The organism is Chryseobacterium sp. SIMBA_038 (genome assembly GCF_046535115.1).
GTDB lineage: Bacteria > Bacteroidota > Bacteroidia > Flavobacteriales > Weeksellaceae > Chryseobacterium.
This window is the reverse complement of sequence record NZ_JAWRXH010000006.1, coordinates 57,672-277,640: the sequence shown is the minus strand read 5'-3', so window position 1 is coordinate 277,640 and position 219,969 is coordinate 57,672. Positions and strand designations below refer to the sequence as shown.

General features: G+C 34.2%; 190 protein-coding genes and 6 tRNA genes. 95 read left to right on the top strand and 101 right to left on the bottom strand.

Annotated features, from left to right (window positions below):
- Position 1: 1 nt before the first annotated feature.
- The 18 genes from SB689_RS17530 to SB689_RS17445 form a co-directional block, all read right to left on the bottom strand.
- A tRNA-Asp gene (locus tag SB689_RS17530) sits at positions 2–75 on the bottom strand.
- Positions 76–215: 140 nt separating this feature from the next.
- Positions 216–536 carry a thioredoxin gene (gene trxA / locus SB689_RS17525; protein ID WP_410693397.1) on the bottom strand — a complete coding sequence of 107 codons (321 nt, stop codon included), beginning with the start codon at positions 534–536 and terminating at the stop codon, positions 216–218.
- A gap of 83 nt (positions 537–619) precedes the next feature.
- Positions 620–1,795, bottom strand: coding sequence for a cysteine desulfurase family protein (locus SB689_RS17520; RefSeq protein WP_410693396.1), 1,176 nt, complete (start codon positions 1,793–1,795; stop codon positions 620–622).
- 2 nt (positions 1,796–1,797) lie between these two features.
- The gene (locus SB689_RS17515; RefSeq protein WP_410693395.1) at positions 1,798–2,286 is read right to left on the bottom strand and encodes a hypothetical protein; all 489 of its coding nucleotides are present in this window, start codon (positions 2,284–2,286) and stop codon (positions 1,798–1,800) included.
- A gap of 24 nt (positions 2,287–2,310) precedes the next feature.
- A complete protein-coding gene (locus tag SB689_RS17510) occupies positions 2,311–2,898 on the bottom strand; it encodes an HAD family hydrolase (RefSeq protein WP_410693394.1) in 588 nt (195 codons plus the stop codon).
- A 5-nt stretch (positions 2,899–2,903) separates the two neighbouring features.
- Positions 2,904–3,629, bottom strand: a complete 726-nt coding sequence (locus tag SB689_RS17505) for an SDR family NAD(P)-dependent oxidoreductase (protein WP_410693393.1) — start codon at positions 3,627–3,629, stop codon at positions 2,904–2,906.
- Complete coding sequence (locus tag SB689_RS17500) at positions 3,630–4,949, bottom strand: FAD-binding protein (protein ID WP_410693392.1); 1,320 nt, start codon at positions 4,947–4,949, stop codon at positions 3,630–3,632.
- Positions 4,946–5,833, bottom strand: a complete 888-nt coding sequence (locus tag SB689_RS17495; protein WP_410693391.1) for a decaprenyl-phosphate phosphoribosyltransferase — start codon at positions 5,831–5,833, stop codon at positions 4,946–4,948. The genes SB689_RS17500 and SB689_RS17495 overlap by 4 nt, the downstream gene beginning before the upstream one ends.
- A 112-nt stretch (positions 5,834–5,945) precedes the next feature.
- Complete coding sequence (locus SB689_RS17490) at positions 5,946–6,635, bottom strand: OmpA family protein (RefSeq protein WP_410693390.1); 690 nt, start codon at positions 6,633–6,635, stop codon at positions 5,946–5,948.
- 25 nt (positions 6,636–6,660) lie between these two features.
- Positions 6,661–7,155, bottom strand: a complete 495-nt coding sequence (locus SB689_RS17485) for a lipocalin family protein (RefSeq protein ID WP_410693389.1) — start codon at positions 7,153–7,155, stop codon at positions 6,661–6,663.
- A 125-nt stretch (positions 7,156–7,280) separates the two neighbouring features.
- Entirely contained in the window at positions 7,281–8,963 is a 1,683-nt protein-coding gene (locus tag SB689_RS17480) for a S8 family serine peptidase (protein WP_410693388.1), read from the bottom strand.
- 78 nt (positions 8,964–9,041) lie between these two features.
- Positions 9,042–9,659 carry a WbqC family protein gene (locus SB689_RS17475; protein WP_410693387.1) on the bottom strand — a complete coding sequence of 206 codons (618 nt, stop codon included), beginning with the start codon at positions 9,657–9,659 and terminating at the stop codon, positions 9,042–9,044.
- A gap of 63 nt (positions 9,660–9,722) precedes the next feature.
- Positions 9,723–11,381 carry a signal peptidase I gene (lepB, locus tag SB689_RS17470; RefSeq protein WP_410693386.1) on the bottom strand — a complete coding sequence of 553 codons (1,659 nt, stop codon included), beginning with the start codon at positions 11,379–11,381 and terminating at the stop codon, positions 9,723–9,725.
- Positions 11,382–11,493: 112 nt separating this feature from the next.
- Positions 11,494–12,195 (bottom strand): 4-hydroxy-tetrahydrodipicolinate reductase, encoded by a 702-nt coding sequence (gene dapB / locus SB689_RS17465; RefSeq protein WP_410693385.1) that lies wholly within the window; start codon positions 12,193–12,195, stop codon positions 11,494–11,496.
- A gap of 136 nt (positions 12,196–12,331) precedes the next feature.
- A complete protein-coding gene (locus SB689_RS17460) occupies positions 12,332–12,970 on the bottom strand; it encodes a DUF5683 domain-containing protein (RefSeq protein ID WP_410693384.1) in 639 nt (212 codons plus the stop codon).
- Positions 12,971–13,861 (bottom strand): ParB/RepB/Spo0J family partition protein, encoded by an 891-nt coding sequence (locus tag SB689_RS17455; RefSeq protein WP_123983389.1) that lies wholly within the window; start codon positions 13,859–13,861, stop codon positions 12,971–12,973.
- 40 nt (positions 13,862–13,901) lie between these two features.
- Complete coding sequence (locus SB689_RS17450; RefSeq protein WP_072412396.1) at positions 13,902–14,675, bottom strand: ParA family protein; 774 nt, start codon at positions 14,673–14,675, stop codon at positions 13,902–13,904.
- A gap of 315 nt (positions 14,676–14,990) precedes the next feature.
- Complete coding sequence (locus tag SB689_RS17445; RefSeq protein ID WP_410693383.1) at positions 14,991–15,833, bottom strand: energy transducer TonB; 843 nt, start codon at positions 15,831–15,833, stop codon at positions 14,991–14,993.
- A gap of 388 nt (positions 15,834–16,221) precedes the next feature.
- On the opposite strand from SB689_RS17445, the gene SB689_RS17440 reads away from it, so the two are divergent.
- From SB689_RS17440 to SB689_RS17430, 3 genes are all read left to right on the top strand, one after another.
- Entirely contained in the window at positions 16,222–17,823 is a 1,602-nt protein-coding gene (locus SB689_RS17440; protein WP_410693382.1) for a hypothetical protein, read from the top strand.
- A gap of 216 nt (positions 17,824–18,039) precedes the next feature.
- Entirely contained in the window at positions 18,040–19,890 is a 1,851-nt protein-coding gene (locus tag SB689_RS17435; protein WP_410693381.1) for a hypothetical protein, read from the top strand.
- Between the two features lie 252 nt (positions 19,891–20,142).
- Positions 20,143–20,976 (top strand): N-acetylmuramidase domain-containing protein, encoded by an 834-nt coding sequence (locus SB689_RS17430; protein WP_410693380.1) that lies wholly within the window; start codon positions 20,143–20,145, stop codon positions 20,974–20,976.
- 285 nt (positions 20,977–21,261) lie between these two features.
- Here SB689_RS17430 and SB689_RS17425 read toward each other — a convergent pair whose 3' ends face one another.
- Positions 21,262–22,548: an adenylosuccinate synthase gene (locus SB689_RS17425; RefSeq protein ID WP_066751055.1), complete on the bottom strand. Its 1,287-nt coding sequence runs from the start codon at positions 22,546–22,548 to the stop codon at positions 21,262–21,264.
- A gap of 169 nt (positions 22,549–22,717) precedes the next feature.
- On the opposite strand from SB689_RS17425, the gene SB689_RS17420 reads away from it, so the two are divergent.
- The 5 genes from SB689_RS17420 to SB689_RS17400 are packed head-to-tail and all read left to right on the top strand — an operon-like array spanning position 22,718 to position 25,695.
- Positions 22,718–23,689, top strand: coding sequence for a hypothetical protein (locus SB689_RS17420; RefSeq protein ID WP_410693379.1), 972 nt, complete (start codon positions 22,718–22,720; stop codon positions 23,687–23,689).
- 48 nt (positions 23,690–23,737) lie between these two features.
- Positions 23,738–23,986 carry a type II toxin-antitoxin system ParD family antitoxin gene (locus SB689_RS17415; RefSeq protein ID WP_410693378.1) on the top strand — a complete coding sequence of 83 codons (249 nt, stop codon included), beginning with the start codon at positions 23,738–23,740 and terminating at the stop codon, positions 23,984–23,986.
- Positions 23,987–24,286 (top strand): type II toxin-antitoxin system RelE/ParE family toxin, encoded by a 300-nt coding sequence (locus SB689_RS17410; RefSeq protein ID WP_410693377.1) that lies wholly within the window; start codon positions 23,987–23,989, stop codon positions 24,284–24,286.
- Positions 24,287–24,334: 48 nt separating this feature from the next.
- A complete protein-coding gene (locus SB689_RS17405; protein WP_410693376.1) occupies positions 24,335–25,270 on the top strand; it encodes an alpha/beta fold hydrolase in 936 nt (311 codons plus the stop codon).
- 23 nt (positions 25,271–25,293) lie between these two features.
- On the top strand, positions 25,294–25,695 hold the full coding sequence (locus tag SB689_RS17400) for a hypothetical protein (RefSeq protein ID WP_410693375.1): 402 nt from the start codon (positions 25,294–25,296) through the stop codon (positions 25,693–25,695).
- Positions 25,696–25,796: 101 nt separating this feature from the next.
- Here the strand turns inward: SB689_RS17400 and SB689_RS17395 are convergent, their stop codons facing one another.
- Positions 25,797–27,386 carry an ABC-F family ATP-binding cassette domain-containing protein gene (locus SB689_RS17395; protein ID WP_410693374.1) on the bottom strand — a complete coding sequence of 530 codons (1,590 nt, stop codon included), beginning with the start codon at positions 27,384–27,386 and terminating at the stop codon, positions 25,797–25,799.
- Positions 27,387–27,946: 560 nt separating this feature from the next.
- Here SB689_RS17395 and hpt point away from each other — a divergent pair.
- The 3 genes from hpt to obgE all read left to right on the top strand — a co-directional run bounded on the left by hpt (position 27,947) and on the right by obgE (position 30,298).
- Positions 27,947–28,501, top strand: coding sequence for a hypoxanthine phosphoribosyltransferase (gene hpt / locus SB689_RS17390; protein ID WP_066751064.1), 555 nt, complete (start codon positions 27,947–27,949; stop codon positions 28,499–28,501).
- 154 nt (positions 28,502–28,655) lie between these two features.
- Complete coding sequence (locus tag SB689_RS17385; RefSeq protein WP_410693373.1) at positions 28,656–29,234, top strand: adenylate kinase; 579 nt, start codon at positions 28,656–28,658, stop codon at positions 29,232–29,234.
- Positions 29,235–29,314: 80 nt separating this feature from the next.
- On the top strand, positions 29,315–30,298 hold the full coding sequence (obgE, locus tag SB689_RS17380; protein WP_410693372.1) for a GTPase ObgE: 984 nt from the start codon (positions 29,315–29,317) through the stop codon (positions 30,296–30,298).
- A gap of 72 nt (positions 30,299–30,370) precedes the next feature.
- Here the strand turns inward: obgE and SB689_RS17375 are convergent, their stop codons facing one another.
- The 4 genes from SB689_RS17375 to SB689_RS17360 form a co-directional block, all read right to left on the bottom strand.
- Entirely contained in the window at positions 30,371–32,083 is a 1,713-nt protein-coding gene (locus SB689_RS17375) for a T9SS type A sorting domain-containing protein (protein ID WP_410693371.1), read from the bottom strand.
- A 21-nt stretch (positions 32,084–32,104) separates the two neighbouring features.
- Positions 32,105–33,259 (bottom strand): hypothetical protein, encoded by a 1,155-nt coding sequence (locus SB689_RS17370; protein WP_410693370.1) that lies wholly within the window; start codon positions 33,257–33,259, stop codon positions 32,105–32,107.
- 81 nt (positions 33,260–33,340) lie between these two features.
- Positions 33,341–35,152: a 3-coathanger stack domain-containing protein gene (locus SB689_RS17365; protein WP_410693369.1), complete on the bottom strand. Its 1,812-nt coding sequence runs from the start codon at positions 35,150–35,152 to the stop codon at positions 33,341–33,343.
- 19 nt (positions 35,153–35,171) lie between these two features.
- The gene (locus tag SB689_RS17360; RefSeq protein ID WP_410693368.1) at positions 35,172–36,344 is read right to left on the bottom strand and encodes a hypothetical protein; all 1,173 of its coding nucleotides are present in this window, start codon (positions 36,342–36,344) and stop codon (positions 35,172–35,174) included.
- A gap of 190 nt (positions 36,345–36,534) precedes the next feature.
- Here SB689_RS17360 and SB689_RS17355 point away from each other — a divergent pair, with 190 nt between their 5' ends.
- The 3 genes from SB689_RS17355 to SB689_RS17345 all read left to right on the top strand — a co-directional run bounded on the left by SB689_RS17355 (position 36,535) and on the right by SB689_RS17345 (position 39,436).
- Positions 36,535–37,041 (top strand): DUF6438 domain-containing protein, encoded by a 507-nt coding sequence (locus tag SB689_RS17355; protein ID WP_410693367.1) that lies wholly within the window; start codon positions 36,535–36,537, stop codon positions 37,039–37,041.
- An 87-nt stretch (positions 37,042–37,128) separates the two neighbouring features.
- Positions 37,129–38,403, top strand: a complete 1,275-nt coding sequence (locus SB689_RS17350; protein ID WP_410693366.1) for a DEAD/DEAH box helicase — start codon at positions 37,129–37,131, stop codon at positions 38,401–38,403.
- Positions 38,404–38,452: 49 nt separating this feature from the next.
- Positions 38,453–39,436, top strand: a complete 984-nt coding sequence (locus SB689_RS17345) for a methyltransferase domain-containing protein (RefSeq protein WP_410693365.1) — start codon at positions 38,453–38,455, stop codon at positions 39,434–39,436.
- Here the strand turns inward: SB689_RS17345 and SB689_RS17340 are convergent.
- From SB689_RS17340 to SB689_RS17310, 7 genes are all read right to left on the bottom strand, one after another.
- Entirely contained in the window at positions 39,433–40,197 is a 765-nt protein-coding gene (locus SB689_RS17340) for a TatD family hydrolase (RefSeq protein WP_410693364.1), read from the bottom strand. The genes SB689_RS17345 and SB689_RS17340 overlap by 4 nt on opposite strands.
- A 5-nt stretch (positions 40,198–40,202) precedes the next feature.
- Complete coding sequence (locus tag SB689_RS17335) at positions 40,203–40,721, bottom strand: DUF4269 domain-containing protein (protein ID WP_410693363.1); 519 nt, start codon at positions 40,719–40,721, stop codon at positions 40,203–40,205.
- 7 nt (positions 40,722–40,728) lie between these two features.
- On the bottom strand, positions 40,729–41,679 hold the full coding sequence (locus tag SB689_RS17330; RefSeq protein ID WP_410693362.1) for a GSCFA domain-containing protein: 951 nt from the start codon (positions 41,677–41,679) through the stop codon (positions 40,729–40,731).
- A gap of 88 nt (positions 41,680–41,767) precedes the next feature.
- Positions 41,768–42,739, bottom strand: coding sequence for a polyprenyl synthetase family protein (locus SB689_RS17325; RefSeq protein WP_410693361.1), 972 nt, complete (start codon positions 42,737–42,739; stop codon positions 41,768–41,770).
- Positions 42,740–42,842: 103 nt separating this feature from the next.
- Positions 42,843–43,985: an anion permease gene (locus tag SB689_RS17320; protein WP_410693360.1), complete on the bottom strand. Its 1,143-nt coding sequence runs from the start codon at positions 43,983–43,985 to the stop codon at positions 42,843–42,845.
- Positions 43,986–43,999: 14 nt separating this feature from the next.
- Positions 44,000–44,638, bottom strand: coding sequence for a DUF47 domain-containing protein (locus SB689_RS17315; RefSeq protein ID WP_072412441.1), 639 nt, complete (start codon positions 44,636–44,638; stop codon positions 44,000–44,002).
- A gap of 151 nt (positions 44,639–44,789) precedes the next feature.
- Positions 44,790–46,505 (bottom strand): DEAD/DEAH box helicase, encoded by a 1,716-nt coding sequence (locus SB689_RS17310; RefSeq protein WP_072412442.1) that lies wholly within the window; start codon positions 46,503–46,505, stop codon positions 44,790–44,792.
- A gap of 274 nt (positions 46,506–46,779) precedes the next feature.
- Here SB689_RS17310 and SB689_RS17305 point away from each other — a divergent pair, with 274 nt between their 5' ends.
- The 3 genes from SB689_RS17305 (at position 46,780) to SB689_RS17295 (ending at position 49,944) form a co-directional block, all read left to right on the top strand.
- Complete coding sequence (locus tag SB689_RS17305) at positions 46,780–47,445, top strand: DUF2461 domain-containing protein (protein WP_410693359.1); 666 nt, start codon at positions 46,780–46,782, stop codon at positions 47,443–47,445.
- A gap of 216 nt (positions 47,446–47,661) precedes the next feature.
- The gene (locus SB689_RS17300; protein ID WP_410693358.1) at positions 47,662–48,456 is read left to right on the top strand and encodes an FkbM family methyltransferase; all 795 of its coding nucleotides are present in this window, start codon (positions 47,662–47,664) and stop codon (positions 48,454–48,456) included.
- Between the two features lie 9 nt (positions 48,457–48,465).
- Positions 48,466–49,944 (top strand): lipopolysaccharide biosynthesis protein, encoded by a 1,479-nt coding sequence (locus SB689_RS17295; protein WP_410693357.1) that lies wholly within the window; start codon positions 48,466–48,468, stop codon positions 49,942–49,944.
- Here the strand turns inward: SB689_RS17295 and SB689_RS17290 are convergent.
- From SB689_RS17290 to SB689_RS17270, 5 genes are all read right to left on the bottom strand, one after another.
- A complete protein-coding gene (locus tag SB689_RS17290; RefSeq protein WP_410693356.1) occupies positions 49,937–51,007 on the bottom strand; it encodes a hypothetical protein in 1,071 nt (356 codons plus the stop codon). The two genes, SB689_RS17295 and SB689_RS17290, sit on opposite strands and share 8 nt — an antisense overlap.
- A gap of 208 nt (positions 51,008–51,215) precedes the next feature.
- Positions 51,216–52,070 carry a glycosyltransferase gene (locus SB689_RS17285; protein ID WP_410693355.1) on the bottom strand — a complete coding sequence of 285 codons (855 nt, stop codon included), beginning with the start codon at positions 52,068–52,070 and terminating at the stop codon, positions 51,216–51,218.
- Positions 52,071–52,868, bottom strand: a complete 798-nt coding sequence (locus SB689_RS17280; RefSeq protein ID WP_410693354.1) for a class I SAM-dependent methyltransferase — start codon at positions 52,866–52,868, stop codon at positions 52,071–52,073. It abuts the gene before it with no gap.
- 8 nt (positions 52,869–52,876) lie between these two features.
- Complete coding sequence (gene aspA / locus SB689_RS17275) at positions 52,877–54,277, bottom strand: aspartate ammonia-lyase (protein ID WP_410693353.1); 1,401 nt, start codon at positions 54,275–54,277, stop codon at positions 52,877–52,879.
- Positions 54,278–54,344: 67 nt separating this feature from the next.
- A complete protein-coding gene (locus SB689_RS17270; RefSeq protein ID WP_410693352.1) occupies positions 54,345–55,373 on the bottom strand; it encodes an N-acetylmuramoyl-L-alanine amidase in 1,029 nt (342 codons plus the stop codon).
- 136 nt (positions 55,374–55,509) lie between these two features.
- Between SB689_RS17270 and SB689_RS17265 the strand changes: the two genes are divergently transcribed.
- From SB689_RS17265 to SB689_RS17255, 3 genes are all read left to right on the top strand, one after another.
- Positions 55,510–55,594, top strand: a tRNA-Ser gene (locus tag SB689_RS17265).
- A 28-nt stretch (positions 55,595–55,622) separates the two neighbouring features.
- Positions 55,623–55,697, top strand: a tRNA-Pro gene (locus SB689_RS17260).
- Between the two features lie 32 nt (positions 55,698–55,729).
- Positions 55,730–55,803: transfer RNA gene (locus SB689_RS17255), tRNA-Arg, on the top strand.
- 50 nt (positions 55,804–55,853) lie between these two features.
- Here SB689_RS17255 and SB689_RS17250 read toward each other — a convergent pair.
- Positions 55,854–56,183 (bottom strand): hypothetical protein, encoded by a 330-nt coding sequence (locus SB689_RS17250; protein WP_410693351.1) that lies wholly within the window; start codon positions 56,181–56,183, stop codon positions 55,854–55,856.
- A gap of 380 nt (positions 56,184–56,563) precedes the next feature.
- Between SB689_RS17250 and SB689_RS17245 the strand changes: the two genes are divergently transcribed.
- Positions 56,564–56,638 (top strand) — tRNA-Pro (locus tag SB689_RS17245).
- 32 nt (positions 56,639–56,670) lie between these two features.
- A tRNA-Arg gene (locus tag SB689_RS17240) sits at positions 56,671–56,744 on the top strand.
- A gap of 176 nt (positions 56,745–56,920) precedes the next feature.
- On the opposite strand, the gene SB689_RS17235 is transcribed toward SB689_RS17240, so the two are convergent.
- From SB689_RS17235 to SB689_RS17195, 9 genes are all read right to left on the bottom strand, one after another.
- Positions 56,921–57,421 carry a hypothetical protein gene (locus SB689_RS17235; protein WP_410693350.1) on the bottom strand — a complete coding sequence of 167 codons (501 nt, stop codon included), beginning with the start codon at positions 57,419–57,421 and terminating at the stop codon, positions 56,921–56,923.
- A 69-nt stretch (positions 57,422–57,490) separates the two neighbouring features.
- Complete coding sequence (locus SB689_RS17230) at positions 57,491–58,336, bottom strand: SH3 domain-containing protein (RefSeq protein ID WP_410693349.1); 846 nt, start codon at positions 58,334–58,336, stop codon at positions 57,491–57,493.
- Between the two features lie 19 nt (positions 58,337–58,355).
- A complete protein-coding gene (prmA, locus tag SB689_RS17225; RefSeq protein WP_410693348.1) occupies positions 58,356–59,183 on the bottom strand; it encodes a 50S ribosomal protein L11 methyltransferase in 828 nt (275 codons plus the stop codon).
- A 332-nt stretch (positions 59,184–59,515) separates the two neighbouring features.
- Entirely contained in the window at positions 59,516–60,229 is a 714-nt protein-coding gene (locus SB689_RS17220; RefSeq protein ID WP_410693347.1) for a 3-ketoacyl-ACP reductase, read from the bottom strand.
- A gap of 342 nt (positions 60,230–60,571) precedes the next feature.
- Entirely contained in the window at positions 60,572–62,137 is a 1,566-nt protein-coding gene (locus SB689_RS17215; protein ID WP_410693346.1) for a calcineurin-like phosphoesterase C-terminal domain-containing protein, read from the bottom strand.
- A gap of 269 nt (positions 62,138–62,406) precedes the next feature.
- Positions 62,407–63,855 carry a SusD/RagB family nutrient-binding outer membrane lipoprotein gene (locus SB689_RS17210; RefSeq protein ID WP_410693345.1) on the bottom strand — a complete coding sequence of 483 codons (1,449 nt, stop codon included), beginning with the start codon at positions 63,853–63,855 and terminating at the stop codon, positions 62,407–62,409.
- Between the two features lie 11 nt (positions 63,856–63,866).
- Positions 63,867–66,842 carry a SusC/RagA family TonB-linked outer membrane protein gene (locus SB689_RS17205; RefSeq protein WP_410693344.1) on the bottom strand — a complete coding sequence of 992 codons (2,976 nt, stop codon included), beginning with the start codon at positions 66,840–66,842 and terminating at the stop codon, positions 63,867–63,869.
- A 384-nt stretch (positions 66,843–67,226) separates the two neighbouring features.
- Positions 67,227–67,973 carry a glycerophosphodiester phosphodiesterase family protein gene (locus tag SB689_RS17200; protein WP_410693343.1) on the bottom strand — a complete coding sequence of 249 codons (747 nt, stop codon included), beginning with the start codon at positions 67,971–67,973 and terminating at the stop codon, positions 67,227–67,229.
- 172 nt (positions 67,974–68,145) lie between these two features.
- Positions 68,146–71,229, bottom strand: a complete 3,084-nt coding sequence (locus SB689_RS17195; RefSeq protein ID WP_410693342.1) for a carboxypeptidase regulatory-like domain-containing protein — start codon at positions 71,227–71,229, stop codon at positions 68,146–68,148.
- Positions 71,230–71,470: 241 nt separating this feature from the next.
- Between SB689_RS17195 and ligA the strand changes: the two genes are divergently transcribed.
- From ligA to SB689_RS17160, 7 genes are all read left to right on the top strand, one after another.
- Positions 71,471–73,477, top strand: a complete 2,007-nt coding sequence (ligA, locus tag SB689_RS17190; RefSeq protein WP_410693341.1) for an NAD-dependent DNA ligase LigA — start codon at positions 71,471–71,473, stop codon at positions 73,475–73,477.
- Between the two features lie 98 nt (positions 73,478–73,575).
- Positions 73,576–76,002 carry a T9SS type A sorting domain-containing protein gene (locus SB689_RS17185; RefSeq protein ID WP_410693340.1) on the top strand — a complete coding sequence of 809 codons (2,427 nt, stop codon included), beginning with the start codon at positions 73,576–73,578 and terminating at the stop codon, positions 76,000–76,002.
- 207 nt (positions 76,003–76,209) lie between these two features.
- Positions 76,210–78,834, top strand: a complete 2,625-nt coding sequence (locus SB689_RS17180; RefSeq protein ID WP_410693339.1) for a T9SS type A sorting domain-containing protein — start codon at positions 76,210–76,212, stop codon at positions 78,832–78,834.
- A 107-nt stretch (positions 78,835–78,941) separates the two neighbouring features.
- Complete coding sequence (locus SB689_RS17175; protein ID WP_410693338.1) at positions 78,942–79,586, top strand: MgtC/SapB family protein; 645 nt, start codon at positions 78,942–78,944, stop codon at positions 79,584–79,586.
- Positions 79,587–79,765: 179 nt separating this feature from the next.
- Entirely contained in the window at positions 79,766–81,904 is a 2,139-nt protein-coding gene (locus tag SB689_RS17170; RefSeq protein ID WP_410693337.1) for a S46 family peptidase, read from the top strand.
- A gap of 71 nt (positions 81,905–81,975) precedes the next feature.
- A complete protein-coding gene (locus SB689_RS17165) occupies positions 81,976–82,974 on the top strand; it encodes a polysaccharide deacetylase family protein (protein WP_410693336.1) in 999 nt (332 codons plus the stop codon).
- Positions 82,971–84,050: a GNAT family N-acetyltransferase gene (locus SB689_RS17160; RefSeq protein ID WP_410693335.1), complete on the top strand. Its 1,080-nt coding sequence runs from the start codon at positions 82,971–82,973 to the stop codon at positions 84,048–84,050. Before SB689_RS17165 ends, SB689_RS17160 begins: the two co-directional genes overlap by 4 nt.
- A 119-nt stretch (positions 84,051–84,169) precedes the next feature.
- On the opposite strand, the gene SB689_RS17155 is transcribed toward SB689_RS17160, so the two are convergent.
- The gene (locus tag SB689_RS17155) at positions 84,170–87,049 is read right to left on the bottom strand and encodes a M16 family metallopeptidase (RefSeq protein ID WP_410693334.1); all 2,880 of its coding nucleotides are present in this window, start codon (positions 87,047–87,049) and stop codon (positions 84,170–84,172) included.
- Positions 87,050–87,489: 440 nt separating this feature from the next.
- On the opposite strand from SB689_RS17155, the gene SB689_RS17150 reads away from it, so the two are divergent.
- The 20 genes from SB689_RS17150 (at position 87,490) to SB689_RS17055 (ending at position 106,268) form a co-directional block, all read left to right on the top strand.
- Positions 87,490–88,818 carry a sigma-54-dependent transcriptional regulator gene (locus tag SB689_RS17150; protein ID WP_410693333.1) on the top strand — a complete coding sequence of 443 codons (1,329 nt, stop codon included), beginning with the start codon at positions 87,490–87,492 and terminating at the stop codon, positions 88,816–88,818.
- Positions 88,819–89,346: 528 nt separating this feature from the next.
- Positions 89,347–91,041 (top strand): potassium-transporting ATPase subunit KdpA, encoded by a 1,695-nt coding sequence (gene kdpA / locus SB689_RS17145; RefSeq protein WP_410693332.1) that lies wholly within the window; start codon positions 89,347–89,349, stop codon positions 91,039–91,041.
- A 130-nt stretch (positions 91,042–91,171) separates the two neighbouring features.
- Positions 91,172–93,211 (top strand): potassium-transporting ATPase subunit KdpB, encoded by a 2,040-nt coding sequence (gene kdpB, locus SB689_RS17140; RefSeq protein WP_410693331.1) that lies wholly within the window; start codon positions 91,172–91,174, stop codon positions 93,209–93,211.
- Between the two features lie 93 nt (positions 93,212–93,304).
- The gene (gene kdpC, locus SB689_RS17135; RefSeq protein ID WP_410693330.1) at positions 93,305–93,862 is read left to right on the top strand and encodes a potassium-transporting ATPase subunit KdpC; all 558 of its coding nucleotides are present in this window, start codon (positions 93,305–93,307) and stop codon (positions 93,860–93,862) included.
- Between the two features lie 49 nt (positions 93,863–93,911).
- Positions 93,912–94,997, top strand: coding sequence for a porin (locus tag SB689_RS17130; protein WP_410693329.1), 1,086 nt, complete (start codon positions 93,912–93,914; stop codon positions 94,995–94,997).
- A gap of 124 nt (positions 94,998–95,121) precedes the next feature.
- Positions 95,122–96,234, top strand: coding sequence for a sensor protein KdpD (locus SB689_RS17125; protein ID WP_410693328.1), 1,113 nt, complete (start codon positions 95,122–95,124; stop codon positions 96,232–96,234).
- A gap of 5 nt (positions 96,235–96,239) precedes the next feature.
- Positions 96,240–97,955: an ATP-binding protein gene (locus SB689_RS17120; protein WP_410693327.1), complete on the top strand. Its 1,716-nt coding sequence runs from the start codon at positions 96,240–96,242 to the stop codon at positions 97,953–97,955.
- Positions 97,956–98,008: 53 nt separating this feature from the next.
- Positions 98,009–98,494: an STM3941 family protein gene (locus SB689_RS17115; RefSeq protein WP_410693326.1), complete on the top strand. Its 486-nt coding sequence runs from the start codon at positions 98,009–98,011 to the stop codon at positions 98,492–98,494.
- Positions 98,487–98,975 carry a hypothetical protein gene (locus tag SB689_RS17110; RefSeq protein ID WP_410693325.1) on the top strand — a complete coding sequence of 163 codons (489 nt, stop codon included), beginning with the start codon at positions 98,487–98,489 and terminating at the stop codon, positions 98,973–98,975. The genes SB689_RS17115 and SB689_RS17110 overlap by 8 nt, the downstream gene beginning before the upstream one ends.
- Before the next feature lie 123 nt (positions 98,976–99,098).
- Positions 99,099–100,064, top strand: a complete 966-nt coding sequence (locus SB689_RS17105) for a S41 family peptidase (protein WP_410693324.1) — start codon at positions 99,099–99,101, stop codon at positions 100,062–100,064.
- 27 nt (positions 100,065–100,091) lie between these two features.
- A complete protein-coding gene (locus SB689_RS17100) occupies positions 100,092–100,559 on the top strand; it encodes a hypothetical protein (RefSeq protein WP_410693323.1) in 468 nt (155 codons plus the stop codon).
- A 10-nt stretch (positions 100,560–100,569) separates the two neighbouring features.
- The gene (locus tag SB689_RS17095) at positions 100,570–101,322 is read left to right on the top strand and encodes a helix-turn-helix domain-containing protein (protein WP_410693322.1); all 753 of its coding nucleotides are present in this window, start codon (positions 100,570–100,572) and stop codon (positions 101,320–101,322) included.
- 23 nt (positions 101,323–101,345) lie between these two features.
- Complete coding sequence (locus tag SB689_RS17090) at positions 101,346–102,494, top strand: FAD-dependent oxidoreductase (RefSeq protein ID WP_410693321.1); 1,149 nt, start codon at positions 101,346–101,348, stop codon at positions 102,492–102,494.
- A 117-nt stretch (positions 102,495–102,611) separates the two neighbouring features.
- A complete protein-coding gene (locus SB689_RS17085; RefSeq protein ID WP_410693320.1) occupies positions 102,612–103,145 on the top strand; it encodes an HD domain-containing protein in 534 nt (177 codons plus the stop codon).
- 28 nt (positions 103,146–103,173) lie between these two features.
- Positions 103,174–103,731 (top strand): YdeI/OmpD-associated family protein, encoded by a 558-nt coding sequence (locus SB689_RS17080; protein WP_410693319.1) that lies wholly within the window; start codon positions 103,174–103,176, stop codon positions 103,729–103,731.
- A 124-nt stretch (positions 103,732–103,855) separates the two neighbouring features.
- The gene (locus SB689_RS17075) at positions 103,856–104,254 is read left to right on the top strand and encodes an immunity 22 family protein (RefSeq protein WP_410693318.1); all 399 of its coding nucleotides are present in this window, start codon (positions 103,856–103,858) and stop codon (positions 104,252–104,254) included.
- Between the two features lie 78 nt (positions 104,255–104,332).
- A complete protein-coding gene (locus SB689_RS17070; RefSeq protein WP_410693317.1) occupies positions 104,333–104,638 on the top strand; it encodes a hypothetical protein in 306 nt (101 codons plus the stop codon).
- Positions 104,639–104,683: 45 nt separating this feature from the next.
- The gene (locus SB689_RS17065; RefSeq protein WP_410693316.1) at positions 104,684–105,022 is read left to right on the top strand and encodes a hypothetical protein; all 339 of its coding nucleotides are present in this window, start codon (positions 104,684–104,686) and stop codon (positions 105,020–105,022) included.
- A gap of 275 nt (positions 105,023–105,297) precedes the next feature.
- The gene (locus SB689_RS17060) at positions 105,298–105,516 is read left to right on the top strand and encodes a hypothetical protein (protein WP_410693315.1); all 219 of its coding nucleotides are present in this window, start codon (positions 105,298–105,300) and stop codon (positions 105,514–105,516) included.
- A gap of 5 nt (positions 105,517–105,521) precedes the next feature.
- Complete coding sequence (locus SB689_RS17055) at positions 105,522–106,268, top strand: hypothetical protein (RefSeq protein WP_410693314.1); 747 nt, start codon at positions 105,522–105,524, stop codon at positions 106,266–106,268.
- A gap of 151 nt (positions 106,269–106,419) precedes the next feature.
- Here SB689_RS17055 and polA read toward each other — a convergent pair whose 3' ends face one another.
- The 23 genes from polA to tssO all read right to left on the bottom strand — a co-directional run bounded on the left by polA (position 106,420) and on the right by tssO (position 136,090).
- Positions 106,420–109,269, bottom strand: a complete 2,850-nt coding sequence (gene polA, locus SB689_RS17050) for a DNA polymerase I (RefSeq protein ID WP_410693313.1) — start codon at positions 109,267–109,269, stop codon at positions 106,420–106,422.
- Positions 109,270–109,383: 114 nt separating this feature from the next.
- Positions 109,384–110,100: a hypothetical protein gene (locus tag SB689_RS17045; RefSeq protein ID WP_410693312.1), complete on the bottom strand. Its 717-nt coding sequence runs from the start codon at positions 110,098–110,100 to the stop codon at positions 109,384–109,386.
- A gap of 83 nt (positions 110,101–110,183) precedes the next feature.
- Complete coding sequence (locus tag SB689_RS17040) at positions 110,184–110,576, bottom strand: META domain-containing protein (RefSeq protein ID WP_410693311.1); 393 nt, start codon at positions 110,574–110,576, stop codon at positions 110,184–110,186.
- Positions 110,577–110,607: 31 nt separating this feature from the next.
- Positions 110,608–111,108, bottom strand: coding sequence for a hypothetical protein (locus tag SB689_RS17035; protein WP_410693310.1), 501 nt, complete (start codon positions 111,106–111,108; stop codon positions 110,608–110,610).
- A gap of 6 nt (positions 111,109–111,114) precedes the next feature.
- The gene (locus SB689_RS17030; protein ID WP_410693309.1) at positions 111,115–112,713 is read right to left on the bottom strand and encodes a hypothetical protein; all 1,599 of its coding nucleotides are present in this window, start codon (positions 112,711–112,713) and stop codon (positions 111,115–111,117) included.
- Position 112,714: 1 nt separating this feature from the next.
- A complete protein-coding gene (locus SB689_RS17025) occupies positions 112,715–112,975 on the bottom strand; it encodes a hypothetical protein (RefSeq protein WP_410693308.1) in 261 nt (86 codons plus the stop codon).
- Entirely contained in the window at positions 112,947–113,840 is an 894-nt protein-coding gene (locus SB689_RS17020; protein WP_410693307.1) for a hypothetical protein, read from the bottom strand. The genes SB689_RS17025 and SB689_RS17020 overlap by 29 nt, the downstream gene beginning before the upstream one ends.
- Positions 113,841–113,848: 8 nt before the next feature.
- Entirely contained in the window at positions 113,849–116,044 is a 2,196-nt protein-coding gene (locus tag SB689_RS17015; protein WP_410693306.1) for a type VI secretion system Vgr family protein, read from the bottom strand.
- Between the two features lie 238 nt (positions 116,045–116,282).
- Entirely contained in the window at positions 116,283–116,693 is a 411-nt protein-coding gene (tssD, locus tag SB689_RS17010; RefSeq protein WP_072409683.1) for a type VI secretion system tube protein TssD, read from the bottom strand.
- Between the two features lie 387 nt (positions 116,694–117,080).
- The gene (locus tag SB689_RS17005) at positions 117,081–117,827 is read right to left on the bottom strand and encodes a hypothetical protein (protein WP_410693305.1); all 747 of its coding nucleotides are present in this window, start codon (positions 117,825–117,827) and stop codon (positions 117,081–117,083) included.
- Positions 117,828–117,901: 74 nt separating this feature from the next.
- Positions 117,902–119,500 (bottom strand): hypothetical protein, encoded by a 1,599-nt coding sequence (locus SB689_RS17000; RefSeq protein ID WP_410693304.1) that lies wholly within the window; start codon positions 119,498–119,500, stop codon positions 117,902–117,904.
- A gap of 12 nt (positions 119,501–119,512) precedes the next feature.
- The gene (locus tag SB689_RS16995) at positions 119,513–121,450 is read right to left on the bottom strand and encodes a type VI secretion system Vgr family protein (RefSeq protein ID WP_410693303.1); all 1,938 of its coding nucleotides are present in this window, start codon (positions 121,448–121,450) and stop codon (positions 119,513–119,515) included.
- 79 nt (positions 121,451–121,529) lie between these two features.
- The gene (locus SB689_RS16990) at positions 121,530–122,378 is read right to left on the bottom strand and encodes a lytic transglycosylase domain-containing protein (RefSeq protein WP_410693302.1); all 849 of its coding nucleotides are present in this window, start codon (positions 122,376–122,378) and stop codon (positions 121,530–121,532) included.
- A gap of 63 nt (positions 122,379–122,441) precedes the next feature.
- On the bottom strand, positions 122,442–124,931 hold the full coding sequence (locus tag SB689_RS16985; RefSeq protein ID WP_410693301.1) for an ATP-dependent Clp protease ATP-binding subunit: 2,490 nt from the start codon (positions 124,929–124,931) through the stop codon (positions 122,442–122,444).
- Positions 124,932–125,372: 441 nt separating this feature from the next.
- Complete coding sequence (tssD, locus tag SB689_RS16980) at positions 125,373–125,777, bottom strand: type VI secretion system tube protein TssD (protein WP_072409673.1); 405 nt, start codon at positions 125,775–125,777, stop codon at positions 125,373–125,375.
- A gap of 190 nt (positions 125,778–125,967) precedes the next feature.
- Positions 125,968–126,930 (bottom strand): hypothetical protein, encoded by a 963-nt coding sequence (locus tag SB689_RS16975; RefSeq protein WP_410693300.1) that lies wholly within the window; start codon positions 126,928–126,930, stop codon positions 125,968–125,970.
- A gap of 186 nt (positions 126,931–127,116) precedes the next feature.
- Positions 127,117–128,166 carry a hypothetical protein gene (locus SB689_RS16970; RefSeq protein WP_410693298.1) on the bottom strand — a complete coding sequence of 350 codons (1,050 nt, stop codon included), beginning with the start codon at positions 128,164–128,166 and terminating at the stop codon, positions 127,117–127,119.
- The gene (locus SB689_RS16965) at positions 128,167–131,001 is read right to left on the bottom strand and encodes a peptidoglycan DD-metalloendopeptidase family protein (RefSeq protein WP_410693297.1); all 2,835 of its coding nucleotides are present in this window, start codon (positions 130,999–131,001) and stop codon (positions 128,167–128,169) included. It abuts the gene before it with no gap.
- A gap of 20 nt (positions 131,002–131,021) precedes the next feature.
- Positions 131,022–131,525, bottom strand: coding sequence for a DUF4280 domain-containing protein (locus tag SB689_RS16960; protein ID WP_410693296.1), 504 nt, complete (start codon positions 131,523–131,525; stop codon positions 131,022–131,024).
- 93 nt (positions 131,526–131,618) lie between these two features.
- Positions 131,619–134,018 carry a type VI secretion system protein TssR domain-containing protein gene (gene tssR, locus SB689_RS16955; protein ID WP_410693295.1) on the bottom strand — a complete coding sequence of 800 codons (2,400 nt, stop codon included), beginning with the start codon at positions 134,016–134,018 and terminating at the stop codon, positions 131,619–131,621.
- A 40-nt stretch (positions 134,019–134,058) separates the two neighbouring features.
- Positions 134,059–134,967: a PKD domain-containing protein gene (locus SB689_RS16950; protein ID WP_410693294.1), complete on the bottom strand. Its 909-nt coding sequence runs from the start codon at positions 134,965–134,967 to the stop codon at positions 134,059–134,061.
- A gap of 50 nt (positions 134,968–135,017) precedes the next feature.
- The gene (locus SB689_RS16945) at positions 135,018–135,542 is read right to left on the bottom strand and encodes a type VI secretion system transmembrane protein TssO (protein ID WP_410693293.1); all 525 of its coding nucleotides are present in this window, start codon (positions 135,540–135,542) and stop codon (positions 135,018–135,020) included.
- Positions 135,543–135,553: 11 nt separating this feature from the next.
- Positions 135,554–136,090, bottom strand: coding sequence for a type VI secretion system TssO (gene tssO / locus SB689_RS16940; RefSeq protein WP_410693292.1), 537 nt, complete (start codon positions 136,088–136,090; stop codon positions 135,554–135,556).
- A gap of 179 nt (positions 136,091–136,269) precedes the next feature.
- Here tssO and SB689_RS16935 point away from each other — a divergent pair, with 179 nt between their 5' ends.
- The 7 genes from SB689_RS16935 to SB689_RS16905 all read left to right on the top strand — a co-directional run bounded on the left by SB689_RS16935 (position 136,270) and on the right by SB689_RS16905 (position 143,742).
- On the top strand, positions 136,270–136,941 hold the full coding sequence (locus tag SB689_RS16935; RefSeq protein ID WP_410693291.1) for a response regulator transcription factor: 672 nt from the start codon (positions 136,270–136,272) through the stop codon (positions 136,939–136,941).
- 139 nt (positions 136,942–137,080) lie between these two features.
- Positions 137,081–137,371, top strand: a complete 291-nt coding sequence (locus SB689_RS16930; RefSeq protein ID WP_027388329.1) for an HU family DNA-binding protein — start codon at positions 137,081–137,083, stop codon at positions 137,369–137,371.
- A gap of 375 nt (positions 137,372–137,746) precedes the next feature.
- A complete protein-coding gene (locus SB689_RS16925) occupies positions 137,747–139,306 on the top strand; it encodes an Rne/Rng family ribonuclease (protein ID WP_410693290.1) in 1,560 nt (519 codons plus the stop codon).
- Between the two features lie 74 nt (positions 139,307–139,380).
- Positions 139,381–140,775, top strand: a complete 1,395-nt coding sequence (locus tag SB689_RS16920) for a T9SS type A sorting domain-containing protein (RefSeq protein WP_410693289.1) — start codon at positions 139,381–139,383, stop codon at positions 140,773–140,775.
- Positions 140,776–140,921: 146 nt separating this feature from the next.
- The gene (locus SB689_RS16915) at positions 140,922–142,298 is read left to right on the top strand and encodes a T9SS type A sorting domain-containing protein (protein ID WP_410693288.1); all 1,377 of its coding nucleotides are present in this window, start codon (positions 140,922–140,924) and stop codon (positions 142,296–142,298) included.
- Between the two features lie 99 nt (positions 142,299–142,397).
- Complete coding sequence (locus tag SB689_RS16910; protein ID WP_410693287.1) at positions 142,398–142,868, top strand: OsmC family protein; 471 nt, start codon at positions 142,398–142,400, stop codon at positions 142,866–142,868.
- A gap of 226 nt (positions 142,869–143,094) precedes the next feature.
- The gene (locus SB689_RS16905) at positions 143,095–143,742 is read left to right on the top strand and encodes a response regulator transcription factor (protein WP_410693286.1); all 648 of its coding nucleotides are present in this window, start codon (positions 143,095–143,097) and stop codon (positions 143,740–143,742) included.
- A gap of 208 nt (positions 143,743–143,950) precedes the next feature.
- On the opposite strand, the gene SB689_RS16900 is transcribed toward SB689_RS16905, so the two are convergent.
- From SB689_RS16900 to SB689_RS16875, 6 genes are all read right to left on the bottom strand, one after another.
- Complete coding sequence (locus SB689_RS16900; protein ID WP_410693285.1) at positions 143,951–145,462, bottom strand: carboxypeptidase-like regulatory domain-containing protein; 1,512 nt, start codon at positions 145,460–145,462, stop codon at positions 143,951–143,953.
- Between the two features lie 11 nt (positions 145,463–145,473).
- Positions 145,474–146,838, bottom strand: a complete 1,365-nt coding sequence (locus SB689_RS16895; protein ID WP_410693284.1) for a CsgG/HfaB family protein — start codon at positions 146,836–146,838, stop codon at positions 145,474–145,476.
- Positions 146,839–146,872: 34 nt separating this feature from the next.
- Positions 146,873–147,283 carry a curli production assembly/transport component CsgF gene (locus SB689_RS16890; protein WP_410693283.1) on the bottom strand — a complete coding sequence of 137 codons (411 nt, stop codon included), beginning with the start codon at positions 147,281–147,283 and terminating at the stop codon, positions 146,873–146,875.
- Positions 147,284–147,294: 11 nt separating this feature from the next.
- Entirely contained in the window at positions 147,295–148,023 is a 729-nt protein-coding gene (gene csgH, locus SB689_RS16885; protein WP_410693282.1) for a curli-like amyloid fiber formation chaperone CsgH, read from the bottom strand.
- Positions 148,024–148,033: 10 nt separating this feature from the next.
- Positions 148,034–148,432, bottom strand: a complete 399-nt coding sequence (locus tag SB689_RS16880; RefSeq protein ID WP_410693281.1) for a hypothetical protein — start codon at positions 148,430–148,432, stop codon at positions 148,034–148,036.
- A 171-nt stretch (positions 148,433–148,603) separates the two neighbouring features.
- Positions 148,604–149,422: a hypothetical protein gene (locus SB689_RS16875; RefSeq protein WP_410693280.1), complete on the bottom strand. Its 819-nt coding sequence runs from the start codon at positions 149,420–149,422 to the stop codon at positions 148,604–148,606.
- A 286-nt stretch (positions 149,423–149,708) separates the two neighbouring features.
- Between SB689_RS16875 and SB689_RS16870 the strand changes: the two genes are divergently transcribed.
- The 4 genes from SB689_RS16870 to SB689_RS16855 are packed head-to-tail and all read left to right on the top strand — an operon-like array spanning position 149,709 to position 152,966.
- Positions 149,709–150,338, top strand: a complete 630-nt coding sequence (locus SB689_RS16870; RefSeq protein WP_410693279.1) for an NUDIX hydrolase — start codon at positions 149,709–149,711, stop codon at positions 150,336–150,338.
- Between the two features lie 27 nt (positions 150,339–150,365).
- Positions 150,366–151,172, top strand: a complete 807-nt coding sequence (locus SB689_RS16865; RefSeq protein ID WP_410693278.1) for a lysophospholipid acyltransferase family protein — start codon at positions 150,366–150,368, stop codon at positions 151,170–151,172.
- Positions 151,173–151,185: 13 nt separating this feature from the next.
- Positions 151,186–151,623: a hypothetical protein gene (locus tag SB689_RS16860; RefSeq protein ID WP_410693277.1), complete on the top strand. Its 438-nt coding sequence runs from the start codon at positions 151,186–151,188 to the stop codon at positions 151,621–151,623.
- A 5-nt stretch (positions 151,624–151,628) separates the two neighbouring features.
- A complete protein-coding gene (locus SB689_RS16855; protein WP_410693276.1) occupies positions 151,629–152,966 on the top strand; it encodes a UDP-N-acetylmuramate--L-alanine ligase in 1,338 nt (445 codons plus the stop codon).
- 53 nt (positions 152,967–153,019) lie between these two features.
- Here the strand turns inward: SB689_RS16855 and SB689_RS16850 are convergent, their stop codons facing one another.
- From SB689_RS16850 to SB689_RS16835, 4 genes are all read right to left on the bottom strand, one after another.
- Complete coding sequence (locus tag SB689_RS16850; RefSeq protein WP_410693275.1) at positions 153,020–153,469, bottom strand: lipocalin family protein; 450 nt, start codon at positions 153,467–153,469, stop codon at positions 153,020–153,022.
- Between the two features lie 91 nt (positions 153,470–153,560).
- Entirely contained in the window at positions 153,561–153,881 is a 321-nt protein-coding gene (locus tag SB689_RS16845; RefSeq protein WP_410693274.1) for a RebB family R body protein, read from the bottom strand.
- Positions 153,882–153,977: 96 nt separating this feature from the next.
- Positions 153,978–154,679: a DNA alkylation repair protein gene (locus SB689_RS16840; RefSeq protein ID WP_410693273.1), complete on the bottom strand. Its 702-nt coding sequence runs from the start codon at positions 154,677–154,679 to the stop codon at positions 153,978–153,980.
- A 77-nt stretch (positions 154,680–154,756) separates the two neighbouring features.
- The gene (locus tag SB689_RS16835; protein ID WP_410693272.1) at positions 154,757–155,632 is read right to left on the bottom strand and encodes an aldo/keto reductase; all 876 of its coding nucleotides are present in this window, start codon (positions 155,630–155,632) and stop codon (positions 154,757–154,759) included.
- A 189-nt stretch (positions 155,633–155,821) separates the two neighbouring features.
- Between SB689_RS16835 and SB689_RS16830 the strand changes: the two genes are divergently transcribed.
- Positions 155,822–157,417, top strand: a complete 1,596-nt coding sequence (locus SB689_RS16830) for a T9SS type A sorting domain-containing protein (protein WP_410693271.1) — start codon at positions 155,822–155,824, stop codon at positions 157,415–157,417.
- 131 nt (positions 157,418–157,548) lie between these two features.
- Here the strand turns inward: SB689_RS16830 and SB689_RS16825 are convergent, their stop codons facing one another.
- Both SB689_RS16825 and SB689_RS16820 read right to left on the bottom strand, forming a co-directional pair.
- Positions 157,549–158,466, bottom strand: a complete 918-nt coding sequence (locus SB689_RS16825) for a LysR family transcriptional regulator (RefSeq protein WP_410693270.1) — start codon at positions 158,464–158,466, stop codon at positions 157,549–157,551.
- Between the two features lie 137 nt (positions 158,467–158,603).
- Positions 158,604–159,344, bottom strand: coding sequence for a metallophosphoesterase family protein (locus tag SB689_RS16820; protein WP_410693269.1), 741 nt, complete (start codon positions 159,342–159,344; stop codon positions 158,604–158,606).
- Positions 159,345–159,694: 350 nt separating this feature from the next.
- Here SB689_RS16820 and SB689_RS16815 point away from each other — a divergent pair, with 350 nt between their 5' ends.
- From SB689_RS16815 to SB689_RS16795, 5 genes are all read left to right on the top strand, one after another.
- Positions 159,695–160,309, top strand: a complete 615-nt coding sequence (locus tag SB689_RS16815; RefSeq protein WP_410693268.1) for an NAD(P)H-dependent oxidoreductase — start codon at positions 159,695–159,697, stop codon at positions 160,307–160,309.
- Positions 160,309–160,596, top strand: a complete 288-nt coding sequence (locus tag SB689_RS16810; protein WP_410693267.1) for a putative quinol monooxygenase — start codon at positions 160,309–160,311, stop codon at positions 160,594–160,596. Before SB689_RS16815 ends, SB689_RS16810 begins: the two co-directional genes overlap by 1 nt.
- Positions 160,597–160,866: 270 nt before the next feature.
- On the top strand, positions 160,867–161,538 hold the full coding sequence (locus SB689_RS16805; RefSeq protein ID WP_410693266.1) for a type 1 glutamine amidotransferase domain-containing protein: 672 nt from the start codon (positions 160,867–160,869) through the stop codon (positions 161,536–161,538).
- Between the two features lie 226 nt (positions 161,539–161,764).
- Positions 161,765–162,748 carry an aldo/keto reductase gene (locus SB689_RS16800; protein ID WP_410693265.1) on the top strand — a complete coding sequence of 328 codons (984 nt, stop codon included), beginning with the start codon at positions 161,765–161,767 and terminating at the stop codon, positions 162,746–162,748.
- Positions 162,749–162,813: 65 nt separating this feature from the next.
- Positions 162,814–163,323, top strand: a complete 510-nt coding sequence (locus SB689_RS16795; protein ID WP_410693264.1) for a PPC domain-containing DNA-binding protein — start codon at positions 162,814–162,816, stop codon at positions 163,321–163,323.
- Between the two features lie 77 nt (positions 163,324–163,400).
- Here the strand turns inward: SB689_RS16795 and SB689_RS16790 are convergent, their stop codons facing one another.
- The 3 genes from SB689_RS16790 to SB689_RS16780 all read right to left on the bottom strand — a co-directional run bounded on the left by SB689_RS16790 (position 163,401) and on the right by SB689_RS16780 (position 164,934).
- Entirely contained in the window at positions 163,401–163,844 is a 444-nt protein-coding gene (locus SB689_RS16790) for a carboxymuconolactone decarboxylase family protein (RefSeq protein WP_410693263.1), read from the bottom strand.
- Positions 163,845–163,863: 19 nt separating this feature from the next.
- Positions 163,864–164,298 carry a DoxX family membrane protein gene (locus SB689_RS16785; RefSeq protein ID WP_066751349.1) on the bottom strand — a complete coding sequence of 145 codons (435 nt, stop codon included), beginning with the start codon at positions 164,296–164,298 and terminating at the stop codon, positions 163,864–163,866.
- A 63-nt stretch (positions 164,299–164,361) separates the two neighbouring features.
- Positions 164,362–164,934 carry a Crp/Fnr family transcriptional regulator gene (locus SB689_RS16780; RefSeq protein ID WP_410693262.1) on the bottom strand — a complete coding sequence of 191 codons (573 nt, stop codon included), beginning with the start codon at positions 164,932–164,934 and terminating at the stop codon, positions 164,362–164,364.
- Positions 164,935–165,000: 66 nt separating this feature from the next.
- Between SB689_RS16780 and SB689_RS16775 the strand changes: the two genes are divergently transcribed.
- From SB689_RS16775 to SB689_RS16760, 4 genes are all read left to right on the top strand, one after another.
- Complete coding sequence (locus SB689_RS16775; protein ID WP_410693261.1) at positions 165,001–165,390, top strand: DUF1304 domain-containing protein; 390 nt, start codon at positions 165,001–165,003, stop codon at positions 165,388–165,390.
- Positions 165,391–165,919: 529 nt separating this feature from the next.
- A complete protein-coding gene (locus SB689_RS16770) occupies positions 165,920–167,170 on the top strand; it encodes a quaternary amine ABC transporter ATP-binding protein (protein WP_410693260.1) in 1,251 nt (416 codons plus the stop codon).
- Position 167,171: 1 nt separating this feature from the next.
- The gene (locus tag SB689_RS16765) at positions 167,172–167,999 is read left to right on the top strand and encodes an ABC transporter permease (protein ID WP_410693259.1); all 828 of its coding nucleotides are present in this window, start codon (positions 167,172–167,174) and stop codon (positions 167,997–167,999) included.
- Between the two features lies 1 nt (position 168,000).
- Positions 168,001–168,855, top strand: a complete 855-nt coding sequence (locus SB689_RS16760) for a glycine betaine ABC transporter substrate-binding protein (RefSeq protein WP_410693258.1) — start codon at positions 168,001–168,003, stop codon at positions 168,853–168,855.
- Positions 168,856–169,140: 285 nt separating this feature from the next.
- On the opposite strand, the gene SB689_RS16755 is transcribed toward SB689_RS16760, so the two are convergent.
- Positions 169,141–169,608, bottom strand: coding sequence for a thiol:disulfide interchange protein (locus SB689_RS16755; RefSeq protein ID WP_410693257.1), 468 nt, complete (start codon positions 169,606–169,608; stop codon positions 169,141–169,143).
- 179 nt (positions 169,609–169,787) lie between these two features.
- Positions 169,788–171,857, bottom strand: coding sequence for a TonB-dependent receptor plug domain-containing protein (locus tag SB689_RS16750; RefSeq protein WP_410693256.1), 2,070 nt, complete (start codon positions 171,855–171,857; stop codon positions 169,788–169,790).
- A 122-nt stretch (positions 171,858–171,979) separates the two neighbouring features.
- On the opposite strand from SB689_RS16750, the gene SB689_RS16745 reads away from it, so the two are divergent.
- The 8 genes from SB689_RS16745 (at position 171,980) to SB689_RS16710 (ending at position 180,174) form a co-directional block, all read left to right on the top strand.
- Positions 171,980–173,134 carry a homogentisate 1,2-dioxygenase gene (locus SB689_RS16745; RefSeq protein ID WP_072409606.1) on the top strand — a complete coding sequence of 385 codons (1,155 nt, stop codon included), beginning with the start codon at positions 171,980–171,982 and terminating at the stop codon, positions 173,132–173,134.
- 171 nt (positions 173,135–173,305) lie between these two features.
- Complete coding sequence (locus SB689_RS16740) at positions 173,306–174,580, top strand: acetyl-CoA hydrolase/transferase family protein (RefSeq protein ID WP_410693255.1); 1,275 nt, start codon at positions 173,306–173,308, stop codon at positions 174,578–174,580.
- A gap of 141 nt (positions 174,581–174,721) precedes the next feature.
- On the top strand, positions 174,722–175,504 hold the full coding sequence (locus SB689_RS16735; RefSeq protein WP_410693254.1) for a hypothetical protein: 783 nt from the start codon (positions 174,722–174,724) through the stop codon (positions 175,502–175,504).
- A gap of 241 nt (positions 175,505–175,745) precedes the next feature.
- Complete coding sequence (hppD, locus tag SB689_RS16730; protein WP_410693253.1) at positions 175,746–176,876, top strand: 4-hydroxyphenylpyruvate dioxygenase; 1,131 nt, start codon at positions 175,746–175,748, stop codon at positions 176,874–176,876.
- Positions 176,877–176,945: 69 nt separating this feature from the next.
- Positions 176,946–177,401 carry a hypothetical protein gene (locus SB689_RS16725; RefSeq protein ID WP_410693252.1) on the top strand — a complete coding sequence of 152 codons (456 nt, stop codon included), beginning with the start codon at positions 176,946–176,948 and terminating at the stop codon, positions 177,399–177,401.
- 103 nt (positions 177,402–177,504) lie between these two features.
- Positions 177,505–178,752, top strand: coding sequence for a fumarylacetoacetase (gene fahA, locus SB689_RS16720; RefSeq protein ID WP_410693251.1), 1,248 nt, complete (start codon positions 177,505–177,507; stop codon positions 178,750–178,752).
- A gap of 98 nt (positions 178,753–178,850) precedes the next feature.
- Entirely contained in the window at positions 178,851–179,264 is a 414-nt protein-coding gene (locus SB689_RS16715) for a GxxExxY protein (protein WP_410693250.1), read from the top strand.
- Between the two features lie 88 nt (positions 179,265–179,352).
- Complete coding sequence (locus SB689_RS16710) at positions 179,353–180,174, top strand: flavin reductase family protein (RefSeq protein WP_410693249.1); 822 nt, start codon at positions 179,353–179,355, stop codon at positions 180,172–180,174.
- Positions 180,175–180,279: 105 nt separating this feature from the next.
- Here SB689_RS16710 and SB689_RS16705 read toward each other — a convergent pair whose 3' ends face one another.
- Entirely contained in the window at positions 180,280–181,128 is an 849-nt protein-coding gene (locus SB689_RS16705) for an alpha/beta hydrolase family protein (protein WP_410693248.1), read from the bottom strand.
- 269 nt (positions 181,129–181,397) lie between these two features.
- On the opposite strand from SB689_RS16705, the gene SB689_RS16700 reads away from it, so the two are divergent.
- The 3 genes from SB689_RS16700 to SB689_RS16690 are packed head-to-tail and all read left to right on the top strand — an operon-like array spanning position 181,398 to position 183,593.
- The gene (locus tag SB689_RS16700) at positions 181,398–182,171 is read left to right on the top strand and encodes a HipA family kinase (protein ID WP_410693247.1); all 774 of its coding nucleotides are present in this window, start codon (positions 181,398–181,400) and stop codon (positions 182,169–182,171) included.
- Positions 182,158–182,541, top strand: a complete 384-nt coding sequence (locus SB689_RS16695; RefSeq protein WP_410693246.1) for a DUF3037 domain-containing protein — start codon at positions 182,158–182,160, stop codon at positions 182,539–182,541. Before SB689_RS16700 ends, SB689_RS16695 begins: the two co-directional genes overlap by 14 nt.
- Before the next feature lie 23 nt (positions 182,542–182,564).
- Complete coding sequence (locus SB689_RS16690) at positions 182,565–183,593, top strand: alpha/beta hydrolase fold domain-containing protein (protein ID WP_410693245.1); 1,029 nt, start codon at positions 182,565–182,567, stop codon at positions 183,591–183,593.
- Here the strand turns inward: SB689_RS16690 and SB689_RS16685 are convergent, their stop codons facing one another.
- Together SB689_RS16685 and SB689_RS16680 are read right to left on the bottom strand one after the other, a co-directional pair.
- A complete protein-coding gene (locus SB689_RS16685; RefSeq protein WP_410693244.1) occupies positions 183,594–184,418 on the bottom strand; it encodes a phospholipase D family protein in 825 nt (274 codons plus the stop codon).
- Positions 184,419–184,817: 399 nt separating this feature from the next.
- Positions 184,818–187,538, bottom strand: coding sequence for a TonB-dependent receptor plug domain-containing protein (locus SB689_RS16680; protein WP_410693243.1), 2,721 nt, complete (start codon positions 187,536–187,538; stop codon positions 184,818–184,820).
- A gap of 288 nt (positions 187,539–187,826) precedes the next feature.
- On the opposite strand from SB689_RS16680, the gene nagB reads away from it, so the two are divergent.
- Positions 187,827–189,752: a glucosamine-6-phosphate deaminase gene (gene nagB / locus SB689_RS16675; RefSeq protein WP_410693242.1), complete on the top strand. Its 1,926-nt coding sequence runs from the start codon at positions 187,827–187,829 to the stop codon at positions 189,750–189,752.
- Between the two features lie 166 nt (positions 189,753–189,918).
- Here nagB and SB689_RS16670 read toward each other — a convergent pair whose 3' ends face one another.
- A complete protein-coding gene (locus SB689_RS16670; RefSeq protein ID WP_410693241.1) occupies positions 189,919–192,249 on the bottom strand; it encodes an ATP-dependent helicase in 2,331 nt (776 codons plus the stop codon).
- Positions 192,250–192,421: 172 nt separating this feature from the next.
- Here SB689_RS16670 and SB689_RS16665 point away from each other — a divergent pair, with 172 nt between their 5' ends.
- The 3 genes from SB689_RS16665 (at position 192,422) to secG (ending at position 196,259) form a co-directional block, all read left to right on the top strand.
- On the top strand, positions 192,422–193,735 hold the full coding sequence (locus SB689_RS16665; RefSeq protein ID WP_410693240.1) for a M16 family metallopeptidase: 1,314 nt from the start codon (positions 192,422–192,424) through the stop codon (positions 193,733–193,735).
- Positions 193,736–193,745: 10 nt separating this feature from the next.
- Entirely contained in the window at positions 193,746–195,779 is a 2,034-nt protein-coding gene (locus tag SB689_RS16660) for a M16 family metallopeptidase (RefSeq protein ID WP_410693239.1), read from the top strand.
- Between the two features lie 132 nt (positions 195,780–195,911).
- Positions 195,912–196,259 (top strand): preprotein translocase subunit SecG, encoded by a 348-nt coding sequence (secG, locus tag SB689_RS16655; protein ID WP_410693238.1) that lies wholly within the window; start codon positions 195,912–195,914, stop codon positions 196,257–196,259.
- Between the two features lie 75 nt (positions 196,260–196,334).
- On the opposite strand, the gene SB689_RS16650 is transcribed toward secG, so the two are convergent.
- From SB689_RS16650 to recR, 5 genes are read right to left on the bottom strand one after another with little or no spacing between them, the layout of a single operon-like run.
- A complete protein-coding gene (locus tag SB689_RS16650; protein WP_410693237.1) occupies positions 196,335–197,360 on the bottom strand; it encodes a hypothetical protein in 1,026 nt (341 codons plus the stop codon).
- Positions 197,357–198,490: an NAD-dependent epimerase/dehydratase family protein gene (locus SB689_RS16645; RefSeq protein WP_410693236.1), complete on the bottom strand. Its 1,134-nt coding sequence runs from the start codon at positions 198,488–198,490 to the stop codon at positions 197,357–197,359. Before SB689_RS16645 ends, SB689_RS16650 begins: the two co-directional genes overlap by 4 nt.
- Before the next feature lie 4 nt (positions 198,491–198,494).
- Positions 198,495–199,046, bottom strand: a complete 552-nt coding sequence (locus tag SB689_RS16640; protein WP_410693235.1) for an acyltransferase — start codon at positions 199,044–199,046, stop codon at positions 198,495–198,497.
- On the bottom strand, positions 199,043–199,828 hold the full coding sequence (locus SB689_RS16635; RefSeq protein ID WP_410693234.1) for a glycosyltransferase family 2 protein: 786 nt from the start codon (positions 199,826–199,828) through the stop codon (positions 199,043–199,045). Before SB689_RS16635 ends, SB689_RS16640 begins: the two co-directional genes overlap by 4 nt.
- A 26-nt stretch (positions 199,829–199,854) precedes the next feature.
- Positions 199,855–200,466 carry a recombination mediator RecR gene (gene recR / locus SB689_RS16630; protein ID WP_410693232.1) on the bottom strand — a complete coding sequence of 204 codons (612 nt, stop codon included), beginning with the start codon at positions 200,464–200,466 and terminating at the stop codon, positions 199,855–199,857.
- 123 nt (positions 200,467–200,589) lie between these two features.
- On the opposite strand from recR, the gene SB689_RS16625 reads away from it, so the two are divergent.
- The 4 genes from SB689_RS16625 (at position 200,590) to SB689_RS16610 (ending at position 205,540) form a co-directional block, all read left to right on the top strand.
- Positions 200,590–201,195 (top strand): hypothetical protein, encoded by a 606-nt coding sequence (locus SB689_RS16625; RefSeq protein WP_410693231.1) that lies wholly within the window; start codon positions 200,590–200,592, stop codon positions 201,193–201,195.
- A 19-nt stretch (positions 201,196–201,214) separates the two neighbouring features.
- A complete protein-coding gene (locus tag SB689_RS16620) occupies positions 201,215–201,706 on the top strand; it encodes a hypothetical protein (protein ID WP_410693230.1) in 492 nt (163 codons plus the stop codon).
- Positions 201,707–201,791: 85 nt separating this feature from the next.
- Positions 201,792–203,237: an aminoacyl-histidine dipeptidase gene (locus SB689_RS16615; protein WP_410693229.1), complete on the top strand. Its 1,446-nt coding sequence runs from the start codon at positions 201,792–201,794 to the stop codon at positions 203,235–203,237.
- A gap of 152 nt (positions 203,238–203,389) precedes the next feature.
- The gene (locus SB689_RS16610; protein WP_410693228.1) at positions 203,390–205,540 is read left to right on the top strand and encodes a prolyl oligopeptidase family serine peptidase; all 2,151 of its coding nucleotides are present in this window, start codon (positions 203,390–203,392) and stop codon (positions 205,538–205,540) included.
- Between the two features lie 77 nt (positions 205,541–205,617).
- On the opposite strand, the gene SB689_RS16605 is transcribed toward SB689_RS16610, so the two are convergent.
- Both SB689_RS16605 and SB689_RS16600 read right to left on the bottom strand, forming a co-directional pair.
- Positions 205,618–205,947, bottom strand: a complete 330-nt coding sequence (locus tag SB689_RS16605; RefSeq protein WP_072409557.1) for a 2Fe-2S iron-sulfur cluster-binding protein — start codon at positions 205,945–205,947, stop codon at positions 205,618–205,620.
- An 85-nt stretch (positions 205,948–206,032) separates the two neighbouring features.
- Positions 206,033–207,088, bottom strand: coding sequence for an NAD(P)/FAD-dependent oxidoreductase (locus SB689_RS16600; protein ID WP_410693227.1), 1,056 nt, complete (start codon positions 207,086–207,088; stop codon positions 206,033–206,035).
- A 157-nt stretch (positions 207,089–207,245) separates the two neighbouring features.
- Between SB689_RS16600 and SB689_RS16595 the strand changes: the two genes are divergently transcribed.
- Positions 207,246–208,016, top strand: coding sequence for a DUF3108 domain-containing protein (locus SB689_RS16595; protein WP_410693225.1), 771 nt, complete (start codon positions 207,246–207,248; stop codon positions 208,014–208,016).
- A 117-nt stretch (positions 208,017–208,133) separates the two neighbouring features.
- Positions 208,134–210,566 carry a DUF5916 domain-containing protein gene (locus SB689_RS16590; RefSeq protein WP_410693224.1) on the top strand — a complete coding sequence of 811 codons (2,433 nt, stop codon included), beginning with the start codon at positions 208,134–208,136 and terminating at the stop codon, positions 210,564–210,566.
- Positions 210,567–210,942: 376 nt separating this feature from the next.
- Here SB689_RS16590 and pheS read toward each other — a convergent pair whose 3' ends face one another.
- Together pheS and SB689_RS16580 are read right to left on the bottom strand one after the other, a co-directional pair.
- Positions 210,943–211,953, bottom strand: a complete 1,011-nt coding sequence (gene pheS, locus SB689_RS16585) for a phenylalanine--tRNA ligase subunit alpha (RefSeq protein WP_054511197.1) — start codon at positions 211,951–211,953, stop codon at positions 210,943–210,945.
- A gap of 127 nt (positions 211,954–212,080) precedes the next feature.
- The gene (locus SB689_RS16580; RefSeq protein WP_410693223.1) at positions 212,081–212,740 is read right to left on the bottom strand and encodes a YceI family protein; all 660 of its coding nucleotides are present in this window, start codon (positions 212,738–212,740) and stop codon (positions 212,081–212,083) included.
- A gap of 75 nt (positions 212,741–212,815) precedes the next feature.
- On the opposite strand from SB689_RS16580, the gene SB689_RS16575 reads away from it, so the two are divergent.
- Positions 212,816–213,751, top strand: coding sequence for a sulfate/molybdate ABC transporter ATP-binding protein (locus SB689_RS16575; protein ID WP_410693222.1), 936 nt, complete (start codon positions 212,816–212,818; stop codon positions 213,749–213,751).
- Positions 213,752–214,247: 496 nt separating this feature from the next.
- Here SB689_RS16575 and SB689_RS16570 read toward each other — a convergent pair whose 3' ends face one another.
- Positions 214,248–214,592, bottom strand: coding sequence for a zinc ribbon domain-containing protein YjdM (locus SB689_RS16570; RefSeq protein ID WP_410693221.1), 345 nt, complete (start codon positions 214,590–214,592; stop codon positions 214,248–214,250).
- A gap of 171 nt (positions 214,593–214,763) precedes the next feature.
- On the opposite strand from SB689_RS16570, the gene SB689_RS16565 reads away from it, so the two are divergent.
- The 3 genes from SB689_RS16565 to asnB all read left to right on the top strand — a co-directional run bounded on the left by SB689_RS16565 (position 214,764) and on the right by asnB (position 219,869).
- The gene (locus SB689_RS16565) at positions 214,764–215,969 is read left to right on the top strand and encodes an RsmB/NOP family class I SAM-dependent RNA methyltransferase (RefSeq protein ID WP_410693220.1); all 1,206 of its coding nucleotides are present in this window, start codon (positions 214,764–214,766) and stop codon (positions 215,967–215,969) included.
- Positions 215,970–216,211: 242 nt separating this feature from the next.
- Positions 216,212–217,879, top strand: a complete 1,668-nt coding sequence (locus tag SB689_RS16560; RefSeq protein ID WP_410693219.1) for a GLPGLI family protein — start codon at positions 216,212–216,214, stop codon at positions 217,877–217,879.
- 319 nt (positions 217,880–218,198) lie between these two features.
- Complete coding sequence (gene asnB, locus SB689_RS16555) at positions 218,199–219,869, top strand: asparagine synthase B (protein WP_410693218.1); 1,671 nt, start codon at positions 218,199–218,201, stop codon at positions 219,867–219,869.
- Positions 219,870–219,969 lie beyond the last annotated feature (100 nt).

The following is a 219,969-nucleotide window of genomic DNA, read 5'->3' as shown; positions in this document are numbered from 1 at the left end:
GCGATCCGGACGGGACTCGAACCCGCGACCTCCGCCGTGACAGGGCGGCATTCTAACCAGCTGAACTACCGGATCAAATTTTCGTTGTTGTAAATTTAAAGAACTATGTTTCTTTTTTGTGATTGCAAAGCTACAACTTTTTCCCTTAGCTACAAATTATTTAGTAAAAAAAAGCCTTCCAAAAACGGAAGGCATTCATTATCAAACTTATTTTTTTATAAGTGTGCACTTAATTTCTCAGCGATCGTCTCTTTTGGAGCTACTCCAACGATTTTATCAACAACCTCACCGTTTCTAAAAATTAGAACTGTAGGGATATTTCTGATACCATATTGCATAGAAATTTCCTGATTGTTGTCTACATCTACCTTTCCTACTATTGCTTTTCCATCAAAATCTGTTGCTACTTCTTCGATGATTGGTCCCAATGTTCTACATGGTCCACACCATACTGCCCAAAAATCAACCAATACCGGTTGTTCTTTTGATTTTGAAAGTATCTCTGCGAATGAGCTATCTGTAATTTCTAAAGCCATTTTATTTTTTATTTTTAATTAATATTATATTCTTTTTAATCGTTGATTTCGATATTCAAAATTACTACTTTTCAGTAATAAGACTATCTATGCTCAACATTTGTTTTTTCTATAGCGTAATCGCTTGAAATCTCTTTCAAAGCACTTACCAAAGCATCAATTTCGGCTTTAGTAGTCATGTGGCTAAACGAAATACGTAACGGCGTACAACCATCCATCTCATCTTCAGATAAAACCATCATCATTACCATTGAAGGTTTTGATGCTCCAGAAGAGCACGCGCTTCCCTGAGAAATTGCAATTCCTTTCATATCCAACTGAAGTCCGATCAAAGGGTTTTTATAGGGCAATAAAGCACTTAAAACCGTGTAAAGGCTATTTTCCTTTTCAGCGCTTCTTCCGTTGAATTTAATGCCTGAAACCTCAGCAGACAATCTTTCAATTGCGTAGTCTTTAATTTCCTGCATATGAGTTGCATAAGCTTCCATATTTTTAATAGAAATCTCTAATGCTTTGCCTAAACCAACAATTCCGGCAACGTTTTCAGTTCCCGCTCTCAGGCTTCTTTCCTGAGGTCCGCCTGTGATAATACCTTTTAATCCTGATGCTTTTCTGATGAAAGCAAAACCGGCACCTTTAGGACCGTGGAATTTATGGGCACTGCAAGAAGCAAAATCTACAGCAATATCAGAAAAATCCAATGGCATATGAGCCATTGTCTGAACTGTATCTGAATGGAAAAGTGCATTATTTGCTTTGCACAATTCTGCTATTTTTTTAATATCGTAAATATTTCCTATCTCATTGTTGACGTGCATTAAGCTCACCAACGTTTTCTTATCAGAAGCTTTTAATAATTCCTCTAGTTTATTAAGATCAAGATCTCCTTTTTCGTTAGGACGAATGTAAGCTACCTCTACTCCTTTTCTGTTTTTCATATCCAAGATACTCTCAGAAACACATTTGTGCTCCAATGGAGAGCTGATGATCCTTTCTACTCCAAGGTTTTCTACGCTGGATTTGATGATCATATTATTAGATTCTGTTCCACAAGAGGTAAAAATGATCTCAGCCGGAGTTACGTGAAGATAATCTGCGATCTGCCTTCTTACATTTTCAAGAAGAATTTTTGCTTCCTGACCGAAGCTGTGAGTTGAAGACGGATTTCCGAAATTCATCTTCATGGTGCCAACCATTGCATCAATAACTTCTTCCGAAAGAGGCGTTGTTGCAGCGTTATCTAAATATACTTTATTCATTTTTATTTTGAATATTTTAATTCTACAGAATTGAATTGATAGTCTGAAGGAACGGTAAATAATACCCAAGGATTTGAAATCACCTGTATTTCCATACCGCCTGATTCTACAAACGGAACTTCTACATACAGAATATTATTTTTCACAGAAACACTTTTAATTTCTGAAATTCTGTGATCTCCTGACCTGAACATTCCTAAGTTATATAAAACTACTTTTTTGTCTTTTGGGAATTTTGGATAATTAATTGCAGGCTCAGTTCCGGCTTCTACGATAAGATTTGAGTTACCACCTTTCACCGCTTTTTGAAGCTCCTGTTCATTTTTAATAATTGAAAATCCGGGCTGATCTGCTCCGCCCTGAGATTCTGAGACAAGAATTTCTGCTTTTTTCTGCATTTGTTCTGATTTTTTGGATGATTGATCAGTCTGAGAAACTGCAGTTGTACAGCTCATAGAAAGTGCTAAAAGCCCAATAAGTAGTTTATTCATTTTTACTTTTTTACTCACCCAAAATTAGTGAAAAAATTGGTAATGTCCTTCATTCGCCCATTTAAGCATTTGCTTATCTCCCGAAGTATCTCCGAAAGCGATGATTTTATCGTATTTAGAATTACTTATTTCTTCTTTTATTCTCATTAATTTTTCGTTTCCGTTGCAGTTTTTACCAATAAAATTTCCTGTGAAAACTCCGTTTTTAAACTCTGCACGCGTGGAAACAAGCTGCATTTGTAATGCCTCGGCAAATGGTTTTGTCCAGATGTCGAGTGAGGCAGTCACCAATAAACTTTGTGTATTATCTCTATCGATATTTTGAATAAAATCGAGCGCATTTTCGCGAACGATCTTTGGATAGTTCTCTTCAAAGAATTGCTTGGCTTTTTTCTCTATTTTCTCCTGAGTCTGGCCTTTCAGGATAGATCCGATGAAACTTTTCTTTACTTTTTCAGTTTCAGCCAATTTTAATTTTAATAAAATGAAAAGTGGAATGTGTCTTATAAATTGTACCCGAAACTTGGCAGAATCATAAAATTTAAGATACATAAACATGGTATCTTTATAGGTAAGGGTTCCGTCAAAATCAAAACAATACAATTTTTTCATTTTAATTAAAGCTTTAATTTTTTAAATATAAATTCAGGAATATTTCTGATGATCATCATAATAACGCCCCAAATCGGTAAAACGTATACAACATTTTTCTCTTTTTTGAATGCTTTATAAATACAAGCCGCTGCCTGTTTTGGAGTTGCCGTTAATTTTGGATTTAAAGGTAAGCCTTCTGTCATTTTTGTTGCCATAAAACCTGGTTTTACTGTCATGACATGAACTTTTTTCTCAAACAAATAATTTCTTAATCCGCTTAAATAAGCCGTAAAAGCTGCTTTTGCGCTTCCATAAATAAAATTACTCTGTCTTCCTCGATCTCCTGCTACAGATGATAATCCGATAATGGTTCCTGATCTTCTGCTTTCAAATTTTTGGGCAAAATAATTCATTACAGGAACTAATTTTGAGTAATTAATATCAATAATTCTCTCTGTATTTTTATTGTCGTACAGACCTTCTTCCGTTCCGTCTCCCAAATATCCTGTCGCACAAAATAATACATTTGAATTGACATAATCAAACTGATTATAATCAATTTCCTTCATCAGATCCAGTTCTATAACCTCAGACTGCTGTAGAAACATCACGTCGATATGTCTTGCAAACCTTTCCGTAGTTTCTTTACTAGACGTGAAAAGATAGATTTTTTCAAACTTTTCGCCCTCTTGCAAAGCTTTTTCAACAAAAGCCTGAGCTACCTCAGACGTACTTCCCAGAACTATCATTTATGAATTATTATTTATGATTCTTTTGTGCTGTAAAGACACAAATTTGGAACTTTGAACATTTTTAAGATAATTGGTAAGCGATGATCTGCTCATGCTGTCTTTGGTAAGATAAATTCTTCCTCCGAACTCCTGAACGATACCGTCTAACTGCTCAACCAATTTTTTCAGCTTTGAATTAACTTTAAAATCCAGCGCCAGCGTATAACCTTCAAACGGAAATGAGTTGTATGCATCAGGATTATTCTTTCCGAAAAGTTTTAAAACTGCCAAGAAAGAACCATTTCCGCTATTTGCGATGGTTTCAAGGATTTTTTTCATTCCTTCTTTACCTGTTTCTTTTGGAATTACCATCTGATATTGGATGAAACCTGATTTCCCGTAAATTTTATTCCATTCATTAACAGCATCTAAAGGATAGAAAAATGTTTCGTAATCGATGAAACTTTTCACTTCTTTTTTAGACTGTTTTTTATAATATAACAGATTGAAAATTTTCACCGTAAGTGAATTCAAAACAAAATTCGGAAAGTAAAAAGGAACTGTTGGCTGTAGTTTTTTCTTTAACCTTAAAGGATTTTTGGTTAAATTCTGAGGAAGCTCATGCTGAAAAGCATGTTCACCTCTCATCAAAATACTTCTTCCGATATCTTTTCCTTTTTGTAGACAGTCGATCCACGCAACGGTGTACGTCCAGCTTTCACTTTCTTCAAATAATGTAAAAATTTCATCAAGATTTTCTGCTTTAATACTTTCCTGACGGATGTAAGCAGATTCTATATTTTTAAGCTTAAATTTTGCGGTAAGAATGATTCCTGTAAGACCCATTCCGCCAATTGTAGCCCAGAATTTTTCGATATTTTCTTCTCTTGAACAAGTGATGATGTCGCCGTTTTCGGTCATTAATTTAAACTCGATCACATATTCAGAAAAACAGCCTTCTGCGTGGTGATTTTTACCATGAACATCAGATGCGATCGCTCCTCCAACAGAAACAAACTTCGTTCCCGGAGTTACATATAAAAAATAACCTTGCGGAACAGAAATTTCAAGAACCTCGGAAAGTAAAACTCCCGATTCGCATTCTAAAATTCCGTTCAAACGGTCAAAACTTATGAATTTATTTAATTTTTTAGTAGAAAATATATGTTCGCCCAATGAAGCATCTCCGTAACATCTTCCGTTTCCTCTTGCAATAACTTCATTATGATTAATGACAAAATCTTTTATTTTTTTGAAGCTGTCTTCAGACTTCATTTCTTTTTCCACTATGGGAAAATTGCCCCAGTTGGTGACTTTTTGTATAAAATTCGGCTTCATTTTTTAAAGTAAATTTGAATTAAAAATGCAGCCACCCATAATAGTAAGGTAACCTGTATGTATCTGTCTCTATAGACAATTTTTGTAGGAGATTCTGTCCTGTTATACACCAATGTCTGCTGTAAATATCTTAAAAAAGCAAAAACAACAAAAATTACGGTATAAAAAACTCTTTCATGAAATCTTGCCTGAACTTCTCGCGATAACGTAAACATCAAATAGCAAACGATCGCCAATGTTACAGAAATCGAAAGTGCAATATCTGCAAACTGTACATTATAACCATCTAATGCTTTTCTTGTTTTACCAGAAACCTGAGCATTGATAAGCTCTCCACGTCTTTTACCGATTGCTAAAACCAATGCCAAAACAAAAGTTAATAAAATCGCCCATTGGGAAATATTAATTCCAGTAATATAACCGCCTGCCAAAACTCTTAAAACAAATCCTGTCGCAATAATGAAAATATCAATGATCGGAACATGTTTTAATTTGAATGTATAAGCGAGATTCATGACAAAATACATCCCGATAATCGTCGCAAACTTCCAAAGATTTTCATGAAAATAAGTTTGTGCCAAGAATACGAGCGCAATATCAACGATCATTAAGCCAATAAGAATTCCTATTGCTCTTGATTTTGATATGGCTCCACTGGCCAAGGGTCTTCTGCGTTTTTCAGGGTGTTTGCTATCTGCTTCAATGTCGTTATAATCATTAAGAATATAAACAACACTCGCCGCCAGCGAAAAAATAACAAAAGCGAAAATACTTTTTGTAAGTAATTCTACATTTTTGATATTACCTGAAAAAAATAAGGGTACAAATACAAAAAGGTTTTTCACCCATTGCTCTACGCGAAGTAGTTTTAAATATTTCTTCATCTATGGTATTTCAGTTGCAAAAATAACAATTTCAAAATAAAAAATAATTGCATAAAAATACAAAAAAAACCGCCGAAGCGGTCTTTAAGAAAATATTTATATGTTAAATTAATTACTGCCCTTGTTTAGCATCATTAATCATTTTTTCATTTGCTGTAATAGCAAACTCTACTCTTCTGTTTTTAGCTCTTCCTTCATCTGTATCGTTTGTTGCAACCGGCATGCTTTCTCCTTCTCCTTTAGCAAACATTCTGCTTGAAGCAATGCCTTTTCCTGCCAAATAAGCTTTTACAGCATCAGCTCTTCTTTGTGAAAGCTTCATGTTGTAATCGTCTGCTCCTTTGCTGTCTGTATGTCCGTATACATTAATATTTGTATCAGGGTTATCTACAAGAACTTTAGCTAATTTATCTAAATTAGTTTGAGCTACAGATGTAAGGTTTGAAGAGTCGAATGCAAAAGTTACAATACTTTCGTTCATTGTAATTTTAATACCATCCCCTACTCTTTCTACTTCAGCTCCCGGTAAAGTTTCTTTGATGTCTTTAGCCTGCTTATCCATTTTATTACCGATAACGTTACCTGCAACACCACCAATAATACCTCCTAATACAGCTCCTAAAGCTCCATTTCCGCCTTTACCAACATTGTTACCTAAGATACCACCTAAAACAGCTCCCGAAGCAGCACCTACTGCTGTACCTCTCTGCTGGTGATTAGAATTCTGTACTGCCTCACAACTTGTCAACAACAATGCTGATGATAAGAATAGGCCTCCGATATATGATTTATTAAATTTCATCTTTTTTAATCTTTTATGTTTATAATTATTTCATTCCAGCTCTCTCGAAGTTGTAAACAACTTTTACTGTACTTCCGTCAAACGGAACATTTTGTTCTAAAGAAAACTGATCTGTAGTCTGATTGATCACATCTAAAGTATATCCTGCTAAATTTTGCTTAGCTTTAGTTCCATCAGCAATTTTTTTGAACATAAAAGTATTTCCGTCTTTCACTTCAAATTTTATAGGCTGAGTAAATCCAGAACCACAGTTTCCGCCACCGTTCACGGTAATAGCACCTGTGTAGTTATTTGGAATGAATCTCCAATGACTTCCTACAAAACACTGAGCATCAATCCCTTCGTCAAAAGGTTTAATTTTTAGTCCTTTATCGTAATTTATGCTTACAATCTGCCAATCCCCTTTTAACTTAAGAAATTCTGATCTCTGATTCTGTGATGTTTCAGCTTTCTTTACTGTGGAACAAGACACTGCAAAAAGTGATGTTCCTAACATCCCTGCAAGTAGTAACTTTTTCATTTTGTTGTTTATTATTTTGTTACTATAAAGTTATAAAAAACCGTGCCAAAATTGCATAATAAAAATAAAAAAAGTCCGAAAAATTCGGACTTTCTATCTTGGAACCTTAAATACAGGTAGATAAGTTATTTTTTAACAGTCTTTTTTACGGATTTCGTAGCCTTTTTTACATCAGAAGATTTTACGTTGTAGAAATTCGTATAAGCGTATTCAGCGGCTCTTTTTACATCAATAACTCCTCCGGCTTGAGAGAAATCACTGAAACCATTTGTTGTACTTGGATTGCTAGATTTTACTAAAGCTTCAATTATCTGATCTGGCTTTAATCCCGGCATGTATGCCAATAAAACAGCTGCCGCACCGGCTACAACAGGAGATGCCATTGAAGTTCCCTGAAGATATTTGTATCCGCTTTTTGTTACGGTAGAATAAATCTGTTCACCTGGAGCAAAAACATTTACTTTATTTTTATTGAAGTTTGAGAAATCAGCTCTTAAAGCATCATTATTATTTGTACTTGCCCCTACAACAATTACGTTATTTACAAGCGGTTTTTCGTCTGTAACGTTTTTATAGTTTGTAGGATAAGCTACATGTTCGGTAACATCTTCATTTTCATTACCTGCGGCTTTCACTAATAAAACTCCTTTACTTTCAGCGTATTTGAATGCATCCCACACAACATTTTTACCCGGAGAAACCGGTTTACCAAAGCTCATATTTAAAACTTTAGCTCCATTGTCTACCGCATATCTGATTGCGTTTGCAACGTCTTTATCTCTTTCATCCCCGTTTGGAACTGTTCTTACAGACATGATCTTAGCAACTTTAGAAGCTACACCATACTGAATTTCTTTTCCTTGAGGTAATCCTGCGATGATACCAGCAACGTGAGTTCCGTGGGTAGCATCAGGACCTTCGTAATGATTGTTCCCGTAATTTTTTTCAGAATAATCATCATAGTTATCGCCTACGATTGATTTTCTTGGGTCATAACTTAAATCATACTGCTGAGCTTGAGGAGTATAATGTTCAAGAGCTTCTTTCATCTGCTCTTTCATTCCTATTTCGAAATCGGCTGCAGATTTTCCTTTAAATTCAGGGCTTTGAGAAACCTGACCTAAAACATTAAGAGCAATCGCATCTTTTTGATCCGCCGGAGCTTTGATAGCCGCAATATTTTCTGCTGTTACAGATTTTCCACCTAATAATCTAACCATATTAGGAATAAGATCAGTGATCATCGTGTACGTTTGCATAGCTTGTCTACCTTCAACACTGTTTTTGGTGAAAATTTCTTTAGCCTTCATATACATTGCGAAGTCTTCAGGCATTTTTGTCTGATTAGCTTTATTTTTAGCTGAATCATCTCCTTCGAAAAGGGGCTTATATTTAGCAACAACTCTTGTTACCTCCATATTATCAACATCGATATCTCCGTTTTTCCCACCGATGAAATTCCATCCGTGAACATCGTCGATATATCCGTTTCCATCATCATCTTTTCCGTTATTTGGAACTTCATTAGGATTTGACCAAACATTTTTAACTAAACCTGGGTGATCAACCTGAACACCGCTGTCTAAAACTCCGACAACAACCGTTGTAGGTTTAAGACCTTTAGATTCTAAATATTTATATGCATTTTCCGTATTTACACCATATACTTTTGACGTAGCAAAGTCTTTGTGATACCAAGTCATAAGGTCTTTATCCTCATTCTGGTTGGCTTTAACCGCTTGTGCTTCCTGAGCAAAAGTGAAACTAAAACCTGCTAAAAAAACAGCAGCTAATAATACCTTTTTCATATGTAGTTGTTTGTTTATTATCAAATATTATATGAACCTGCTTTTATAGAATAATTATAAAAACAAAGCAATTTCATGTTAATATGATTGTTTAATATTTTTAAGATAAGTCAAAGATTCTGGTCCTTTGTTACAAATAAGATCCAAAATTGTTAAGTCTTTTAAAAACCCAAATTTATCTGAAAACGTTTGGTAATATTCTTCCATTTCGAATTCAGAAGCTGATTTCGCAGAGAATTTTTCTCTGAAATTGATCTGTTCAGGATTTTTGATATATTCTACATTCAAAGAGTGTGCCTTTTCTGTTTTTAAAATACTTTGAAGAATTTCGATGGCTTTTAAATTAAAATTCATTAAATATTTTTCCTCTAATTCATAAATCTTTTTCAATTTATCTTCGTAAAATTCAAAATAAGGAGAGCCCTGATAAGCTGTTTTGATTGATTTCCAGTGAAGACTTCTCCAATCTTCTCTATAAGAAATTTCTGTATCCTTAAACTCTCTATTCCCGGTGTGACTGATTGGGATTATTAATGTAAGCTTTCCGTTTGCTCCAAAAATATTGGTTCTGCTTCTGTACGTCTGTTTTGGAAAACTTTCAAATTGTTCAAATAAAACATCATTTTCAGCATTCAAAAAAACTGAAAACCAAGAAATTGGCGGTAAATAAAATACCGGTAATAATACATTCTTCATAATCATAATGCAAAAATGAAGTATTCTTTCAAATACTTCATTTTATTTTTAAATTTATTTTAACTATAAATCTTCTTCTGTTTTTTTCTTTTTCCCGAATAATTTCATGAAGTATTCCCATCCAAAGAATAAGATAAGAATCATCGCAGCGATCCACCAATATGAAGTTTTGTTGGCTTCACCAGTGTTTGTCGCTTTAAACATTCTGTCCCAACGAACTTTTTTTGGAGCCTGATACGTAGAACTTGCATCAGCAAAAACTCCCTGAACGCTCATCCATGTAAACATCGGCTTCCCAACTATATTTTCCTCAGGAACGAAACCAAAGAATCTTGCATCCAAAGAAGCATCTCTGTTGTCTCCCACCATCATAAAATAATCCTGCTTGATCGTATATTGATTCGCTTCTTTTCCGTTGATGAAAATTTTATCGTTTTTCTTTTCTAAATTATTGTGCTCGTATTCAGAAATGATCCACTGATACATCGGTAAAGTTTCTTTGTTGATTGCTACAACATCACCTTTCTTAGGAATTCTAACCGGACCGTACCAATCTTGGTTCCAAGGTTTGTTGACAGGGAAAATAGATTGTGTAGTGTCGATACTTTTTGTGTATGCCGTTTTATCAGCATTTAATTTATATGAAATTGTTGCAGAATCTTTCGGATACATATTCTCCGTCATGTCGATCACATTCGGAAGAGCTTTGATCTCTGCAGCCGTTTTATCAGTTAATCCCTGAAAAGCATACATAAATCCTTTATCCGTCTGCATTTCTCTTACAGGCAAAAATCCATAGGTATTGTAAAGACTTGGAATATCTAATTGACTTCCTGTGTTTACCGTGTATCCGTGTTGAACTTCCTGATCTCCAAGAACAACTTCCGGTTTATTATTAACGAAAAGTCTTCCACCTCTCATTTCAAAAACATCACCAGCAGCAGCCACACATCTTTTTACATAAGGATCTTTTCTGTCGATCGCTGTATGTACAGAATCCTGAGGATAGTTGAAAACAACTACATCATTTCTCTGAGGTTTATTGAATTGAAGTATTCTCTCATAAGGAAGCTTCACTCCATCAACATAAGATTTTGGATCATCTTTAGGATTTCCTTTTTCACCCGAATCAAAAATAGTTCCCTGCAAGAAAGGTATTGCCAAAGGACGCATTGGAAGTCTGTAACCGTAGCTCCATTTATTCACGAAAAGGAAATCACCTACTAATAACGTTCTTTCCATAGATCCTGTAGGAATCCCGAAAGGCTGCGTTACAAAAGAGTGAATAATGGTTGCAAAAACCACTGCGAAAGTAATAGAACCTATGAAAGAGTCTTTTTTCTTTGCATTTTTCTCTTCGTCAGTTAAGAATAATTCGTTTTCATCTTCTAACTCTACATCTTTGGAATAGTTCACACTTGCCATATAAATAAATGGAAGGATCACCGTAAGCAACTGATTCTGGAAAAGGCTTTTTCCAAATTTTTTCATTAAATAAATATGAAAAACAGACATCATGATCGGGCCAACGATCGGTAAATATGACAAAAGAGCCCACCATTTCGGATGTTTTGTTTCTTTTAAAATAATGAAATAGTTATAAAAAGGAACAAACGCAAAAAGCGGACTATACCCTAATTTCTTGAACAGTTTCCAAGTTGAAAGTCCCATTAATACAGATAAAATGAGGACGTATACTGTATAAGTTAAAAAATAATTCATAAATTTTTCTTGCCTAATCTATAATTTGAGTAATTGATAATGAGCAATAGGTAATAAAAGCCCTGCTGATCATTCTCTAATTAGTTTACAATGTAGGGAATTTGTTACAAAATTAAAGACCTAAAACATCTTTCATTGTAAAATTTCCTTTTTTATTTTTGATCCATTCTGCAGCAACAACAGCGCCTAATGCGAAACCGCTTCTGTTGAATGCTGTGTGTTTGATCTCAATTTCATCAACCTCACTTCTGTAATAAACGCTGTGAGTTCCCGGAACCTCATCTTCACGCACAGCAAAAATACCTAATTGATCTCCTTGGGTTTCTTCCAGTTTCCATGCGTTGAATTTCGGATTATGTTTAAAAATACCTTCAGCAATAGAAATCGCAGTTCCACTTGGAGCATCAAGCTTGTGAACGTGATGAATTTCTTCTAACTGACAAGAATATTCATCAACATTTTTCATTAAATCAGCCAATTTTTCGTTTAAAGCAAAGAATAAATTCACTCCTAAACTAAAATTTGAGCCATATAAAAATGCTGTATTATTTTCAACAGCAATTTTTTCAATTTCTTCTTTTTTCTCCAACCAACCTGTTGTTCCGCTGATCACAGGAATTTGGTTTTCAAGGCAAGCTTTAATATTGTTATAAGCTACTTCCGGCAAAGAAAATTCAATAACAACATCTGGATTATTAAGGTTTTCAGCAGTTGGAGTTTCTTTTAATCTGGCAACAACTTCATGACCTCTTTTTGTAGCAATTTCATCAATGATTTTGCCCATTTTGCCGTATCCAACTAATGCTATTTTCATATTTTATTATTTATCTGTTCTTTTTTAACGCAAAGATAGCAAAGCTTTAACTTTAAAATCTTTATGCATATTTTAAGTTCGCAAAGGCGTTTCACTCAGCAAAGAGCTTAATTAAAAACAGTTTATATATTAATTATTAAAATCTATAACTTAAACTCAACCCTGTTTTTGGAGGATTGATACCATACTGATCCTGAATAACCGCAGGAGTAAAAGTCAAATCCGGGTCGTGACGGCTTTCGTAAAGATGTGCGTCTACCACGGCATCTACGATATTCAGAATATAAATTAATCCTGTAATTGCGATGGCGTAATCTCTTTGTCTTTTTGATCTGTCCTGTGCATTTCCAAATGCAACTTTGTCGAGCCACGGGTGACTCTCTACAAACTCATTTGGAGTTCCGTTCAGTTTGGCAATGTAGTATTCTCGGTACTTTTTGTATTGCTTGTCATTCCACATTGCAATTCCTACACCCGCACCAACAGCTCCCCAAACGATAGGAACTTTCCAGTATTTTTTATTGTAAAACTGACCTAATCCAGGTAAAACAGCAGAATACAATCCCGCTCTTGTAGGATTTAGTTTTAATGTTTTTTTGGTTGGCCCGTTCGCACCTTCAAGATCTGCAACTATTTTAGCTTCAGATTTTGCTGGTTTTGCGGCAGAGATACTGTCTTTCGGATGGTATTCTACCCGAATTGTATCGTTAGGATTTACTTGTGAATAAGCAATAGCAAACAGACACAAGAAAAAAGTGAAAAATAATTTCTTCATTTATTTAATATGAGATAAAATATATTCCAGCTCGTCTTCATTTTTGAAATCTAGAACAATTTTACCTTTTTTACCATTTCCGGAGGCTTTGATCTCCACTTTTACTTCTAAAATATCAGCAATTGTTTTTTGTACTCTCTTATAATTATTTGAAAGTTCAATTGTTGCTTTTTTGGCAGCCGGTGATTTTGGATTTTTCAATGCAGCAGCAGCCTGTTCAGTCTGACGAACATTCAGTTTTTCTTTAATAATTAAATTAAATAAAGTCTGCTGATCTTCTTCATTTTCAAGACTGATGATCGCTCTACCGTGACCTGCAGAAATCTCACCACTTCTGATGGCATTCTGAATATCCGGATTTAATCTTAACAATCTGATAGAGTTGGTAATAGTACTTCTGTCCTTACCTACTCTTTGGCTTAAATTTTCCTGAGTAAGACCGATTTCGTCCATCAATCTCTGATACGTTAATGCAATTTCAATCGCATCAAGATCTTCTCTCTGGATATTTTCAACAAGAGCCATTTCAAGAAGCTCCTGATCGTTTACTAAACGAATATATGACGGAATAGAAGTTAATCCCGCAAGCTTACTTGCTCTGAAACGTCTCTCCCCAGATATAATTTCGAACTTTTCGCCATCTTTTCTTAACGTAATTGGTTGAATTACGCCTAAGTTTTTAATAGACTGCGCGAGTTCGTTTAATGCCTTTTCATCAAAATAAGTTCTTGGCTGAGTCGGGTTCGGATAAATATCTTCAATCGATACTTCTACGATACTTCCCACAAACTTATCTGCTCCCTCATCAGTAGCAGAATTGACCGTAGCCTTGGATTCTGCACTTAAAATTGCTCCCAAACCACGTCCCATAGCTCTTTTTTTGTCCTTCATATTATGCTTTAAGCTTTAAGCTTTTGGCTTTAAGCCTTTTTTAATTCTTAACTAAATTCTCGTTCTTCAATAAAACCTCTTCTGCCAACTGAATGTATTGGATTGCTCCTTTACTTTCGGCATCATAATTTAAGATGCTTTCACCGAAACTTGGTGCTTCACTCAATCTTACGTTTCTGCTGATAATTGTTTCAAAAACCATTTCAGGGAAATGCAGATTTACCTCTTCTACAACCTGATTAGACAATCTCAATCTGCTGTCATACATTGTTAAAAGCAAACCTTCTATATCTAAATCTTTATTGTGGATTTTCTGAACATTTTTAATTGTATTCAATAATTTTCCTAATCCTTCCAAAGCAAAATACTCGCATTGAATCGGGATAATTACAGAATCTGCTGCCGTAAGTGCATTCACAGTGATCAAACCTAAACTCGGTGCGCAATCAATGATAATATAATCGTAGTCATCTCTTACAGTTTGCAATGCTTTTTTAAGCATGTACTCACGATTTACTTTGTCTACCAATTCGATCTCCGCAGCAACCAAGTCGATGTGAGAAGGAACGATATCCAGGTTTGGTGTAGCTGTTCTCTTGATACAAGTTCTTGTATCAACACTGTGCTCCAGCAAGTTATATGTAGAATACTGAACGTCCTCCACTCCTAAACCGGATGTTGCATTAGCCTGAGGATCAGCATCAATGATTAATATTTTCTTTTCTAATACCCCTAATGCTGCGGCTAAATTTACAGCTGTTGTAGTTTTTCCAACTCCTCCTTTTTGATTAGCGATACCTATGATTTTTGCCATTATTAGAACTTTAAGCTTCAAAAATACACTTTTTTCTTTGCTATTAGTGAATGGCGAAAACTAAAATTGAGTTAAAATATTGTTAATAAGCCTTTTAAGTATAAAAAAAATTATCCACAAAAATTAGCTTTTTGTGGATAACTGTCAAGATTTGTATTTAAAATTTTGAATGCCTGCTTTTAATAATAATGTTATTTTTAACGCAAAGCACACAAAGGTTTCTAGACTACTTAATGCTTTTAAGATTCGCAAAGGCGTTCTATTCAGCAAAGTTCACAAAGATTTTTAAATTATATCAAATTGTGGATGATCATATTAATTATCAAACTTCATTGAGATTGGAAATTTGAAATAACTTCTTACTGATTCACCTTGTTTATTTTTCCCAGGCACCCATTTTCCTCTGATAGATTTAATAGTTCTGATAGCTTCGCTATTGAAATTAGCGTCTTTACCATCAGCTTTAATTCCTGAGATAGTTCCATTTGTTTCTACGATGAAAGTAATGGTAGTTTTCATTACATCTTGATTTTCAAATCCTGAACCGTCAAAATTGCTTATTACTTTATTTCTGAAAGTATTAATTCCACCTTCAAAATTAGCTTCAACAGCAAGCTCTCCACCGCTAAGAATCTTGTTTTTATCAACAGGTTGAGGAATTGTTGGCGGAGCAGTATTAATCACAGGTCCTGTTCCAATTGTTGGAGCTGTTGGGACATAAGCAGGTGTTGTAACCTCTTTTCCTGGTGATGTCTGAGTGCCCGCAACTGCATTCACTCTATCTTCCGGATTATCTTTCTTTTCATTAGTCAAAACTTTTTTAGGATCTGGTAATCTATCATCATAAGTTTTCACCTTTTCTGGAACCACAGCAGGAGGCTGAACTGGCGTAACTTTTACCGGAGGAGTCTCTACTATATCAATAGGGATAAATTCATGAATACTAGGCGGCTGTTCTGTTGGCGCATCTGTTTTGAAAGCCGAAATAGCTAATGGAGTAATTGAAATCGCAGCCAACAAACTCACTCCAATAAAAAGCGCTTTGGTTAGTATTCTGTCTGATTCATTTCTTAAAGCATAAGCACCATATTCTTTGTTACGATGCTCGAATAGGATCTCGTTGAAGCGAAATTCCTGATTAGTGTTTAGGTGTTTCATCACTTAAAATATTTAAACTGTTAATATAAGGTGATTATTAGTTTTAGTAGCTCTTATCGATAAGCATTGTTTCAATATCAAAATATTTGCCAAAAAATTGTTAAAACTGCAATATTTTGAAAATTTTTATAACAATCTTAAAATTTAACTATGCTAAAAATAATAACAGTCTAAAAATAAGAGGTATAAGATTTTTATTTTTCAATGATAACTTCATTTTAATTCAAAAAATTCAACGTAAAATAAAAAATAGTAAAAACCACACTCTCAAAATCGGAAAAACACTGAGACTTTCTTCTTCAACCCGAAATACATTTGTACCATAAGAAATCGGGGAATGCTGAAAACCGAAAAGAGTAAGCAAGAAAAAATTTAAAAACTTATAATTATGCCAACTTTAACTCAAGAAGCTAGATCAAACTCATTAATGAGCATGCTTTTAAAACAAGTTTACGATTCTGTAACCAACGGTGGAGATCCGGATTCAATTGGTCCAAATGACTTTATCGCATTCGACCCAATCGGACTTACATTAACAGAAGACACTTTTGATTATGCATTAAACGGTTTATTCGGAAACGCTCCGGCTCCAAAACCATTATTGGACGGAACAGGGAAACCAATCTTAGATGCTAACGGAAATCCTAAAACTAATTTAGAGGAATTTCAAAACGCAATGAAAGACAGCAAGTTCCGTAAATACCTTCAAATGGAGCAGTTCTCTGCAATGGTAGACGCAATCCCATCTCAATTGCCGCCACTTACACCAAGCGGAAATGGAAGACAGATGACTATTTTTAATGATTCATCAAAAAGAGTATCAAAAGTATACGAAGATTTGATGCAATGGTCTGTAGTTGTAGACACTCCAATGGATCCTAAGGTTGAAAAAAATCTTGAAAAATTAAGAGACAAACTTTTCAAAATCAAAGTAGTAAAAAATCCTGATTTTGATGAAAATGCTCCGGTAGATGATTTAAACAAGCCGGAATTACACCAAACTTTTGTAGCTCCTATGTATTCTAAATATATTGAGTATCAAATGAAATATTATGATGTTGTAGAAACCAACAATACCATAAGAACAGATGCCGACAATGGCGATCCTGATGCAATGGCAAGACTGTCAATCGACGGTAAAAACATGAAAAAAAGAGAAGATGCAGCGTTAAAAGCATGGCAATCTCTAGGTTACAAAGAAGCGGTTGAAAGAATTCAGAATTATTTGAGCGAAATTGAAGAAAAACACATGTTGGTCATCAAAAAACGTCTTCAGTCAGAATTCAGAAACAGCCAGAGAACAAGAGTGATCGATTATATTAATTATTCTCCATCTATTCCAATCTCAGCAAATGCTTTGAAAGAATCTAAAAACTGGCCGACAATTTCAATGTATGAAGGAAGTGCACACAGCGATTATTCTAAAACAATTCACAACTGGAGCGCGGGTGCAGGATTTAGCATGGGATTATTCAGTATCGGAGCAAGAAATAGCGGAAACACTACGAGAACATCGATGAATACAGATTTTAGTAACCTTAAAATTTCATTCAAACTTGGAAAAGTAAGAGTAGAAAGAGGATGGTTCAGCGAAGAGTTTGTAGAATCAAAATACTGGAAACTTCACGAAACTTCTCCACAATCATTAAACGGAGACATCATCAGCGATGGTAAAGGAAAAGGATTAATGCCAATGATCGTTACAGAATTGATCATCGCAAGAGACGTAATGTTGGATTTCAGTGAAAATAGTACAGCGTACAAAGCAGCAAGCACAAAAATCAGTTCTGGAGCGGCAGTGGGAATCGGACCATTCGTTTTTGGTGGAAGTCACGATTACGAAAACCAAAACTCACAAACTGATGCAAAATGGAGCGGCAAAAAACTACAGTCAAACGGTATCTATATTATCGGATATAAATGTCATGTAGTTCCAAAATCTCCAAATCCAAACCCAGATATCAAAGTTTGGACAGACGGTAAATCATAATATCCTTCTCAATAGAATAACCGGCAGAAGCTTTTTTCTGTCGGTTATTTATAAAATTATTAACTAATCTTTAAGTTTTTTAAACGCAAAGAAAGCAAAGATTTTTTTGAAAAACTAACTGTTTTTAAGTTCGCAAAGGCGTTCTACTCAGCAAAGTTCTCAAAGATTTAAACTGAAAACCAGCAACCAAAAACTATTAACCAAAAACCAATTACCATGAAATACTTTGTTGCCGTCTATCAAAAGCTTAGAAACATTTACACGTCTCAAAGCTCGATGGAGAATGATCTCCCGATGATTTGCCCTTCTCTGAGAGTGTATGAAAACGAAGAACTGGAATTATTAAAGCCTCAAAGTTTACTAAATGATGATCAGAAAAAATCGCTTTCTATCATTAAAAAACAAAACGTGGCTTATGAGCTGAATTCTGTACCAATTTCTTCAAATTTCTGGGATCTGAATCCGAACAATTCTTTATTTGATATTTACAGAGATATTCTGGACAAGAGTAACCTGAAAAATATTGAGGAAAACTTAGATAAAATTCTGGAAAGCAAAAGCATTATATTATATGATGCTAAAAATAATGATACTAAAGAATTTAAAGCCTATAAAAAATATCTAACCAACCATGAAATGGCGGTCGACAAAATCACTTCTCATTTGGAAATATTTGACAGTTTAGATACTGATGAAGAAAAAAAGAACTGGAATGACCAATTACTCAATCTCAATAATATAAAAGAGCTTGCCTTTTCTGAATGGAAAGTAAAAGGCTTCAAAGATCTCATTGAAAAAGAACTTGGAAAGATCAATAAAACTTCTGAAGCAGATCTGTATGTTGCAATGGCTCAAAATGCAAAAAATACCTTTACTGCAGCAGAAAAAACGGATGTGATCAGCAATTCTTCCATTCACGATATTAATTTTATTCCATATGATTTTATGGAAAATGAATCGGGTTGGAACAGTATGAGAATTGAAAAATCCGAGCTTGATAATTTGCATTCCGAAGCAAAAAACGCCAATGAAAATCTGCCATCAGAAATTCTTACCATTGATTATGATGAAAGCGTAATTCTGGCCGTAGAACTAGAATATTCTTTTGTTCATTTAAAAAGAAACTGGTTCAACAAAAATTTTATGATGTCTACTCTTTTTCAATGGAATGAAGCTAAAAAAATATCAGACGGGCAGACCATTTCCAATGATTTTAAGCTTCCAGCATTCCCGAAAACAATGATGTTGATTAAAAATTTAAAAATAATTTTAGATCCATCCATCACGAATGATACGGTAAATAATCCTAATCAACTGATTTATTTCGGTCCGTTGATCATGAAACAACAGCTTTTTGTGAACAAAAATAACAATCAGAAATTCCTGAAAGCCGTAACGAACGTTAGAACCATAAAATCTGACCAGCTCAATACTTTATCCAGAAAAACTGACACGCCAGAAAACGCAAAAATATCCACAATGGAATTTGCTTCAAAACCTGTCCTTGAAACAGTGACCGAAGTTCCAAAAATGAATCCAAATATAGCTTTCAACAGTAGAGTAAATATGAGTGCTTTAGGTGGCGTTCGAAATTTAAGACCAATCACTCCTACTCCGCACATTGCCACTCCGGTTCAGCCTGTGGCTCCGGTAAAACCTATCACTCCAATTGTCGCCACGCCAATACGAGTTCCCGGAATTTTTGTTCCGATAAGAGTTCCCATTCAGGTTCAGCCAACTTCAGCAATGGTACAGTTCAGGGTTTTTGACAAAATAAACAATGATCCGATTTACAAATGCGCTATTTCCATCAAAGGCACGAATAGCAACAGGATCTTCGAGATAGAAACTAACGAAATCGGAATGATCAACCAAATGATTCCGATCGGAGAATACAGCATTGAACTGAGAGTTGATGATTACGCTGTTTTACAACAAAATTTCAGCGTCGTAAACGTCAATCCTCTGAATTTAGACTACAAACTCCAAAGAGAGGAAGTGAAATTTAAATCATACTTTTTAATTGGGATGATTTGTGAGAGAATGCCGAAAGTACCTGTAAATTAATTCTTTTGTCTTGAAACAAAAGAATCAAAAATTCAAGACTTGGAATCTTTCGCTAAAAATTAAAACTTAATCCTAAAATCCCCAAAACTCGCATGAAATCAACATTTGTTTTTCGACTCTAAATCTGTCTCGTGCTTCAAACAGTGGGAATTTTTTAACGGATTAATTTTTAATTTTCTTAACGCTACAGCTTCCTATGTCAATAAAATACACAGATTATGTTTATCATTTATAACTAAAAAACTAACAGCCATGAAACTTTTAAAATATTACACAAAATCACCAGAAGTCACTACACTTTGTGAACTTCTTTATAAACAAGGATATAACATCAAAATTTCAGATTCTTTTTCTCTGGAAGTTGATACCGCAGTGAAGGATTTTCAACGAAAAAATTCTTTAGTCGTGGACGGAATTGTCGGAATGAAAACGTGGACAGTTTTGCTTCAGAAGAACTCAGCCCCAGCTCCGACAAATTCAGCCGATAAATTTTTGAAAGAAAGTGACCTGATTACTTTTGCTAATCAATACGATCTTGAATTGGCAGCCGTAAAAGCCGTTAACGAAATAGAAAGCAGCGGAAAAGGATTTTTAATCAATAATAAACCTAAAATTTTATTTGAAGGACACATTTTCTGGAACGAATTGAAAAAAAGAGGAATTGATCCAAATACTTTTTACAACGCCAATCATAAAGATGTTTTATATCCAAAATGGACGAAAATCTACTATCAAGGCGGCGTGAAGGAATACGACAGACTGAATGAAGCAATGACTTTAGGAAACGATCCTAAATTCAAAGATGCAGCGTTATCTTCTGCTTCTTGGGGAAGTTTCCAGATTATGGGTTTTCATGCGAAAAATCTCGGATATGTTGATACTGCTAACTTCGTATCAAAAATGGAAATTAATGAAGGCGAGCATTTGAAAGCTTTCGGGAAATTTCTTGAGAAAAACGGACTTTTAGTTCATTTGAGAAATAAAAGCTGGGCAAATTTTGCAAAAGGTTATAATGGCGGAGGTTACAAATTGAATAAATATGATGAAAAACTAGCGAAAGCTTATGCCAAATATTCTAAAAACTGATTAACCAATTTATATTTTGACGCATTGATTTTTAAAGTTCCCTTTGCGTTGAATGACTTTTTCTCCCACGGATTTCACAGATTTTCACAGATGATTGTGTTTGTTGTATTTGTGAAATTTGTGGGAGATTTTTTTTGTTTTTTGACCACAATTTTATGGATTTAAACTGATGATTTTGTGATTTATTTATGCTAGAGATTGCTTCGTCGCTTCGCTCCTCGCAATGACACAAAAAAAAGAGACCATCAAAATTGACAGTCTCTTTTTATTTATTTAAAATATTCCTTAGAATAGTTCTTTTCTGATGATGTTTTGACTTCTTTCAGGTCCTACTGAAACTAAGTAAACATTGATTCCTAAATACTTTTCTATAAACTCGATGTATTTCTGAGCATTGTCAGGAAGTTCGTCGTAGCTTCTTACTTGTGTAAGATCTTCGTTCCAACCCGGTAGATCTTGGTAGATCGGCTCGTAGTTGTATAATTTTTCAGTTGAAGAAGTGAAATAATCGATGATTTTTCCGTCTTCAGTTTTGTAATGAGTTACGATTTTAAGGTTTTCGATTCCTGTAAGAACGTCTAATTTCGTAATTACTAAGTTATTGATTCCGTTAATCATACAAGCATGCTTTAAAGAAACAAGGTCTAACCAACCTGTTCTTCTTGGTCTTCCTGTAGTCGCTCCGAATTCACCTCCGATTTGTCTGATGCTTTCTCCTAATTCATTGTCCAATTCAGAAGGGAAAGGTCCGTTTCCTACTCTTGTACAATATGCTTTGGCAACACCGATCAGGTTTTTAAGTGAAGTTGGCGGAACACCAGCTCCTGTACAAACTCCTCCTGTAGATGGAGAAGATGAAGTTACGTATGGATACGTTCCGAAGTCGATATCTAGCATCAACGCCTGAGCACCTTCGAATAAAACGTTTTTACCATCTCTGATAGCCTCGTTCAATTCAACTTCAGTATCAACGATTCTGTCTTGAAGTTGTTTTCCGATCTCTAAAAATTCGTTGTAAATTTCTTCAACGTCTAATGTCGGTTTTCCGTAATATTTTTCGAAAAGAGAGTTTTTAACTTTTAAGTTTTTCTCAATTTTATCTCTTAAGATCTCAGGATTTAAAAGGTCTACCATTCTGATACCGATTCTTGCGATCTTATCTTCATAACATGGTCCGATTCCTTTTTTAGTAGTTCCGATCTGAGTTCCTCCGTGCTCTTCTTCACGGTAAGTATCCAAAAGGATGTGGTAAGGCATGATCACATGCGCTCTTCTGCTGATAAAAATGTGGTCTGTTCTAAGGCCTTTGCTTTCGATCTGGCCTACTTCTCTAATGAAAGATTTAGGATTTACCACTACTCCATTGGCAATGATACATTTACCTTTACACTGCAAAACTCCTGAAGGAAGAAGATGTAAAACAAATTTCTCCTCACCTACATAAACCGTGTGACCTGCGTTGTCTCCCCCTTGGAAACGAACAACATAATCCGATTTTGCAGATAAAACATCCGTGATTTTTCCTTTACCTTCATCTCCATACTGAAGACCTACAACTACGTAAGTTGACATATTTTACTTTTGTTTTTAGATTCATGCAAAATTACTTTTAAAAAATAGGGTGACCAAATTTGTGGTGGATTTTATTTTTGGGTGGATGGAAATTGTGGGGTTGAACTTAAAAATTTGACATTTAATTATATTATATTTGAAATCAATTATTACATATTACAAAAAACTAATGACAGTAAAAGAAGCTATTTTAAAAAGTCTTGAAGATTTAATAATTCCTGTTTATAATGTAGAAGTATTAAACCATATTGTTGAAAAAAATTATTATGAATTTTTAAAGGGCAAAACTCCTGGAGCAACAATCTCTGCTCAACTTGGAGATTATATAAGAAGTGGAGATTCAAGAGTTAAAAGAATTAAAAGATCTAACGGAATCTACTATTATTATTTAGCCAAAAATGAGCAGCAGATTGAAGATGAAATATTAAATGATGAAGAGATTTCCTCAGTAATAATTAAGGAAGAGATTAAAATAAAGACAAAAGTTTACGAAGAAAGGAATCTACATAAACTTTTAAGTAGTTTTTTAAAAAATACCGAGACATTTTCAAAAACTATTTTTCATGAGCAATCAAATGGAAAAGATAGTAATCAAATATGGACTCATCCAGATATGGTTGGAATAAAATTTCTTAATCTTCAAACGAAAGCAAGTCAAAATTTTCTTAAATCAATTAATCGTGTAGATACATTTAAATTAAGTTCTTATGAACTTAAAAGAGAAATTAATAGTGACAGCGAACTTAAAAAAGCATATTTTCAAGCTGTATCAAATTCAAGTTGGGCAAATTATGGATATTTAGTAGCTTTTGAATTTAGTGATAGCCTACATGAAGAAATGTCTAGATTAAATCAATCTTTTGGTATTGGAATAATTGAATTGAATGCAAATCCATATCAAAGTAAGATATTATTTCCTGCTGTTTACAGAGATCTTGATTTTAAAACAATAGATAAACTTTGTAAAATAAACAGAGAATTTGAAAACTTTATAGAGCAAACAGAAAAATTATTAACAGCAAGTGAAAAATATATTTCAGGTGCTGAAAAAGAATTGAATGAATTTTGTGACAAATATTTTCTAAATGATTCTGAAATCGAAAAATATTGTAAAGAAAAAAATATTCCAATGGAAAAATAGTTTTGTTAAAATACCAAGAATTGGTATATTTGATTTAAAATTTAAAAAATGGCAAAAAACACATCCATATTATTAGGAGATTATTTTGATAACTTTATAAGTCAACAGATTAAGTCTGGCAAATACTCTTCCGCAAGTGAAGTTGTAAGAACAGCTTTAAGAATGTTCGAACATGAAGAATCTAAGAAAACAGAATTAATCAACGAATTAAAAAAAGGTGAAAAATCTGGTTTTGTTGAAAATTTTGACCGTAAAGAATTTTTGAAAAATCTTCATCAAAAACATTCTGCTGAGTAAATGAAATATAAAATTAGTAAAGAAGCGTCAAAAGATCTAGAAAAAATTTGGCTCTATACTTTTGAAACTTGGTCAGTACAACAGGCAGATCATTATTTTGATTTGCTCATGAATGAAATTGAGTATTTATCTGAGAATCCAACATCCGGAAAAGATTATAATGAAATCAGAAAAGGATATTTTCGTTCAAGGGTGAAATCTCATTTTATATTTTACAAAATCAATCTTAAAAATGAGGAAATTGAAATCATCAGAATTCTTCATCAGCAAATGGATATTTCATCAAGATTGGATGAATAGAAAATTCATTAATTCTGTATATTTGATTACTCCCTGAAAATCCACCCCATGAAACCATCACAAAAATCAGGATACCTATCTACAACCATAAACGATCAAACCCAACTCTTTTACACTTTATTCTATCCTGAAACAATTCCTGTAAAAGCAACCTTACAAATCGTTCACGGGATGCAGGAACACAGTGGCAGATATTCAGAAATTGCAGAATATTTTGCCAATCGAGGATTTGCGGTATTGACTTATGATCATTTAGGACACGGAAAATCGGTAAAAGACAAAAAAGATATTGGTTTCTTTCAACTTAATAATCCCGATGAAAGATTGATTACAGATTCAGAAAAGATGAGTAAACACCTGATTGATCAATATCCTGATGTTCCTCATTTTATTCTTGGACATTCAATGGGTTCTTTTATTACGCGTTGTTTGCTGCAAAGAATGGGTAATCAATTTGCGGGTGCTATTATTTCGGGAACAGGAGGATCTTTGGCAGGTATTAATTTAGTGACAACTTATTTTTCGTTAGCCAATAAAATAACGCCTCACAAACGTACTTTTTTCAACAATCTTTTTACGATCGTCAATAATCAGAAATTCAAAAAAGATAAAAATTTCAGTGATACAAGCTGGCTTAGTTTGAATCCGGCCAACAGAAATTCTTTTTCTCAGGATGAACTTTGCGGAATTCCCTTCACCAACAATGCATTTTATGCGTTATTCAGTATTTATAAAAAAGCGACGGCAAGAAATTGGGCACAAACAATTCCCAAGTCCTTCCCTCTTCTATTTATTAGCGGACAGAATGATCCTATAGGCGATTTTGGAAAAGGAGTTACACAGACTGTTGAGAATTTAAAGATTGATGGTTTTAAAGATGTAAATGTAAAACTGCATCCTCAAATGCGCCATGAAATATTAAATGAAGAAATCAGAGAAGATATTCTTAATGATATTTATCAATGGATTTTGGAACGTTTATAATGTAATAATTTATTTGAATCTTCATGAAAACAACACATATATTCATATTAGCATTTATTTTAATAAGCTCTGATTATTCATCACAAAGAACTAGAATTAAAGGAAACAAATACGAAATAACAGGAAAACTAGTTAATAATGTTTCTCTAACTCCAAATTGTGGATATATTGCTTTTGCAACAGTTATGGAATTTGAAATTATTTCCACAACTATGAAAAACTATCATGATAAAGTAATACCAGTTATCGTCAGTTGTCCTGAATCTTATGGCGAAAACTTTTTTAAGCTAAACAGCATTTATAATCTCAAAATTGCAGATAAAAAACAAACCAGTTTCGGTTGGACAGTCCCAAATATAAATATTGCAAAAAAATATAATCTCGAGAAAGATCTATGGGTAACAAACGTCGAAAAGCAAAAATAATTTCCATGCAGTTTTATGGGAATTATTAAATTTTATCATCCTATGTTTCCTTAAATTAATATTTTACAAACATAGGATGACAATAAACATAAAATATGCGATTAGCCTAAAACAATCTCATTATCAATTCCAATCTCCCTCAAAAAAATCTCATCGTGCGAAATCACAACCAAAGTTCCATGATAATCTTTAATAGAATTGGTTAGAATTTCTACATTTTGAAGATCCAAATTATTCGTTGGTTCATCGAGAATAATCATATCAGGAGCTTTATTGCTGATGGAAAGTCCACACAGAAGAAGTCGCAGACGCTCACCGCCACTCAGAACATCACCTATTTTATCCCAGGTTTCTTTTCCGAATAAAAATCTTGACAGCAAAGTTTTCACTTCAGATTCCTGCAATGAATTATCGTTAAACTTTTGAGCAAAATCGTAAATCGTTGAATCTCGATCAATCAAAGAATATTCCTGATCAATATAAATAGAGTTAAAATCCGACTTCGAAATTTGCCCGACAGACGGTTTCAAATCCCCCAACAACAACTTTATCAAAGTCGTTTTTCCCGAACCGTTCGAACCTTTGATAGAAATTCTGTCACCACTTCTGATTTCAAAATTGAGATTTTCCTGCCAAAGGTTTTCGTCATTATATTTAAAATTAATTTCCGCTGCCGAAATCAAAATCTTTCCAGAATGAAGTTCTGAATCATTAAAATTCACTTTCATCTGATCCGCATTTCTCACAGACGAACGCAAATCCCGCAAATCACCCGAAATATCATTGATTTTCTCTGCATGAATACTTTTCAATTTTGAAGAATTTTTCTCTGCATTATTTCTCAACGTATTCATCATAATTCTCGCCACACCCGATTTTTCCTGCTTTCCTTTTCCTCGCGCATCGAGTTTTTGCTTTCGTTCCAAAGTTTCACGTTCCTTTTCTTTTGCTTTTTTCAACGCACGTTCTTTGGAATGAATATCGTTTTGCAACGCCTCATTTTCAATTTCTTTTTGTTCGGAATAAAAATCGTAATTTCCGCCATAAGTCGAAATTCCCTGATTGCTTAATTCAAAAATCGTATCAACCAAATTCAATAAAGTTCGGTCGTGACTGACGATCACAACTGTTGAATTTGCCTTTTCAATAAGCTCATACAACAGATTTCTGCCTTCCAAGTCGAGATGATTCGTTGGTTCATCCAATAAAATAATTTCAGGTTGATTGATCTGAATTCCCGCAAGAAAAATTTTCGTTTTTTGTCCGCCACTCAGGCTTTCCAATGTTTGATTTACATCTAAATTTTCAAGTTTCCAGTGTTGTAAAGCGATTTGAGAGCGTTCTTCAATATCCCAATCATCATTTAAAGTTTCAAAATACATTTCATCCACTTCCCCATTCGTTATTTTTTGAAGCGCATGTAATTTTTTGTCGATTTTTAGGCATTCGGCAATCGTCAAATGATTAAAATTCCCAAACATCTGCGGAACATAGAAAATATCCCCCTGAATATTGACGCTTCCTTCCAAAGGTTCAATTTCATTCGCAATAATTTTCAGCAAGGTAGATTTTCCCATGCCGTTACTTCCGACCAAAGCCGATTTTGTATTTGATTGTATCGTTAAGTTTATAGAATTAAAAAGCAGATTCCCCGCAGGAAACCCAAAAGATATATTGTGTAGAAAAAGCATGATTTCTTTCTTAATTAAGGTTAAACTTCAATAACATTTTCGTTATTGTTCAATTAAATCTGAAAGAAATTATATCCTACATTATCGTTTTCTGGGTTTGTGAGTCGCAAAGATAAGAAATTTTAAAATATTCTTTTATTTTAAACAGTTTTCTATTACTCATTGCCCATTATTCATTACTTATTTTCAGGAGCTATTTCCCGCTTTCCGTTGCAATCTTTTTTTTCAAAAAAGGATTTTCACTCAATCGGGGCTAGGGTATTTGTCGCCATTTCAGCATCTCGAAACATTCAGAAAGTTTGTCATCCTGAAAGGATCTAGACACGCATCTTTCCATATTACAATTCTAAAAATGTTGTTTAGATCCTTTCAGAATGACAAAGAGATTGGAAAATCATTATGAAAAATACTGCAAAACAGATTCTTCTTCACACTTTTTCTCCATTCAAAATAACATTACAGTATAAAATCATCAACTCTTAAAGCTTAAAACACTCTTAGTCTTAAACGCTAAAAACTTTCATCAAAAATCCGTAACTTTGCAAACTACTAAAAATTTTATGGAAAGTATTAAAGTTCACGACAAAACTTTTGTTCCTTATCTGGAGGACGCCGAAATTCAGGAGATCGTAAAAGCAACAGCTTTAAAAATTTATGAAGATTACAAGGACGAAGTTCCTGTTTTCATTGGTGTTTTGAACGGAGTTATCATGTTCTTCTCAGACCTTTTGAAGCATTATCCCGGTGAATGCGAGATTGCTTTCATCCAAATGAGTTCTTACGCAGGAACAGAATCTACAGGAATCGTTTACCAGAAAATGGAATTAACGAAAGACGTAAAAGACCGTCACATCATCCTTGTAGAGGACATCGTAGACACAGGAAATACAGTTGAAAGCCTTTTCAAATATTTTAGCGAAACACAGCGTCCAAAATCTGTAAAAATCGCTTCTTTCTTATTGAAACCGGAAGTTTATAAAAAAGATTTCAAATTAGATTATATCGGAAAAGAAATTCCGAACAAATTTGTTCTTGGTTATGGTTTAGATTATGATGAATTAGGAAGAAACCTTCCGAATTTATATCAGTTATCTGACGGACAAATCAACCATTAAACGCTGTTGGCTATTAGCTGATAGCTTTTAGCCTAAAAAAGTAAAATAAAGAAATAAATTTAATAATAACTTAAAAATGCTAAAGGCTAAAAGCAAATAAGCTAATGGTAAAAGCCAAAAGCCAATTGCAAACTGCCAAAAGCGCTTCAACATTATGATAAACATTGTTCTGTTCGGCCCTCCAGGAAGTGGAAAAGGAACTCAAGCTCAGAATCTGATCGAGAAATTTAATTTAAAACAAATCTCAACAGGTGACCTTTTCAGATTCAACATGAAAAATGATACTGACCTTGGGAAACTGGCAAAGTCTTACATTGATAAAGGAGAATTGGTTCCGGATCAGGTAACGATCGATATGCTGATTGACGAATTGAGAAAACCAACGGATGCTGCAGGATTTATTTTCGACGGATATCCGAGAACTGCAGTTCAGACAGAAGCTTTGGAAAAAATCGTAAAAGATGAATTGAATGACAACATCGATGTTTGTCTTTCATTAATCGTAGAAGATACTATTTTGGTTGAAAGATTGCTGAAAAGAGGTGAAACAAGCGGAAGAACCGATGACAGCAATGTAGAGATCATCGAAAACAGAATTAAAGAATATTATGCAAAAACAGCTGAAGTAGCTGAATTGTATAAGCAGCAAGGAAAATATGTGGAGGTAAACGGAGTTGGCGAGATCAACGAAATCTCTGAAAAGCTCTTTGCTGAAGTAGAAAAAATAAAATAAGGATTTAGAATTTAGGGATTCGGATTTAGCATTGCTCAAATCTATTCCCTAATCCCTGAAGCCTAAACCCTAAAAGAATTATGTCAAATTTTGTAGATTACGTAAAGATTCATTGTAAAAGCGGTCATGGTGGCGCAGGTTCTGCCCATCTTCGTCGTGAAAAATATATTCCGAAAGGAGGACCTGATGGTGGAGACGGAGGACGTGGTGGTCACGTTATCATGAAAGGAAATGCTCATGAATGGACTTTACTACCTCTTCGATACACGCGTCACATAAAGGCAGAACGTGGTCAGAATGGAGCTAAAAACCAGCTTACAGGAGCTTACGGAGAAGATATTTACATCAATGTACCTATCGGAACTATTGCTAAAAATGAAGACGGAGAAATCGTTGGCGAAATCCTGGAAGACGGTCAGGAAATCATCCTGATGGAAGGTGGAAAAGGTGGAAAAGGAAACGAACATTTCAAATCTTCTACCAACCAAACGCCTAGATTTGCACAACCGGGAATGGACGGTCAGGAAGGTTTCATTGTTTTCGAACTTAAAATCTTAGCTGATGTTGGATTGGTAGGTTTCCCTAATGCAGGAAAATCAACTCTTTTATCATCTGTTTCTGCGGCTAAACCGAAAATCGCCAATTATGCATTTACGACTTTAACTCCCAATTTAGGAATCGTAGACTACAGAAATTACAAATCTTTTGTAATGGCTGATATTCCGGGAATTATTGAAGGTGCAGCGGAAGGAAAAGGTCTTGGTCACCGTTTCCTGAGACATATTGAAAGAAACTCGATCTTATTATTCCTTATTCCGGCAGATTCTGAAAGTCATTTTCAAGAGTTTAAAATCTTGGAAAATGAATTACAGGAATACAACCCTGAATTACTAGATAAAGATTTCATCATTTCTATCTCAAAATCCGATCTTGTGGATGAAGAGCTTAGAAAAGAGATCTCTGCAGAATTCCCTGAAAATAAAAAACCTTTATTTTTCTCAGGAGTTACGGGAGAAGGTCTTATGGAATTGAAAGATGCGATCTGGAAGCAGTTGCACGGTTAAGAAAATATCTTATACAATATAAAAAAAGGATAAACATTGCTGTTTATCCTTTTTCATTACAACTTAAACTTATTATTTTTTAATAAATTTCTTAGTTGTTTTTCCTTCTTTTGTTTCAATAATAACAATGTAAGATCCTGATGGAATACTTCTTACATCTATTTTATTATCACTCAATACTATATTTATTTTCTTGCCTGAAATATCAAATATCTCTACTTTTTCAATTTTTGCACTTGATTTTATAGTTAAGAAATCTGAAACAGGATTTGGATAAACATCAATGATGTTATTAATTATCATGTTAGTTTTAGATTCTTTTTTCCTTAAATCCAAGAACATATTGTTTTTTTCAACATTCTTTTTCCCCAAAGCTTCAGGGTTACATGGAATTTCGCAGCTTTCAATTGTTGCAAGATATTTCGATCCCGGTTTTATGTCTGTTCCCGGAAGAAGGTTAACATAATTCCCTGCTTTCATCGTGATATCGCGTCCTTTATCAATGATATAATTATCTTTCGTTGTGATCGTATTTCCCGCCTGATAAGTATAAATGAAGTTGGTTTCAGGGGTCTGAAGTGTGATGTTTGAAACACAATTTCCACCACCTTCATTTCCATTAAGACTAGGTACTAATTGTGGAAATGATCTTGCAATTCCCGGCAATAAGTATAAGTTTGCCCAATCTAAACTGCTTCCTCCAAATACATCAGGATTAATAATTTTTGAAATATAATCATTGTACCCAAATTTTACATAAATATCACCTTTTGTATTTCGTTGCATACCTTCGAAATAATTGTTGGGTATCTGGAACTGTGTTACATTATTATAAACGAGATTAGTATTTGTTGAATTCACTAGATCAATCGCATAAATAGGAGCATCGTTTTTAACAAAATCTAAGGCTGCAACATATAAAATTTCCGAATTTTTATTAAACTCTGTATAAATGGGGCCTAAATTAGCTATCACAAGATAATAGTCATTGGTAAAATGCCCAGTATTATTATCAAAAGAATAAATTCGACCTTCATTATAATTGTTATTGATATCCTGACTAGTGACGCTTATATAATTGGAAAACTTATTACAAGAACTAATCTTTTCTGATGCCTTAATATAAGCATAATGTGAAAAGCTCGACGGTGCTGTGGTTGCTCCCAAGCTACTCACAACCGGAGTATTCGATAAACCATTACTGTCTAATAAATAGCTATACAGATTTGTGCCGTCCTGAATCAGTACCCAATAAGCAGAGTTATTAGCGTGAGGTACAACAGTTACTCCTTTTGCTGTTGTAAAATCATTTCCAAATTGATCCAGCATTGGCAAACCTGTAGAATTGGCCAGAACATCTCCTAATGGCAAGCCATTGGATCCTAAACTTCCCTGAGACATATCAACCACAGTATAGCGTGCTTTAAAAGTTCCTGATAAAACCACACCTCCACTAATTATATAGTACAAATTAGGGTTCGTAGGATGTTTAACTATAGATATCTGATAAGTACACTCTTGATTAAGTCCACTTCCATTGGGCATCAGCTGATGCTCTCTATTGAAAACCTCCAAACCATTCGTGTAAAACAATAATTTCCCACTACTGTCACTCACAGATGCACTTGCCAGATTTGTAACTGCCTGGCTGTCGTATAATACCGTAGGAGTACTTCCCGAAAAATTGATACCGGCAAAAGCTCCAAAATACCAATTGTCATTTTCTCCCTGAGAAAACAAAAATAACGGCAGAGCTAATATGAATGTTATATATAATTTTTTCATATGTTTAATTTTTACAGCTCATTATTTCATTTTCTTTTCTAAAACCTCAATGCGTTTTTGTTGTTCGATTGCATGAAGCGTAAGCTCTTCAATTTTCTTTAAAAGAAGGATATTCATTTCTTTTAATTCTATCCCATTTTCGATCGCTTCTTTTGTGGTAGGAACTTCAGGTAAATGGCCATTTTTATTGATGAACTGGCTAAGCTCATTCAATGACATCAGCTTATAATCTTTTTCAAAAACATAATCTGCCCATCCGTTGCTTGCTGCAATGTCTACTTTTACTTTTTCGGTTCTTATACCGTCTTTTACAAAAAGTTTATATCTTTCTCCGTCAGATGAAATTCCATCTGCAGGTAATTGATTCGTAAACTGTCCGATACCGATTGTTCCATTGTTCCCGATGATCCAATTCCCTATGTTTAATTCATTGTTTGAAGTGGCAGTTTTAGCATTTACGTTATCTCCGATAAGTATATTCCCATTCCCGCTGCTAAGGGAATAACCACTATTGTTACCAATTGCAATATTGCTATTCCCTGAATTCATCAGTTTCATAGCATTATAGCCAATAGCAATATTATTTTGCCCATTTTTTAAATAAGCCATCGTTCTACTTCCTAAAGCTGTATTATAAGAGATCTTGTCTCCAGCCATAGTGTTTTCTCTTGCTAATGAAGCATAACCAATAGCAGTATTTTCTACATATTCTCCCAATCCTTCCATTGATTTCATACCTACAGCAACATTTAAATCACCAATAGTAGATAATCTTAGTGAATTCACTCCAATTGCCACATTATAACTTCCATTTGTCATAGAGGATATGCTATTAGCTCCAATAGCAGTATTTGAAGCTCCAATTGTATTTAGCGTAAGAGCTCCAAATCCAAAAACAGTATTAAGTACTCCTGTTGTAGCATCATTACCACCTGCGAAAAAAAGATTTTTATCCCAAACTGAACCTATGGTAGAGATACCTTGAACTACTATTTTATTTCCTTCCGTAATTCGAAATTTTTCCGCATTATTCGTTTTAAAAATCAAAGGCTGATTATCTGTAGTTCCTAAAAAATTAGTAGTTGGATTCGTTCCCGGATTCCCTGTAAGATTCCATGATTGTGCATTTGCTTGTAAACCTAAAACAGCAGCAAGTAGAATGAGAGTTTTTTTCATGATTAAAAAATTAGTTTTATGAATTATTATAGATTAAAAAAGGAGAAAGAAAAAATCTCTCTCCTTGATTATTAATGTGTTTTACTGAACAATAATTTTCTTGGTAACTGTAGTTCCGTTATCAAGCTTAATCATTAATAAATAAGCTGATTTTGGAAGATTTTCAACAGGAACACTAAGATCATTTCCATTCAAAATATTTTTACCTGAAAGATCATAAAGCGTCCAACCCATTAATTTATTTTTACCAGCATCTATTTTCACAACTGTAGAGGCCGGATTTGGATAAATTTTAACTTCTGAAGCTACAATAGTACTTGTCTTAGCAAAAGTTGGTTCAATATTGTTTGGCCCTACATTATTGAAACTAGCAATTGTACACGGCCTAATATATGCTTTAAAATTTCCTCTTAAATCCCCTTTCACAAAGAAGCCCGGATTTAAATTAACATTTAGGCCAGCCTTATATTCTACACTCAGATTATCATTTATTGTTGAAGATGCAAAAATTGATTTTCCAGCCTGAAAAACCTGAGAAGATGTTACCGGTGTTGTAATATATAAAACGTCGGGACAAGGATTTGATCCATCAGAAGTTGGGATTAACTGAGGAAAAGAAAATCCGTTTCGAGTTCCTTTTTGTGGTGTTATCGTAGTTAAAGGGCTTACTGCAGGGCTCCATACATTTGGAGTATTAATGACTCCCCAATCATAAGATATAAAATTTGAGGTATTAGGAATCGTATTTCCAAATATTACTTCCTTATACCCATATCCTTCAGTATCATTAAGTAGAGCATTATATATTAAATATATTTTACCATTTTTTGCACGTTGCATTCCGACAGTTAATCCATTCAATGAAAATTTATAATGAATCGATGTATTTTCAACTCCTACTAAACTTGCTGTACTGATATTGTACATTGATAAACCAGACCAGCTAATATTACCAATACACGTAGGATATAAACAAAGATTAGCCCCTGCACTAATAAAGTATACAATATTACTGTCCGGAGAAAATTCTGCACTGTTTGGCCCACCACTATCATCATCATAATATCCTGCAAAGTTATCATTAGGAATAATATTAAAAGGACTCGTCACACTTCCTGTTGTATTGTTAAAATCATAAAGCCAAACACTTTTGTATTCTCGTGTTAAAAGTTTTTTAGCATTAGGTGAAATTTTAATAAATGAACCCAAATTCACTCCGGGGCTTACCACAGGAGCTGTATTCAACCCATTTGAATCCAGTTTATAGGATAGATAATTGCCGTTATTAGCCGTTACAATCCAATAAGAACTTCCATCGCTCGCAAATGTGGAGGTAAGGGCATTAGTTCCAGAATTAGTAAACAGTATATTGTTTTTTGAAATCACTTTACCCAAACCGCCATTCAAAGACATATCAACAATGGCATATCTAAGACCGTAATTAGTGGTAGGATTGAGAGCCTGCACATAGATTTGATCATTCATATACCTGTTTCCATTAATATAAAATACATAATACAATGATCCCGAACCAGGAACAGGAAGTATAATTGAGGATTGATCTGATGGATTCCCAAATGACTGATACTGATAGGTTGTATTAGATGCTCCAAACATTTCGTTCCCATTATCCATTATAACGCCATTTTTGTTATAGACACTATATCCGTTGCAAGAAAAAAGTAGCTCTCCTGTATTCTTATCACTGATCACAGAACTTGTATATCTTATAGCCGGAGTTACGTTCGTAGTATGCGTAAAACCATTAGGTGCAGTATTATCAAAACGCCATTTGCTGTTACCAAACAGCCAATTATCATTCTCATGCTGAGCAGACAAAAAGTTTGTGCTCAAAGCTATAAGAAATGCTATAAAAGAAATTTTTGTCTTCATAATTTTAAGTTTTAAAAAATTAATTTGAAGATCTTATTTCTTTTTTCAATGCTTGAATTTCTTCTTTTTGGGATACCAATTCTTTATTTTGTTGAATCAAGTGAAGAGTTAATTCCTCAACTTTTTTTAGCAAAAGGATATTCATTTCTTTTAATTCAATACCATTTTCGATTGCTTCTTTTGTGGTTGGAACTTCCGGTAAATGACCATTTTTATTGATGAATTGACTCAAATCATTCAATGACATCAACTTATAATCTTTTTCAAAAACATAATCTGCCCATCCGTTGCTAGCTGCAATATCTACTTTTACTTTTTCGGTTCTGATACCGTCTTTTACGAAAAGCTTATACTTTTCACCATCTGGCGCAATACCATCAGCGGGTAGCTGAGTTGTAAAAGTACCGATACCTATTGTTCCATTATTTCCTACGATCCAATTTCCGATATTCAGCTCATTATTAGGAGAAGTTGTATTATAAGGATTTATATTACTTCCAATAAAAATATTATTACTTCCTGAAGTTATATATCTGGCATTAGAAAAACCTACATTAATGTTATTAGAACCTTTACTTATTGCTCTGAATGACTCTGCTCCCAATACAACATTTGAGCTTCCACTGTTAAGGTATCTTAAAGCGCTTAATCCGACCGCTACGTTAGAATCTCCTACCAAGCTTCCGGATCCCAGTGCCGAAGTTCCTACTCCTACATTCCCATTTCCGTTCTGGAAATATTCTAATGAATTCATTCCTACCGCTACATTCGAAGACCCACCCTGTGTATTTCTCATCGAATTAAAACCTACAGATACATTTATCTCTCCACTTGTCATCAATGACATTGAATTGGTTCCAAGCGCTGTATTACCTCCACCGACAGTATTTTGCGTAAATGCTCCCATTCCGAATACTGCATTATTAAAAGTTGTTGCATTATCTATTCCGCCACCAAAAAATAGATTTTTATCCCAAAGCTGCCCCGGTGTGTTTACGTTAAAAAATATAAATCTCCCATCAGGGTTGATCTTCATCTTTTCAGCATTATTTGTTTTAAAAATCAAAGGTTGGGCATCAGTTGTTCCAATAAAATCTGTAGCAGTTGTTCCTGCATTTCCCGTAAGATTCCATGATTGTGCATTTGCAGTCAGACCTAAAACTGCTGCCAATAAGATGATCGTTTTTTTCATGAGTTATAATATTTGTTTTCATACCAAATATATATCACTTATATTAGAATAACCTTATGTAATTATTGAATTTATTTACATTTTTTCAATATTATTAGAATAATTTTAATTCAAAATAAACAATTGATTAATTTTTAAATAAACATTTATTTTGGAACAATTATTGAGAGACTCCAATCAAATTTAAACTATGAAATATTTACTAGGTCTTTTTGCATTTGTTGTATTATTTTCGTGCAATTCTCAAAATGTGAAAAATGATCAAAATAGCAAATCACAATATTCTACAATTGAATATAAAACGACACCTTGTTTCGGATTTTGTCCGGTTTACTCAATGACGATCAATCCTGACAGAACCGCAGTTTTAGAAGCTGAGCATTTTAATTTTACAAAAACACCTTCAAAAGATGAGTTTTCAAAGCCGCGTGAAGGAACTTTTAAAGCAACAATTAAAGAAGCAGATTACAATAAATTAGTTTCTCTATTAAATGGTTTAGATGTTAAAAATTTAAATGAAAACTATGGACAAAAAAACGTATCCGATCTTTCAAGCTCTAATTTAACTGTAAATTTTGCCGATGGTACTTCAAAAAAAGTAGAAGACTATGGGAAAAGAGGAAGCGAAAAACTGATCGAAGTTTACAAGTTTTTTGAAGATTTAAAACTTAATCAGCAATGGACCAAAGTCAAGTAATATACTTAAAAATATTTAAACTACCTTTGCATAATATAATTCCTTCACATTGAGGGAATTTTTACTTTAAATAAAAAAATAATTCATTTGAATTTTACAGACCTAAATCTAATAGACCCCATTGCAAAAGCAATTCAGGAACAGGGATATACCACTCCTACTCCTATTCAGGAAAAATCTATTCCTGAAATCTTAAATGGCAGAGACTTTCTAGGATGTGCACAAACCGGAACCGGAAAAACGGCCGCTTTTGCCATTCCTATTTTACAAAATTTATCCAAAAATAAAGTACAAAACAAAAATATAAAAGCTCTTATTCTGACTCCGACAAGAGAATTGGCGATACAGATAGAAGAGAACATCAAAGCTTACGGAAAATACCTTCCATTAAAAGAATTGGTGATTTTCGGAGGGGTAAAACAAGGAAGTCAGGAAACTGCTCTGAGAAGAGGAGTTGATATTTTGGTGGCGACTCCGGGAAGATTGCTTGACTTTATTGCTCAGGGAATCGTAAGTTTAAAAAACATTGAAATTTTTGTACTTGATGAAGCCGACAGAATGTTGGATATGGGTTTTGTACATGATGTAAAAAGAGTTATTAAACTTTTACCTCAAAGAAGACAGACTTTATTTTTCTCAGCAACAATGCCTTCTGAAATTCAGAAATTAGCAGATTCTATCTTAAATAATCCAGTAAAAGTAGAGGTTACTCCTGTTTCTTCAACAGCTGAAACCATCAAACAATCGGTTTATTTTGTTGAAAAAGATGATAAACTGGATCTTCTTACTCATATTTTGCAAAATGATATTTCTGATTCTGTTTTAGTCTTTTCAAGAACGAAACATGGAGCGGATAAAATTGCAAGAAAACTTCAGGCGAGCAAAATTTCTACGGAAGCTATTCATGGAAATAAATCTCAGAATGCCCGTCAGAATGCTTTAAATAACTTTAAATCAGGAAAAACAAGAGTTTTGGTTGCAACAGATATTGCAGCGAGAGGTATTGATATTGACGAGCTTAAATACGTAGTTAATTTCGAGCTTTCAGACGTTTCTGAAACCTATGTTCACAGAATCGGAAGAACGGGAAGAGCGGGTGCAGAAGGAAGTTCAATCTCATTTGTTGATGGACTTGACTTGTTAAACCTGAAAAATACCGAAAAGCTGATCGGAATGAAAATTCCTATTGTAAAAGATCATCCTTTCCACACAGATAATTTAGTAGCACAGAAAAGAGATTCTAATAATAAACCAGCAGGTGCAAGAACTCCAAGACCATCTCAAACTGCCAATACTAAGAAAAAACCAGCAGTAGATGCCGGGAAGAAGCCTAAAAATAAGAGTTTCTTTAGAAAAAAATAAATAAATTTGTGAATTAGAGACAAGTCGATTTATTCTAAAATTCATTTTCATGAGACTGTTTACCATTGAAGATTTAAAAGACATTTATATCAAATTTCATCAAAGAGGATTGCCTTTTCTTTTATCGAAATTGAGCTTAAATTCTTATAAAAGAACGCAAAGTGCTTTTAATGAAAAGGAAATACAGACTTCTAATTTTTGGATCATCCCTAAGGTTAGAAAAAGATGGAATAAGCTGATCACAGGAGATGAGAATGTTGTTTACGAAGAATATCTCACTCAAAATTTCTTTAAAAACAAAGATAAAATAAAAGTTCTGGCCTTAGGAACCGGCGTTTGCAGTCATGAAATAAAACTTGCAGAGCTTAATCCTAATCTGGAAATTCATTGCTACGATTTTTCTGATGAGTTATTAAATAAGGCAAAAACAATATCTGATCAGAAAAATCTTAACAATATTTTCTATTTCGCTGAAAATGTACTCACCTATTCTTTTAAACCAAACGAATATGATGCAGTCTTTTTTCACGCTTCACTTCATCATTTCGATAACATTCCTCAGTTCTTAGACGATGTGGTGATAAAAAGCCTTAAACCGGACGGTTACATCATCATTAATGAGTTTGTAGGAAACAGCAGACTGCAATATTCTACTCTTCAGTTGGAATATATTAATAAAGCTTTAAAAGAGATTCCGAAAAAATTCAGAAAAATCTTTAAAACTGAGATCTATAAAAACAAATATTATGGTTCGGGTGTTGTGAGAATGATTGTTGCTGACCCTTCTGAATGTGTAGATTCTAAGAGCATTATCCCCGCTATTCATCAAAAGTTCGATATTATAGATGAAAAGTCTTATGGAAATAATATTCTACAAAGCGCATTTAAAGACATTGCTCATCATTTTGTAGATTTAAATCCCGAAAAAGAAACCATTTTAGAAAAAGTTTTCGCTTTGGAAGATGAGCTTTTGCTTAAACATCCAAGTGATTTCATTTTCGGAATTTATAGATTAAAGCAAAATCCTATTTAAAATTTAAATAAATTCTTTGCATTTTCAGTCGTAATTCTATCGATCTCAGAAAAATCTTTCCCGTAAATATTCACCAGTTTTCCGGCAACCAAATCCAGATAAGAACTTTCATTTCTTTTCCCTCTGTGCGGAACTGGAGCCAGATATGGAGAATCTGTTTCCAGAACAATTTTGTCTAAAGGAATTTCATTTAAAAATTGATCGATTTTACCATTTTTAAAGGTTACTACTCCACCAATTCCCAGAATGAAATTCAGATCGATGGCGTGTTTCGCTTGCTCTAAATCTCCTGAAAAACAATGGAAAATTCCGCGGAGTTTTGGATGTTTTTTCCTTTCTAAAACTTCAAAAGTCTCATCAAAACTTTCTCTTGTGTGAATTACAATTGGTAGATCCATTTCAATTGCCCAGTCAATCTGCTGTTCAAAAGCTTTAACCTGAATATCTAATGTCGTTTTATCCCAATATAAATCAATTCCAATTTCTCCGATAGCAGGAAAATGTCTTTGATCAAGGTAATTTTTAACAATTTCTAATTCTTTTTCCCAAGATTCAGGCTTTACATAACAAGGATGAAGTCCCATCATTGAGAAAATCTGATTCGGATAATCTGCTTCCAATTGCAGCATTTTTTCGTGAGATTCTGAATCGATTGCCGGAAGATAAAATTCTGTAATTCCTTTATCTAAAGCCCTTTGAATGGCTTCTTTTCTATCTTCATCAAATTCTTCTGAGTATAAATGGGTATGTGTATCAATCATTGTTTTTAAAATTTTAATAGATCTTCATAAGGATTTTCAAGGCTCATCAACAAGCCAAAAGCGGGTTCTGTTTTGATTCCTTGCGTCTTTAATTCTATTATTTTTTGTTTAAAATCTTCTCCTTTTTCCTGTAATATTTTGTGTTCAGCAATCATATGCCGATAAGCATTCTGTTTTGTTGTCGGCTTATTTTGCCCGAAAATTTCGATGGGAAATTCTTCCAACATAGAATTCAAAATAATGCAATTTTCATTATTATTAATTATATTCGTTTCAATTGTAAAATCAATATTTTGAGGTAATATTTGATTTAAGAGTTCCAGAAATTCAGTCTCATCTTTGACTTCACAAATTATATCTAAATCACTTCCTTCAATATCAACTTCAATAGGAATTGTTCCAGCTAAAATGGGGGAATAATAACTTAATATTTCGAAAATTCTGTATTTGGTAAGAACTTCGTAAGCTCTTTTCTGCTTATCATTTCCCTCTTTTAAATAATCAAGTTTTGTAAAGTCGATCATTTGAAAACTAGAATATTTTATGTTTAACTTTTTTACGTTGAGCCTCTATCTTTTCGTTTAGTTTTTCTTTAAACTCAAGATATTTTGGATCTTTATCATCGTTCGTTCTATGTTCCAAAGCTTTATTGATTTTAAAATTTTCTTTGATAAACTCCTGTGTTTCATTAGAAAAATAAGCGCTTCCGAATTTTTCAAAAATATAGTTTACCGCCTGAGAACTCGGATGTATCATATCTTCTTTATAAAACCGGTAATCCCGAAGATCATCCATTAAAATCTCATAAATCGGAAGATAATGACAATTTTCAAACAATAAAATGGCTTCATGAATAGCTGTAATCAATTTTGACTTACTTAACTGATTTTCAATCATTCCATCCTTTGTATGACGAACCGGTGAAACCGTAAATAAGACCTGAACATCATCTTTACAAATATCTTTCAGATTTAAAATTGTATTGTAAATGGAATCTGTGAGTTCCTGATGAGTCAACAATCTCTTTTCGAAGAATTTTTGGGGAATTTTATGGCAATTCGCAACCAATTTATTTTTAGGAATAAATTCATAAATAAATGAAGTTCCGTAAGTTATAATCACCCAATTGGTATTTTGAAGGAACTGATTTCCTTCTTCAATCTTAGAATTAATTTTTTCTAAGGTCTGATGAACAAATCTTGTGTCGAAACTCGTGTGATGATCCAAGGAAATAAATTCATCATTAAAGGTGATTAAATCCTCTTCATGATAAAACTCAGAATCATGGAGCGTCTTAATAGAATTACTGATTGAAAAAGGGTTAAAAACAGTCCCAAACGGATTGTTGACGGTTTGAAGTTGACCATCATAAAATAAATCAGACATCTCAGAGGCAAAACATGATCCTATTGAAAATATTTTATCTTCAATTTCTATCTTTTTCTCTGATTCTTTGATCTCAACTTCAGTCCTGAATTTCATTGTATAAGGTTTAGGATTTAGGAATTAGGGCTTAGCTTGCACCGTTTGAAAGGAACTGATTCCTAAGCCCTAAATCCTATTACCTAATTTAACTCTCTCTTCTTAAAAGATAATTCGCCAGTTCTATAAACGGCTTTTTCTTTTCTTCCGGAATATCTATTTTTTTAAGGTAGCTTTGACCAATTTCGTTGTGTTTTTCGATCAAACGCAAGGCTTTTTCATCAACTTTAGTTCTTCTGAAGATCTTTTCAACGTTATAAACTTTGTCGATATTATCTGTCTTTTTAGAATACCAATAATCAAGTTCTTTTCTTTCTTCGTCGGTTGCATGCTCTCTGGCCATTAGATAAAGAACAGTCTTTTTGTTCTCATAAATATCACCTGCATGTTTTTTTCCAAACTGAGCCTGATCCCCGAATACATCCAAATAATCATCCATGATCTGGAAAGCGATCCCGATATGTTTTCCGAAGTTGAAAATTGCTTTAGCATCTTTAAAATTAGCTTTAGCAATCAATGATCCGATCTCGAAAGAAGATGCACTTAAAACACCTGTTTTATACGTAATCATTCTGATATAATCATCAAAAGTCACATTTTCCTGCGTCTCAAAATTGATATCATACTGCTGACCTTCACATAAAAGAAGTCCGGTATGTGTGAAGATTCTGATACAAGCTTTAAAAATTTCGGGTTCAAGGTCTTCAAAGAATTTGTAAGCCTTTAACATCAATCCGTCTCCGGAAAGAATTCCCACATTGATTCCGTGTAAAGTGTGAATTGTAGGTTTATTTCTTCTTAAAGGGGCTTCATCCATAATATCATCATGGATCAAAGTGAAGTTATGGAAAAACTCGATTGCCAAAGCCGGTTTAATCGCCTGTTTAAGATCACCGCCAAATAAATCACAAGCCATCAACACCATGATCGGACGAAGACGTTTTCCACCGTGGGAAATAATGTAGTTCATCGGATCATACAATTCCGTAGGTTTATCTTTAAAAGTGTACTTGGTAATGGCGTCCGCAACAATTTGTTGGTATCTGTCTAAAAATTCCATAAAATCATATAATTTCAACAAAAATACGATTTTTCAGGGCTTTATAAAACAAAAAACTTTGCCCAAATGGACAAAGTTTTTTTTTATTATTTGAATTTGTATTTTAAGTTAAAAATGTAACCAAAAGATAAGTAATTCCTGCAACAATTGCAGAGATAGGAATCGTTAATACCCAAGCCCAAAGTAAGCTTACCGTAATTCCCCATCTTACCGCGGAAACTCTTTTTGTTAAACCAACCCCGATGATAGAACCTGTGATCGTGTGTGTTGTAGATACAGGAATACCAAAATGATCTGTAATAAATAAAGTAATTGCTCCTGCTGTTTCAGCACTTACACCTTCCAATGAAGTTACTTTAGTGATTTTAGTTCCCATTGTTTTAATGATTTTCCAACCACCACTCATTGTACCCAATGCAATTGCGATGAAAGAAACCAAAGGAACCCAAATATAATGTTGTGCAAAATAATCGAAACGTCCTGCAGAAGGAATATTAAGATAAACAGGATCCTGAAGCATATTCACGTGATAATAGATCATCGCTGCTCCAATAATACCCATTACTTTCTGTGCATCATTCAGACCGTGTCCTAAACTGAACAAAGCTGAAGAAGCCAACTGTAATCTCTTAAATGATTGATCTGCTTTATGCGGATTCGATTTTTTATAAAGATGAACAATAATTAATGTGATAATGATTGAAATAATCATCCCAATAATCGGCGCCATAAAAATGAATAGGAAAATAGGAATTACTTTATCAAATTTAACAACGCTTTGTGTCGTTACCTGATAAGCAGCCGTCTTAAACGTTTCCCACATTCCTAACTCAGGATGAGCAGCAACAACTTCGTGATAATCCATCATAAAGGCGTGCATTAAAGCCGCTCCTAAAAATCCACCGATCAAAGTGTGTGATGATGATGAAGGAATCCCGAACCACCATGTTAAAAGGTTCCAGGCTATTGCAGCAATAAGACCTGAAAATATTACTTCTAATGTAATAAAGTTCTCGTTAACCGTTTTGGCAATCGTATTACCAATTTTAAATTCTCCAATAATATAAGCAGCGATAAAGAAGGCAGCAAAATTCCAAAGTGCTGCCCAAAGTACAGCCTGGAATGGAGTTAAAACTTTTGTAGAAACGATAGTCGCAATCGAGTTGGCCGCATCATGAAAACCATTGATATAATCGAAAATTAAAGCCAGCGCAATAATAACTATCAGTAAAATAGGAAATTCCATTTTTGTTATATTGTTTAGGCGTATTTAATCATGATGTTCTCAATAGTATTGGCAACATCTTCTGCCTTATCGGTTACTATTTCAAGATAATTAAGTACAGATGAAACTTTGATAATATTGATCGCATCATTCGTTTCAAACAATTCTACCATAGAATTAGAAAGAAGGTCATCTGCAATATTTTCAATAGAATTTACTTTGATACAAGCTTCTTTTACCTGCTCCATGTTTTTGAAACCTTTAAGGTTCTTCATTGCGTTCTGGATCTCCAGACAAGCTTTGTGGATCAGTAAAGAGAAATCTGAATAAGCCTTCAATTCAGGAGACTTGTAAAGAAAAATATACTTTGTAGAAGCATAGATGTAATCAGCGATATCATCTAAACCAGTAGCCAACGTGTGAATATCTTCACGATCGAAAGGAGTGATAAAGTTTTTACCCAATTCTACAAAAATCTCATGAGTAAGCTCATCATTTTTGTGTTCATAGTCGCTCATTTTCTTCAACATAGAGTCATCGTTAAGATCGAAATCTTTGATACCGGTGTTGAATTCTTCAGACATTGCAACTAGGTTCTCTGTTACTTTTTCGAAAAGCACAAAGAAGATTTTGTCTTTCGGTTGAAAAGCGTGGAAAATATTACCAATTCCCATTTTTAAGTATTTATAATTTTGTGCAAATTTCCTAAAAAAGCACCTTACCTGAAACAATCTGACGTTAAGTTTTGTTAACATTACATTAATGCCTGATTATCAAACAAAAAAACCGGCTTTGATGCCGGTTTTATATAGTTTGGAATGAGTATTAATTCGCCTCTTCAGCTCTCATATCTTTTCCTTTGAATTTCATTGATGCAATATTATTCAAAAGCTCTCCTTTAAACGATTTTTCAATCTCAAAGAAAGAGAATTTCTCTAGAATTTCGATGTCACCAATTTCAGCTCTTTTCTTACTACCTCCCGCAGGTGTAGTTGCTTTGTTGATGATATCTAAAACATCTAATTTCTTCAATTGATCTTTTTTACCCAAGTTGAAGAAGAATCTTACCATATCTTCGTTCTTTCTTCTTGGTTTTCCACCACGTTCTCTTCCTCCTCTGTCTCTGTCTCCACTTCTGTTATCGCGGTCTCCTCTGCTTCTATCTCTGTCACGACCTCTATCTCTGTCTCTTCTAGGATAGTCATCATCTCTAGAGCTGAATTTCTGCTCAACAAGATCATGTTTATCTTTGTAGTACAATGCAAGATCTTTCAATTGGAACTGCAATAATTTGTGTACCAATTCTTCTTTTGTGAAAGCATTAAGATCCGGGATCAAGCTGTCATCAAATTCGAAGATATCTTCGTGTTCTGTGAATAATTTTTCGAAAACTCCACCAACCTGAGCTTTGATTACCTCTTGTCCTGTTGGTATAATTTTTTCAACGATATCAATTTTAGTTGTAGATTTTATCTGCTTTAATTTTCTGCTTTCTTCAGGCTTGATTAAAGAGATTGAAATCCCATCTTTTCCTGCTCTACCTGTTCTTCCACTTCTGTGAACGAATACTTCAGGATCATCAGGTAAAGAATAATGGATAACGTGAGTTAATGAATCAACATCCAATCCTCTCGCCGCAACGTCTGTTGCAACCAAGATATCGATATTTTTCAATCTGAATTTCTTCATTACAGTATCTCTCTGCGCTTGAGAAAGATCTCCGTGAAGAGCATCAGCTGCGTAACCGTTCTGCATTAAGAAATCTGCAACCTCCTGAGTTTCCATTCTTGTTCTACAGAACAAAATTGAATACTGGTTAGGGTTTGCATCAATTAATCTCTTAAGAGCTTCTTTTTTGTTACGGTACCCAACAACGTAATATTCATGCTTGATGTTCTTTTTAACCTCGTTAATAGAACCCACAGAAATACGGTGTGGTTTTGTAAGATAATTTTTAGAAATTCTCTCCACTTCTTTATTCATCGTTGCAGAGAATAAGAAAGTTTGTTTTGTTTCAGGAGTTTCTCTTAAAATTGTTTCCAATTCGTCTTTGAAACCCATTGAAAGCATTTCATCAGCTTCGTCTAAAACTAACCAATGAATAGCAGAAAAGTCTAATGCTTTTCTGTTGATAAGGTCGATAACTCTTCCTGGAGTACCTACAATAATCTGTGGCTTATCCTTTAGAGATCTAATTTGATCCATAATACTGCTTCCACCGTAAACTGCTGTAGTTTTGATGTCTTTCATGTATTTGGAGTAATTTTTTATGTCTTTAGAAATCTGAAGACATAGTTCTCGTGTCGGACAAAGCACCAAAAATTGGATTTTGCGACTCGTATCGTCAATCATATCCAAAATCGGAAGCGAAAACGCTGCTGTTTTGCCTGTCCCTGTTTGCGCAAGTGCGATCAAGTCGCGAATATCTGAAAGAATAAAAGGGATAGTCTGTTTTTGGATTTCTGTTGGGCTTTCATAACCCAGTTCGCCAACTGCCTTAAGAATGTCAGGACTTAAATTGGACTCCGTAAATAAATTCATTAAATATTATAAAATTTCTGCAAATATACAATTAATATTTGGATTTCTTTTTATATAATATTACGGAATTAATAATTTTAATTTCCAAAACCCTAAATATTTTAAAATTTCAACAGAAAAAACCTAAAATTTTTATTTTTAATGTAACAAAATCTCAATCAAGACGGCGATTATTAAATTATTTGTTATCGAGTTAAATAATTGTGAATCATTAAAAAAATATATTATTTGGCGTATAAAAGAGATTTAATTAAATTTGATTTAAAATAAAAACATGTCCGCTACCATTTCTACAAAAACATTCGATTTCATCAAAAAGTTGACTAAAAACAACAATCGCGAATGGTTTAATGAAAATAAAAATCTTTACACAGAATCTCAGCAAAATGTAATTTCTTTTCTTGAAGAGCTGATCAATGAAATGGGAGGATTTGATGAAGAGTTGGCAAAATTAGATCCAAAAAAGGCGTTATTCAGAATTTACAGAGATACAAGATTTTCAAAAGATAAAATCCCTTATAAAACCAATTTCGGAGCATCATTAGGAATGGGAAAAGGAAGTCAGAAAGGCGGATATTACCTTCACATTGAACCCGGAAAATCATTTTTAGCAGGCGGAATTTACATGCCGGAATCCTCTGTTTTGAAAGAAGTAAGAAAAGAAATTTCTTTATATGGCGACGATTTCATGAAAGTTATCAACAATAAAGATTTCAAAAAACACTTCCCGGAATTAGACCAAGCCGACAAGTTGAAAAAAGTTCCGCAAGGTTTTGAAAAAGAAGATCCGATGGGTGAATATTTAAAATTAAAAAGTTTCATCGTGGTTTATAATTTAAAAGACGAGGAAGTTTTAGATGAAAATGCAGCGAAAAACATGTCAGAGATTTTTAAAGTCATGAAACCTTTTAATTATTTTTTGAATACGCCGTTTCTTTAACTCAATAAAAATCAACACCCAGTTTGTCATTCCGGAGGAATCTAGATTTAGCTTTCAAATATAATTGTTAAGATTCCTCCGGAATGACAAACTGGGTGTTACTTACAGGCTTGAAAAAAATATTTTCACAACTGATAATCAAGCCATTACAATCAAACAAATTTAACATTAGTTTAACATTTTTGCTTATCTTTGCTGATCGTCAAAAAACTCAGGATGTCTTTATACCAAAGAATTGCAGAAAAACTACAATATATTAGTCCGAATTTCTATAAAAAAAGATATTTTAAGACCTTAAACCATCTTAATAAAGATAATTTTTCGGCTCGTAATGTAGAACCAGAATTGGTCTGGATCAAAGAATATTTGCCCAAAAAAGCAGTCATTCTTGATATCGGAGCCAACGTTGGAACCTTCCTTTATCAGCTGGAAAACAAGTTGGATCACAACCATATTTATGCTTTTGAACCCAACAAAAAACTGTACCGCCGCCTGAAAAGATTATTCCCGAGAATAAACGTTTTTCCGCTTGCACTTTCTGACGAAAATACGACTGCAGAATTTAAAGTTCCTATCATCAATGGTAAAATGATCGCGTCCCGAGGAACGCTGAACATTTTATATAAAGAAAAGGGCGAAGAAAAAAGCTTTACTGAAAAAGTAAAGGTCATCAAATTGGATGACTGGGCTGCAATTGAACATTTTAACAGACTGGATTTCATCAAAATAGACGTTGAAGGAAATGAAATGAAAACGCTTTTAGGAGCAAAAAAAATCATTCAACAGTTTTTACCAACTTTGATGGTTGAGATGGAACAAAGACACCACGACAAACCCATCTGGAATGAAATTTCCGAAGTTGAAGGCTGGGGATATGAAGCCAAATATCTAAACAGACATAATTTTGAGCTTGAAAAACTGACTGAAGAAATTCTAACAAAAAACACCAACGACGAAAAAAATAAAACGGAATACATCAACAACATTATTTTTATACCTAAAAACCTTTAAAATATTATTATGAGCGTAGTAGCAAGGCAAGGCTTCAAATATTCCATTATCGGTTATATTGGTTTTTTGTTGGGTACAATTTCTGCAATTTTCATTTTCCCTTATGATTTTGAATTTTACGGAAAATTGCGCTACATCCTTCCTACCGCTGAAATGCTGGTTCCTTTTGTTGTTTTAGGAATTTCTTATTCTAATGTGAAATTTTTTCACACTGTAGAAAAAGATGGTAAAAAACAGAATATGCTTTCGCTTTCTTTGCTTACTGTTCTTATTAATTTTGTTGTATTCAGTGTAATATTTTTTGTTCTCCCCTATTTTTATCCTAAATTCAAACTCTCGGAAGCCTGGAAGAGCAAAGAAATGATTCTGCCGCTGATATTAATACTTTCGTTTTGCGCGATCTTTAATAAATATACTTCCAACTATAAAAGAATCGTTGTTTCTAACATTTTTGATAATCTTTTTCCGAAAATAGCCAATTTAGGAGCATTTTGTTTATTCTTCTATTTTGCTTTCTCACAGAAAGTTGCATTTGCTTTTTTCTTCGGAATTTTCACTTTAATGCTTTTCGGTTACATTTATTACACGAATAAACTAGAAAAAATACAACTCGATTTCAACACAGATTATTTTAAGAAAAATAATTTTTGGAAAGAGTTTTTTAATTATAGTTTTTTTGGATTTTTAGGAACTTTTGGAAATTATTTAGCCATTAACAGCTTTATGATTGGTGAATATTTAGGAATGGAAGAAGTAGGAATTTACTCAGTTTTATACGCCTTGATTTCTTTGATTTCTATTCCGCAATTGGGATTATTCAATATTTCTGCGCCAATTATTAATAAAACACTGGCAGACGGAGATATGGAAGAACTGGACAGATTTCATAAAAAAACGTCTTTATCTTTATATTTTTTAGGTGCCGTTTTGTTTTCGTGCATCATGGTCGGATTTCCTTTTTTAACGCAGTTTATGCCTAAAAATGGGACAATGTTAAGAGAATATGAACCCGTAGTTTGGATATGGGGTTCTGCGGTTTTAGTTGATCTCGCAACAGGATTCAACGGAAATATTATTTCACTTTCTAAATACTATCGTTTTAATATTTTAGTGATGCTTTTACTGGCAGGATTAACGATTGGGCTGAATCTTTATTTCATTAAAAACACGGACCTTAAATTGATTGGAATTGCCTTATCTACAGCAATTTCACTAACAACTTACAACGTTATTAAAATCATTTTTAATTATGTTGTTTTCAAGGTTTCTCCGTTGACAATTGAAATGATTTTTGTGTCGATTATCTGTACTTTAGCGATAACCGTTGCAATTGTGTTACCAACTTTTGATAACAATTTCATCAATTTAATCTACAAACCAGCCGTTGTTTTAGTATTGATTTACATTGGAAATTATTTCACGAAAATCTTCCCAATTGAGGATTATTTAAATATCAGATTTATAAAAAGTGTTTTCAAAATCAAGTAGTAATTAATTGATTTAAAACATTTTCTAAATTATCCTGAACCAATTTTTTGTTATAATTTTTCTGAAAATCGAAGTTAATATTTTTCAGTTGGATAAATTGTTCCATTAAGTTATCGTTCTCAGGAATAATGAAATCTAATTTTGATGGATAATTTTTAGGAAAAACAGCCAATTTTCCATACTTGATGGCATCGCCAAGATTACCTGTCATCTTAGTCGCTCCGTAGATTTCTTTTTGACTGAAAAACTCAGTTTCCTGTTGAATCGGACACCATAAAACATCTGCTTCACTCATCCATTTTTCAAAATCATTTTGAGAAATACGTTCTGAAAAGTAGGTGATATTAATTTGTTCTAAAGATTTTTCCAGATCAATAATTTCGCGTAATTCATTTCCGTCAGCTTTTCCCAGAAATATAAATTCAATTAATTTGTTCTCTGAATTTGAGTTCCTTTTAAGATCATTTTCCCATTTTCTTATATTTGAAAATACTCTTTTGTAATCGCGTCTCATTTGAGAAACTCCGCCAGGAATAACTATTTTTAAAACTTTATTCTCTGAATTTTGAACATTTTTAGTGTAAAAAAGAGGGAGAAATTTATATTTTTCAGAAGCTAATTCCTGATCTAATACTAACAAATTTTTCGCCTTCTTATATACTTTTGAAGAATAGAAAAGTCCTTCTTTCCACCATAATTTCAACCTGTAAATCATATCTTTTTTCAAGATATTTTTAATTAAATCAGATTTTGAAATATTGGTAAAATTAATATTATGAACTATAATTGCCGTATTAAATTTATTTGTAACAGCTTGAAATGTGTTGAAATAGCGATGAACAGTTCCGATAATAATCAGGTCGTATTTTTTAATTTTCAACTGATCCATAATCATTGAACTGTCGGACAGAAATATATTTTCTCTTGATTCTTTTATCTGATTTTTAATTCTTTGCGAAAAATAATAATCTACTTCAAATTCATTCGAATCCTGCATGATTTCAATAAAATCCTGTGCAATTTCTGCGTGAGTGTCTATTTCTATGTAGGCTATTTTTTTCACTTTAAGTTTTGGCTAAAGCCAACTGATTTTTCTTGATTTGTTAAACGGGCTAAAGCCCGTTCCTATTGATATTTTTAATGCAAAAAATCTTGCGACAACAATAATCTTACCTATATCATCTTTGTCATGCTGGAAGCATCTCTACAATACCTTTTATAATTGAGGTTAGATTCCTCCGGAATGACAAACTTTATGCTTAACTATTTTACTAAATCTTTAACCATTTCTTTTTCAAAGCTTCCCAACGCTTGTTGTTGATAACTTTTTGTTCGTCTTTCGTGATTTTCATTTCCAGTTTTTTTGATCTGCAGTTTTCGTAAGACTTAATAATTTGGAAGAAAAATGGAATCGATTTGCTTTTCATCGCCTCTTTGGAAGATGCGACATAAGCCAGAAATCTTTTTAAGCCCAGAAAATAAAAATATCTTCCGTAATAATCAGATTCTTTTACGGTGTAATCAGCGCCTTTCACTTTAATTAATTTCACCTGTAATTCGGGTAAAACGACTTCTTTCCAACCTAAATTTTCAAGCAAAATAGAATCAATATTATCCCAGCCTAAGGTTTCTCTTAGCCCTCCTATTTCGATAAAACATTCCTTTCGATAAGCTTTCATCGGACCCCTCACGTGATGTTTATTTGAATTTCCTTCATATATCCATTCTCCATTTTTCTCGATGTATAAAAGTCCTCCAATTAATCCACTTTTAGGATTATTTTGAAAAGATTCCTCTATAATTTCAAGATAATTTTCAGGCAAAATAATATCTGCATCGAACTTACAAATGATGTCAAACTCATCTAGATTTTGAGTTTTTAACCCATTTTTAAAAGCGTTAACCACTTTTGAACCCGGTTGATGAGCAGATTTTTGAAGATTTATAGTTTCAAAACGAGAATCCTGATCCGTATATTTTTTGATAATTTCGGATGTTTTATCCGTGGAACCATCATTGACAACCACAATTTTATAATCCTTAAAACTTTGCTGTTGTAAAGAATTTAAAGTGAATGAGAGATTATCTTCTTCGTTATGTGCAGGAATGATAATTAAAAATTTCACCTATTTTTTTATTTTCAAATTTACTTCAAATAAAAACTCAGGTTCCTGTAAGCTTTCAAAAGCCTTGGTTTTAAAATTACCTTTAATAAAAACCGCACACATCGAATTGGCTACATGATATAAGTTTTGATGAAAATTTTTAGGTAAACCATCCAAAATTCCTTGAAAAACTTCATATCTGATCTTTTCAGGATTAAAGGCGTAATCATGCCAAACGACTACCGTATTTTCATGCATAAGATGTTTAAACACCTTTTCAGTATCATTTTTCACCATTTCATAGCAATGATCTCCGTCGATGAAAATAAGGTCGTATTTTTTATTTAAACTTCCGAAATCAAAGGTTTTTGAATTTCCTTCTAAATGAAGGATTTCAGGATTTTTTTTGGAAATAATTCCGTGAAGATCGGCATACTTTTTGTCTACACCCAACTCTAAAAGGTCTTTTTCTGAAAGGTTAAAAGTTGTGCAATCGTTAATCACTTTTGCAACATTCCAAACACTTTCTCCTCTCCATGTTCCGATTTCAAAATAGCTTTTCTTTCCTTTTGCTAAAGTCTTTAACAAGGCTAAATCTGTAGGAATTGAACCTCCGTCCAGAAAGCACAAATCAATGGTTTCATCAAAAGATCCTTCACTCAGATCAAGAAGATTGATCTGAGGAAGGGTTTCCAAATGAGAATATTTTTTAAGAAATTCTTTTTTCTTTACATTTCTGTCATTAAGCACCAAGTTAAGCAAGCTTGGATCCTGAGCTATATTTTGTAATGCTTTGACAGTTTTGTTGATCTTACTCACAGAAAATATTATTTATTATGAGGTTTCAGCATATTCTTAGGATCAAGGATCTCATCCAATTTTTCTTGTGAAAGCAATCCTTTTTCCAACACTAAATTGTATACACTATTTCCTGTTTCCAGCGATTCTTTTGCAATCTGGGTAGACTGTTTGTAACCGATGTATGGATTAAGGGCAGTAACAATTCCGATGCTGTGTTTAACCATGTTTAAGCACACTTCTTTGTTCGCAGTGATTCCGACAACACATTTGTCACGCAACGTATCTAAAGCATTGCAAAGAAAATTAATGTTCTCCATAATCGCATGAGAAAGTACGGGCTCCATTACATTTAACTGTAACTGACCAGCTTCTGCTGCAAAAGTCACCGTTAAATCATTTCCAATTACCTTATAGCAAACCTGATTAACCACTTCCGGAATTACAGGATTTACTTTTCCAGGCATAATTGAAGATCCCGGCTGCATTGGAGGTAAATTAATTTCGAACAATCCCGCTCTTGGCCCTGAAGAAAGCAATCTCAGATCATTACAAATCTTTGATAATTTCACGGCAAGACGCTTCATTGCGGAAGAATAAATCACATAAGCACCTGTATCCGGTGTAGCTTCAACCAAATTTGGCGCTGAAACAATTGGAAAACCTGTAATCTGCGTTAAATTCTTAGCACAAAGTGTTGCATACCCAACTGGGGCGTTAATTCCTGTTCCGATTGCTGTAGCTCCCATGTTTACTTCAACAAAAAGATCTGCGTTGCTATTTAATTTAGAAATATCTTCTTCCAGATTAGCTGCAAACGCTTCAAATTCCTGTCCCATCGTCATTGGAACAGCATCCTGAAGTTGGGTTCTCCCCATTTTGATGACATCCTGAAACTCCTCTCCTTTCGCTCTGAAAGCTTCAACAATTTTTTGAAGTCTGTCTACCAATCCAACATTCATCTGCAATAATCCCATTTTTATCGCTGTAGGATATGCATCGTTTGTTGATTGTGAAAGGTTAATATGATCGTTTGGCGAACAAAATTCGTATTCACCTTTATTTTTACCTAATTTTTCCAACACTCTATTGGCAATAACCTCGTTTGCATTCATGTTGATCGAAGTTCCAGCCCCACCCTGAATCATGTCTACAGGAAATTGGTCGTGAAGTTGCCCCGAAATTAATTCGTCACAAGTTTCAGCTATTTTGAAATATAGTTCTTCATCAAGCAAACCTAATTCATAGTTAGTTTTTGCTGCAGCTTTTTTCACAAAAGCCAATCCTCTGATGAAATCGGGATATGAAGAAAGCAATTGTCCCGAAATTTTGAAATTATCAATCGCTCTTTGGGTCTGAACTCCATAATAAGCATCTACGGGAACATAGAGTTCACCTAATAGATCACTTTCTTTTCTGAAATTTTCCATTACAGATTTTTTAAATTTTTATAGTTTTAAATATAGCAAAAACGCATCATACCGATGCGCTTTATATTTATTTTACAGGGTATTTTAGACTTAAAGCTTGTAATATCGACCATGTTTCAGCATCCATGATTCCATCATAGTTTTGCGGACGGAAATGATATTGGAAGGCTTCAATTGTTTTTTTGGTAGCATCGTCCCATTTTCCACTTAGATCTAATCCATATCCAAATTTTTGCAATTGAGTCTGAACACTTGAAATAAATGCCGGATCATTGTATTTTGCAGTAAAATCTGTAGATGTCGCCAAATCATAATAGCTTTGTTTTGAAGCTTCATCGTACCACATTCCTATTTGATATTGATCGTAAAGCTTTTTCCATGGGAAAAATGGTCCAGGATCCTGTTTTCTGGTAGGCGCAATATCTGAATGTGCCAATACATTAGTTGCAGGAATCTGATATCTTGTAATAATATCTTTTGCCAAAGCAGCCACTTTTTTCACCTGATCATCACTGAAAGGAACGAATAATTTCTTGCCTGTAGCATCTGCGGTGTAACCTGCATTTACAATTTCAATTCCGATAGAAGTATCATTCAGGTTTTTATCATTTCTCCAAGAGCTAACTCCGGCGTGATAAGAACGTTTATTTTCATCTACTAATTGATAGATCTCGTTATCTCCAGTATTATTTACCAAATAATGGGCACTTAAAGCCTGCTGACTAAGCACAGTTATTGATTTATCATCCGGTAACGCCGTATAATGTAAGATAAGATATCTCTGTCTGAAGTTTTGGGCAATTGCAGGGAAATAAGTTTTCACTACTTTATATCCTGCAGGTTTTGCTGAAACGATAGAACCGTAACTTGCGGTGTTATCATTTTTAGTTGCATCCGCAATATTTGTAGTAAAAAATTCTACACCATGATCATTTGTGATTTGTGGTTTCGGTTTTTCCTGAGTTTGTGTTTTTATTGCAGTTTTTGGCTGTGATACTGGGCTTTTCGGTTTGTAAGAACTTTTTTTCGCATTTTGTTGTGGAGTACACGAAAAAACGAAAGCACTTAATCCGATGATATATAATGTTTTACGCATTAGTCTATTTTTTTAATCATTTATCAGCTCAAAAATACGCAAATTTTTCTTGAAAAATATTTGGTAAATAAAGAAATCTATTCTATATTTGCACTCGCAATAACAGAACAACGATCATTAAAAATTAAAGAAAAAAGGAGGGTTGCCAGAGTGGTTAATGGAGCAGTTTGCTAAACTGTCGACGCGAAAGTGTCGCAAGGGTTCGAATCCCTTACCCTCCGCATTTTTTCTTTACCTTATAATTATATTCGGGGCGTAGCGTAGTCCGGTCATCGCGCCTGGTTTGGGACCAGGAGGTCGCAGGTTCGAATCCTGCCGCCCCGACTGTTTTAATAGTTTTCTCAAAACTATTCAATGGGTGCGTAGCTCAGCTGGATAGAGCATCTGCCTTCTAAGCAGACGGTCTCAGGTTCGAATCCTGACGCGCTCACAAAAAGACTCACAATTTTAATTGTGAGTCTTTTTGTTTTTAAGCCTTTTTTATTCTTTTAAAAATATTTTAAAATCATCTTCCACATCCTGAATTACATATTTCAATCTTTGATCCTGAATTTGGGCAAATTTTTCTTTTATTATTTCGAAATTTAAAAATTTACGGTAAATCCTTGCAATATCACCTACTCCATATATTGCAGTTCGGGCAATGCCAAAATCTTCATTAAGAATATAGTTAATACAAAGCTCTTCCAACCACTGCTGATCGTCGACACCATTTATAGCTCCGATAATAAGTTCGGAAACATTCTGGCCATCATTTAGCATTTGCTCGATTTCTGACTTGTTGGTGTAGTTAAAGTTTTGGTATTTCATTATCAATTATAAATACTGTTTTATACTAATATAAATTTTTTTTAAAGAATTTTCTTTTTTCATTAATTTTCAATTGAAAACTTTCATTTAAAATTTTGGCTCCTACATTCTCTTTAAAATTATTAATCATATTAATTTTTTTGAATAGAAAAAGGTAAAAAGCTATTTACTGCTATAAAAATGAGCAGTCTTTTAAAAGTACTTATTTTTGAAATTTCATTGTTATTATTAGTTATGGTTAAAGTTAATAAAAAGAAAAATTGTTTCATTTTTAAGACGTTAGCTATTTTCTTGAAATTTTATTTTTATAATTCAAAAAAAAACTATACATTTGCACCCACAAAAAACAAGGTAATATTCGTTGTTTTAGATGGCCTAATCGGGGCGTAGCGTAGTCCGGTCATCGCGCCTGGTTTGGGACCAGGAGGTCGCAGGTTCGAATCCTGCCGCCCCGACTGTTTTAATAGTTTTCTCAAAATTATTTAATGGGTGCGTAGCTCAGCTGGATAGAGCATCTGCCTTCTAAGCAGACGGTCTCAGGTTCGAATCCTGACGCGCTCACAGAAACCTCTCAATCTTGAGAGGTTTTTTTGTTTTATTACAAATCTTTAAATAAACACAAACCTAGCCCCGATTGCAACGGCATCCTTTTGTGTAGCGAAGCGAAGCAAAAGATATAGTGGAAAGCGGGAAAAGCTTCAAAAACTCATTGTGATTTTTCAGACAATTTTCAGACATTATCCAAATCCTGAACTCCATTGCCAATCATTCAGTAAAATTTCACTAATTATAAAATCATCCGGGTACTTATTAAATCCATCTTTTTGTCTGAGGAAATGAACAACATCATTTGCCATTTTTTCATCAGAGAATACGCCTATTTCTCGTTCATCATCTAAAAATGTATGAATTGTATAAGTATGGCTTATTTTAAAGACCGTCTTTAAATCTAGTTCTTTAATTATTTGACTATAATCAGGAACAAAATCATCTTCCGGTAAATAATCTCTTCCAATTTCTCCAACAACTTCCGTAAATCCGTTTTGCCAATGAATTTTATTCAATCCTACTTTTTTCAAATAGAAATCGTTGGGATAATCTGAAAACCCGCGAAAATGTAATAATCTTTGCTTTTCTTTTTCCGCTTTGTCAGGATCGTCAAAATATCCTAAAAATTTACAATACGTATGAGTATCATCCGTATAAATATGCTTAAGTCCGTATACAAAATAATCCATAATATTTTATCTAAAATAAAAAACCACCGTAAATATACAGTGGTTTTCATATTTATTTTTTTAAAAATTTTATTTCAACTTATAAGAATTTCCGTCCCACAAATAAGTTTTAGAAACACGTTTTTTCTTTTCTCTGTCTTTATCATCCTTTTCCATTTCTTCCATTTTAAAGATGAATGCATTTGGAATTCCACCTTTATCGTTTGGAAAAATAAATTCTTCGGTATGATAATAAACATCGGCATCGCCAACATTCATAAGTTGAGGAAGAGCTATCAACTTTTTATTTTTAAACAAAATATATTGGTCATAACTAGCAATCCCGCAAGCTTCGCCGGAAACCATCGCTTTTAAGGTTAATTCAACATTATTGAGCTTATGATTACTTTCAATCGTAAACGTTCCATAGCTCAAACTTTCTGCAGAACCGGTATCAAAGGAAACTTCATCAATTAATGTATTTTCTTCAATCACTTTTACAGCAGCGATATTTTGATTAATAATGATTTCAGGATATTGCTTGTCTTTTTTATTAACTGTTTTCGTTAAGCCAAAAAGAAAATCATAACCGTTTTTATTTCTGTAACCTACACAAAGATTTCCGCCCCAAATGTAACCTTCTGAGGTTTTATCATCTTTTTGATAGGATACTTTATACCAGTTTGCTCTTCGCTCTCCTAATTTTAAAATAGTTTCATCTTGTTTAATGATCAAAACCTGTTGATTGGTTGACAAAGAATCCAGAATTTGAGCATCGACCTTTGGTGATTGTCTCACTCTTGTCCAATCTGTGAATATTTTTTGAGTTTTATTTTCTTCAAAATTAAAAATTCCGTTGGCATAGGAAATTTCCTCGTCTTGTGCAGAAAAGAATTGAATGATTAATAAAAATAAAACTGTAAATAAAGATTTCATATTAATATTTTGCAGTATTTTATTTCTCAAGCAATAAACTTACCCATTCTTCTCTTTGAAGTTTCTTTTTTAATTCAAGTCCGTTTTCTTTACAAACTTCTAAAATATCGTCCACATCAAAGAAACACAATCCTGAAAGCAATAATTTCCCACCATCATTCAATACAGAAACATAAGTTGGGATATCTGAAATTAAAATATTTCGGTTAATATTCGCTAAAATAATATCATAATTTTCTTTTCCTAAATTTTCGGCAGTTCCTAATTCGATATCCAGTTCGACATTGTTTCTTGTAGCGTTTTCTTTTGAATTTTCAACTGACCATTCATCAATATCGATCGCTTTTGTATCTCCAGCTCCAATTTGTTTGGCATAAATCGCCAAAACAGAAGTTCCGCAACCCATATCTAAGACTTTTTTGCCATTAAAATCAATATCCATCATCTGTTGGATCATCAAATGCGTTGTCGGGTGATGCCCCGTTCCGAAAGACATTTTAGGCTGAATGATAATTTCATGCATTCCCGGAACAGATTCATGGAATTCTGCTCTGATCAATACTTTATCATCGATATTTATTGGCGAAAAATTCTTTTCCCATTCTTCGTTCCAATTGATGTTAGGCATTTCCTTGAAAGTATATTCAATTTTAACGTCTTCATTCTGGAAAAGCGGTAATGCTTTAAGCTCCTCTTCCTTAAATAAATCTTTCTGAATATATCCTAAAATACCCTCCAATTCTTCTGTGAAACTGTCAAAACCTATCTCGATAAGCTCTGCCATTAATATATCACTCCAAGGCTGAAGCGGAGAAATCTTGAAATCGAATTCTAAATAATTTTGCATGTGAATAATTTGTTGCAAAAATAAAACTACTTTTTTGATTTAAAGTAATTATTACTTTTTGTTTTTAAACTGTTAGCATTGGGAATGTCACACTGAGCGGAGTCGAAGTGTTTACTTTTTAACACAAAGAGTACAAAGTTCTTTTGATAAGCTTTATGTTTTTAAGTTCGCAAAGGCGTTTCACTTAGCAAAGAACACAAATCTTTTAACAGCATTTTGTCATCCTGGAAGGATCTAAACAATTATTTATGTTTTGGCTGAAGCCAAGATGTTTTATGGATAAAAAAAGCGGGCTAAAGCCCGCTCCTATTGATATGAAAATTATTTCTAAATTATGGATTTGTAGAGAAAATAGAACCGTTTGCAATCAAAGCTCTTCTGTTCATTTTTAAAATATCTCTTACCCATTCTGCAAAATCTTCCGGTTGAAGAACGGTTTCAGGGTTTCCGTCTGTTAATCCACCTTGGATCGACATATCAGAAGCGATTGTACTTGGCGTTAATGTGATGACACGGATATTTTGTTTTCTCCATTCTGCCATCATAGATTGAGATAAAGAAACGACTGCTGCTTTGGAAGCTGCGTATGCTGACATATTCGGACCGCCCTTCAAACCTGCTGTTGATGCTACGTTGACGATATCTCCCTCTCCTTTTGCTTTCATAAAAGGATGAACTGCTTTTGCAGCATAGTATACTCCAAAAAGATTAGTTTTAATCACTTGCTCCCAAGTTTCAGAAGGCATTTCTTCGATTGTTCCGAAGTCTCCGATTCCTGCGTTATTGATTAAAATATCAATTCCACCCAATTGTTCTGCCAGAGATTCAATTCCTGATTTTACATGAATTTCATTATCCATACTGAAAACGGCATAACATGCATTCACACCCAATTTTTGGATTTCATCAACTGTCATTTTAAGGTTTTCTTCATTTCTACCTGTAATGCCGATATTTACTCCTTCATTTGCCAATGCCAAAGCAACTGCTTTACCAAGACCTCTTCCTCCGCCTGTAACGATGGCGCTTTTCCCTTTTATGTTCATTTTGATAGTATTTTATTCGTTTAAGCAAATTTACGAAAGGGATTTTTGATTGAAACACAAATGAACACAAATATTTTTCACAGATCACACAAATTTATTAACCACAAAAATTTTAATTAAATATTTTTAAGTTTTGGCTAAAGCCAATTAAATTGTTAATCTCAACAAACGGGCTAAAGCCCGTTTCTATTGATAATATCACACCTTTTAATTGTGTTTATTCGTGAAAAACATTTGTACCATTTGTGTTTAGGACAGATTTGTATTTAAATTTAAAAAAAAAATAAAACCGACTCCAAAAAGGAATCGGTTTCTTGAAAGTATAGTAAAAAAAATAAAAAACTAAGGAATAAGAATCGGGTTTTGAACCTCAAATTCCTGTGTTGTTGTGAACTGATTTCCGTACATATCCAATGCTTTTACCTCAACTTTATGTTTTCCTAATGTTAATTTTTTAGGAAAAGCACCCGTCCAGATGTGCTTTGACATTTCAGGGTTTGAAGGTCTTCTTCCAGGTAAAAGATTTGGAGTAACATCCCATTTGAAAACTGACATTACAAAGTTTGGATCAAGCGTTTCGTCGTACTCCATTGCTTCCCACTGATCGCCGTCAATTCTGTATTCCACCTTGTCTTTTTTGCTTCCCATGAAGAAATTAGCCAAGATTTTTGCAGAAGTTCTGCCCGGATGAGGAATTGCTTTCGGAACATATAAACCTATCTGATAATCTTCCGGTTTTCCGGCTGTTTTGTATTTAACTTTATATTGATTATCATTAAAACTGATGAAAGAATATCCTTTTGCAGTCCCATCTCTCATGGTTGAAGTCGGCAATCCTGCATCGTCTGTTGTTCCTGACCACCAGTCACCGCAAGTTGTTCCTGCATTATATTCGTGAAGATCTTTTGAACCATTCCAACCTGCTTGTTTTCCGTAGAAAATCTGCTGTTGGATGTGTGTATGAGCCGATAAAATCAGAGCATTTTGAAAAGGAGTCAAATAATCAAATAATTTTTGACGGTCTGCATTTCTGAAATTATCTTCGTTTTTATGCTCCAACGGAATGTGAAAAGAAACGACAACCAATTTATTTTTATCAACCAATTTTAAGTCATTTTCCACGAATTTCAACTGATCTTCGCGGAAACCTCCCCAATATCCTTTTCCATCTCTCGGATCCGGATATAAAATGTCATCCAAAATAATGAAGTGAACATTTCCATAGTTGAAAGAATAGTTTGCTGGTCCGAAATTAGATTCAAATGTTTCGTCTGAGAGTAAATCTTCCTTTGCATCGTAGTTCATATCGTGGTTACCCATCACGTTGTACCAAGGCAAACCAACTTCTTTCATTACATATGCATAAGGTTTTTGTAAACTTAAATTATCACCAACCAAGTCACCTAAACTGATTCCCAATACTGCATTTTTCTTGGTATTTTTAACCTCGTTTACGATAGATCTTTTGAAATAATCCAATTCCTTTTCCGTGTAAGGTTGCGGATCTCCGAAAACTAAAATGTCGAAATTTTTGCTTTCGTTTTGCTTGTTTAATGCAAAATTTAATTCTTTCGGAATCTCTCCAGTTGGCGCAGTTCCTTTGTATTTGAAATCTGCCGGTGAACCTTTTGGTTTATATTGATAGTAATATTGAGGAAGATTATTTCCATTTACGGGAGTCATATATCCTGAAGGCTTGATCACAAAAATCGTCTGATTCTCCTGAATTGGTAAGCTGTATCTTCCGCTTTTATCAGTCAAAACTACCTGAGTTCCGTTTGAAACCGCTACTCCTTCGATTCCTTTTTCTTTATTTTCTTTTTTCAGGTTTTTGTTACTGTCTTCAAATACATATCCTGAAACAGAGGTTTGAGAAAATGCCATTGCTGAAATTAGTAAGCAGGGCATTAAAAATTTTATATTCATTTTATTTTAATTATTAAGGTGGTTTTATTTTTATCGCAAAGTCCGCTAAGTTTCTTTTAAACAAAATCTCGTTTTTAAGTTCGCAAGGGCGTTTTACTCAGCAAAGAAAGCATTGCTTTTACATTCTTTTTGTCATCCTGAAAGGATCTCAACAATCTTGGAAAAACTTAGTTTAGATTTCTACGGAATGACAAACTGTGTGATTAACTAAGCGATTAACATTATGGTTAATTTTTAGATTAAATTAATAACTATTGATTCCACCATGTTTTAAGGTTAATATTATCTCCTCCCATTTGCTGAACTGCGGTTTGATAATTAGCCGTATTCAAAACCTTTGGATTTGGAGGATACATCAATCTTTGAGGAAGATCTCCGTTATTTAAAAGTCCTCCATTGTTGGGAAGTATCGGGAAACCTGTCCTTCTCTTTTCAAACCATTGCTGTTGATCTACAAAGAATAAAGCAACATATTTTTGAAGATATATTTTGTTTAAAGAACCATCATACGCCACAATCGGATTGGTAAAATAATTAGCAGGCATCACAGCACCCCATTGTTCGATGGTTGCTTTTACCCCATTTTCATAGAAAGTCTGCGCACTTCCGGGAATAATTCCCTTGTTTGCTAATTCTGCTAAGGTGAACTGTAATTCTGCATATGGATAAATCAAAATATTTAATGGAGCTTTTGCTAAATTCTGATTCATGTTTGACGGCTGATAATTAAATACCGTTCCGTAAGTATAACCAGACGGAGCACCTTTATACCCAATATTTACACTTGCCAAATCTTTTGCCTGGCCAAAAAACAAAGCCATTCTCGGGTCATTATTTGCTTTTAAAGTTTCAACAAAAAATGCAGAAGCAGCTCTTCCTGTCGTGAAATCCTGAGGTCTGGCAATCGGAGGAAGAAGCGGGGAAACTCCGGTTACGTTTAATTTTGCAGTCTCAGCATTGCTCTGGAAAATCGGATAAACCAAAGGATTATTGATGATCTCCTGAATTCTTTCATTAACGTTTACTTCACCGTTTTTCTTTAAAATTCTTGTCAATAATCTTAATGAAAGAGAGTTACAGAATTTTTTCCAATTTACAATTCCGTTGGCGTCGGATTCTGCCTTGTAGAAAAGGTCAGAACCTGTCAGTAATTTTGTAGTAACGAAAAGTGAATTTGCAGTTTTTAAATCATTCAATAATAGAATATAAATATCTTTCTGCTTATCAAATTTCGGCTGAGAAATACCTCCATCCAAATTAGAAGCTTCTGAAAACGGAACATCACCATAAGTATCCGTAAGATTTGAATAAACCCAAGCATTTAGGACCATTGCAATTGCTTGATAATTAACATCATTATCTCTTATTGCCGCTTTTTTCATATCACTGATCTGCATCAGCCATTTGTAGCTGTTATTCCAGAAACCGGCACCTGTATTTTCTGTTACATAATAACGGCTCAGAGAGTTTCCTTCGTTCGGAAAATCAAGAGAAACCTGCATGATATCGAATGTGAAATCGTTTGCTCTCATATAATTGATTGCAGACATATTGTATTGAATCGGAACTAATAATTTTGAAGCTACAGGCTCATTGATTCTACTTTCATCAACGTTAACCTCATCTAAATTCCTGTCACAAGAAACTGAAACAAAACCAATTCCTGTAATTAATAAAATATTTAAAAGTAATTTTTTCATGATTTTAAATTTTAGAATTTAACATTAAGCTGAATACCTACCGTTCTTGCTGTCGGCAACTGACCCATCTCAACTCCCGGAGTGATCTGGTTATCGTTAAGCGTTGCAGCTTCCGGATCGAATAATGGAAACTTCGTCCACATCCAAAGATTTCTTCCGAATAATGCTAAAGTCAGATCTGTGATTTTAAGCTGTTCGGTCACTGTTTTCGGGAAAGAATATGAAATTCTGGCATCTCTTAATTTAATGAAAGAAGTATCGAAAGTATTCGTTTCTACGTTGGCTCTTCTATAATAATCAGCGTAATAAGCCGATGCCAACACTCCTTTTGTATTGGGAGAGAATGAACCGTCAGGATTTTGTACAACACCTGCTCCAACGATCAAACCTCCGGGGTTATCTCTTCCGATCAATGTATGTTCAAGTTTACCCTGTTCGGTCATTTTGTGGTGAGACTGCGAATATGCCATTCCTTTGTACTGACCGTCAAATGAGAAACTTACCGTAATATTTTTATATCTGAATTCATTCTGAAGACCGGCTCTCCATTCCGGATATGCGTTTCCAATCTTCTTCATTTGGGTAGGTTTTGCTGTTAAACCGTCGCTCGCGTTGAAAATCACCTGTCCATCAGGAGAATACATCAATCCATAACCATACATATCACCCAATGAACCTCCTACAAATGCGTTGTAGTACACTACTCCCCCTACACTTGCCATTGTGTAAGGCTCGCCGTGGAACTCTTCAGGAAGAGAAAGAATTTTATTTCTGTTCAGCGACCAATTGGCGTTTACGCTCCATGAAAAGTTTTTATTTCTGATCGGATATGTATTTAAAGTCATTTCCAGCCCCCTGTTTCTAACCTCTCCTGCATTGATCACTCTATTACTGTAACCCGTTTCCCACAATGTCGGAATTTTTACAATCTGATCTTTAGAATTATTTTGATAAGCCGTTATGGAATAATTAATCCTGTTTTTAAGAAAACTGAAATCCATCCCTGCTTCCATGTTTGTAATCATGTTGGGCTTCAGATTCGGGTTCGGATATAACGCCGGAGATTCTACAGAACCTGAAAAATCACTGTTATTATAGTATTTTATCAACATATAAGGATCCGTATCGTTTCCAACTGTAGACCATGAAGCTCTTAATTTCCAATAATTAAATTTATCAGACGTTAACTTGAAAATATCTGAAAGAATGAACGATGTAGAAACCGATGGATAGAAGTAAGAACGGTTCTCTTGCGGAAGCGTACTGCTCCAGTCATTTCTTGCCGTAAGATCTAAGAACGCTTTGTTTTTATATCCTAAAGTTGCCAAAGCATACGTACTGTTAACCTGTTTATCACTTGGTTTTGCAAATTTATTGATGTTTGAAATTCCGTTTGGCATTGTATAAAGTCCCGGTTTCAGAAGTCCGTCTGCCAGATAATCATTCATAGTGTATTCTGTGTAACGGATATTTCCTCCTACCGATGCACTGAAATCGAAGTCGTTGAATTTATTTTTATAGGTAAATAAGATATCATTATTTAAATCCATCAACCTGATGTGCTGTTCTCTATACATTCCCTGAAGATAGTTTGCTGAGCTCCAAGGTCTTTTTTGAGTACGCAGTTCGTTGGTTAATTCCATTCCGGATCTTACCAACACTTCGAAGTTTTTAGTAATTTTATAATTAAGGTTTACGTTTCCTGTGATGAAATTTTTATCAACTCCATTCAGCATTTCGTAAGCAATCAAATACGGATTATCAATAAACGAACTGAACGGGTGAATCTGATCAACCTGATCTTTCCCTGATTTCCAGATCGGTGCGTACCAAGATAAATCAACATTCGGATTTTGAAAGATCATGAAATATGAGATCGACTGGTTGCTGTAACCCGTTGCAGGCAAATTGTCACTCTTCGTCTTATTGTAATTAAATTTAATCCCGATTTTTAATTTTTCACTTAATTTATGATCAACTGAAAAAGCTGCATTAAATCTGTCGAAACCCGTGTTTGGCATCATCCATTCATTCTTTAAATAGGTTAAAGATGACCTGAAAGATGTCGTTTCGTTCGAAGATTCTAGTGAAATATTGTTTGAAAATGTTGTTCCTGTTTTCCAGAAACCTTTGATATTGTCTTTGTAAGGCTGCCATAATTGTCTGGTTGCACTTTGACCTTCCGTTGCCGGATCATATTGGAAAAAATACTGTCCCGCGAATTTCGGTCCGAAAGCGCTACTTGTTCCCCCAGTATTAAGCCCGTCTGCCGAAACCTGATAAGAATAAAAATAGTTTCCGTTGGCATCTTTCTGCATCGTTCCCTGCCCGTATTCATACTGATAATCCGGCCATTTCAACACGGTATCGTAACTTGAATAAGAATTTAAAGAAACCTGTATTTTTCCGTTTTTGCTTTTTCCGGATTTTGTGGTGATCATGATCGCTCCACCTGCTCCCCTGGAACCGTATAAAGCGGATGCTGTAGAACCTTTTAAGACCGTAATGGATTCAATATCATCAGGGTTGACTGTATTGATTCCGTTTCCGTAGTCGATGGGTAAATCTGCTTTGGAACCTGCTCCATAAGCCGAAAAACCTGTCCCTGTTGTATTATTATTCATTGGAACACCGTCTATAACGATAAGAGCGTTATTTTCACTCGCATTCATGGAAATATCACCACGCAATTTGATGGTAGAACTTCCCAAAGGCCCGGCTCCTGCTGTTTGAATTTTCAGACCGGCAACTCTTCCTTCCAATGCCTGTGACCAGTTATTGTTCTGAGTTTTTAATAATTCCTCGGACTTAATGGTTTCGGCAACATATCCCAAAGATCTGTCTTGTCTTTTGATACCTAAAGCCGTTACCACAACCTCGTCAATGTTTTTAATAGTGTCTCTTTTAGCTTTCTCCTGAGCGGTCAGACTGACACTGACGAGCCCGAGCAGTGACAAAACCAACAACTTTTGTGTCTCTTTACGCATACCTTTTTTGTTTGCGCAAAATTAGACCGACATTATGATTACGGTCTTAACAAGACTTTAACATTTATTAAAGAAATATTAAACAAAATATTAACTTATGATTAACAAAAATCACACTCATTTGGTTAACAATAGGTTAAATAATTAAGCATTTTTAACATGAATAGCATACTATATTTACTTAGCTTTATTGTCCTTTTTTGATATAATAAATTTTTCCTTTATTAAAGAGGTTTTTGAATGTTTAATTTTTAAATAAATTGATTTAAAAAACAAAACCTGCCTCAAAATAGAGACAGGCTGATTGATATTGAAATCATTAAGAATATTAATTTAAGCTTTATTTTCAGAACAATTTGCTTAACACTTAACCTTAATAAAGGATTACTTATTTTTTAATTGATCAGGAATGTTTGTCGTGATAAAACCGATTCCCTGAACTTTTAATTTGTCATAAACCGCAGTATCATTTACCGTCCAAGAATTGGTGATTAAACCTAATGCTTTCGCTTCAGAAATCCATGTTGGATTTTTATCGAAAATGCTGTAATGGTAGTCGATTCCATCTAAACCTTCTTTTTTAATTTGTTCAGGTGACAATTCTCCATTCAGATATTGAACTTTAAATGTAGGTGCCAATTTTTTGATTTCTTTACAGATATTTAAGCTGAAAGAAATAAATTCACTTTGAGATTCCAGCTTCATGTCTTTGATCATTTTGATCGTTTTCGCTGTCAGTTCATCTTCTTTTTCCTTTGTCTTATCTGGCTTGATTTCAACAATCAGCTTCAACGATTTGTCTTTTTTTCCTTGTTTTAAATAATCTTTTAAAGTCGGAAAATTTTCACCGTTTGATAATTTTACTTTTTCTAAATCCTTGAAATTGGTTTCAGAAATTTCCATTTTTGCATGATGCTCATCGTGATTGATGACCAAAACACCGTCTTTCGTCATTCTCACATCAAACTCAGCTCCATAAATTTTTAAATTCTGGGCATTTTCTAATGATTTAATTGAATTTTCCGTTGTCGGAGGTTGCGTCTGCCAATAACCTCTGTGTGCGATAATCTGGGTTTGTGCCTTCATTGAAACTGTGCTTAAAACTGCTAACCCTAAGATAAAATTTTTCATAATATAATTAGATATTAATATTAAAAAGCCGTGAGACTTTTAGATAAAGGTAATAATTTTAAAAGTGAATGGTCAATAGTGAATTAACTTCGTTGTCAATTTAAAGTAAATGTTTTATAATTAACAATTGACTTGCAAAGCAAAATTCACCATTCACCATTACATATTTTGTTTAGAAACTATACTTTGCTCCAATTTGAATTTGGTATGGATTTCCTGATAAAGGTGCTAAACCACTGGTATTTTTAGAATACACAAATTGTTTTGTAATCGGGTCAAACTTGTCAATTCTGTACAATGCTGTGTTTCCGTATGATTTGTTTACGCCCCATTCTTTGTTAAGTAAATTCGCTAGGTTAAAAATATCAACCGAAAGTTCGAATGCTCCGATTTTATCAAATTTAATTTTTTTCGCTACACGAATGTCCCAAACTCCATAAAATCCGTTTTTACCACCATTTCTTTCTGCAATATTGTTATTGTAATCGGTAATGTAATTTTTTAACGCTTTTCCAACCTCTGGATCATCAAGCAAAGGCTGAGTAAGATTCGGGAAAATATACGCCAAATCATTAGTATCAACGAAATCTCCATTGATGTTACCTCCAGAAGTTAGAGAGAAACGAGTTCCTCCAATTCCTGAATATCTTAAACCTATTGTAAATCCTGCAATCGTTGGTGAGTTACCATACAACACAACTTTATTACGGAACTGATTATCCGAATACGTCATTCTCAAATCTCTCGGATCACTCTGAACAAGCGTAGACAATGTCGCTGAATTCGCTACGTTTCCGTTGTAAGACGTATTGTCCTTAATATCAGACCATGTGTAACTTGCGGTAATTTCTCCGTCTCTCCAATAACGGTAACTTGTGTCAACCACGAACGAGAACTGATTTACTTTACCGTCACTCACAAGTTCCAAAACTCTTCCGAATTTTTTGTTGATCGTTCCCTCTTTCCAATCAATTTTTCCATTTGTAGGATCTATCGTATTTACAGGGACAAATACTCCTCTTCCACCTTCATTATTCAACGTGAAAAAAGGATTTGTCTGCATGTTTCTGTCATAATAGAAATAATTGTTTCTTCCTAAAGCCATATAACCCGCAACTCCCGCTCTGAATCTTTCATTAAAGAAGTGAGTGTAAGAAATATTTGCTTTGTAAACGATTGGAATTTTAGCATCTTCTCCTGTATAATTGATCGTTGGGAGCTGATATTGAGCAAGTGTAGGAACCGTTCCGTAATCATTTCTATAGTTTACAAAGTCAGGAGTCAAGCCAATTTTTGAAGGATTAACATCTACTGTTGCTAAATGTTTTCCATCAAAAACCAAGTTATTAATTACCATATAATTATTAATGTCAGAAGAGAAAATTCCGGCTCCGAATTTTAAGAAATCTTTATTTCCCTCATTGATATTCCACTCAAACTGAAATCTTGGCTGAATAATAAATGATTTAATCTGATTATCCGTTCTGATTCCCATTTCATCGAGCAACTTTTGGTTAAGTTCAGCTTTCGGATAACCTCCGTAATCTAATCTTAAACCAGCCATTAAATCCAGACCTTTTGCAATTTTAGTCTGAATCTGACCGTAAATACCAACATTCCAGATACTAGATCTTACAGAAGTATCATCTACCAAAGGAACTTCTCTGTAAAACCTGTTTGAAACAAGGTTATTAAAATTGGTTAACCCATCAAAATGAAATCTTCCGTTAACCTCACTTCCGTAGATTGATTTTGAACCTGTGTACATCAAATCTGCACCGAAAGTATATTTAATTTTATCTGTGTTGTAATATAAGTTATCCACAATCTGGAAAACATTATTTCTAAAGCCCTCCTGTCCAAAACGATGTCCTCCAAACTGAATACTTGTTGTCGGCTTATTCTTTTCATCAATAACCGACTGCACACGTTCTACGATTCCTCTTGGAACCGCATGTCCCAACTCGTCATTCTGATAACTATCCTGTTGCGTATATAAATATTGAGCCTTTAATTCGTTGGTCATATTCGGCTTTAAATTTGACCTCAAAGTCAGTAACAAACTGTTGTCTAAGTTTTTATCATTACCATAAGATTCAAAGAAATTGATTGCTGTGTTATCTGCCAACCCGTTTTTATTTAAATCGTAAGTAAAGTTATTTCTTATGGTTAACAAGTTTTTAGGGTTAATCTGCCAGTCTAAACGTAAAAATCCGGCATCAGAATTTCTTACTTTATCAAAAGTCCCGAATTGTGGCGAGTTTCCAATACCGTATTTTGCTCTTCCGATGTCTAAAACCTGGTTAAGCGTTTCATTCGTAACCCCAAATCTTAATGCATCTTCTTTAGATTGAACATCCGCAATCACCAACGGTCTTGAATCCAACTGGTGATCCCACGCTACGAAAAAGTGTAATTTATTTTTAATAATTGGCCCTCCCAATGAAAATCCGAACTGAGACGTTGAGAAATCATTCGTTCTTTTATTTCCTCTGATATCATATGGACTTGAAAGCCAATTTGTTCTCAGATATTCCCAAGCACTTCCTGAAAATTTGTTTGTTCCAGATTTTGTTACCGCACTTACCGTTCCTCCACCACTTCTTCCCAGCGTCACATCGTATTGGTTGGTTGTAATTTTAAATTCACGAACCGCTTCAATCGAGATTGAAAAAGGCGCACCGCTTCGGCTTGTTGTCGCTCCTGCAGATGTTGGGTTTTTCGCGGTCATCCCGTCGATCGTAAAGTTGGTAGAAGATCCTAACTGTCCTGATAAATTTCCTCCTTTTCCACTTAATGGTGAAAGTTCTGTAAGGTTGGTGAAATTTCTTCCATTCACAGGCAAAATCCCGATGTTTTTCGCAGAAATGGCTGTTGCAGCACCTAAGTTTCCAATCTTGTTTTTCAGGTTTCCTGTGATGACAACTTCTTCGATGTTTTTTTCTCTATTTGCCAAGTCAACATTTACAGTCACCTGATCACCAAAATTCACCGTGTAGCCTTCTTTTTTCTCATCATTTACGATCACCGTGTAAGGTCCGCCAAGAGGAATTTCTTTAAAAATATACTCTCCTTTTGAGTTGGTTTCGGTTTCAGTTTTAAAACCTGTGGACTCATTGATAATCGTTACTTTTACTTTCTCCTGAGCAGTACCATTCAAAACTTTTCCCACAATAGATGCCTGTGTGGTCTGTGCATATGCAAACGTTCCAAAGCTCAAGAACAATAACCCTAATACAATCTTTACTTTTTTCATATCTTCAAATTAGCTGTGCAAAGGTATCCTGACTTTATGAGCCGTCTGTTTACGGGAGTTTTAACGTTTTTTAAACTTTATTACAACATTATGTTAAATTAGTTTTAACATGAAATTTATTCTAAACAAAATCAATTCGTTGGAATATGTTACGCGATATTAATTTTCTCACAATATTTAATTGTCTTATTTTTTTAAATGCAATTAGTTTAGTTATTTTTGCTTAAAAGATAGAATAGCAATGCCTGAAAACATTCAACAAAAGATAGAAAAGCTCCGAGAAGAGCTGCATCAGCATAATTACAATTACTATATCCTTGATGAGGCCACCATTTCAGATTTTGAATTTGACACTCAACTAAAAGAACTTCAGGATCTTGAAGCGCAGTATCCGGAATTTAATGATATCAATTCTCCAACTTTGCGTGTTGGCGGAGCTGTAACTAAGAATTTCCCGACCATTCAGCATAAATTCAGAATGTATTCTTTGGATAATTCTTATGATTTTGATGATCTAGAAGATTGGGAAAAAAGAATCATTAAAACGATTGATGACCCTGTAGAATTTGTAGCAGAATTAAAATATGACGGAGCATCCATTTCCATTCTTTACGAAAACGGAAAATTGGTCCAGGCGGTGACACGTGGAGACGGTTTTCAGGGAGATGAAATCACAGCAAACGTGAGAACGATTTCGGATATTCCTTTGACTTTGAAAGGAGATTTTCCAAGTCAGTTTTTCATGCGTGGAGAGATTTATTTAACAAGAAAAAATTTCGACAAGCTTAATAAACTACGTGAGGAAGAAGGTTTAGACCCTTTTATGAATCCTCGAAATACAGCAAGCGGAAGTTTGAAAATGCAGGACAGTGCGGAAGTGAGAAAACGTTCTCTTTCTTCGGTTTTATATCAATATATTTCTGAAGAAGTTCCTGCAGAAACACATTGGGAACTGCTTCAAAAAGCGCAGGGATGGGGTTTTAAAACATCTCAACAAGCAAAATTATGTTCTACAATGGATGAAGTTAAAGAATTTATCAATTTCTGGGATACAGAACGTCATAATTTACCTTTTGAAATTGATGGAATTGTTTTAAAAGTCAATTCATTACAACAACAAAGACAGCTTGGATATACCGCAAAATCTCCACGTTGGGCAATGGCTTATAAATTTAAAGCTGAAAAAGTTGAGACCGAATTAAAAAGCGTTGCTTATCAGGTCGGAAGAACCGGAGCGATAACTCCTGTTGCCAATCTGAAACCTATTTTATTGGCGGGAACGATTGTAAAAAGAGCGTCTTTACATAATGAAGATATTATCAAAAAACTGGATCTTCATGAAAATGATTTCGTGTATGTAGAAAAAGGAGGTGAAATTATTCCTAAAATTGTAGGCATAAACACAGAAAAAAGAACTTCCGAAAGCAAAGAGATCGAATACATTAAAAACTGTCCAGAATGCGGAACAGAATTGGTGAAAATTATTGATCAGGCCATTCATTTTTGTCCTAATGAACTTCATTGTCCGCCACAAGTTGTGGGAAGAATGATCCATTATGTTTCAAGAAAAGCTTTAAATATCGATAATCTTGGAAGCGAAACCATTGAACAGCTTTACAGAGAAAAATTAGTTGAAAATCCTGCTGATTTTTACACTTTAACAAAAGAACAACTTCTTCCATTGGAAAGAATGGCCGAAAAATCTGCTCAAAATATCATCACAGGAATCGAAAATTCTAAAGAAATTCCGTTTGAAAAAGTTTTGTATGGAATTGGTATAAAACACGTCGGAGAAACGGTTGCGAAGAAATTAGTGAAAAATTTCGCTACAATCGATGATCTAAAAGCAGCGACTGCAGAAGAACTTTGTCAGGTTGAAGATATCGGAACGAAAATCGCGGTAAGCATTGTTGATTTCTTTGCAAATTCTGAAAATATTTTGATGCTTGAACGTTTAAAATCTTACGGCGTTCAGCTTGAAAAAGGAGAAAATACGAATGAAGTTTTATCTAATGTTCTAGACGGAAAAACTTTCCTTTTCACCGGAAAATTATCTTTATTCACAAGAGAATCCGCAGAAGATATGGTAGAAAAACACGGCGGAAAAAATATTTCGGCAGTTTCTAAAAACCTTAATTTTCTTGTTGTTGGTGAAAAAGCCGGAAGTAAATTAAAGAAAGCACAAGACATCGGAACGATTGAGATTCTTGATGAACAGCAGTTTTTGGATTTGATTGAAAAACAATAGATTTTCAGAAAACATTTAACATAATAAGCCATTGAGATTTACTTTCAATGGTTTATTTTTGCCACTTAATTAAAAAAATAACTACTAACTAATAATACATGAAAAAAATCTACTTAATCGTATTTATGATTTTGTTTTCTGGGCTTAAGGCGCAGATTGTGAATATTCCTGATATCCATTTTAAAAATGTCCTTTTAACGACTACTTATCCTGTAGCTATGGGAATTAACGGTTATATTGATATAGATAGTAATAACGACGGTGAAATACAAAAAAGTGAGGCCGATAAAGTTCTGGAAATACACGTCAATATGCCTATGTCTTGGAATCCCATTATGAATGAAATATCTGCTATTACCTCCTTGCAGGGTATCAAAGAATTTGTGAATTTAAGGAGCGTTTATATTTCAGGATTGCCATCCTTATCATCAATCGACTTGAGTAATCTGACTGATTTGTATAATATCATAATAGAAGACAATAATGCTCTAACCTCTATCAATGTTCAGGGTTGTACAAGTTTAACGGATGTGAGAGCCAGTAATATGAACTTATCTAGCTTATTACTACAAAACTGTACCCAATTAAAACGTTTAAACTGCAGCAATGCTAAACTTCAGACTTTAGATGTATCATCAAATACCCTACTGGAAAGTTTAAATGCTTCAACAAATCAATTAACTACAATAGACTTAAGCGGTTTGACTGCTCTTTATGATGCTTATTTAACATGGAACAATCTGACGTCCATTACTTTTAACAACAATACTGCATTAATTTGGTTGAATTTAATTAATAATAAACTACCATCAATCTCTTTTGCACAGGCACCCAATATAAAATTGCTAAGCCTTAGCATTAATAAATTTACCAACTTGGATGTTTCGGGACTTACTCAGCTTCAAGGAATCGATTGTGCGTATAATTTATTAGCAAGTCTTGATCTTTCACACAATACTAAAATACAAAATTTCAGCTGCGACTATAATCCTAATCTACAGTCTCTATTTATTAAAAATGGAATTAATAATTTTACACAAAACTCACCTTCTTCGCTCTCCAATAACCCGAGCCTTGCTTTTATCTGTGCAGACGATTTTGAGATCTTAAATGCAACCAACTTATTACCGGCAAATACGAACTGTGTTGTCAATTCTTATTGCTCATTTATTCCCGGCGGAACCTTTTATACCGTTGAGGGAAATACAAAATATGACAGTAATAATAATGGTTGTGATACCAACGATCCAAACAAAGCATTTCAAAAATTTAATATTACTAATGGAAGTATTTCTGGAAGCATCATTGCAAACAATTCAGGAAACTACTCAATTCCATTACAAGCTGGAACCCACACAATCACTCCGATTCTGGAAAACCCAACTTATTTTAATTTTTCGCCAACAAGTATAATCGCGAATTTTCCTACACAAACAAGCCCCTTTAACCAAAACTTCTGTATGTCTGCGAATGGAAGTCACAATGATCTTGAAGTTCTAATTTTTCCGATAGCTGCTGCAGTTCCTGGCTTTGATGCAAAATATAAAATCATTTACAAAAATAAGGGAACAACAACGCAATCAGGAACTCTTGCTTTCAATTATAATGATAATTTAATGAATTATTTAAATTCCACACTCGCGCCAAATTCTCAATCAACAGGAGTTTTAAGCTGGAATTTCACCAATCTTTTACCATTTGAAACAAGAGAAATAACAGTTACATTTACTTTAAATACTCCAACGCAAACTCCTGCTTTGAATGGTGGAGATATACTACATTACACAGCTCAAATCAATGCCGGAACTGATGAAACGCCTTTAGACAACATATTTACATTAAACCAAACAGTTGTCAATTCTTTTGACCCGAATGATAAAACTTGTCTTGAAGGGGCTTCTATTACTCAGGCTCAGGTTGGAGATTACGTTCATTACTTAATCCGATTTGAAAATAATGGAACAGCAAATGCACAAAACATTGTTGTAAAAGATATTATTGACACATCTAAATTCGACATATCAAGTTTAGTTGCACTGAACGGAAGTCATAATTTTGTAACGAGAATTACAAATCCAAATACTGTAGAATTTATCTTTGAAAATATTCAGCTTCCATTTAATAATGCGACTAATGACGGATATGTTTCATTTAAAATTAAAACAAAATCTACTTTAAACCTTGGCGACAGTTTCAGTAATAAAGCGAATATTTATTTTGATTACAACCATCCAATTATTACGAATACTTATACAACAACGGTTCAGAATGTATTAGCAACATCAGAAATTAATAATGATAAAACTCAATTCAGTATTTATCCGAATCCTGTAAAAGATGTTTTGTTTATTAAATCAAAAGAAAAAATCGTAAAAGCAGAAATTTACGATGTTGCCGGAAGAATTTTGAATTCGGCAAGTGTAACAGACAATTCGGTCAATGTTTCTGAACTTTCAAAGGGAAATTATATCATCAAATTATCCACAAAAGATAAAACAATGACTCAGAAATTTATTAAGAATTAATTCAAAAAATAAATTATAAAATACAAGACTGTCTTTAAAGGCAGTCTTTTTTTGTGGACTAAAAAATTTTTAAATCAGTCAAAAATCAATAAAAATTTAAATAAAACACAATGATAGATTGTTTTTATTCAATAATTAAAATTAAAAAGTAAATATTTTTCACAATACTATTTTATTTGTATATTTAGCGCACCAAATCACTAACCCATGAAAAACATTTACTTTTTTGTGCTAATTCTAGCACATTTCTCACTCAGTGCACAAATTATTAACTTTCCAGATCCTCAGTTTAAGGCTAAACTCGTATCCGCGAACCAATGGAATTTTATTGCACAGGATCTCAACGGTAATATGACCGTAATCGACACCAATAACGATGGAGAAATTCAGGTAAGCGAAGCTTTGAATATTTCAAGCTTATCATTTAACCAAACCCAGATTTATAACCTTACAGGGATCCAGAGCTTTGCGAATTTAAGAATGCTTACTGTACAGGGAAACATCCACATCAACGAGGTGAATGTGAGCAATATGACGAACCTGAAAATCTTATACATCGGCAACAATGCCATAGGCACAATCGTCACGCAAGGCTGTACTCAACTTGAGACTTTTAGCCTAGTCACCAATGGCGGATACGTTACCAACCTGAGTTTCTTACAAAACCCCACCTTAAAAAAACTTACCATTGTAAGTAACGCTCATTTAGCCAGTGCAGATATTTCCAACCTTACAGCACTCGAAGAAGTTGAGGTAAGAGACGGGGTTTTTCCCAATACAAATTTTACAAGTTTAAATTTTTCTAATAATATAAATTTAAAAAAAATCATTATTGATAAACCTAATCTTACTTCATTAACCTTAAGTCCTTTAAGCCAACTTAAGCATTTCAGCATTAAAAACACAAAACTGCCGTCATTAAATGTAAGCGGCGCCAGTCTTTTGGAATATTTATATGTTGATAACAACTCATTATTAAGTTCAATAAACATCCAAAACACTAATAATCTGGATAATTTATTAGTTTTAAACTCTCCTTTAATAACATCAATCAACATTCAAAATAAGCCTAATTTAAAAGCTTTAAGCTTATCCGCAACCAATATTACTTCACTAAACTTCACAGGAACACCAGCCATTATCAATTTGGGAATTGGAGGAAATGCGCTGACATCACTTGATGTTTCACCAATTACAGGATTAAAATCATTCAATCTAAGTGAAAATGGCATAACAAGTCTGGATGTAAGTCAAAATACGTTGTTGGACGGAATAAGTGTAATGGGAAATTCTTTAACCAATATCAATATAAAAAACGGAAATCCTGTTCTGAATTTCAGTCCGGCTCCTTTAGCTTATTTGCCCAATTTGGCTTATGTCTGCTGTGACACCAATAACCTTCAACAGGTATCTGCTAAATTAATATCGTCAGGTCTTGGTAATGTTGAAGTGAATAGCTATTGTTCTTTTGCTCCCGGCGGAACTACTTACACAATTCAAGGGAATACAAAATATGACTCTAATAACAATGGGTGTGATGCAAATGACTTAAATAAGACATTTCAGCAGTTTAATATTGTAAATGGAAGCAATTCCGGAGGATATATTGCTAACAGCTCGGGAAATTATTCAATTTCTGTATTAAGTGGCTCTAGTACAATTACTCCTGTTGTTGAAAATCCTGCTTATTTCACTATTTCTCCTTCTAGTTTAACAGCAAATTTTCCAACACAGACCAGTCCTTTGGCTCAGAATTTCTGCATTTCAGCAAACGGTACACACAACGATTTAGAAATTGTTGCCATTCCGCTTACTGCTGCAAGACCCGGTTTCGACGCAAAATATAAAATTGTTTACAAAAACAAAGGAACAACTACACAATCAGGAAGTTTAAATTTCAATTTCAATGATAATGTGATGAATTATTTAAATGCTACAACGACTCCAAATTCACAAACAGTCGGAATTTTAAACTGGAACTTCACCAATCTTTTACCTTTTGAAACCAAAGAAATTACGGTAACTTTCAAATTAAACACGCCAACTGCAACTCCTCCTCTGAATGGCGGTGATGTTCTTCATTATACAGCACAAGTCAACGGAGCTACGGACGACACGCCTTTAGATAATATATTTACATTAAATCAAACCGTTGTCAATTCATTTGACCCGAATGACAAAACCTGTCTTGAAGGAACATCCATTGCCGAAACACAGATTGGAGAATATGTTCATTATCTGATCAGATTTGAAAATACCGGAAATGGGAACGCCCAAAACATCGTTGTAAAAGACGAAATTGATGCTTCAAAATTTGATCTTTCATCCATCGTTTCTCTTAACGGAAGTCACAGTTTTGTAACAAAAATTACGAATCCAAACACGGTTGAATTTATCTTTGAAAACATTCAGCTTCCTTTTGATGATGCCAATAATGATGGCTATGTTTCTTTCAAAATTAAAACAAAATCTACTCTGGTTTTAGGAGACAGTTTCAGCAATACAGCTAAAATCTATTTTGATTACAACCATCCGATTATTACGAATACTTTCACAACAAATATTCAAAATGAAACTGTTTTAGCAACCTCAGAAAGCAACAAAAACAAAGATGTTTTCAGCATTTATCCGAATCCTGTAAAAGATATTTTATCAATTAAATCTGATAAAGAAATCGTTAAAGCAGAGATTTATGACACAACCGGACGAATCATTAATTCATCAGGTGTAAAAAATAACTCAATCAATGTTTCTGAGCTTCCAAAAGGAAATTATATCATCAAATTATCTACAAAAGATAAAGCGGTAACACAGAAATTTATTAAAAATTAATTCAATTCAACAGCCAACCAAAAGACTGTCTTTATAGGCAGTCTTTTTTATGTTTACTAATCAAGATTTTATTGTATTTTTATTAATAGAAGTTTAAAATTAAAAAAATGGAATTTTTACAGGATCATTCTATTCAAAATGAGCTGTTATTGATATTTATTTCTGTTCTTTTAGGCGTTTTCATAGGCGCAGAACGAGAATATCGAAACAAATCTGCAGGCTTGCGTACTTTTATTTTGGTATGCTTCGGATCTTGTCTGTTTACCATACTTTCCATTAAAATAGGTGTTCAAAATCCTGACCGTTTGGCCGCAAATATTATTACAGGAATTGGTTTTTTGGGAGCCGGAGTTATTTTTAAAGGAGATAATAAAATCGATGGAATTACCACTGCAACAACCATTTGGGCAACCGCTTCAATCGGAATGGCCGTCGGTTCAGGCTATGTTTATTTATCTTTTTTGGGAACCGTTTTGGTCCTATTAATTTTAAGTTCGCTTACTTATCTTCAAACTTTTATTGATAACAATCATAAGATTAGAGAATATAAAATTGCCATTGTAGCTTCCGATGAAATAAGGCATTGTGAAGAATTATTCAGAAATAATAATTTGAAATTTTTGATGATAAGACAGCAATACACCGTAGGAAATCTGGCAACAACCTGGAGACTCACAGGTAAAAATAAACATCATGAAACATTAATTAAACAATTAATGAACGATCCTAAAATAATTGCCTATCAGTTTTAAATTTAGATTAAAAATGTAAAGCACAATTATCATTTATAATTAATATTGAATAACAAATTCAGTATCATTTTAATGATTTATCGATCATCAATAATTAACTATCCATTTTATCACTTTTAACTGATAATTCATAACCAAAATCTCCCATTTTCTTTGTAAATTAGGGCAAAATTTTGATTATGACAAAAAAGATACTTTTATCTGTATTTCTTTTGCCGGCTGCCATGGCTTTTGCACAGCAATACGGAGGAATGTGGATCCCAACAGAGCTCAATGAAAAGGAAATGAAAGATTTAGGAATGAAAATCTCTGCTAAAGACATCTTCAATCCTCAAAAAGCAAGCATAAAAGATGCTGTAGTACAGTTCAACGGAGGTTGTACTGCCGAAATCATTTCTCCAAAAGGATTATTGTTGACGAATCACCATTGCGGTTTTGGTCAGATCCAAGCTCATTCTACCGTACAAAATGACCTTTTATCAAACGGTTTCTGGGCACAAAATATGAGTACAGAACTTCCAAATCCGGGAGTAACAGTAGACTTTATTGTAGACATCAAGGATGTTTCTAATCAAATTTTAGAAGGCACGGACAACCTTACAGAACCTGATCTTACCAAAAAGATCAACACCAATATTGAGGTTTATAAAAATTCTCAAAAAACAGAATCTTTTCAATCTATTTCTGTAAAACCAATGTATTACGGAAATAAATACTACGCTTACACCATCGAAACATATAAAGACATTCGTTTGGTAGGCGCACCGCCACAAAGCATCGGAAAATTCGGTTCTGATACCGATAACTGGGTTTGGCCAAGACATACGGGAGATTTCTCTATGTTCAGAATTTATGCTGACAAAAACAATAATCCTGCAGAATATTCAAAGGATAACGTTCCATATACTCCGAAGCATTATCTTCCGGTTTCTATTAAAGATAAAAACGAAAATGACTTCACTTTTGTATTCGGATTTCCTGGAAAAACAACGGAATATCTTCCTGCAATTGCTGTAGAAAAGATCATGAAAGAAATCGATCCTGCAAAAATTGCCGTACGTGATGTTGCTCTGAAAACATTAGACGAAAAAATGCGTGCAGACGATGCAACGCGTATCAAATATGCTTCAAAATTTGCTTCCGTAGCCAATTACTGGAAAAAATGGATCGGTGAAGTTGAAGGGTTGAAAAAATCCAACGCTGTTGAGAAAAAAGTAATGTATGAGGGTTCCTTAGTGTCTAAAAACCATGAGGTAAAGGCAACTTTAGACCAATTGAATAAATTATACAATGATCAGGCTCCTTTTGCTTTAAATAATGCTTACTACACAGAAGTAATCAAAAATGCAGAAACATTAAAGCTTGCAAGTGATTATTACACTTACATTTCTTCTGTAGAATCCGGCAGAATGGATGAAAAAGAGTTGACTAAACTTAAAACGAAATTAACTGCATTTTACAAAGATTACAGCGCAGAATTGGATGCAAAAGTAACTGCAAAACTGTTGGCTTTATATGCTAATAAAACAGCACCACAATTCTTGCCTGCTGGTTTTGACAAGTATAAAAATGAAGCTCAAAACATTCCTGTCATTGAAGATATTTCGAAAAATTCAATTATTACGGGAAGAACTTCTGTGAATGGAGCCAATCTTAGTACAGATATTGAAAAAGCTTTCTCTAATCAGGATAAATTAATCAAAACAATTAAAAAAGATCCTGTTTATCAGCTTTACGTTTCAATAAGAGACACGTATATGAAAACTGCTGATCCTCAATTTACATCTCTTCAGACAAAAATTGATGCGTTACAAAAAACGTTCATGGCTCAGCAAATTGCTACGGATAAGGACAGAAAATTCTTCCCGGATGCCAATTCTACACTTCGTGTAACTTACGGAAAAGTGAAAGGATCTACGCCAAGAGACGGTGTTTCTTACGGGTACCAGACGCATTTGGCAGGGGTGATCGAAAAATATGTTCCGGGAGATTATGAATTTGATGTTCCAAAAAAACTGATCGATCTTTACAACAAAAAAGACTTCGGAAATTATAAAGATAAAACAGGCGATGTTCCTGTAGGATTCACTGCAACGAACCATACAACAGGAGGAAACTCAGGAAGTCCGGTTTTGGATGCTAACGGAAATCTTGTTGGTCTAAACTTCGACAGACAGTGGGAAGGAACGATGAGTGACATCAATTATGATCCACGTTTCAGCCGAAATATCATGGTTGATACCAAATATATTCTTTTCATTATTGATAAATATGCCGACTCTAAATGGCTTATCGATGAAATGAAAGTAATAAAGTAATTTTTTTAATGATAATTTTAAGAGTCTATTTAAATTTTTAATATCAATTTAAATAGATTCTTTTTTATTATATGAAAGAGAAAATCATAAATTTATTAGCCAATTTTGCAGGAAATGATCTCGAAAAATCGTTTCCTCTTCCCTATTGTCTGCCTGTCTATCATTGTGTTTCTGATGAAAAATTACCTCATCTTAATCATATCATCAACTATAAAAATGTAAAGCAGTTTGAGCAAGATCTGGATTACTTATCAAAGTATTTTCAGTTTGTGAATTGGGGAGAATTTAAGGATTTTATCAACGGAAATTTCAACCCTAAAAAGAAAATTGCCTTACTTACTTTTGATGATGGTTTCAGGGAATTTTATGATGTTGTTGTTCCAATTTTAGAAAGAAAAGGAATTTATGCTGTCAATTTCATCAATCCGGCTTTCATTGATAATAAAAATTTGATGTTTCGTTGTAAAGCAAGTTTGATTATTAATGAAATTGAAAAAAATAAAGATTTAAATCCTGATGTCTATAATATTCTTCAGTTTAATAGTGATTCGAAATCAGAAATCAAACAGAAAATATTACAGCTAAACTATCACAAAACAGAAATTCTGGACAAGCTTACGGACGTACTTGAAATTAATGTCAATTCATTTTTACAAGAACAAAAACCTTATTTAAGTTTCGATCAACTAAAATCATTAAATCAAAAAGGATTTGGAATTTCATCTCACAGTTGGGATCATTCTTTGTACAATGAATTGTCATTAAATCAAAAATTAGAGACGACCAACAAAACGTTTGATTATTTAAAGTACAATGATTTTCTCTACGAAAGTTTTGCTTTTCCTTTTACAGATTTCGGCGTTGAAAAAGCTTTTTTTGATGAATTATTTAAAAATAAAGAAATGTTCTGCACTTTCGGAAGCGCAGGAATAAAACTCGACAGCATTTCAAAAAACCTGCAAAGAATCCCGATGGAAACTGGAGAAAATGCAGAAACGATCTTAAAAAAAGAAATTACTTATTATCAATTAAAAGGTATTTTAAATAAAAATAAAATTCTAAGGAAATGATACATTTAAAGACATTTAATAAAAAACAATTGGGAGAATTTGTATCATCCGGAGATTTCAAAAAATACGATTTTCTGCCAATTACAGCACACAGAGCTCAGTCTCACATCAATAATCCAAAGGCAAATGATGATCAAACGTTACTTATTTTAGCTTTTGACGATGACAATTTAGCCGGTTATATTGGTTGTTTTCCTGATAATTTTATCATTGATGGAAAAGTGTTTAATTATGCATGGTTGAGTACGTTATATGTAAGCAGTAATTTCAGAGGAAAAAGAATTGCTCAATCCCTTTTACAAAAGGCATTTGAAGAATATAATGAGAATCTTGCGCTCACAGAATTTACGAAAGAAGCAGAAGGACTCTACAATAAAATGGGTACTTTTGAATACATCCAACCTAAAATTGGAAAAAGATATTATTTCCGTACAGATCTGGCAACGATAATTCCGTCAAAAAAGCCTAAAACAGGGCATCTACAGCCACTTCTCAGCTTAGGAGATTCCGTATTAAATTCTCTTATTTCAGTAAAAAACTGCTTCATCCAAAAACCTGATTTCAAATTTGAAATTCTTGATAAAATAGATGCAGAAAGTGCTGGTTTTATCTCAAAATTTCATACAAACAGAAATGCAGAAGAACTCAATTGGGCAATAGAAAATCCGTGGGTTTTGGAAAGTAAAAATAAAGAAGAAAACTATTTATTTTCCAGTTATTCTGAAAGCTTTAAATATTTCTGGATAAAAATTTATGATAAGAAAAATGAGCTAAAGACTTGTGCGCTTTTGTTTGTAAGAGACGGTCATTTAAAAATATCCTATTTATTTTCAACATCTGATTTGGAACAGTTTGTTACATTTTTAAGCTATTTTATTGTAAAGAATAAAATTAATTCTTTAACAAGCTACCAAACAGAATTCAACAAAAAAGCAGAATCAATGAATATATTTCCAAAAATCCATCAACGAAATATGGAAAGACGGTATATGTTTCACAAACAACTTATTAAAAACCTTCCCAACGGCTTTGATCCTCATTTTCAGGATGGCGATGGTGATTGTGTGATGACATAAAAAAGAGGCTTTTAGTAAGCCTCTTTTTGTTTGAATATTGTTTTGGATATTGTTCTATTATATTTTTGACAGGACTTCATCCTGCCTTTTGTTAAGTCGCCACTTTGTGGCTCCCCGTTTTAATGTCCGAAAATATCTTTTAAAGTAAGTTCTTTAAACTCTCCCATTTGGTTGACAGCTTCCATATTCAGGTTTTCTCTTTTCCCGATAATGGCCGTATTGAAATGAACAGGTTTTATCTCTGATTGATAAAACTGTTTCACATCATCAAATTTCAGATTTTGGATCTGCTGATAAATATCTTTCCTAAAATCATGCGAAATGCCTATTTTTTTTAACCTTAAGGTATTGAAGAAAATAGTAGTTCGTGTAATTCTTGTTGATGCAATTTGTTTTAAGGCTGCATTTCTAGCATTTTCAAACTGAGTTGGCACTTCAGGAAGTTCACTCATTAATTCGCTCATTGTGTCAACTGCAATCTGCAATTTATCGGGCTGGGTTCCGATGTATGTCGTAATATAATCCGGATGTCCCGATTCTGCGTTGGCAGCATAAGAAACGTATGCAGAATACGCCAAACTCTTGCTCTCACGGATCTCCTGAAAAACTATCGATGACAATCCTCTTCCGAAATATTCATTGAAGACATTGATTTTTCCAAAGTTTGCGGTGTTGACTTCATTTCCTCTTCCGATCTTGCTCATTTCCATTTGAACCATGTCGTAGTTCATGAAATAAACATTTCCTTTCGTCTCAGGTTCAGGATATTTTTTAGGATCAGGAATTTGAAGACTTGCCGTTTCAATATATTTTTCAATATAATTAGTAAAGTTTTCAAAGTTTTTCCCGTAGAAAAATAGTTGATAAGGATAATCAAACAGTTTTTTCATTTTGTCTGTAAACACCTCAACATTGGTACTTTCCAATTCTTCTTTAGAAATAATATCTGTAAAACGAGAGAATTCTCCAAGCTTTGTATAGTTCGTCAAAGCCGTCATAATACGGTTTTTATCTTTCTTTACTGCTTCACGATTTTCAAGAATGGTTTCCACAAACTGATTGTAAATTTCCTGATCTGGCTTTACGTTATGCATCCAGTGTTGAAGCAATTCAATTCCCTGTTCAAGATTTTCTTCTAATCCGCTCAATGAGATTAAAAGTTGATCGGCAGAGGTTTTAAAATCATTGCTTACTCCAATTTTAAAGAACTCTTTTTTAAGATCTTCGGGAGAAAATTTTTCCGTACCGAGATATTGAAGAACTTGAGTAGAAATTCCCAAATCTCTGTCATGATCACTTCCAAAAGGAAAAATAAAGTGAGCCTGAGCAATTTCGTTGTATTTATTTTTAACGAAACTTAGTTTTTTATCTTTAACGACATCCGTTTTTATTTCTTTTTGATAATCAATAAATTCTGGCTGAATATCTCCTGTTTTTTCTGCTAAAATTTCCTGTAAAAATTCAGATTGCGCTTCACGGTTGATTTTTATCGGCGTAATTCCTGGGTTATCAACTCTTAATAATTTATCGTTAACTCCTTTTTCTTTGTTGATGATAACGTAATTATCTTTAAAAAATTCATTCGAAAAATCAACAACTTCTTCTTTGGTAACGGTAGAATATTCATCCATCTCGCTCAGTTCCTGTTCCCAAGATCTGCCTTTGATGTAGGTGTCGTAAAGATTGGTTGCAAGACCATCAGCTGTTTCCAGCGCTTTCATTCTTTGAAGTTTAAAATCGTTGATGATGGCAGGAAGCATCCAATCCGGAAAATCTCCTTTTTTCAGTAATTCAATCTGCTCCAATACCATTTCTTTGGCTTCATTCAACGTCTGCATTTCTTTTGGAACGGCTACAATTGAAAAATATCCGTATTCTTTCAAACCAACCGAAAAAGCCTGTGCCCAAAGCATTCTTTGCGTTTGGTTGATATTTAAATCTAATAATCCAGCCTCTCCTCTATTGCTTAAAATATTTGCTACAATATCGGCTAATATCGCTTCTCGGCTTCCATAGCTCTCGGTTCTCCAAGCCAATTGAGTTCTTGGCGTTGTCGGACTTTTTACTATTCGCTCAACGATTTCAGTAAGTGGTTTTTCAATGATTGGAGTTTTCTTTGGTAATTCTTTGTAAGGAATAGCTCCAAAATACTGATCTACAAGCTGAATTGTTTCTTCAAAATCCAGATCACCCACGAAAACCATTGCATAATTATTAGGAACATAATATTCATCAAAATATTTATGAATAGCCTTCATAGAAGGGTTTTTCAAATGCTCTGGCTTCCCTAGAGTCGTTTGCTGACCATTTGGATGTGTTGGAAAAAGAGCATCCATCAATTCATAATTCACCAATCTGGAATCATTATCCTGCGCTCTGTTGAACTCTTCGTAAACTGATTCTAATTCAGTGTGAAAAAGTCTTAACGTCAATTCAGAAAATCTTTCTTTCTCGACTTTCAGCCATTTTTCAAGCTCGTTATTTGGAATATTATTTTTGTAAACGGTTTCATCAAACCAAGTATGGGCATTTGTTCCGCTTGCGCCTAATGACGAAATTACTTTATCATATTCATTTGCAATCGCATACTGACTTGCTTCCTGAGAAACCTCGTCTATTTTTGTATAGATTTCTTTCTTTTTTTCAGGATCTTGTTCTGCTTTATGTTGTTCGTATAAATCAGAAATCTGGTCTAGTAAAACCTTTTCCTTTTCCCAGTTTTGAGTTCCTAATCTTGAAGTTCCTTTAAACATCATGTGTTCAAGATAATGTGCCAACCCTGTATTATCAGACGGATCGTTATTGCTGCCCGTTCTCACAGGAATGTAGGTCTGAATCCTCGGAGCATCAAAATTTTGAGCAAGAAAAACCTTCAACCCGTTTTTCAGAGTATAGATTCTTACTTTATTTTCGTCCTGAGTTATGGTAGTATATTCGTAATTATTTTTATCGGTATGAATTGTCTCCTTATATCTTTTGTCGGTCATATATAAATTCATTTTCATTCTTTTAAGATTGGAATGTATACAAATGTAAGCAATCAAAAAAGAACACTTTCTACTTTTCCTATTATTACATCTATTGTAACGATAATTAATTATGAATTACTTATTTTTTCAGGAGCTGTTTCGCGCTATCCACTCATACTCCTCACGCCAACCTTCCCAACACCAAACCCTTCAACTCTCCCTCTTCCTGTTGCGGGGTAACCGTTACTATCACGGCTAGGCTTTTGTCTGGAAAGTGTCATGAAGTCATCATATCAAATAGTTTTCTTCTATTAACTTGGAAATTATTTTTCTTCCCAAAAGCCTTGTCAAGGTTTAAAACCTTGACAAGGCTCCCCAACAACAAAATCCATCTTTTCCTTCTCATCTTTCTTAGCTTTTTTCCAAAATAATTATCTAAGTTTGCATTAAGTTTTCCAAAAATTACAACCATGTCCGGAAACATTCTGATCATCGATGATGAGATCAAGCTCCTGAAATTACTAGGAATGATCCTTTCCCAAGAAAATTTTAACGTAAAAGAAGCTTCCACAGCGCGTTCTGCAATGACGATGCTCGAACAATACGATTTTGATGTTGTATTAAGCGATGTCCGGCTTCCCGATGCTTTCGGTGTTGATCTTGTGAAATCCATCAAAACAAAATATCCTCATCTTGAAATCATTTTGATGACCGCTTTCGGAAATATTACGGATGCCGTTCAGGCGATGAAAAACGGAGCTTACGATTATTTGGTAAAAGGTGACGATAACGAGAAAATTATTCCGTTGGTCTATAAAACCTTGGAAAAAGCAAAAGACAATAAATCCAAGATTGTTCAAAAAAGTAATATTCAAAAAGGATTCAATCAAATCATTGGAATTTCTCCTTTAATTATTCAGGCTAAAAAATTGGCAGAGAGAGTTGCCTTAACAGATGCAACCGTTCTTTTAACAGGCGAAACCGGAACCGGAAAAGAGGTTTTTGCCAACGCCATTCACGAAGGAAGTGACAGAAAGAAAAATAATTTTGTAGCGATCAATTGTTCAGCATTCAGCAAAGAAATTTTAGAAAGCGAGCTTTTCGGGCACAAGCAAGGTTCTTTTACCGGAGCTATAAAAGATAAAAAAGGTCTTGTAGAGGAGGCTAATGGCGGAACTTTATTTCTTGATGAAATTGGTGAAATGCCCATCGAACTTCAGGCAAAATTACTTCGTGTGCTGGAAACCAAAGAATTCATGAAAATGGGTGAAACCAAAGTTTCCAAATCAGATTTTAGATTAATTGCCGCCACCAACAGGAATTTAGAAGACGAAATAAAACAGGGCCATTTCAGAGAAGATCTTTATTTCAGATTAAATGTTTTCGAAATTAACCTTCCTCCACTTCGTGAAAGAAAAGAAGACTTAAAAGTTTTAGCTAAAAATTTTATTGATATTTTTTCGAACAAACTGCATTTGTCCTCCGTTCAGGTTTCCCCGGAATACTATAAAGAATTAGAAAAAAACGACTGGAAAGGAAATATCCGCGAATTAAGAAATACCATCGAAAGAAGTTTAATCTTAATGAACGACAACATTTTAGACAAAGAAAGCCTTCCCCATTACTCTGAAAAAGTCACTTCTACAGAAAAAGATTCTTTGAGCATGCGATCTTTAGAAAAAGAGCACATTCAAAAAGTAATTCAATACACCAAAGGGAACAAAGCGGAAGCCGCAAGATTGCTGGAAATCGGTATTGCAACGCTGTATCGCAAATTGGAAGAGTACGAACTGAGATGAGTTTGAGGGTTTGAGAATTTTAGTGTTTGAGAGTTTGAAGTTTTCACACTAAAATCTGCCTACAGCCTTTTGCTTACGGCCTAAAACATCCTATCATTATAATAACGAGCCTATCATTTTGATAGGCTTTTCTGTTTTGTGGCATTACCTTAAAATCTCGCAATACATTACCAGCAAAGCATTTACCTTGAATTTAGACAAAACGGTTCTTCTTTTGGCATTATGGATATAAATAAAATATTCTAAAAATGACAATTTCAAGAAAAACGTTCAAAAAACGGGAGCATTCAAAATTCAGTCTTTTGATTGTATCGTATGTATTTTTTACTTTATTAACCTTAATTGTAACATCATGATGCTCATTAGTTTAATACTGCTTTTCGCAGTACTGTTTTGGCTTTTATACAAATCTGTTGATTTTTTCGACAAAATATAAAAAATTATGTGGAGTTTATTTATCCTTTCAATACTAGCCTTTGGGTACATCTGTTATGTTTTAACGAAACCTGAAAAATTTTAATCAAAATCATGAATACAGAAATTTTAGGCATCATAGCGATGTTCACAATCACATTAGTTATTGGTATTTTCTTAGGGAAATACATTGCTGATGTTTACGGTTATAAAAAGACTTTTTTAGATAAAATTTTTCAACCGATTGAAAATGCTATTTATAAAGTTTCAGGGATCAACCCTAACCGTCAGATGACTTGGAAACAGAATATGTTTGCCATGCTGGCCATCAATTTAGTTTGGTTCATCATCGGATTTTTCATCTTATTAAATCAATCATTACTTCCTTTAAACCCAGACGGTAACCCGGATATGTCGCCCGATCTGGCTTTTAATACCGCAATTTCTTTCTTGGTTAACTGTAATCTACAGCATTATTCGGGAGAAACGGGAGTCAGTTATTTAAGTCAGTTATACTTAATGTTTTTACAGTTTGTAACAGCTGCTACCGGAATGGCTGCTATGGCCGTACTTTTCAAAGCATTTAAAGAAAAAACGACTACAGAATTAGGTAATTTCTTCGATTTCTTCACAAAGTCAATGATCAGAATATTAATTCCGATCAGTATTGTGGTCGCTTTTATTCTTTCTGCCAACGGAACTCCGATGACTTTCGAAGGGAAAGACCATATCACCAATCTTGAAGGTCAGAAAGTTGATGTTTCCAGAGGTCCGGTTGCTGCTTTTGTGGCGATCAAACACTTAGGAACAAATGGAGGAGGTTTCTTTGGAGCCAACTCTGCGCATCCGTTAGAAAACCCCAATTACATGACCAATATGACGGAAATGGTTACGCAGATGATCATTCCTTTTGCGTTGGTTTTTGCTTTAGGATTTTATTTAAAGAAAAGAAAACTTTCATGGACTATTTTCACCGTAATGACCATTGGCTTTCTGGCACTTGCCGTGCCGAATATTGTGAATGAAACCAATGGAAATCCATTAATTACAGAAATGGGAACCGATAATCATTTGGGAGCGATGGAAGGGAAAGAAATCCGCTTTGGAAGTGCTTCTTCAGGATATTGGAGTATCGCGACAACCGTAATTTCTACAGGTTCTGTGAACGCCATGCACGACAGTACGATGCCACTTTCAGGAATGAATCAGCTTTTGGCGATGATGATCAACTGTTTTTACGGTGGTTGCGGAGTCGGAATTCTAAACTATTTTATATTCATCATTCTTGCCGTATTTATGAGTGGCTTAATGGTCGGACGAACCCCCGAATTTATGGGTAAAAAGATCGAAGCTAAAGAAATGAAAATCGCGATGATCGTTGCTTTATTTCACCCTTTTTTAATTCTTGTAGGAACAGCTTTAACGGCTTATTTCCCTGAATTTGGAGCCAAGACATTAAACAATCCGGGATTCCATGGTTTTAGTGAAATGTTGTATGAATTCACTTCATCATCCGCCAATAACGGATCCGGATTTGAAGGATTAGGAGACAACACCCCTTGGTGGAATATCTCAACAGGAGTTGTGCTGCTGTTATCAAGATTTATCCCAATCATCGGTCCGATCGCGATTGCAGGATGTTTAGCTCAGAAAAAATACATCCCGGAAAGTGCAGGAACTTTGAAAACGGATACCGCAACTTTTGGATTTATGACTTTAGCAGTCATTCTTTTAATCGCTGCTTTGTCTTTCTTTCCCGCTCTTACGCTAGGCCCAATTGCAGAACAACTTCAATATTTTGGGAATTAAGAGATTAACAGATTGAGAAATTTAGAAATTACTTCATGCTAAATCTATCAAGGTAATTTTCAAATCAATCTCAAAGACAATCTAATTTCTTAATCTCTAAATTCCTAAATCTTTAAATTATTTAAAATCAATGAAAAATCAATCACAAACATTGTTTCAAAAAGATTTGGTCAACGAAGCTATCAGACAGTCTTTCGTTAAGCTGAATCCGAAAATCATGTTTAAAAATCCTGTTATGTTTCTGGTAGAAATCGGAACAATCGTTATGTTCATCGTGAGCTTATTTAGCTTGTCGGGTGACAAAACACAGGGAAGTTTTACTTATAATTTCTTAGTATTCATTATCTTATTTTTCACAGTTTTATTTGCCAATTTCGCTGAAGCCATCGCCGAAGCAAGAGGTAAAGCACAGGCAGATACCTTGAGAAAAACCAGAGAGGAAACTCCGGCTAAATTAATTGTAGACAACAAACCTGGATTCCAAGTAGAAACAGCCTTAAAAATGTCTGCCGAAATGAAACTCGGAGATATTTTCCTTTGTGAAGCAGGTGATCAGATCCCAATGGATGGTGAAATTATCGAAGGTTTAGCAACAATCGATGAATCAGCTATTACAGGAGAAAGCGCGCCCGTGATCAGAGAATCAGGTGGAGATAAAAGCTCCGTAACAGGTGGTACAAAAGTGCTTTCCGACAGAATAAAAGTAAAAGTCACCACAAAACCTGGTGAATCTTTTCTAGATAAAATGATTGCCCTTGTAGAAGGTGCATCAAGACAAAAAACACCTAACGAGATCGCTTTAACCATATTGTTAGCAGGGTTTACCCTTACTTTCATTATTGTTACAGTTACTTTAAAACCTTTTGCAGATTATTCGCAGACGCCAATCACCATTGCGGCATTTATATCACTTTTCGTTTGTTTGATACCCACAACGATTGGAGGTCTGCTTTCTGCGATTGGAATTGCGGGGATGGACAGAGCCTTAAGAGCCAACGTCATCACAAAAAGTGGTAAAGCCGTTGAAACAGCGGGAGATATTGATGTTCTGTTGCTGGATAAAACAGGAACAATCACCATCGGAAACCGTAAAGCAACACAATTTCATCCTTCAAATAATATTGATATTAATGAATTTATAAAAGCTTCGGCATTAAGTTCTGTTGCCGATGAAACTCCGGAAGGAAAATCTATTATTGAATTAAGCCAATTACAATCTGAAGACTTGCTTGTTCCAAATCCTGTCTACATTGATTTTACGGCTGAAACAAGAACTTCAGGTATTGATTTTGAAAACACAAGAATTAGAAAAGGAGCTTACGATACGATTAAAAAACTGACTGAAAAAGCCGGAAATATTTTCCCTCCCGAAACTCAGGAAGCAACAACTAAAATTTCTGAAAACGGAGGAACTCCTTTAGTCGTTTCTGTAAATGAACAAGTTTGGGGCGTTATTGAACTTCAGGATATTATCAAAACAGGAATTCAGGAACGTTTTCAACGGTTGAGAAAAATGGGTGTGAAAACGGTGATGGTAACGGGAGATAATCCTTTAACCGCCAAATTTATCGCTGAAAAAGCCGGTGTAGATGATTTTATCGCAGAAGCCAAACCTGAAGATAAAATGAATTACATCAAAAAAGAACAGCAGGAAGGAAAACTGGTTGCGATGATGGGTGACGGAACGAATGACGCTCCCGCCTTAGCCCAAGCCGATGTCGGAGTTGCGATGAACAGTGGAACTCAGGCAGCTAAAGAAGCCGGAAATATGGTTGATCTGGATAATGATCCAACAAAATTGATTGAGATCGTAGAAATTGGAAAACAGTTATTAATGACTCGTGGAACGTTGACCACATTCAGTATTGCGAATGATGTTGCTAAATATTTTGCCATTATTCCGGCGTTATTTATCACGTTTATTCCGGCACTTCAGAAATTGAATATCATGAATCTTCACAGTCCGGAATCAGCGATTTTATCAGCCATTATTTTTAATGCTATTATCATTCCGATCTTAATTCCATTGGCTTTAAAAGGGGTTGCTTATAAACCGATTGGGGCAAGTGCTTTATTAAGAAGAAATCTTTTGATCTATGGTTTGGGAGGAATTATCGCGCCATTCATTGGAATAAAGATTATCGATTTATTTATCAGTTTGTTTTTTTAAAAGGCTGGGAGGTTGAAGCTGGAGGTTGGAAGTGAATATAGCAACGTTTTAACTTCCATCATCCCTCAATTAATTCAAAAAAATTTAATTAAAATGAAAAATCATATTATATCAGCATTCAGGTTAACATTAGTTATGTTAGTTATCGTTGGAATTTATTTAGGCATTGTTTACGCAGGCTCAAAAGCATTACCAACCCAAGGAAACGCAGAAATTATCAACCATAACGGACAAAAATTTTATGCCAATATTGGTCAGGATTTCAAATCTGTAAAATATTTTCACGGTCGCCCATCTGCTGTAGATTATAATGCAGCGGGAAGCGCAGGAAGCAACAAAGGACCAAGTAATGAAGAATATTTACAAACAGTTCAAAAAAGAATTGACACTTTAAAAATGCAAAACCCAGAAATGAATACGGCGAAAGTTCCTGTAGAATTGGTAACCGCAAGCGGAAGCGGATTAGATCCTGATATTTCTGAAGAAGGCGCTTTATACCAAGCTAAAAGAATTGCTAAAGAAAGAAATCTTTCCCTTGAAAAAATTGAAAATCTTATTAATAATCAAACAGAAAAACCTCTTTTGGGACTTTTTGGGCCATCAAAGATTAATGTTTTAAAGCTAAATATTGCTTTGGAACAATTAAAATAAAATTATTAATTTTCTTAACGCTCCTAAGTCAAAAAAGGTTATCACTACCATGAAAAAATATATCATAACAAGTCTATTATTGGGAATATTTTTCTCAAAAGCTCAAACATCAGATTCATTAAAAACAAACAATAAAGTGACTTTTTCGGCGTACGCTGAACTATTTTACACGTATGATTTTAATGAACCTTCCAATCATCTTCGTCAGAATTTTTTATACTCATATAATCGTCATAATGAACTGAATCTTAATTTAGGACTTGTAAAAGCAGCTTATCAAAGTGAAAATTTACGCGCTAATTTTGCTTTGATGGCGGGAACTTATGCTCAAGACAATATGGCTGCAGAACAGGAAGCATTACGTTACGTAAATGAGGCTAATATTGGAATTAAAATTTCCAAAAACAAAAATTTATGGATCGATGCCGGAATAATGCCTTCTCACATCGGTTGGGAAAGCGCGATCGGAAAAGATAATATTAATCTGACCAGGAGTTTCGCCGCAGAAAATTCGCCTTATTTTGAAACGGGAGCAAAAATTTCCTACACTTCAGACAATGGAAAATGGTTTGTAAGCGGATTGGTTCTGAACGGATGGCAACGCATCGCAAAACCTGAAGGTAATCAAAGCATTTCTTTCGGACATCAATTAACCTATAAACCGAATGAAAAAATTACATTAAACAGCAGTTCATTCATCGGAAATGATAAATCAAAAGAAGAGAAAAAAATGCGTTATTTCCATGATTTGTATGGAAGTTTTCAATTGACAGAAAAGTTTTCGACTGTTCTAGGTTTTGACATCGGAGCCGAGCAGAAATTAAAAGGAAGTGAACAATATAATATTTGGTATAGTCCGAATATTTTAATGAAATATCAATTAGATAATAAATGGACACTGGCCGGAAGACTGGAATATTACAACGATAAAAACGGAGTAATTATCAACACGAAAACACCCAACGGTTTTCAGACCTACGGATATTCTCTGAATGTTGATTATGCGATCTTAAAGAATGTCGTATTCCGTACCGAGGCAAGAGGTTTTACGTCAAAAGATGCGATCTTTGTAAAGAACGATGAACTTAAACAAGGAAACTTTTTTATTACGACAAGTTTAGCCGCTTGGTTTTAAAAAGCAGGAAGTCTGAAGCTGGATGCTGGAAGTTATTGTTATGTGATATTTACTTCCAACACCCAACTTCCTGCTTCCAACAACACCTATGTTTCAAAAAATAAAATTAAAAAGAATAAAATCAATGTCATCATCAGCAAAGCAGTTTTTAGAGCTCATTCAAAAATCCAAAAAAGGGAAATTTAAGATCTATATTGGGATGAGTGCGGGTGTCGGAAAAACCTTCCGAATGCTTCAGGAAGCACATGCTTTGTTGCGAAATGGTATTGATGTAAAGATAGGCTACATCGAAACTCACGGAAGAGAAGAAACCGTAGCTTTAGTAGACGGAATTCCTGAAATTGCGAGAAGATCTGCTTTTTATAAAGGCAAAAATCTTGAAGAAATGGATCTTCAGACAATTATCAATGAACATCCAGAAGTTGTTTTGGTAGATGAATTGGCACATACCAATGTGGAAGGTTCAAAAAACAAAAAAAGATGGCAGGATGTCTTGGAAATCCTGGACAACGGGATTAATGTCATCAGTGCGATGAATATTCAGCATATTGAAAGTTTGAATGAAGAAGTCAAAAAAATTACTGGAATTGAAGTTTCAGAACGCGTTCCTGATAAAATTTTGGCGTTAGCGGATGAGGTGGTGAATATCGATTTAACTGCAGACGAACTTTTAACGAGACTCAAAGAAGGTAAGATTTACAAAAAGGAAAAAATTCAGACCGCTTTAAATAATTTCTTCCAAAGCGGACACATTTTACAGCTTCGGGAATTGGCTTTGAAAGAAGTTGCCACGCACGTTGAAAAAAAGGTGGAAACAGAGGTTAAGACCGAAAATTTTAAACCTATAAAATTTCTCGCATGCATCAGCAGTAACGAAAAAATCGCCAAAAATATCATCCGAAAAACCTCAAGATTGGCGAGTTATTATAATAGTCCGTGGACGGTTTTATATGTCCAGAAACCATCCGAAAATCCTGAAAAAATAGCTTTAGATAAGCAAAGATATTTAATTAATAATTTTAATTTAGCACAGGAATTGGGCGCAAAAGTGATCCGAATAAAAGAAAACAGCGTGCATAAAGGAATTTTAGATTATGTAGTTGAGCATAATATCACCACGGTATGCATCGGAAAACCCCACGCAAAGCTTTGGCAGAGACTTTCCGGCTACAGTTGGATCTACACCCTGATGAACCGATTGAATGAACGACAGATCGATATTATTATTTTATCTTAAACACAATGAAAATTAAAACCAAACTTACCCTCGGCGTAGGTCTTTTATTCTTACTGATCGTTTTACTTTCGGTGATCGGCTCTGTGTATATCAATAAATTAAAATCGGATACTGAAAAAATTCTTACCGCTAATTACAACAGTTTAGAATTCTCCAAAAACATGTTGTTGGCGCTGGATAAAATAAGTACAGACAGCGCGATTGCCATCAAAGATTTCAAAAAAAATAATGCTTTACAGGAAAAAAATCTCACTGAATTTGGCGAAAAAGAAGCCACTCAAAATCTTAATCTGCATTTCGACAGCTATTTAAAACAGCCCACCAACGAAAAAGAAAAACTTATCCGCGAAGATCTGGCTAAAATTATGTCGCTGAATATGAAAGGCATTGAACGTAAGAGCGATATCGCCATTATCACCGCAGAAAATGCTACTTTTTGGATTGTAAGTATTGGAACCGTTTGTTTTCTGATCGCTTTTACTTTGTTGTTTAATTTACCTCAAACCATTGCAGAACCTATCAACCAACTGACTTTTAGTATTAAACAAATTGCCAATAAAAATTATAATGAAAGAGTTAATTTTAAAGGAAGTGAAGAGTTTAATGATCTTGCCAATTCTTTCAACATCATGGCTGAAAAACTGCAGGAATATGAAAGCAGCACCCTTTCTACTCAATTGATGGATAAAAAAAGAATTGAAACATTGGTCAATAATATGCACGATGCTGTAATTGGGCTCGATGAAAATCATTTTATCTACATGATCAACGATGAAGCTTTAAAAATTACCAATCTCAGAAAAGAAGAAATCATCGGGAAAACAGCACATGAAGTCGCAATTAACAATGATTTGGTGAGAGAACTTTTAAAAAACATCGACTATCCCGTAAAAGAACCAATAAAAATTGTTACTGATAATAAAGAAAATTATTTTGAACAGGAAATCGTTCCTATCAACATTGTAAAAACAGGAGAAAAAGAGAAAAAATACATCGGAAAAGTAATTTTACTCCGAAACATTACCCCTTTTAAAGAATTGGATTTTGCTAAAACTAATTTTATCGCAACCATTTCTCATGAATTAAAAACTCCAATTTCAGCCATTAAAATGGGAGTTCAGCTATTAGGAAATCAGAAATTCGGTGAACTGAATGAGCAGCAAAAAGAATTGTTGAAAAGCATCAATGAAGACGGACAACGTTTATTGGATATTACCGGAGAGCTCCTGAATTTATCACAAGTTGAAACAGGAAATATCAGATTACATATTGAAAGTTGTTCACCCAAAAACATTGTTCAGACCGCCATTAAAAATGTTGAAAAACTGGCTGAACAAAAGAATATTTCCATTAATTTCCAATATAATTTAGAGGAAAACAATTTTGTTTCTGCCGATTTTGATAAAACGGTTTGGGTGATGAATAATTTCCTTAGCAATGCAATCAAACATTCTTTTCAGGATGAAAATATTCAGATCTTGGTTGAAAAGTCAGACTCATATGTAACATTCAGCATCTCAGATACAGGCAGCGGAATTGATGAAAAATACCATCGCCAGATCTTCGACCGTTATTTTCAGGTTCCCGGAGAACATCAAAACGGAACAGGTTTAGGCTTGGCGATTTCCAAAAATTTCATTGAAAAACAAAATGGCGAAATTGGTGTGAACAGCTCGCTGAATCAGGGAAGTACTTTTTATTTTAAGTTGCCTTTGGTGTAGAATTTAATATATTTGAAAATTATTAACTCAAAATCGATGAGTTTTTCAACTGTATGAAGGATCTCCATTTTTACTCTAACAAAACAAGCAACTTATTTCTTTTTATAGTTTCATTTCTATTTTGTGTTGCCTTTGTATATTTTTACGAAGATCTACAAAGAAAGAGTCTATTCAAAATAATTATTTCACATTTTGCTTTTATACTTTGCCTTTTCGGCTCTGCCTATTCATTTCTTTTATTAATAAGAAGAAAGCCATTACTTACTATTTCTAATACACACATTATTATTTATAATCTATTAAGAAAAGATATTTCAGTCAACTTTGAAGATATTTCAAAATTCACCGTTTCAATTACCACAAACTATCGTGGAATTAAGACCACAGAGCAAATCAATATTATTTTGAAATCAAATACAAAAAACAATAATTTATCTTCTGAATTTCCTATTTTGCACGAAATCATACAAACCGATATTTTGAATATCAAAACGAACGATTTATTAAAAATTTTAAATGATAAATTAAAAAATGTTTGATCAATTATTTCAATTTCCTGCTATTTTATTAGTTGCGATTACTTGGGGAATACTTTCAATCGCTTATTTTTCAATCCAAAAAAGAAATATTCTTACCAATTACAAACAATCTGATTCTAAAGAAATTAAAAACATTTCCGGTTCAATTGTTACCAAAAGTGGAATGTTACGTCAAAGGTTTGAATGGTGTACATTTCATATATTGATCAATCAAAATTCTATTTTCCTATTTCCAAAAAGCTTCTATTTTATTCCGAGCCGTCCGATCAATTTGGTCTATTCAACCGCAAGTAATAAATACACAAAACAAACCAGAAAGCCTAAACAAGTAAGAGAATTTAATGTTAACAAAGACAATGTGGAAATTGTTTTCATGAGAGATTATTTCATGTTGGAAACGTCTAAATTATATTTAAAAAATCTTACTCAGGAACAAATTAAACTTCTGGACTCTGTTTTAAATAAAAGAATTACTGACTAAAATATTTTAATGTCGTCCATAACTTTAATTCCAGATAGAGATAAAATATTAATCTACAAAATCGAAAAACAAACGAAACAAATATTATAAGTATCTTCGATTCATTAAAACTAATCAATACTTATGAAAAGAATTCTTCTCTTCACCTTATTTAGCTTATTTCTTTTTACAGAAAAAATCTATTCACAGGAAACTCCGACCTCTTATGTTGAAAAAGCCATTCAGCTCATGGAGCAGAATTCCGTTAATAAAAAGAGTATTGATTGGGCAACAATAAAACAAACATACCTCAAACAAGCTAGCGAGAAGAAAACCATTAGGGAAACTTATCCTATCATTAGGGATATTCTTGGAAAACTAGGTGATCATCATTCAAAATTTTATGAACCTGAAGTCATTGAAGCTTATTTAAAAAGATTTAAAGACGTTGGCGTGGAATTCCCTTATCCAAAAGATAGTTTGATTGATAAGAATATGGCTTATATCACGGTACCCGCCATCGGAAATATGAATCAGGATGATTGGAATGAATATGTACAGACATTTTTTGACAAGGTGAAAGAATTAGATCAAGCCAACCCAAAATTGTGGATCATTGATCTTAGAAATAATGAAGGTGGCATGTTTTCTCCCATGTTAAAATCAATTCGCCCTTTTTTAGATACCGATAATGCATCAGGATCTATGGATAATTCTGGAGCGATAAGTTTTTTTATGAGTAAAAATGATGGTATTTATTTCGGGAAACAAAAAATAGGCGCGATTCCTATTTCGGATATTAAAATCAAGAATAAAAATAAACCCATTTATATTTTAACCAATAAGAAAACGTCAAGTTCAGGAGAATTTGTGGTAGCCAGTTTTAAAGAACAGAAAAATGTAAAAATCGTAGGCTGTAATACACAAGGATTAACCTCAGATAATTCAGAATTTAAATTGCCGGACAATGCGTTTTTAGTCATTACGACAGGAACTTTAATTGACCGCACGAAATATCCTTATAAAGAAGTTGGAAAAGGAATTCCTGCTGATATAGAAGTTAAAAGTGATCAATTAAATGATTACATCAGCAAAATAAAAACACTATAAACTCCAATCCTAAAACATTAATTTCACATGAATCATTTTAAAATTTTCTCAACACTTATATTAATTTTAACTCTGCATTTTCAAGGATTTGGACAGGCCTTTTCATTGGAACAGCTAGAAAAATTCAACAAAATGGATATGCCATCATTTAAAGTTGAAATTAAAAAGATGAAATATTCTTATTACGACAAAACTGAAAGTTCAGAATTCAATTTATATGAATACGACAGTGCGGATTTTCAATATAAGATCGGAAAATTTGAATATACAAATGAAAAGTCGGCAGACCGAGTTGAGTTTCAGTTTAAAAATAAAAATGAGTATGATCAATACTTAAAAACAATAACCGATTTAGGCTACAAAAAAACTGAAACCGGAAAAATTCCCGGCGGAGAAACTTTTGTTGATTATTTCAAAAATAAACTTCACATTAGGTTTATTTTCCCACCGGCAGGACAAAAGAATGAACCTTATACTATTTTAGTTTTTAAGTAAATTTGCTTTAATGAGCAGTTTAATTTACCAATCCAGTCAGCCCGACCCTTCACTTCAAGATGTTGTCGAAAGCTTCTGGATGCTGGATAATCCGTCAGAAAATATGGAAGTTATTCTTCTCCCCGACGGCAGGATTGATTTGATCTTTTCTCAGTCGTTACAAGAACCTTTTCACATTGTTTTACTAGGAATTTGTACACATCCCGAACAAATCGTAATTGCTGAAAAAACTAAAATATTTGCCGTAAGTTTTAATTTACTGGCTGCAGAATATATTCTTCATACGTCAGTTTCAGAACTATTAAATGAAGCCCAAAGGTTACCTCTTGATTTCTGGAATTTTTCGGTCAATGACTTAAATAATTTTGAAAAATTTTGTCAAAAAGCATCTAAAAAAATACAGCAAGAACTTCAGTCTCAAAAAATGGATGAAAGAAAGTTGAAATTGTTTGATCTGATCTATTCTGAGAAAGGTGCATTAACCGTAAAAGAACTTTCAGAAAAAGTGATCTGGAGCGAACGACAGATCAACCGTTATTTTAATCAACAATTTGGTATTTCATTAAAATCATATTGTGGAATTCTTCGATTCAGAGCTTCTTTTCAACATATTAAAGAAGGGAAATTATTTCCTGAGCAGAATTTTGCAGATCAGTCTCATTTCATCAAAGAGATCAAAAAACTATCCGGATTTCTTCCAAAAGAACTCAATCAAAATAAAAACGACCGATTTATACAATTTTCAATTCTACCTGAAAAGTAATTTTGCATCATAATTTAAACGTTATGATAATACAAAATAAAAAAATAGCCATTGTCGGCGGTGGTCCCGGAGGATTGACTTTAGCAAGACTTTTACAGTTAAAAAATGCCGAAGTAAAAGTGTATGAAAGAGATGTCAACAAAGAAGTTCGTGTGCAAGGAGCAACGTTGGATTTACATGAAGAATCAGGTTTAGAAGCCCTTCGTAGAGCCGGATTAATGGATGGTTTCAAAGCACATTACCGTCCCAATGCAGGAAAATTAAAAGTAATAGATAAAAATCTGAATATTTATTTAAATGAACATTCCGAGAAAAACTCTCATTCCGAGGACCGACCTGAAATTGACAGAGCTCCACTCCGTAAGATATTATTAGGATCTTTACAATCTGATACAGTGGTTTGGGACAGTCATTTTATTTCTATGGAACAGCATGGTGAAGGCTGGTTATTACATTTCAAAAATGGAACTTCTTACTATGCAGATATCGTGATTGCTGCAGATGGAGCCAATTCTAAAATTCGACCTTATGTTACAGATATTCAACCTATTTATTCCGGTGTAACCATGGTTGAAGGTAATATTTACAATGCTGAGACTAATTCTCCAAAAATTTGGAAGCTCGTTGAGGGTGGTAAAATTTTCGCTTTGGATAATGAACAGACCTTATTGTTCAGTACCAAAGAAGATGGAACCTTGACTTTCTACACTGGCTGTAACACTGACGAACATTGGGTAAAAAATTCCGGAATAGATTTCACTCAAAAACAACAGGTTGCTGATTGGTTCAAAAAAGAATACAGTTCGTGGGATGAAATCTGGCAGGAATTATTTGAAAGTGATGAAATTTCGATTATTCCACGTCCGCAATACCACTACCCTCTTAATCAAAAATGGGAAACACTTCCGAATATAACAATGCTTGGCGATGCTGCTCACCGAATGCCACCTTATGCCGGAAAAGGCGTGAATATGGCGATGCAAGATGCTTACGAATTGGCTGAATGCTTAACAAATGACGAATTTAAAGATGTAAAAACTGCCATTTCATCTTATGAAAATAAAATGCTCGAAAGAGCTTCCGAAGTTACAAGATTAACCTTAGAAAATACGGTGTTAATGCATTCTGAAAATGCGATTGAAAACCTTATGAAAATTTTTAATGGAGAATAATATTTCAGGTTTCGGGCGGGAGCTTCGCTCCCGCCCGAAACCTGAAATATAAAAACGATCAATATAAATTGATTATATTCGATTGTAAATTATTTTAAGAAAAAACAATCACCAGACATGAGCATTCAGGATATTTACCAGAAAACTATAAAATTTGCAGCGCAAAAACATACAGATCAAAACCAAACCATTCCGGGAACTGATCTTCCTTACGTTGTTCACTTGAGTAATGTTGCCATGGAAATCTTATTAGCTTCCGAAAAAACAGAAAATTTTGATGGTGAATTGGCTGTTCAGATTGCTTTACTTCATGATGTTCTGGAAGATACTCCAGCAACCTATGAAGAACTTGAAAATACTTTTAGTAAAACTGTTGCTGAAGGTGTTTTAGCGTTAACTAAAAATGCAAATCTGGAAAAAGATCAAAGAATGATGGATAGTCTGAACCGCATAAAAAAGCTTCCCAAAGAAGTCTGGGCTGTAAAGTTGGCGGATAGAATTACGAATCTTCAACCACCACCCGCTCATTGGTCTGAAGAAAAAATCAAAAAATATAAAGCCGAAGCGGAAATCATCCTCTCAGAACTTCGTGGTGGAAATGAATATCTGGAAAAAAGGTTGGAACAGAAAATTAAAGAATACAATCAATAGAAAATAACCTGTCAAAAAAAACATAAAAATGGACGCAATTTTTTTTGCCACACCCAATGATTTCAGAGAATGGCTTGAGAAAAACCACGCCACTGAAAAAGAATTGTTGGTAGGATTTTATAAAGTCGGAACCAAAAAACCATCTATGATCTGGTCAGAAGCTGTTGATCAGGCATTATGTTTTGGGTGGATCGACAGTGTGAGAAGGTCAATTGACGAAGAAAGCTACAGCAACCGTTTTACCCCAAGAAAACCGACAAGTATCTGGAGTGTTATCAACATCAAAAAAGTGGAAGAGCTCACCAAAGCCGGATTGATGAAACCCGAAGGTTTAAAAGCATTTGAGCTAAGAAAAGAAGAAAGATCTGCCATTTATTCTCACGAAAAAGAAATTGCAACGCTCGATCCCATTTATGAAAAACAGTTTAAAGCCAATCCAAAAGCTTGGGAATTTTTCAATAATCAGGCGCCGTCTTATAAAAAAGTAATGCTCCATTGGATTATGAGTGCCAAGCAGGAAAAGACAAGGATTTCAAGGCTGGAGAAGACAATTCATGAGAGTGAACTTGGTAAAAGAGTACAATAAAAATTTCATCAAAAAACAAAATCAATACAGGTAAGAATCCCTAATAGCCGTATTTTCTGTTGAAGGGTTTACAAATATTGTCATAACTTTGAGGTCAATTAAATTAAAAGAAGATAAAACAGGTATGGATACGCAAATATTAGATTTTTGGATAGGAAATTTTAGCAGTGAAGAAGATTTTGAAGACTTCGTGAATGAAGATGAAGAGTTTTATGTAGAAGAAGAATCTGATGAAACCCATAATTCAAAATTTGCAGAATCTCAAGATACGATTTGGCTGGATTATGATTTTGTTGAATATGGTTTTGATGACACCAACAATAACATCTATGATAAATTTTCAGAATATTCTTTTGCAGATCAATGGCTTCCGACTTTGGTAAGTAGGATCAATGAGCTCCAAATTAAAGCTGATATCAATTCTTTGATCTTCCTAAACAGCGGACAAATTGCAAAACCTGTTTCTGTGGAAGATGAAATGTTTAGCTTGGTTTATCTTGGGAAAATTGAGTTTAGTGTTTAGAAAATTATAAAAGGGAAAGAATTTGAGCCTTATCAAAAGGGATTTTATAAGTTAAAAGAAGAGTAAAATCTCATCGGTATGAAAAAAAATAATCAATATGTTTTTTGGATTTTTGATATACACTCTCAAAGTGTTATCAACCTTTTATTTAAAAAGCTAGATTTTTTTCACCATCTTGATTATGAACAGTTAAAATATGAACTTCATCAAACTGATACTGAAAAAAATATTTATTTTAACTTTATGACAAATGAAAATATCAGTGTAAAGACTGCAAAAGATTCAGATAACAGAAATATTCTATTTTTTTCTATTGAATATTCGGATAATTTAAAACCGAAAATTTTAGAATTAACAAAACTTTTATCTCAGTTTTCCAAGTAGATTATTATACTTATAAATCATCATTAATTTTTCAAAAATAACAATATGGCAATTTCAAAAAAAGGTCTTAGAAAAATAAATGTAAACGGAGAGATTTTTAATTGGAAAATAAGAAGGAAAATCTCACATAATGAAGCACATAATGATGAATATTCAATACCCGTTCAGTATGAAAATGAAGGACAATTACTGTTTGTAAATGTTAATTTCGGTAGGTCTTATGGTTACGGTGATGACTTTATTAAAAGCGTAACTCCGGTTATGATTAAAGAAAAAATAATAGAAGCTATAAACCTTGGTTGGAAATATAATGAGAAAGGAAATCCCATTTGTTTATCCCAAAGAAAATTAGTTACAGACACGAAATATCAAATTTCAGATTGAAATTAATAAAAACACAACATTTGAAAAGAAAGATTTCCTTCATAAAATCTAAGATCATCTCATTTTTAAAGAAGAATGGAATCGCATTTTTCATACTATTTATTGCAACATTTTTTCAGACGTACTGGTCAATGGGGAAACTTTCAGATAACACTTCTAGTAGCTGTTTAGACTGTAGTTTTTTTGAAGACACATTCTTTATTTCGTTGCTGACAGCCTTTTTCCTATCTATCCTTTTTTCAATATTATCGTTACTCAAAAATTTATACCTGAAAATGGCAATAGAATTCATTCTTCTTGTTACTTTATGGCTATTCTGGAACTATAGCATTTTTGTAGAAAGAGAATATTCTTGGAGTACTTATTTGTTCAAGGAAGAAATATATATCACTATTTTGCAGTCGATTTTCCCGGTTATTGTTTTGGGCTGCGTTTCTATTATCTTATTACATTTTAAAGAAATAAAAACTAAATTTGTGCAAACCACAAAATAATATCCTTGAAAAAACTTATTCCCATTTTTATTTCTCTCCTGTTTATAGTTTATTCTTGTCATAAAAAAGAAAAGACGACCACACAACCGAAAACCGACACGCTTACTAAGAAAAACCTCTCTGAAACTATTATAAAAGATCAGGAAGTAGAATCGTTATCAGGATTTCCGAAAACAGGAAAAAAAGTATCCGATTTTGTTTCAAGTACTTACGAAATACAATATGAAGCAGAGGGTGATCTGAATAATGACGGACTTTCAGATATGGCTTTGGTATTAAGAGAAAAATCGGATACTTTAGCAGGAAGAACTGTCTTAATTATTTTACAAAATTCTAATAAAACCTTTCATTTAGATACTACCTCTGAAACTGTTTTCCCAGCAGAATATACAGAAAGCCAATACAAGATTTATGACACCGAAGACATCAACATTGAAAAAGATGAATTAAATATTAATTTATATGCAACCGGCCCCAACGGAAATCTTTTCAGTAAATTTAAATATATAAACAGTGACCTGATTCTTACCTATATTGAAACTTACAATATGGGCGCAGGCAGTCATCAGGCTCTTAATTATGAAGTATTGAAAGGAAAGCTAAGTCAAGAAGTGATCAATACCATGGATGAAGAAATGCCTTCAAAATCAAAAACATTTAACCTTAAAAAACAGAGATTTTTATTTAAAGATGTCGATCCTGAAGCTGTGATTAGAAATGCTTATAATAAGATTGATTCTAAAGATTGGTAGTTTCTTGTTTTTCGTTAAAATATTTAATGATAAAAATGCTTCGACTTCGCTCAGCATGACAACTTTGATACCAACTGCATTATTATAACAGTAATTTTTTAGCGATGTCATGCTGAGCAAGGTCGAAGCATTTATATAAAAGAGGATATTCTTAATGCGCTTCCAGCCAGTTATTCCCTACTCCAATCTCCACCAACAACGGAACCTGCGTTTCAATGGCATTTTCCATTTCAATTTTAATGATATTTGTAGCGACTTCAACCTCATCAATTGGAGCTTCAAACACCAATTCGTCATGTACCTGAAGTAACATTTTTGTCTGAAGTTTTTCTTTTTCCAGTTCTTTTTGGATTTTAATCATCGCCATTTTCACAACATCAGCCGCGCTTCCCTGAACAGGAGCATTGACTGAATTTCTTTCAGCGTGACCTCTCACCACAAAGTTTCCTGAATTAATATCTTTTAAATGACGCTTTCTACCTAAAATAGTTTCAACATAACCAATTTCACGGGCTTTATTGACTTGTTCAGCCATATATTGCTTCAACTTTGGATAGGTTTCAAAATAGGCTTCGATCATTTGTTTGGCTTCCGTTCTTGACAAACCGGTTTGTTCTGCCAATGCAAAAGCACCCTGACCATAAATGATTCCAAAGTTTACTGTTTTAGCCTGACTTCTCTGGGTTTTGGAAACTTCTTCCAATGGAATGTTAAACAGTTTCGCAGCGGTAGAAGCGTGAATATCTTCTCCATCCTGAAACGCTTTGATCATATTATCTTCACCTGAAATTTCAGCAATCAAACGAAGTTCGATTTGTGAATAATCGGCAGAAATAATCTTCTTTCCTTCCGCTGAAACAAACGCTCCACGAATTTGCTGACCTCTTAATGTTCGGATCGGGATATTCTGTAAATTCGGATTTACACTTGCCAAACGACCTGTTGCAGCCGTAGTTTGTGAGAAATTGGTATGAACACGATCATCTTTGTCGATCTGTGATGGCAGCGCATCAACATAAGTCGATTTTAATTTCTGATAGGTTCTGTATTCAAGAATATGCTGAATAATTTCGTGCTTTGAAGCCAATTTCTGCAATACATCTTCCGAAGTCGCGTATTGACCTGTTTTGGTCTTTTTAGCTTTAGGATCAAGCTGCATTTTTTCAAATAAAACTTCACCCAATTGTTTTGGCGAATTCATATTGAATTCTTCACCAGAAATTTCAAATATTTTAGTTTCTAATTGTCTTAAATCATTTTCAAGATCGATGCTTTCCTGAGCCAGCCATTTTTCGTCCAAAGAAATTCCGGACAATTCCATTTTAGCTAAAACTTCCATCAACGGCATTTCGATGTTGAAGAAAAGATCTTCTAAATTTTCTTTCTTTAATTGAGGGGCAAACAACTCATACAACTGGAAAGTTACGTCTGCATCTTCCGCTGCATAATCGGTCTGCGTTCTAAGATCTGCATCTCTGAAAGTTCCCTGATTTTTTCCTTTTTTACCGATAATGGTTTCAATAGAAACAGGTTTATAATTTAAATAGACTTCTGAAAGATAGTCCATTCCGTGTCTTCCGTCCGGATTTAGAAGGTAATGGGCAATCATCGTGTCAAACATTGCTCCCTGAACGGTAATATCGTATTGCTTTAGAATTTTATAATCGAATTTCAGATTGTGGGCGATCTTAAGCAGGTCTTCTTTTTCGAAAAATGGTCTGAAAATTTCAAGTGTCTGCAATACTTCGCCTTTATCCTCAGACAAAGGAACATAGTAAGCCAACCCTTTTTTATAGGAGAAACTCATTCCGACCAATTCGGCTTCTAATTCATTAAGAGAAGTCGTTTCTGTATCAAAGCAAACCGCTTTTTGCTGCAATAAATTTTGAACTAAAATTTTCTGAGCCTTATAATTATCAACAAACTGATATAAATGTTCGTTCTGCTCAATGCTGGACTTTGTAGAAGTAGCCTGATCCAGTTCTTCAAAATTGGCAAAAAGATCTAACTGACCAATTTGTTTCGCTACTTTTTGTTGAGGCGTTTCTGTTGGCTGAGGAACTTCTTCACCATTTGCTGTAGCATCTTTAGCCACAACTTCTGTCTGAGAAGGCGCAAAAGCACGGTAAAGATTTTCATACAGTCTTGTGAACTCTATTTCGTCAAAAACTTTTTTTGCTTTTTCAAAATCCGGAGTTTCAAGATCATATTGCTCCTGATGGAATTCTACAGGCACATCACAAATGATGGTTGCTAATTTTTTAGATAAAATTCCGCGCTCTGCAGAAGCTTCTACCTTTTCTTTAAGCTTACCTTTTAATTTATCTGTATTGGCCAAAAGATTTTCTATGCTTCCGAATTCTTTTAGGAATTTCATGGCCGTTTTCTCTCCAACACCTTCCAATCCGGGAATGTTATCTACGGCATCACCCATCATTGCTAAGAAATCGATCACCTGTTTTGGATCTTCAATTTCATATTTAGCCTTGACTTCTTCAACACCCAGAATTTCAATTTCACTTCCTTTTAAACTTGGTTTGTAAATTTTAACTTTATCGGTTACTAATTGGGCAAAATCTTTATCCGGAGTTACCATAAAAGTGGTATATCCTTCTTTTTCTGCTTTGCACGAAATGGTTCCTATCACATCATCCGCTTCATAACCTTCAACCCCTAAATAAGGGATGTGCATCGCCTCCAAAATTCTGTGGATGTATGGAATAGCAATCTTAATGGCTTCCGGAGTTTCGCTTCTGTTGGCTTTGTATTCTGCAAAATCATCTGTTCTTACACTTGCCTGTCCGACATCAAAAACCACGGCCAAATGAGAAGGTCTTTCTCTTCTGATCAATTCGATCAATGAATTGGTAAATCCAAAAATTGCTGAGGTGTCTATCCCTGTGCTCGTTATTCTCGGACTTCTGATTAATGCGTAATATCCTCTAAAAATCATCGCATAAGCATCGATGAGAAATAACCTTTTATCTTGTGTTGCCTCCATATTTTCTATAATGAACAAATATAAGAAAAAGTGTTTTCTTTTGATCTCATTTTACACGCAAAAAAAACCGCCAAAGTATGACGGTCTTTTGTATTTTTTATTGATGTATTGAACTTATTTTTTGGATTGATCCAATTCAAAATCTTCTTTTTTAGGATCCCAAACGAAAGACATTGTAAAAGGTTTATTGTTTTTTTGACCTGAGAAAATAATGTCTTTTTGTTTATCATTATTACTATCTTTCAGCTCAAAAGGTAATATTTTGGGTGAATAGTTATTGCCGTCAATTGTTTGAATAGTCCATTCTTTGGTATTCAGATATTCTTTAATACTATCTTTATTAATCCCGATAAAATGGTGAATTCCATTTGCTTTGGAGGTTTCTTCCGTGATCATTAATAAAGGCGATTGATTTTCAAAAACAACAACAGGTTCATACTTTTGGGTTAAATAATTTCCTTTTATCTGACCTTTATCATCCAGAATAAAAAGCTCTTTATACGGCCAGCCGGACATCGCGCCATCAATTTTATCAACATACGCGAGTGTATAAGGTTTATCTGATCCGTAAAGTTTTATTTCTTCAGTTTTAATCAAACGGTAAGGTGTTCCTTTATCATCTTTCGGTTCCTGTCCTAATTTTTTGTATAAACTTGTTAAGAAAGCCTTTTCGTTTTTATTTTGTTTAAAACTGTCAATTAAAGTTGGGGTTGTTTGTACTGTAGAATTTTTAGTGGAGTCTTTAACTGATTCCTGTTTAGTTTCATTTTTTTTGCAACTTACCATAGCTAGAGTTACTGCTATTGTTGCTGTGATCAATTTTAATTTCATTGTGTATGTTTTTACTGATAACGTGATACACTAAAATTATACCAATATCTACACTTCACAATCATCAAAACGAATAGTAAAGCTTATTCTTTTATTGGAGTCAACTCAAGACGGTCTTTATCTATTTTGAACTGATACGTTCCATTAAGTGTTTTTGGCTCCTTGCAATCACCGGCCATATCTGCCATGCCTTCGCTTATTTCGACCTGATTATCTTCATAAACATTATAAGTTCCCATCATGTGAAAACATGAAGTTCCGGTATGGAATTTTTTATCTGCTTCAAATTGAAGAAAATTAAATTTAGGCTGTTCCGCAGGAAATTTGATTGATTTTGCTTTTTTAAAAGTAGCACTTCCGTCGGCGTTTATTTTTTCAACTTCCCAAGTTGTCTTTGCAAGAGCGTTGGTTTGAGCTTTTGCAGTTGTAATTAATGAAAATGTTGTTATGATAAATGTTAAGAGTAGTTTTTTCATGTTTAAATATTTGAGGTTGGTTTTTTTTAAATTAATCTTTATAATTTAAATACGGATTATTGATTTTAAATTCATAATTACATACTTCTTCATTGGATAATTTCAATAATTTCTGAATATATTCCGGTAAAGATTGCCCGAATTTATCATCATAAGCTTTTGTTTCCTGAATCTTATTATCAACAGATTCTACAGATCTAAGATAGTCATTATTATAGACGATACTGGCAATCAGCGTATTTCCATCTTCATCATACTCTTTTGAAATTCCGAAAATTACATTTCCTCTATTTTCATTGGTCTGTTCTAAATTTCCTTCCGAATTATAGATGTATTCAATTCCGTTTTTATAGCCGTTTTTATATTCAGCTTCGGATTCTATGGTATCATTAAATTTCACATAAATCTCTCCCGTAAACGGGTGGGTTAAAGTTTGATCTAAAAAATATACAGCATAACCGTTTCTATCATTTTTTGTAAATAAACGATCGTCAATATCTTCAAGTCTTAATTCTATATTTTTATTAATCATAATTTATTAATTATGTCCGTGTGTATTAATTCCATCAGTTAAGAAACCACAGTGTGGACATCTTACTTTAGGTGGAGGAGTTCCTCCATTATTTTTAATTGCATTATTTTGAAGATCCCTATTATGAAGATCCATTTCTCTGATTGAATTTTCATCCACAGGCAAACCGGCTTCCCTTCTTGCTTTCAAAGCCTGATCATAAGCTCTTATTTCTGAATGTGCCGCCAATCTGTTATCAGCCGTTTCCGGAGGTTTGATTTCACCACTTTTAATTTTCGCCTCATAGTCGGCAACTTTTTGTTTGATGATAGGATCTGCTCCGCCTAACTCAGGAGGGTCTGTTAACCATTTTTCATAAGCAGCTCTACCTGTAGCATTAGTTTTAAAGTTTTGACCATAAAAAGTTTTTCCAGTAACCGGATCATATACTCCGGACAGACAAGGACCTCTTTCTGAAGCGCTTTGACTTCCTACAATTTCTTTTGCTTTTGCCTCTGTAGCTTCTACTAATTTTTCTGCAGGTGTTTTAGGAGGACTTTCATAAGTATTTCTTTCATCTCCATCTTTAGGTTTTGCCTTATTCTCCCCCTGCCCTTTACTTCCATTTGCTCCTTCATCTTCAGGAGTCTGATTTCCATCCTTATCTTTAGGATTATTATTCCCTTCTTTATCAGAAGGTGTGCTTCCATCTTTATCACCACCGGCATTTGGTTCTTCTACAGGAGGTTTAGGACCTTTTGCTCTTATGTTTAACAAATATAAGAAAAGAAGGTAATCGGAAGGCTGTGCCTGCCCTGAAAATATGCGCTGTCCCATACCAATTTCGGGAATACCGCCATTGACTAAAGCTTCTCCGGCATCTCCGGCATTCTGAACATTTCCATACGCATGTTCGTTGGCTAATGAATTTAAACCAAAAAGAGCCCGACTTCCTCCCCAAATTCCGGTAAAACTTCCTGCCACATTCGATAATACACTGGAAAAAGTGGGTGCGGCGAACGCTAGCGAGCCGCCCGCAAGACCAGCAACAAGAAAACCTCCGGCTCCAACTCCGGCTCCACCTAAAGCACATCCTGCCAATTGAGTAACATAATTAAATCCACCCAAGGCCAAAGCATGTGTCCAGCTTTTGATTTCGGGGGCAAATTTTACGACTCCTCCGATAGAGCAAGCCATTGTTCGATCACCTGTTATTGCGGGAGTTCCGGTAAGAAGCATATTATCTTTGCTTCCATCCCAAGTTCTGGCGGTTGCATTTTTTTGTCCGCATTTTAAGGCTCCGTCAACGGCTGCAATGACGCCTCCTGCAAATCCTGCTGCGGCACCAATCGCCATCATTCCCATTAGACCAATGGCGGCAATACCTCCTGTTCCAACAATTAATGCGACCACAACTATAACTGCAACTGCTGTTAAAATCGCTGCCAACAACATATTTTTAGTACATCCGAAATCTATCCAACTGCTTGTTGCGGTGTCTGCAACGGTAATATAGACATCTCCCGAACTTTTTTTATTGCTTTTTCTGGTTCCCTGTAACTGAGCGGGCATTGCTCCGCTGGAACACATCCAGAAATCTTTTTCTGTTATAATTTTATTCCCCATATCATGCTTTTTTTAAGATTTGTTTTCTTGTATGGGCTGTTATTTTATTTCTGTTATTAATGGTTTGATGCTCGAGACCGTAACCAATTTTTGATATAAATTCCTGCTGTTCTTTCTGATATCCTTTTTCAATGAAAACAAAAAAGGTTTTGACATCATTTTTTTTATCACGTCTGAATCTAAATTCAAAATGATAATTTTTTATAGAAAACCCTCTGCTAAAAGTTTTTATATCAATACTGTTCTTTTGTAAGGTATTCATTGGACATTTTATATTTAAAAATTTCGTCACTATAAAATGTATATTTCAATTTTGTGTAAAGGTTTTCAGGATCGGCGATTTCTTCTCTGGTTAAAGAAGCTTCGATCATTCTTCCTGTAATTTCATCAAATCTGTAAATTCCTTTTTCGTTTAATGAAGTTTGGAGTTTACTCGTGTCAATCTGATTCGCGAACTGAACATATGCTCTATTATAAAATCCAATATTCAATAAAATAGAAGGTTCACCGGAAAGTTCTACGATCATTTCGTCTGAAGAAAGCAGTGGATTGGAACTGTTTTTCAGGTTAAAACTCCAATGTACGTTGGCAGAATTGAAGAAATTCAAGGCATTATCTTTAAAACTTGACGGGACTTTTTTCCCATAAATTTTATTGAAATACATTAGAAAAAATTCGTTATTCTGGATTCCTTCGATCAATTTCTCCTGATTCTGAAAAATGTTATCATTTAAAACAATAGCGTTTTTGATGTCTGGATTATTCTCGGCAATTTTTTCCATTTCAGCCTTTGTCTGGCTCCATTTTGAGCGGATAATATCCATATTTAAAACCTGAACAGCTTTTCCATCATTATTTATTCTCAAATGCAATTCGTTGTACAACCTTGAAAAAGCATTGGTTAATGCTGCAATTTCTTTAATCAACGGATTATTGGCTTCGAGTAAAATATGATCCAGCATGATGATTTTAACCTCAACAAAATCTTCATCCACTTTTAAAACACTAAAATCCCATCTCAACTGAGATCGGGAAGTCATGTGAACATTCACCGCCTTGATATCTGAATCGATGATCAACGTGTATTGTTCAGAGAATTTTTCTTTTATTTTAAATGAATTACTCATATCAGATTTTAATTAATAAAAGCATCACCGCCGTCAATTTTCGTTTGCCCGCCACCGATATGGTTGGCAGGAGAAGAAACATCAACACCTTTAGAAGCCGCAATTCCGATTCCTTCAGCACCGATTCCGATTATTTTCCCGCTGAGAATAATGGTTCCGTCGGTGTTTAATGTGATTGAACTTGAACCTGTTTTAATGGTGATATTGGTATCGCATTCCAACGAAATATTTCCGGCATTATCCATAGAAAACATAGAATTTGCTCCGCCACCATCTTTACTTCCGACATTGATTACGTTTTTGCTTCCTGTATTCACGGTGTTGTTATTTCCTACCGAAAGCGTTTTATCGTTATTGGCATTGGTTGTAGCATTTCCGGCACCGTCAAACTTCATGTTCGCACCACCCTGATCTGTTAAAAATACCGAACCTGCACCGTCGTCTAGTTCTAATTTATTTCCGCTTCGGCTGCTTAGACTTTTAATATTATTATTTTGTCCGCCACCACCGCCAACTCCTCCGTGGAACATTCCGCCCATTACGAAAGGCCTGTCGGGATGTTGATGAACAAAATTTACAATTACCTGATCGCCAACTTCTGGAATTGCCATAAAGCCTCGATTTTTACTCACTTTATCACTACTTCCTGCATCCGGAGTCATTACGCGGATAAATTCTGTGGTCGTTGAGCCATTTTGCCAGTCAAACTGAACCTGCACGCGTCCTTGATTCATCGGATCTGTATTGGAAATCACTTTAGCAAACTGAGGTTCAGCTTTTGGCAACTGAAATTCTGGTCGCGGAATAAATCCGGTATCTGAAGCTATCGCATCAAAAGTTCCTGTGTAATAACCTCTTGCATCCACTTCATGATTCACTTCTACGATCATTAATTTGGTGAAATAAGAAGTCTGATTGGTATCTGTTTTACGCATTTCAATATCTGCAATGCATCCCGGATACAAAAACGGAACTGTCGTTGTTCCCGAGGTTACAAATACGTTAGAAGCTTTACTTCCTGCCGTTCCTTTTTGGGAAGCATCGATATCCATAAAAGAAGATGCCTTGATCGGAGCAACCCTTAACGAGGGCGTTTGAAATGTTTTTTCTGAAATTTCGTAAGCTCTTTTTGCAATATCTGAAGTATGATTTATTTTCGAATTGCCTGTCGTTAATTTTTCATTTTTACTGCTGTTGTAACCGTAAAAAGTGGGATTTACGTGCTGAGCTTTCATTTTTATTTTAACATCATTTACACTGCTTCCATAAGTGAGTTTTACGGGTTGTTCCTGTGGCGGAAGCTTTCCGAAATGAAGAACTTCACCGTCATAATAGAACTGTTCGCCATACGCTTCAGCGATTCTTGCGAGATAATTGTAATGAGTTTCCTCGTATTGAGAACTGTAAGAAACATTTCCGTGTTGGGAATCTACTCTGAAATCGAATTTATTTTGTCCCAACCCTTCTTTAATGACTTGATCAGCAATACTGTTCAGGCTTATTTCCTGACCTCCTCCAAAACTTTGAATATGTGGGGCAGCATCCAACAAAACTGTCGGACTGAAACCTGTAAGAACAATATTTCCCAAACTTCCTTTTTCCTGACTGAAACCGACTTCTGTAATAACACCCACGAAACTTCTTTCGGGACCGTCTTCAACATCTTTATATTTAAAAATAACGGTAATTCGTTTTCCTAAAAAGTTTTGAGCTTCTTCTAAATTATGGTTTTCTGCATTTCCTAAGGAATCATGAGCAAGCATCAGATCAAATTCGTGATGTTTGACTGCATTTTGCTTTAATTTAAAATGTTTGAAATGTTTAATGACCTTACCTTCAATAATAATGTCAAGTTTTACCACGCGATTGATGCCTAAAACCTGACTTTCAGGGATTGCGTCGGCGTTGTGTATTTTGGAAGTAGGCTGTTTAGACCAGACTTTATCTTCAACTAAAGTCGGAATATTTGCCTGTTTTACCTGATTCATAAACATTCCGGAAGCATTTTGGGCAATTCCTGTGTACGCCTGAGCCGTTGCAAGAGTTTCTGTTGCTTTCTGAACTTTTCCGTTTGTTTTTTCCTGAATTTTCTGGGTCGCTTTATTTACAGCCTGTGTTTTTGCCGTTTCACCCATTTGTTTGGTTACAGATGGTTTTCCGGTTTTGGAAGCCGAAGTTTTTGGCGTGTTATCATCCTGAAACATAGCCTTGTGATTTTGGTTATTGGTGTGTATGTGTTTTAAATGCTAAAATTTATTCGATAAAAAATCAAATAAATTTTTAATTAATCAATGTTTTAAAACTTTAAAATAACTGAATTACAATATTTTAAATCTTAAAAACCTGAAATAATTTATTTTTCAAAAAAAAACAGAATAGCTCACTCTGTAAGGAGCGCACTATTCTGTACCAATTTTATTTTTACTAAGATGATTGTAACTGTTAGTTAGTGCCTCCTGGCCAGATACCTTCGTAAGCAGAATTACCATAATTGATTTTTTCTGCACTTACGATGAAACTGATCAACATACTGTTTTCGTCTACCGCGTCGAAGTCTACTTCATGCTGAATTACGTATCCGTTTTCCCAGTTCAAAGTAATTAATGTACCTTCTTCGTGAGACTTGTTGAAAGTAATTTCTCCGCTTGTTGGTTTGTACTTTCCGTTTAGTAAGCTTTCCAGAATGTCTGATTTTTCTGTTGCTTCAATTGTAAGTTTGATGATTGCATTTGAAGGGTCTGATGCTACACGTCCTGAAACGTCTGTAGATCTTGATACGCTATAATTTAGCTTTAATAATTTTTGTCCTTCGCTACCGTTGAATTTTAAGATTCCTCTTGAATTTGCTGCCATGTTTTGTAAATTTTAATCGTTAATATTTTGTGATTTGGTGATTGATTTCTATAGCAAAGATATACTCCTTATTCCTACCCTGAAAGTTTTTAAACCTCAATCTGAATTTTTGTAGTATTTCTACGATTTGATGTAGTAATTCTACGACTTTTGATTTAAAATTATTAAAAATTTCCTTTATTAAAAGGATTTAATAGTAATTTGTTAATATTGAATTAATGCAAATTTTCACACTTAATCGGGAAATATTAAGATTTATTTAAGATTAAATTAACGATTTTTGGCAATATTTTTTAATCAATATTTAAAAAATAATTAAAATTTAAAAAGCTAAAAAAATGCCCAATTCAGAATTGAGCAATATTATATAGTAAAATAGCGGAAAGATTATTTTAAAACCCTCTCTTTATATTTAGATAAAATCCATTCATAATTATTTGTAAAGAGTAGAAAATGAATGTTTTTATCAGAATACAAAAAGTAGGTACCATTAGTCCCTTTTAAATTTCCCAGATAATTAAATTTATCTTCTTCCTCTAAATTATTTACGAGAACTTTCCTGAGAACTTTCTTTATCTCTTCTTTATCATTTTTTAGATTTTTATCATAAAAAATATCGTGATCTTCCTTTGATAAAACGGTATCTGTTTCAGAAAACTCCAGTTCTTTTACGGTAAAATGATTTTTCTCTAATTCAAAAAACTTTATCACTTGCCTTCCAACTCTTGAGTGCGTTACAGAAAAATACGTATCATTATCATCCTCACATTTTTCTATAAAAAATTTGGCGTCTCCAAAATTGTCAACAGATCCGGGAATCATATCCATTATTTTAACTCTGGAAATATTTCCTCCATTCAAACTTGAATGATACACCCAAAGTGCCCTTTCTATGAAAACAAAAAAGTAGATATTATCTTTGTAGGAAAACCCGTCAATTAACTTAGGAACATCCAGAAAATAATCTTTTGACGCTTTAATAAACTGATTTCCTGTCGGAATTTGATTCTTTTTGTTGATCAAAGTCTTTTCATTATTATTGGCATTTAAAATCAAACTCCAGTCAATACTATTATTGTCGGATTTCTTTTGGGAGTATAATTTTATATTATCTGTAAGTGATATCGTGTCCATATTTTTGTCTTTTATTTGTGAAAATAAAAAATGAGTATTAATAATAAAAAATGAAAATAAAAAAATTAACCTTTTCATAATGTATATGTTATTTTATCATCAGTTACATACGGGGCTCCGCCAAGTCCTTTAAAAAGACTAATGACCAAATGTTGTTCCATATTAGTTGTAATGGTTTTATATTCTGCTTTTCCCGGAGTTTTTTCTCTCAAATACAAAACCCCCGTTAAAGCCGATGTAGAATATTCTGCCAATAATTTCTTACTTGTTTTCTGCCCTGTTTTGAATCTTAGACCGTAAGATGCATCGTAGTATTTTTTCACCCCATTTCTTTCAAACAAAGTAAAGACATGATCCGAAAAATAATGAAGCGGATTGGCATTTCCCTGCGCGCGATACTTTGTGGAAACTGGCAAATCGGGAGCTTGAGGATCCTTGATATTCCATCCTTTAACCAAAAATATTAAATTAATAAAATGAGTGGCTTTCTTCAACATAATGCTGTTATCATGACCATTTCCTGAAAAAATTGCAAATTGATCTAAAACAATACCCTGTGTAAGCCCAATGTAGAGCAAAAATGCCGTCCATTCTCCACATCTGAATTCCCCATATTTTAAAATAACCCTGCTGGTTCTTTCAATATAAGCGCCTGTAGATGCATCATAGAACATGTAAGCTCTTGGATCTGCAGGATCTGTCAGCGTGTTTGCTGTTTCAGAGCTAATTCCTCTCCAGTAGCCTAGTCCCTGTGTACTCCAGTCTTTTGAAAAATAGGGTGTTTTATCTGGTCTGGTCTGTCCCTCTCTTCGTCTCAGGATTTTTAAACCCTCAAATTGTTTAAAAACAGAATCTAAAACCGCTTCTTCGTTTTCCTCTTTTACTTTGGAAGAATTTCCTTTTCCTGTTCCGCCTTTGCAGCCCAGCCACAGTAAAGTTTCAAATATATTTTTTTGATTTTTATTGGCCTGGCATTTCATCTGCATCGTATCATTTCCTGTAGAACGGCTTTCAAAATTATTATATAAAGGTTCTTTCCAGGTAAGATAAAGACAAAATTTAACGCTTTTCATCGGGATCCAATTGGTTCCGTCTTCAGAATATTCAAAATTAAGGGTGAAGTTTTCTAAAAACTGTATGGTATCTTTATAGGGTTTAGTATCGCAGGTAAATATTAATTCATGTTCTTCATCCTTGTTTTTTTTCGGATGTTGCTGTTCTTTAAAAATATATTTATTATTTCCATCCTTTACCCTGATTTTACAGGCCATAGAACCCTTGGTTTTAAAGGTAGCTGTGAACACAAAATTATCTGTGCTGGCAAGCGTTATCGGTAAAGGATCAGGTTTATTTTTGTCTAAGGTATTGGTTCTAAGAATCAGCCAATGGTAATATTTCCCTTTATCCTCCAATATCCAGAAGTTTTTAAAATCGCTGAAATCCGTGACCTCATCATGACAGATATCAAAAGTTGTATTGATCTTAATCTTAATCAGATCTAAACTTCCCAGTGACGGAGGTGCCGAACTCACGTTGTAGCTCACCCCCTTTTCTTTGCCTTTTTGGGCAAATTTGTCTGCAGAAGAGTTTACAATACTTTTTCCGGCAAAAACTTTGGCATCACCTCCGGTTGTCTCTATATAATCACCACCTATGTAAGATTCCTTGCCCATTTTACAAAAGATTTAGTAATTATTAGATTTTTGTCCCGAGTTGTTCTGAACTTCTTTTTCAGCATGTTGCTCAAAAGTTCCCTGGCTTTGCGTAGTAATTTGTCCGTTTGCTACCCGAAGTCTGTCTTTATCTGTATGAGATTCTTTATTTCCCTGAATAAATTCCGTCATTTTTCCGGTTACGTTGGTAATAAAATCAGCTCCGGTAGAAACGTATTTCATAGAACCTATGCTTTCGCTGTGATTCATCACAATCGTATCCATTTTATTCACACCGACGTTGGTTGTCATGTTTTCAGCGACATTGATATTCATATTTCTGCAATTCAATGTCATGGTTTCGGGAGCGGTAATTGTGATATTGCTTCCTGTGGTATCCAAGTGAATTTCGTTACCGGATTTATCTGTAATAATAATACTTTCATCTTCCGTGAAAACCACTCGGTGACCGCTTCTGGTTTGAATTGATTTTACTCTGTTATCCACACCACCGCCTAATCCAACTCCGCCATGAAACATTCCGCCCATTACGAAAGGCCTGTCCGGATGGCTGTGAACGAAATTCACCATCACCTGATCTCCAACTTCGGGAATGGCAACATAACCTCTGTTTTGGCTAATTTGATCTGTTCCTCCTGCATCAGGACTCATCATTCTGATGAAATGTGTTGTATCATTCATTTGCCAGTCGAATCTCACCTGAACTCTTCCCTGTCCTTCCGGATCAGCATTTGAAATTACGGTTGCGATTTGCGGTTCAGCTTTTGGCATCGTGAATTCGGGTTTTGGTAAAAATCCTGTGTCTGAAGCTATTCCTTCAAAAGTTCCAGTATAATGTCCGATCGTATCAATTTCATGGGTAGTTTCCGTTACCATGATTTTGGTGAAATAAGAACTTTCATTCGTATCAACCTTTCTCATCTGAACATCAGCCACGCAACCCGGATGTAAAAACGGAACAGTTGTATTTCCTGATAATGAAAATACATTTACCGCTTCACTTCCTGAGGTACTTTTTTGAGAATATTCAACATCAAGATGAGTTGATGCCTTAATCGGCGCGACCTGAAGTGCTGGAGTCTTGAAAATTTTATCGTTATGCTCGTAAGCAGTTTTTGCTAAATCGCTTACATGCTGAATTGGTGTTGCTCCTGACGTTAATCTTTCATTTTTACTGCTGTTGTAGCCGTAAAATTGAGGCTTTGTATGATTTGCTTTTAATTCAACCTTAATATCGTTGGCATTGCTTCCGTAAATAAGTTTGATTGGTTTATTTTGGGGCGGAAGTTTCCCGAAATGAAGGACTTCACCGTCATAATAAAACTGTTCGCCATACGCTTCTGCCATTCTCGCAAGATAATTGTAATGCGTTTCGTCATATTGACTGCTGTAAATAATCTGAGAATAATCGTTCGCATCAATTCTGATATCAAAACGGCTTTTATCGATTCCCTGTTTTATTACTTCTTCAGCGATAATTCCCATATTGACAGGTTTATCGCCTCCAAAACTTTGAATATGACGGGCTCCGTCCAATAAAATGGTCGGACTGAAACCAGACAGAACAATATCTCCAAGGCTCATTTTTTCCTGACTAAATCCAACTCCTGTAATTACTCCAACAAAAGTTCTTTCAGGGCTGTTTTCTATGTCTTTGAATGAAATGACTGCTGTCAGACGTTTTCCGAGGAATTTATTAGCCTCTTCCAAGGTATGGTTTTGGTTATTTCCTAACGTGTCGTGCGCCAAAGTGAGCGTAAACTCATGGTGACGCTGTGCGCTTTGTTTCAGTTTGAAGTGTTTGTAATACTTGATTACTTTACCTTCAATGACCAAAGATAATTTCACCAGCCTGTTGATTCCGGCGTGGTGGCTTTCCGATACTCCGTCTGCATTCTGTGACGGACGATAGGAAGGACTGTTCAGTATATTTTGTGATTCTGTTTTCATATTATCTGCGTTTAGATAGGTTAAACATTATCTCCCCGTGTTATTTTGTGGTTTGGTGTGTGGTGTTTGGTTTTTTATATCATTTTCCTTCTTTAATAGATCTGGAAAGTATTTTCGTTTTCCTCAATAAAAAATCAGGCATCAGATCTGTTGGAAGATACAACATACTTTCGCCCTTATTTTGAAGTTCTTCTGTAATTCCCGGGTTCCATGAGAGAAGTTTATCAACATCTACATCAAGCTCGTCCGCAATTACATTTAAATTAAATCCAGCATTAATCTCTGTTTCCGCCAACGTGGAATTATCTTTTCGGCTTCCTCCATTTACGAAGAAAACAGTATTCATTCGTGAAGAATTATAGTTGCTCAAAACGCTCTGCAATTCTCCGGTTGCGTAACATGCATTTAAATATTTTTTGACATGATTAATGGTTTCCTGCGGAAGATATTTATAAAAAATATGATACTGTGAAGAACCTGCCGCCTGCATTGCTTTGGCAACATTTCCTTCTCCACAATTGTAGGCAGCCACGACGGTTACCCAATTGTTATATTTTTTATAAAGATTCGTCAGAGAAACCACCGCGACTTTTGTACTTTTATATAGATCATTACGATTCTGCTCCGAAAGTCCGTACTGATTGGCATGAGAGGTCATAAGCTGCCAAGCGCCCACCGCTCCGGCTCCGGAAGTGATGTTTCTGTTAAAATGAGACTCAATTAAAGCCAAATTTCTCAAATGTTTCGGTAATCCTTTTTGAGCAAGAGAATGTTCAATAAAATCAACGATCTCTTTGTTTGAATTAATGATATTTTTATATCTCCTCACGCTGTTTTCCGAAGTATCGGATGCAGCGAGAAATTGTCCGTTCACAAATTGTGAAGAACTCATCAATATTATTCCTAAAAAAATATTTTTGAAGTTCATGTTTATATTTTTTGACAAATCTGCTGCTCTGTTAAAAACAGCAAATCTGCCTTTTTACTTTATTTATTCTACTTTCCAGGTTAATTGATCCTCTTTCCAATCAACATTCAGTGTTTGTCCGGCTTTTACTTCTTCTCTCACGATCATTTTTGAAATTGGTCTTGCCAACTGCGCTCTGATCACTCCTGAAATCTGTCTCGCTCCATATTTACTGCTGAATCCTCCTAAGGCAAGGTTTTTCACGGCTTCATCTGTAATTTTTAAGGTCATTCCTAACCTGTGAAGCGATGCGTGAAGTGATTTTAACTGAATATTAAAAATTCTTTCTGCAATAGATTCTGTGATCGGTGCAAAAGGAATAATTTCTGTGATTCTTGCCAAAAATTCCGGTCTGAATTTACCTGAATTTGACATAATTTGCATTAATGCAGGTGATTGCGGAACTTTTCCTTCTTCAAACTGTTTTACAATTTCTTCGCTTCCGATATTTGAAGTAAATAAAATCAACGCGTTGCTGAAATCTCCTTCTTTTCCAAGCTTATCATGCACTTTTCCTTCATCCATGATCTGTAAAAAGACATCAAAAACTGAATGATGTGCTTTTTCAATTTCATCAAATAAAACTACTGTGTAAGGCTGCTGACGAATTTTATTCACCAACATTCCACCTTCCTCGTAACCAACATATCCTGGAGGCGCACCGTATAAAAGAGCCGCCGAATGTTCTTCTTTAAACTCAGACATATCAAAACGAACCATTGCTTTTTCATCATTAAAAAGCAGTTCTGCCATTGATTTTGCCAATTCCGTTTTCCCTGTTCCGGTTGGTCCCAAAAGGAAGAATGAACCGATTGGCTGTCCGGGCTTGTTTAATCCGCTTCGGTTTTCAACGATCGCGTCAGAAAGGATTTTTAAAGCATGATCTTGTCCGACAACTCTGTTCAGTAGAAGACCTTCCATATTCAGAAGTTTTTCTTTTTCCTGAGCCTGGATTTTCCCGATTGGAATATTTGTTTTTGCAGCCATGACAGCCGCCAATTCCAAACGGTCTACTTTTTCTCTTTTCTTTGATGCGTGCTGTAAAAGTTCAGCATAAGTTTCTTCAATTATTTTCTGAATTTCCTCGACAGGCATTGAATTGTCAATTTGTGGCTGCTCACTTAAAGAACCCCACAAAATCGGACTTATTTTATCTCTCAATAAATTATAGTTCCAGATTAATTCGTCTGCTTTGTCTTTATCATCCAGATATTCTTCCTGTAAAATGGTTTCATAAATGCCTTTCCAGCTTTCTAGTTCTTTTTCTGAAAGTTCATCAAGCATTTTAATTGCCGCCATTGTTCTATCTAACAAATCAATTGCTGCATCGGGTAATTTTTTACCTTTTGCATAACGTTTTGCTAAACGGACACATTCCGGAAGAGCAGTTTTTTCAACTTCAATTCCGTGGTGTTTTTTGTAACCGTCTAATAAAACATCAATCATTTTAACGCACGTTTTTTCGTCCGGTTCGTTGACCGTTAATACTTCAAAACGACGGTTAAAAGCCTGTTCAGGTTCGATGATTTTTCTATACTCTTCCTGAGTTGTAGCTCCGATTACTGTGATTTCTCCTCTTGCCAATTCTGGTTTAAGAAGATTAGCAACGTTTCCGATGCTTCCTTTTGGATCTAAAAGCGTGTGAATTTCATCAATGAAAAGAATTGCTTTTTCGATCTTTTTACATTCAGTAATGATCTTTTTAAGACGGTCTTCAATTTCACCTTTATAAGAAGTTCCAGCCAGTAAAGCTCCTGTGTCAAGTTCTAAAAGCGTTCCGTTTTTAAGCATTTCGGGAACGTTTCCTTTGATAATTTCAGTTGCAAAACCTTCTACCAAAGCAGTTTTACCAACTCCAGGTTCTCCGATGATAATTACGTTAGGCTTAGTTCTTCTACAAAGAATTTCAACCAACATTCTCAGTTCTTTATCTCTTCCGATGATGTTTTCTAAGTCACCTTTTCTGGCCTGTGCCGTTCTGTCTACACAATAGGCTTTAATGGATGGAAAAGAATTATCGGAATAGTCTGAGCCATTTGAAAATAAGGAAGAAACTCCATCATCCTCAGTATTACCAAATGGTGTATCTTTTCTATATAAATTGAATATTTCGTGTTCTCTAAGCGGTAATGACTTCAACTGCTGCAGTGAAAAAACAACCTGCGGCTTCACAATAGCTGTTAAAAGGCAAATCGGAGTGATCTCGTCCAGCCCCAATTTCAAACGAATATCATCTGCTTCCTCAATAATATTGTCTACAAATTCATCCTGTTTAGCCTCATCGGGAAGGTGCGTGGTTTTAGGATAATCTTCAATACGGACGTCTGCCCATTCGTAAAAATATCCCGGATCTTTATCTATGTTTTTTAAAAATTCATTAAGACCGATATCTTTGTGCATTAAAGCCTGAAGAATATGCGGACCACCATAAGTGGCATTATAATTTTCTCTCGCGATTGATTGTGCAATATGAAAAAGTTGTTTTACTGTCTCGTTGGTTACTAGTACTCCCATTTTACTATTTTTCTCAAAAATTAATACTATATCTGATTTTGGTGTGTGATGTTTTGATTATGTTTTCATTAAATTTTAAACAAATATTAATCCACAATCGTTAAAATTTTTATTCTTTACTAAGATATTAGTTTTTTTTCAATAATATTAGATATGTCTTTTAAATGTGAGATAGTTAACATTTAGACAAAAAATATATAAATCTGTTTTAATGATAATGTTTTTTTAACGCAAAGCCCGCAAAGATTTTTTTGATATAATTGAGGATATTCTTCGTTCGCAAAGGCGTTTCACTCAGCTAAGTTTAAAAGTAAGTTTTTAATTAAAATATTGAAAAAAACATAAAAAAATTCAAACTCTGAAATTGATATATTGGTAATGGTAAAAAAAGACCGCCTTGAGGGGACAGTCTTTTTTATGAATGTTGATTATGTGTAGATTTTAGCTAGACGGCCATAGACCTTCGTAAGCAGAATTACCATAATTGATCTTCTCTGCGCTTATGATAAAGCTGATCAACATGCTGTTTTCGTCCACCGCGTCGAAGTCTACTTCATGCTGAATTACGTATCCGTTTTCCCAGTTCAAAGTAATTAATGTACCTTCTTCGTGAGATTTGTTGAAAGTAATTTCTCCGCTTGTTGGTTTGTACTTTCCGTTTAGTAAGCTTTCCAGAATGTCTGATTTTTCTGTTGCTTCTACGGTTAATTTAATGATTGCGTTTGAGGGGTCTGACGCTACTCTACCAGATACATCTGTAGATCTTGAAACGCTGTAATTCAGCTTCAATAGTTTTTGACCTTCGCCTCCGTTGAATTTTAAAATTCCTCTTGAATTTGCTGCCATGATAGTAAATTTTTAATCGTTAATAATATTTTGTGATTCAGTGATTGTTTAACAAAGATAAAACGGTTAATTTTTTTTTGAAAGCATTTGAAAACAATTTTAAAAATTTGTCGTAATTCTACGATTTGATGTAGTAATTCTACGATCGTTGATAAAAACGAAACTTTAAAAACCCTTTATTAATGATAGTTTACGATTTTTCATGGATCTTTAAACTTGTCACATTCTTGATTCCAGATTGGAAAATAATGTATCTGATCTCAATATTTTTTATTAATCCATTTTCTGAAAACAGTGTATATTTTCCGTTATAATCAATTTTCTGATCGGGAGACTGAAATGTTTGTAAAATATCTATTTCCTGGGCATGCCTTTCGTCGCCAACTTTTTGCTGAATTATAATAGAAATATTTTCTTCACCGATTGTTTGCTCAACATAAGATTTTCCGTTTACAAATTCATTTCTTACAGATGCAAAATAGGTTTTAATGAAACTATCATATTTCATTCTTTCATTGAATAAGCTCTGATCCAGAACCGCCATTTCAAATTCGTCAATGTAGATTTTAGCATATTTATCTGGAAAAAAATCAAGCAGTTTTTCCTTTATAGATTTAAAATTATCAATGGTTTCTTTTTTCAGACTAATATTAATAACTTTTCCTTTTGAATCTGTTTTAATGACTATCGGATTCAAAGAACGGATAGATTCTGTTGCCAGATCTGCCATTTTGCTTCCGGCCTGATCATAAAAATTATTTTTAAAAAGGTGGAAAATATGATCGTTGGAATCTTTTTTAACCCATTTTAAAGAAGCCGTAAAAGAAATAAAATTACTTTTCTTTTTATCTTCATTTTCTGTGGCTTCCGTGATATTTACATCAAATATTTTACTGAAATTTTCGGGATCAAAAGATAATGTTGGATTCAGTTTGGGATGTTTGAAAGGGGCATCATTTTTTGAATTATATTCGTTGATATCCTTTAGCTCAGGAATTAATAATTTTTTCCGCGGAATAAGTTCATCCTGGATATAATCTTCCCTTGCACAACGTTTATTGTGATATTCTTTAAGGTATTTAGGGTTTTCGAGTTTAATTTCTTCAGATATACTTTCCAGTGTTTCCCCATGAAGTATAAAATGAACGATCATAGTTTTTGTTTTTTTTGATATTAAGCAATTTAGTTAAAAATATTCTTCTAAAAAATAATTTTACATTACTAAATTCTTTTAAAATCAATATTTAAAGATTAATTAAAATAAAAAGCGGCATGCAAAATTTGCACACTGCTTTTTATGAATCTATTAAAAAAATTAGGTTTAATAAAATTATTTATTTTACTTTTTTTCCAGTTCGTATGAGCTTGTTTCACCTACTGTTTTATCAATGAAACTGCTTTTCAATACATATTTACTTTTGTTTTTAGAAATTGTAAATGCCGAGTTTTTATTATCTTTTTCAGCAAGTGTTATTTCATCCGGCGTTGTATTTATTATTATTAAATCTTTTTTAAGATTCTCAACATAACTGTCTAGCTGAAATTTAGCTGAATTACCATCAATTTTAACCGAGATCTGCCCCCAGCCTCGAGGATCACCAGATTCTTCTTTCATTCTCAGAAAACGACCTGTGTAATTGCCTATCCACTGTTTGTCTGACTGAGCTGTTTTTGCGAATGTCCCGCCGTTATTTCTTACACTGTTCACTATTGTAGCGAGAGTCATAGATTGAGGTTGATTCATTTTAGAGATCCTCATATCCGGCTGCTTTGTCTGACCTTTGAAGAATATAAAAGGTAATTCTTTCTGATTATCCGGAACAATATGCTCATCATCTCTTTGATAATTATTATCCAAAGAAACCTGTAATTCCTTTTGCGGATTGATGATCAATTCCGTGATATCATTAGGATAAGCCCATAAATAGACACCGGGAAATCGACTATCCTGAAGAACCGGATTAAAATATAAAACCGGTTTTTGCTGATTATCAACAATATCATAAATAGCATAATCTACTCCGTCTTCATATCCCTGAGCCCTTACAATTTCTTTTTTATCATCGTTATCCAGATCTACGAGCCATTTTTTATTGATCGAAGCCCACGGATAGGTAAATTGATAGATGATTTTACCATTTTTAAACCAAAATTCATGCGTATTTTCGGCTGCAGAATCTGATGCTGTAATGATCACTTCTTTTTCAGGATCACCATTAATATTTACTTCTTCCTGACTTTGAATTTTTAAATCTGAAGGAATATTATACTTATTTTCATTCTTTACATTGATATCAGCTGCTGCATTTTTCACTGTTAGATTTCGATTTTCTTTGCATGAAAACCCTAACATATACAGCGCTAAATAAAAAATTACGTTACGTTTCATTTATGTTCCTGTTTGGTTATTTTGGTCCGGACTCACGTTAACATCCGTTCCTAATTCTGTAATTTCCGTAAGCGGATTAAAAGACGGTTTCGACATCTTTTCTTTTCTGACCTCAAAATGCAAGTGAGCCATTTTTGCAGCCTGTCCGCTCGCGTTTCCTGTCTGTCCTGTTTTTCCGATCGGATCTCCGGCACTTACCTGACCCGTTGTATATTCTGAAAGGTGACAATACATGAAAAAATATTTTTGTCCGTTATAATTACCTTCTAAAAACGTCCTGTTTCCGTATCCGTTGGGATCTTCTAAATAGGTGATCTCACCATCAACACAAGCATAGATCTGCGTTCCTACAGGAGCATACAGGTCTAAACCATCATGTTTACCGCCTGTTCTTCCGTGGTAATCACTCTTCCCTGGCGACCATTGTGTATCTGAATACCATCCTCTTAACTGCATACTGTCCAAAGGATTGTGCCATTCTGAACTTCCTCCGATCTTTCCGCAGTTACATTGAATTCCGAATTCTTTTAAAAATCCTTTTTTAAGGTGTAAATCACTAGTCCCAGCCAATTCTTCTTTTAAAAACTTGTCATACTTTTCTAAAGCGGCAGTCATTGTCTGAGCAGGCTGTCCGTATCTTCCCGGCGGTAAACTTGCCCATTCATAACTTCCATATTGTTCCAGTGCTTCTTTTACCTGATTCTTGGTGATCAATGGTAAACTTCCTGCTCTTTTATGTTTAAGAATCAAAATACAAAGTTTGTCCTGTGATTCTGCAGTAAAATCGGGCACCGAATATTTTTTAATATAATCATGAGCTTCTTCATAGACTCCTGCTTTTTTATTGTCGCTGGTTAGTTGTTCTCCTTTCAGCCACCACCAAGTGTACCTCATTATCTGGTAAGCTCCGGCTGCTGAAGATGAATAAGCCCCGGCTGTGATCACATTCTCAGGATGTTTGGTCATATCTGTAAACTGTGTTCCGCTATATTGCGTCGTGTAGCCTTTTTCGCCTTCTGTACCTTCGCCTACTCTAAGCATTCTCATAAACGCTCTGATTCTTGCTTCACATTCACATTTCTTGCCAATTTCAAAATAAGCGCCCTCTTTTTTCAGGAATTCTCCGTCGTGCTTTTTAACATCTCCTGTACATTCTGCTTTTAACCAAAGATATTCTGTCACACTTTTATAGACATCGAAAGTAATTTGTTCATCTTTATTATAAACTTCATTGGTTAAAGCTTTTTCGATGGTTTCTATTTTCGGGAATTTTTTCTCTTTTTCAAGTTCATCCTTAATTTTATTGGCAACAATGCCTGCTATTTTCTTTTTCTGTTCTGCAGTTGCCGTTTTATTTCCATTACTTCCGAATTTATAAGTATAAGTTCCGTCTTTTATTCCGCTTAATTTATCTTTCCAAGTAACTAAATTTTCATCAGATTTTGGACGGAGTTTTATTTTTACTTTTGCTAAGCCATCTTGTACGGTAACTTTTAAGGTTGTAATTTCATTACCATTTTCTACACCTTCTAAAACCGGTAAATTTGCATCTTTTTCTACTAAAATTGCATCCTTTTCTCTGATATTAATACTTACCTCTTTACCATCCAGTAACATCGTTCTGGCAACCACATACACTTCCTCTTCCAGAGGTGCATTGTTGATTCTTACGAATTCAGGACCAAGTTTGTATAAATTTACAGAAATACTTTCACCTTTTTTATAAGAAGTTTGGGTGAGTGCAGTTTTGATATCTTCAAGTTTAGCATATTTTTTATCATTTTTAACCAAATCATCAACTCTGGTTTTAATGATTCCTGCAATTTTATCTTTATCAATATTGTTATTATTGCTTTGGAATGTATACTGATGCTGTCCCGCAGCTTCTGAAGTTTCTTTTTTAAATTCTTCTTTAGCAAAATAAGCATCCAGAAGACCTTCTACTTTCACATTATCTACAACACTGGTACTTTTACCTTCAGGCTTTGGCTGAGTAGCAGGTTTCTGAGGTTCAGCTGTCCCTTTAGTTTCTGCTTTAGCTTCAGGTTCCTGTCCTACAGGCGAATCTTTTGTTTTGGGAGGTTGTTTACCCTGAGGTTCAGGAGCTGGTGCTTTTTGAGCAGGTTTTGGCTGTTCTACAGGTTTAGGTTTATGTTCGGGATTTTTTACGTCGATATTAGCAGTAGCATGTTTTTTATTTTTATAATATTCTACCGTTACGTAAAACTCCATTTTTTCGGGATCTGTTTCTCCTTTTGCTGCTTTTTGCATTAAAGCTTTCGTTAAAACAAACTCTGCAGCTGCCACACCATTTTTCCCAACAACTCCTTGTTTACTGTCAACAAAAAGGTTGTTTGAGTTATGTCCTTCGCCTTTTGCATCATCTTCCCAAAGCGTGAATAACAGTTTTTCACCTGTAAGATTTACACACTGAGCTTTTGAAACCAATTTTTCGGTATAGCTAAAAACTGCTCCTTTTGAATCATCAACATAATGTAATTCAACTTTATTAATTTTTGGAACTCCGGCAGGCTGTGGTGTAATATCAATTGTTGTAGAACCTTTACCTTCAGGTTCATAAAGATATGCTTCCAGGCGGTACGTATGTTTTGAGGCTACTTCACCAAAAGTAAAATTTCCATCGCCTATTTTTTTGATGTTGGTGGTGGTAAAACTTCCGTTGGAACGTTTTTTAAATAACTCCCAGGTTACTAATGCCGGATTTTGTTTATTTTTTGGTGTCGAAGGATACCATCCCGTAATTGAATACAGGGTCTTTTCTCCTACTTTTGGAGCAGGATTTCCGGATATTTTTGAAACTCCTTGTTTAGACATATCAGAAAGTTTTTTAAGAGTTAATAAGCATCTATTTCACTTTCTTCAACAGTCTCCTTGAAGTCGTCTATTTTAACAAGCGGATTGATGTGCTGAACGCTTTTTGCATCTGCATTTTTTACATTTTGCTTGCTCATTTCTCCACGCTGACCGTGGTCTTTTATCGTGATCTTTCCTCCTATAACACATTGCAGCTCTGATTCTTCGGTAACGATCTTTTTGTCCATTACTTTCACTTTGTCGTAGGTTTTCTGCCATTTTCCGGCTGGAGAATACGAGCATGGCAAATACCCACCTGAACTGGGTTTTAATTTACACTGACCGAAACTTGGCCCGGGAGGATTGAACTGGAGATCGTCTTCTGTTACAGCAAGATAATCTGCACTTCCTTCAGAATCATTCCAATAATGCTGTTTATGGGCCGTGACTTTATACTGAGGAAACTGATTTCCCTGATTACATTCAGCCTTGCCTTTCTGAACGACAAAGTGTTTGCCGTCATGAGGTGATGATTGATCTGACATATTTGTGTGATTTGGGTTCTATAAAGATAAAAAATTTACGTTAAAAAATAAAAAAAGCAGAAATAAATTTCTGCTTTTCAATATTATACATTATTAATGTTTAGTATATTCGGGTTCTTCAACGGGCATCATGGTTGGCATGAAGTACTCATTTAACCAATAAAATGTTTGTCCGTTCTGTTGAATTTTTACTGCCGGATTGTTTCTGTGCGTAAGCATTCTGTCTGCCAGATCTTTGTAATGACGGAAGTAAGTTCTTGCCGTTTCATTGGTAATAATCTTAGATTTTTTCCAACCTTTCAGCTTGTATTTTGACATTAATTCTTCTTCAGAATTATCAAAACCGGTACTTACACCCACTGCATAAGACATTGGCTGTTCGTATAAATCGCTTTTATCCAAAAATTTATTGGTAGGATTATACTTTTTAAGCAACCTGATATATTCATTAATTGCACTTGACTGATTGAAATCTGCTCTTTCAGCACCCGTTTTAAGATAAACTTCAGTGTAGAAAGCTTTAAGATTGTCATATTCCGTTTCTGAGATCAAAATACCTTTTTCAAGGCCTGGTTTAAACTCTTTTAATTCTTTCGGAATGAAACCTTTCACCAAAAACGGACTTCCGTAATTGATCAACTGTGCTGCAATTCCTGCAGGAACCGGATTTGTAAGTCCAGGATACAGATATTTATATTTTAAATCAACATCAGTTCTTCCCGCTCCAACTGAAGAGTGGAAATAATCATTTAATGATTTATCTAAAGTTTCATTATCTAAAGTAACCTGAGCGATCAAGCTGTCAACCGATTTTTTAAGATAGCCCGGCGTTGCGATATCCCCTTTTTTCGGGAAAATAACGAAACCTTGAGACATACTCTGTTTTGGATAATTTAATGAGAAAAATCCTTCATCTCCTTCTACAAGACTAAAATTATTCTTCGTTAAAACATCATTCTGATTGATGATTTTCTGTTTTTTAAGCTCAGCAATATTTTTAGCAGTGTTGGTGACAACATTTTCAGAAAGCAATACAAAATCATTGTAAGTATCTGATGATCTCGCACTTGTCTGGAACATAATTAACCTTGCCTGAGCCTGAGTAAGAGAATTAATCACTCCGTACATATTTCCGCCCTGATTGGCTGAAGTTCCAACAGTTATCACAATATTCGTCTCATCCGGAACGTTTGAAAGAAGATTTCCGGCAGCCATCAAACCTTCATTTACAGGTTGGTAACCGCTGTTGCTAGGGCAATTCATTTCATTCGATTTTTGGTCGATGAATGTTGTAATCTTGCTGTAATCTGTACTTAAATTTGATACTGCTACATTGTCTCCACAAGAATTATTTTTAAACAAAACAACTCCATATTTCACATTATTGAAATAAGATGGTTTTTCAAATCTAAGCTGAAGATCCTGTAATAACGATTTTACGATTGGAGCATACGGCGCGTTCGAACCACTGATGTCTAAAGCAAAAACAATATTGATCTTTTTATTTTTTTCTGTAATTTCTCTGTAACGATCGAAATAAATCGGCTCGCCTAAAACATTGAAAACATAGTTTTTACTGTAATCTAAAATGTTGGTGAAATACTTTGTTTTAGAATCCGCCGTCGGAGCGTCATTTAAAGGTAATGTTACAGGATAAATATTTTCAAGAGGCGTTCTTTTGTTGACGTCGGTAAGAAGAACGGCAGTTCTGTTTTCAACATCAGTTCCGCCCGGAGAACCTTCATGCAAACCTAAAGCAGTTTCTGAAACTCCTGTTGTATTTTTCATTTTCACAGCAGAACGTTCACCCCATGCCGAGATTACATTTGAGCTCACCCATCCATACAGGCTCGTGCTGATACTATCCATATCAACCGATGGTCTTTTGCCTACAAGAAATCTTTTGTTGTTTTCGGCCTGTTTGTAGACGTAAACGACTTGCCCGTTCGGAATCTTAACATTTGCCTGTTCGATCAGACTTGGCGAATTAAATACCATGATCGAATCATTCTTGTAATATCTCTCAGAGCTTTTAATAACATCACTGTTGCTCGGCAAAACCGCTACTCTCACAGGAAAACCTGTTTTTTCGCTTTTTAAAGAATTGCTCCAAAGAAGAAGATCGGATTCCGGGATCCAGCCGTAAGTTTTGATCTGTTTAGACGAAACTTTTTTCATTAAAGCATCAGGAATATATTCTGCTACTTTTACCATTCCGTCACGGTGTTTCAGAACCATTAAAGGCTCTAAAAACTTAACTTCTTTATATGATTTTTCATCACTTTTATCAAGATAGGCCGTATTTCTGGATCTGTCTGAGATAGCGATCCACGGCACTGATTTTTTAGGAAAACCATTGACAACCGGTGAGTTATCAACCTGTCCGTATTGTGAAGGTTCCGGAGTTTTTTTCGACGGCAGTTTTACCTGGCAACTCGTCAATAATACAGAAACTCCGATGTAATATGCTGCTAGAGGAAGTTTATTTCTCATCCTAATTTATCTTTTATGATTGGTGCGCCCGAAAGGACGATTATTTGCTTTGATTAATGTCAACTTTGGTTACACAGTTCTGCGTATCATCAAAATTCACTTTTACAGTCTGGATGACGTTGTTTTTGTCAAACTGAAGTCCTGCGCAATACATGTAAAAATTATTTGCCTTGCTGTCGTTTACTTTCACCACTGTATTTTCGTTGTTACACAGATAGGTTCTCAACAGATAATTGTAGTGTGTATTGAAGCTGTTTCCGTTCGCGATCTGCTGTAAATGATATTTAAAATCGTTATCAATTTTAGCATAAGCATCTTCCACGCTCACTTCTTCTTCCAAAGCGTCATAACCCTGAAGAATTTTTATGTGATGCAAGATAGGCTCAGGACTTTCGTCTGTGTATAAGGTAACTACATAATCACCCGGTTTTTTGTAAGAATAGATTGCCATTTTGTCTTTGGAATCTATGTTTCCTGTTTCACCGAATTTCCATGTAAACTGTTTTGCATCTGAAACTGCACGAAACTGTACATTTTCAAAATTCATTGCCTGAGATGGCGCATCGATTAAGGTTTTAATCTTCAACGTATCCTTTGGTTTCGGAATTCCTCTTGCAGAAACCATTACCGGGAAAGATTTAGAATATTTATTATCCACGATAAGCGTTACCGAATAATATCCTGGTTTATTGTAAAAATGAAACCCTGTGCTTTTATCAGAAGTTGTACCGTCTCCGAAATTCCATCTTTTGGTTTTTGCGAACTGGGTTTTATCTTCAAATAAAAGTGTATCTCCTACCTTTAGAGAAGACGGATACACCACTCCCACAATGTCATCGGCGGAGTGTATGACTTTCTTCTGCAACCACAATGCAACCAGGGCTGCTATGAGCAAAGTTGCAATAACACCAATGATAATGTTCTTTTTGTTTTTTTGAAAATAATTCATAGTTAATAATTGTGATGTGTTTTGTTCCTAATGTTTTTTTTGAATTTTGGTTATTGGTTTCTTGCCTTTAAAGCATTTTCACGCTGAAAAAGCTGACTTTTCTTTTCTTTAAAACCGATTGAGCATTCGTCAAACTGTTTTTCAAAATTCTTTATGTTTTCAGTTTTACTTGAAATAACTTTTTTATCGTCGAAGAACATTTTGTAAAACTTGGCGATCTGAGGATACGCTTCTTTTCTGATATCTAATACATTGGCATTCTCAAAAGAATTAGCAACATCATTGATACCGTTCATAATATTATTTTCCTCAAAAGGCTGAGGAACCTCATTGGTAAGTCTGTTGATTTGCGTAAATGTGCTGTCTAAAACTCTTTGAGTAACTTTTTGCTGCTGATCGAATTTGGCTTTCTGTTCCAGATTTTGAACAGAAATAACGTCTTCATCGGAAAACGGCGACTCAAAACCTTTCAAAAAAATAATTCCCAGAAAAATAAGTGCCGCGAAAAGCATAAGTACTAAATAAAGAAACTGATAATGCCTTTCCTTTTTTGATAATGTGATTTGTCCCTGCATAATTTCTGTATTTATCTTCTTTTTCTACTTCCGGTAAATTTCCTTGTAGGATCCAGTCTCAATTCATTATTTGCGATCCCGATCTTGCCTCGGCACTCGCTTAAATCCCTCAATGCGATCTGTTCCTTGTAAGAAACAGTAACAATCTGAGTCTTTAAAGCCAGTATAGGCTCCAACTGTTTCATCAGAATAGAATAATGCTTAAAGTTGTCTGCACTGTCTTTTCCCATGATGTTTTTGGCATCCCGTACATTGTCCATGATATAGTTTTTAAGGAAAATATCATTATCAACCTTGCTTATGTCAAGCTGGTTCATTCTGTATAAAATGCTGTCTACATGAGTCCTCAGCAGGTCGCTGCGGGTAAGTAATTCGCGGTATTCGTCTGCCTGTTTTTTAATTCCTTCCCTTTGGGTGTCATAACTTTTAAAAAAGAAAAAGACACTGGTGAAAGAAACGGCTGATAAGACGACAAAAGATAGAACAAACTTCCAAATGCCTATTCTAACGTCTGATTTGTTTAATTTTTTCTCCCTATTCGAAGACATATATTTGTGATTTGTTTGGCAGGTGAAAATATAAAAAAAAAAATTTATGCACAATATTTAAATTATCTAGTTAAAAAATACTGTCATAATATTTAATTTAAGATTAATTTTCACTTTAATTAGTTTTTCATACATTAGGCCTCTAAATTTTAAATATCTTACACCAAATCGATATTAAAGTGAGTAAACTATTAACTAATACCGTACGATTTTCTATTGCAGACAGCGATTTTTATTTTAAAAAAATAATGATCAAAACCCTTATGGAAAACCCTTTTTATATGCTTCTCAATGACTGTAACAACGGCCACGAGCTTGTAAACAGGATTTACAGAAGACAGGAAGATGTGTTCATTATTGAACTTTTTATGCCGGTATTAAGCGGAATCGAAGCCATAAAATACATCAGAAAAAGCAATTCTGAGACGCCAATCATCACTTATTCCGGGACTTATCAGGAAGATATGGCGGAAATCCTTTCAAAAATCCCAAATACTTTTTATTGTCAGAAAAAAAGCAGTGTCATAAAAGATATTGTTAAAGGCCAAATTGCATCCAATACATTTGATTACGAAGCTTATTCCAAAGAGTGGGAACAGCAGCCATTGGCCGTTCAGGAGTACATGGACAGACAGAAAAAAAGCCAGGGAGAACTTTCTTCTACCGAGATTCAGTTGATGAAATTCTGTTATGAAGGCTTCAGTAACAAAGAAATAGGAGAAAAATTAAATCTCAGTACAAGGACTATCGACACCTACATAAACAGGCTTACGGAAAAGCTCGGATTGAAAACAAAACTCCATCTGATACGCTTCTGCGTAGAAAATGGATACTACAATTCCAGCATGTAATACTATCTTAACGCAAACATAATATATAGTAAACATTAAAATCTCAACCTTTTACCGAAAAATAATTCGTGACTAATTTGCTAGTATTCAATTTTTTTAACTAAATTTGCACACCTAAAATTTAAAATTTAAAAAGGAAATGACAAAGGCAGAATTGGTAAACACCATCTCAAATAAGTTGGGAACAGAAAAGAATGAAACACAGAAAGTTGTAGAAGCTTTTATGCAGGAGATCAGGACTTCTATGTATAATGGAGACAATGTTTATCTAAGAGGTTTTGGTTCTTTTATCATTAAAACAAGAGCAGCAAAAACAGGAAGAAACATTTCTAAGAACACTGCAATTGAAATTCCTGCACACAACATTCCTGCTTTCAAACCATCAAAATCTTTTGTTGAGAAAGTAAAAACGAAAGTTACAGTAAAATAAGAAATTAACTGAATATTAACTAGTTACTAAAAAATTAAAATTATGCCAAGCGGAAAGAAAAGAAAAAGACACAAGGTTGCAACTCACAAGAGAAAGAAAAGAAGAAGAGCGAACAGACACAAGAAAAAATAATCTCTTTTTTTCGAGATTTATAATATAACAATATAGTTGGTGGTTTTATTTTTTTAAAGTTCACCGACTATATTTTTGTTTTGCAACAACTATAAGATTTTGTGCAAAATCAGGAGTGGTCACTTTTATTTTTATTAATAAAGTACGGTGGTTTTGATTTAATTCCTAAATTTAAAAACTTAATCATCCTGATAAAAACCACACCAATTTCACAACATCTTAATAATTTTATCTTACAACAAAATGAAGAAAGAACTAATAGTTTCGCATGAAGGCGACTTTACGAAGATCGCACTGCTAGAAGACGGAAGACTATGCGAACTTCATGAGGAAGAGGACAAAAGTGATTTTATAGTTGGAGATTTGTTTATAGGAAAAGTAAAAAAGCTGGCTCCGAACCTTAATGCAGCATTCGTAAATATCGGTTACGATAAAGATGCGTTTCTGCATTATCAGGACTTGGGACCGCAGTATCTTACGTACAAAAAGTTTCTAAAAGATACTATTTCTAAAAAACAAAGTACTTCAAGTTTAAAAAGTTTCGAGATACAACCCGAAATCGACAAAAACGGAACAGTAGAAAAAGTAATCGTTAAAGACGATCTTGTTCTGCTTCAAATTACCAAAGAACCTATTTCTACAAAAGGACCGAGAATTTCAACTCAGGTTTCTTTAACGGGACGTTTTTTGGTTTTAATACCTTTCGACAATAAAGTTTCTATTTCCAAAAAGATCAAAAGCTATGAGGAAAAAGAAAGACTGAGAACTCTTATTGAAAGCATCAAACCAGAAGGTTTTGGCGTTATCATAAGAACTGTTGCAGAAGGAAAAAAAGTTGCCGACCTTCATAATGATATGAATCAGCTGATTCAGAAATGGGAAAGCACTTTTAAAAACATCCAGAAAAACAAGTTTCCGTCTAAAGTTTTAAGCGAAGAAGACAAAGCTTCGGCTATTCTGAGAGATAATTTCAACCAAGATTTTGTAAGCATCATCTGTGATGACGAGCAAATGGTGGAAGAAATGAAAAATTACGTAGAAGTAATTGCTCCGGAAAGAAAAAACATTGTTCAGTTTTACGATTCACACATCCCTCTCCTCGAATATTATAACGTAGAAAAACAGCTTAAACAAAGCTTTGGAAAACACGTAAATATTCCAAGTTCAAAAGGTGCTTACCTTGTGATAGAACACACAGAAGCACTGCACGTAGTTGACGTGAACTCCGGAAATAACATCACAACCGGAAACGCAGCCAATAAAGAACACGCTCTGAACGTGAACAAAATGGCAGCAACAGAAATCGCAAGACAATTGCGTCTCCGTGATATGGGCGGCATCATCGTTATCGATTTCATAGATATGCCAAACCCCGATCACAGAAGAGATCTTTTTGAACATCTGAAAGCAGAAATGATGCGCGACAAAGCTCGCCACAAGATCCTGCCTCCAAGTAAATTTGGATTGATACAGATTACCAGACAGAGAAACCGTCAGGAAAAACAGATCGAAACAAAAGAAGATAACCCGAATAAAGACGGAGAAATCATCGCTCCGATCGTTATTGTGGAAAGAATGGAAGAAACCATCAGAAATATTATACAAAAGGATAAAGGAAAACTTTATCTGCACGTACACCCTTTCGTGGAAGCTTACCTTACAAAAGGTATTAAAAGCATCCAGATGAAATGGTTTATCAAGTATAAAAAATGGGTAACCATCATCCCAAGGGATTCTTTTAAATATTTAGAATACAAGATTTACAATTCGAAAAAGGAAGAATTGATAGGATATTCTAACTAATACAAAATTTTAAAACCTCTAGCTTGTCTGGAGGTTTTTTTGTTATATTTGCAGTCTTAAAACACACATACAGAATGACTAAAAATTTATTTCTTGTGCTGCTTCTTGCAGTACAGACTGCTTTTGGACAAATTATTTCTAAAGATTTTTCTTTCGCTTCAAACGGGATATACACACTGCCCGGAAATCTTACCTGGTCAATGACTCAAGATTCTGTTGGTGGGATTTATTTTACTCATAATGTAAATATTTACCCCATAATTAATGTATCCGAATCTTATTTATCAAAACTTACAGCCAATGGAGTTTTAGACCACTCCTTCGGAACCAATGGAACAATTCCGCTACCCTATAATAGCTATTTGAATGAAGTTAAAATACAAACAGATGGAAAATTGGTGGTTTTTGGTTTCACTAATACACAATCTATAGCAGTATCAAGAATACTTACCAACGGACAGTTGGATCCCACTTTTGGAACGGACGGAACAGTAATCATCCCTTCCCTTGTGACTGATCAAAACTATGCATCCTTTGGAATTCTTTTACAGAATGAAAAAATTCTTGTTCATGCCGTCAATTATGGTCAAAATATACAACATCAACATGTAATTATCAGGCTTAATGCCAACGGAAACATAGATAGCACTTTCGGTAATAATGGGTATGTAGCTACGCAAGGCACCCCTGCAGGCAGGACATTCGTAAGAACAGATAATCAATCTAATATCATTTGCTTCAGTAGTGACGGCGGTTTTATTCGAAAGTTTGATTCAAACGGGCAGCCACTAAGCAGTTTTGGAAATAATGGAATGGTAGCGTTACTCAATTCTAGCGGCTATGGCTACGGCAGTACTAAGACTATATTTGTTGATAGCAACAATAAAATTGTTTTCTCATTAAACTCTGATGATGAAGTCCTTAGAATAAATCCGGATGGAACTTTAGATAATACATTTAATTACAATTCAAATATAAACTCTGGTCTGAACGGAGGTTCATGGATTCAAAGTATTGCCGAGAAAGACGGAGCTTATTATATTGGAGGAGCTAGCTATCCAAACAATTTAATTTCAAAACTTACTCAAAATGGTTCGGCAGATCCTATTTTTAATGATTATTTAGAAACAGACTCTGATGCGGAAGAAATGATTATTAATAACAATAATATTATTATAAGAGGGAACGGATTTATTGTAAAATATCTGCTTAATACCGGAACTTTATCCACAACGGATATTATAAAAAGTAACAATGATATTTCTTTTGAAAACCCTGTTAAACACAACTTAGTTTACCAATCAAAAGAACAAGTAAATAAAATAGAGATCTATTCTACAGATGGAAAAATCGTTAAAACTTTAAAAGACAACAATGCAAATGTTTCAGAATTATTAAAAGGAATTTATTTTGCAAAAATCACTTTTGAGAACGGAAAAACAGTTGTGAAAAAATTGATGAAGAATTAATTTTTTTGTTTTCATATAAATAAAAAACTGTTAATCAGTTAATTAAACCCATGTAATACATATGTAACACTTATTATTTTTGTACAGATAAATTCTCTTAGTAAAATTGCAGACTCAATTTACTATAAAATTAAAAAAACAAACAAATGAAAAAAAATCTATTACTAGGACTAATCTTGGTAGTCCAAAGTGTATGTGCGCAAATTATTTCTAAAGACCTTTCTTTCGCTTCAAACGGAATATACCCTATCGCGAACAACAATTCATGGTCTAGAATGACTCAAAATCTGGATGGAAGTATTTATTTCACTTACAGTAAAGACAATCCAACTTCAGGAAATTACGAATCTTTCCTATCAAAACTTACCACGAACGGAGCTGTAGACTCTTCTTTTGGAAACAACGGAGAGCTCAAGTTACCTTATGCAACCAATGACAGCCAATTAAAAAAACAAACTGACGGAAAGCTTGTTATTTTTGGCTTCGATGATTCAAACGCAGCTATTTCCAGAATCCTTCCTAACGGACAATTAGACACCGCATTTGGTATTAATGGAACAACCGAGATCAATAATGTTGGTTCAGATATGAATGTTCGTGGTTATGGGCTACTTATTCAAAACAATAAAATCATTCTTTATGGAGAAGCGCTTGATCCTAATTCACCTTCTTATCTTCATTATAAAGTAATTTACAGGTTAAATGAAGACGGAAGTATTGATACCACTTTTGGAAATAATGGATTTATTACAACTGCCGATGGAAAATTTATATTTCTAGATAATCAATCGAACGTTATAGTCTTAGGCGGTACAACAATTGAAAAATACAATAACAACGGACAGCCTCTTACAAGTTTTGGAAATAACGGAATAATGAGTCATACAATTTCTTACGGATATGTTGGCAGTGCTTATATGGACAGCAATAACAATATCGTCTATTCTAATATGGATGCTGAAATTGGAAGAATAAAATCTAACGGAACATTGGATAACACCTTTAATTTTGATCCTACTTCTCTTCCTTTTACTACATGGATTCTGAGTATTATTGAAAAAGATGGCAATTATTATATCGGAGGAATGAACGAAGGTAGTGATGTGAGATATTTTATTTCTAAATTAAATCAAAATGGTTCAATAGATCCTAGCTTCAATTATTATTCAGAAACCAATCCTGATTTGGGTATTATTGGAGACATGATCGTTAATGACAATAACATTATAGCTAATGGAAGTAATAATATTGTAAAATATTTGCTTAATAATGTCACATTATCTACTGCGGAAACAGTAAAAAACAACCAAGAAATTTCTTTTGAAAACCCCGTTAAACAAAACCTCGTTTACCAATCAAAAGAAAAAGTAAATAAAATAGAGATCTATTCTACAGATGGAAAAATCGTTAAAACTTTAAAAAACAACAATGCAAATGTTTCAGAATTATTAAAAGGAATTTATTTTGCAAAAATCACTTTTGAGAACGGAAAAACAGCTGTAAAGAAGCTTATGAAGAATTAATTTTTCATCTGAAAAATCTCATTTAATCTTATAAAAGTATTTACTTAATTTTAGTAAATACTTTTTTGTTTTTAAGCTGAAACAAAATAAATTTACACAATGAGTAAAGATCACAACTACAAAACCACCATCCAATGGACAGGCAATAAAGGAACAGGAACCAGCAATTATAGAAGCTACGAAAGAAGCCACACAATTTCCGTAGAAAATAAAGCTATTATTGAAGCTTCTTCCGACCCCGCTTTCCGTGGAGATAAGACAAAACATAATCCTGAAGATCTTTTTCTGTCGTCTTTATCGTCTTGTCATATGCTTTGGTATCTGCATTTTTGTTCAGAAGCCGGAATTATTGTTACAGACTACACCGACAACGCAACTGGGATTATGGAAGAAACTTCCAACGGAAGTGGACATTTTAGAGAAGTTACGCTCAATCCGACCGTCATAATTACAGAAGAATCGATGATTGAAAAAGCAAAAGAGCTTCATCATAAGGCAAATGAATTTTGTTTCATTGCTAACTCAGTAAATTTTCCTGTAAAACATATCCCTATCGTGTTAGTTAAATAATTTTATTAATATTTTCAACCACTTCAAAATACGATGAACATTAGATTTATCTAACAATAACTCTAAATTTTCAAACAAAAACTCCACCAAAAGAGAATTATTTAACGAATAATCAATAAAATTAAACTTTACTATAATTATTGTTAAAAAAAAGAACAATATTATGATTATTTTGTTTAAAATGTAAATAATTTTTTATATTTTTATATAAACAAAACTAACCATGATGAAGCCCAGATTAACCATTTTTGATGAACCGGTGTTATATACCGAAGGTTTATCAAAATTACTGATTCAAAGTAAGATTTTTAATACTATTGATGTATTCAATTGCTACGAAGCTCTATCAGTACAATTAAAAAAGGATCCACCCGAGTTTCTCATGATAAGTTCAAACATGCTTATGCTTACGGAACTTTATAAATCTGTAGAAAGCATAACATCAGAAAATAAAAACATAAAAATTATCATTATTGGCAACAGCTATGATATTGTAGATATAAGAAAGCTTTTCAATAAAGGAATTAAAAGCTATCTTGATAAAAACAGCAGATACGACGAGTTTATAAAATCTATTCAGGCGCTTTTGCTTAACGAAATTTATATTTGTGATCACGCGAAAGACAGAATGATTAATTTCATCAGCAGTGAGCAGGCTCAAAAAAGACTTCAAATCAAAGATCCTCTCACAAGACGCGAAATGGAAATTTTAAAACTCATTTGCGACGGCCTCAGCAGTAAAGATATCTGCGAAAAACTATTCATCAGCATCAATACCGTAGAAACGCACCGCAAAAGAATTCTCCTTAAACTAAACGTAAAAAACTCCGTCGGAGTTGTAAAATACGCACTAGAAAATCATATGATCGACTGATCACTAACCAAAACTAATTAACCAGAAATTCCAAACCTTACGGGGTTTGGAATTTTTTAATATATGAAAAAAATCTAGGCTTGATTGGTGAAAGGTGAATAGTGAATTTTGCTTCGCAAGTCAATAATTGTGAAATGTGAATTGTCAATTTTTAAAATTCAGCATTCACTTGCGAAGCACAATTCACAATTCACTATTTAAAATTCAGTTACTCATAGTCCGGCATTTCGGCATTACTGAAAAGAGCAGTTCGTATAAGATCTGTCATAGAACTGCTCAGATCAATAGTCATAACGTTCTTCTGAGAAACGTTATCATTAGAAGTATTCATGAAAATAACTTGTGCATTATTGGGCGAAAATCTAGGATCAAGATCGTTTGTTCCTAAGGGTTTATCGCTTTCGGTAGAAATATCAGTTGTTGCATTGGTTGCTAAATTATAGATGAAAATTCGCGAATCAAGCTGGCGGTAATTTCCACTTCCGTCCTGATAGGCAGAAACATCTTTTGTGTAGAGCAACAATTGTCCGTCGACGGAGAAATTCAGACCTCCGGCAGCTCCGGCAACTCCTGTGAGAATGGTTTTTACAACGCTTCCGACCATATCAACAATATAAATTTTCACATTATAACCACTGAAATCATTTGTTTTTAAGGCAATTTTACTTCCATCATAGCTCCAGTCGCATTCTGAGATCATGCTTCCGTCGGGAGTTGTGTAGATGAGCGTCAATCCGCTTCCGTCTTTATTAATTTTATATAATTTATTGAAATTTGAATAAATAAGCTCCTGTCCGTTTGTACTCCAGGAAAAATCCATTTCAAAATTATTAAAACCCGCTACAGGAACCGATGTTACTTTAAATAAATTAGAACCATCAGGATTTGCCGTGTAAAGATGTGCGCTTCCGCCTTCTGTTCTTAAAAAAGCGATTAATCCCGCATTATTATTTTTTCTCGGTCGCCAACTGTTGTAGGACGAATTGGTGAATTGGAAATTATTTCCCGTTGCATCACTTGAGATAATCACTAAATTTCCGTTTTGTTTCTGAACATAATGATAACGGTTAGACGGAACCGTATTGGTGGTAAATTTACTGATTGAACTTAAAACTGGCTGGTGAATGCCGTCCGAAACAGACACCTGCCAGAAGTAACTTACACCAAACTTCAAATTTGAAAGCGAATAATGTTTCGCCGTCAAATCATTAACCTGAATCACGTTAGTGTCAAGATTATTTTTAATTGTTAAACTATATTTCAAAACATCCGCCGTATCGGGATCGGTGGCGTTCCATGTCAATTCCACACTCAAAGGCTGGTTCACCGCGTTGTCTACCGGACTTAGTAACACAGGTGTTGTGGGTGGAGAATTTAATGATTCGTCATCGTCCATTTCAAAAACTACGGTTACGACCTGATTCTGGTTTTGCACATTAACTGCCTGAAAATTGGTAAGATAACCGGACAATTCTGCTTTTACAGAATAATTTCCTACAGGCATATTTGCTATTTCAAAAGAACCATCTGTTCCGCTGAAAACGGTCTGCGTTGTTGGCGCCGTGAAAATTTTCACATTGGCAATAGGCTCGTTTGTTCCTCTTTTCACCACTTTTCCTTTTAAAATTCCTGTCTGAGCCTGATCTACAAGCTCTTCGTTACAGGAAAGTAAACAAACAGAAAAGATGATTATGCTGATAATTCGTATTAAAGTTTTCATAGTTTATGTTTTTATTTGTTACCAATGTAAAAGTTGATTCCCAACGCAAATCGCATCGACTGATCTTTCCTTTTACCATTCACCAAACCTTCCCAATTATCTTTAAAACCTAAATCATATTGTGCTGAAGCTCTTACCGCAACATTTTTATCAATCAGATATTCTAATCCGCCTCCTACCTGGCCTTTATAGTTAGGTTTAAACTCAGAATACATAGCTCCAAGACCGCCATAAATGTAGGGCGTGAATTTATATTTAGGGAAAACTAAAAATTCGAGATTAACTTCAGGAACGAAATAATTTCTTTTAACAATATTCTGATTTTCCAATGTGAAATAACTTCCGTTAACCTCAACATTGAAACTTGGACTAACAAAATATTTAAAGCCTAATTTTCCGCCAATATTCATTTTAGGATTGATGTAATCATCTTTAATTTTTTGTCCTTCAGCCTGAGCCAAAATCGAGAATTTCGCTCTTTGGTTATCCGGAAACTTATTTCCGATGGCTCTGTTTTGGTTTTGCTCCTGTTCTCTGTTATAATTATCGATCAAAGCCTGATAATCTACTGTATTATCTACAGCTTTTCCCCAGATTTTATCTCTGATACCTTCAACAATCAATGATTTCACAGATTTTTCGATGGCTTCGGATACGGCAAGCTGAACGGGTTCGTTTTGAGTCATTCCAACCTCAGCTTCTAATAATCTTTCAGTATCAATATATCTGAAAAAACTTCCGTTGACACTTGTTGAAAGAATTGTTTTTGAGGTGTAAACTGTTTTTAAAATTTCGCCATTCAACGTAGAAACAGCCCGAAGATAAATTGTAATTCTATCTTGTCGATATTGAGTTGAAGCCCCAATTCCAAAATATCTGGCGCCCAATCCTCCTGTCATAATATTACTGTCATAGGAAATCACACCACCTTCCAGAAGAATTCCGGCGTATAAAAGTGGTGGTAAGGCCTGGCTGTTTTTTTCGGCATCTTTTAAATATTCCTGTCTTGTGGATCTGATGATCTGTCTTTCGTTCAAAAGATTGGCAATATTTTCCCTTTCGATCGGGATAAACCATTTGCTGTCTTCCAAAGCTTTGATCAAAATGGTTGTGGTACCCTGTGGAACAGCGGTGCTCCAGTTATTTCCGTTTTCAGAAGGTTTGTATTGCCCTGTCTGATCCCTGAATTTATAAACACCAATAACAACTTTTTCTTTAGGTAAGGGTAAATTTTTCAATTCTGCGGTGTAAGACGTGTTCTCTCCCATCGTAGATTTTTCGGGATTGGACGGCAATCCGAATAACGAGCTGCACGCCTGTATGACACACAACATGACGGCACAGAAAAAAATTCTGGTGTAAGTGTAAGCTCTCATGGTAAGTTTGGTTTTTTAGTTACTTTTTTTTATTCTATTTTGGAATTACGATCTCGGACTGATCGCCAGTGCTGGTATCCAAAATATTTATTAAAAGTCCTTGAGCGGTAGTCGTAACCTGTAAGTACATAGACCCAAAAAGGTAATTTCCGGGTTGTATACTTCCCTCTCCGAACTGATCTTCAAACAATTTTCTGGACAGCTCACTCAAAACCTGTCGGTTAAGACTTTGACTGAAACCGTCAACAGAATTCAAATTTCCCAGCAGATCACTGTAATCATTTTTTTGATCAAATTGATTTTGGGCATTTGCTGAACTTAAAAGCCATTGATAATTAAATGTATCTCCCCCAAATGCAGGATTTACCGGCTTGTAGACGAGTTGCTGAGACTTCCCGAGGAAAATCCCTGCAAAAAAGATCAAAATGAGTATTAAAGTTTTCATGGCGGACGTTTTTAGTATATAAATTCATTTTTTATAAGGTTTTTCTTTGCATTAAATTCTTTTATGTATTTTAAACTGTTAGTTAATTGTTCTTTAAGATAATCTTCACTTGGATTGGTCATAAAACTGTAGACTACTTTATCATCAATTTCGACATTGATCTGTCCGTTGGTTCCACGGCCGGGAAGTTCAGAAATGGTAATAGCAGAATTACTTTTATCAGGAAGCTGACTGTACTGAAGGTAAAAAAAATCATAAAAATCTTTTCCTACTTTGCTTTTGGTTTCATCGATGGTTAATCCTTTTAATTCAAAAACAACATCTTCTTCTACTTTGCTGACTTTCTTTTTAAATGAATCATTATTAAGCTCAAGACTGTCTTTGGCGATTAATTTTTGAGTTTCTTCATCTTTTACATAAAGAAAAACTTTTAACGCATCTTTTTTTTCAAGGTTAACATTAATCTCAGACAACACTTTTGTTTCATTAGGATTAATAGAAAATTTCCCGCTTTGTTGATTGTTTGAAAGATTTCCACCACTTCCTTTTTTAATGGAAACCAAAAGATAATTGAGTTCTTTATAGATTGCGGTAGAGTTGGTAACTACACCTTTTAGGTTGATCTGCCCTTCCATTATTTTACTCTCAATTTTTGCATTGATTTTTTTATCTTCCTGTCCGCTTATCGAAACAGACAGGAAAATAAAAGAACACAAAATCAAAGAATAAAAATTTTTCATCATCGGGGTTTTAATAGTTTCTCATGAATATCGTTTTATTGTCTCCTTTCACCTGTATTTGAAGGCCGTCCGAAATACTGTTGCTTCCCGTAACATCAATAATATTGTTGTTTCCCTGGGTTGTAATAGCTGTTTTGGTTTCAGTATCAGTAAATGAATTATTAAAGTAAAGGCTGTTATAATCTCCCAATTGTTTTACAGAAATATTGGTTTTAGCATTAAGAGAAAGTTCAGCATTATTCGCATCACCAATCTGAATGACATTGGAATAAGACATCATCTGATCAGGATTCTGTCCGGCAATAACGTTAAGAACTGTATTGCTGTTGATCCGATCCCAATCTACCTGCTGTGACTTCACAGACAAGAAAATGAGAAGTGCGAATACACTCAGCCCTAATTTAAACATGGTATTAATTTTTATTAAAGTTACTGGATTACAGCGCCCTATAAAACACACCTACCCGTTACAGTTGAAAAATCACGGTTTATGGTTACGTTTAAAATCATCAAAAAATTTTAACCAAAAAAAAGGAGAAGCCGCAGCTCCTCCTTAAGTGAGATTTGTAATGTACTTTCCCTAATTTGATTGATTAACCATGATTGTATTGTTGTTTCCTACCTGAGCTCCTAAATGGATGTTAGAATCACCACTTTGGCTGATTGCAGCGTAGTTGTTATCTCCCATTTGAAGATCGATAGCTGTATTGTTATCTCCGTCCTGTTGTTGATACAATTGGTTATCAGAACCCCATTGTAATCCCATCGCAGTGTTATCGTTACCTTCCTGAACAGAAACCGCAACGTTATCATCACCTACTTGGCCATGCATTGCTACGTTATCATTTCCATCTTGGTATTGTATAAGAATATTTCCGTCTCCAACCTGTACTCCTGTAGCTTCATTTCTTCTGCCTAACTGTACCTGAAGAGTTGTGTTATCATCCCCAAGCTGAATAGAAGAAGCTTCGTTTCTTCTGCCACTCTGAAGTTGATACGCAAAGTTATCACTACCCAACTGAATTGAAGAAGCTTCATTTCTTCTTCCTACCTGAGTCTGTTCCGTAGTGTTCATTAAACCTACCTGCCATGTTGTAGCAGAGTTTCTATTTCCTGTTTGGCTTACTTCATTGGAGTTTCCAATTCCCAATTGATCTACGTCTATTGAGTTTCTGTTTCCGATACTTTCTGCGGTGTTGGTATTGAAAGCTCCTACCTGATCTATATCGGCAGTATTTCGATTTCCATCCTGATTTAGAGTATTGACATTCACCAGACCAGTTTGGTCTACGGTAGCAACGTTCCAGTTTCCAGTTTGAGTTGTTACATCAATATTTGCTTGTGCAAAAGTAAAACCCATGGCCATTAGTGTAAACATACCTGTTATAAAGTTTTTCATCTTAATAAAAATTAATTGGTTAATAGTCTGACAAAGGTAGACGCTAAAGCAATGGGGCGAACCACTATAAAAGGGCAAATTTTCAAAATCACTAATTACGGTCGTGTTTGTAACCGTTTACAGTTTATAGGCCATCACTGTAAGTAATTACGTATAAATACGGGGATTGTTTCATTTGAATTTATTATTGATTATGAACTATTCGTTACATATTTCTTCGTCCTTTTATCATTAATTAACATTTTTGCCTCTTCTTTTCTTCAGTATATATTGCTAAATTTGAGCTATGGAAAATTTTGGAAAAGATTTATTACGAAAAATTAAAAGTGTTGAACTTCCGGGAGAACATGCTCATGGTCTTTTTTCACCTCCTTCACGTCCCGTTTTCACGTATGACGAGGTATTAGCTAAAAATCCAAAATTCGCTGCCGTAAATATTGTTTTGTACATTAAAGACGATGAGTGGTATTTTCCATTAATATTAAGAACTGAAAACGAAAGAGACAGACATAGCGGACAAATCTCTCTACCAGGTGGAAAACGTGAGGAAATGGACAAAGATTTTGCAGAAACCGCCGTTCGCGAGACTGCAGAAGAAATTGGGATTGAAAAGCATTATGTAAGAATCATACGGGAAATGTCTCCGATCTACATTCCGCCAAGTAATTTTTATGTTTATCCGTATATTTCTTATACCAAAAAAGACCCAAAATTTATCCTACAACATACCGAAGTGGTAGAAACCATTGAATTTCCTATCACGTCTTTCCTAAACCTTCCCGATAAGCCGGAAATAATGGCTTTACCAAGCGCTGGCGGACACGAAGTTCCGGTCATTAATTTCAACGGATACATCATCTGGGGAGCTACGGCAATGATATTAAGTGAATTCAGTCAATTGTTGAAAAAAATGTAACTTTGCACAACTGTGTTTTATTGATAGATGGCAAAAAAAAATATTTTCACCGATGCATTCGGAACTCCTTATTTTTTAAAAAGGTTAATCATTTTTATTTTAGGAATTGTCTCTTACAGAAGATTCAATGGCTTTAATAAATTAAAAATTACAGGCACGGAACACCTTGTGGATCTTCCCGATTCCAATGTACTTTTCGTGTGTAACCATCAGACTTATTTCGCAGACGTGGCAGCAATGTATCACGCTTTCTGTGCTGTAAATAATGGATATTTAGACAGTATAAAAAACCCGATCTATCTGCTTAATCCAAAGATCGATTTTTACTACGTTGCCGCCGAAGAAACCATGAATAAAGGTATTCTTCCAAAAATTTTTAAAATTGCAGGCGCCGTAACCGTAAAAAGAACCTGGAGAGCTGAAGGCCAGAATGTCAACAGAATGGTAGATCTTACAGAGGTTGATAATATTATGAAAGCCTTAGACAATGGCTGGGTAGCTACTTTCCCTCAAGGTACTACATCGGCTTTTGCGCAAGGAAGAAGAGGTACGGCAAAACTGGTTAAAAATCAGCGCCCTATTGTGATTCCTATTAAAATTAATGGGTTCAGAAGAGCGTTTGATAAAAAAGGTCTCCGTGTAAAGGTAACAGGCGTAAAACCTACCATGGAGTTTAAAGCACCTCTCGATATCGATTATGATAACGAAAAAGCACCGGAAATTTTGTTGAAAATAATGACTGCCATTGAGCAGACAGAAGATTTCAATATCCTACACAATTATGATGAAGAACTTAAAGCTAAAAAATTAGAACAAAAGGATTCAGATAATTAAAGTAGATTAAAATATGAAAAGAATAATAGGGATCTTATTCGCAATCATAGTATTAGTTTCTTGTAACAGCCAAAAAGTATATTCGGATTTTGACATAAGTTATTCTAAAAGCGGTGGTTTTGCCCCGATTTATGAGAATCTTCTTATCAAAGAAAACAATGCGCATTACTCTTTTGAAGGACAGGGAAAAAAGATTAAACAGGATTTTAAAATCACCAATGAGGATCTAAAAAAGTTAGATAACATTCTATCTCAAAACAATTTTAGAAAAATACAGGAAGACCGTAAAAAAATATACGACAATGTATCTACTTCTATTAATGTTAAAAAAGGTCCAAATGAAGGCAGTAAAACAGATGCAAGTCTGGTAATGTCAAATTATAAAACAAACTGGAACAACATTACAAATGCTTTCCAGGAGATCATTAATAACAATGTTAAAAAACAGTAAATAAGTTGAATACCCATTTCATTGCTATTGGCGGGAGTGCCATGCATAATCTTGCTATTGCGCTAAAAGACAAAGGATATCAGGTGACAGGTTCGGATGATGCTATTTTTGAACCTTCAAAATCAAGACTTGAGAAGAAAGGAATTCTTCCTCAGGAATTGGGATGGTTTCCGGAAAAAATAACTTCTGATATTGATGCCGTAATTCTCGGAATGCATGCTCATCAGGACAATCCCGAATTAGCAAAAGCAAAAGAACTGGGTTTAAAAATATACTCGTATCCGGAATTTCTTTACGAACAGTCTAAAACCAAAACCAGAGTTGTTATTGCAGGTTCTCACGGGAAAACCACAATTACATCAATGATTCTTCATGTTTTAAATTTTCATCAGAAAGATGTTGATTACATGGTGGGTGCTCAGTTAGAAGGTTTTGACTGTATGGTAAAACTGACTCAGGATAACGATTTTATGGTGTTGGAAGGTGATGAATACCTTTCCTCTCCTATCGATTTACGTTCAAAATTCTTACTGTATCAACCCAATATCGCTTTAATGAGCGGAATTGCTTGGGATCATATCAATGTTTTCAAAACGTTTGATGATTATATAGAACAGTTCAGAAGATTCGTTGCAAGCATTATTCCGGGCGGTGTTTTGGTCTATAACGAAGAAGATGCTGAGGTCGTAAAAGTTGTGGAAGCAGCTGAAAATTATTTCAGAAAAATACCTTATAAAACTCCTGAATACGAGATCAATAACGGACAGGTTTATTTAAAAACCGAAATGGGAGATATTCCGCTTTCTGTTTTTGGAGCGCATAACTTGTTGAACCTTGAAGGTGCAAGACATATTTGCCACACGTTGGGAATTATGGATGAAGATTTCTATGATGCGATTATGAGTTTCAAAGGCGCTTCAAAACGTCTTGAAAAAGTAGAAAGAGAAGACAAAGGAACGCTTTACAAAGATTTTGCACATGCACCAAGCAAGGTAAAAGCCGCTGTAAAAGCTTTCTGTGAGCAATTTAAAAATGAAAAAAAATACGGTTTTCTTGAACTTCATACCTATTCAAGTTTAAATCCTATATTTTTAGAACAATATGATCACGCAATGGACGGATTGGAAGAAGCGATCGTTTTCTATTCTGAAGATGCTTTAAAGATCAAAAGAATGGATCCGATTTCACCTGATTTGATCAAAGAAAAATTTAAAAACGAAAATCTAAAAGTATTTACCAATGCTGAAGAACTTCACGCCTATTGGGAAACGTTGGATAAAACTAACGGTGTTTTCCTGATGATGAGTTCGGGGAATTTTGGAGGCTTAGATTTAACTAAATAATACTTTTCCAAATAACAAAACTCCTTTCGGTATGAAAGGAGTTTTTATTTTAATTAATTATTAATTCTCTTATAAAAACGTCTTAATACGTCCTTGATACCATCCCCGTCAAAATCCTGAGTTCTGTCTTCAATAACCATATCAGTTAAAGTAAGCTGAATCACGAAATACGGATAATTTTCCTCACCTTCAAACCAGAATTTACCATTTCCTTTATCGAACGTATATTTCCTTGCTACAGCATCTGTTTTTTCGCAGGTATTATTGTTTTGGGCAAAAGAAATCGAAATAACGTGGGAAGAAGTAAATTCATGCGTGCTGGTTTTCTGGCAATCCGTTGAGAAAGAAGTCTGGATCTGCTGATTTAAAGATCGGTATATCTCAGATTTTTCAATATACCACTTTCCGATAATTGAAGCTTTACTGCTGATATTCTGATCTTCATCGTTACTGTTACAACCAAAAAAGGAAAATAGTATTAATGGCAGAATAAATTTTTTCATAATTAACATTACATGTTTTAAGTCTACAAAATTAAAACAATTTTAATTAAACTTTTTATACCGCTATAATGAGATTCCTCAATTTTCAATATTATTTTTTATTTTTCTGAACACGAACATGATAGTGATCTACTTCATTTTCATTCAACATTTTTTCAACAGAAACAGCATCTGCAGCCGTATCTAAGCTGTAAATCTGCATAATTCCTTGTGTTGTTGCAGCTTGACCAAGAATATTTTGTTGGTTCTGATTATTCACTGCATTTTCAAACATAATTCCTGTAGAATGTGCAGCCTGTTGATAAACATTTCCCAATGCAATTGCCGGAGCTTCATCTAGATGATTTTCGATCTGATCATTAACAGGTGCTGGAAACGCATTTGAAGTTGGTTTTTTTTCTTTTTTTGACATGGCTTTGGTTTTAGTTTTTGTTTAAAGTAAAGTTAGATCAAATTTTACAAAATTTAAAAATAATTTCAACTAAAAATCAAAAAAAAGAAGCAATAACTATTGCTTCCTCAGTTCTTTATAATATTTTTTTGTTTCCGGATCGAGTTTTTCAATTGCATATGAAAATGTAGATGAAGGCATTGTTTTTACATGTTTTTCCAGAAAATCCAACAATCTTTTCTTGTCCTTTTTTCCGGCTTCTCTTATCCAGCTTCCGACCGCTTTATTAATCAATTCATTTGAATCATGAACAAGAATTTCAGCGATTTTAAAAGTGTCATCCAAATCATTTTTCCTGATAAAAGCATGAGTTGCCACAATTGCCGTTCTTCTTTCCCAAGGATCATCGGATTTCGCTAAATCATATAAAATATCTCTTGGTTTATCTATCAGATATTCACCAACAATATTTCTTGCGGCTCTGTCTACAAAATCCCAATTATTAAGGCGATCGTGACGATGAACGTATAAATCAAAAAGCTGTTTTTTCTTTTCGGCAGATGTTTTTTTATTTCCAGCCTGAAAATCCATGATACTCACCGCTCCCATTCTCACTTCATAGAAATCGCTATCCAATAAATGATTTATTTCCAATAAAGACATCCCGGAAAACTCCTTCGCCGTATTGAAAACATCACCGAATTTTACACCAAAATGCTTTGTAACTCCATCATTTCCTTTGAAGAATTTTTCAACTTTGTCAATCTCTTTCTCATCTTTGAATGTTGAAAGTTTTGATATGAATTGTTCTGCAGTCATGGATTCGTTTTTAAAATATCTCGCAGATTGAATAGATAATTATATTAAAAATTTATAAAATCTGCGAGAATGAAATATTAAATATCCGCAACAGAATTCAGCATTTTCTGCTCCCATTCCGGATCTTTTGGATCAAAGAATATTCTTTTGTTGGTATCTAGAGAACGAACAATATTCATTTCGCTTTCCGATAATTCAAAATCGAAAACATTGAAATTTTCTTCAATTCTAGACGGCGTCACAGACTTTGGAATCGCACAGAAACCTTCCTGCAAATGCCATCTTAAGATAACCTGAGCAACCGTTTTATTATGTTTTTCAGCAATGGCTTTTAAAGATTCGTTGTTTAAAAGTTCTGCATTTCCGTTTCCAAGTGGACTCCAAGGTTGGGTAACGATATTATTTTCTCTGTTATAAACCTGCAATTCTTTTTGTTGGAAAATTGGGTGTAATTCAATCTGGTTAACCACAGGAAGAATACTTGAATTAGCTTTTAATTCTTCCAGTTTCTCAACCGTGAAGTTACAAACACCGATTGCTTTTATTTTTCCTTCATGATACAGCTCTTCCAACGCTTTCCAAGCTCCTACAAAATCCGAATAAGGCCAGTGAATAAGATACATATCCAAATAATCCAGCTGCAATCTGTCTAATGTTCTCTGGAAAGCACTTTTCGCTTTGTCATAAGTAGTATCCTGAACCCAAAGTTTTGAAGTGATAAATAAATCCTCTCTGTCTACTCCACTGTTTTTTATGGCATTTCCAACTCCGATTTCATTTTGATAAATAGAAGCCGTGTCGATCATTCTGTATCCCGTTTGGATAGCTTTAATCACTGTATCTTCACACACTTTTTGGTCATCAATCTGCCAGACACCAAAGCCTAAAGCCGGAATATCATTTCCGTTATTTAATGTAATTACAGGCTGTCCTGTATATGTTTTTTGACTCATAAATCTTTATTTTAATTTTACTAATATGATGTCTAACAAATTTCCGATAAAATTTTGGAATTTCTGCTTACCAATTTTACTTTAGATTTTAATTTTTATAACCTCGGTATGTATTTTCCATTAACAATAAAAAATCTTATTTCATTTATAAATTATATCTTTGCGCCTCTAAATTCAATAAATAAAACCATGAAAATCAATTACAAGAAAATGGTACCTTTTATAGGTATCCTTTTTTCAAATGCTATTACTGCACAGGCACCAGCTATAGAATGGCAAAAATCTTTAGGAGGAACAAACTCCGATAGAGCACACACTATCATTCAAACTGCCGATGGAGGCTATATGATTAGCGGAGCATCTAATTCAAACAATGGGAATGTAACAGGAAATCACGGAAGTCAGGATTACTGGCTTGCAAAATTAAATTCAACAGGAAATCTTCAATGGCAAAAATCTTTAGGAGGAACAGGAACTGACTATGGGAGTTCTATCGTTCAAACTGCTGATGGCGGATATGTGGTTGCAGGAACCTCTGATTCAAACAATGGAAATGTAACAGGAAATCATGGACTTACAGATGGCTGGGTTCTAAAATTAAATTCTGATGCCGGAATTATTTACTGGCAAAAATCTTTCGGAGGAACAAATTATGATGTTATCAATCAAATGATCCCTACGACAGATGGTGGCTATATATTTGCAGGAAATTCTTCTTCAAACAATGGCGATGTACCGGGAAATAACGGTTATGTAGATTATTGGATCGTAAAAATAAATTCTGATGGAAATGTTCAATGGAAAAAATCTTTAGGAGGAACGGGAGATGACAGGGCTACTTGTATTGTTCAAACCAGCGATGGTGGATATGCAGTTGCCGGATATGCTGAAAACAACAATGGTGATGTAACAGGAAATCATGGTAGTAAAGATTACTGGATCCTAAAATTAAATACTGATGGAGGGGTTATTTATTGGAAAAAATCTTTTGGAGGAACTTATCAAGAGTTACCGAGATCTATTGTACAGACTTCAGACGGTGGCTATATTGTAGCTGGTTCCGCTTCTTCTAATGATGGAGATGTAACAGGAAATCATGGAAGCGACGATTCCTGGATCGTAAAATTAAATTCTACAGGAGATCTTCAATGGCAGAAAGCTTTAGGAGGAACTAAGGTAGATGACGCTTCTTCTATCATTCAAACCGCTGATGGTGGGTATTTGGCTGTAGGAAGCACCACTTCAAATGATGGTCAGGTAACAGGATATCATGCTCCTTCAAGTACAGGTCCTGGAGAATCACCTCTTTCTTATGATTATTGGGCTGTAAAGCTAAGCACCACAGGAAATATTGTATGGCAAAAGTGCTTAGGAGGATCAGGAAGTGATGAGGCTACCTCTGTTATTCAAACTACAGATGGCGGTTACGTCATTGCTGGAAGCTCAAATTCAACCAATGGAGATGTAAGTGGAAATCATGGAGATTATGATATTTGGGTCGTAAAACTTGTACAAGATAATCTGGCTACTAATGAGGTTGTGAAAGATGCTACAACAGTTAATGTGTTTCCCAATCCGGCAAAAGATAATATTACTTTAAAGCTTGATTATTTCACACCTTCTATGGAAGTTACCATTACTGATATATTAGGAAAAATCATCCATACTCAAAAATTAGAAGGGCTAATTACAAAAATAAATACCGCAAATTTTGAAAAGGGTATTTACTTTTTAAACCTAATTGGAGGTAAGGAAAATACAAGCAAAAAATTCATTAAGGAATAATTTATATTTCATCTATAACTGATAAAAACCTGCCTTGTGCAGGTTTTTTCTGTTAATTATTAATCGAACCTCTAATTTTCTATTTTATGAAAATTTAATGAGTTTATAAAATTTTAGTTTAATGTTAAAAATCAAATAGCCAAAGCTTCATCTTTACTCATTACCTGTCTGAATAATCCTTTAATATGAGCAATTTCTGATTGATAATTCGTTTTTTTACGGCATCCAAAATACAAGGTATTCTCTAATTTTTTTTCACCTTCCCAGATCAATTTCACCTCTCCGCTTTCAATTTCATTTTTACATAAAAAATCGGGAATTACAGCCAATCCTTTTCCGCCTTTTAAACAACGAATGATTGAATTTAAATTAGGAACGATATAATTTGCTCTGAAATCCGGTTTATGTCCAAAATTCAAGGTCCAAAACTGGAAAAGATGTTCCATATCTCCTGTTGTTCCGTACCATTTTTCTTCCCTTAACCAACTTTCAATCTGTTCTTTATCTTTTGTTTTTAATACTTTTTTGAAACTTTCTGTATCTACATCTTTTCCGCCCACCAAAATAATCTGTTCAGATGAAAAAGCTTCATGCTGAATATTAGGAGAAATTCCTTTTTTAGGCGTAATAATAAGGTCTAAAATTCCTTTATCCAACTGATCCAGCATCTCGGGATATTCTCCAAAACTGATGATTAAATTAAAAGGTAAGGAAGAAACATACTGCTCCAAAGTGGTCTGAAAAGTTTCAAAACACATGCCTACACTTATCGTCGGAGTTGTTTTTTCGGTAGATTTTTGGAAGTTTTTCTCAACATCCTCGAGTTTTGTCAACGGATCGGAAACTGCATTGAATAATACTTTTCCTCTTTCTGTGGGATGCATTTTTCTTCCGGTTCTGTCGAATAATTTATATCCAACATAAGCTTCTAAGGAGCTTAAATGCAGACTTACTCCAGGTTGTGATATGAATAAAGCTTCTGCCGCTCCCGTTAATGTTCCGGTTTTGTAGATTGCTTTAAAAGTTCTGTACCATTCTAAATTTACCATAATTGTATTGATTTAGTGAATAGTCAATTTGCTTCAAAGTGAATTATGAAATTCTTTAGCTAAAAAAATTGACAAGCAAAGCGAATTGATTATTTACAATTCATTTATTACTTTCATGATACAAAGTTACAAAATAATCAGAATACTGATAGTTTTTCGTTTCTTAAAAATGAAGCATAATAATTTGGAATTTCGCTCTCTTCGATTTTTTGAGCAACTTTTTCAAGCGGATATTCCAACTGAATAATTTCAGGAGTAATATGATCTTCATCCAATGTTAAAATTACGTAGGAAGCCAATCTGTTTTCTTCTCTTGATCGACCAACGGAGCCACTATTAATCGCCCATTTACCATTAAAATATTTTTTAAAAGACAAGTGAGTATGTCCCATAATGATAATATCCGACTGAGAATCATTTAATAAATTAGTAAAAACCTCATCATTTTCAGATTCATACAAATAGGTATCATTACTTTCTAAACTTGAATGCATCAACTGAATGTTCCAATGTTTTTTTCCAATTTTATAATTTAATTTTAAATGAAATGGCAATTCCGACAAATACTTTTTATTAGCTTTTGTAATGTATTTTTTAGAATGATCAATCGCTAAAAATCGTGCAGCAGTTTCTTCTTCAGAATGCTTAATCAAAGGAATTACGGGAATATCGAAAGCAATTCTTTCATCATGATTTCCCATCAAACAAGGGATATTCAGGTTCTTGATCTTTTCAATCACTTCATTTCCCCATGGTGCAAAATCAACCAAATCTCCTAAACAGAATTTCTGATGAATTCCTCTTTGTCCAATATCATTTAATACAACTTCCAACGCGGGAAGATTTCCATGTACATCGCTAAAAATTGCTATCTGCATCCTATTTCATTCAAATTATTCAAACAAAATTACGTGAGAAATTTTAGAAACAGGTTTAAAATCAGTATGATATTTGAACATGAAATGGGAAGTTTCATTAGGTTGGAAGTTAGAAGTTGGGAGATGAAAGCCATTCCGGTTAAGATAGTGATAAAGTACTTTTTGAATTATTTGGAAATTCGATTTAATTCTGTTATTGAAATTTTCGTGCTGGATAACTTCAATCTTCCAGCTGCTAACTCCCAACTCAAACCATCACAATTCTGATACTTCACTATAATTTATACTATTTTTATTATACAAAATCCCAACCTAACTTTGCAGAGTAAAATTTAAACAATCATACAACAATGAAAAAAGTATTAATCATTAATGGTGGACAAAACTTCGGACATTCTGGAGGAAAATATAATAAAACAATCGCAGACAGCACGTTGGAAGTTCTACAAAAATTTGAAAATGTAGAAGTAAAAATCACAACGGTAGACGAAGGTTACGATAAAAATGAAGAAGTTAAAAAATTCGTTTGGGCGGATGTTATTATTTATCACACTCCAATCTGGTGGTTCCAATTACCTAATGGATTGAAAAAATATATTGATGAAGTTTTCACGGCAGGTCACGCCAAGGGAATTTATATGAGTGACGGTAGAACTTCTGACAATCCACAGATCAATTACGGAACCGGAGGAATGCTGGGCGGAAGAAAATACATGGTAACCACAAGCTGGAATGCACCTGAAACTGCTTTTACGCTTCCTGGAGAATTTTTCAATGAAACAAGTGTAGATAATGGACCATTATTTGGTTTCCATAGAATGAATGCCTTTGTTTCTTTAGAAAAAATGGAAAGTTTTCACTTCCACGATGTAGAAAAAAATGCAAATATAGAACGTGATATGAAAGTCTACAAAGAACATCTTACCAACATTTTTGAACAAGAATTAAAACCACAATTAGCCTAATGAAAATTTATCTTACCGCAGTAATTAAAGCCAAAGAAGAACACAGAACAGAAGTTTTGGAAGTTCTTCAAAATATGGTTTCAGAAACCAGAAAAGAAGAAGCTAACGAATTGTACACATTACATCAGGGAATTGAAGATAAAAACCAATTTGTTTTCTATGAAATTTGGAAAAATCAGGAAGGTTTAACTCAACATAATCAACAACCGTATATTCAGGCTTTTGGAGCTTTGGTAGATGAAAAATTGCAGGAAAAACCTCAGATTTATTTAACTAACATTATTTAAAAATTTAATATAAACGAGTATAGTTTTTTTAACCACAAAAGAGACAAAGAATTGATTGAAAAAAAAGAAATATGAAAACGAACAAAATGTAATGTTTTTAATTTTGTTCACTTTTGAAAGTCTTATAACATATTGAAATCTTTTGATTCTTTTGCGGTTAAAAAAAATACCTCAATACAATTAATATAAATCATGAAAAAATTAGTATTTCTAGTCCTTGCCCTATTCACAATAGGATTCTTACAAGCTCAAACCAAAAAATCAAAAAATATGAAAAAGAAAATTTTATTTGTCGTTACCAGTCATGACAAAAAAGGCGATACAGGCGAAAGTACAGGATATTATCTTGGAGAAGTTTCGCATCCTTGGGAAGTTTTGCACAAAGCAGGTTACGAAATAGATTTTGTAAGTCCAAAAGGTGGAACTCCTCCAGTTGATGGATTTGATTTAAAAGATCCCGTAAACAAAGAGTTTTGGGAAAGTAAAGACAAAAGTAAAATTGACAATTCTTTGACTCCATCACAAGTAAATCCGGCTGATTATTCAACCATCTTTTACGCTGGAGGTCACGGAGCCATGTGGGATTTTGCAGACAATACAGAATTAGCAACTATCGCTTCAAAAATTTATGAAAACGGAGGAATTGTAGCTGCAGTTTGTCACGGACCATCTGGTTTGGTTAATATTAAATTAAACGATGGAAAATATTTAGTTGACGGTAAAAAAATCAACGCTTTTACCAATGAAGAAGAAGCTGAAGTGAAATTAACGAATGTCGTTCCTTTCCTATTAGAAGATAAATTAAAAGAAAGAGGAGCGAAATTTGAAAAATCAGGACTTTGGCAGAATCATGTAGTGACGGATCAAAGAGTGATCACAGGACAGAATCCTCAATCTGCAAAAAGTGTGGGTGAGGCTATTTTAAAGGAATTAAATAAATAATTGTTAAATATTTTAACCACAAAAGTTGTAAATAATTTCAACCGATATCAACATTCTATTTGTCATTCCGGAGGAATCTAGACAACGTAATAAATTCTGTTTATCTGAAAGTTTAGATTCCTCCGGAATGACAAACTAAATGGAAAATTATTATCCAAAATATATTGGGTATCAAAACTTTTGTGCCTTTTGTGGTTAAATCAAATTAGAAATCAAGATAAAAAAAATGGAATATAGAAAATTAGGAAACACAGATCTCGAATTATCCGTCATTACGCACGGAGCCTTCGCGATCGGTGGAAATATGTGGGGTGGAAATGAGAAAAAAGACTCTATAGATTCTATTCATGCTTCTTTGGATCATGGCGTAACTTCTATTGACACCGCCCCTTTCTATGGTTTTGGGCTGAGTGAAGAAATGATCGGAGAAGCCATCAAAGGAAAAGACCGTTCAAAGATTCAGTTATTGACGAAATTCGGTTTGGTTTGGGACGGAAGCAACAATGGAAAAGGAGAATTTTTCTTCGATGCAAACGATGACGGAAAAACGCTTCCGGTTTACAAATTAGCTTCAAAAGAGAATATTATCAAAGAAGTTGACGAAAGTTTGAAAAGACTCGGAACAGATTACATCGATCTTCTGCAACTTCACTGGCCGGACAGCACGACTTGTATCTGTGAAACCATGGAAGCTATGGAATTACTGATTCAACAGGGAAAAATTCTTTCAGCCGGAGTAAGCAATTATAGTGTTGAGCAAATGCAGGAGGCTAACAGAACCTTGAATTTAGCAAGTAATCAGGTTTCATACAGCATGTTGAACCGCGCGATTGAAAACGATTTGGTTCCCTATTCTTTGGAAAACAATTCAGGAATTATCGTGTACAGTCCGATGGAAAGAGGTCTTTTGACAGGAAAATATTTCAAAGAAGACAAATTAAAAGACAACGACCACAGAAACGAATATTTTTCTCAGTTTGATCTTAATAAAGTAAAAACATTCTTAGAGAAAATTGAACCAATTGCTCAGGAAAAAGGAGCGACTCTTTCACAATTAGTTTTGCGTTGGACGACTTTACAACCCTCAATAACAGTGGTTTTGGCAGGAGCAAGAAACGCTCAACAAGCCATTGAAAATGCAAAAGCAATGTCTTTCGATCTTTCGCAGGAAGAATTGGATTTTATTAATGCTGAATTGAAAGAAATTTAATCTAAAACTGATTTATTAAAGATTTGGTGTAAAAATTTCATTATAAAATTTAAATATTATTGATTATGAACGTATTAAAAACTACTATCTTATTATTTACAGTTTTAGTTATGAATAATTTATCCGCACAACAAAAAGAAAATTGTCGTTATATAAAAACACCAACAGGCTATCTGATGGTACTTCGACAAGGTGATGACGTAATTGCCAACATTGAAAATCTGGCAAAAACAGAAAATATTCCGTCTGCAAGTTTTACAGGAATTGGTTTTGCATCGGATGTAACTTTTGGATTTTATGATTTTAATGCTAAAAAATTTAATCCGAAAACATTCAACAAAGTGGAAATGGGAAGTCTCACAGGCTCTATCGCATGGAACGAAAAAGGTCCGTCAATCCACGTTCATGGAGTTGCGACTGATGACAAATTCAATGCTTTTGGAGGACATATTTTGTCTCTTCATGTTGGAACAGGTTCAATGGAAATTTACGTGACCTTGAATGACCAAAAATTAGAACGAAAAATAGAACAACCTTTGAATGCAAACGTTCTGCAACTGAATTGTAAGCAATAAATTTAATTACATAATAAGGAAAAAGCGCTTCTCAACATTGGGAAGCGCTTTTTGGTAAATAACTTATTCTTGAAAATTTATTTTGCAATCGGCATGTGCGTGCTTATTGCAATTCTGTTCCAACCGTTGATTGTCACGATCGCCATAATGATTTGAGCGATTTGCGCTTCATCAAACAACTGGTTTGCTTTGTAATATGTTTCTTCTGTAAGACCTTTTTGGCTGATTAAAGTAATTTCTTCCGTCATTGCCAACAATACTTGCTCTTCTTCTGTGTAAAGCTCCAAAGCTTCTCTCCAAGCATTTAAAAGATAAATTCTTTGCGGAGTTTCGCCATATTTCATCGCATCTTTTGTGTGCATATCCAAACAGAAAGCACATCCATTGATCTGTGAAGCTCTGATTTTAATTAATTCTTTCTGAATGTGGTTTAGAGAAATCGTCTGAAGATATCCTTCTAATCCCATCATTGCTTTGTAAGCTGCTGATTCTGCTGTCGCGATGTTTACTCTTGCGCTCATATTATTTATATTTATTTGATTAATTTTTCTTGATTAATTCGTCGATACTTAATGAAAACTGATGTTGACTTGCCAATAAAAACGCGCCTGCACTTCCTACCCAGACAGAATAATCCAAAGGAGCTTTAACTCCTAAAGCCATTGTCATCGATAAAGCGAAAATGAGTAGTAAAAAACCTGCGCCATAAGCTGCAATCTTTGTTTTAAATCCAATAAGTAATAATAATGGAAATAGAATTTCTAAAAAAGTAGCGAAATAGGCTGAAAATACACTTAAACTTTCAGGAAGAAAAGAAGTGAGTTGTTGGGTATACTTTTCAAAATTCTCCCAGTTTCCCCAAGCTGAGTTTTTACCCCAAAATCCGAATCGGTCGGCAACTGCGGAAAGCATTGTCACAGAGATGGCTAACCTTAAAAATAATTGCGGGAATTGAAAATCTTTTTTGCCTGTCATAATTCTTGTTTTTATTAACAGGGCAAAGTTGCGACTTCTAAATTGTAAAAATCTTAAACTGGTTTAAGAACGTAATTTTGCTCTGATTTCACTTAAATATTCCGGAGTAAAACCCAAAAAGGAAGCAATCAGATATTGTGGAATTCTTTGAATAAACCAAGGATACAACCTGCTGAAATGCACATAATATTCTTCTTTCGTCATCTCATAAATATAGCGGATTCTTTTCTCTGCCGCTGCATAAGCAGTTTGATACACCATTCTGAAATAGCGTTCCATAACAGGATGTTTTTCCAATAAAAGTTCCTGAGATTGATAATCAATAACTAAAATTTTGGAATTTTCCACAGACTGAATATTAAAGCTTGATTTCATCTGTTTTTCAAAAGCAAAGGTATCCGACATCCACCAGGTTTCAATAGCAAATTCCGTGGTTTGCTCTACTCCTTTTTCATTAATAAAAAACTTTCTCAGACATCCTTCCAATACGAAATATTTAAATTTACAGACATCGCCTTCAAGCATCAGATTTTCTTTCTTTTTCACTTTCAGAACTTGAAAAAAAGAAATGATAGAAGCAAATTCGTCGTCGTTGATCGTAATGAATTTATCTAAATGTGCCTTGAAAGTTTCCATTGTAAAATTTAGTACTCAAACTTAACTTTATTTTTTTAGTTTTACAATTCTAAAAAACATTAAATCATGGACATCGTTGCAAAAATTTTGATCGCCCTAGTCGCAATAGAACACATCTACATTCTTTGGATGGAAATGTTTGCGTGGGAAACAAAAGGAAAGGAAGTTTTCAAAGCTGCTTTACCCGCAGAAATGTTCAAACCTACAAAAGGGTTGGCCGCTAATCAGGGACTTTACAATGGTTTTCTGGCTGCAGGATTAATCTGGTCTTTATTAATTGAAGATCCGAAATGGCAAACCAATGTTTCTCTGTTTTTCCTAAGTTGTGTTGCTATTGCCGGAATTTATGGTGCTATTTCTGCAACTAAAAGAATATTTTTCGTTCAGGCATTGCCCGCAATTTTAGGAATTATTGCCGTTGTTTTGAGTAATTTCTTTCATCTTTTACAGAGATAATTTTTTATTTTAAAAACTTAAATTCTTCATATAAATCTTTTTTTTAGCTAAATTTTTACAGCTAAAATTTCATGAATTTTTCATTCCATCATCAGGCTTAAAACCAGCTTTTTAGGCCTTAAAAAATCCATTTAATATATAATTCGTAAATTTGCACTGTCATAAGAAATTGATACACAGCTTTTTTATGCTGGCCTGCATTTTGATGAAATGTAGAAATCTAAGTTGTTCAGTACACATATCTGTAATTACATCATCAGTAATTTATTTGTAGAATCTCATTAAAAGATTAGCTTCTTTTTACATGATTCACTCTTTTTCTAGAGTATAATCTATTTGAAATATTTAAAATATAAACATAAGGCTACAGGTTTTTATGCTCATATTTTATTGTAAAAAGTTTTTATCATTAAAAGCTATTACAGACTATTTTGTACTATCGCCATTAGCAGAACAATTAAGATTAAACGTATAATCATTAATTAATGTACAATTTCTTATATCATTTATTAATCAAAAAATTCTGAATATGGAAAAAATTGAAAACGGTAGAAAAGTAAAACTTAAAGTTGAAGATCTGACGATTATTTTTGGCAAAAACAAAGAAAAAGCACAGGAACTTTTAGACAAGGGTTTTTCCAAAAAAGAAATTCTTGAAAAAACGGGTTGTACCGTTGGAATCAACAAAGCAAGTTTTGAAATCTACGAAGGTGAATTCTTTGTCATCATGGGACTATCAGGAAGTGGAAAATCTACTTTATTGCGTTGCCTTAACCGACTGAATGAGCCTACTTCAGGAAAAGTATACATCAATGATGATAATATTACCGATAAAAATAACAAAGAACTTCTGGAAGTAAGAAGAACAGAGATGAGTATGGTATTTCAAAAATTTGGACTGCTACCTCATCATAATATTCTAGACAATGCAGGTTTCGGACTGGAAATTAGAGGAGAAAGTAAAGCTTCCCGTGATGAAAAAGCGCAGAAAGCATTGGACATTGTAGGTTTAAATGGTTTTGAAAATCAGTTTCCTTCTCAACTTTCAGGAGGAATGCAGCAAAGAGTTGGATTAGCAAGAGCTTTGGCGAACGATCCAGAAGTGTTGCTTATGGATGAAGCTTTTTCCGCCCTCGACCCTTTAATCAAATCTGAAATGCAGGATCAGATGCTTGAATTGCAAGATACATTGCAGAAAACCATTGTCTTCATTACTCATGACTTAGACGAAGCCATTAAAATTGGAGACCGTATCGTCATTATGAAAGACGGCGTGATAGAGCAAATAGGAACTGCCGAAGATATTTTAACCAATCCTGCCAGCGACTATGTAAAAGCTTTTGTGGAAAAAGTAGACCGTAAAACAATCATTACTGCGAAATCTTTGATGTTTGATAAACCTACAGTAGTAAGATTCAGAAAAGACGGTCCTGAAGGTGCCCTGAGAAAAATGAGAGCAACCGGTTTGGAAAACTTGCCTGTAGTAGATTTTCAAAATAAATTTCTTGGTTTTGTAACGCTCAGCGATATTATGATGATTGCCCGAAGAAAAGAACCTACGGTGGAATCTGTAATCAATAGCAATGTTCCTTCTGTGTTTCCGGAGGCTACTGTTGAGGAAATGTTACCGCTAATTTCCGGAAGTAAATCTTCCATTGCTGTTGTGGACGAAAACAATAAGTTTTTGGGTCTTATCAGTCAATTATCCCTCGTGATAGAAGCTACAAAGTTTAACGAAGAAGAGATCATAGAATTAAAAGAAATCGCAAACAATCAATAAAATGAATAAAACTATAGATATTGGTCAATATGTAGAAACTGCAATCAATTGGCTCACAGAAAACGGGAAACCTGTATTCGATGTCATAAAACATGTAGGAAACTCCTCCATCATGGGGATTGAATGGGCTTTGGTAAACACTCCTTTTTATATTATCATTCTCCTTTTTACATTATTGGCATGGTGGAAGGCCGGAAAAGGTATCGCTATTATGACCGTGGCCGGACTTACTTTAATATTTTTAATGGGATTATGGAGAGAAACCATGGAAACCCTGGCCTTAATTTTTGTCGCAACCATTACCGCATTGGTCATCTCTGTTCCTTTGGGAATCTGGGCTGCTAAAAGCAAATTGGCTGCAAAAATCATCCGTCCGATGCTGGATTTAATGCAAACAATGCCTGCATTCGTTTATCTAATTCCTGCTGTATTATTTTTCAGTATTGGTAAAGTACCGGGAGCCTTTGCAACGATTATTTTTGCAATGCCTCCAGCAGTACGATTAACGACACTGGGAATTGAAGCTGTTCCGAAAGATATTGTAGAAGCAGCCCGAGCTTTTGGTGCTACGAACCGTCAGATTTTATTTAAAGTAGAACTTCCTTTAGCCATGCAAACTATTTTGGCAGGGATTAATCAAACGATACTGTTATCATTATCCATGGTCGTTATTGCTGGAATGATTGCTGCAGGCGGTTTAGGTGAAAAAGTATTGGAGGGAATTAATAATCTGGATATCGGATTAGGATTTGAAAGTGGATTATCCGTAGTGATTTTAGCCATTATTCTTGACCGAATTACTCAAGGATTTGTAAAGAAAAAACAATAAGATGAAGAAATTAAAATACTTATTTTTTCCAATTTTAATAGCCCTATTGGGCGTATTGAATTCATGTGGAAATATAAAAAACTCTAAATATATAACCATCGGAATGGTTGACGGCTGGGCAGAAGATGTCGCCATGACACACGTTGCCAAAGCTATTTTAGATGAACAAGGATATCACGTAATTATTCAGAAAGCTTCAACAGATATGATTCTGGCTTCGATGAATAATGAAGATACCGACCTTTTTATGGGTGTTTGGTTACCTTATACTCACGCTACAAAAGTTGCAAAATTTCCAGAATTAATTAATCTTGGAACAAATTATGACAGCGGACGAATAGGTTTGGTAGTTCCTGAATATGTTCCGATTAATTCGATAGAAGAATTAAATCAACATCAGGATCAATTCAATCACAGAATCATTGGGATTGAAAAAGGAGCAGGCTTAACATCAGGAACAGATAAAGCCATTATTGATTATCAGCTGAATTATAAACAAATCAACTCCTCCACCATTGCCATGATTACCGAACTGCAAAATGCGATCAAACGTAAAGAATGGATTGTTGTAGCGGGGTGGCAACCTCACTGGATGTTTGGAAAAATAAAGCTTAAGTTTCTTCAAGATCCCAAAAAGACATTTGGAGAAGCAGAACAGATTAAAACCTACAGCCGAAAAAGCTTTGCCAAAGATCACCCAGAATTGGCAAAGTTCTTTTCTAAAGTACATTTTGATGATGAAAATATGGCCGATCTTTTAACCAAAATGGAAGACAGTAAAGACAAAGAAGTCACCGCTAAGAAATGGGTGAAAGATCATTCTGAGCTTGTGAAATTATGGTTGGATAAAAATTAATGTTAAAAATTCTCTCGCAGATTTTTTTGAATTTTTAAGAATTCACTTTATGCATAATCATCCGCTAAATCAATAAGAAATATAAGTTGGTAAACGCTAAGGCGCAAAGAATGAAATGATATACTGTTTTAAGGTGCAAGAAAATCAAAGATTTTCACCAAGCGTTATGTTATATTAACTCTGTAATATTTCGAGTTCTTAAATTTTATCGCAGATAAAATCCTTGCGCCTTGAAACAGATAGTTATTAAAAGAAATTGCGCCTTTGTGATTCTCCAAAAAAACTTTACAAAGCAGAAATTTCCAACAATTTCTGTTTCATCATTTCAGGTTTAAACTCTCCTTCATGATAATACACCAAGTTTTGTTTTGAATCTAAAATAATCCACAGCGGATAAACAGGCTGCTTTTTATTTTTAGATAAAGCCAACGCCAATTCATGTATTCCGGAATTTCCATTAGGCAAATAATTGAATTCTTTTCCCTGAAAATGAATTTTATCTTTAGTTTTTTCAGCTTCAAAATTGATAAAATAAAAATTATCATTGATCATTTTAACCAGATCCTTGCTTTTATTTAACTGAAAAGATTCGATCTTACACACGGAGCACCAATCTGTATAAAGGTGAATAATTGTAGGTTTTGGAGTTTCTTTTTGTAAAATTTCTAAGCCAGAAAAAGTGCCTGTCTTCATCTGCGAGAGACAAAGACAAGGCACAAACATTAAAAATAAAAATATTATGAAATTTTTCATTACTTTAATTTTTTTAACCACAAAAGAGACAAAAGATTTTTAGTCGTTTTTAGATACTTAAAAGCTTACAAAACAATCGAGCCTAAGAACTTTTACATTTTGTAAACTTTTATCATTTTTTTTTCCAATCATTTCTTTTGTTCCTTTTGTGGTTAAATATTTCTTACATATTGACATTACTATTTCAAAGTATATTTTACACCCAGAAACCCTCTGATTCTCTGCATCGGAGCATATCCGTAAGTGGTATCAAAAGTATAATGATTAGGATTATTAATAGGGTCATCAACATGCTTATCAAACGGGTCAAACGGTCTCATCAAAGGATCTTTTGGAGTAAAATTGAAGATATTTTTCACTCCACAATACACTTCAAATCCTGATTTGAAACTTTTAGAAACCTGAATATTCGCTAACGAATAAAACGGAGAATATTCCGGTCGGTAATCATTCGGTAAAACGGGCAATCTCATCGGACCATAAAACTGTCCGGTAAAATCTATCACCAAATTACTTGGGAATTTATAGGTCAAACTATACGTTCCGCTCCATTTTGGAGCATGCAACTGTTGAACTTTTTCATCGTTTCCATCAAATTTTTGATAAACATCAAGGTAAGTCACTCCTAAATTAACACTCAAAGGAAAGCTAAAACTGAAGTCTACATTCATTGAAGCACCTCTTGAAATACCATAACCATGAAGATTATCGTAAATAATTTTCTGGGGATCAGTATCAAAATCTCCGACAATTTTATTGCTGAAATAGGTGTAAAACGCAGAAGCATCCAAATTAATTAACTTATCTCCGGCAGGAATTTTCCAAACATAATTTAAATTTCCATTGATAGATCTTTCAGGTTTTAAATTGTCTTTAATCACCACTTCACGGGAACCCGTCAAAGCCGCATGGTCTTCTGTAAATAAATTCACCACTCGGAAACCTGTTCCAAAATTAAAACGCAACGTATGATAAGGATTGGGAGAGTATTTCCATGCAAACCTCGGTGAATGCACAGAATGATGGATTCTATCGTAATCATATCTATAACCCAACAACAACGTATTTTTATCATTAATCTCCCACTGATCCTGAATAAATGCTCCCAAAATAGGTGACTTCATCGGCTCATTTGTCACTCCGTCTCCCGCTAAAGTTCCGGGTGTGTTATCATCATAAAAAGTTCTTTTGTAAGTAACTCCCGCAATCAAATCATGACTTCCCAGTTTCTTATCCCAATATGTCTGAACGAAGGCTACTTTTTGTGTCGCATCAAACGGATTACTTCCATAAAAAGAATTTTGGTCATGAAAGTTATACGAAAACTGAGTAATAATATTTTCTTTCATCGGCCACTGATACATCCCGAAAGCCTCTACTCTATTGGTATAAATACTCTCACCATACACTTCATTGCTTCCTCTATAAGATTTATTCCACTGCATTTCACCGCCGAAACGGTCTTCATACAAATACCTCAGCGCAAAACTCGCCATCCTATTTTCCTTTCTTTGGAAATTCCATTTATTAAAAACTGAAATTCTATTTTGTAAAGCCGAATCTGTAAAATTGTCTTTATTCTGATCTATTTTTTCATTAAAACTGAAATAATTTAAACTTAATAATGAAGCAACATTTTTTCCAAAATTAAATTTTGTTGAAAGATCCAGATTATTCTCGCCCCAACTTGTCGTCATAAGATCAACACTCAATTTCGGAGCGGTCAAAGCATTTTTAGTGATAATATTAATCACTCCACCCATCGCTTCAGAACCATAAAGAGAGGATGCCGGGCCTTTTACAACCTCAACTCTTTCAATCAAACTATTCGGAATTCCGCTTAAACCATAAACGGTAGAAAGCGAACTTACAATCGGCATTCCATCAATTAAAATCATCGTATAAGGCCCTTCCAAACCGTTGATGTGAATATCGCCCGTATTACAAACCGAACAATTCAATTGAGGTTTTACGCCATTTACCATGGCAATAGCTTCGAAAATATTCGGAGTCGGATTTTTCTGGAAAAACTTTTGACTGTAAATTTCCACTGCCACCGGACTTTTAGATCTGCTGATTGGTTTTATGGTTCCGGTGATCACAACATCATCGATCAGTTTTGTTCTTTCTTCCCGTTGTGGAATTTTTACAGAATCAACCTTTTTTGATTGATTTATATTCAAACTATCCGTTTCCTGTGAAAAACAATAGCTCGAAAAAAATATGACAGAAAATAATATTCGCTTCATGAAATTAAAATTGTTAGACAAAACTAACATTTATTTTTAGAACAGCAAAACTCTATGAAAAATATTCTTAAAAACAATTCATGAAAAATTATTAAATTTGAGAAACTACATATAAAAGTAAAATGCGATATAACCAGTCGGGAAAAATCCCACCAAAAAGACATACTATTTTTAAGTCTCCGGAAGATAAATTTTACTACGAACAGCTTTTCGGAACGGAAGGTTTTCATGGAATCTCCTCTTTGTTGTACCATATTCACCGTCCGACTCAGATAAAGTCTATTGGGGAACCAAAAGATGTGACTCCGAAAATCGCCGTTGACAAAAACGTGACGCCAAGAATGTTTAAGGGAATGAATGTAACTCCTGAAGACGACTTTTTGGACAGCCGCAAGATACTTTTGGTGAACAATGACCTGAAAATGGGATTGGCAAAACCAAGAAAATCGATGGATTATTTCTACAAAAATGCAGAATGTGACGAACTTTTATATGCTCACAACGGAAGCGGGGTTTTGAAAACTTTTGTAGGAAATCTGGATTTTTCTGTTGGTGATTATCTGATCATTCCAAGAGGAACAATTTATCAGGTTGAATTAAACTCTGACGACACCGTTTTCTTCGTTGTGGAAAGTCACTCTCCGATTTACACGCCAAAAAGATACAGAAACGAATTCGGACAGCTTTTGGAGCATTCACCATTCTGCGAAAGAGACATCATCGCACCGACTTTCGTTGAACCAAAAGATGAAAAAGGAGAATTTTTAATTAAAGTAAAAAAAGAAAATCAAATCACTGATTTCATCTATGCAACGCACCCGTTTGATGTTGTAGGTTGGGATGGTTATTTCTATCCTTATAAATTTAATATTAAGAACTTCGAACCGATTACAGGAAGAATTCACCAACCGCCACCAGTTCATCAGACTTTTGAGGCGCATAATTTTGTGGTTTGTTCGTTCTGTGCAAGAATGTACGATTACCATCCACAGGCAATTCCTGCACCCTATAATCATTCAAACATTGATTCTGATGAGGTTTTATTCTACACAGAAGGTGATTTCATGAGCCGTAATCATATCGATTTAATGGATTTCACACTTCACCCGGGAGGAATCGTTCACGGGCCCCACCCAGGAGCTATGGAAAGAAGTATTGGTAAAAAATTCACTGAAGAATATGCGGTGATGGTAGATCCTTTCCGTCCTTTGAAAATTACGGAAGAAGCAATGAAAGTGGAAGATCCCTCATACAAAACTTCTTGGTTGGAAGAATAATTTTATTCGAAAAATATTCAAAATATTAACCCTAAAAATAAGAACTAAATGCTCATTTAGTTCTTATTTTTTTCTAGAATATGACAAATGTTTGAAAAAAACACAGCCATTTTTAAAGCAAATAAATACAATATTAATTATCTTTAAGAGATAAAAATTAAAAACTCTAATATGTATAATTATATTAGCGCAGAAGAAGCAATTTATACCGTCAAAAGCGGAAACCGAGTGTTTTTTCATGGAAGTGCATGTACTCCGAATTATTTAATTGATGAATTGGCAAGACAATCCCACAGACTTCAAAATGTAGAGATGGTTTCTATCACTCAACAAGGAGCTGTAGAAATTGCCAAACCAGAATATAAAGACAGTTTTTTTGTCAATTCATTATTTGTTTCTACTCCGGTGAGAAATGCGGTTAATTCCGAAAATGGAGATTATGTTCCTATTTTTTTAAGTGAAATTCCTATTCTTTTCAGAAAAAATATTTTACCGCTGGATGTTGCTTTAATTACTGTTTCTCCACCAGACAAACATGGATTTTGCACATTAGGAACTTCGGTAGATGTTGCAAGAGCGGCAGTAGATACTGCAAAATTGGTTGTTGCAATTGTAAATCCTCTAATGCCAAGAACCCACGGTGACGGAATGATCCACATCAGCAGAATTCACAAATTGGTTTGGCATGAAGAAGAACTTCAGACAGTAGATTATGGTTCAAAAGTAGGACCTGATGAAATGCTTGTCGGGAAAAATGTTGCTGAATTAATTGACGACAGATCAACCTTACAAATGGGTATCGGAACTATTCCTGATGCAGTTTTAAAATGTTTAGGAAATCATAAAGACCTTGGAGTTCACACCGAAATGTTGAGCGACGGAGTGATTGATTTAATTCAAAGTGATGTTATCAACAATAAATATAAAGGTTACCACGATAACAAAACGATCACAAGTTTTTGTTTCGGAACAAGAAAGCTGTACGATTACGTAGATGATAATACCGTGTTCGATTTCAAAGATGTGAGTGATGTCAATTTCCCGATCAACATCATGAGAAACAACAAAATGGTTGCGATCAATTCTGCCATTGAAATTGACCTTACCGGACAAGTCTGCGCAGATTCTATCGGAACCATGCAGTACAGCGGAATCGGCGGTCAAATGGACTTCATGAGAGGTGCTGCCTTGAGCGAAGACGGAAAACCCATTATTGCCATCACTTCAAGAACTAAAAAAGGCGTTTCCAGAATTGTTCCTTTCCTAAAACAGGGAGCGGGCGTTGTAACTACGAGAGGTCACATTCATTGGGTGGTTACGGAATACGGAACCGCTTATCTTTACGGGAAAAATCTACGCCAAAGAGCACAGGAATTGATCAGTATTGCACATCCCGATGACAGAGAGATGTTGGAAAGAGCAGCTTTTGAAAGATTTAAACATTAATAACGTTAATATTCAAATTATTCTTTGATTTATTTTATTTAATGCAAAAAAAACGTACTTTTAACTTAACATAAAGAAATGGTAAAAATGCCTTAAGGTTTTGGCAGAATATTTGATAAAAACCTTTTTAAAATCAGAAACTTGAAGACTATATATAATTCGATAAGGGAGGAAGTCATAAAACATTCTAAAGTAAAAAACTCAGTTTTAGGGAATGTGGACGAATGGAAAAGAAGCCATTATATAATTCTTTCTGAGATCATCAAAGATGAGCTGTCGGAATCTGAAGAGATGAAGGGCGGAAAAAAATTCGAAATAGGAAACACTATTTCGCATGTTACCTTACAACGTTTTTTCGAAAATGATTATCAGGATAAAACCCATAATGATTTAAGATTTTTAAAGACTTTAGATAAAATATGTATTTTTTTAGGTTACAAAGATCTGAACGCTTATATACAGTTTGTAAAAGAGAAAAAACAGGAAAACGATTCCGATGATCAGGCATTTTTAAAACAATTGGTCTATGAATATTGTGCTACCGTTTTTGAATTTTATAAGAATTTCCCCAATCATAGAACAGAATTATTCAAACCATTAGTTTTTGATGATTCGCCGTTTTTGGAAAGAGCATCACAATTTAGCAGAGAATTATGTGAAAGAGATTTTCAATTAGTAACAAAAAATAACCGTTCAAACTTTGAAGTTTTCGACATTCATATTGTAACCGATGAACCGGATAAAAAAATATTAGAATCTCAGGAATTCTGGAATCTTTTATTTAAAGTTGGAGAAACAGGCGAAGAACATTTTGTAAATCAACTCAATACACAGATTTATTTCATCAAAAAAATAGACAACATCTGGAAAATATGGGACAACTACAATCCCGACGCAGGAAGATTAAATAAGAAAACTGAATAACATAAAAAAATGAAAGCCGTAGAGATCTACGGCTTTCACATTTTCGAAATATTTTTTTTCCACTTGCTTTGTGTATACAAATGTAGATAACCTAATCGTGATATAAGAAACTTAAATATACTTAAATGAACTCTTCTTTATGATTATGTTAACTATCTTCAAGGATTCCACATTAATATTTTTAAGGTTTCAAGGAATTTTGTATTTTGCATACCTATAAAATAAAAGTAAAAGAGAAAATATGTCAACACTTACATTTGCCGAAAAAATTGCTCAAGCAGAGAATTTTTTACCAATTAATGGTACAGATTACATTGAGTTTTATGTAGGAAATGCTAAACAGGCTGCTCATTATTATAAAACCGCTTTCGGTTTTCAGTCTGTAGCATACGCTGGTCCTGAAACAGGAGTAAGAGACCGTGCATCTTATGTTCTTCAACAAGGAAAAATTAGACTTATCTTAACGACTGGTCTTAAGTCTGACTCACCAATCAACGAACACGTAAAAAAACACGGAGATGGAGTAAAAGTATTGGCACTTTGGGTAGATGACGCTTACCAAGCTTTCGAAGAAACTACAAAAAGAGGTGGAAAACCATATTTAGAGCCTGTAACTTTAACAGACGAGCATGGTGAAGTAAGAATGTCCGGAGTTTACACTTACGGAGAGACTGTTCACATGTTTGTAGAAAGAAAAAACTACACAGGTCCTTTCATGCCTGGCTACCAAAAGTGGGAAAGTGCTTATCAGCCGGAAGATGCAGGTTTATTATATGTAGACCACTGTGTTGGAAACGTAGATTGGGACAGAATGATTCCTACCGTAGAATGGTACGAAAAAGTAATGGGATTTGTGAACATTCTTTCTTTTGATGACAAACAGATCAACACAGAATATTCTGCATTGATGTCTAAAGTAATGTCAAACGGAAACGGATTTGCAAAATTCCCGATCAACGAGCCTGCAGAAGGTAAAAAGAAATCTCAGGTAGAAGAATATCTTGATTTTTACGAAGGAGAAGGTGTACAACACATCGCTGTAGCTACAAAAGACATCATTCATACAGTAACTGAACTTAAAAAACGTGGTGTAGAGTTCCTTTCTGCTCCACCGGAAGCATATTACGACATGGTTCCTGAAAGAGTTGGTCATATCGATGAAGATCTAAAGAAATTACAGGATTTAGGTATACTTATTGATCATGATGAGGAAGGATATCTTTTACAGATCTTTACAAAGCCTGTTGAAGACCGTCCTACTCTTTTCTTCGAAATTATTGAAAGACACGGTGCACAGAGTTTTGGTGCAGGTAACTTCAAGGCATTGTTCGAAGCATTAGAGAGAGAGCAAGAGAAAAGAGGTAATCTTTAATTAAAAAATACAATTACAAGTTTTGTCAGGATTCAAAGTCTTGGCAAAACTTTTTTATAAACACATTATATGAAAAAATTATTTATCGGGATTTTATTTTTGGGAGCATTGGGTTTAAAAGCTCAATACGGATCAATGAATGAAATTCTTACCATCCTTGAAGAAAAAAAAGGCATTAATCAACATCTGGAAAATGAAAGCGTAGACAACAAAAAATTTGTTTTAATTAAAGACGCGGAAGACCATACAGAAAGGGATTTTATTATTATTAAAGGAAAAAATGCTACTTATGTAGAAGTTTTTGATGATAAAGCTACCGGAGAAAGCAGTTCAAATGTTTTCACAGGAGATATTATCAGAAAAAAGAACATCATTTCTTTAAGAGCAAATATGCTTGAAAATAAAAGAGTTCCCATTCCGGTTACCAAAACTTTACTGCTTACAAAACAAAAAGAGATCCTGTATCTTATCGATGTCAACACAAAAGACAGATGGATCGATGAAGCATCGTATTCAAAAAAATAATATAAATCTTGGAAGAACACTCGTCATTGCGCATAGCATAAGTTTATGCTGAGCCTGTCGAAGTAAGCAATCTTTTTAATAATCTAAACTAAATTCAAATCTTATGAAATCATTTGTAGAGTATTCCTCCAATTCGGACTTTTCAATACACAATATTCCGTTCGGAGTAGCAGTTTTTAACAAAGAATATATCGGATGTTGTACAAGAATCGGAGATCAGATCGTTGATCTTGCGACATTGTATGACCTTAGTTATTTTGAAGACATTGACGGATTAGAAGACAATGTTTTTGAAGCATATACCTTAAACGAATTTATTGAACTGGGAAAACCTGTTACCAATGCTGTTCGTTTAAAAATTCAGGAATTATTACTGGAAGGTTCTATCTTGTCTAAAGATCAGAAAACCATTGAAGACGCTTTCTATGATTTGGATAAAGTGAAAATGATGATGCCGGTTCACATTCCGAACTACACCGATTTTTACAGCAGCATTGAGCATGCTACCAACGTTGGAAAAATGTTCCGTGACCCTGCCAATGCATTATTACCAAACTGGAAACATTTACCTGTAGGATACCATGGGAGAGCTTCATCAATTGTTGTTTCAGGAACGGATATTAACCGTCCAAAAGGTCAGACGAAGCCTGCTGATGCAGAAAAACCAGTTTTCGGACCTTCAAAACAATTAGATTTTGAATTAGAAATGGCTTTCATCATTAATAAAAATACAGACATGGGCGAAAGTATTTCCACAAATGAAGCGGAAGACGCTATTTTTGGAATGATTATTTTCAACGATTGGTCTGCAAGAGACATTCAAGCTTGGGAATATGTTCCACTAGGACCATTCTTAGCTAAAAACTTTGGTTCATCAGCTTCTCCGTGGGTTGTAACGTTGGAAGCTTTAGAGCCTTTTAGAACAGCTTCTCCTACTCAAGATCCTGAAGTTTTAGATTATTTAAAATTTGAAGGAGATAAAAATTACGATATTAATTTAGAGGTTTACTTACAGCCTGAAAACGGTGAAGAAAACTTAATCTCTGAAAGCAATTATAAATTCATGTATTGGAACATGACGCAGCAATTAGCTCACCACACTGTAAACGGTTGTAACCTTGAAGTTGGTGACTTATATGCAAGTGGAACCATCTCAGGAAGCGATCCAAAATCTTTCGGTTCTATGCTTGAGTTGACATGGAGAGGTCAAAACCCAATCCAATTAAGCAACGGACAAGAAAGAAAGTTCATCGATGATAACGACACTGTAACAATGAAAGCCTGGTCTGAAAAAGACGGTGTAAGAGTTGGTTTCGGTGAAGTAAGTGGAAAAATTATTCCTACTAAATAATAACATTTTAAGCACTTAAGTCAATTAAGTTAAATGATAATGAGAAAATTAAGTTCACTTTAGTTTTCGAAAATCTACGATTTTCATTTTTTAAAATTATGATTACACAAAAACTCATCAACGAACTTGCTTACAAAGTTGTTGGAGCTTGTATTGAGGTTCACAAATTAGCCGGTCCCGGATTATATGAGCAAGTTTATCATCAATGTTTAGAAAAAGAATTAAGTTTATTAGGTTTAAAATACAAAAGTGAACTTGAAATTCCATTCTTTTATAAAGGAGAACAAGTTAATTGTAAATTAAAATGTGATTTTTTAATTGAAGACTTAATTGTTTTAGAGTTAAAATCCGTTTCAGAAATTCATCAAATTCATAAAGCCCAAACTATGAATTACATGAATCTATTAAAAGCACCTCGCTCTATTTTGGTAAATTTTAATGTAGTCAATCTTTATCATGACGGATGTGATTCTTTTGCTTCCAAAATCTTTAAAGAACTTCCCAAAGAATGAAAATCGTAGATTTTCGAAAACTTAAGTGCTCTTTGCTAAAGCGGAATTATAAAAACTAAATTAACTTAAGTGTTAATAAATATTAAATATGAAAACAGTAATCCCATCCGAATTATCTTCCGTACAATTACAAACCATTATGCAGACAGCCGTTTCACCACGACCGATTGCATTGGCTTCAACGGTGGATAAAGACGGACATCATAATTTATCTCCATTCAGTTTTTTTAATATGTTCAGTACGGTTCCTCCGATATTGATTTTTTCACCATCTAGAAGGGTTCGTGACAATACAACAAAACACACATTAGAAAATGTTTTAGAAGTTCCGGAAGTGGTCATCGGAACCGTAAATTTCCCGATTGTACAGCAAATTTCTTTAGCTTCTACAGAATATGGTGACGGAGTAAATGAATTCATCAAATCTGGCTTAACCATGAAAGACGCGGATCTTGTTCAACCTCAATTAATTGAAGAATGTCCTGTCAACTTTGAATGTAAAGTTTTAGAAATAAAATCTTTAGGAGATCAGGGTGGCGCAGGAAATCTAGTTATTTGTGAGGTTCAGAAAATCCACATCAGAGAAGAATATTTGAATGAAGAAGGAAATTTAGATCAGAAAAAACTTGATATGGTAGCTCGTCTTGGCGGAAACTGGTATTCAAGAAATAATGAAAATAATCTTTTTGAAGTTCCAAAACCGTTGGTAACAAAAGGAATTGGCTTTGATCTTCTTCCTGATGCCATAAAATACAGTAAAGTATTTACAGGAAACGATCTGGGAATGCTTGCTAACGTTGAGGTTTTACCCTCTGAAAACTGTCATGAAGACGAAAATATTCATCAAAATGCTCAGAAATTATTATTGGAAAGTAAAATTGATGAAGCTTGGAAAATTTTAGTTAAATAATTTAGAAAGGAAGTTAAGTTGGAAGCAGGAAGATGGAGGTTACAATTGAAACGCTAATTTTCACAGTATGAAAACTTCAAACCTCTTGCTTCCAGCTTCCTTTCTTTATTCATTGACAATCTTATCGTTGATAAATTCAATACATTTTTCAACAACTGTATTCAATTCTTTTGGTAGATTTTCGTCTTCCCAAGGTTCTTTTGATCCAAACGTGTGATTGGCATTTTCAATTAAAAATAATTCAGAATTTGGATTTAAAATATGAAGATGTTCCGCACTTTTCACACTTACGCTTTCATCATTTGTTCCGTGAATAACTAAGACATGAGCTTTCGCCATTTCCGTTGCTCTTTCCACATCAAAACGATGTTCATCTTTTTCAAAATCTTCAAAAAATTGATAATAATGAGGCATTTCTTGTTTTGTTCGTCCGTTCAGCACATAATAAACTCCTTTCGTTTTCCAGTTTTCTAATGCTTCATCTTTCGGAAAACGTTCTAATGTATCCACACTCGCCAAAGTGATCAATCCGTTAATTCTTTCATCTTCAAAAGTCTTAATAATAGAAATCCCTCCTCCTCTGCTATGCCCGATCAATATTATTTTCTGATCATCCACATTTGGATGCTTAACAAAATGATCAATCACAACACCTAAATCTGATAGTTCTTTAGAATAATTATTATTTCCGAAAGCTTCCAAATCAGCAAAGTTATGAGGATCTTCAACCGTCGTTCCGTTGTGGGAAAAATTGAATTTAACAAAGAAAAAGCCTGCTTCTGCAAACTTTTCAGCCATTAAATCCCATGCTCCCCAATCTTTGTAACCTTTGTAGCCATGAACGAAAATGACTAACGGTAATTTTTCATCTGTTTCCGGATAAAATGCGTCTGCAAGAAATTCTCTGGTTTCAGGATTTTGAATGATTATATTTTGTTGTTTTGTAATATTCATGTTTTGATTTTGTTCTATTTATTTGTTGGTTAATCGCAAAGGCGCAAAGTTTTTATTTTAATTACGTTTTAAGGCGCAAGAAAATCGGAGATTTTCGATTTTAGCAGCATGTCATTTCGAAGAATGAGAAATCTATATTCTCGTTTAGATTCTTCACTCCACTTTGTTTCGTTCTGAATGACAAACTATATATTTTATTGATTACCTATATTTCACTTAAAAATATTAAAAATACACCTAAACACAAAGTAAAATCTTATTTTTGCGATATGTTGGATTTAAGAACGGTAACCGTAATGCGTTATATTCTGCCACTTCGCGAGGGAGGTTCGCTTCCGGCTTTGGCAGAGGCTGATGATGATTTTAAATATGTTTTGAAATTCCGTGGCGCAGGTCATGGCGTTAAAATGTTGATTTCTGAATTATTAGGAGGAAAAATAACAGAAGTTTTAGGATTAAAAATTCCTGAACTGGTTTTTATCAATCTCGATGTAGATTTTGGAAGAGCAGAAGCAGATGAAGAAATTCAGGATTTATTGAAAAATTCTGAGGGACTTAATTTAGGACTGCACTATCTTTCCGGTTCGATCACTTATGATTCGAGTATAAAAGTTGATCCGCTTTTGGCTTCAAAAATCGTCTGGCTGGATGCATTTATTACCAATATCGACCGTACTTTTAAGAATACCAATCTTTTAATGTGGCATAAAGAATTGTGGGTAATTGACAACGGTGCGTCATTTTATTTCCACCATTCTTGGCAGAATTTTGACATGGCTGCGAAAACTCCATTCAAATATGTAAAAGATCATGTTTTGCTTCCACAGGCAAAAATGTTGGATGAAGCCGATAAGTTCGCAAAAGAAGTTTTGAATGATACCATTTTCAGAGAAATCGTTAATTTGATTCCTGAAGATTGGCTGCATTGGAATGACGCCGATGAAACGCCTGAAGAAATTCGTGAAGTTTATTTCAACTTCCTGAAAACACGATTAGAAAATTCTGAAATCTTTTTAAACGAAGCCAAAAATGCAAGAGGATAAAATTTACGAATACGCTGTAATACGCTTGGTACCGAAGGTTGAGAGAGAAGAGTTTTTCAATATCGGGCTCGTTATGTTTTCAAAAAGAGAAAAGTTTATCAAGGTAGATTATTATTTATGTCCCGATAAATTCAAACTAATGCACAGCAAGTTGGATTATGACGATATCATTCAAAATCTGGAAAGCTTCCAAAAAATAGCAAATGGCGATAAAGATGGCGGACCTATTGCACAATTTGAAATTCCAGAACGTTTCCGTTGGTTAACAGCTGTGAGAAGTTCTGTTGTTCAAACTTCAAGACCTCATCCGGGGAAATCTAAAGACTTAGAAAAGACTTTTGGTAAACTTTTTGAAGAGTTAGTAAAATAGCACTCTCTTTCAAAAAATATTATATGAAATCAATCATAAACAATACATCAATCTACAGGTTTTCAATAAACCTGTTTTTTATTTTATTTTTAAGTTCATTTACGTTAGGTTTTTCTCAGCTTCCATTTGAACCGAAAACCGGAAAAAGTACTCTGTTGCCGGAAAAAACAAACGTTTCTGAAAATATTGTCTACAAAACCAATGCAAACGGAGATGAGATGAAATTGGATATATATACTCCAAAAGATGCATCATCAGACAAACTTCCCGTTGTAATTTACGTCTTCGGAGGAGGATGGGTAAAAGGTGATAAAACCATACGATCTGAGACTTATATTGAAGATATGTTTTTAAAATTGGTTGAAAAAAAATATGCAGTAATTGCGATAAATTATACCTTATTAAACGAAAATATTCATTTTCCATTACCACTTCAGGATACTAAAGACGCAATACGATGGGTGAGAAAAAATGCTGAAAAATATAATTTCGACACCAACAATATCGGATTATTCGGAGCTTCATCTGGCGCTCATCTTTCTATGCTTGCCGCTTATACGCAAGATAATGAATTTGTTGGAAGCCCAGAGTTAGTGCCTTATTCTGCAAAAGTTAATTATGTTGTTGATAATTTCGGGCCGGCAGATCTTAATACACTTCTTCATACCCGAATCGGAAAAGTACCCGTTTTTTTCGTTGGATTAATATTTTCAAACAAAATTGTGACTTTAAGAGAAAATCTTGTCAATGGAATTTCCGGATATGATATTAAAAAAGAAAAAAGAAAAGTTGTAAAATATTTCAAAAGCGTATCTCCGATAACGTACGCAGATAACGCTGTTCCGACTTTAATTGTGCAAGGTGATAAAGATAAAGTAGTTCCTTTAAAACAGTCTAAAAAGCTCAGTAGAAAGCTCAAAAAAGCCAACGTACAAAATTCTTTAATTATCGTAAAAGACGGAATGCACGGATTCGGAACGACTGACAAAACTTATTTACATCAAATTGATGATGAAATGGTAAATTTTATTGTTTCACAAAAGAAAAACTAATTAATTTCCAGATTCATCATAAAGCTGACTTCCCCAAAACTGAATATCTCTTTCCGCCAGATTTGAATTAAAAAATAAATCTTTTACTTCTTCTATAATTTTTTGAACAGCGTTAACATCGGTGGTTCTTATTCTTGTTTCGTGGTTTTCTTTTACGCCACTTCCTGTGAAATTAAGAGATCCTAAATAGGCAATTTCATCATCAATAACGTAAATTTTACTGTGAATAAACGTTTTATTGAAAGAATTTCCATTATTTGGAGAAACAAAAACTTTGAAAGGAAACAGCTGTTTATAGGTGTAATGATAGACTTTGGTGTTTTTAATTTTCTTAACCACAGAATCTCTTACAAAAAATATCAGAACGACAATGATGAAACCGAGTCCATATTTCAAGTCTTTCAAAAGATACATTAAGGGAAACAAAACGACCGCCAGCCCGATCATCGCAAAGAGTAGAGTTCCCGACAAACTCTCCAAATTATCTCTCGTTTCTTTTGCTTTCTGATCAACGTGTTTGTTTTGAATGATGAGTTTGTGAATATTTTTTTCATATCCATAAAAATCTTCAATCTCATCACTTGTAATAAGTTTAATATTGATCCCTCTGGAATGAAGAAAAATCAGTTCTTTAATTAAAAAAGGAGAAAGATAGGGAGAAACAATTTTCACGTTTTTCTTAGCATTTCTAATATCCTGCATGAGCTTGGCACCAGCACCCTTTCCCATGTAGATATCACATACCGCATTGTTATAAAAAGTTCCCATTCTTAATAAAAATTGAAGTTTTTCATTATTTGTTTTGTCGTTTTTATCGGACAGCAAAAATAGTTTAACTTTAAATATTTTAACCTTTAAAAATCATTTTTTTCTAATATTAAAATGGATAACTGTTTTTTTAAGATCTTTCAATTATGTCAAATTACGAATAATCAAGCCTGTTTAAACTTATTATTTTAACCACAAAAGGTACAAAAGCAATGATTGAGCTATTTAAAATTTAACTGTTTTGGAAAACAAAAGCCCTCAAAAGATTAAAAATCATAGATTTTTAAAAACTATGTGTTCTTCTTTGCTGTTCATCATGAACTTAAATAAATAATATATTTAATCTTTTGTTCCTTTTGTGGTTAAAATAATAAGTTTAAACAAGTTTATCAATAAAAAACGGATTCCCATAAGAATCCGTTCCTAATAAATAATAATAGAAAGCTAAAAAAACATTTAAAAATTGAAATTAAGTCTTGAAAACAGATATCTACCATTCTGACCAAACTGCGATGTAGAGCGCGAATAGATGAACTGATCGTTATTGGTAGATGCCGTAAGATTTTTTGTAGGATAAATATCAAACAAATTATTTACCCCTAAAGTAAGTCCAACATTTTTTGTAAACTGATAAGCAACAGAAAGATCCGTGATGATTTTTGGAGTGATTTGCTGATGTTCATTCGTCTCAACAATTCCGTTTCCGTTGGCATCAATAATATCTGGACTTGTTACTTTTCCGAAATAAGTATTTCTTAAATAAACAATTGTTTTACCCCAAGAAAGCTGGTTTGATAAACTTGCTTTTACCCTTGGTACAGCTTCTTCAAGATAAATTCTTGAGGCTTCAGAAAAATATACATTTTCTAAATTTGTTTCCTGTAAAGAACCTGAGGAATGTATATTTCCAACTTTTTTAGTCTGATTAAGATTGATCGCAAAATTATTATCCAATTTCACTCCGGAAAACCTTAAATTATGACTGATAACCACATCCAAACCTTTGGTTTCCGTGTCAATTGCATTGGCAAATAACTGAACGGCATTTACTCCGGCCGCATCCATAGCCGCCTGTGCCTGAGGAGAAACTGACGCTCTCGCAAACTGTCCTGTAAGAATAATTCTGTTATCAATTCTTGTAAAATATCCATCTGCTGTAAACGTTAAATTAGCAGCAGGAATTTTATAAGTAAAACCTACACTTGCAGACTTTGAAGTTTCCTGTTTTAAGCTTGGAATATCTAATAAGTCAGCAACTTTTGAATCATTACTAAAAGTTCCAACCTCTTTTAAAACCCCGTCTGTAAACAAAGTAGAGGTTACATTATAATAAATCTGATGAATCGACGGAGCCCTAAAACCTGTAGAACCTGCAAATCTGAAATTTAAATTTTTATCTAATTTAATCCTTGAAGCCAGTTTATAGTTAAAAGTAGAACCAAAATCGGAATAATTTTCATATCTCGCTGCTGCATCAACCAATAACCAATCTGTGAAATTAAATTCCAGATCTGCATATCCTGCAACCGACTGTCTATTTTTATCTACTGCATTTTCAGGTCTGAAACCGCCGAAAACCTGCGACCCTCCCGGAAGTGCATTTCCGAAGAAATCTGTTGGTCTTGCAGAGCTACCATTCCAAACGTTTCCGTTTACATCATAGGTTGCATATGACGCTTCTTCACCTGCTGTAATTTTGAAATTTTCATAACGGTGTTCTGCTCCGAAAGCAACATTAATTCCACTCCAAACATCATATTTTTTAGAAAAATCTAGATTGATTGTATTTTGTGAAAATCTCAATCCACCCGCGCTAAATTCACTTGGTGAAGCAAATCTCAACGATGTATTTCCTGTATTTTGAATAGTATAATCAAATGAATTTTGCCCGAAAGTATTGCTTAAATCAATATTCCAACCACTCCAATTCCCTTTAATTCCTGCAGAAAGCGACAAATCCTGAATATCAGTTCCGATCTGTGGCAAATATCCGTTGGCTGCCAATCCTGTAAACGTTCTGCTTTGATTCGGCTTTCTGTAAAAACCTCCGGAAGTCCCTTGTCTGTAGCTGTAACCGCCAAAAGTATAGACTTTCCAGTTATCATTTATTGGAATTTCAATGTTGGCAAATAACTGATGATTACTAAGTTTAGACTGACCAACCTGCATGTTGAAATCTTTTCTATCCTGCCCTCTGTAGGCCAATTCCTGATCCGTTACATTTGTATTTAAAAGTCCCTGTAAAGCAGAGATTGTAGTGGCAGATTGTATCTGATTTTGAAAATCTGCTGAAAAATAATTTACACCCTGAGCATATTGATGAATAGAATTAATAATTTGCTGAGAGTTTGGTGTACTTCCGATATTTGTAAAAAGGGAAGAAAGATTCACGCCATTATTCAAAGCACGTTGTTCTATGGCGTTGTAAGCATTATAAATCGTTCCACTTTCTGTTCCTGCTCTGTAAGTCGGATTTCTGAACTGTGAAGTCCATGTTATGTTGTAAAAACCACCTTTCTTACCAATTTTATTTCCGTAATTAAGATCAACCTGAATATTCTGTCCGTCAAAATCTCCGGTATGATCATTGGCTGTGGAAGTAAGGTTTCCTCCGTAATTTACCTGTCCGGTTAATTTTCCGGTATCTCTTTTCAATTCTAAATTGATTACCCCGGCAATCGCATCCGAGCCATATTGAGCGGCAGCTCCGTCACGCAAAACCTCAATTCTGGTTAATGCAAAAGATGGAATTGAGTTTAAATCCGTTCCTACACTTCCTCTTCCTGGCGATCCGTTGACATTCACTAAGGCTGAAGTATGTCTTCTTTTTCCATTCACCAAAACCAAAACCTGATCCGGACCAAGTCCTCTTAACTGGGCCGGATCTAAGTGATCCGTTCCATCCGCATTCGTCTGAATCGTGGACGTAAAAGATGGTGCAACCGAATTTAAGATCTGTGAAATATTCGTTTGCGGAAGAATAACCGAAGATTCTTTCACATTAAATACATCCACAGGAACCGGACTGTCAACTTTAGATCTCGCACCACTTCTTGATCCCAGAATTACCACTTCCTCTACATCTCCCGTCTTTAAAGTATCTTTTTGTTGCGCGTATGTATAAGTTCCCAAGAAAAAAAGCACGGAAACTGAAAAAATTGTCTTTTTATTTTTCATAGACTTTCTAAAATAATTAATAATTTATGTTTTTTGAGGAGCAAATGTAAATCATATTTATTAGTCTACAAAATTAATAGACTTTTAAATTATAAAAATTTTTCTTGCTTAAATTCATTAAATAAATTTTCCATCTAAAAATCACCGTCAATTTAATTTTTAAAGAGTAAAATAGTATTTCACCAACCGATCTTATGACAATTAATCATTTCATTTAAACATGATGTAAAAATGCTAATACACTGATTAATAATAACTTATTATATTTACTCTTAAATCACACATAATATGATAAAATTAAATTTACTCGAAGAGACTCGTTTTGAAAAATTACCCGTCTCAGTTTTCGAAAATCCAAAATCTGCTTCCATTAATGTAGCTCATCGTATCGCCAATATTATTAGGAAAAGACAGGCAGAAAATACTTTTGCCGTACTCGGCTTGGCAACCGGAGTTACTCCAATTGCAGTTTATAACGAATTGGTAAGATTGCACAAAGAGGAAGGTTTAAGCTTTAAAAATGTAATCACTTTTAATCTTGACGAATATTATCCAATGCTTCCCAATGCTTCTCAGAGCTATGTCACTTTTATGAATGAAAATCTTTTCGATCATATTGATATAGAAAAAGAGAACATTCATATTCCTGACGGAACTTTACCTTTAGAAGATATTCCTGAATTTTGCTTAAACTATGAAAAGAAAATTGCAGAACTTGGCGGATTAGACATTCAGATTCTGGGGATCGGACGTACCGGACATATTGGTTTTAATGAGCCCGGCTCTGCACCCAATTCAGGAACTCGTCTTGTCACGCTGGACGATCTTACCCGAAGAGATGCTGCAAAAGATTTTGGTGGAAAAAGTTTTGTACCAACGAAAGCAATCACAATGGGAATCGGAACAATTTTTAAAGCTAAAGAAATCATTCTGATGGCTTGGAGTCGCAAAAAAGCTTCCATTATTAAAAAAGCTGTAGAAGGAAAAATTTCAGGAAAAGTTCCCGCGACCTATCTCCAATTATCAAATAATGTAGAATTTATTCTCGATCAACCCGCCGCTTCGGAGCTTACCCGTTTTGACATTCCTTGGCAGGTAAAAGATTGTGTTTGGACTGATGAATTGATTCATAAAGCCGTTATCTGGCTTGCCAATCACTTACAAAAGCCTGTCTTAAAGTTAACAGAAGACGATTACAATAATAATGGAATGGCACAGTTAGCCACTGAAAAAGGCCCTGTTTACAATATCAATATTCATATATTTAATAAATTACAACACACCATTACAGGCTGGCCTGGCGGAAAACCCAATGCCGATGATTCTCAACGTCCCGAAAGAGCCGAACCATCTCAAAAACGTGTGATTATTTTTTCTCCACATCCTGATGACGATGTTATTTCGATGGGCGGAACTTTTATTCGATTGGTAGATCAAAAACACGATGTGCATGTCGCGTATCAAACTTCGGGAAATACTGCTGTCTGGGATGATGATGCCTTACGTTTTATTGAATTTAACGTTGATTTTACCGAAAAAATGGGAATGGATAGCGCAAAGCTCAAGGAAATGTATCAAAATATGCGCACCTTTATTGATCAGAAAAAACCGAATCAGGTAGATACTTCTGAAATTCAAACCATTAAAGGCTTGATCCGAAAAGGAGAAGCTATTGCTGCAGCCCGTTATTGCGGTTTGGAGGATGATCATATTCATTTTCAGTCGCTTCCCTTTTACGAAAGCGGAAAAACGAAAAAAAATCCGGTTACCGATTTGGATATTGAATTAACAATGAAACTTCTTCAAAAAGTACAACCTCATCAGGTTTTTGCCGCCGGAGATTTTGAAGATCCTCATGGAACGCATATTGTTTGTTTTAATATTATTTTAGAAGCATTAAAACGTTTACGCAAAACCGAAAGTTGGGCACAAGACTGCTGGTTATGGATGTATCGAGGCGCGTGGCATGAATTTGAAACCCATGAAATTGAAATGGCCGTTCCCATCAGTCCACAGGAATTAGAGAGAAAGAAACACGCTATTTTTAAACATCAAAGTCAGAAAGACAGAGCTGTTTTTCCTGGTGATGATGCAAGGGAATTCTGGCAACGCGCTGAAGATCGTAATCGCGAAACTGCAAAAGCTTATGACGATTTAGGACTTGCTGAATATGAGGCGATGGAAGCTTTTGTGAGATGGAAATTTGAGGATTAATTTTTTACTAAAATATATTATTTTCCCACAGATTACACAGATTTGCACAGATGTTTATGTATATTTTTAATTAATTAAACTTAAAGATTATACGCAATCATCTGTGCAAATCTGTGTAATCTGTGGGAGATTATTTTGAGATTGCTTTGCTCGTCTCAATGACGAATTATATTTTCGTCAGCTTAGCATATTTTAAAATCAAGTTTTTCTCACCTTCATGCATGAAAACTACTTTTGCTTTGATATTTTGCGGGTCTGTACCATCCAAGAAAGTTACCTGTCCGATACCGAAACGATCGTGTCTTACACTGTCCCCTACCACTATATCTTGAGAAGAAGCTCCGCTTGGATTAATGATTTTAGCCGTACTTACAGGTTTCAATTTTCTTGGTTCTGCAAGTGGTTTTGAGCCTTCTGCTTTTTCAATACTTTTCTTTTCAACTCTTTTGAAACTTTTCATTTCAGAAGGATGTTCATCGAAAATATTTGATTTTACACCAGTATTATTAATGAAACGTTTTTCCATAACAGGATTCACGAATTCAATAAACTCTTCATCAATTTCACTTAAAAATCTTGAAGGTTCTGCATCCGTAATTTTCCCCCATTGAAAACGGGAAACTGCATATGAGAAAAATACCTGTTTTTCAGCTCTCGTTAAGGCAACGTAAAATAAACGTCTTTCTTCTTCCAAATCCTCTCTGGTCGCGGAACTCATAAAGCTCGGGAAAAGGTTTTCTTCTAATCCAACTAAGTGAACAACCGGAAATTCTAGTCCTTTTGAAAGGTGAATGGTCATTAAAGAAACCATTTCATCCTCATTATCTTTATTTTGTGTATCCGCCGAAAGAGCAATATTTTCAAGGAAATTCGGTAAGCTTGGATCTCCATCTTCTAACTGCATTTGCTCTTCAATGAAACCCTGCATCGAGTTCATTAATTCCTGAACGTTTTCTACACGTGAAATTCCTTCCGGAGTTTGATCGTCTTTTAAAAATTTAATCAAACCACTTCGTTTGGCAACTTCCATTGCAACATTGTAGGCTGTTTCCGCTTTTAACAACACTTGAAATGCCTTGATCATCGACCAGAAATCACTCAATTTTGTTAAAACTCCATTATTAAAACCTAATTGTGGTGCATAAATCGGAAGATTATCTAAAACATTAGATACCGGAATATTTTGAGAATCTGCAAATACAATCAACTTATTCTGAGTCGTTTCCCCGATTCCTCTTGTCGGATAATTAATGATTCTCATCAACGCTTCCGAGTCATTTTCATTCACCAATAATCGAAGATAACCAATCAAATCCTTAACCTCTTTTCTTTGGTAGAAAGACAGACCTCCATACACTTTGTACGGAATATTTTTACGTCTCAACGCATCTTCAAAAGCACGCGTCTGAGAGTTGGTTCTATATAAAATTGCGAAATCGCTGTATTTTCTTTGATCTCTGTTTCTTAATTCCCAGATATTTCCGGCAACGAAATTGGCTTCATCAGCATCAGAAAGTGAACGGTAGACTTTAATTTTATCTCCCAGTTCGTTTTCACTGAAAACATTTTTCTTAAACTGCTGTAAGTTTTTAGCAATCACAACATTCGCAGCATTTACGATCGTTTGTGTTGAACGGTAATTTTGTTCCAAAGAAACTGTTACTGCGTCTGTGTAATCTTTTTTAAAGTTTAAGATATTGTAAATATTCGCGCCACGGAAAGAGTAAATAGACTGCGCATCATCTCCAACCACACAAATATTTTCAAATTTTGAAGCTAAAGCCTTAACAATAAGGTATTGAGAATGGTTCGTATCCTGGTACTCATCTACCAAAATATATCTGAATCTGTCCTGATATTTTGCTAAAACTTCCGGAAAACGAGTTAATAATTCATTGGTTTTCAACAATAGATCATCAAAATCCATTGCCCCGTTTTTGAAACACTGCTCAACATATTTCTGATAAATCTGTCCGATGAATTTCATGTTAGCTTTTTCATCAGCTTCAACCAATTCAGGATTGTTGAAATAGGCTTTTACCGTGATCAGGTTATTTTTGTAAGTCGAAATTCTTGACTGAACCTTTTTCGGTTTATATAAATCGGCATCTACATTCATGTCTTTGATCACTTTTCGGATAACATTTAATGCATCCTGTTGATCATAGATCGTGAAATTGGAAGGATAGCCCAAGTAATGACCTTCAATTCTCAAAATCCTTGCAAAAACAGAGTGAAAAGTGCCCATCCAAAGACTTCTTGCATTGCTTTGTCCGACCACTTTTGCAATACGTTCTTTCATTTCTTTTGCAGCTTTATTGGTAAAGGTAAGCGCCAGAATATTGAAAGGGTCTACTCCATTCGTGATTAAATGAGCGATACGCATCGTCAGTACACGCGTTTTTCCGGAACCCGCTCCCGCAAGCACCATCAGAGGTCCTTGTAATGTGGTAACGGCTTCATATTGTGATTCGTTGAGTCCTTTCAGATAATCCATACTGCAAAAAAATTTTGGGAACACAAAATTAGTGTATTATATGGAGAATTCAAATTTTAGATTGATCATCTGTATCTATTAAATAAATCATTATTTCATTCAAAAAAAATCATATTTTACATGTAACATTTGAAGTATTTTTAACACTAATTGACAAAACAATTTCTATTTTATGAAAAAACGACTTCTTTCTGTTGCTGCAGTGGCTTTCTTCGGAATGGCTTTGAATGCACAACAAATTAAATTCGAAGAGTATGACCTACCAAACGGGCTTCACGTAATTCTTCATCAGGATAATTCGGCGCCGGTAGTTACAACAGGGGTAATGTACCACGTGGGTGCAAAGGATGAAGTAAAAGGAAGAACGGGTTTTGCTCACTTTTTTGAGCATCTTTTATTTGAAGGAACTCCAAACATCAAAAGAGGTGACTGGTTCAAAATAGTTTCTTCAAACGGAGGACAAAACAACGCCAACACAACGAACGACAGAACATATTACTACGAAACTTTCCCTTCAAACAACGAACAATTGGGTCTTTGGATGGAGTCTGAGAGATTACGTCATGCTGTTATTAACCAAGTTGGGGTAGATACTCAGAGAGAGGTTGTAAAAGAAGAAAAAAGATTGAGAATGGATAACCAGCCTTATGGAAATCTATTCACAACAGTACAGAAAAATCTATTTACGAATCACCCATACAACTGGCCAACAATCGGCTCTATGGAAGATTTGAATTCTGCTAAATTAGAAGAATTCCAGGCTTTCTATAAAAAATTCTATGTTCCGAACAACGCTACTTTGGTAGTTGCAGGAGACATTAAGCCTGAGCAGACTAAAAAATGGATTCAGGAATATTACGGAGCGATTCCTAAAGGAACTTTGTATCCAAAAGATTACCCGAAAGACGCTCCTATCACTCAGGAAAAAGAAGTTACGGCTACAGATCCTAACATTCAGCTTCCTGCGTATGTTTTTGCGTACAGAACACCTGCTAACAAAGAAAAAGACGCTTATATTTTAGATATGCTTTCTTCTTATTTAAGCAGTGGAAAATCTTCAGTTTTATACAAAAAATTAGTAGATCAGGAGAAAAAAGCACTTCAGGTGCAGGCTTTCAACCAAGGTCTTGAAGATTATGGAATTTTTGCATTTTTCGCGATCCCAATGGGACAAACGACTAAGCAGACATTACAGACAGATATCGATGCTGAGATCAAAAAACTTCAGACAACTTTAATTTCTCAGGAAGATTATCAGAAACTTCAAAATCAGTTTGAAAATCAGTTTGTAAATCAGAATTCGAGCATTCAGGGGATTGCTGCTTCATTGGCAACAAACCACGTTTTGATGGGAGATACCAACTTAATCAACAAAGAAATAGACATCTACAGAGGTATCACAAGAGAAGACCTGCAGAATGCCGCTAAAAAGTATCTTAATCCTAACCAAAGAGTAGTTATTAACTACGTTCCTGAAAAAAAATAATTTTTTACAAATGAAAAAGCAATTAACATATATAGCGGTAGCATTTTTATTCACAGGAATGCTTTCTGCACAAAAAATAGATATTAATGCAATGCCGAAGCCGGGGCCAACTCCTGCGATCAACATTGCTAAGCCAAAAACTTTCCAGTTAAGCAACGGTCTTACGGTGATGGTGGTTGAAAACAACAAATTACCAAGAGTAAGCGCTAACCTTTCTATGGACAGACCTCCATATTATGAAGGAACTGTTTCCGGGGTAAGTTCAATCATGGCAGAACAGCTTGAAAACGGAACGACCAATTTAAGCAAAGACGAATTCAACAAGAAAATCGATTTCCTTGGAGCTAGCTTAAATTTCTCATCAAACGGAGCTTTTGCAAATTCACTTTCAAAATATTTCCCTGAAGTTTTAGGTTTAATGGCTGATGCGATTATCAATCCTAAATTTTCGGCTGAAGAAATTCAAAACTCAAAAGAAAGAACAATTGAAGGATTGAAATCTGATGAGAAAAACGCTTCTTCTATCGCAAATAGAGTTTCAAACGCTTTGATGTATGGAAAAAATACTTCAAGAGGGGAATTTGAAACCGTTGAATCTATCAGCAAAATTCAATTAGCTGACGTACAAAACGTTTACAAAAAATATTATTCTCCAGACAATGCTTATTTAGTTATTGTTGGTGATGTAAAATTTGATCAGGTAAAACCTTTGATCGAAAAAGCATTCAGCAGCTGGAAAAAATCAAATACAACATTTGCAGCTCTAGAACCGGCTTCTAACGTAGCTAAAACAGAGATCAATGTTGTGGATGTTCCTTCCGCTGTACAGTCTGTTGTTTCTGTAAACAACCTGAACACGCTGAAAATGAAAGACGCGAACTACTTCCCTGCTACAATGGCCAACTATATTTTAGGTGGTGGTGGTGAAGCCAGACTTTTCATGAATCTTCGTGAGAAAAACGGTTTTACATACGGAGCTTATTCTAGCATGACTGCAAGTAAATATTCACCGGATTTTTCTGCTGAAGCAAGTGTAAGAAATGAGGTTACAGACAAAGCGGTTAAGGAATTCATGAATGAACTTAACGCTATTTCTACCGTAAAACCAGAAGAATTGGAAAATGCTAAAGCTAAATTGAAAGGATCTTTCATTATGTCTTTAGAGAAGCCTGAAACGATCGCCAGATTTGCTTTAAACCAAAAAGTTCAGGATCTTCCTTCTGATTTTTATACTAATTATTTAAAATCAATTGATAAAGTAACTGCTGCAGACGTAACAAATGCTGTAAAAGCTACTATTTTACCAAACCAAAGCAGAATTTTCATCGCTGGTAAAGCTTCTGATATTTCTGAAGGATTGGAAAAATTAGGTTATCCTGTAAAATACTTCGATAAAGATGCAAATCCTGTTGCAAAACCTACTGCTCAGAAAGTTGACGCAAGCGTAACAATTGGATCTGTTGCTGATAAATACATCAATGCTATCGGAGGTTTGGCTGCTGTTCAAAAGATCACTTCAATCTCTTCTGATGCTACAACGAAAGTTCAGGGAATGGATATGAGCATGAAAATGATCCAGGGAAAGAACGGAAAAATGGCGATGAATGTTAGCATGATGGGAAATACAGTTCAAAAAATTGTATTTGACGGAAAAGACGGTTACATGGAAGCTCAAGGAAAAAAAGCTCCTCTTAGCGACAAGCAAAAAGCTGATATGTCGAAAGATGTTGAACTTTTCCCGGAACTTGCTTTTGCAAAATCTGCTGAGTACAAACTTGCAGGAATCGAAAAATACAACAACGAAGATTCTTACGTAGTAAAAGGAGCAAAAGAAACGTATTACTACAGCGTAAAAACTGGTTTAAAAACTGGTGAAGTAAAAGCTGGAGAAGGAGGTTCTATCCCGACAAGCTATGCAGATTACAAGGATGTTTCTGGAGTTAAATTACCTTTCACGATCACTCAGAATATGGGCGGAATGGATATTAATTTAACAGTACAGTCTTACCAGATCAATCAGGCAAAAGATTCTGATTTCAAATAAGAACAACCTATTTCATATAAAAAACGGCAACAATTGTTGTCGTTTTTTATTTTTATTAACATTTGCGAACATCTTTCTTTGTCATTCGGTAAAAAAAGATTAAATTTGCCCATTCAAAAAGATATCAAATTAATGGATACTATATTTATATTATTGATGGTTCTTATTATGATTGCTAGTATTTTATTAGTAATCGTTGTTATGGCTCAGAACCCAAAAGGTGGAGGTCTTTCAAGTACATTCGGAGGTGCATCTTCTGCACAGTTCGGAGTACAGAGAACCAATGATTTCATGGAAAAAGCAACATGGAGTTTAGGCGCAATTATTATCGCTCTTATCCTTGTAAGCGTTGTAATCACAGGAAAGCCAACACAAGCGGCTCCTGCTCAACAATCAATTAAAAAAGAAGCACCTGCAAAATCTGCTCCGGCTTCTAAAACAGCTACTCCGGCTAACGCTCCTGCGACACCGGCTAAATAAGCAAATAATATTTTTACATATAAAAATAACTCTCGGTTTCGAGAGTTATTTTTTTTATTTACTGTAATTGATTTTTTATCTGTATTGATTCCAATAATCATCCTGATTCGAGATAAATAAACACTCAATAAAAGAATCTAAAGACATCATATGCAGTGCTTCTTTATCTAATGGCTCAAACCCTGTTTTGAAGAATTCAGCGTTTAATTGAATGTTTTCACGATCAAGAACTAATATATTTTTAGAATTATAAAAAGGATAATTTTTAATATCTGTATTCGCTGTTATCAGTTTTCTTCCTGAAGCCAAAACTTCAAACGTTCTGATCGTTAAACCATATTGAAAAGGTTTATTAATATCAAGTACTGACTTTGATTTCTGATAATAATCGATGATTTGCTGGTGAGTCAGTTTTTCGAAGCTTAATTTATTATTATCAAACTTCTTTAGATTTTTATCAATCAGTTTTTTAATTCTGAAAGCCATTTTTCCCATTGCATAATAATAGAAAAAAGTCTTTAAATTAAGAGCATCCGCCTTGGCTTTTACCTCCTCTCCTACGATATAACGGTCTGTATGAGCACTTCCGATGAATACAATGTCATATTCAAAAGCCTTGGAATTTTGATTTAAATTTTTATATTCATCTAAATAAAAAAGTGGTCGGAAATTTAATCCATACTTCACAGAATCATTATATTCAAACGTAATTTTTCTGTCGAAATATTTGAGATTTGAAATAAGGTTTGGATATTCCTTTAATGGATCGAAATTATAATAAATCATTTCCATTTCAGGATTTAATTCCTTGATTTTTTCAAGAAAAAAAACTGGGATCGCCTCACCTTTTATTAATAAAAAACAATCGTATTCCTTATTTTTGATCTCGTCTAAAATCGTATTGTAATACTTCGTAATCTGAGATTGATACAATCTTTTATTTAAACGGATAATTCCCTTTGAAAAATTGGAATTGGAAGGTCTTTCATCATAAAAATCAACCTCAGCGCCTAGTTCAGTCAATCTTTTCGCAATAGCTCTTTCATATTTAAAAAAGCTAACCGATAAGAAAAGTATCTTTTTGTGTTTTAAGCTGATCATTTTAAAAGCCCTTTAACCTTCATTTCTTCCAACGATTCTTTGAACTTTATATCTTGTATATTCTGCTGTAATACCCAAGTTGTAAACCTCGACATTCCTTCTTCAAAAGAAATTTTTGGTTGAAAATTTAGCTTTGATTTAATTTTACTGATATCCGCAAAATTATGTCTAATGTCTCCCAAACGAAACTGTCCAGAAACATTGATGTCAAAATCTTTATTGTAAAATTTTCGCAGATTTTCAGCAACTGCAGTTACAGCGGTAGAAACTCCTGTTCCAACATTAAAAATTTCACCATTCGCATCATCATTTTCGATACACTTTATCGTTGCTTCAACCGCATCATCTACATGTACGAAATCTCTTGATTCTTTACCGTCTTCAAAGACATTAATATCATTTCCATTAAGAATTTGAGATGAAAAGATGGATAAAATTCCGGTATAAGGATTCAATAAAGACTGACCTTCTCCGTACACATTCTGAAATCGCAACGAAACAGGCTCAATCCCAATAGCAGCGCAGGTTGTCATCACCATTTGCTCCTGATTATGTTTCGTAATTCCGTAAATTGATGTCGGATGAATTTTTGATTCTTCATCAGTCGGAAGTGCTTCAAGAACTTGTCCGTCAGAATATTTTACTTCAAAATTACCGTTTTTCATTTCTTCAACTTTTCTTGGCTTTGGATAAACCAATCCCAGCTTAGGATGAAGATATTTTCCTTCGCCATAAATAGCTCTGGAAGATGCGATGATTACTTTTTTAACATGATGAGTTTTATTAACCAAAATATCCAGCATTTTTGCTGTTCCTGAAACATTTACCTCAGTATATTTTTCGATCTGATACATTGATTGTCCAGTGCCCGTTTCAGCGGCCAAATGAACAATTACATCCTGACTTTCAATCGCATTTTCCCAATCTTCACGATTTGTAACATCTCCTTTAATAAAGCTGATTTTATTTAAAATACTCCTATACAAAGGCGAGTCTTCCGATGGATTCTCTCCATGGATCTGTGACGAAAGATTATCCAACACCGTTACCTCATGTCCCTTCTTTGTAAGCTCTAATGACAGCTTACTTCCTATAAAACCAGCTCCACCGGTGATTAAAATCTTCATCATATGATTAATTGACTTTTTCCCATTTTTGCGTTTCAGGATTAAATTTTTTCACAATTCGAGCCGGAGCCCCAACAATGACACAATAATCGGGAAATTCTCCCCTCACTACTGAGTTTGCACCCACAACACATTGTTTTCCCAACACAGTTCCCGCCATAATTGCAGAACCCATCCCAATATAACAGTTCTCTCCTATTACTGTATCTTTCAAAAGATATTCCTGCTTCACCACGTGCTTACCAATCTCTTCATAATCGTGATCGATATTGGTAATAAATACGTTGGCTAATATTAATGAACTTTTGCCGATCACCAAATTTCCGGCAGAAGTAATATGTACGTTTTGCGAAATAACGACATCATCCTGAATATGAATTGTTCCAGAACGATGAACTTCCAGCCTCAAATGAGGAAAAATTCGTACTTTTTTACCTATAAAAACTTTTTTGATTCCCATTAAAAACAATGGCTTGCCCAAATATCCAGGAAAACCGAATTTCCCGAAAAACGGAGCATACAACACAGCTCTTAATGCCCAAAATATTTTATAGATCATATTTTTGTTTTTAAAATCCTAACAAAGAATTTGATTTTTGAAAAACAGAAAAAAGAAATATATTCAATAAAATTTATTCTTTTGTTTTCATACATTTCACGTAAATTTTTCTGTATACCTTTTTCCATTTCCGGAAGATTGGCAGATAAACCGGAAACTCCAAACGATTTCTTTCCGCCACCTGTAAAAACCAATTCTTCTGCTAAAATATACATTCTGTTATTCTTGGAAATTTTCATCCAATAATTAGCATCTTCTGAATACCGTTGATTTTCATCAAAAAAACCTGTATTTTCAAGTACTTTTCTTTTAAATATCGCGGTAGAAGTTTGTCCATCTACTCTTAAAAGCAGTTTTCGTAAACTCATTTTGGCTAAATTATTCTCTCCTATTTTATAAGGAAACCAAATTTTTTCTCCGTTTCTTAAAGCTGTGATAAAATCAACTTCTTGATTTTTCAAAAAAAGCATTTGTCTTTCTGTCTTATTCGGTAACCATTCATCATCTGAATCTAATAAAGCAATATAATCTCCTTTTGCCAATTTCAACCCTGTATTTCTCGCTTTTGAAACTCCACTATTAGTTTGATTAATCAATTGAATATTAACTTCAGGATTTGCCTTTATATAATTTTCAACTAAAACCTCACTCTCATCAGTAGAACCATCATTAATCACAATAATCTCAAATTCTCCCAAATCATATGCCTGGAATTTAACAGAATATAACGCCTTAAAAATCGTTTTTTCTGCATTGTACATTGGGATTATTACCGAGATCATTTTAAAATTAATTTAGAAATAATTTATTAGTTTGCTTCATTATAAGGCAACCTATTGATAATCGATCTTCCCAAAGAAATTTCATCAGCATATTCCAACTCGTCTCCTACTGAAATTCCTCTTGCAATGCTTGAAAAATTTACATTAAAACCTTTGAATTTCTTATAAATATAATAAGCAGTAGTATCGCCTTCCATTGTTGCACTCAATGCAAAAATAAATTCTTTTACCTGTCCGGCATTAAGTTTCTTTTCAATACTCGGAATATTTAGCTGATTCGGTCCAACACCTTCCATTGGTGAAATTTTCCCTCCTAAAATCAAATATTTTCCTGTATATTTTCCTGTATTCTCAATAGCAATAACATCACGAACGTCTTCAACGATACAAATAACTTCGTCATTTCGTTTATGATTGCTGCAGATTTCACAAATCTCAAAATCAGAGAAATTATGACATTCTTTGCAGTATTTTATTTCGTTAACAAGATTAATCAGAGAATTTCCTAAAGTCGTTGCTCTGGAATTAGGTTGTTTCAATAAATGTAATGCTAAACGTAAAGCTGTTTTCCTGCCGATCCCGGGTAATCCAGAGATCTCATCCACTGCTTTTGCCAAAACTTTACTAGGGTAATCCATAACTACAAAAATAATACAAAAAGATGATTTTCCGTAGTTTTACGGGGGCTAAATCAAGAGATAATTCCAATAAAAAAATTATCTTTGGAAACTTAATATTAATCTGAGAAAAAAATAAACTAAATGGTACTTAACAACCTAAATTATCCACTGGATTTTAAATTCAAGATCACAACATTAGCCAGTGACTTCAATATTACGGACAAAAATGGAAATGCCGTTGCCTACGTTCGTCAAAAAATGTTTAAATTGAAAGAAGATGTGATCATTTTCAATGACGAAAGCAAATCAAAAGAGCTTTTCAGAATTCAGGCGAATAAATGGATCGATTTTAATTCTTCTTATTCTTTAAATGATTTAATTGACAAGAAAAATTACGGAAGATTGGCAAGAAAAGGAATGCGTTCTATCTGGAAATCTACTTATAATATTTTAGACTCAAACGATCAGCCAAAATTCACTGTAACAGAGGATAATGCATGGACAAAATTCTTCGACGGAATGGTAAGTGAGATCCCAATTATTGGTATGTTTACAGGATATTTCCTTAATCCGGCTTACACTGTAAGAGGAGTTGACGGAAAAGAATATTTTAAACTAAAAAAAATGCCTTCATTCTTCGGAAGAAGATTTCAGCTTGACAGAATGATCGATATTGACGACGAAGACGAAAGTTTAGTTGTTCTTTCATTATTAATGATGGTTCTTCTAGAAAGAGGCAGAGGATAAATAATATAAATCACAAACAATGAAATACCTAATTATTTTCTTTTCAGCGTTCTTATTGATCGCTTGTAAAAAAGACAAAGAAACAGTTTCGAGTTCGACAGCTAAAGATTCACTGAATATTGTTCAGGATTCTGTAAAAATGACAACTTCTTCGGGTAAAATTTTAGTTGAAACTATTGTTTTTCCTAAAGAAATTAAGGAATGCTCGTGCTATTTTGCCAAAAATAAAGCAGATTTTGAAGCAGAAAAATACATTTATGCTGATGACGCAGGAAAAACAGCTTACATGAAACTTGACGGTAAAAGATTAGCAATGAATCTTATCTCTTCAAGCGATATGGAATCTGATGAAGAACTGAGCAAAGAAATTGAAATTGACGATTACAAGATCTCTGTAAAAGGTAAAAAAATAAAAGGTGAAGAGGCTTTGTTATTTCAAGGCACATTGACTATTGAAAAACCAGACGGAACTGTTGAAACAATATCAATTTATGGTGAATGTGGATGCTAAACAAGTTCTAGTTTCTAATAAAAATAATGCTTCCAGATTTACGGGAGCATTTTTTATTTCGTAATTTTGATAAAAATAAAATTTCATGGAATTATCTAATATAGAACCGCAAATAGTGTGGAAAAATTTCTCCAAACTTAATGCTGTTCCAAGACCTTCAAAAAAAGAAGAAAAAGTAATTGCTTTCATTAAAGAATTTGGTGAAAGTCTAGGATTGGAAACTACGGTTGATGAAGTAGGCAATGTAATTATTAAAAAACCTGCCACTGCAGGAATGGAAAACCGCAAATCTATTGTGCTACAGTCGCATTTAGATATGGTTTGTCAGAAAAATAATGATGTTAGTTTTGATTTCGAAACTGAAGGAATCAAAATGGAAATTGATGGAGATTGGGTAAAGGCAAAAGGAACAACTTTAGGAGCTGATAACGGTTTAGGAGTTGCTACTATTATGTCGATCTTAGAAAGTTCAGACATTCCGCATCCGGCTTTGGAAGCGCTTTTCACAATCGATGAAGAGACTGGAATGACAGGAGCAATCGGTCTAAAACCAGGACAATTAACAGGTGAAATTTTATTAAACCTTGATACAGAAGAAGACGATGAAATTGACATCGGCTGCGCAGGTGGAATTGATGTTACGATTTCTCAAAACTATCAAACACAAGCTTCAAATGGCCAGATTGTAAGAATTGAAGTTAAAGGTTTGCAAGGCGGTCACTCCGGAATGGACATCCATAAAGGTTTTGGAAATGCGAATGTTATTTTAGGAAGATTACTTTATAAAGCTTTAGCAAAAGAAAATATTCAGTTGATTTCTATCGACGGTGGTGGATTGAGAAATGCTATTCCAAGAGAAGGTGTAGCTATCGTATCTGTAAGAAATGCTGAAGAATTTATTGAAGAAATTACAAATGGTCTTAAAAAAGAGATTCTAGAAGAATTTGCAACGGTTGAACCTGCTCTTCATATCAATATTGAAAATTCAACAAGTTCAGACAAAGCAATCTCAGAAGAAGATTCAAAGAAGATTATTTTAACTTTAAAAGCTCTTCACAACGGTGTTTACAGAATGAGTCCGGATGTTAAAGATTTAGTAGAATCTTCAAACAACGTGGCAAGAGTTGAGTTAAAAGAAGGAGGATTGAAGATTTTAAACCTTTCAAGATCATCTGTAGATTCTTCTAAAGATTCTGTTTCAGAACAATTAAAATCCGTAGCAGAATTAGCAGGAATGAATACAGAATTCAGCGGTTCTTATCCGGGATGGAAACCAAAACCAGGTTCTGAAATCGTTCAATTGATGGAAAAAATCTACATCGATAAATTTAAAGAAAAACCACAAGTTGTAGCTTGTCACGCAGGTTTAGAATGTGGAATTATCGGAGCAAATTATCCAGAAATGGAAATGGTAAGTTTCGGGCCAACAATCAGAGGGGCTCACTCTCCTGACGAAAGAGCAAATATCCCTTCTACACAGAAATTCTGGAGCTTCCTAAAAGATATTTTAGCGAATATTCCTCAGAAATAAAATAATACAATTGCTATATTGAATATCCAAAGTCGTTTGATTTTGGATATTTTTTTATTTAATTAGTATGAATTTTAAAAGATTAAGTTTAATATATTTGCATTAATAATAAACTATATCTCTTTAGTAAGAAATATTAAAAACACATTCATATGAAATTAAAACTTTTGTTTACAGGCTTAATCTGTTGCCAATTCTTTTCCGCTCAGTATAATTATCCCGCAACGCCGGAACATCCTGTTGTAGATGATTATTTCGGAACTAAAATGACAGATAATTACCGATGGCTGGAAGATCTTAAAAGTCCGGCTGTACAATCTTGGTTCAAAGCTGAATCTGATTTTAGCAATACTATCATTGACAAAATTCCTCATCGTGAAGATCTTTTCAAACAAATGAAAGATATTCAAAATATGAGCGGAGATTCTTTCGGTGTTATCATACAAAGACAAAATTCATATTTTTACACAAAAACAAAAAAAGGAGAAAACCTTTCAAAATTATACTCAAAAGACATTTCTACAGGAAAAGAAGTTTTAATATTTGATCCTGAAAAAATCAAAAAAGGAACTCAAATAACCAATTTCACTGTTGACCTAAAAGCACAAAAGATTGCTTTATTATTATCAAAATCTGGTGGTGAGATTTGTGAGCTTAAAATATTAGATCTTAATACAAAAAAATTGCTGAACGATTCCATTGATCCGATCTGGAGTGAATTTAATTTTGAATTTACACAAGACGGCAAGTCTATCATTTATACTAAAATGAGTACTGGTGACCCAAACAGCAACATGCTTTTAAAAGACATGAAAGCAATGCTTCACAAAATTGGTACTGATGTAAAAAATGATAAAATATTAGCTTCAAGAGTAGATTATCCTGAATTAAATGCTTTGACTGAACAGTTTACAAGTATAACATTTAGTGATGATTATAAATATATTATTCTGAGATTAAGCTCTGTAAAATCCGAAAGTCCAATTTTTGTTGCGCCATATTCAGAGTTAAAAAATAAAAAAATCAACTGGAAACAGATCGTAAAAGCGTCAGATGACATTACCGATATCTATATTTCTGATGATAAACTTTTCCTGCTTACCCATAAAGATGCTCCCAATTATAAAATTACGCTTACAAGTTTAGCAAATCCTGATTTCATTAATGCAAAAGTAGTAGTTCCTGAAAGTAAGGATGCGGTGATTATTGCAATTCATACTTCTAAAAACTATTTATACTATTCATTAGGTAATGGTATTACTAGAGATAAATATCAGGTAAATATCAAAACTCTAGACACTAAAAAGGTTCCATTACCATCTGGTGTAAACTCGTCGCTATCATTAAATCCGCATGAAAATGACAATATTTATTGTGAGAATGTGAATTGGCTTACTCCATTAACTATTTATGATTATAACCCCGAAAAAGGCGCTCCGGTAAAGAGTAAATATCTTAGCTCTGACGGAAATTATCCAGATTATAACAAACTTTACACCGTAAAAGAAATTGAAGTAAAAAGTCACGACGGAGTAATGGTTCCGCTTTCTATTATTTACCCTAAAAACATGAAAATGGATGGCTCCTCTCCTGCTTATATTACTGGATATGGTGGTTACGGAATATCTTATGAACCAAGATTTTCCCAAAGATTAACTGCATTATTAGAACAAGGAGTAGTTATTGCTATTGCGCATGTAAGAGGTGGTGGTGAAAAAGGCGAAAACTGGCACAAGACAGGTATGAAAGCAAACAAACCAAATACTTGGAAAGATTTTATTGCGTGTTCAGAATATCTAGTTGCTCAAAAATACACTTCTCCTTCAAAACTTATTGGAAATGGAGTAAGTATGGGTGGAGTTCTTATCGGAAGAGCAATAACTGAAAGACCGGATCTTTTTGCTGTTGCAATTGCTGAAGTTGGTATGACGAATGCACTTCGTTCAGAAACTACCGCCAATGGTCCGAACCAAATTCCTGAAGTGGGAACCCTAAAAAATGAAGAGGATACAAAAAATTTGATGGAAATGGATGCTCAGAGTAAAGTAAAAAAAGGAGTAAAGTATCCTGCTGTAATCATCCGTACCGGAATGAACGATTCAAGAATTACTCCTTGGGAACCTGGTAAATTTGCTGCAATTTTGCAGAAAAATTCAGGTTCAGGAAAACCTGTTCTGTTATATGTAAATTATGAAAACGGACATTTTACAAGTGATAAAGATGTCGTTTTCCATGAATATTCTGATATCTATGCGTTTGCTTTATGGCAAGTGGGACATCCGAAATTTCAGCCTGTAAAATAATTACAAGATTAAATTCATCTATAAAGCAAAAACTCTCGAAAATTTCGAGAGTTTTTTATTATTTAGTTAAAACTTTTCTAAGGATAAGGAGCAATCTCCACTTCAAGCCCCTCCATTTCTTCAACAATATGCAGCTGGCAACCCAATCTGCTATTCTCCTTCACATGGTAAGCTTCTGCAAGCATTGCATCTTCTTCATCGCCCATTTCTACAAGTCCCGGATCACTGATCACGTATACCTGACATGATGCGCACATCGCCATTCCTCCACAAACTCCGATTGTTCCTTCTTCTGCTAATTCATACGAACGGATGATTTCCATTAAGTTCATGGACATATCCGTAGGAGCAACAATATCGTGAGTTACACCGTCCCTGTCGGTGATTTTTATATTAATATCGTTCATTTTAGTTGATAGTTGATTGTCTTCTTTAGTTGATGGTAAAAGTTCGTTTTAACTAACAACCAATAACCGTCAACTGGCAACAAATTTAATCAATTTTTTTCACAACGGCCTTTTCTGCTTCTTTACGACTTCCGTCGAACCCGTCTACTCCACTTACGGTTGTATATTTTAAGACGTATTTTTTACCTGGATTTAGTCTGTTATAAACACTTTGACACATCAACGTTGCCTCGTGGAAACCACAAAGAATCAACTTCAATTTACCCGGATAGGTGTTGATATCTCCAATTGCGTAGATTCCATCGATATTTGTTTGATAATCTAATGCATTGTTAACAACGATTGCATTTTTCTCGATATTTAAGCCCCATTTAGAAATATCTCCTAATTTTGGAGTCAATCCAAATAATGGAATAAAGTAATCAGTTTCAAGATCATAAGCTTCTTCACCATCTTTTACAACAGTGATCGATTCTACTTTTCCGTCTCCCTTAATTCCTGTAACTTCAGCTGGAGTTATCAATTTGATCTTTCCTTGATTTTTAAGATCCTGTACTTTTTCTACAGAATCCAAAGCTCCTCTGAATTCGTTTCTTCTGTGGATCAAAGTAACTTCACTTGCTACGTTTGACAAGAAAATACTCCAATCCAGCGCAGAATCACCACCTCCGGCAATCACTACTTTTTTATTTCTGAAATGTTCAGGTTCTTTAACGAAATATTCAAGACCTTTTTCTTCATAATCAGCAATATTTTCAAATGCCGGTTTTCTAGGCTCAAAAGTTCCTAATCCACCTGCAATTGCGATTGCTTTACATCTGTGAACGGTTCCTTTATTCGTAACAACTTCAAACCACTCATCATCAACTTTAGAATAAGAAACAGCCGTTTCTCCCAATGTAAAACCAGGTTGAAACTGCTTAATCTGCTCCATTAAATTATCAATTAATTCCCCTGCATTCACCGACGGATACCCCGGAATATCGAAAATAGGTTTTTTAGGATAAAGCTCAGTCAATTGGCCTCCAGGTTGAGGAAGTGCATCGATGATGTGACACTTCATTTTTAATAAACCTGCTTCAAAAACAGCAAAAAGTCCAGTTGGTCCGGCTCCTATGATCAATATATCAGTAGTTATCATAATAATAAGATAATTTAATTATAAGTATAGCTGCAAATTTACTAATTTTAATGCTAAGCATATTTAATTCAGTCTAAATAAAAAGCTGAGATTTATCAAATATCATTAAAAAAATAAAAACTTTAAATTTGGCAACCTTTTTGTTAATGCTCTTAGTATGAAGAAAATATTTAATATTTTAACTTTATTCATTTTCTGTTTGGGCAGTGCTCAGATAGATAATATCGCAAACGGCGAATCTTTAACCTTGAGAATCCATTATGGTTTTCTTAATGCCGGAACCGCAAATTTAACCACAAAAACAACTACTTATCAAGGAGTTCCGCATCTTTATGTAAAAGGAACTGGCTCTACAACGGGTGCTGTAAAAGCATTTTTTAAAGTAGAAGATTTGTATGAAAGTTTTATCAACGTACAAACCGGACTTCCAAGTTTCTATGTAAGAAACGTAAAAGAAGGTGGATATACACAGCATTTTGAAACTGTTTTCAATCACGATAATCAAACTTTAATTTTAACTGATAAAAAAACTCCTGCAAACGGATCTAAAGTCATAAAATCAGTAAAAGGAGTTCAGGATATGCTTTCCTGTTTCTATTATTTAAGAAGCAAAAGCCCAGCTGAATTGAAAGTCGGAACAGTAATCAACATGAACGTTTGGATTGATGATGAAATGTTTCCTTTCCAGTTAAAAGTAACAGGAACAGAGAATTTAAAAACAAAATTCGGTACCATTAACTGTTTAAAAATTATTCCGTCTGTAAAAAGCGGAAGAGTTTTCAAAGAAAAAGAAGGCGTGACAATGTGGGTTTCCAATGATGCGAATCATGTCCCAATGTTATTGAAGGCAGAATTGGCTGTAGGCTCTTTAAAAGCCAGTATTGACGATTTTAAAAATGTGAAATATCCTTTGAAATTCACAAAATAAAATATAGTTAGTTTTTTTAATTTTGAAAATGTCTGTAAAAATTTTTTACAGACATTTTTGTTTTTAGATGTAATAAATTCTCTTTTTAGATTGTCTTGATTTTATAACACTAAGAACATGAGAACTAAATTACTGATCATTTGTTTACTATTTCACTCATTGATAGCGTATTCTCAGAAAAAAGAAGATGATCATATTGAAAGGAAAAAAATTATTATCACAAAAACCTCATCATCACCAAAAATTGATGGAATTCTTGATGATGCAGAATGGCAAAACGCTCCCATTGCAACAAATTTTATTGAAAGAAATCCAAATAATGGAAAACCTCAGCCAGATTCTTTAAAAACCGAAGTCAGAATTTTATATGATGATACCGGAATTTATTTTGCTGCTCAAATGTACGATCCCACTCCTAAAAAGATTGCAAAGGAATTAACGGAAAGAGATGGAATAAGCAATGATGATTTTTTTGGGCTTGCATTAAATGGATACAATGACAAACAGCAAAGTCTGGAATTTGTAGTAACCGCAGCAGGCGTGCAATATGATGCAAAATTAACGACTGACGGAGAAGATGATACCTGGAATTCCATTTGGTACAGTGGAGCAAAAATCAACGATAAAGGCTGGGCAGTTGAAATAAAAATACCTTACTCCGAATTGAGGTTTCCAAAGAATAATGTTCAGGAATGGGGAATGAATATGTTTAGAAAAATTCAGCGGACAAAAACTTTTTACGACTGGAATTTTGTAGATAATGCTAAAAACTCTTACACACTTTTTGACGGAGTTTTACAAGGAATCGAAAATATTAATCCTCCTACCAGATTGTCTTTTACACCTTATTTTTCAAGTTACGTCAATAGTTTTGACGGAAAAACCACAACAAATTTCAATGGTGGGATGGATGTAAAATATGGAATTAATGATGCCTTCACTTTTGATATGACCTTAATTCCGGACTTTGGACAGGCTAATTTTGATAATTCTATTTTAAATTTAAGTCCGTTCGAGCAGCAATTTTCCGAGCAAAGAACTTTTTTCACTGAAGGAACCGAATTGTTCAGCAAAGGCGGAATGTTTTACTCAAGAAGAGTCGGTGGAGAGCCTTCAAGATATCCAACAACAAATGAAAACGAGGAAGTCTTAGAATATCCTGCAAAAGTAAAATTGTTCAATGCTTTTAAAATTTCAGGAAGAACAAAAAAAGGTTTGGGAATCGGCTTTTTTAATGGAATAACTCAAAAAATGGAAGCCACTATTTTAAATAATGAAACGGGCGAAACCAGAAAAGAAGTTGTAGAACCGTGGACAAATTATAACGTCTTGGTTTTTGATCAGAGATTCAACGGAAACTCATCAGTTTCCCTTGTGAACACCAATGTAACAAGAGAGGGAGATTTCCGGGATGCCAATTCTACAGGGATTCTTTGGGATTTAATCAACAAGAAAAACACCTATAAAACTTTCGGAAGTCTGAAGGGAAGTTGGGTGATGGATGAAGGAACAAAATTTGGAAGTCGCGCAGAAGCCGGAGTTGAAAAAATTGCAGGAAAACACCGTTTTTCATTAAACGGAAATGCTACAACAAAAGATTGGGACATCAATGATCTTGGATTTTCAACCAAAACCAATTTTGCGAATTATAATGCTTGGTATGGTTACAGAATTTTACAGCCGACAGAGAAATTCAACAATATTTACTTGAATTTTAATCTAAATTATTTTCATCGAATTGAACCATTCTTAAACTCAAATTTTGTTTTCAATAACAACAATAGTTTTACTGATAAAAAGTTCAGAGTTTTCGGTGGCGGTATTGAGTTTACTCCTTTCGGGCAAAACGATATTTACGAACCGAGAACATTTGGAAGACACCTCAAAATTCCCGGATATTTTGATTCTTGGGTTTGGTTTGAAAGTGACAGCAGAAAAAAATTGCAGTATAATTTTACAGTGGATTATTACGCATTTGATGAAAAAGGAAGAAATCAGGTTTTCACTAATTTCGGATTGCGTTACAGATTTTCGGATAAATTTAATGTAAACTGGAGTTTTAATCCAAGTTTCAGTAACAATGAAACAGGTTTTGCAGGAAAAAGTGACACAGATATTTTCATTGGAAGAAGACAAAGAAATACGTACGAAAATGCTTTAACCTCAAAATATACTTTTAATGAAAAAATGGCTTTAACGTTGACTTTCAGACATTATTTTTCAGATGTTACCTATAAAAACTTTTATACTTTAAATCAAGACGGAAGTTTAGCCGAAATCAACAATTTCACCAAAAATCTTGATGGAACTTACAATGCCTGGAATGTAGATTTAAGATTTTCGTGGTGGTTTGCGCCGGGAAGCCAATTGACATTATTATATAGAAATGCAACTTCAAATTATCTTGAAATCTCAAGATTAAATGTGGGGAAAAATTATGATACACTCTTCAGCGAACCAATGGTGAATAATTTTTCGTTAAAGCTGACCTACTTTTTAGACTATAATCGAGTAAAAACCTGGACGAAAAAGAAGAATATGAAAAGTTAGATTGATGCTTCAACAGGCTTAATATCATCTTTAATACAAGCTGTTTAATTATGTATTATTCCGAACCAATGTCATGTGGAGCTGCGTTGAAGCATCTTTTAAGAATAATAAGTACTGTATAAGTTTTTCAATAATCAGTTTTTAATTACGTTTTGTTTCTAAGGTCAGTAATTAAAAACAAAAAACCTCCGGAAATTTTCGGAGGTTTTGTTTTCATTCACTTGTGCAAAAAAATAATTTTTTTTTCTCATTTTGTTGATACAAAGATACCAACATCAAGTGTATTATTGTTTTAAATAGCGTAGATATATATCGGTTGGGTTATAGATATTTTTCTATAAAAAAACCTCCGAAGTTGTCGGAGGTTTAATTTTTATTATAAAGTTTTAAACTGTTCTAATGTTCGGATATCATTTTCGAAGAACATTCTGATATCGCTCATTTGGTAAAGAAGCATCGTAATTCTTTCAATACCCATTCCAAATGCGTATCCTGAATATTTCTCAGAATCAATATTTACATTCTTCAAAACGGCAGGATCTACCATTCCACAACCCATGATTTCTAACCAACCTGTTCCTTTTGTAATTCTGTAGTCAGTTTCAGAGTTTAATCCCCAATATACATCAATCTCAGCACTTGGCTCAGTGAACGGGAAATAAGACGGTCTCATTCTGATTTTAGATTTACCGAAAAGTTCAGTCGTAAAGAACTGGATCGTTTGCTTCATATCTGCAAAACTTACATTCTCATCAATATATAAACCTTCAATCTGGTGGAAAATACAGTGCGAACGTGAAGAAATTGCTTCATTTCTGAATACTCTTCCCGGAGATAAAATTCTGATCGGCGGCTGATTTTCTTCCATGTAACGAATCTGTACAGAAGAAGTATGCGTTCTCAACAAAAGATCTGGATTTTGCTCGATAAAGAAAGTATCCTGCATGTCTCTTGCCGGATGGTATTCAGGAAGATTAAGGGCTGTAAAGTTGTGCCAGTCGTCTTCGATTTCCGGTCCGTCTGCAACAGCAAATCCGATAGATTTAAAAATCTCGATAATTCTGTTCTTCACCACATTAATTGGATGTCTTGAGCCCAAATCCAATGGAAAAGCAGGTCTTGTAAGATCTTCTTTTTCTAAAATAATAGAAGATTCAGACGATGTTTTCAAATCTTCCAATTTTACAGCAACCGCTTGCTTTAGAGTATTGATCTTCTGTCCGAATTCTTTCTTCTGGTCATTCGGTACTTCTTTAAATTTTTCAAAAAAATCATTCAGAACACCTTTTTTACCATTGTACTTAATTCGGAAGTTCTCTATCTCCTCTCTAGATGTAGCATTAAAGCCGTTTACTTCAACAAGTAGTTCTTCTATCTTTTCTATCATTATTCTACACTTTCAAAAATGTTTTGCAAAAATACGGTTTTTAAGTTTAATAATTTATTTGAACCAAAAAAAATCTGCCTCTTTTCGGAGGCAGACTTCAATCACTTATTTCACTTAAATAAAAAAATTATTTTTTTTCTAAAGCTTTAACGTTGATCTGAAGAGTTACCTCATCCTTGATGACTCCGTTTTCAGCAGGAGCCTGGAATTTCACGCCAAACTCTTCTCTTTTAATATCCTTAGGCTCAGTTGCAACGCTCACTACTCCATCTTTTACAGAAACATTGGCTTTAAACTGAGTTGGTTTTGTAATTCCTTTCACGGTTAAGTTACCATCTAACAATGTGTTATAATCACCTTCTGCAGCCGGAGTAACTTTTGTAATTTCATAAGAAGCTGTGGGAAATTTTTCTACTTCGAAGAAATCTCCGCTTTTCAAATGACCATTTAATTTTCCTAACTGATCAGCATCGTCTTTTAAATCAACTGATGTTAAAGAATTCATATCAGCAACGAATTTTCCGCTTTCAAGTTTACCATCTTTTACTGTAACATCACCACTTTCAAACTTTATGGTTCCGAAATGACTAGTATTTTCAGATTTAAAGACTTTATATCCTTTCCACTCCACTTTACTGTTTAAAGTATCCAACGTAAATTGGCTACCATCCTTAGTTGTTGCAACTTCATTACTTTCACTTGTAAGAGGCTTGTCTTTATTACAAGAAACCACTACAACCGCAGTAAAAAGAGCAGGAATAGCTAACGAAAACAGTTTTTTTCTCATTTTTGATATATTTTTATTCTACCTGTAAATATAATAAAATATTTTATTTTTTCCTAAAATCGTTACATTTGTAATATGCTATTAGAAATAAACAATTTATACTTCTCACATACCAAAGACAAACCGCTGTTTCAGAACCTCAACATTAAGTTTGAAGAGGGAAAGATCATCGCATTGGCGGGGGAAAGCGGTTGTGGAAAATCTACATTATTAAACCTGATTTACGGACTTCTCGACTGGCAAAGTGGTGAAATTATTTTTAACGAGACCAAACTTTTCGGGCCAAAAGGAAACTTAGTTCCCGGTGAAGCTGAAATGAAATTTGTAGCTCAGAATTTTGATCTGATGCCTTATTCTACCGTAGCGGATAATGTGGGTAAATTTATTTCTAATATTGATTTAAAAAAGAAAAAAGAAACCGTAACCGAACTTCTGGAAGTTGTTGGATTAGAAGAATTTGCAACTATTTTACCTAAATATCTTAGTGGCGGTCAACAACAAAGAGTTGCTATTGCAAGAGCGCTTTCTGTACTTCCGAAGCTTTTAATTTTAGATGAACCTTTCAGTAATCTGGATTTTCCGAGAAAGATTGAACTTCGTGAAAAGCTGTTCAGATACGTGAAAGAACATAATATTTCTTTGATTATCTCGACTCACGAATTACAGGATATTATGCCTTGGCTTGACCAGATTGTCATTCTTCAGGAAGGAAGATTAATTCAGAATGAAAGTCCGGAAGAAACGTATAGAAATCCTTATAATTCTTATGTTGCAAAGCTTTTTGGGGAAGTGAATATTTTTAATGAAAGTGAAATTTCAGATTTAAAACTTTCTAAATTTTCTTATTATCCGAAAGAAGTTACAATTTCTGAAAATGGTTTTGAAGCAGAGGTTTTAGAAAGCCGATTTGCTGGAAATCATTATTGGAATAAGTTGAAAATGAAAGATAAAGAGCTTATTGTTTATACTGATGGAAAGTTGGAAAATCCGGTTACTATTTCTTTTGATTAAATATACCGATTGTTTTAAAATTTAACCATTAAGTTTTTTGTTAAGAGGTTAAGATTATTAAGAGATTGCTTCGTCGCTTCGCTCCTCGCAATGACAAAAATTGAAAAAACGACTACCACCCTAGCCCAGATAGCAACGGTTACCCCGCAGTAAGGGTTGGAGAATTGAAGGGTTTGGGAGTTGGGGGCGTTGGCGCGAGGAGTATGAGTGGATAGCGGGAAATAGCTTCTAAAAAACATAATCACCACATTTACTAACAGTTATTATCAATTTGTGGATAAAAAAAATCACAATCTATTAATCTTTTTCTTAGATTTGTAGTACCACAGCATAAGGAAATTTTTGGTTAATTCTCTTTCATCCATTAGGCGGACATTAGCAGACTCTGCAATTAAGTCTTCGAAAGATAACACTGTCCAATTCTTTCCTTTTTTTGTGTTTTATCAATAAAAAATGCGCCCTAAAGACGCATTCCTATTATATTTATTAAGCCAACTTAAGCTTTCTTTACAAATTCAGATTTCAAAGCCATTGAACCGAAACCATCAATTTTACAATCAATATTATGGTCGCTGTCTGGTCTTAAACGAATATTTTTCACTTTAGTTCCTGCTTTTACCGGTTTTGGAGCTCCTTTTACAGGAAGATCTTTAACAACAACTACAGAATCACCGTCTTGTAATTCATTTCCGTTAGCATCAAGGATTTTTCCTTCGTTTGAAGCTTCAGAAGCTGCTTCTTCAGGATTCCATTCGTAGAAACATTGGGAACAAACCGTCATGTTATCGCTTGGATAGGTAAATTCGGAACCACATTTCGGGCAAAGTACAGTATCACTCATATTTTTTAATTTTTGCAAAGGTAAAATTTTATAATTAATCAGGTGGAAGCTGAAGTTGAGAGATGGAAGTTATTGTGTCGTGAAAAACTCATAATTCATAACTTATAAATCATAACTAATACCATTTATAATTTTCGTATTTTTGCAGATTCAAAACAGGAGAAGCAATTTATGGAACTTATTCACAGAAACTTAGCGATCGGAATTCACGATGCTTTACAAGAAACATTTTTCGAGAAAAATAAATACGCCGATAAAGTAATCGAAAGACTTTTAAAAGCTCACAGAAAATGGGGAAGCCAGGATAGAGCCGTTGTTTCTGAGATTTTCTATAATATCATCCGTTGGAAAAAACGTCTGGAATATTATATGGGAGAAGGCGTAAAACCTGATAATATTTACAAACTAATCATCGCATATTTACTTTGGAGCAAAACAAATTATAAAAGATTTGAAGAATTTGAAGGAATAAAAATCGCTGATATCACCACTAAGCTTAAAAAAGGAACTGTTCCTACCAAAGCAATTGAGCATTCTATTCCTGAATGGTTGGTTGAAACATTGGAAAGAGAATTAGGTCCAATTTGGGAAAAAGAAATGAAAGCTCTGAATGAGCGCGCTCCTACCGTTTTAAGAGCGAATGCTTTAAAAACTACACCAAGAGAACTTATTTCTGACCTAGAATCTGATAATATTGTTTCTTACACGGTAAAAAATTATCCAGATGCAGTACAATTGGAAGAGAAAAAGAATGTTTTTCTTACAACTGCTTTTAAAGACGGATTATTTGAAGTTCAGGATGCTACTTCACAAAAAATCGGATATTTCCTTGATGTAAAAGAAGGACAAAGAGTTGTTGACGCTTGTGCAGGTGCAGGTGGAAAAACACTTCATTTAGCTGCTTTGATGGGTAATAAAGGACAAATTATTGCTCTAGATATCTACGAATGGAAATTAGCTGAGCTAAAACGTCGTGCAAAAAGAGCCGGAGCTCACAACATTGAAACGCGTATGATCGCTGACAATAAAGTAATCAAACGTCTTCACGAGAAAGCTGACAGGTTATTGATCGATGCGCCATGTTCAGGTCTGGGAGTTTTGAAAAGAAACCCTGACAGTAAGTGGAAAATCGACCAAGATTTTATCGATAGAATTAAAAAAGAACAACAGCAAATTCTTCAGGATTATTCTAAAATTCTTAAAAAAGGAGGAAAAATGGTTTACGCAACATGCTCTATCCTACCTTCTGAGAATAACTTGCAAGTTGAAGAATTCTTGAAAAACAATGCAGATTTCAAAATGGTTAAAGAAGAAAAAGTAATGCCTAGCGAAGGTTATGACGGATTCTACATGGCTTTGATCGAGAGACTTGCTTAAAAACTAGCTTAACATTATCAAAATACATTAACTACTCTATTTTTTGGAGTAGTTTTTTGTTGTTTTCAATTAAAATTTCAAAAATAAAAATCATACAAATTTGTTTAAAAAATTAATATTTTTTATTGACATGTAACTTTCACATTGTCATTTCATACCTATTCATCAAAAGCTATTTTCAAAATTCACAAAGTTGATATTATGTTAACTAAATTTTATCTTTGTGAGAAACCTACTCTATTATGTACAAAAGAATTTTATCAAGTTTTTTTACTGTCTTTTTATTTTGTTTGACGTTTGCTCAAACATATGAAATCCAATACATAAGCTCGTATAACGGAAAAGTATTGACCGATCAAACTCCGACTTTAGTTTGGGCTAATGAAAAGGAAAATTTTATATTAAATAATAAAATCAGAGAACAAAAAAGCGATTATCCTTTTGAAATAACGAAAATCGAAAAACCTTCAAATACTATTGTTTCTTATGGATTTTTAAAGCCCAACGAAATTATTTCAACTTCTGATGTAGAATCTGTAGGAAAACAAACTTTTGAATTCACAAACGAAACGAAAAAAATTCTAGGTTATAATTGCAAGAAAGCGGTTACAAAAATCAATTCAAACACCATTGAAGTTTGGTATACGAATGATTTAAAAATCAAAGGTGGACCGTCAACTTTAGGTCAAAACTTAGGATTGGTGTTGGAAGTTGAGCGTAATAAAAATTCTGTGATAACAGCCAATTCAATTAAAAAAGTTAAGAAAACAGATATTGAAACTTTATTAAAAGGCTCCATAAATTCTACGGATTTATTAGGCTATAAAGATCTTCTTTGGAAAAGCAGATTTACGACCTTAAAAGTTTTTGAAAACGAAACCATTAATTTTTCTGATGAATCAAAATCAGACGAACAAATAAAAAGATTCGCCAACGGAACAATTATACTTAAAAAAATTAAGTTCCCAAAAATCTCAGAAGGTGAACTTATTTTTGCTGAACTTAAGCAACAGTCCAACGGCGACGCTTACGACAGAACCGGAACTGTTTTCTTTATTACACAGGATAAATCACAATCTTTCTTTGACGGATTAGAAAAAGGAGCAAAAACACTTCCTCTTTATGACAACGGCAACGGAAAGCAGTATTATGGTATAACTTCTACTGAAAATTATAATCCTGCAACCGAAATGATGAGATTTTTTACAGCTTTCGGAACTCAAAAATTCAATCATCTTGAGTTAAAAGGAAAAACGTGGCAAACAATTACACCTTATCGTCAGGATATCACAGAACTGAAGCCTTCTCTCTCTGAAAAAGAACTTTGGATCGGTACTTTTATTGGTAATTATGACAAAGGTGGTCACAAAGTGAGTTTGGAAATAACAATCCACAAAAGCGATCAGGCTGTGAATAAAAATAACACGGTCATTCCACTTTTCAATACACTCAACATTATGGAAATGGCAGGACAGGATTATTCCACCATGTTCAATAACGATAAAGGACTTTTTGTAGAATTTACTTTACAAAAAGATTTGAAAAATGCACAGTTAAGATATACAACTACAGGCCACGGCGGTTGGGAAAACGGAGACGAATTCGTTCCTAAAGCCAATTCTATTTTCCTCGACGGAAAAATGACGTTTTCTTTTGTTCCATGGAGATCAGATTGCGGATCTTACCGTCTTTACAATCCTGCATCCGGAAATTTCCCGGACGGACTTTCATCATCAGACTTAAGCAGATCAAACTGGTGCCCGGGAACGGTTACCAATCCAAACTTTATTCCTCTTGGAGATTTAAAAGCAGGAAAGCATACCATTCAGGTAAAAATACCTCAGGGACCAACGGAAGGAACAAGTTTCAGTTCGTGGAATGTATCAGGCGTTTTACTAGGATCCCAATAAAACAAAACCTTCTTGCAATGGGATTGCAAGAAGGTAAAAACACAAATGATGAAAAAAAATTATTTCGAGCCACAAAGTAAGGGCAAAAATTCGTATAATTAATTAACATAGATTAATAAATATTTCATTTTTATTTCGTATGTAATAATGAATTAATATGTAGATGTGAAAAATATTAATCAAAATCGCCATAACTAGTATATTTAATTAATATTTTACCGTTAAACAATTTATTAAGTTAAAGTTTTTCACATTTATGTATTTTTTGTTGTTATTTTTAAATTACAATTCTATTTTTGCTTTAAATAAATGATAAAAAATGTGTGGAATCGTATGTTTGTTTGATGCAAAACAAAAAACCGAAATATTAAGACCTCAAGTTTTAGAAATGTCAAAAAAAATTCGTCACAGAGGTCCGGACTGGAGTGGCGTATTTCAAAATGAAAAAGTAGTTTTCTCTCACGAAAGACTTGCTATTGTAGATCCTACTTCAGGAAAGCAGCCTTTATTTACAAAAGACGGAAATGTTGTTTTAGCAGTAAACGGAGAGATTTATAACCATAGAGAATTAAAGGAAGAATTTCCTGATTATGAATTTCAAACTCAGTCAGATTGCGAAGTTATTTTAGCTCTTTATAGAAAATATGGAAAAAATTTCATCGAAAAACTAAATGGAATTTTCGCTTTTGCTCTTTATGACATAGAAAATGATGTTTATCTGATCGCCCGTGATCATATGGGAATCTGTCCATTATATCAAGGTTGGGACAAAAACGGAAACTATTATGTAGCTTCTGAACTAAAAGCTTTGGAAGGAGTTTGTAAAACTATTGAAACTTTTTTACCCGGACATTTTCTTTTCAGCCCGGATGGAACTGAACTTCAACAGTGGTACACAAGAGATTGGGAAAGTTTTAACAATGTAAAAGATAACGAAACTGATATTTCAAAAATCAGAAAAGGACTTGAAGATGCTGTTCACAGACAGTTAATGAGTGATGTTCCTTACGGAGTGCTTCTTTCAGGAGGTTTGGATTCTTCTGTTATTTCCGCAATTACCGCAAAATTTGCAAGACAAAGAATTGAAAGTGGCGATACTCAGGAAGCTTGGTATCCAAGATTACACAGTTTTGCTGTTGGTTTGGTAGGCTCACCCGATCTTATTGCTGCAAAAAAAGCTGCAGAACATATCGGATCAATTCATCATGAAGTTAATTTCACTGTTCAGGAAGGCCTGGATGCGGTTCGTGATGTAATTTATCACTTGGAAACTTATGATGTAACAACCATTAGAGCTTCTACACCGATGTATCTTTTGGCAAGAGTTATTAAATCAATGGGAATAAAAATGGTGCTTTCCGGCGAAGGTTCTGATGAATTATTCGGTGGATATTTGTATTTCCATAAAGCTCCGAACGCAAAAGAATTCCATGATGAAACGGTAAGAAAATTAGGAAAACTTCACCTTTACGATTGCCTGCGAGCCAATAAAGCGTTGATGAGCTGGGGAATTGAAGGTCGCGTACCTTTCTTAGACAAAGAATTCATGGATATTGCAATGGCTGTTAATCCAAAAGATAAAATGATCAACGTTGCCGAAGGAAAAATTGAAAAATGGGTTTTAAGAAAGGCTTTTGAAGATTTACTTCCTGAATCTATTGCCTGGAGACAAAAAGAGCAGTTCTCGGACGGCGTTGGCTATTCATGGATCGATACTTTAAAAGAAGTTGCAGAAAAAGAGGTTTCTGACGAAATGATGACGAATGCAAAATTCAGATTCCCTTTAAACACTCCTCAAAACAAAGAAGAATATCGTTACAGAACAATTTTTGAAGAACATTTCCCAAGTGAAACAGCTGCAGCCACGGTTCCATCTGTTCCATCTATCGCATGTTCAACTCCAATTGCTTTGGAATGGGATGAAGCTTTCAAAAAAATGAACGATCCAAGCGGAAGATCTGTAAAAGTTCACGAAACGTCATATGAATAAGAGGGTTTAGGGTTTAGGGTTTAGGGTTTAGGGTTTAGGGTTTAGGGTTTAGGGTTTAGGAAAATAAAATTTAAAACAGTAAGCTAAAAACCTAATTCCT

Excerpts from the sequence above, each read along its gene's own strand:
- SB689_RS16590 (WP_410693224.1), top strand. The coding sequence starts at position 208,134 with ATGAGAACTAAATTACTGATCATTTGTTTACTATTTCACTCATTGATA.
- SB689_RS17005 (WP_410693305.1), bottom strand. The coding sequence starts at position 117,827 with ATGGACACGATATCACTTACAGATAATATAAAATTATACTCCCAAAAG.
- SB689_RS17385 (WP_410693373.1), top strand. The coding sequence starts at position 28,656 with ATGATAAACATTGTTCTGTTCGGCCCTCCAGGAAGTGGAAAAGGAACT.
- SB689_RS16785 (WP_066751349.1), bottom strand. The coding sequence starts at position 164,298 with ATGACAGGCAAAAAAGATTTTCAATTCCCGCAATTATTTTTAAGGTTA.
- SB689_RS16810 (WP_410693267.1), top strand. The coding sequence starts at position 160,309 with ATGAAAATTTATCTTACCGCAGTAATTAAAGCCAAAGAAGAACACAGA.
- SB689_RS16740 (WP_410693255.1), top strand. The coding sequence starts at position 173,306 with ATGTATAATTATATTAGCGCAGAAGAAGCAATTTATACCGTCAAAAGC.
- SB689_RS17310 (WP_072412442.1), bottom strand. The coding sequence starts at position 46,505 with ATGAATTTATTTACGGAGTCCAATTTAAGTCCTGACATTCTTAAGGCA.
- SB689_RS17040 (WP_410693311.1), bottom strand. The coding sequence starts at position 110,576 with ATGAAAAAACTACTCTTAACATTTATCATAACAACATTTTCATTAATT.
- SB689_RS16765 (WP_410693259.1), top strand. The coding sequence starts at position 167,172 with ATGAATAAAACTATAGATATTGGTCAATATGTAGAAACTGCAATCAAT.
- SB689_RS16650 (WP_410693237.1), bottom strand. The coding sequence starts at position 197,360 with ATGATCAGCTTAAAACACAAAAAGATACTTTTCTTATCGGTTAGCTTT.
- SB689_RS16770 (WP_410693260.1), top strand. The coding sequence starts at position 165,920 with ATGGAAAAAATTGAAAACGGTAGAAAAGTAAAACTTAAAGTTGAAGAT.
- SB689_RS17160 (WP_410693335.1), top strand. The coding sequence starts at position 82,971 with ATGATACATTTAAAGACATTTAATAAAAAACAATTGGGAGAATTTGTA.
- SB689_RS16875 (WP_410693280.1), bottom strand. The coding sequence starts at position 149,422 with ATGAAAAACTTTATAACAGGTATGTTTACACTAATGGCCATGGGTTTT.
- SB689_RS16565 (WP_410693220.1), top strand. The coding sequence starts at position 214,764 with ATGGAACTTATTCACAGAAACTTAGCGATCGGAATTCACGATGCTTTA.
- hppD (WP_410693253.1), top strand. The coding sequence starts at position 175,746 with ATGTCAACACTTACATTTGCCGAAAAAATTGCTCAAGCAGAGAATTTT.
- SB689_RS16830 (WP_410693271.1), top strand. The coding sequence starts at position 155,822 with ATGAAAATCAATTACAAGAAAATGGTACCTTTTATAGGTATCCTTTTT.
- tssO (WP_410693292.1), bottom strand. The coding sequence starts at position 136,090 with ATGTCTTCGAATAGGGAGAAAAAATTAAACAAATCAGACGTTAGAATA.
- SB689_RS17270 (WP_410693352.1), bottom strand. The coding sequence starts at position 55,373 with ATGCGTAAAACATTATATATCATCGGATTAAGTGCTTTCGTTTTTTCG.
- SB689_RS16600 (WP_410693227.1), bottom strand. The coding sequence starts at position 207,088 with ATGATAACTACTGATATATTGATCATAGGAGCCGGACCAACTGGACTT.
- SB689_RS16825 (WP_410693270.1), bottom strand. The coding sequence starts at position 158,466 with ATGGTAAATTTAGAATGGTACAGAACTTTTAAAGCAATCTACAAAACC.
- fahA (WP_410693251.1), top strand. The coding sequence starts at position 177,505 with ATGAAATCATTTGTAGAGTATTCCTCCAATTCGGACTTTTCAATACAC.
- SB689_RS17445 (WP_410693383.1), bottom strand. The coding sequence starts at position 15,833 with ATGAAACACCTAAACACTAATCAGGAATTTCGCTTCAACGAGATCCTA.
- SB689_RS16890 (WP_410693283.1), bottom strand. The coding sequence starts at position 147,283 with ATGAAAACTTTAATACTCATTTTGATCTTTTTTGCAGGGATTTTCCTC.
- SB689_RS17030 (WP_410693309.1), bottom strand. The coding sequence starts at position 112,713 with ATGGGGAATAAAATTATAACAGAAAAAGATTTCTGGATGTGTTCCAGC.
- SB689_RS17500 (WP_410693392.1), bottom strand. The coding sequence starts at position 4,949 with ATGAAGCCGAATTTTATACAAAAAGTCACCAACTGGGGCAATTTTCCC.
- SB689_RS16670 (WP_410693241.1), bottom strand. The coding sequence starts at position 192,249 with ATGGATTATCTGAAAGGACTCAACGAATCACAATATGAAGCCGTTACC.
- SB689_RS16950 (WP_410693294.1), bottom strand. The coding sequence starts at position 134,967 with ATGAATTATTTTCAAAAAAACAAAAAGAACATTATCATTGGTGTTATT.
- prmA (WP_410693348.1), bottom strand. The coding sequence starts at position 59,183 with ATGCAAAATTATTTAGAATTCGATTTCAAGATTTCTCCGCTTCAGCCT.
- SB689_RS17480 (WP_410693388.1), bottom strand. The coding sequence starts at position 8,963 with ATGAAAAAGGTATTATTAGCTGCTGTTTTTTTAGCAGGTTTTAGTTTC.
- SB689_RS17475 (WP_410693387.1), bottom strand. The coding sequence starts at position 9,659 with ATGAAGAATGTATTATTACCGGTATTTTATTTACCGCCAATTTCTTGG.
- SB689_RS17345 (WP_410693365.1), top strand. The coding sequence starts at position 38,453 with ATGAGACTGTTTACCATTGAAGATTTAAAAGACATTTATATCAAATTT.
- SB689_RS17305 (WP_410693359.1), top strand. The coding sequence starts at position 46,780 with ATGTCCGCTACCATTTCTACAAAAACATTCGATTTCATCAAAAAGTTG.
- SB689_RS16850 (WP_410693275.1), bottom strand. The coding sequence starts at position 153,469 with ATGAAAAAATTTATTCTGCCATTAATACTATTTTCCTTTTTTGGTTGT.
- SB689_RS16905 (WP_410693286.1), top strand. The coding sequence starts at position 143,095 with ATGAAGCCCAGATTAACCATTTTTGATGAACCGGTGTTATATACCGAA.
- SB689_RS17425 (WP_066751055.1), bottom strand. The coding sequence starts at position 22,548 with ATGTCAACTTACGTAGTTGTAGGTCTTCAGTATGGAGATGAAGGTAAA.
- obgE (WP_410693372.1), top strand. The coding sequence starts at position 29,315 with ATGTCAAATTTTGTAGATTACGTAAAGATTCATTGTAAAAGCGGTCAT.
- hpt (WP_066751064.1), top strand. The coding sequence starts at position 27,947 with ATGGAAAGTATTAAAGTTCACGACAAAACTTTTGTTCCTTATCTGGAG.
- SB689_RS16790 (WP_410693263.1), bottom strand. The coding sequence starts at position 163,844 with ATGAGCGCAAGAGTAAACATCGCGACAGCAGAATCAGCAGCTTACAAA.
- secG (WP_410693238.1), top strand. The coding sequence starts at position 195,912 with ATGGATACTATATTTATATTATTGATGGTTCTTATTATGATTGCTAGT.
- dapB (WP_410693385.1), bottom strand. The coding sequence starts at position 12,195 with ATGAAAATAGCATTAGTTGGATACGGCAAAATGGGCAAAATCATTGAT.
- SB689_RS16760 (WP_410693258.1), top strand. The coding sequence starts at position 168,001 with ATGAAGAAATTAAAATACTTATTTTTTCCAATTTTAATAGCCCTATTG.
- nagB (WP_410693242.1), top strand. The coding sequence starts at position 187,827 with ATGATAAAATTAAATTTACTCGAAGAGACTCGTTTTGAAAAATTACCC.
- SB689_RS16930 (WP_027388329.1), top strand. The coding sequence starts at position 137,081 with ATGACAAAGGCAGAATTGGTAAACACCATCTCAAATAAGTTGGGAACA.
- SB689_RS17070 (WP_410693317.1), top strand. The coding sequence starts at position 104,333 with ATGAAAAAAAATAATCAATATGTTTTTTGGATTTTTGATATACACTCT.
- SB689_RS17395 (WP_410693374.1), bottom strand. The coding sequence starts at position 27,386 with ATGCTTTTTCTACACAATATATCTTTTGGGTTTCCTGCGGGGAATCTG.
- SB689_RS17105 (WP_410693324.1), top strand. The coding sequence starts at position 99,099 with ATGAAAAGAATTCTTCTCTTCACCTTATTTAGCTTATTTCTTTTTACA.
- SB689_RS17325 (WP_410693361.1), bottom strand. The coding sequence starts at position 42,739 with ATGGAATTTTTAGACAGATACCAACAAATTGTTGCGGACGCCATTACC.
- kdpC (WP_410693330.1), top strand. The coding sequence starts at position 93,305 with ATGAAAAATCATATTATATCAGCATTCAGGTTAACATTAGTTATGTTA.
- SB689_RS17330 (WP_410693362.1), bottom strand. The coding sequence starts at position 41,679 with ATGAAATTCAGGACTGAAGTTGAGATCAAAGAATCAGAGAAAAAGATA.
- SB689_RS17415 (WP_410693378.1), top strand. The coding sequence starts at position 23,738 with ATGGCAAAAAACACATCCATATTATTAGGAGATTATTTTGATAACTTT.
- SB689_RS16990 (WP_410693302.1), bottom strand. The coding sequence starts at position 122,378 with ATGAACTTCAAAAATATTTTTTTAGGAATAATATTGATGAGTTCTTCA.
- SB689_RS16975 (WP_410693300.1), bottom strand. The coding sequence starts at position 126,930 with ATGATCGTTCATTTTATACTTCATGGGGAAACACTGGAAAGTATATCT.
- SB689_RS17370 (WP_410693370.1), bottom strand. The coding sequence starts at position 33,259 with ATGAAAAAAACTCTCATTCTACTTGCTGCTGTTTTAGGTTTACAAGCA.
- SB689_RS17455 (WP_123983389.1), bottom strand. The coding sequence starts at position 13,861 with ATGAAGGACAAAAAAAGAGCTATGGGACGTGGTTTGGGAGCAATTTTA.
- tssR (WP_410693295.1), bottom strand. The coding sequence starts at position 134,018 with ATGAGAAATAAACTTCCTCTAGCAGCATATTACATCGGAGTTTCTGTA.
- kdpB (WP_410693331.1), top strand. The coding sequence starts at position 91,172 with ATGAAAAATCAATCACAAACATTGTTTCAAAAAGATTTGGTCAACGAA.
- SB689_RS17510 (WP_410693394.1), bottom strand. The coding sequence starts at position 2,898 with ATGAAAAAATTGTATTGTTTTGATTTTGACGGAACCCTTACCTATAAA.
- SB689_RS16620 (WP_410693230.1), top strand. The coding sequence starts at position 201,215 with ATGAAATACCTAATTATTTTCTTTTCAGCGTTCTTATTGATCGCTTGT.
- SB689_RS17375 (WP_410693371.1), bottom strand. The coding sequence starts at position 32,083 with ATGAAAAAATTATATATAACATTCATATTAGCTCTGCCGTTATTTTTG.
- SB689_RS16680 (WP_410693243.1), bottom strand. The coding sequence starts at position 187,538 with ATGAAAAATAAAAAGACAATTTTTTCAGTTTCCGTGCTTTTTTTCTTG.
- SB689_RS17460 (WP_410693384.1), bottom strand. The coding sequence starts at position 12,970 with ATGAAGAAATTATTTTTCACTTTTTTCTTGTGTCTGTTTGCTATTGCT.
- SB689_RS16995 (WP_410693303.1), bottom strand. The coding sequence starts at position 121,450 with ATGAAAACAGAATCACAAAATATACTGAACAGTCCTTCCTATCGTCCG.
- SB689_RS17000 (WP_410693304.1), bottom strand. The coding sequence starts at position 119,500 with ATGGGCAAGGAATCTTACATAGGTGGTGATTATATAGAGACAACCGGA.
- SB689_RS17025 (WP_410693308.1), bottom strand. The coding sequence starts at position 112,975 with ATGAATACCTTACAAAAGAACAGTATTGATATAAAAACTTTTAGCAGA.
- pheS (WP_054511197.1), bottom strand. The coding sequence starts at position 211,953 with ATGATAGAAAAGATAGAAGAACTACTTGTTGAAGTAAACGGCTTTAAT.
- SB689_RS16635 (WP_410693234.1), bottom strand. The coding sequence starts at position 199,828 with ATGATCTCGGTAATAATCCCAATGTACAATGCAGAAAAAACGATTTTT.
- SB689_RS16835 (WP_410693272.1), bottom strand. The coding sequence starts at position 155,632 with ATGAGTCAAAAAACATATACAGGACAGCCTGTAATTACATTAAATAAC.
- SB689_RS17205 (WP_410693344.1), bottom strand. The coding sequence starts at position 66,842 with ATGCGTAAAGAGACACAAAAGTTGTTGGTTTTGTCACTGCTCGGGCTC.
- SB689_RS16715 (WP_410693250.1), top strand. The coding sequence starts at position 178,851 with ATGATTACACAAAAACTCATCAACGAACTTGCTTACAAAGTTGTTGGA.
- SB689_RS17360 (WP_410693368.1), bottom strand. The coding sequence starts at position 36,344 with ATGAAAAAAACGATCATCTTATTGGCAGCAGTTTTAGGTCTGACTGCA.
- SB689_RS17175 (WP_410693338.1), top strand. The coding sequence starts at position 78,942 with ATGGAATTTTTACAGGATCATTCTATTCAAAATGAGCTGTTATTGATA.
- SB689_RS16725 (WP_410693252.1), top strand. The coding sequence starts at position 176,946 with ATGAAAAAATTATTTATCGGGATTTTATTTTTGGGAGCATTGGGTTTA.
- SB689_RS16915 (WP_410693288.1), top strand. The coding sequence starts at position 140,922 with ATGAAAAAAAATCTATTACTAGGACTAATCTTGGTAGTCCAAAGTGTA.
- SB689_RS17015 (WP_410693306.1), bottom strand. The coding sequence starts at position 116,044 with ATGTTTCAGGATGATAACACGCCAAAAACTTCGGCTTCCAAAACCGGA.
- SB689_RS16645 (WP_410693236.1), bottom strand. The coding sequence starts at position 198,490 with ATGATGAAGATTTTAATCACCGGTGGAGCTGGTTTTATAGGAAGTAAG.
- SB689_RS17065 (WP_410693316.1), top strand. The coding sequence starts at position 104,684 with ATGGCAATTTCAAAAAAAGGTCTTAGAAAAATAAATGTAAACGGAGAG.
- SB689_RS16920 (WP_410693289.1), top strand. The coding sequence starts at position 139,381 with ATGACTAAAAATTTATTTCTTGTGCTGCTTCTTGCAGTACAGACTGCT.
- SB689_RS17210 (WP_410693345.1), bottom strand. The coding sequence starts at position 63,855 with ATGAAAAAATTACTTTTAAATATTTTATTAATTACAGGAATTGGTTTT.
- SB689_RS17400 (WP_410693375.1), top strand. The coding sequence starts at position 25,294 with ATGAAAACAACACATATATTCATATTAGCATTTATTTTAATAAGCTCT.
- SB689_RS16985 (WP_410693301.1), bottom strand. The coding sequence starts at position 124,931 with ATGGGAGTACTAGTAACCAACGAGACAGTAAAACAACTTTTTCATATT.
- SB689_RS16640 (WP_410693235.1), bottom strand. The coding sequence starts at position 199,046 with ATGATCTATAAAATATTTTGGGCATTAAGAGCTGTGTTGTATGCTCCG.
- SB689_RS17165 (WP_410693336.1), top strand. The coding sequence starts at position 81,976 with ATGAAAGAGAAAATCATAAATTTATTAGCCAATTTTGCAGGAAATGAT.
- SB689_RS17090 (WP_410693321.1), top strand. The coding sequence starts at position 101,346 with ATGATAATACAAAATAAAAAAATAGCCATTGTCGGCGGTGGTCCCGGA.
- SB689_RS16945 (WP_410693293.1), bottom strand. The coding sequence starts at position 135,542 with ATGCAGGGACAAATCACATTATCAAAAAAGGAAAGGCATTATCAGTTT.
- SB689_RS17440 (WP_410693382.1), top strand. The coding sequence starts at position 16,222 with ATGCCAACTTTAACTCAAGAAGCTAGATCAAACTCATTAATGAGCATG.
- SB689_RS16580 (WP_410693223.1), bottom strand. The coding sequence starts at position 212,740 with ATGAGAAAAAAACTGTTTTCGTTAGCTATTCCTGCTCTTTTTACTGCG.
- SB689_RS16845 (WP_410693274.1), bottom strand. The coding sequence starts at position 153,881 with ATGTCAAAAAAAGAAAAAAAACCAACTTCAAATGCGTTTCCAGCACCT.
- SB689_RS16780 (WP_410693262.1), bottom strand. The coding sequence starts at position 164,934 with ATGGAAACTTTCAAGGCACATTTAGATAAATTCATTACGATCAACGAC.
- SB689_RS17130 (WP_410693329.1), top strand. The coding sequence starts at position 93,912 with ATGAAAAAATATATCATAACAAGTCTATTATTGGGAATATTTTTCTCA.
- SB689_RS17315 (WP_072412441.1), bottom strand. The coding sequence starts at position 44,638 with ATGGGAATTGGTAATATTTTCCACGCTTTTCAACCGAAAGACAAAATC.
- SB689_RS17115 (WP_410693326.1), top strand. The coding sequence starts at position 98,009 with ATGAAGGATCTCCATTTTTACTCTAACAAAACAAGCAACTTATTTCTT.
- SB689_RS16710 (WP_410693249.1), top strand. The coding sequence starts at position 179,353 with ATGAAAACAGTAATCCCATCCGAATTATCTTCCGTACAATTACAAACC.
- SB689_RS17430 (WP_410693380.1), top strand. The coding sequence starts at position 20,143 with ATGAAACTTTTAAAATATTACACAAAATCACCAGAAGTCACTACACTT.
- SB689_RS16860 (WP_410693277.1), top strand. The coding sequence starts at position 151,186 with ATGAAAAGAATAATAGGGATCTTATTCGCAATCATAGTATTAGTTTCT.
- SB689_RS16660 (WP_410693239.1), top strand. The coding sequence starts at position 193,746 with ATGAAAAAGCAATTAACATATATAGCGGTAGCATTTTTATTCACAGGA.
- SB689_RS16575 (WP_410693222.1), top strand. The coding sequence starts at position 212,816 with ATGCTATTAGAAATAAACAATTTATACTTCTCACATACCAAAGACAAA.
- SB689_RS17155 (WP_410693334.1), bottom strand. The coding sequence starts at position 87,049 with ATGAATTTATATATGACCGACAAAAGATATAAGGAGACAATTCATACC.
- SB689_RS17450 (WP_072412396.1), bottom strand. The coding sequence starts at position 14,675 with ATGGCAAAAATCATAGGTATCGCTAATCAAAAAGGAGGAGTTGGAAAA.
- SB689_RS17100 (WP_410693323.1), top strand. The coding sequence starts at position 100,092 with ATGAATCATTTTAAAATTTTCTCAACACTTATATTAATTTTAACTCTG.
- SB689_RS16755 (WP_410693257.1), bottom strand. The coding sequence starts at position 169,608 with ATGAAAAATTTCATAATATTTTTATTTTTAATGTTTGTGCCTTGTCTT.
- SB689_RS17125 (WP_410693328.1), top strand. The coding sequence starts at position 95,122 with ATGTCATCATCAGCAAAGCAGTTTTTAGAGCTCATTCAAAAATCCAAA.
- SB689_RS17435 (WP_410693381.1), top strand. The coding sequence starts at position 18,040 with ATGAAATACTTTGTTGCCGTCTATCAAAAGCTTAGAAACATTTACACG.
- SB689_RS16750 (WP_410693256.1), bottom strand. The coding sequence starts at position 171,857 with ATGAAGCGAATATTATTTTCTGTCATATTTTTTTCGAGCTATTGTTTT.
- SB689_RS16695 (WP_410693246.1), top strand. The coding sequence starts at position 182,158 with ATGCAAGAGGATAAAATTTACGAATACGCTGTAATACGCTTGGTACCG.
- SB689_RS16795 (WP_410693264.1), top strand. The coding sequence starts at position 162,814 with ATGAACGTATTAAAAACTACTATCTTATTATTTACAGTTTTAGTTATG.
- SB689_RS16595 (WP_410693225.1), top strand. The coding sequence starts at position 207,246 with ATGAAGAAAATATTTAATATTTTAACTTTATTCATTTTCTGTTTGGGC.
- SB689_RS16895 (WP_410693284.1), bottom strand. The coding sequence starts at position 146,838 with ATGAGAGCTTACACTTACACCAGAATTTTTTTCTGTGCCGTCATGTTG.
- SB689_RS16900 (WP_410693285.1), bottom strand. The coding sequence starts at position 145,462 with ATGAAAACTTTAATACGAATTATCAGCATAATCATCTTTTCTGTTTGT.
- SB689_RS17195 (WP_410693342.1), bottom strand. The coding sequence starts at position 71,229 with ATGAAAAAAGTAAAGATTGTATTAGGGTTATTGTTCTTGAGCTTTGGA.
- SB689_RS16805 (WP_410693266.1), top strand. The coding sequence starts at position 160,867 with ATGAAAAAGAAAATTTTATTTGTCGTTACCAGTCATGACAAAAAAGGC.
- trxA (WP_410693397.1), bottom strand. The coding sequence starts at position 536 with ATGGCTTTAGAAATTACAGATAGCTCATTCGCAGAGATACTTTCAAAA.
- SB689_RS16870 (WP_410693279.1), top strand. The coding sequence starts at position 149,709 with ATGGAAAATTTTGGAAAAGATTTATTACGAAAAATTAAAAGTGTTGAA.
- SB689_RS17060 (WP_410693315.1), top strand. The coding sequence starts at position 105,298 with ATGGCAATAGAATTCATTCTTCTTGTTACTTTATGGCTATTCTGGAAC.
- SB689_RS17200 (WP_410693343.1), bottom strand. The coding sequence starts at position 67,973 with ATGAAAAATTTTATCTTAGGGTTAGCAGTTTTAAGCACAGTTTCAATG.
- SB689_RS16815 (WP_410693268.1), top strand. The coding sequence starts at position 159,695 with ATGAAAAAAGTATTAATCATTAATGGTGGACAAAACTTCGGACATTCT.
- SB689_RS17150 (WP_410693333.1), top strand. The coding sequence starts at position 87,490 with ATGTCCGGAAACATTCTGATCATCGATGATGAGATCAAGCTCCTGAAA.
- SB689_RS17505 (WP_410693393.1), bottom strand. The coding sequence starts at position 3,629 with ATGATAGTTCTGGGAAGTACGTCTGAGGTAGCTCAGGCTTTTGTTGAA.
- SB689_RS16570 (WP_410693221.1), bottom strand. The coding sequence starts at position 214,592 with ATGAGTGATACTGTACTTTGCCCGAAATGTGGTTCCGAATTTACCTAT.
- SB689_RS17075 (WP_410693318.1), top strand. The coding sequence starts at position 103,856 with ATGGATACGCAAATATTAGATTTTTGGATAGGAAATTTTAGCAGTGAA.
- SB689_RS17365 (WP_410693369.1), bottom strand. The coding sequence starts at position 35,152 with ATGAAGACAAAAATTTCTTTTATAGCATTTCTTATAGCTTTGAGCACA.
- SB689_RS17515 (WP_410693395.1), bottom strand. The coding sequence starts at position 2,286 with ATGAATAAACTACTTATTGGGCTTTTAGCACTTTCTATGAGCTGTACA.
- SB689_RS17495 (WP_410693391.1), bottom strand. The coding sequence starts at position 5,833 with ATGAAGAAATATTTAAAACTACTTCGCGTAGAGCAATGGGTGAAAAAC.
- SB689_RS17045 (WP_410693312.1), bottom strand. The coding sequence starts at position 110,100 with ATGAAATTAAAATTGATCACAGCAACAATAGCAGTAACTCTAGCTATG.
- SB689_RS17080 (WP_410693319.1), top strand. The coding sequence starts at position 103,174 with ATGGACGCAATTTTTTTTGCCACACCCAATGATTTCAGAGAATGGCTT.
- SB689_RS17295 (WP_410693357.1), top strand. The coding sequence starts at position 48,466 with ATGAGCGTAGTAGCAAGGCAAGGCTTCAAATATTCCATTATCGGTTAT.
- SB689_RS16605 (WP_072409557.1), bottom strand. The coding sequence starts at position 205,947 with ATGAACGATATTAATATAAAAATCACCGACAGGGACGGTGTAACTCAC.
- SB689_RS17250 (WP_410693351.1), bottom strand. The coding sequence starts at position 56,183 with ATGAAATACCAAAACTTTAACTACACCAACAAGTCAGAAATCGAGCAA.
- SB689_RS16615 (WP_410693229.1), top strand. The coding sequence starts at position 201,792 with ATGGAATTATCTAATATAGAACCGCAAATAGTGTGGAAAAATTTCTCC.
- SB689_RS17335 (WP_410693363.1), bottom strand. The coding sequence starts at position 40,721 with ATGATCGACTTTACAAAACTTGATTATTTAAAAGAGGGAAATGATAAG.
- SB689_RS16865 (WP_410693278.1), top strand. The coding sequence starts at position 150,366 with ATGGCAAAAAAAAATATTTTCACCGATGCATTCGGAACTCCTTATTTT.
- csgH (WP_410693282.1), bottom strand. The coding sequence starts at position 148,023 with ATGAAAAATTTTTATTCTTTGATTTTGTGTTCTTTTATTTTCCTGTCT.
- SB689_RS17300 (WP_410693358.1), top strand. The coding sequence starts at position 47,662 with ATGTCTTTATACCAAAGAATTGCAGAAAAACTACAATATATTAGTCCG.
- SB689_RS16745 (WP_072409606.1), top strand. The coding sequence starts at position 171,980 with ATGCGATATAACCAGTCGGGAAAAATCCCACCAAAAAGACATACTATT.
- SB689_RS17490 (WP_410693390.1), bottom strand. The coding sequence starts at position 6,635 with ATGAAATTTAATAAATCATATATCGGAGGCCTATTCTTATCATCAGCA.
- kdpA (WP_410693332.1), top strand. The coding sequence starts at position 89,347 with ATGAATACAGAAATTTTAGGCATCATAGCGATGTTCACAATCACATTA.
- SB689_RS17355 (WP_410693367.1), top strand. The coding sequence starts at position 36,535 with ATGAAATATTTACTAGGTCTTTTTGCATTTGTTGTATTATTTTCGTGC.
- SB689_RS17405 (WP_410693376.1), top strand. The coding sequence starts at position 24,335 with ATGAAACCATCACAAAAATCAGGATACCTATCTACAACCATAAACGAT.
- SB689_RS16705 (WP_410693248.1), bottom strand. The coding sequence starts at position 181,128 with ATGAATATTACAAAACAACAAAATATAATCATTCAAAATCCTGAAACC.
- SB689_RS17180 (WP_410693339.1), top strand. The coding sequence starts at position 76,210 with ATGAAAAACATTTACTTTTTTGTGCTAATTCTAGCACATTTCTCACTC.
- SB689_RS17320 (WP_410693360.1), bottom strand. The coding sequence starts at position 43,985 with ATGGAATTTCCTATTTTACTGATAGTTATTATTGCGCTGGCTTTAATT.
- SB689_RS16960 (WP_410693296.1), bottom strand. The coding sequence starts at position 131,525 with ATGTCAGATCAATCATCACCTCATGACGGCAAACACTTTGTCGTTCAG.
- SB689_RS17020 (WP_410693307.1), bottom strand. The coding sequence starts at position 113,840 with ATGAGTAATTCATTTAAAATAAAAGAAAAATTCTCTGAACAATACACG.
- SB689_RS16610 (WP_410693228.1), top strand. The coding sequence starts at position 203,390 with ATGAAATTAAAACTTTTGTTTACAGGCTTAATCTGTTGCCAATTCTTT.
- SB689_RS17520 (WP_410693396.1), bottom strand. The coding sequence starts at position 1,795 with ATGAATAAAGTATATTTAGATAACGCTGCAACAACGCCTCTTTCGGAA.
- ligA (WP_410693341.1), top strand. The coding sequence starts at position 71,471 with ATGCCTGAAAACATTCAACAAAAGATAGAAAAGCTCCGAGAAGAGCTG.
- SB689_RS16820 (WP_410693269.1), bottom strand. The coding sequence starts at position 159,344 with ATGCAGATAGCAATTTTTAGCGATGTACATGGAAATCTTCCCGCGTTG.
- SB689_RS17120 (WP_410693327.1), top strand. The coding sequence starts at position 96,240 with ATGAAAATTAAAACCAAACTTACCCTCGGCGTAGGTCTTTTATTCTTA.
- SB689_RS16560 (WP_410693219.1), top strand. The coding sequence starts at position 216,212 with ATGTACAAAAGAATTTTATCAAGTTTTTTTACTGTCTTTTTATTTTGT.
- SB689_RS17485 (WP_410693389.1), bottom strand. The coding sequence starts at position 7,155 with ATGAAAAAGTTACTACTTGCAGGGATGTTAGGAACATCACTTTTTGCA.
- SB689_RS17035 (WP_410693310.1), bottom strand. The coding sequence starts at position 111,108 with ATGATTAATAAAAATATAGAATTAAGACTTGAAGATATTGACGATCGT.
- SB689_RS17420 (WP_410693379.1), top strand. The coding sequence starts at position 22,718 with ATGACAGTAAAAGAAGCTATTTTAAAAAGTCTTGAAGATTTAATAATT.
- SB689_RS17220 (WP_410693347.1), bottom strand. The coding sequence starts at position 60,229 with ATGAACATAAAAGGGAAAAGCGCCATCGTTACAGGCGGAGGAAGAGGT.
- polA (WP_410693313.1), bottom strand. The coding sequence starts at position 109,269 with ATGGAGGCAACACAAGATAAAAGGTTATTTCTCATCGATGCTTATGCG.
- SB689_RS17230 (WP_410693349.1), bottom strand. The coding sequence starts at position 58,336 with ATGAAATCTTTATTTACAGTTTTATTTTTATTAATCATTCAATTCTTT.
- SB689_RS16970 (WP_410693298.1), bottom strand. The coding sequence starts at position 128,166 with ATGAAACGTAACGTAATTTTTTATTTAGCGCTGTATATGTTAGGGTTT.
- aspA (WP_410693353.1), bottom strand. The coding sequence starts at position 54,277 with ATGGAAAATTTCAGAAAAGAAAGTGATCTATTAGGTGAACTCTATGTT.
- SB689_RS16690 (WP_410693245.1), top strand. The coding sequence starts at position 182,565 with ATGAAATCAATCATAAACAATACATCAATCTACAGGTTTTCAATAAAC.
- SB689_RS17095 (WP_410693322.1), top strand. The coding sequence starts at position 100,570 with ATGAGCAGTTTAATTTACCAATCCAGTCAGCCCGACCCTTCACTTCAA.
- SB689_RS17085 (WP_410693320.1), top strand. The coding sequence starts at position 102,612 with ATGAGCATTCAGGATATTTACCAGAAAACTATAAAATTTGCAGCGCAA.
- SB689_RS16925 (WP_410693290.1), top strand. The coding sequence starts at position 137,747 with ATGAAGAAAGAACTAATAGTTTCGCATGAAGGCGACTTTACGAAGATC.
- SB689_RS16625 (WP_410693231.1), top strand. The coding sequence starts at position 200,590 with ATGGTACTTAACAACCTAAATTATCCACTGGATTTTAAATTCAAGATC.
- SB689_RS17410 (WP_410693377.1), top strand. The coding sequence starts at position 23,987 with ATGAAATATAAAATTAGTAAAGAAGCGTCAAAAGATCTAGAAAAAATT.
- tssD (WP_072409673.1), bottom strand. The coding sequence starts at position 125,777 with ATGGCAGCAAATTCAAGAGGAATTTTAAAATTCAACGGAGGCGAAGGT.
- SB689_RS16910 (WP_410693287.1), top strand. The coding sequence starts at position 142,398 with ATGAGTAAAGATCACAACTACAAAACCACCATCCAATGGACAGGCAAT.
- SB689_RS17170 (WP_410693337.1), top strand. The coding sequence starts at position 79,766 with ATGACAAAAAAGATACTTTTATCTGTATTTCTTTTGCCGGCTGCCATG.
- SB689_RS16665 (WP_410693240.1), top strand. The coding sequence starts at position 192,422 with ATGAAAAAACGACTTCTTTCTGTTGCTGCAGTGGCTTTCTTCGGAATG.
- SB689_RS16880 (WP_410693281.1), bottom strand. The coding sequence starts at position 148,432 with ATGTTTAAATTAGGGCTGAGTGTATTCGCACTTCTCATTTTCTTGTCT.
- tssD (WP_072409683.1), bottom strand. The coding sequence starts at position 116,693 with ATGGCAGCAAATTCAAGAGGAATCTTAAAATTCAACGGTAGCGAAGGA.
- SB689_RS16840 (WP_410693273.1), bottom strand. The coding sequence starts at position 154,679 with ATGACTGCAGAACAATTCATATCAAAACTTTCAACATTCAAAGATGAG.
- lepB (WP_410693386.1), bottom strand. The coding sequence starts at position 11,381 with ATGAATTATTTTTTAACTTATACAGTATACGTCCTCATTTTATCTGTA.
- SB689_RS17340 (WP_410693364.1), bottom strand. The coding sequence starts at position 40,197 with ATGATTGATACACATACCCATTTATACTCAGAAGAATTTGATGAAGAT.
- SB689_RS16775 (WP_410693261.1), top strand. The coding sequence starts at position 165,001 with ATGGACATCGTTGCAAAAATTTTGATCGCCCTAGTCGCAATAGAACAC.
- SB689_RS17110 (WP_410693325.1), top strand. The coding sequence starts at position 98,487 with ATGTTTGATCAATTATTTCAATTTCCTGCTATTTTATTAGTTGCGATT.
- SB689_RS17215 (WP_410693346.1), bottom strand. The coding sequence starts at position 62,137 with ATGCCCTGCTTACTAATTTCAGCAATGGCATTTTCTCAAACCTCTGTT.
- SB689_RS17185 (WP_410693340.1), top strand. The coding sequence starts at position 73,576 with ATGAAAAAAATCTACTTAATCGTATTTATGATTTTGTTTTCTGGGCTT.
- SB689_RS16700 (WP_410693247.1), top strand. The coding sequence starts at position 181,398 with ATGTTGGATTTAAGAACGGTAACCGTAATGCGTTATATTCTGCCACTT.
- SB689_RS17235 (WP_410693350.1), bottom strand. The coding sequence starts at position 57,421 with ATGGATTATTTTGTATACGGACTTAAGCATATTTATACGGATGATACT.
- SB689_RS16965 (WP_410693297.1), bottom strand. The coding sequence starts at position 131,001 with ATGTCTAAACAAGGAGTTTCAAAAATATCCGGAAATCCTGCTCCAAAA.
- asnB (WP_410693218.1), top strand. The coding sequence starts at position 218,199 with ATGTGTGGAATCGTATGTTTGTTTGATGCAAAACAAAAAACCGAAATA.
- recR (WP_410693232.1), bottom strand. The coding sequence starts at position 200,466 with ATGGATTACCCTAGTAAAGTTTTGGCAAAAGCAGTGGATGAGATCTCT.
- SB689_RS16800 (WP_410693265.1), top strand. The coding sequence starts at position 161,765 with ATGGAATATAGAAAATTAGGAAACACAGATCTCGAATTATCCGTCATT.